212 protein-coding genes, 4 tRNA genes, 1 other RNA gene, 3 pseudogenes and 1 other annotated feature (2 of these 221 running past the window's edge) are annotated in these 230686 nt (G+C 45.4%); of the genes and pseudogenes, 160 read left to right on the top strand and 60 right to left on the bottom strand.

Annotated features, from left to right (window positions below; all coding sequences use genetic code 11):
* Window positions 1-422, bottom strand: the start of a protein-coding gene (locus ACQQ6X_RS18700; protein WP_305166529.1) for a YheC/YheD family protein. It extends 958 nt beyond the left edge of the window; the window shows 422 of its 1380 coding nt (coding positions 1-422); its start codon is at window positions 420-422; the stop codon falls past the left edge of the window.
* A 162-nt stretch (window positions 423-584) separates the two neighbouring features.
* Here ACQQ6X_RS18700 and ACQQ6X_RS18695 point away from each other — a divergent pair, with 162 nt between their 5' ends.
* The 3 genes from ACQQ6X_RS18695 (at window position 585) to ACQQ6X_RS18685 (ending at window position 2824) form a co-directional block, all read left to right on the top strand.
* Window positions 585-929, top strand: a complete 345-nt coding sequence (locus ACQQ6X_RS18695) for a YlbF family regulator (protein WP_305166528.1) — start codon at window positions 585-587, stop codon at window positions 927-929.
* A gap of 72 nt (window positions 930-1001) precedes the next feature.
* Window positions 1002-1286 carry a hypothetical protein gene (locus tag ACQQ6X_RS18690; protein WP_064796231.1) on the top strand — a complete coding sequence of 95 codons (285 nt, stop codon included), beginning with the start codon at window positions 1002-1004 and terminating at the stop codon, window positions 1284-1286.
* A 203-nt stretch (window positions 1287-1489) separates the two neighbouring features.
* Window positions 1490-2824 (top strand): DRTGG domain-containing protein, encoded by a 1335-nt coding sequence (locus ACQQ6X_RS18685; RefSeq protein ID WP_149036027.1) that lies wholly within the window; start codon window positions 1490-1492, stop codon window positions 2822-2824.
* Between the two features lie 44 nt (window positions 2825-2868).
* Here the strand turns inward: ACQQ6X_RS18685 and ACQQ6X_RS18680 are convergent, their stop codons facing one another.
* Both ACQQ6X_RS18680 and ACQQ6X_RS18675 read right to left on the bottom strand, forming a co-directional pair.
* Window positions 2869-3366, bottom strand: a complete 498-nt coding sequence (locus ACQQ6X_RS18680; RefSeq protein ID WP_305166527.1) for a hypothetical protein — start codon at window positions 3364-3366, stop codon at window positions 2869-2871.
* A gap of 12 nt (window positions 3367-3378) precedes the next feature.
* On the bottom strand, window positions 3379-3708 hold the full coding sequence (locus ACQQ6X_RS18675) for a YtrH family sporulation protein (RefSeq protein WP_305166526.1): 330 nt from the start codon (window positions 3706-3708) through the stop codon (window positions 3379-3381).
* Between the two features lie 137 nt (window positions 3709-3845).
* On the opposite strand from ACQQ6X_RS18675, the gene ACQQ6X_RS18670 reads away from it, so the two are divergent.
* The 6 genes from ACQQ6X_RS18670 to pyk all read left to right on the top strand — a co-directional run bounded on the left by ACQQ6X_RS18670 (window position 3846) and on the right by pyk (window position 12130).
* A complete protein-coding gene (locus ACQQ6X_RS18670; RefSeq protein ID WP_305166525.1) occupies window positions 3846-7511 on the top strand; it encodes a DNA polymerase III subunit alpha in 3666 nt (1221 codons plus the stop codon).
* Between the two features lie 166 nt (window positions 7512-7677).
* The gene (locus tag ACQQ6X_RS18665; protein WP_063213121.1) at window positions 7678-8175 is read left to right on the top strand and encodes a phosphatidylglycerophosphatase A family protein; all 498 of its coding nucleotides are present in this window, start codon (window positions 7678-7680) and stop codon (window positions 8173-8175) included.
* Between the two features lie 152 nt (window positions 8176-8327).
* Window positions 8328-8516, top strand: a complete 189-nt coding sequence (locus ACQQ6X_RS18660; RefSeq protein ID WP_007429680.1) for a hypothetical protein — start codon at window positions 8328-8330, stop codon at window positions 8514-8516.
* A 180-nt stretch (window positions 8517-8696) separates the two neighbouring features.
* Complete coding sequence (gene accD / locus ACQQ6X_RS18655; protein ID WP_063213120.1) at window positions 8697-9590, top strand: acetyl-CoA carboxylase, carboxyltransferase subunit beta; 894 nt, start codon at window positions 8697-8699, stop codon at window positions 9588-9590.
* Entirely contained in the window at window positions 9591-10574 is a 984-nt protein-coding gene (locus ACQQ6X_RS18650; protein WP_063213119.1) for an acetyl-CoA carboxylase carboxyltransferase subunit alpha, read from the top strand.
* Between the two features lie 125 nt (window positions 10575-10699).
* Window positions 10700-12130 (top strand): pyruvate kinase, encoded by a 1431-nt coding sequence (pyk, locus tag ACQQ6X_RS18645; RefSeq protein ID WP_305166524.1) that lies wholly within the window; start codon window positions 10700-10702, stop codon window positions 12128-12130.
* Window positions 12131-12225: 95 nt separating this feature from the next.
* On the opposite strand, the gene ACQQ6X_RS18640 is transcribed toward pyk, so the two are convergent.
* Window positions 12226-13113 (bottom strand): LysR family transcriptional regulator, encoded by an 888-nt coding sequence (locus ACQQ6X_RS18640; RefSeq protein WP_305166523.1) that lies wholly within the window; start codon window positions 13111-13113, stop codon window positions 12226-12228.
* Window positions 13114-13319: 206 nt separating this feature from the next.
* Here ACQQ6X_RS18640 and ACQQ6X_RS18635 point away from each other — a divergent pair, with 206 nt between their 5' ends.
* From ACQQ6X_RS18635 to ACQQ6X_RS18605, 7 genes and pseudogenes are all read left to right on the top strand, one after another.
* Window positions 13320-14243 (top strand): phosphate ABC transporter substrate-binding protein, encoded by a 924-nt coding sequence (locus tag ACQQ6X_RS18635; RefSeq protein ID WP_149036032.1) that lies wholly within the window; start codon window positions 13320-13322, stop codon window positions 14241-14243.
* A gap of 106 nt (window positions 14244-14349) precedes the next feature.
* Window positions 14350-15282, top strand: coding sequence for a phosphate ABC transporter permease subunit PstC (pstC, locus tag ACQQ6X_RS18630; protein WP_305166522.1), 933 nt, complete (start codon window positions 14350-14352; stop codon window positions 15280-15282).
* A complete protein-coding gene (gene pstA, locus ACQQ6X_RS18625) occupies window positions 15282-16178 on the top strand; it encodes a phosphate ABC transporter permease PstA (protein ID WP_149036234.1) in 897 nt (298 codons plus the stop codon). Before pstC ends, pstA begins: the two co-directional genes overlap by 1 nt.
* Before the next feature lie 17 nt (window positions 16179-16195).
* Window positions 16196-17038: a phosphate ABC transporter ATP-binding protein PstB gene (gene pstB / locus ACQQ6X_RS18620; protein ID WP_149036033.1), complete on the top strand. Its 843-nt coding sequence runs from the start codon at window positions 16196-16198 to the stop codon at window positions 17036-17038.
* Window positions 17039-17244: 206 nt separating this feature from the next.
* A pseudogene (gene pelA, locus ACQQ6X_RS18615) lies at window positions 17245-18453 on the top strand (pectate lyase).
* 135 nt (window positions 18454-18588) lie between these two features.
* Window positions 18589-19107: an acyl-CoA thioesterase gene (locus ACQQ6X_RS18610; protein ID WP_305166520.1), complete on the top strand. Its 519-nt coding sequence runs from the start codon at window positions 18589-18591 to the stop codon at window positions 19105-19107.
* Window positions 19104-19502, top strand: a complete 399-nt coding sequence (locus tag ACQQ6X_RS18605; RefSeq protein WP_081276763.1) for an FxsA family protein — start codon at window positions 19104-19106, stop codon at window positions 19500-19502. The genes ACQQ6X_RS18610 and ACQQ6X_RS18605 overlap by 4 nt, the downstream gene beginning before the upstream one ends.
* Before the next feature lie 28 nt (window positions 19503-19530).
* Here ACQQ6X_RS18605 and ytvI read toward each other — a convergent pair whose 3' ends face one another.
* On the bottom strand, window positions 19531-20649 hold the full coding sequence (gene ytvI / locus ACQQ6X_RS18600; protein WP_305166519.1) for a sporulation integral membrane protein YtvI: 1119 nt from the start codon (window positions 20647-20649) through the stop codon (window positions 19531-19533).
* A gap of 344 nt (window positions 20650-20993) precedes the next feature.
* Here ytvI and citZ point away from each other — a divergent pair, with 344 nt between their 5' ends.
* The 15 genes from citZ (at window position 20994) to ACQQ6X_RS18525 (ending at window position 37803) form a co-directional block, all read left to right on the top strand.
* Window positions 20994-22106 (top strand): citrate synthase, encoded by a 1113-nt coding sequence (gene citZ, locus ACQQ6X_RS18595; protein ID WP_305166518.1) that lies wholly within the window; start codon window positions 20994-20996, stop codon window positions 22104-22106.
* 147 nt (window positions 22107-22253) lie between these two features.
* The gene (gene icd, locus ACQQ6X_RS18590) at window positions 22254-23549 is read left to right on the top strand and encodes an NADP-dependent isocitrate dehydrogenase (protein WP_305166517.1); all 1296 of its coding nucleotides are present in this window, start codon (window positions 22254-22256) and stop codon (window positions 23547-23549) included.
* A 16-nt stretch (window positions 23550-23565) separates the two neighbouring features.
* A complete protein-coding gene (mdh, locus tag ACQQ6X_RS18585; protein ID WP_305166516.1) occupies window positions 23566-24507 on the top strand; it encodes a malate dehydrogenase in 942 nt (313 codons plus the stop codon).
* A 340-nt stretch (window positions 24508-24847) separates the two neighbouring features.
* Window positions 24848-25264 carry a hypothetical protein gene (locus ACQQ6X_RS18580; RefSeq protein WP_305166514.1) on the top strand — a complete coding sequence of 139 codons (417 nt, stop codon included), beginning with the start codon at window positions 24848-24850 and terminating at the stop codon, window positions 25262-25264.
* A gap of 216 nt (window positions 25265-25480) precedes the next feature.
* Window positions 25481-26350, top strand: a complete 870-nt coding sequence (locus tag ACQQ6X_RS18575; RefSeq protein WP_063213168.1) for an SDR family oxidoreductase — start codon at window positions 25481-25483, stop codon at window positions 26348-26350.
* 116 nt (window positions 26351-26466) lie between these two features.
* Window positions 26467-28269 (top strand): two-component system histidine kinase PnpS, encoded by a 1803-nt coding sequence (pnpS, locus tag ACQQ6X_RS18570; RefSeq protein WP_305166513.1) that lies wholly within the window; start codon window positions 26467-26469, stop codon window positions 28267-28269.
* Between the two features lie 128 nt (window positions 28270-28397).
* On the top strand, window positions 28398-29129 hold the full coding sequence (locus tag ACQQ6X_RS18565) for a response regulator transcription factor (protein ID WP_063213107.1): 732 nt from the start codon (window positions 28398-28400) through the stop codon (window positions 29127-29129).
* A 157-nt stretch (window positions 29130-29286) separates the two neighbouring features.
* On the top strand, window positions 29287-30411 hold the full coding sequence (locus tag ACQQ6X_RS18560; protein WP_305166512.1) for a methyl-accepting chemotaxis protein: 1125 nt from the start codon (window positions 29287-29289) through the stop codon (window positions 30409-30411).
* Window positions 30412-30538: 127 nt separating this feature from the next.
* Entirely contained in the window at window positions 30539-31297 is a 759-nt protein-coding gene (gene pstB / locus ACQQ6X_RS18555; RefSeq protein WP_149036041.1) for a phosphate ABC transporter ATP-binding protein PstB, read from the top strand.
* Window positions 31298-31336: 39 nt separating this feature from the next.
* Window positions 31337-31996, top strand: coding sequence for a phosphate signaling complex protein PhoU (gene phoU, locus ACQQ6X_RS18550; protein WP_142612796.1), 660 nt, complete (start codon window positions 31337-31339; stop codon window positions 31994-31996).
* A gap of 174 nt (window positions 31997-32170) precedes the next feature.
* The gene (gene polA / locus ACQQ6X_RS18545; protein ID WP_305166511.1) at window positions 32171-34825 is read left to right on the top strand and encodes a DNA polymerase I; all 2655 of its coding nucleotides are present in this window, start codon (window positions 32171-32173) and stop codon (window positions 34823-34825) included.
* Between the two features lie 71 nt (window positions 34826-34896).
* Window positions 34897-35727: a DNA-formamidopyrimidine glycosylase gene (mutM, locus tag ACQQ6X_RS18540; RefSeq protein ID WP_305166510.1), complete on the top strand. Its 831-nt coding sequence runs from the start codon at window positions 34897-34899 to the stop codon at window positions 35725-35727.
* A 111-nt stretch (window positions 35728-35838) separates the two neighbouring features.
* The gene (locus tag ACQQ6X_RS18535; protein WP_305166509.1) at window positions 35839-36636 is read left to right on the top strand and encodes an MntP/YtaF family protein; all 798 of its coding nucleotides are present in this window, start codon (window positions 35839-35841) and stop codon (window positions 36634-36636) included.
* 10 nt (window positions 36637-36646) lie between these two features.
* Window positions 36647-37243 carry a dephospho-CoA kinase gene (gene coaE, locus ACQQ6X_RS18530; RefSeq protein ID WP_305166507.1) on the top strand — a complete coding sequence of 199 codons (597 nt, stop codon included), beginning with the start codon at window positions 36647-36649 and terminating at the stop codon, window positions 37241-37243.
* Window positions 37240-37803 carry a lytic transglycosylase domain-containing protein gene (locus ACQQ6X_RS18525; protein WP_305166506.1) on the top strand — a complete coding sequence of 188 codons (564 nt, stop codon included), beginning with the start codon at window positions 37240-37242 and terminating at the stop codon, window positions 37801-37803. The genes coaE and ACQQ6X_RS18525 overlap by 4 nt, the downstream gene beginning before the upstream one ends.
* A 118-nt stretch (window positions 37804-37921) precedes the next feature.
* Here ACQQ6X_RS18525 and ACQQ6X_RS18520 read toward each other — a convergent pair whose 3' ends face one another.
* A complete protein-coding gene (locus ACQQ6X_RS18520; protein ID WP_013309613.1) occupies window positions 37922-38146 on the bottom strand; it encodes an alpha/beta-type small acid-soluble spore protein in 225 nt (74 codons plus the stop codon).
* Between the two features lie 105 nt (window positions 38147-38251).
* Here ACQQ6X_RS18520 and nrdR point away from each other — a divergent pair, with 105 nt between their 5' ends.
* The 3 genes from nrdR to ACQQ6X_RS18505 all read left to right on the top strand — a co-directional run bounded on the left by nrdR (window position 38252) and on the right by ACQQ6X_RS18505 (window position 39008).
* Window positions 38252-38719, top strand: a complete 468-nt coding sequence (nrdR, locus tag ACQQ6X_RS18515; protein ID WP_013370366.1) for a transcriptional regulator NrdR — start codon at window positions 38252-38254, stop codon at window positions 38717-38719.
* A gap of 129 nt (window positions 38720-38848) precedes the next feature.
* Window positions 38849-38924, top strand: a tRNA-Ala gene (locus tag ACQQ6X_RS18510).
* An 11-nt stretch (window positions 38925-38935) separates the two neighbouring features.
* Window positions 38936-39008 (top strand) — tRNA-Lys (locus tag ACQQ6X_RS18505).
* Window positions 39009-39496: 488 nt separating this feature from the next.
* Here ACQQ6X_RS18505 and ACQQ6X_RS18500 read toward each other — a convergent pair.
* A pseudogene (locus ACQQ6X_RS18500) lies at window positions 39497-39613 on the bottom strand (MerR family transcriptional regulator); the annotation flags it as partial.
* A gap of 172 nt (window positions 39614-39785) precedes the next feature.
* On the opposite strand from ACQQ6X_RS18500, the gene ACQQ6X_RS18495 reads away from it, so the two are divergent.
* The 5 genes from ACQQ6X_RS18495 (at window position 39786) to ACQQ6X_RS18475 (ending at window position 47021) form a co-directional block, all read left to right on the top strand.
* The gene (locus ACQQ6X_RS18495) at window positions 39786-40664 is read left to right on the top strand and encodes a radical SAM/SPASM domain-containing protein (RefSeq protein WP_305166505.1); all 879 of its coding nucleotides are present in this window, start codon (window positions 39786-39788) and stop codon (window positions 40662-40664) included.
* A 353-nt stretch (window positions 40665-41017) separates the two neighbouring features.
* Window positions 41018-42712, top strand: coding sequence for a methyl-accepting chemotaxis protein (locus tag ACQQ6X_RS18490; RefSeq protein WP_305166503.1), 1695 nt, complete (start codon window positions 41018-41020; stop codon window positions 42710-42712).
* Window positions 42713-43365: 653 nt separating this feature from the next.
* The gene (locus ACQQ6X_RS18485; RefSeq protein ID WP_013370378.1) at window positions 43366-44112 is read left to right on the top strand and encodes a DeoR/GlpR family DNA-binding transcription regulator; all 747 of its coding nucleotides are present in this window, start codon (window positions 43366-43368) and stop codon (window positions 44110-44112) included.
* Between the two features lie 2 nt (window positions 44113-44114).
* Complete coding sequence (gene pfkB, locus ACQQ6X_RS18480; protein WP_305166502.1) at window positions 44115-45026, top strand: 1-phosphofructokinase; 912 nt, start codon at window positions 44115-44117, stop codon at window positions 45024-45026.
* Between the two features lie 66 nt (window positions 45027-45092).
* Entirely contained in the window at window positions 45093-47021 is a 1929-nt protein-coding gene (locus ACQQ6X_RS18475) for a PTS fructose transporter subunit IIABC (RefSeq protein WP_305166501.1), read from the top strand.
* A gap of 170 nt (window positions 47022-47191) precedes the next feature.
* Here the strand turns inward: ACQQ6X_RS18475 and ACQQ6X_RS18470 are convergent, their stop codons facing one another.
* Entirely contained in the window at window positions 47192-48067 is an 876-nt protein-coding gene (locus tag ACQQ6X_RS18470) for a LysR family transcriptional regulator (RefSeq protein WP_305166500.1), read from the bottom strand.
* 112 nt (window positions 48068-48179) lie between these two features.
* Here ACQQ6X_RS18470 and ACQQ6X_RS18465 point away from each other — a divergent pair, with 112 nt between their 5' ends.
* The 7 genes from ACQQ6X_RS18465 to ACQQ6X_RS18435 all read left to right on the top strand — a co-directional run bounded on the left by ACQQ6X_RS18465 (window position 48180) and on the right by ACQQ6X_RS18435 (window position 55865).
* On the top strand, window positions 48180-48566 hold the full coding sequence (locus ACQQ6X_RS18465; RefSeq protein ID WP_305166499.1) for a tautomerase family protein: 387 nt from the start codon (window positions 48180-48182) through the stop codon (window positions 48564-48566).
* Complete coding sequence (locus ACQQ6X_RS18460; protein ID WP_305166498.1) at window positions 48563-48898, top strand: carboxymuconolactone decarboxylase family protein; 336 nt, start codon at window positions 48563-48565, stop codon at window positions 48896-48898. Before ACQQ6X_RS18465 ends, ACQQ6X_RS18460 begins: the two co-directional genes overlap by 4 nt.
* A gap of 245 nt (window positions 48899-49143) precedes the next feature.
* Window positions 49144-50001, top strand: coding sequence for a BglG family transcription antiterminator LicT (gene licT, locus ACQQ6X_RS18455; protein ID WP_305166497.1), 858 nt, complete (start codon window positions 49144-49146; stop codon window positions 49999-50001).
* A 182-nt stretch (window positions 50002-50183) separates the two neighbouring features.
* A complete protein-coding gene (locus tag ACQQ6X_RS18450; RefSeq protein ID WP_305166496.1) occupies window positions 50184-52064 on the top strand; it encodes a beta-glucoside-specific PTS transporter subunit IIABC in 1881 nt (626 codons plus the stop codon).
* Window positions 52065-52146: 82 nt separating this feature from the next.
* A complete protein-coding gene (locus ACQQ6X_RS18445) occupies window positions 52147-53556 on the top strand; it encodes a glycoside hydrolase family 1 protein (protein WP_305166495.1) in 1410 nt (469 codons plus the stop codon).
* Between the two features lie 143 nt (window positions 53557-53699).
* The gene (locus tag ACQQ6X_RS18440) at window positions 53700-54605 is read left to right on the top strand and encodes a LysR family transcriptional regulator (protein WP_305166494.1); all 906 of its coding nucleotides are present in this window, start codon (window positions 53700-53702) and stop codon (window positions 54603-54605) included.
* A gap of 120 nt (window positions 54606-54725) precedes the next feature.
* On the top strand, window positions 54726-55865 hold the full coding sequence (locus tag ACQQ6X_RS18435) for a 5-methyltetrahydropteroyltriglutamate--homocysteine S-methyltransferase (protein ID WP_305166493.1): 1140 nt from the start codon (window positions 54726-54728) through the stop codon (window positions 55863-55865).
* Window positions 55866-56101: 236 nt separating this feature from the next.
* Here the strand turns inward: ACQQ6X_RS18435 and ACQQ6X_RS18430 are convergent, their stop codons facing one another.
* Entirely contained in the window at window positions 56102-56440 is a 339-nt protein-coding gene (locus ACQQ6X_RS18430) for a helix-turn-helix domain-containing protein (protein ID WP_305166492.1), read from the bottom strand.
* 391 nt (window positions 56441-56831) lie between these two features.
* Between ACQQ6X_RS18430 and ACQQ6X_RS18425 the strand changes: the two genes are divergently transcribed.
* From ACQQ6X_RS18425 to ACQQ6X_RS18415, 3 genes are all read left to right on the top strand, one after another.
* On the top strand, window positions 56832-57059 hold the full coding sequence (locus tag ACQQ6X_RS18425; protein WP_430493478.1) for a hypothetical protein: 228 nt from the start codon (window positions 56832-56834) through the stop codon (window positions 57057-57059).
* Window positions 57060-57159: 100 nt separating this feature from the next.
* Window positions 57160-57258 carry a YjcZ family sporulation protein gene (locus ACQQ6X_RS18420; protein WP_305166490.1) on the top strand — a complete coding sequence of 33 codons (99 nt, stop codon included), beginning with the start codon at window positions 57160-57162 and terminating at the stop codon, window positions 57256-57258.
* A gap of 222 nt (window positions 57259-57480) precedes the next feature.
* Window positions 57481-57933 carry a DUF6386 family protein gene (locus ACQQ6X_RS18415; RefSeq protein WP_305166489.1) on the top strand — a complete coding sequence of 151 codons (453 nt, stop codon included), beginning with the start codon at window positions 57481-57483 and terminating at the stop codon, window positions 57931-57933.
* Window positions 57934-58061: 128 nt separating this feature from the next.
* Here the strand turns inward: ACQQ6X_RS18415 and ACQQ6X_RS18410 are convergent, their stop codons facing one another.
* Window positions 58062-59192 (bottom strand): phosphodiester glycosidase family protein, encoded by a 1131-nt coding sequence (locus tag ACQQ6X_RS18410; protein WP_305166488.1) that lies wholly within the window; start codon window positions 59190-59192, stop codon window positions 58062-58064.
* Between the two features lie 132 nt (window positions 59193-59324).
* On the opposite strand from ACQQ6X_RS18410, the gene ACQQ6X_RS18405 reads away from it, so the two are divergent.
* The 8 genes from ACQQ6X_RS18405 to nspC all read left to right on the top strand — a co-directional run bounded on the left by ACQQ6X_RS18405 (window position 59325) and on the right by nspC (window position 66946).
* A complete protein-coding gene (locus ACQQ6X_RS18405) occupies window positions 59325-59798 on the top strand; it encodes a DUF7716 domain-containing protein (RefSeq protein ID WP_305166487.1) in 474 nt (157 codons plus the stop codon).
* Between the two features lie 87 nt (window positions 59799-59885).
* Window positions 59886-60719, top strand: a complete 834-nt coding sequence (locus ACQQ6X_RS18400; protein ID WP_305166486.1) for a hypothetical protein — start codon at window positions 59886-59888, stop codon at window positions 60717-60719.
* Between the two features lie 11 nt (window positions 60720-60730).
* On the top strand, window positions 60731-61030 hold the full coding sequence (locus ACQQ6X_RS18395; protein ID WP_305166485.1) for a PQQ-binding-like beta-propeller repeat protein: 300 nt from the start codon (window positions 60731-60733) through the stop codon (window positions 61028-61030).
* A gap of 155 nt (window positions 61031-61185) precedes the next feature.
* Entirely contained in the window at window positions 61186-61809 is a 624-nt protein-coding gene (locus ACQQ6X_RS18390; RefSeq protein ID WP_063213069.1) for an SMI1/KNR4 family protein, read from the top strand.
* 181 nt (window positions 61810-61990) lie between these two features.
* Window positions 61991-63871 carry a molecular chaperone HtpG gene (htpG, locus tag ACQQ6X_RS18385; RefSeq protein ID WP_149032611.1) on the top strand — a complete coding sequence of 627 codons (1881 nt, stop codon included), beginning with the start codon at window positions 61991-61993 and terminating at the stop codon, window positions 63869-63871.
* Window positions 63872-64025: 154 nt separating this feature from the next.
* Window positions 64026-64286, top strand: a complete 261-nt coding sequence (locus tag ACQQ6X_RS18380; protein WP_305166484.1) for a bacteriocin immunity protein — start codon at window positions 64026-64028, stop codon at window positions 64284-64286.
* A gap of 312 nt (window positions 64287-64598) precedes the next feature.
* Window positions 64599-65798, top strand: a complete 1200-nt coding sequence (locus tag ACQQ6X_RS18375) for a saccharopine dehydrogenase family protein (RefSeq protein WP_063213066.1) — start codon at window positions 64599-64601, stop codon at window positions 65796-65798.
* An 8-nt stretch (window positions 65799-65806) separates the two neighbouring features.
* Complete coding sequence (gene nspC, locus ACQQ6X_RS18370; protein WP_305166483.1) at window positions 65807-66946, top strand: carboxynorspermidine decarboxylase; 1140 nt, start codon at window positions 65807-65809, stop codon at window positions 66944-66946.
* A 97-nt stretch (window positions 66947-67043) separates the two neighbouring features.
* On the opposite strand, the gene ACQQ6X_RS18365 is transcribed toward nspC, so the two are convergent.
* Window positions 67044-67544 carry a hypothetical protein gene (locus ACQQ6X_RS18365; RefSeq protein ID WP_305166482.1) on the bottom strand — a complete coding sequence of 167 codons (501 nt, stop codon included), beginning with the start codon at window positions 67542-67544 and terminating at the stop codon, window positions 67044-67046.
* Between the two features lie 297 nt (window positions 67545-67841).
* On the opposite strand from ACQQ6X_RS18365, the gene ACQQ6X_RS18360 reads away from it, so the two are divergent.
* Both ACQQ6X_RS18360 and ACQQ6X_RS18355 read left to right on the top strand, forming a co-directional pair.
* Window positions 67842-68357: a hypothetical protein gene (locus ACQQ6X_RS18360; RefSeq protein ID WP_305166481.1), complete on the top strand. Its 516-nt coding sequence runs from the start codon at window positions 67842-67844 to the stop codon at window positions 68355-68357.
* An 81-nt stretch (window positions 68358-68438) separates the two neighbouring features.
* On the top strand, window positions 68439-68948 hold the full coding sequence (locus ACQQ6X_RS18355) for a GNAT family N-acetyltransferase (protein WP_305166480.1): 510 nt from the start codon (window positions 68439-68441) through the stop codon (window positions 68946-68948).
* Here ACQQ6X_RS18355 and ACQQ6X_RS18350 read toward each other — a convergent pair.
* Window positions 68941-69384: an N-acetyltransferase gene (locus ACQQ6X_RS18350; protein WP_305166479.1), complete on the bottom strand. Its 444-nt coding sequence runs from the start codon at window positions 69382-69384 to the stop codon at window positions 68941-68943. The two genes, ACQQ6X_RS18355 and ACQQ6X_RS18350, sit on opposite strands and share 8 nt — an antisense overlap.
* A 376-nt stretch (window positions 69385-69760) precedes the next feature.
* Here ACQQ6X_RS18350 and ACQQ6X_RS18345 point away from each other — a divergent pair.
* Window positions 69761-69845, top strand: a tRNA-Leu gene (locus ACQQ6X_RS18345).
* Window positions 69846-69937: 92 nt separating this feature from the next.
* On the opposite strand, the gene ACQQ6X_RS18340 is transcribed toward ACQQ6X_RS18345, so the two are convergent.
* A complete protein-coding gene (locus tag ACQQ6X_RS18340) occupies window positions 69938-70468 on the bottom strand; it encodes an NAD(P)H-dependent oxidoreductase (protein ID WP_305166565.1) in 531 nt (176 codons plus the stop codon).
* A 197-nt stretch (window positions 70469-70665) separates the two neighbouring features.
* Here ACQQ6X_RS18340 and ACQQ6X_RS18335 point away from each other — a divergent pair, with 197 nt between their 5' ends.
* Both ACQQ6X_RS18335 and fabV read left to right on the top strand, forming a co-directional pair.
* Window positions 70666-71022, top strand: a complete 357-nt coding sequence (locus ACQQ6X_RS18335) for a winged helix-turn-helix transcriptional regulator (protein WP_305166478.1) — start codon at window positions 70666-70668, stop codon at window positions 71020-71022.
* A gap of 218 nt (window positions 71023-71240) precedes the next feature.
* On the top strand, window positions 71241-72410 hold the full coding sequence (gene fabV / locus ACQQ6X_RS18330; protein ID WP_305166477.1) for an enoyl-ACP reductase FabV: 1170 nt from the start codon (window positions 71241-71243) through the stop codon (window positions 72408-72410).
* A gap of 106 nt (window positions 72411-72516) precedes the next feature.
* Here fabV and ACQQ6X_RS18325 read toward each other — a convergent pair whose 3' ends face one another.
* Window positions 72517-72720 carry a hypothetical protein gene (locus ACQQ6X_RS18325; protein WP_305166564.1) on the bottom strand — a complete coding sequence of 68 codons (204 nt, stop codon included), beginning with the start codon at window positions 72718-72720 and terminating at the stop codon, window positions 72517-72519.
* Window positions 72721-72888: 168 nt separating this feature from the next.
* On the opposite strand from ACQQ6X_RS18325, the gene ACQQ6X_RS18320 reads away from it, so the two are divergent.
* Together ACQQ6X_RS18320 and ACQQ6X_RS18315 are read left to right on the top strand one after the other, a co-directional pair.
* Complete coding sequence (locus ACQQ6X_RS18320) at window positions 72889-74040, top strand: sn-glycerol-1-phosphate dehydrogenase (RefSeq protein ID WP_305166476.1); 1152 nt, start codon at window positions 72889-72891, stop codon at window positions 74038-74040.
* 186 nt (window positions 74041-74226) lie between these two features.
* Window positions 74227-75334, top strand: a pseudogene (locus ACQQ6X_RS18315) (GntR family transcriptional regulator).
* A 433-nt stretch (window positions 75335-75767) separates the two neighbouring features.
* On the opposite strand, the gene ACQQ6X_RS18310 reads toward ACQQ6X_RS18315, so the two are convergent.
* Window positions 75768-76352 (bottom strand): helix-turn-helix domain-containing protein, encoded by a 585-nt coding sequence (locus ACQQ6X_RS18310; protein WP_064796259.1) that lies wholly within the window; start codon window positions 76350-76352, stop codon window positions 75768-75770.
* A 297-nt stretch (window positions 76353-76649) separates the two neighbouring features.
* Here ACQQ6X_RS18310 and ACQQ6X_RS18305 point away from each other — a divergent pair, with 297 nt between their 5' ends.
* The 15 genes from ACQQ6X_RS18305 to ACQQ6X_RS18235 all read left to right on the top strand — a co-directional run bounded on the left by ACQQ6X_RS18305 (window position 76650) and on the right by ACQQ6X_RS18235 (window position 93621).
* On the top strand, window positions 76650-79889 hold the full coding sequence (locus ACQQ6X_RS18305; protein ID WP_305166474.1) for a hypothetical protein: 3240 nt from the start codon (window positions 76650-76652) through the stop codon (window positions 79887-79889).
* 70 nt (window positions 79890-79959) lie between these two features.
* Window positions 79960-85353, top strand: coding sequence for a polymorphic toxin-type HINT domain-containing protein (locus ACQQ6X_RS18300; RefSeq protein WP_305166473.1), 5394 nt, complete (start codon window positions 79960-79962; stop codon window positions 85351-85353).
* 8 nt (window positions 85354-85361) lie between these two features.
* The gene (locus tag ACQQ6X_RS18295) at window positions 85362-85493 is read left to right on the top strand and encodes a hypothetical protein (protein ID WP_430493477.1); all 132 of its coding nucleotides are present in this window, start codon (window positions 85362-85364) and stop codon (window positions 85491-85493) included.
* Window positions 85494-86046: 553 nt separating this feature from the next.
* Window positions 86047-87183, top strand: coding sequence for a polysaccharide deacetylase (locus ACQQ6X_RS18290; protein ID WP_305166471.1), 1137 nt, complete (start codon window positions 86047-86049; stop codon window positions 87181-87183).
* 189 nt (window positions 87184-87372) lie between these two features.
* Window positions 87373-87798, top strand: a complete 426-nt coding sequence (locus ACQQ6X_RS18285) for a phage holin family protein (protein WP_305166470.1) — start codon at window positions 87373-87375, stop codon at window positions 87796-87798.
* 81 nt (window positions 87799-87879) lie between these two features.
* A complete protein-coding gene (locus tag ACQQ6X_RS18280) occupies window positions 87880-88167 on the top strand; it encodes a Dabb family protein (RefSeq protein WP_013309679.1) in 288 nt (95 codons plus the stop codon).
* 24 nt (window positions 88168-88191) lie between these two features.
* Entirely contained in the window at window positions 88192-88632 is a 441-nt protein-coding gene (locus tag ACQQ6X_RS18275; RefSeq protein WP_305166469.1) for a DUF86 domain-containing protein, read from the top strand.
* 8 nt (window positions 88633-88640) lie between these two features.
* The gene (locus tag ACQQ6X_RS18270) at window positions 88641-89288 is read left to right on the top strand and encodes a helix-turn-helix transcriptional regulator (RefSeq protein ID WP_305166468.1); all 648 of its coding nucleotides are present in this window, start codon (window positions 88641-88643) and stop codon (window positions 89286-89288) included.
* A 96-nt stretch (window positions 89289-89384) separates the two neighbouring features.
* Entirely contained in the window at window positions 89385-89708 is a 324-nt protein-coding gene (locus ACQQ6X_RS18265) for a YtxH domain-containing protein (RefSeq protein WP_305166467.1), read from the top strand.
* Between the two features lie 208 nt (window positions 89709-89916).
* On the top strand, window positions 89917-90726 hold the full coding sequence (gene racE / locus ACQQ6X_RS18260; RefSeq protein ID WP_149036057.1) for a glutamate racemase: 810 nt from the start codon (window positions 89917-89919) through the stop codon (window positions 90724-90726).
* 119 nt (window positions 90727-90845) lie between these two features.
* The gene (locus ACQQ6X_RS18255) at window positions 90846-92102 is read left to right on the top strand and encodes a M14 family zinc carboxypeptidase (RefSeq protein WP_305166466.1); all 1257 of its coding nucleotides are present in this window, start codon (window positions 90846-90848) and stop codon (window positions 92100-92102) included.
* 135 nt (window positions 92103-92237) lie between these two features.
* Window positions 92238-92504 (top strand): hypothetical protein, encoded by a 267-nt coding sequence (locus ACQQ6X_RS18250; RefSeq protein WP_305166465.1) that lies wholly within the window; start codon window positions 92238-92240, stop codon window positions 92502-92504.
* 206 nt (window positions 92505-92710) lie between these two features.
* Window positions 92711-93013 (top strand): heme biosynthesis protein HemY, encoded by a 303-nt coding sequence (locus ACQQ6X_RS18245; RefSeq protein ID WP_013370462.1) that lies wholly within the window; start codon window positions 92711-92713, stop codon window positions 93011-93013.
* A gap of 23 nt (window positions 93014-93036) precedes the next feature.
* Window positions 93037-93258: a DUF1450 domain-containing protein gene (locus ACQQ6X_RS18240; RefSeq protein ID WP_013370463.1), complete on the top strand. Its 222-nt coding sequence runs from the start codon at window positions 93037-93039 to the stop codon at window positions 93256-93258.
* Window positions 93259-93351: 93 nt separating this feature from the next.
* On the top strand, window positions 93352-93621 hold the full coding sequence (locus ACQQ6X_RS18235) for a hypothetical protein (RefSeq protein WP_016819703.1): 270 nt from the start codon (window positions 93352-93354) through the stop codon (window positions 93619-93621).
* 127 nt (window positions 93622-93748) lie between these two features.
* Here the strand turns inward: ACQQ6X_RS18235 and ACQQ6X_RS18230 are convergent, their stop codons facing one another.
* Together ACQQ6X_RS18230 and ACQQ6X_RS18225 are read right to left on the bottom strand one after the other, a co-directional pair.
* On the bottom strand, window positions 93749-95731 hold the full coding sequence (locus tag ACQQ6X_RS18230) for an LTA synthase family protein (protein ID WP_305166464.1): 1983 nt from the start codon (window positions 95729-95731) through the stop codon (window positions 93749-93751).
* Between the two features lie 190 nt (window positions 95732-95921).
* Window positions 95922-97082: a THUMP domain-containing class I SAM-dependent RNA methyltransferase gene (locus tag ACQQ6X_RS18225; RefSeq protein WP_305166463.1), complete on the bottom strand. Its 1161-nt coding sequence runs from the start codon at window positions 97080-97082 to the stop codon at window positions 95922-95924.
* Between the two features lie 156 nt (window positions 97083-97238).
* Between ACQQ6X_RS18225 and ACQQ6X_RS18220 the strand changes: the two genes are divergently transcribed.
* Window positions 97239-97883 carry an O-methyltransferase gene (locus ACQQ6X_RS18220; protein WP_305166461.1) on the top strand — a complete coding sequence of 215 codons (645 nt, stop codon included), beginning with the start codon at window positions 97239-97241 and terminating at the stop codon, window positions 97881-97883.
* Window positions 97884-97988: 105 nt separating this feature from the next.
* Here ACQQ6X_RS18220 and ACQQ6X_RS18215 read toward each other — a convergent pair whose 3' ends face one another.
* The gene (locus tag ACQQ6X_RS18215; protein ID WP_305166460.1) at window positions 97989-99209 is read right to left on the bottom strand and encodes an MFS transporter; all 1221 of its coding nucleotides are present in this window, start codon (window positions 99207-99209) and stop codon (window positions 97989-97991) included.
* A gap of 232 nt (window positions 99210-99441) precedes the next feature.
* Between ACQQ6X_RS18215 and hemE the strand changes: the two genes are divergently transcribed.
* From hemE to ACQQ6X_RS18170, 9 genes are all read left to right on the top strand, one after another.
* On the top strand, window positions 99442-100488 hold the full coding sequence (gene hemE / locus ACQQ6X_RS18210; protein WP_142612842.1) for a uroporphyrinogen decarboxylase: 1047 nt from the start codon (window positions 99442-99444) through the stop codon (window positions 100486-100488).
* Window positions 100489-100519: 31 nt separating this feature from the next.
* The gene (gene hemH / locus ACQQ6X_RS18205; RefSeq protein WP_063213043.1) at window positions 100520-101461 is read left to right on the top strand and encodes a ferrochelatase; all 942 of its coding nucleotides are present in this window, start codon (window positions 100520-100522) and stop codon (window positions 101459-101461) included.
* 7 nt (window positions 101462-101468) lie between these two features.
* Complete coding sequence (gene hemY / locus ACQQ6X_RS18200; protein ID WP_305166459.1) at window positions 101469-102914, top strand: protoporphyrinogen oxidase; 1446 nt, start codon at window positions 101469-101471, stop codon at window positions 102912-102914.
* A 137-nt stretch (window positions 102915-103051) separates the two neighbouring features.
* Complete coding sequence (locus ACQQ6X_RS18195) at window positions 103052-104479, top strand: CapA family protein (RefSeq protein WP_305166458.1); 1428 nt, start codon at window positions 103052-103054, stop codon at window positions 104477-104479.
* An 81-nt stretch (window positions 104480-104560) separates the two neighbouring features.
* On the top strand, window positions 104561-105331 hold the full coding sequence (locus ACQQ6X_RS18190) for a glycerophosphodiester phosphodiesterase (RefSeq protein ID WP_305166457.1): 771 nt from the start codon (window positions 104561-104563) through the stop codon (window positions 105329-105331).
* A gap of 38 nt (window positions 105332-105369) precedes the next feature.
* A complete protein-coding gene (locus ACQQ6X_RS18185; protein ID WP_305166456.1) occupies window positions 105370-105993 on the top strand; it encodes a fumarylacetoacetate hydrolase family protein in 624 nt (207 codons plus the stop codon).
* A 209-nt stretch (window positions 105994-106202) separates the two neighbouring features.
* Window positions 106203-107009: a DUF92 domain-containing protein gene (locus ACQQ6X_RS18180; protein ID WP_305166455.1), complete on the top strand. Its 807-nt coding sequence runs from the start codon at window positions 106203-106205 to the stop codon at window positions 107007-107009.
* Between the two features lie 67 nt (window positions 107010-107076).
* Entirely contained in the window at window positions 107077-107655 is a 579-nt protein-coding gene (locus ACQQ6X_RS18175) for a TetR/AcrR family transcriptional regulator (protein WP_305166454.1), read from the top strand.
* A gap of 120 nt (window positions 107656-107775) precedes the next feature.
* The gene (locus ACQQ6X_RS18170; protein ID WP_305166453.1) at window positions 107776-109725 is read left to right on the top strand and encodes an ABC-F family ATP-binding cassette domain-containing protein; all 1950 of its coding nucleotides are present in this window, start codon (window positions 107776-107778) and stop codon (window positions 109723-109725) included.
* 86 nt (window positions 109726-109811) lie between these two features.
* Here ACQQ6X_RS18170 and ACQQ6X_RS18165 read toward each other — a convergent pair whose 3' ends face one another.
* The 5 genes from ACQQ6X_RS18165 to ACQQ6X_RS18145 all read right to left on the bottom strand — a co-directional run bounded on the left by ACQQ6X_RS18165 (window position 109812) and on the right by ACQQ6X_RS18145 (window position 113757).
* Window positions 109812-110849, bottom strand: a complete 1038-nt coding sequence (locus ACQQ6X_RS18165) for a M42 family metallopeptidase (protein WP_305166452.1) — start codon at window positions 110847-110849, stop codon at window positions 109812-109814.
* Window positions 110850-110862: 13 nt separating this feature from the next.
* On the bottom strand, window positions 110863-111276 hold the full coding sequence (locus tag ACQQ6X_RS18160; protein ID WP_149032641.1) for a LapA family protein: 414 nt from the start codon (window positions 111274-111276) through the stop codon (window positions 110863-110865).
* Between the two features lie 56 nt (window positions 111277-111332).
* Complete coding sequence (gene pepF / locus ACQQ6X_RS18155; protein WP_305166562.1) at window positions 111333-113129, bottom strand: oligoendopeptidase F; 1797 nt, start codon at window positions 113127-113129, stop codon at window positions 111333-111335.
* A 198-nt stretch (window positions 113130-113327) separates the two neighbouring features.
* Window positions 113328-113516, bottom strand: coding sequence for a hypothetical protein (locus ACQQ6X_RS18150; protein ID WP_016819720.1), 189 nt, complete (start codon window positions 113514-113516; stop codon window positions 113328-113330).
* 7 nt (window positions 113517-113523) lie between these two features.
* A complete protein-coding gene (locus tag ACQQ6X_RS18145) occupies window positions 113524-113757 on the bottom strand; it encodes a hypothetical protein (RefSeq protein WP_014599632.1) in 234 nt (77 codons plus the stop codon).
* A gap of 174 nt (window positions 113758-113931) precedes the next feature.
* On the opposite strand from ACQQ6X_RS18145, the gene ACQQ6X_RS18140 reads away from it, so the two are divergent.
* From ACQQ6X_RS18140 to ACQQ6X_RS18120, 5 genes are all read left to right on the top strand, one after another.
* Window positions 113932-114129, top strand: coding sequence for a cold shock domain-containing protein (locus tag ACQQ6X_RS18140; RefSeq protein WP_305166451.1), 198 nt, complete (start codon window positions 113932-113934; stop codon window positions 114127-114129).
* Window positions 114130-114338: 209 nt separating this feature from the next.
* A complete protein-coding gene (locus ACQQ6X_RS18135; protein ID WP_305166450.1) occupies window positions 114339-115754 on the top strand; it encodes an MATE family efflux transporter in 1416 nt (471 codons plus the stop codon).
* 152 nt (window positions 115755-115906) lie between these two features.
* Window positions 115907-116986 carry a tetraprenyl-beta-curcumene synthase family protein gene (locus ACQQ6X_RS18130; RefSeq protein WP_063213031.1) on the top strand — a complete coding sequence of 360 codons (1080 nt, stop codon included), beginning with the start codon at window positions 115907-115909 and terminating at the stop codon, window positions 116984-116986.
* Window positions 116987-117009: 23 nt separating this feature from the next.
* A complete protein-coding gene (gene pfkA / locus ACQQ6X_RS18125; RefSeq protein ID WP_305166449.1) occupies window positions 117010-117981 on the top strand; it encodes a 6-phosphofructokinase in 972 nt (323 codons plus the stop codon).
* A gap of 125 nt (window positions 117982-118106) precedes the next feature.
* Complete coding sequence (locus ACQQ6X_RS18120) at window positions 118107-118316, top strand: DUF3906 family protein (protein WP_305166448.1); 210 nt, start codon at window positions 118107-118109, stop codon at window positions 118314-118316.
* Here ACQQ6X_RS18120 and ACQQ6X_RS18115 read toward each other — a convergent pair.
* The 4 genes from ACQQ6X_RS18115 to ACQQ6X_RS18100 all read right to left on the bottom strand — a co-directional run bounded on the left by ACQQ6X_RS18115 (window position 118313) and on the right by ACQQ6X_RS18100 (window position 122454).
* On the bottom strand, window positions 118313-119683 hold the full coding sequence (locus ACQQ6X_RS18115; RefSeq protein WP_305166447.1) for an MATE family efflux transporter: 1371 nt from the start codon (window positions 119681-119683) through the stop codon (window positions 118313-118315). The two genes, ACQQ6X_RS18120 and ACQQ6X_RS18115, sit on opposite strands and share 4 nt — an antisense overlap.
* Window positions 119684-119875: 192 nt before the next feature.
* Window positions 119876-121054: a putative glycoside hydrolase gene (locus tag ACQQ6X_RS18110; RefSeq protein WP_305166446.1), complete on the bottom strand. Its 1179-nt coding sequence runs from the start codon at window positions 121052-121054 to the stop codon at window positions 119876-119878.
* Between the two features lie 217 nt (window positions 121055-121271).
* Entirely contained in the window at window positions 121272-121460 is a 189-nt protein-coding gene (locus ACQQ6X_RS18105; RefSeq protein WP_014599634.1) for a hypothetical protein, read from the bottom strand.
* Window positions 121461-121632: 172 nt separating this feature from the next.
* Window positions 121633-122454, bottom strand: a complete 822-nt coding sequence (locus tag ACQQ6X_RS18100; RefSeq protein WP_305166445.1) for a YitT family protein — start codon at window positions 122452-122454, stop codon at window positions 121633-121635.
* A gap of 326 nt (window positions 122455-122780) precedes the next feature.
* On the opposite strand from ACQQ6X_RS18100, the gene ACQQ6X_RS18095 reads away from it, so the two are divergent.
* From ACQQ6X_RS18095 to ACQQ6X_RS18080, 4 genes are all read left to right on the top strand, one after another.
* Window positions 122781-124355: a DEAD/DEAH box helicase gene (locus ACQQ6X_RS18095; RefSeq protein WP_064796152.1), complete on the top strand. Its 1575-nt coding sequence runs from the start codon at window positions 122781-122783 to the stop codon at window positions 124353-124355.
* Window positions 124356-124580: 225 nt separating this feature from the next.
* Window positions 124581-125342 (top strand): YesL family protein, encoded by a 762-nt coding sequence (locus ACQQ6X_RS18090; RefSeq protein WP_063213024.1) that lies wholly within the window; start codon window positions 124581-124583, stop codon window positions 125340-125342.
* Window positions 125343-125400: 58 nt separating this feature from the next.
* Window positions 125401-125595, top strand: a non-coding RNA gene (ssrS, locus tag ACQQ6X_RS18085) — 6S RNA.
* A gap of 216 nt (window positions 125596-125811) precedes the next feature.
* Entirely contained in the window at window positions 125812-126204 is a 393-nt protein-coding gene (locus tag ACQQ6X_RS18080) for a DUF1499 domain-containing protein (RefSeq protein WP_063209160.1), read from the top strand.
* 92 nt (window positions 126205-126296) lie between these two features.
* Here ACQQ6X_RS18080 and tpx read toward each other — a convergent pair whose 3' ends face one another.
* Window positions 126297-126815, bottom strand: a complete 519-nt coding sequence (gene tpx, locus ACQQ6X_RS18075; protein ID WP_064796150.1) for a thiol peroxidase — start codon at window positions 126813-126815, stop codon at window positions 126297-126299.
* 120 nt (window positions 126816-126935) lie between these two features.
* On the opposite strand from tpx, the gene ACQQ6X_RS18070 reads away from it, so the two are divergent.
* Complete coding sequence (locus tag ACQQ6X_RS18070; protein ID WP_063209164.1) at window positions 126936-127559, top strand: rhomboid family intramembrane serine protease; 624 nt, start codon at window positions 126936-126938, stop codon at window positions 127557-127559.
* Between the two features lie 98 nt (window positions 127560-127657).
* Window positions 127658-128587 carry a LysR family transcriptional regulator gene (locus ACQQ6X_RS18065; protein WP_305166444.1) on the top strand — a complete coding sequence of 310 codons (930 nt, stop codon included), beginning with the start codon at window positions 127658-127660 and terminating at the stop codon, window positions 128585-128587.
* 101 nt (window positions 128588-128688) lie between these two features.
* Here the strand turns inward: ACQQ6X_RS18065 and ACQQ6X_RS18060 are convergent, their stop codons facing one another.
* Together ACQQ6X_RS18060 and ACQQ6X_RS18055 are read right to left on the bottom strand one after the other, a co-directional pair.
* On the bottom strand, window positions 128689-129360 hold the full coding sequence (locus ACQQ6X_RS18060) for a zinc metallopeptidase (RefSeq protein WP_013370498.1): 672 nt from the start codon (window positions 129358-129360) through the stop codon (window positions 128689-128691).
* A gap of 41 nt (window positions 129361-129401) precedes the next feature.
* Entirely contained in the window at window positions 129402-129833 is a 432-nt protein-coding gene (locus ACQQ6X_RS18055) for a MerR family transcriptional regulator (RefSeq protein ID WP_187360619.1), read from the bottom strand.
* Between the two features lie 291 nt (window positions 129834-130124).
* Between ACQQ6X_RS18055 and ACQQ6X_RS18050 the strand changes: the two genes are divergently transcribed.
* The 4 genes from ACQQ6X_RS18050 (at window position 130125) to ACQQ6X_RS18035 (ending at window position 134191) form a co-directional block, all read left to right on the top strand.
* Window positions 130125-131528, top strand: coding sequence for an ammonium transporter (locus ACQQ6X_RS18050; protein WP_305166443.1), 1404 nt, complete (start codon window positions 130125-130127; stop codon window positions 131526-131528).
* Window positions 131529-131576: 48 nt separating this feature from the next.
* Window positions 131577-132659 carry a DUF294 nucleotidyltransferase-like domain-containing protein gene (locus tag ACQQ6X_RS18045; protein ID WP_305166442.1) on the top strand — a complete coding sequence of 361 codons (1083 nt, stop codon included), beginning with the start codon at window positions 131577-131579 and terminating at the stop codon, window positions 132657-132659.
* Window positions 132656-133393: an exonuclease domain-containing protein gene (locus tag ACQQ6X_RS18040; RefSeq protein ID WP_063209170.1), complete on the top strand. Its 738-nt coding sequence runs from the start codon at window positions 132656-132658 to the stop codon at window positions 133391-133393. The genes ACQQ6X_RS18045 and ACQQ6X_RS18040 overlap by 4 nt, the downstream gene beginning before the upstream one ends.
* A gap of 171 nt (window positions 133394-133564) precedes the next feature.
* On the top strand, window positions 133565-134191 hold the full coding sequence (locus ACQQ6X_RS18035; protein ID WP_305166441.1) for a TlpA family protein disulfide reductase: 627 nt from the start codon (window positions 133565-133567) through the stop codon (window positions 134189-134191).
* Window positions 134192-134252: 61 nt separating this feature from the next.
* Here ACQQ6X_RS18035 and cimA read toward each other — a convergent pair whose 3' ends face one another.
* On the bottom strand, window positions 134253-135869 hold the full coding sequence (gene cimA / locus ACQQ6X_RS18030) for a citramalate synthase (RefSeq protein ID WP_063209172.1): 1617 nt from the start codon (window positions 135867-135869) through the stop codon (window positions 134253-134255).
* A 296-nt stretch (window positions 135870-136165) separates the two neighbouring features.
* Here cimA and ACQQ6X_RS18025 point away from each other — a divergent pair, with 296 nt between their 5' ends.
* From ACQQ6X_RS18025 to ACQQ6X_RS18015, 3 genes are all read left to right on the top strand, one after another.
* Window positions 136166-137446: a DNA polymerase IV gene (locus ACQQ6X_RS18025; protein ID WP_149032653.1), complete on the top strand. Its 1281-nt coding sequence runs from the start codon at window positions 136166-136168 to the stop codon at window positions 137444-137446.
* A 161-nt stretch (window positions 137447-137607) separates the two neighbouring features.
* Complete coding sequence (locus tag ACQQ6X_RS18020; RefSeq protein ID WP_064796146.1) at window positions 137608-137850, top strand: ferredoxin; 243 nt, start codon at window positions 137608-137610, stop codon at window positions 137848-137850.
* 160 nt (window positions 137851-138010) lie between these two features.
* Entirely contained in the window at window positions 138011-139441 is a 1431-nt protein-coding gene (locus tag ACQQ6X_RS18015; protein WP_305166440.1) for a L,D-transpeptidase, read from the top strand.
* Window positions 139442-139468: 27 nt separating this feature from the next.
* Here the strand turns inward: ACQQ6X_RS18015 and ACQQ6X_RS18010 are convergent, their stop codons facing one another.
* Complete coding sequence (locus tag ACQQ6X_RS18010) at window positions 139469-139615, bottom strand: hypothetical protein (protein ID WP_167669723.1); 147 nt, start codon at window positions 139613-139615, stop codon at window positions 139469-139471.
* 216 nt (window positions 139616-139831) lie between these two features.
* On the opposite strand from ACQQ6X_RS18010, the gene ACQQ6X_RS18005 reads away from it, so the two are divergent.
* From ACQQ6X_RS18005 to ACQQ6X_RS17995, 3 genes are read left to right on the top strand one after another with little or no spacing between them, the layout of a single operon-like run.
* A complete protein-coding gene (locus ACQQ6X_RS18005) occupies window positions 139832-140926 on the top strand; it encodes a quinone-dependent dihydroorotate dehydrogenase (protein ID WP_305166561.1) in 1095 nt (364 codons plus the stop codon).
* A gap of 34 nt (window positions 140927-140960) precedes the next feature.
* Window positions 140961-141773, top strand: a complete 813-nt coding sequence (locus ACQQ6X_RS18000; protein WP_064796143.1) for a GTP pyrophosphokinase — start codon at window positions 140961-140963, stop codon at window positions 141771-141773.
* Complete coding sequence (locus tag ACQQ6X_RS17995; protein ID WP_305166439.1) at window positions 141774-142343, top strand: DUF309 domain-containing protein; 570 nt, start codon at window positions 141774-141776, stop codon at window positions 142341-142343.
* A gap of 83 nt (window positions 142344-142426) precedes the next feature.
* Here ACQQ6X_RS17995 and ACQQ6X_RS17990 read toward each other — a convergent pair whose 3' ends face one another.
* Window positions 142427-142954: a thioredoxin family protein gene (locus ACQQ6X_RS17990; RefSeq protein WP_305166438.1), complete on the bottom strand. Its 528-nt coding sequence runs from the start codon at window positions 142952-142954 to the stop codon at window positions 142427-142429.
* Window positions 142955-143117: 163 nt separating this feature from the next.
* Here ACQQ6X_RS17990 and ACQQ6X_RS17985 point away from each other — a divergent pair, with 163 nt between their 5' ends.
* Together ACQQ6X_RS17985 and ACQQ6X_RS17980 are read left to right on the top strand one after the other, a co-directional pair.
* Window positions 143118-144731, top strand: a complete 1614-nt coding sequence (locus tag ACQQ6X_RS17985; protein WP_305166437.1) for an RsmB/NOP family class I SAM-dependent RNA methyltransferase — start codon at window positions 143118-143120, stop codon at window positions 144729-144731.
* Window positions 144728-145510 carry a pseudouridine synthase gene (locus ACQQ6X_RS17980; RefSeq protein ID WP_305166436.1) on the top strand — a complete coding sequence of 261 codons (783 nt, stop codon included), beginning with the start codon at window positions 144728-144730 and terminating at the stop codon, window positions 145508-145510. The genes ACQQ6X_RS17985 and ACQQ6X_RS17980 overlap by 4 nt, the downstream gene beginning before the upstream one ends.
* A gap of 124 nt (window positions 145511-145634) precedes the next feature.
* Here ACQQ6X_RS17980 and ACQQ6X_RS17975 read toward each other — a convergent pair whose 3' ends face one another.
* On the bottom strand, window positions 145635-146816 hold the full coding sequence (locus tag ACQQ6X_RS17975) for a GGDEF domain-containing protein (RefSeq protein WP_305166435.1): 1182 nt from the start codon (window positions 146814-146816) through the stop codon (window positions 145635-145637).
* A 205-nt stretch (window positions 146817-147021) separates the two neighbouring features.
* Between ACQQ6X_RS17975 and ACQQ6X_RS17970 the strand changes: the two genes are divergently transcribed.
* Window positions 147022-148146, top strand: a complete 1125-nt coding sequence (locus ACQQ6X_RS17970; RefSeq protein WP_063209194.1) for a glycosyltransferase family 4 protein — start codon at window positions 147022-147024, stop codon at window positions 148144-148146.
* Here the strand turns inward: ACQQ6X_RS17970 and ACQQ6X_RS17965 are convergent.
* Window positions 148143-149249, bottom strand: a complete 1107-nt coding sequence (locus ACQQ6X_RS17965; protein ID WP_063209196.1) for a YkvI family membrane protein — start codon at window positions 149247-149249, stop codon at window positions 148143-148145. The two genes, ACQQ6X_RS17970 and ACQQ6X_RS17965, sit on opposite strands and share 4 nt — an antisense overlap.
* Window positions 149250-149391: 142 nt before the next feature.
* Here ACQQ6X_RS17965 and ACQQ6X_RS17960 point away from each other — a divergent pair, with 142 nt between their 5' ends.
* The 5 genes from ACQQ6X_RS17960 to ACQQ6X_RS17940 all read left to right on the top strand — a co-directional run bounded on the left by ACQQ6X_RS17960 (window position 149392) and on the right by ACQQ6X_RS17940 (window position 151903).
* Window positions 149392-149997: a DedA family protein gene (locus ACQQ6X_RS17960; RefSeq protein WP_305166434.1), complete on the top strand. Its 606-nt coding sequence runs from the start codon at window positions 149392-149394 to the stop codon at window positions 149995-149997.
* Between the two features lie 85 nt (window positions 149998-150082).
* Window positions 150083-150655 (top strand): xanthine phosphoribosyltransferase, encoded by a 573-nt coding sequence (locus tag ACQQ6X_RS17955; RefSeq protein ID WP_149032660.1) that lies wholly within the window; start codon window positions 150083-150085, stop codon window positions 150653-150655.
* A gap of 101 nt (window positions 150656-150756) precedes the next feature.
* Window positions 150757-151101: a hypothetical protein gene (locus ACQQ6X_RS17950; RefSeq protein WP_013370520.1), complete on the top strand. Its 345-nt coding sequence runs from the start codon at window positions 150757-150759 to the stop codon at window positions 151099-151101.
* 137 nt (window positions 151102-151238) lie between these two features.
* The gene (locus ACQQ6X_RS17945) at window positions 151239-151460 is read left to right on the top strand and encodes a hypothetical protein (protein WP_063209269.1); all 222 of its coding nucleotides are present in this window, start codon (window positions 151239-151241) and stop codon (window positions 151458-151460) included.
* A gap of 113 nt (window positions 151461-151573) precedes the next feature.
* Window positions 151574-151903 (top strand): carboxymuconolactone decarboxylase family protein, encoded by a 330-nt coding sequence (locus tag ACQQ6X_RS17940; RefSeq protein ID WP_305166560.1) that lies wholly within the window; start codon window positions 151574-151576, stop codon window positions 151901-151903.
* Between the two features lie 134 nt (window positions 151904-152037).
* Here the strand turns inward: ACQQ6X_RS17940 and ACQQ6X_RS17935 are convergent, their stop codons facing one another.
* Window positions 152038-152571: a hypothetical protein gene (locus ACQQ6X_RS17935; RefSeq protein WP_305166433.1), complete on the bottom strand. Its 534-nt coding sequence runs from the start codon at window positions 152569-152571 to the stop codon at window positions 152038-152040.
* 205 nt (window positions 152572-152776) lie between these two features.
* On the opposite strand from ACQQ6X_RS17935, the gene ACQQ6X_RS17930 reads away from it, so the two are divergent.
* The 3 genes from ACQQ6X_RS17930 (at window position 152777) to ACQQ6X_RS17920 (ending at window position 154649) form a co-directional block, all read left to right on the top strand.
* Window positions 152777-152861: transfer RNA gene (locus ACQQ6X_RS17930), tRNA-Leu, on the top strand.
* A 213-nt stretch (window positions 152862-153074) separates the two neighbouring features.
* A complete protein-coding gene (gene msrA / locus ACQQ6X_RS17925; RefSeq protein WP_149032662.1) occupies window positions 153075-153587 on the top strand; it encodes a peptide-methionine (S)-S-oxide reductase MsrA in 513 nt (170 codons plus the stop codon).
* Window positions 153588-153713: 126 nt separating this feature from the next.
* Window positions 153714-154649, top strand: coding sequence for a divergent polysaccharide deacetylase family protein (locus tag ACQQ6X_RS17920; RefSeq protein WP_305166432.1), 936 nt, complete (start codon window positions 153714-153716; stop codon window positions 154647-154649).
* On the opposite strand, the gene ACQQ6X_RS17915 is transcribed toward ACQQ6X_RS17920, so the two are convergent.
* Window positions 154624-155379 carry an N-acetylmuramoyl-L-alanine amidase gene (locus ACQQ6X_RS17915; protein WP_305166431.1) on the bottom strand — a complete coding sequence of 252 codons (756 nt, stop codon included), beginning with the start codon at window positions 155377-155379 and terminating at the stop codon, window positions 154624-154626. The two genes, ACQQ6X_RS17920 and ACQQ6X_RS17915, sit on opposite strands and share 26 nt — an antisense overlap.
* A 242-nt stretch (window positions 155380-155621) precedes the next feature.
* Between ACQQ6X_RS17915 and ACQQ6X_RS17910 the strand changes: the two genes are divergently transcribed.
* Window positions 155622-155807 (top strand): YqzE family protein, encoded by a 186-nt coding sequence (locus ACQQ6X_RS17910; RefSeq protein ID WP_305166430.1) that lies wholly within the window; start codon window positions 155622-155624, stop codon window positions 155805-155807.
* A gap of 133 nt (window positions 155808-155940) precedes the next feature.
* Here the strand turns inward: ACQQ6X_RS17910 and ACQQ6X_RS17905 are convergent, their stop codons facing one another.
* From ACQQ6X_RS17905 to ACQQ6X_RS17885, 5 genes are all read right to left on the bottom strand, one after another.
* A complete protein-coding gene (locus ACQQ6X_RS17905) occupies window positions 155941-156996 on the bottom strand; it encodes a hypothetical protein (protein WP_305166429.1) in 1056 nt (351 codons plus the stop codon).
* Window positions 156993-157217 (bottom strand): hypothetical protein, encoded by a 225-nt coding sequence (locus ACQQ6X_RS17900; RefSeq protein ID WP_305166428.1) that lies wholly within the window; start codon window positions 157215-157217, stop codon window positions 156993-156995. Before ACQQ6X_RS17900 ends, ACQQ6X_RS17905 begins: the two co-directional genes overlap by 4 nt.
* A 37-nt stretch (window positions 157218-157254) precedes the next feature.
* Window positions 157255-158205: a YqhG family protein gene (locus tag ACQQ6X_RS17895; protein ID WP_305166427.1), complete on the bottom strand. Its 951-nt coding sequence runs from the start codon at window positions 158203-158205 to the stop codon at window positions 157255-157257.
* A 2-nt stretch (window positions 158206-158207) separates the two neighbouring features.
* Complete coding sequence (locus tag ACQQ6X_RS17890) at window positions 158208-160100, bottom strand: DEAD/DEAH box helicase (protein ID WP_305166426.1); 1893 nt, start codon at window positions 160098-160100, stop codon at window positions 158208-158210.
* A gap of 135 nt (window positions 160101-160235) precedes the next feature.
* Window positions 160236-161075 carry a helix-turn-helix transcriptional regulator gene (locus ACQQ6X_RS17885; protein WP_063209219.1) on the bottom strand — a complete coding sequence of 280 codons (840 nt, stop codon included), beginning with the start codon at window positions 161073-161075 and terminating at the stop codon, window positions 160236-160238.
* Window positions 161076-161236: 161 nt separating this feature from the next.
* Between ACQQ6X_RS17885 and fabF the strand changes: the two genes are divergently transcribed.
* The 4 genes from fabF (at window position 161237) to ACQQ6X_RS17865 (ending at window position 164947) form a co-directional block, all read left to right on the top strand.
* Entirely contained in the window at window positions 161237-162475 is a 1239-nt protein-coding gene (gene fabF / locus ACQQ6X_RS17880) for a beta-ketoacyl-ACP synthase II (RefSeq protein WP_305166425.1), read from the top strand.
* Between the two features lie 124 nt (window positions 162476-162599).
* On the top strand, window positions 162600-163124 hold the full coding sequence (locus ACQQ6X_RS17875) for a GNAT family N-acetyltransferase (RefSeq protein ID WP_305166424.1): 525 nt from the start codon (window positions 162600-162602) through the stop codon (window positions 163122-163124).
* Window positions 163125-163143: 19 nt separating this feature from the next.
* On the top strand, window positions 163144-164091 hold the full coding sequence (locus ACQQ6X_RS17870; protein WP_305166422.1) for a helix-turn-helix transcriptional regulator: 948 nt from the start codon (window positions 163144-163146) through the stop codon (window positions 164089-164091).
* A gap of 115 nt (window positions 164092-164206) precedes the next feature.
* Window positions 164207-164947 (top strand): zinc ribbon domain-containing protein, encoded by a 741-nt coding sequence (locus ACQQ6X_RS17865; protein WP_305166421.1) that lies wholly within the window; start codon window positions 164207-164209, stop codon window positions 164945-164947.
* 83 nt (window positions 164948-165030) lie between these two features.
* On the opposite strand, the gene ACQQ6X_RS17860 is transcribed toward ACQQ6X_RS17865, so the two are convergent.
* Entirely contained in the window at window positions 165031-166266 is a 1236-nt protein-coding gene (locus tag ACQQ6X_RS17860) for an MFS transporter (RefSeq protein ID WP_305166420.1), read from the bottom strand.
* A gap of 195 nt (window positions 166267-166461) precedes the next feature.
* Here ACQQ6X_RS17860 and ACQQ6X_RS17855 point away from each other — a divergent pair, with 195 nt between their 5' ends.
* The 4 genes from ACQQ6X_RS17855 (at window position 166462) to ACQQ6X_RS17840 (ending at window position 168614) form a co-directional block, all read left to right on the top strand.
* Window positions 166462-167049, top strand: a complete 588-nt coding sequence (locus ACQQ6X_RS17855; protein WP_305166419.1) for a TetR/AcrR family transcriptional regulator — start codon at window positions 166462-166464, stop codon at window positions 167047-167049.
* A gap of 22 nt (window positions 167050-167071) precedes the next feature.
* A complete protein-coding gene (locus ACQQ6X_RS17850) occupies window positions 167072-167464 on the top strand; it encodes a hypothetical protein (protein ID WP_305166418.1) in 393 nt (130 codons plus the stop codon).
* Window positions 167465-167497: 33 nt separating this feature from the next.
* Entirely contained in the window at window positions 167498-168049 is a 552-nt protein-coding gene (locus tag ACQQ6X_RS17845) for an O-acetyl-ADP-ribose deacetylase (protein WP_305166417.1), read from the top strand.
* A 91-nt stretch (window positions 168050-168140) separates the two neighbouring features.
* Entirely contained in the window at window positions 168141-168614 is a 474-nt protein-coding gene (locus ACQQ6X_RS17840; RefSeq protein WP_305166416.1) for an NUDIX hydrolase, read from the top strand.
* A gap of 45 nt (window positions 168615-168659) precedes the next feature.
* Here the strand turns inward: ACQQ6X_RS17840 and ACQQ6X_RS17835 are convergent, their stop codons facing one another.
* Complete coding sequence (locus ACQQ6X_RS17835; protein ID WP_305166415.1) at window positions 168660-169844, bottom strand: aminotransferase class I/II-fold pyridoxal phosphate-dependent enzyme; 1185 nt, start codon at window positions 169842-169844, stop codon at window positions 168660-168662.
* A gap of 42 nt (window positions 169845-169886) precedes the next feature.
* Window positions 169887-170125, bottom strand: a binding site (T-box leader).
* A gap of 187 nt (window positions 170126-170312) precedes the next feature.
* Here ACQQ6X_RS17835 and ACQQ6X_RS17830 point away from each other — a divergent pair.
* Together ACQQ6X_RS17830 and ACQQ6X_RS17825 are read left to right on the top strand one after the other, a co-directional pair.
* Window positions 170313-170921, top strand: a complete 609-nt coding sequence (locus ACQQ6X_RS17830; protein ID WP_305166413.1) for a DUF1349 domain-containing protein — start codon at window positions 170313-170315, stop codon at window positions 170919-170921.
* An 89-nt stretch (window positions 170922-171010) separates the two neighbouring features.
* Window positions 171011-171712 (top strand): DUF1361 domain-containing protein, encoded by a 702-nt coding sequence (locus ACQQ6X_RS17825; protein ID WP_305166412.1) that lies wholly within the window; start codon window positions 171011-171013, stop codon window positions 171710-171712.
* A gap of 63 nt (window positions 171713-171775) precedes the next feature.
* Here ACQQ6X_RS17825 and ACQQ6X_RS17820 read toward each other — a convergent pair whose 3' ends face one another.
* On the bottom strand, window positions 171776-172705 hold the full coding sequence (locus ACQQ6X_RS17820) for an ArsR/SmtB family transcription factor (RefSeq protein ID WP_305166411.1): 930 nt from the start codon (window positions 172703-172705) through the stop codon (window positions 171776-171778).
* A 511-nt stretch (window positions 172706-173216) separates the two neighbouring features.
* On the opposite strand from ACQQ6X_RS17820, the gene ACQQ6X_RS17815 reads away from it, so the two are divergent.
* The 8 genes from ACQQ6X_RS17815 (at window position 173217) to ACQQ6X_RS17780 (ending at window position 182525) form a co-directional block, all read left to right on the top strand.
* On the top strand, window positions 173217-174560 hold the full coding sequence (locus tag ACQQ6X_RS17815) for an ABC transporter substrate-binding protein (RefSeq protein ID WP_031463271.1): 1344 nt from the start codon (window positions 173217-173219) through the stop codon (window positions 174558-174560).
* Window positions 174561-174653: 93 nt separating this feature from the next.
* Window positions 174654-175544 carry a carbohydrate ABC transporter permease gene (locus tag ACQQ6X_RS17810; protein WP_013370548.1) on the top strand — a complete coding sequence of 297 codons (891 nt, stop codon included), beginning with the start codon at window positions 174654-174656 and terminating at the stop codon, window positions 175542-175544.
* A gap of 27 nt (window positions 175545-175571) precedes the next feature.
* Window positions 175572-176414 carry a carbohydrate ABC transporter permease gene (locus ACQQ6X_RS17805; RefSeq protein WP_019686936.1) on the top strand — a complete coding sequence of 281 codons (843 nt, stop codon included), beginning with the start codon at window positions 175572-175574 and terminating at the stop codon, window positions 176412-176414.
* An 86-nt stretch (window positions 176415-176500) separates the two neighbouring features.
* Window positions 176501-177886, top strand: a complete 1386-nt coding sequence (locus ACQQ6X_RS17800) for an arabinan endo-1,5-alpha-L-arabinosidase (RefSeq protein ID WP_305166410.1) — start codon at window positions 176501-176503, stop codon at window positions 177884-177886.
* 40 nt (window positions 177887-177926) lie between these two features.
* A complete protein-coding gene (locus ACQQ6X_RS17795) occupies window positions 177927-178895 on the top strand; it encodes a glycoside hydrolase family 43 protein (protein ID WP_305166409.1) in 969 nt (322 codons plus the stop codon).
* Between the two features lie 344 nt (window positions 178896-179239).
* Complete coding sequence (locus ACQQ6X_RS17790) at window positions 179240-181348, top strand: class I SAM-dependent methyltransferase (protein ID WP_305166408.1); 2109 nt, start codon at window positions 179240-179242, stop codon at window positions 181346-181348.
* Between the two features lie 88 nt (window positions 181349-181436).
* Window positions 181437-181976, top strand: a complete 540-nt coding sequence (locus ACQQ6X_RS17785) for a GrpB family protein (protein WP_305166407.1) — start codon at window positions 181437-181439, stop codon at window positions 181974-181976.
* 123 nt (window positions 181977-182099) lie between these two features.
* On the top strand, window positions 182100-182525 hold the full coding sequence (locus tag ACQQ6X_RS17780) for a VOC family protein (protein ID WP_064796121.1): 426 nt from the start codon (window positions 182100-182102) through the stop codon (window positions 182523-182525).
* A gap of 65 nt (window positions 182526-182590) precedes the next feature.
* Here the strand turns inward: ACQQ6X_RS17780 and nrdF are convergent, their stop codons facing one another.
* The 3 genes from nrdF to nrdI form a co-directional block, all read right to left on the bottom strand.
* Window positions 182591-183556 carry a class 1b ribonucleoside-diphosphate reductase subunit beta gene (gene nrdF, locus ACQQ6X_RS17775; protein ID WP_063209253.1) on the bottom strand — a complete coding sequence of 322 codons (966 nt, stop codon included), beginning with the start codon at window positions 183554-183556 and terminating at the stop codon, window positions 182591-182593.
* A 217-nt stretch (window positions 183557-183773) separates the two neighbouring features.
* The gene (gene nrdE, locus ACQQ6X_RS17770; protein WP_305166406.1) at window positions 183774-185858 is read right to left on the bottom strand and encodes a class 1b ribonucleoside-diphosphate reductase subunit alpha; all 2085 of its coding nucleotides are present in this window, start codon (window positions 185856-185858) and stop codon (window positions 183774-183776) included.
* Complete coding sequence (gene nrdI / locus ACQQ6X_RS17765; protein WP_064796119.1) at window positions 185845-186204, bottom strand: class Ib ribonucleoside-diphosphate reductase assembly flavoprotein NrdI; 360 nt, start codon at window positions 186202-186204, stop codon at window positions 185845-185847. The genes nrdE and nrdI overlap by 14 nt, the downstream gene beginning before the upstream one ends.
* A gap of 408 nt (window positions 186205-186612) precedes the next feature.
* Here nrdI and ACQQ6X_RS17760 point away from each other — a divergent pair, with 408 nt between their 5' ends.
* Together ACQQ6X_RS17760 and ACQQ6X_RS17755 are read left to right on the top strand one after the other, a co-directional pair.
* Window positions 186613-186978 carry a DUF2500 domain-containing protein gene (locus ACQQ6X_RS17760; RefSeq protein ID WP_305166405.1) on the top strand — a complete coding sequence of 122 codons (366 nt, stop codon included), beginning with the start codon at window positions 186613-186615 and terminating at the stop codon, window positions 186976-186978.
* A 57-nt stretch (window positions 186979-187035) separates the two neighbouring features.
* Window positions 187036-187596, top strand: coding sequence for a GNAT family N-acetyltransferase (locus ACQQ6X_RS17755; RefSeq protein ID WP_305166404.1), 561 nt, complete (start codon window positions 187036-187038; stop codon window positions 187594-187596).
* Window positions 187597-188627: 1031 nt separating this feature from the next.
* Here the strand turns inward: ACQQ6X_RS17755 and ACQQ6X_RS17750 are convergent.
* Entirely contained in the window at window positions 188628-190319 is a 1692-nt protein-coding gene (locus ACQQ6X_RS17750; RefSeq protein ID WP_305166403.1) for an ABC transporter substrate-binding protein, read from the bottom strand.
* A 279-nt stretch (window positions 190320-190598) separates the two neighbouring features.
* Here ACQQ6X_RS17750 and ACQQ6X_RS17745 point away from each other — a divergent pair, with 279 nt between their 5' ends.
* The 5 genes from ACQQ6X_RS17745 to ACQQ6X_RS17725 all read left to right on the top strand — a co-directional run bounded on the left by ACQQ6X_RS17745 (window position 190599) and on the right by ACQQ6X_RS17725 (window position 196521).
* A complete protein-coding gene (locus ACQQ6X_RS17745) occupies window positions 190599-191666 on the top strand; it encodes a LacI family DNA-binding transcriptional regulator (protein ID WP_305166402.1) in 1068 nt (355 codons plus the stop codon).
* A gap of 206 nt (window positions 191667-191872) precedes the next feature.
* On the top strand, window positions 191873-194425 hold the full coding sequence (locus tag ACQQ6X_RS17740; RefSeq protein WP_305166401.1) for a beta-mannosidase: 2553 nt from the start codon (window positions 191873-191875) through the stop codon (window positions 194423-194425).
* Between the two features lie 422 nt (window positions 194426-194847).
* Window positions 194848-195588: a DUF1361 domain-containing protein gene (locus tag ACQQ6X_RS17735; RefSeq protein WP_305166400.1), complete on the top strand. Its 741-nt coding sequence runs from the start codon at window positions 194848-194850 to the stop codon at window positions 195586-195588.
* Between the two features lie 70 nt (window positions 195589-195658).
* Window positions 195659-195862 carry a YwbE family protein gene (locus ACQQ6X_RS17730; RefSeq protein ID WP_149032692.1) on the top strand — a complete coding sequence of 68 codons (204 nt, stop codon included), beginning with the start codon at window positions 195659-195661 and terminating at the stop codon, window positions 195860-195862.
* 26 nt (window positions 195863-195888) lie between these two features.
* Window positions 195889-196521 carry a DUF2238 domain-containing protein gene (locus ACQQ6X_RS17725; RefSeq protein ID WP_305166399.1) on the top strand — a complete coding sequence of 211 codons (633 nt, stop codon included), beginning with the start codon at window positions 195889-195891 and terminating at the stop codon, window positions 196519-196521.
* A gap of 55 nt (window positions 196522-196576) precedes the next feature.
* Here ACQQ6X_RS17725 and ACQQ6X_RS17720 read toward each other — a convergent pair whose 3' ends face one another.
* The gene (locus tag ACQQ6X_RS17720; protein ID WP_305166398.1) at window positions 196577-197746 is read right to left on the bottom strand and encodes a glycosyltransferase family 4 protein; all 1170 of its coding nucleotides are present in this window, start codon (window positions 197744-197746) and stop codon (window positions 196577-196579) included.
* A 363-nt stretch (window positions 197747-198109) separates the two neighbouring features.
* Here ACQQ6X_RS17720 and ACQQ6X_RS17715 point away from each other — a divergent pair, with 363 nt between their 5' ends.
* From ACQQ6X_RS17715 to ACQQ6X_RS17695, 5 genes are all read left to right on the top strand, one after another.
* The gene (locus ACQQ6X_RS17715; RefSeq protein WP_305166397.1) at window positions 198110-199141 is read left to right on the top strand and encodes an FUSC family protein; all 1032 of its coding nucleotides are present in this window, start codon (window positions 198110-198112) and stop codon (window positions 199139-199141) included.
* A gap of 360 nt (window positions 199142-199501) precedes the next feature.
* Window positions 199502-201862, top strand: a complete 2361-nt coding sequence (helD, locus tag ACQQ6X_RS17710; RefSeq protein ID WP_305166396.1) for an RNA polymerase recycling motor HelD — start codon at window positions 199502-199504, stop codon at window positions 201860-201862.
* A gap of 104 nt (window positions 201863-201966) precedes the next feature.
* A complete protein-coding gene (locus tag ACQQ6X_RS17705; protein WP_305166395.1) occupies window positions 201967-203808 on the top strand; it encodes an adenine deaminase in 1842 nt (613 codons plus the stop codon).
* Between the two features lie 122 nt (window positions 203809-203930).
* Entirely contained in the window at window positions 203931-204512 is a 582-nt protein-coding gene (locus ACQQ6X_RS17700) for a Crp/Fnr family transcriptional regulator (RefSeq protein WP_305166394.1), read from the top strand.
* An 81-nt stretch (window positions 204513-204593) separates the two neighbouring features.
* The gene (locus ACQQ6X_RS17695) at window positions 204594-204935 is read left to right on the top strand and encodes a darcynin family protein (RefSeq protein WP_013370578.1); all 342 of its coding nucleotides are present in this window, start codon (window positions 204594-204596) and stop codon (window positions 204933-204935) included.
* Window positions 204936-205069: 134 nt separating this feature from the next.
* Here ACQQ6X_RS17695 and ACQQ6X_RS17690 read toward each other — a convergent pair whose 3' ends face one another.
* Window positions 205070-205918 (bottom strand): copper amine oxidase N-terminal domain-containing protein, encoded by an 849-nt coding sequence (locus ACQQ6X_RS17690; protein ID WP_305166392.1) that lies wholly within the window; start codon window positions 205916-205918, stop codon window positions 205070-205072.
* Between the two features lie 242 nt (window positions 205919-206160).
* Between ACQQ6X_RS17690 and ACQQ6X_RS17685 the strand changes: the two genes are divergently transcribed.
* Window positions 206161-207438: an ABC transporter substrate-binding protein gene (locus tag ACQQ6X_RS17685; protein ID WP_305166391.1), complete on the top strand. Its 1278-nt coding sequence runs from the start codon at window positions 206161-206163 to the stop codon at window positions 207436-207438.
* Window positions 207439-207467: 29 nt separating this feature from the next.
* Window positions 207468-209171 (top strand): methyl-accepting chemotaxis protein, encoded by a 1704-nt coding sequence (locus ACQQ6X_RS17680; RefSeq protein WP_305166390.1) that lies wholly within the window; start codon window positions 207468-207470, stop codon window positions 209169-209171.
* A 65-nt stretch (window positions 209172-209236) separates the two neighbouring features.
* Here ACQQ6X_RS17680 and ACQQ6X_RS17675 read toward each other — a convergent pair whose 3' ends face one another.
* On the bottom strand, window positions 209237-210508 hold the full coding sequence (locus ACQQ6X_RS17675) for an oligosaccharide MFS transporter (RefSeq protein WP_305166389.1): 1272 nt from the start codon (window positions 210506-210508) through the stop codon (window positions 209237-209239).
* Between the two features lie 381 nt (window positions 210509-210889).
* Here ACQQ6X_RS17675 and brnQ point away from each other — a divergent pair, with 381 nt between their 5' ends.
* Window positions 210890-212242, top strand: coding sequence for a branched-chain amino acid transport system II carrier protein (gene brnQ, locus ACQQ6X_RS17670; protein WP_305166388.1), 1353 nt, complete (start codon window positions 210890-210892; stop codon window positions 212240-212242).
* A gap of 92 nt (window positions 212243-212334) precedes the next feature.
* Here the strand turns inward: brnQ and ACQQ6X_RS17665 are convergent, their stop codons facing one another.
* The gene (locus ACQQ6X_RS17665) at window positions 212335-213255 is read right to left on the bottom strand and encodes an AraC family transcriptional regulator (protein ID WP_305166387.1); all 921 of its coding nucleotides are present in this window, start codon (window positions 213253-213255) and stop codon (window positions 212335-212337) included.
* Window positions 213256-213436: 181 nt separating this feature from the next.
* On the opposite strand from ACQQ6X_RS17665, the gene yicI reads away from it, so the two are divergent.
* Window positions 213437-215761, top strand: coding sequence for an alpha-xylosidase (gene yicI / locus ACQQ6X_RS17660; RefSeq protein WP_305166385.1), 2325 nt, complete (start codon window positions 213437-213439; stop codon window positions 215759-215761).
* 142 nt (window positions 215762-215903) lie between these two features.
* Here the strand turns inward: yicI and ACQQ6X_RS17655 are convergent, their stop codons facing one another.
* The gene (locus ACQQ6X_RS17655) at window positions 215904-216857 is read right to left on the bottom strand and encodes a serine hydrolase domain-containing protein (protein ID WP_305166384.1); all 954 of its coding nucleotides are present in this window, start codon (window positions 216855-216857) and stop codon (window positions 215904-215906) included.
* Between the two features lie 275 nt (window positions 216858-217132).
* On the opposite strand from ACQQ6X_RS17655, the gene ACQQ6X_RS17650 reads away from it, so the two are divergent.
* Both ACQQ6X_RS17650 and ACQQ6X_RS17645 read left to right on the top strand, forming a co-directional pair.
* A complete protein-coding gene (locus ACQQ6X_RS17650; protein WP_305166383.1) occupies window positions 217133-218851 on the top strand; it encodes a methyl-accepting chemotaxis protein in 1719 nt (572 codons plus the stop codon).
* A 90-nt stretch (window positions 218852-218941) separates the two neighbouring features.
* Complete coding sequence (locus ACQQ6X_RS17645) at window positions 218942-220252, top strand: MFS transporter (RefSeq protein ID WP_305166382.1); 1311 nt, start codon at window positions 218942-218944, stop codon at window positions 220250-220252.
* 124 nt (window positions 220253-220376) lie between these two features.
* On the opposite strand, the gene ACQQ6X_RS17640 is transcribed toward ACQQ6X_RS17645, so the two are convergent.
* The 3 genes from ACQQ6X_RS17640 to fsa form a co-directional block, all read right to left on the bottom strand.
* Entirely contained in the window at window positions 220377-221576 is a 1200-nt protein-coding gene (locus ACQQ6X_RS17640; protein WP_305166381.1) for an MFS transporter, read from the bottom strand.
* A 1-nt stretch (window position 221577) separates the two neighbouring features.
* Window positions 221578-222033 (bottom strand): MarR family winged helix-turn-helix transcriptional regulator, encoded by a 456-nt coding sequence (locus ACQQ6X_RS17635; protein WP_305166380.1) that lies wholly within the window; start codon window positions 222031-222033, stop codon window positions 221578-221580.
* Window positions 222034-222257: 224 nt separating this feature from the next.
* Entirely contained in the window at window positions 222258-222905 is a 648-nt protein-coding gene (gene fsa / locus ACQQ6X_RS17630) for a fructose-6-phosphate aldolase (RefSeq protein WP_040101606.1), read from the bottom strand.
* Window positions 222906-223090: 185 nt separating this feature from the next.
* Between fsa and ACQQ6X_RS17625 the strand changes: the two genes are divergently transcribed.
* Together ACQQ6X_RS17625 and ACQQ6X_RS17620 are read left to right on the top strand one after the other, a co-directional pair.
* On the top strand, window positions 223091-223801 hold the full coding sequence (locus tag ACQQ6X_RS17625) for a CBS domain-containing protein (RefSeq protein ID WP_305166378.1): 711 nt from the start codon (window positions 223091-223093) through the stop codon (window positions 223799-223801).
* A gap of 24 nt (window positions 223802-223825) precedes the next feature.
* A complete protein-coding gene (locus ACQQ6X_RS17620; protein WP_305166371.1) occupies window positions 223826-224452 on the top strand; it encodes a TraX family protein in 627 nt (208 codons plus the stop codon).
* A gap of 83 nt (window positions 224453-224535) precedes the next feature.
* Here ACQQ6X_RS17620 and ACQQ6X_RS17615 read toward each other — a convergent pair whose 3' ends face one another.
* From ACQQ6X_RS17615 to ACQQ6X_RS17605, 3 genes are all read right to left on the bottom strand, one after another.
* Complete coding sequence (locus ACQQ6X_RS17615; RefSeq protein ID WP_305166370.1) at window positions 224536-225534, bottom strand: polysaccharide deacetylase family protein; 999 nt, start codon at window positions 225532-225534, stop codon at window positions 224536-224538.
* Window positions 225535-225652: 118 nt separating this feature from the next.
* The gene (locus ACQQ6X_RS17610; protein ID WP_305166369.1) at window positions 225653-229348 is read right to left on the bottom strand and encodes a non-ribosomal peptide synthetase; all 3696 of its coding nucleotides are present in this window, start codon (window positions 229346-229348) and stop codon (window positions 225653-225655) included.
* Window positions 229349-229487: 139 nt separating this feature from the next.
* Window positions 229488-230686, bottom strand: the 3' portion of a protein-coding gene (locus ACQQ6X_RS17605; RefSeq protein ID WP_149032714.1) for a methyl-accepting chemotaxis protein. The gene runs 571 nt beyond the window's last position; only the last 1199 of its 1770 coding nucleotides appear in the window; the start codon falls outside the window, past its right edge; the stop codon is at window positions 229488-229490.

Below are 230686 nucleotides of genomic sequence, written 5' to 3'. Positions count from 1 at the left end.
GGGGTAAAGAAATACACATATGCTCCTTGTCTGCGGCATTCCCCGACTAGTTCACGGCAGAACAGGGTGATCGACCCGAAAGGCTTGTCGGGCTGTTCGGGATAGTCCCGACTAACCAGCACGCTAATAAGTGGGCCCACGCGAAGTGTCCGGCGGCCTCGGCTGTAGGTTACTCGCAGATCACAACTGGCATGGTTGGCATGAAGCCCCATTTTTCGGGCCAGCACGCTTCCCACGCGTAGACCGCTGTATCGGGGTACCGATATGACGGTAACCTCTTGGCGGAACGAACCGAAGGCGAGCTGAACGGGGTGGCCTGCGGATATCTTCCATTTGCGAAGCAGGGACTCGCCGACCATGAGTACGTCATCCTGCAAGATGCCCGATCCGATGATTTGAATCGTTGTTTTTTTGATGGACATCGTGGATCTCCTTCCGGGCAGCAACTTGATGTCTTGAAAGTAACGGGAAACGTGAATGGGCTGTAATAGCACTGATTCATCATATGAGGACATATATACCTTGGTGATTGACGGACAATGTGAAATGTTGACACAAAACTTGTAATGGAGGAATGAACAATCATGAATATCTATGACAAAGCCCATGATTTAGCGAAAGCATTGAAGGAAAGCGAAGAGGTGGAGGAAATTACGTCAGCAATGAAGCTGATTGAAACGGATCCGGAAGCCAAGAAAATGCTCGACGATTTCCGTGAACGCCAAATGGAAGTACAACAGCGAATGATGAGCGGCGATATGCCGGCACAGGAAGAAATGGAAAAGATGGAAAAGATGTTCGAGGTACTTAGCTTGAACCTTAACATCCGTCGTCTGTTCGACGCTGAACGCCGCCTGAGTGTGATTATTGAGGACGTGAATAAGATTATTGCAGACAGTCTTCAACATTTGTACGGTTCATCTCTGTAAGTTTGTCTCATATTCCTTCCTGTCCTCTCATAGACTAGATACATAGAGTCACAGGGAGAGGAAGGGATACGATTGGGTTCTTTTAAGAAATGGAAACACGGTTTGTACACACTGATTGCATTAGCTATGGTATTGGTCGCGTTACCGCGCATCTCGCTGGCAGGTGGATTGAACTGGGTCAACGGCTTTGGGGTGGTCTGGGTACTTTTTGCATTGCTAGTCATCGGAGCGAACCTGCATTTTTTGCTGGGTGTGGATGAGGAAAAGCGCAAAACGCTGGAGCGTGTGCGACGGGCCAAAATGCAGCAGTGGCAGATGAAATGGGATAATAAAGCTGACAAAGGCAATACGCTGTAAGATATTTTTCCAGTTAGCCTGAAGCTTATGCTTCTTAAATTTCAAATCAACCTAGTTATGAAGCGGCCCCTTGTAACAAGAGGGGTCGCTTTTTTGCTATTTCCAAGCAAAAGATATCTTAATGACGAGGGTCTAAAACAAAGGGATTTTGTGGTATAATAGATACAGAATGATACAGATTGAACGTTGGGGGTGTAACAGAGTTGGACGGGCTAGATGAAACAGTTACGAAGCATGAGCAGCTATTGCGTCATATCGAGCAGTTGAAAATAGGCTCCAAAATTTCTGTACGCAGGTTGGCTAAAGAAATGAGCGTGAGCGAAGGCACGGCCTATCGGGCTGTGAAGGAAGCAGAAAATTTGGGAATTGTCATAACCAAGGAACGGATCGGAACAGTACGCGTGGAGAAGCGTCCACGCGGCTTGTCTGAGCAACTGACCTTTGCGGATGTAGTGAATATTGTAGAGGGACATGTGCTGGGCGGAAGCGAGGGACTGGAGAAACCGTTGCACAAGTATGTGATCGGGGCGATGCGTGAAGAAGCGATGGCGCGTTATATTGACGCAGGCAGTTTGCTGATCGTAGGTAACCGGGAGGATGCACATTCGCTTGCACTGGAGCAGGGGGCAGGTGTACTGATTACCGGGGGGTTCGGTACAAGTCGGGAGGTTAAGCAGCTTGCAGACCAGATTAGTCTGCCGATTATTTCTTCGCGCCATGATACTTTTACGGTGGCTTCTATGATTAATAGAGCGATATTTGATCGCCTGATCAAAAAGAAGATTATGTTGGTTGAAGACATTGCGGCAAGCAAACCGAAGACGCTGACCTTGAAAATCAACAGCACGCTTACCGAATTTGAGGAGCTATCGGCGACTACAGGACATCATCATTTTGCCATAGTGGATGAATGGAATCGTTTGATAGGGATCGTCAGCCGTAAAGACGTGGAAGGGCTTCAACCTGAACATACGATGGATAAATGTATGATCCGTAACCCAATCACGGTCACTTACCAGACCTCGCTGGCTTCTGCCGCTCAAATGATGGCGTGGGAAGGTGTAGATTACTTGCCGGTCGTGGACCGCAACCGTAAGCTGCTTGGATCTGTTACACGGCGTGAGGTACTGGAAGCACTGCGTAACGCGCAAAAGCAACCGCAACTGGGCGAAACATTCGACCAGTTGATCTGGAACGGATTTGCTGAGGAGCGCAATGAGGACGGATCATTATTCTTTCGCGGTTTTATCATTCCACAGATGGCTACTAATTTAGGGACGATCTCGGAAGGCGTACTGGTCAACGTGATGACACAAGCGGGTTACCGGGCAGCTAGAGATATGAGCGGCAAGGATTATGTGCTGGATAATTTGACGACTTATTTTATTCGGCCGGTACAGATTGAGGATGCTGTCGTTCTTCGTCCATTGCTGCTTGAGATGAGTCGCCGAACCTGCAAGCTGGAAATTGCGATTTCTCGGGAAAATCATTTGGTGTGCAAAGCTGTGATGACGCTTCAATCTATTGAACACGGTTAATCTACCTCTGGTTGAAGCAGGAAGTGAAGCTAAGTAAGATCGACTTAGTGGCTTTGAGGCAGTCTTTCTTTGGCCTCAAGCCAAATTTGCAGCACGCCTTCCATGACAAGCATCGTTTTGACCTGGATTGTATACTCCTTGTCACGAACGGTGTATTTTTTTTGGTTCAGCAGCATGCGTACCAGCTTGCTGTCAGAGTCAATCTCGAACATATCTCTGCCCCGCAGCACCTCCAGATCACGACTAACGCGGCGAAGAAGCTCTTTCAGGTTAATCGCATCAATTTTTTCAGCCGAAGCTTCCTCCGCGATCAGTTTAATCTCTTTGACAACCGTTTGACGCTTGCTGTATTTACGCAATGTTTTGTTGTCCTCTTCGGCTTGTTGAAGCTTAAATTGAAGGTCCTGGTTGTTCGTCCACAGCTGGTTAAAGCTGGCATGCCAGATCGCATTATAGATCATTCCTCCCGTAACCATACCGAGTACAAAAACGGAGGATAATTGCATAAAAGGGCGCAGGCGCTCAAAGGGGGGAACTCTCATAGTCGTTTCACCTCACGGCCGTCCATTGCCGCATACCCACTTGACCAGCTCTGCACCCATATGAGCGCCTAAAAAAGCGAAAATCAAATACAATATCTGCTTGATGGCAGGTGACAAATTACCATCCAACATATTGCTCTCAATGACCCGGATCGGGTCCATCGTTCCCCCTACAGCGGCGGCAAGCGCCCATATTTTAATCCTGCTGGCAACCTCCAGCATCGTCTGGGTAGGTGGCTGAAGCGATACGACAGCTCCCATTCCGCCGAGCATGGCTCCTCCGAGCACGATGCCGAAGGCAATGAAGAAGTCGAGAATCGCTTTGGATATAAAAGTGCTCATGCTCTTTTCCTCCTTAAGTATACGAATCAGGACCGCGCTTGTCCGCCCGGGTCTGTACTTTTATTCTATGGGCGCTACTAACGCGGATATGATAAAATAGTTTGAAGAAAATCAAGCGGTGAAGGGAAGAGAAGCGCATGAGTTCATTTGTGCATTTGCATGTTCACAGCGAGTACAGCCTGCTGGACGGCGCGGCTCGTACCGCGGAATTGGTCAAACAGGCATCAGCTTACGGAATGAAGGCGCTGGCCCTTACAGATCATGGGGTCATGTACGGTGCCATTCCTTTTTATAGAGCATGTGTAGAGAACGGCATTAAGCCGATTATCGGGTGTGAGGCTTATATGACGGCAGGGTCGCGCAAGGAGCGTGGCAGCCGGAAGGATCAGCCCATATATCATTTAATTTTGCTCGCCAAAAATAAAACAGGCTATCAAAATCTGATGAAGCTGTGCTCCATTGGTCATTTGGAGGGCTTTCACTATAAGCCGCGCATCGACATGGACGCTTTGGCTGCCCATCATGAAGGCATCATATGCCTGAGCGCATGCTTGGGCGGTGAAGTACCGCAGCATTTGCTGCACGGACGGGAAGCCGAGGCACGACGTGCAGCGGAACGATACCGTAACATTTTTGGCGATGATTTTTATCTGGAGCTTCAGGATCATGGTCTGTCGGAGCAAAAACGCGTAAATCCTCAATTGATCGCATTGGCGAAGGAACTGGACATTCCGCTAGTGGCGACGAATGACGTACATTACTTAACCGAGCCGGATGCTGACGTCCAAGACGTTCTGATCTGTATCGGGACAGGAAAGACCGTTGACGATGAGGAGCGCTTGCGGATACCAACACGCCAGTTGTATCTGAAAAGTCAGGAGGAAATGGCTCGTTTATTTCCACATGTAGCAGAAGCCATCGCCAATACGGTGCGTATTGCTGAGAAATGCGAGCTGGAGCTGGAATTCGGTCAATCTATTTTGCCTGAATATCGCCCTCTGCCCGAAGGCATGACATCTTCGTCTTATTTGCGCAGTCTGTGCGTGCAAGGGCTGGAACGTCGCTACGGAAGCGATCCTGCATGGGAGCAGCAGGAGGAGCGGGAAAGACTGGACCAGCGGCTGAGCTACGAATTGAATACGATTGACAGCATGGGCTTCAGCGATTACTTCCTGATTGTATGGGATTTTATTGCTTTTGCTCATAAGCATAAGATTGCAACAGGACCGGGGCGGGGGTCCTCAGCAGGGAGTTTGGTTGCCTATGTGCTTAATATCACGAATGTTGATCCGATGAAATACAATCTCCTGTTTGAACGGTTCCTCAACCCTGAACGGATCAGTATGCCAGATATAGATATTGATTTTAGTGATGAACGCCGCGATGAGGTTATCGACTATGTAGTACAGAAGTACGGAAATGAGCATGTAGCGCAAATTATTACCTTTGGTACATTAGCGGCTAGAGCCGCAGTCCGGGATGTGGGCCGAGCATTGAATGTACCGTATGGAGAGGTGGACAAAGCGGCCAAGTTGATTCCAGCACAGCTTGGCATTAATATCCGGCATGCGTTGGAGATCACCCCCGAGTTGAAGGCGCTGTATGACACGAAGCCCAAGACACGTGAATTACTGGATATGGCGATCAAAGTAGAAGGAATGCCACGTCATGCCTCGACACATGCGGCGGGTGTTGTCATTTCGCGGACTCCATTGACTGATGCGGTTCCGCTGCAAGAGGGGAGTGAAGGGGTTCCTCTGACGCAATACTCGATGGAAAATCTGGAGCGCATTGGGTTGCTGAAAATGGATTTTCTTGGACTGCGTACACTCTCCATTATAGAACGGTGTATGCGCTGGATTGCGGAACAGCATGGAGAAACACCTGATTTTGACCGTGTTCCCGATAATGACCCGCATACCTATGAATTGCTGGGTAAAGGGGATACAGGAGGTGTGTTTCAGCTGGAGTCGGCTGGTATACGCCGGGTGCTCAAGGATTTGAAGCCAAATGTTTTCGAAGATATCATTTCTGTCGTGGCTTTGTATCGTCCGGGTCCGATGGGCTTTATTCCTAACTTTATACAGGCGAAGCACGGACAGATTGAGATTTCTTATCCGCATCCTAATCTTGAACCGATCTTAAAGGACACCTACGGTATTATTGTGTACCAGGAGCAAATCATGCAGATTGCTTCGCGTATGGCTGGCTTTTCCCTGGGAGAAGCCGACTTGCTGCGTCGCGCGGTGTCCAAGAAAAAGCGTGAGGTACTGGATCGGGAGCGTGGCCATTTTGTCGATGGCAGCATCAAGCAGGGCTACACGGAGGAGGAAGCTGGAAGGGTTTACGATATGATCGTCCGTTTTGCCGACTACGGTTTTCCGCGTGCCCATGCCGCCGCTTATGGTGTACTAGCATTCCAGACAGCTTATCTTAAGGCTCACTATCCGGTACAATTCATGGCTTCCATGTTGACGGCCGTAATGGGAAGTCACCGAAAAGTGGCTGAATATGTTGTCGAATGCCGTCGCATGGATATTGCAGTGTTGCCGCCTGATGTGAATGAGAGTGGAGTGCTGTTTACCCCATTACAGCAGGGGGATATCCGCTTTGGACTAGCTGCAATAAAAAATGTCGGCACACAGGCAATGGAAAGCATTCTTACTGTTCGCAAAGAGCGCCCTTTTGACAGTCTGCTCGATTTTTGTCGACGCGTCGATTTGAGAGTATGCAATAAGAGAGTAATTGAATCGCTTATTCAGGCAGGGGCATTCGATTCATTGACAGGTCATCGGGCACAGCTGCTTGCTATGTTGGATGAGACGGTAGATGCAGCTGCCAAATGGCGTAAGGAACGTGACGATTTGCAAATTGATATGTTTGGGTTTGTAGAAATGCCCAATTGGGACATCGAATATCCGAATGTACCTCCATTTAGTGCCAACCAGCAATTAGAGATGGAACGTGAATTACTGGGACTTTATTTATCCGGGCATCCGTTAGATGCTTTTGAGTCGTTGCTGGAGAGCAGCCAAGCAGATCGTCTGATGGAGCTGAGCGATGTCCCAGATGAAACGGTTATTGTGACTGCAGGCATGGTGGTCTCGCTCAAGACGATTACGACCAAGCAGGGAAAGGCCATGGCCTTCATTGAACTGGAGGATCAGATTGAGCGCTGTGAGGTTGTGCTGTTCCCTGAGGTTTGGAAGCGAAGCCAGCAGTGGATTGAAAAGGGCGCTTTGCTTGCACTTCGTGCCAAGATGCAGCAGCAGGACGAGCACTTCAAGCTGCTGGCAGATGAGGCAGCTCCGCTAGCGGAAGATACGCTGGCACGGCTTCTCCAGCGCCGGCGTGCCAGTGCGCGTTCATCCGCAGCCACTGGAGCGTCCGTGCCCGCTGCTGGCAGTCCGGGCGGCAGAGCACCGCGCGTGTCCCCCTCGGCTTCGGCAGCCGCTACATCAGTGTCGCCGCAGCAGAAGGCGGCTCGCCCCGTGCCCGCTGCTTCTCAACGCGGAGATGAAGCGGCCCGCGGTCAGCAGATGCCGTCCACGCGCGGCTTGGAATCGCCCGCCCGTCAGCGGGTGTTTGTCAAAATCACCCGCCAGGCCGAGGAGGACGCCAGCTTGCTGGTCAGCCTCAAGGCGCTGCTGCAGGAGCACCCCGGTGCTGTGCCAACCGTGCTCTTTTACGAGAGCAGCCAGCGACTGCTGGCGTTGAGTGATGCCTACAGCATTAAGCCCTCACCTCAGCTGTTTGACCAAATGGAGTCGATGCTGGGTGTAGGCACGGTGAAAGTCAAATGATCGGGCCACAGCGATTGGCCCTTGTTGTAACGGTTTTATGAACATTTCCCTCCCCTTTCGCATACACTTGGAAAACTGGCGGAACAGGGGACTCAACATGTACCCTGCACCATAAGGTCCCGCACGGTGGAAGAATAGAACTGTACGGTGAAAGCGGGGGGATATGATGTCCTATGAATATGCAGAAGCCTTGTTAAATCGCAGAGGCATCCGTATCGAGTCCATTGCGGACATTGTTTATCAGCTTCAGTTAAAATATTATCCTCGTTTGACTATGGAAGAATGTGTAGATAGTGTCAAAGCGGTTTTGCAAAAGCGTGAGGTTCAATATACGCTGCTCACAGGTATTGCGCTTGATGAACTGGCCGAAAAGAAACTTCTCCCCCAGCCCCTACAAGCCATTATGGAGGCAGACGAACCGCTGTATGGAGTGGACGAGACGATGGCACTTGGCATTACGAGTGTGTACGGCATGATCGGCTTAACCAGTTTTGGTTATCTGGACAAGGAAAAGATTGGGATCATAGAAAAGTTGAACCAAAAAGGCAGTGGCATTCATGTGTTTTTAGATGATCTTGTCGCTGGACTGGCTGCCGCTGCTTCTTCGCGTATTGCTCATCGGAGCCTTCATGCCAAGCATTATCCTGCGTCATTGGATGCTTAATTGACCTGTGGACAGAGTTGAAGATTGTCTAGGCCCTCCGACGGAACTTGAATGATCAGGAGGGCTTTTGTTGCGGGAAAAAAGTAAGGTATGTTATCATGAGTCTATTATATGGGCTCAAAAACTTGAGGCTTAGGGGGTAGAAACAAGGCATGTGGACGGTGATATATATTGCACCGACGGCCAGACTGGCTGACATGATTAAGCTCAAACTGTCTGAAGAAGGTTTTATGGTGCAGACCCGGGCCATCAGTGCATCCAAGCAACAGTTTGAGATACTTGTGCCTTCGGGTGAAGTCGAAGAAATACAGGAAGTGCTTAATTCGATTTTGCGCCCTTGAGTCCGGAACGGCGGAAGTGATACAGCAGCATGAATGGAACAAAGGATGCACGATCGGCGGTAATGTTGTACAAACAGGCGTTGACGTGTGTATGAACATAATGCTTAGAGGTGCCGCATCGACGGCAGAGGACCTTGTATCGGTTACGGCTGACAAATAAACGGCTGGAGAGGTGTAGTTGTGTTTAAAGATTTATTCCAAAAGAAGCGTAAATACGCGACCATCCCTTCGGAACGGGCGCTGAGCGGCGATCAAGCGGACATGCCGGATCGTCCCAAACGGGAAATTCCCGAAGGTCTTATGACCAAATGTGGCAAGTGCGGAAGCATTCAATACAGCAAAGAGTTGGAGAAAAATTTGAAAGTGTGTCCGGTGTGCGGATACCATATGCGTTTGAATGCGATGGATCGCATTCGCATGGTGCTCGACGAAGACACGTTTACGGAATATGATGCCGATATGATTTCGGTGGATCCGCTGGATTTTCCGGGATATGCAAGTAAGTTAGAGCAACAGACCCTGAAATCTGGCCTGCGCGAGGCTGTCGTTACGGGCGACGGCCTTATTCATGGGATTCCTGTTGTCGTAGCGGTGATGAGCTTTGACTTTTTTACAGGCAGCATGGGCTCGGTCGTAGGAGAGAAAATTACTCGCGCCATCGAGCAGGCGATTGAGAAGCGCTTGCCGCTTATTATCTTCTCTACATCCGGTGGAGCACGTATGCAGGAGAGTATTCTGAGCCTGATGCAGATGGCCAAAACAAGTGCTGCTCTCGCTCGTTTGGACGAGCAGGGATTACTTTATATTTCTGTGATCACTGATCCGACTACAGGTGGAGTCTCCGCCAGCTTTGCTATGCTTGGAGATATTATTATTGCAGAGCCAGGTGCTGTGTTTGGTTTTGCAGGGCGTATTGTAATTGAGCAGACCATCAGACAGAAGCTGCCGGATGATTTCCAAACTTCCGAATTTAATTTGCAGCACGGACAATTGGATATGGTTGTACACCGCAAGGAGCTGCGTGATACCCTTGGGCAATTGCTAGATCTGCACAGTGTGAAAGGGGAGGAATAAATGGCTGGCGAATTGCCTTATGAAAAGCCCCTGGTCGAGATGCGACAGAAGATCGAAGAACTCAAGCAATTCGGACAGGATAAGCAAATTGATTTTACAGATGAAATTAACCGCCTGGAAGAACGTTATCTCCAGATGGAAGAAGAAATATACACGAACATTACAGCATCGCAAAAGATGCATCTGGCCCGCCATCATCAAAGGCCAACGTCCCTTGATTTGATCGAGCAGGTGTTTACAGACTTTATTGAATTGCATGGCGACCGCTTGTTCGGAGACGACCTGGCGGTTGTAGGCGGGATTGCCAAGCTAAATGGTATTCCGGTGACCGTCATTGGCCAGCAGCGTGGTAAGGATACGAAAGATAATATTGCTCGTTTTTTTGGTAGTGCACATCCGGAAGGATTCCGTAAAGGCTTGCGTCTGATGCAGCAGGCTGAAAAATTTAAGCGTCCTATTATTACATTTATTGATACGAAGGGCGCTTATCCGGGTAATACAGCAGAGGAGAGAGGTCAATCGGAAGCGATTGCCCGCAATTTGCGGGAAATGGCAAAGCTTTCGGTGCCTGTTATTTGTGTGGTCATCGGCGAGGGTGGAAGCGGCGGTGCGCTTGCGTTTGCAGTGGGTAACCGTGTGCTGATGCTGGAACATGCCATTTATTCGGCCATTTCTCCAAACGGCGCAGCCTCAATTCTATGGAAAGATGCTTCCAAGGCGGATCAGGCGGCTGAAGCGATGAAGATCACCGCTAATGATCTCCTGCGCATGGAGATTATCGAGGATATTGTGCCAGAGCCGAAAGGGGGCGCACATCGTAACTATGAAGTGACCGCTGCCGCAATCAAGGAGTTACTGGAACGTCATTTGGCAGACCTGGCGAATATGAGCTGCGATGAATTGAGAGAAGACAGATATCAAAAATTCCGGAAAATAGGCCAATACACCTTTTTAAAGCCCTCGGAATCTGAGCCTATGTTGTAATACGCTGGAAACGGGTAACAATAAATATGACGAACTTCCTATACAAATAGGAAAAAGTGTAGTAGATTTAATTGTTGGAAAAAGATATAAAGAGTAGCACCTTTGAAAACGGAGGAAAAACCCAAATGCGCAAAACTAAGATTGTATGTACCATCGGTCCTTCCAGTGAATCATTGGAAAATGTGAAGAAACTGATTATGGCTGGTATGAACGTAGCCCGCCTGAATTTCTCTCACGGTGATTTCGAGGAGCATGGCAACCGGATTAAAAACATCCGTCAAGCTTGTAAGGAGCTTAACAAAAATGTTGCTATTTTGCTCGATACGAAGGGGCCGGAAATCCGGACAGGAAAGCTCGAAGTTGAACCTATCGAGCTTGTTCAGGACGAGTTCATTACGCTGACAACGGAAGAAATTCTCGGTACGAAAGATCGTATCTCCATTACGTACAAGGATCTTCCCTCGGACGTGGAGCCCGGCTCCACCATTCTGATCGACGATGGTCTGATCGGACTCACCGTTATTGAAGTATCAGGCACTGAAATCAAATGCCGCATTGTCAATGGCGGAACGATCAAAAGTAAGAAGGGCGTTAACGTTCCAGGCGTTGCTATCTCATTGCCTGGTATTACGGAGAAAGATGCGAATGATATCATTTTTGGTATTGAGCAGGATATTGATTTCATCGCAGCTTCTTTTGTTCGTAAAGCAAGTGATGTACTGGAAATCCGTGAATTGTTGGCGAAGCACAATGCAAGTCACATTCAAATCATTTCCAAAATTGAAAATCAGCAAGGTGTTGACAACCTGGATGAGATTTTGGAGGCTTCCGATGGCCTGATGGTTGCCCGTGGTGACCTCGGTGTGGAAATTCCTGCTGAAGAAGTGCCTCTGGCGCAAAAATTGATGATTAACAAATGTAATGTAGCTGGCAAGCCTGTTATTACGGCTACACAAATGCTGGATTCCATGCAACGTAACCCGCGTCCGACTCGTGCGGAAGCAAGTGACGTAGCCAATGCTATTTTCGACGGCACAGATGCAATTATGCTGTCCGGCGAAACCGCTGCGGGTAAATACCCGGTAGAATCTGTATTGACGATGTCCCGTATTGCAGAGAAAGCTGAATCTTCTCTGAACTACCGCGATTTGTTCAAAAAACAAAGAACGGCTCAAGAGATTAGTATTACAGAAGCAATCAGCCAATCCGTTTCTATTTCGGCACTTGATTTGCATGCCAAAGCAATCCTGACGTCCACTCAAAGCGGTACAACGGCGCGTATGATTTCTAAATATCGTCCGGAAGCTCCGATTATCGCTGTGACAACACAGGAAAGAACAGTTCGCCGTTTGGCTTTGAGCTGGGGCGTACATGCAGTGCAAGGCAGACCAATCGTTGATACAACAGACAGTCTGTTTGACAATGCGCTGGAAGGCGGTCGCAAATCTGGCCTCGTTAAAGAGGGCGATTTGGTTGTAATCACAGCAGGCGTACCTCTTGGTGATTCCGGTTCCACGAACCTGATCAAAATCAGTTGCGTTCCAGCACAAGCGTAATTGTAGCCCCCCGAAGTAATACAGGGTCGGTATCTACTCGTTGCAATAAGTAAAAGAGCATCCAGGTCTATAGGACTTGGATGCTCTTTTTTTTGTTAGCTAATTCTCATTTCTCCTCGCCGTATAAAATCAAGGAATGCCTGTTGCATCTTGCTCATGTGCATATCTTGTGGGTACACCATGTTTATTTGATAGTGGCTCTTAGTGCTGTCAGCTTCGGGATAAGGAAGCCATTCCACTGAGAGGGCAGTATGATCCTCGCTACGAACTCCGCAGGCAGGAAAGAAGGCAAGCGCTTCTCCGCCACCGACCACTTGCTTTACTACTTCCCAAGAGTTGATTTCCAGATGGGATCTAACTAGCGAGGAATAGGAATCTACCACAGATGCTCCGCTATATTTTACCCACATGTGCTTGTCCAACGTATCGGTCCCATTGATATCCAGCGACTTGGAAGTCTTTGCTGATGCTGCTCGGATAATCCCCACCTGATCTGAAGCCACTGGTTCTGCCACCGTATTCTCCAGAAGAGATCCTCGATCATCGAGAAAAGCAAAATCAATATCTCCCTCTTTCAGTAGCTGCTTGATTACATCCGGAGATTGGATCTCTAGCTGAATACGACATTCTGGATACTGCTGCGCAAATTCAGCCACGATGGCCGGGAGAAGATACATGCCCGAAATCGACTCTGCACCCAGATGTAGTTGGCCCTGTGATTGTTCTGTCAGTTCATCAACAGCTTGTCTGGCGTCTTGCTCTAGAGAGAGAATTTGCTTTGCGTATGGGAGCATTTTTTTACCAGCCTCGGTCAGCATAATTCTACCTTGTTGAAAAGAGAACAAAGTTGCACCCATTTCCTTTTCCAGACTTTTCATATGAAAGCTGACGGTGGGCTGTTTGATCTGCAAAGTTTCAGCTACCTCCGTCGCTTTATGGAACTTGTCGATCAGCACTAAAATGCGCAATTTTAATATATTCATGGAATTGAACAGCTCTCCTTACTTGATATTCATTCGTGAATTTACACTATAGAATAATTATATACCGAAAAATAATTTATCTATCAATATTTTATATTTGTTTTACAAAACCAAGTCGTTCGTCTAACATTCCAAGCCTACAATGTAAAAGTGTTGATGGTCATAAATAAAAAACCGTCACTTAAATAAGGGGAGGACAATAAAAAATGTTGAAAAAATGGCCGTTCATTCTGATGACTCTCACCATGGTATTTGCACTTGCAGCTTGCGGATCAGGTAACAATGCTGCACCACAAGGAGATGCTGCTGCAGGAACAGACAATAAAGCAGCTGCTGAACTGACAGGTAACATTCTGGCTGTTGGCTCCACTGCGCTTCAACCATTGGTAGAGCAAGCGGGACAAAAATTTATGGCTGTCGATAAATATAAAGGCATTGCAGTTCAAGTGCAGGGCGGCGGTAGCGGTACTGGCTTGACTCAGGTTTCCGGCGGACAAGCGGATATCGGTAACTCTGACGTGTTTGCAAAAGAAAAACTGGAGAGCGGCGCAGAAGAACTGGTAGATCACCAGGTAGCTGTTGTAGCTATGTCAGCGGTAGCGAATCCTAAAGTAGGCGTTACAGACCTGAAGAAAGATCAACTGGTACAAATCTTCACAGGTAAAATTACGAACTGGAAAGAAGTTGGCGGTGCGGATCAAAAGATCGTAATTGTGAACCGTCCAAGCAGCTCCGGTACTCGTGCTACCTTTGAAAAATACGCACTGGGACAAAAAACAGAAGATCTGCCAGGCTCCATTCAAGAAGATTCCTCTGGTACTGTGAAAAAGCTGATTGCTGAAACACCTGGTGCGATTGGTTACCTGGCTCTGTCCTACATCGACAACACAGTTACTGCTTTGAAATACGACGGCGTGGAAGCTAACGTTGAAAATGTAGAACAAGGCAAATATCCTGTGTGGGCATATGAGCATATGTACACCAAGGGTGAGCCAAAAGAGCATGTAAAAGCTTTCCTGGACTACATTCTGTCTGATGAAATCCAAAAAACAGACGTTGTAGACTTGGGATACATTCCAGTAGCAGGTATGCAAGTGAAACGTGATGCTGACGGCAATATCACGAAATAAGGAGAGGTTAGCTCCTGTTCGGATGAACACAGCTAACGCGAGTATATTCACGAAGAAGAGGCGGACTAGCGTCCGGCCTCTATTCTTCGGTTAAAGGAGTTACAGTATGGAACCAATTGAAGGGAAGGCATACATGGAACAGAATAAACGATCCCGAGTTATGAAAGAAAGACATTACTGGGAAGAATGGACCGGCCGCATCTATACGTCGGTTTGTGTCGTTTTTTTAGTTGCAGTCATTGTCTCCATTGTATATTTTGTTGCCTCCAAAGGTGTAGCTACATTTGCGGTGAATGGAGTCAGTCTGCAAGAATTTTTCTTTGGTACCAAATGGAGCCCGGATGGCGAGCCCAATTCCTTCGGCGCGCTGCCGTTCATTACGGGTTCTTTTGCCGTAACCATATTAGCGGCCTTAATTGCCAGTCCGCTTAGCTTGTGCGCAGCTTTGTTTATGACGGAAATCGTGCCGAAATCGGGTAAACGAATCCTTCAGCCTGCCATTGAATTATTATCCGGCATTCCGTCGGTTGTTTATGGCTTTGTCGGTCTGACTGTAATCGTTCCGTTGCTGCGAGACGTGTTCGGGGGACAAGGCATTGGCATTCTCGCAGGTTGCCTTGTGTTGTCGGTTATGATTTTGCCGACGATTACGAGTATTATGGCAGATGCGTTGTCTTCCTTGCCAGGAGGTCTGCGTGAATCCTCTTATGCGTTGGGTGCTACCCGCTGGCAGACAATTGCCCGTGTTATTATTCCGACGCTGTTGCCTGCTCTTTTAACAGGAGTTATTCTCGGTATGGCTCGTGCCTTCGGAGAAGCGTTGGCTGTACAGATGGTTATCGGGAATGCACCACACATACCGCATTCCTTGCTGGAATCTGCTTCGACCTTGACCAGCGTCATTACACTTAGCATGGGCAATACAGCGATGGGCTCCGTTCATAACAATGCACTCTGGAGCATGGCGCTTGTTCTTTTGCTTATGACATTTATTTTCGTGCTGCTGGTAAGGCTGCTTGAAAGGAGAAACCGGGTTTGATAAAAGCTAAAACGACCGATAAGATCGCTACATTTGTAATCTGTTTCTTCGCCTTGTTTATTGTTGCACTTTTGGTAGGATTACTGGGTTTCATTTTGGCCCGCGGAGTCAGTCATATTTCTTTTGATTTTCTAACCAGTGCTCCTCAAACGTTACGTGCAGGTGGCGGGATTGGCCCGCAATTATTTAATTCTGTATTTTTGCTAATTTTAACTTTGATTATCACCATTCCAATCGGCTGGGGCGCTGGCATTTACATGGCTCAATATGCAAAGCCGGGGAAAGTTACGGACTTCATCCGACTTGTCGTCGAGGTATTGTCCTCGTTCCCGTCGATCGTGATTGGATTGTTTGGACTATTACTTATCGTCAATACGTTTGATTTTGGCTTTTCCCTTTTGTCTGGGGCTCTGGCTTTGGCCGTATTCAATCTGCCGCTGATGGTTCGCACAACGGAACAGGCTTTCCGTGCTGTGCCAAAAGAGCAAAAGGAAGCGGGACTTGCGCTTGGGTTGTCCAAATGGAAAATCATTACCTCCATTTTGTTGCCAGCTGCGCTACCGAGCTTGATTACGGGGACCATCTTGGCCGCAGGCCGCATTTTCGGGGAAGCCGCTGCATTGCTGTTTACAGCAGGGATGAGTACGCCGCCGCTTGATTTTACCGATTGGAATCCATTGCATGCCAGATCGCCTATTAATCCGATGCGGCCTGCTGAAACATTGGCTGTTCATATTTGGAAGGTCAACAGTGAAGGTATTGCTCCTGACTCCAAGGATATCGCCGCAGGCGCTTCCGCAGTATTGGTACTGCTCGTACTGGTCTTTAACCTGAGTGCAAGATGGTTCGGAAGAATCGTCTATCGCCGTCTGACAGCAGCCAAACGTATGGATTAGAGAGGGGATGGAGAACAATGGAACATGTGATTACACGAACAGCAAAAACAGCCTCACCAGCAACATCCGTTCAGTCTACGCATTCTAAACAACTTGCGGGGCAGCATCCACACCCGTTTAGTACCGAGGATTTGAGTATTTATTACGGAAGCTTTGAGGCTGTGAAAAAAGTAAACTTAGCCTTTCCAGAGCAGACCGTGACCGCCTTGATTGGACCCTCCGGCTGCGGTAAATCGACCTTTTTGCGTTCCCTTAACCGAATGAATGATGAGATTGCATCTTCATCAACAACGGGACATATTTGGATGGATGGACAGGATTTGACTGCACCGGAGACGGACGTGATCAAGCTGCGTCAGCAAATTGGCATGGTATGGCAGCGGCCCAACCCTTTTTACAAGTCGATTTATAATAACATTGCCTTCGGTCCCAAGTATCGGGGGGTGCGTAAAAAGAAGCAGCTTGATGAAATCGTCGAAAGCAGTCTGCGTAAGGCAGCATTATGGGACGAGGTCAAGGATCGCCTTCACGATTCCGCCCTGGCCCTGTCTGGTGGGCAACAGCAGCGGCTATGTATTGCACGTGCCCTTTCCGTAGAGCCGAAAATTCTGTTGCTTGACGAGCCAGCTTCCGCGCTGGACCCTGTGTCTACAGGAAAAGTGGAAGAGCTTATTACCGAATTGAAAAAAGAACTGCGAATTGTGATTGTAACGCACAATATGCAGCAGGCTGCACGGATTTCCGATTATACTGCTTATTTTTATGTCGGAAGCTTGGTTGAACATGGGAAAACAAACGATATATTTACGAATCCTGAAAACGAGCTGACTCAAGAGTACATCATGGGTCGCTTTGGATAAGCCGCGCGGTTTGACGACTTGTTATAAATATAAAGCAGGATAAAACATCTTACTAATCTAGTATTAGTAAGATGTTTTTTTATTAGTTTAGTAAACTCTTATATTTGTATATAATAAAATATATTGATTATTTGGCTATATTTTCATATAATACATGTGTTTAATAGTTTTGAATCACCACAATCCAATTAAAGGAGAGGTTTGGAATGAGGTTTAACGTTAAAAAATCTGTCAAATGGATCGCCTTTTCTGGCATGGCTATTACCTTAACAACGGGACTTATTAGCCCTTCATGGGCGGCAGCAGAGCAGGATGTGACTGATGCGGGCACTAGTGTTACCCAAGCCGTATATAACGATGCAAACGTTTACAAAAATGCTATTGTACCAATGGCCACTGTGAATGTGAGTAGTTTGCTGGACAAGTATCGTGATTTTAGTAAATTTTCCACTGGGAATACATCCAAGGACACTACGCTTGCCTTGAATATTGTATCGTGGCAATTGCCGCATGGCGGATTTTTCAAAGCGATGGAAAAGAATTAAAAATCCAAATGGGATGGCAAGGCAGAGCGCTCTACATGGAAGAGTAAGGATGGTGTTGAACTTGGAACGTTTGATAACGAGGCTACGACAACTGAAATTCGCTTTTTAGCGGATGTATACAAAAAAACTAAAAATAAAGACATTAAGAATAGTGTTCAAAAAGCAATTGACTTCGTACTAACCTCTCAATATTCCTCGGGTGCTTGGCCACAGGTATACCCTAAACGCGGTAATTATTCTGATGCTGCAACCTACAACGATGATGCAATGGTTAGAGTGATGGTACTGGCAGATGATATTGTGAACAAAAGGCAGCCGTTTGATAGCGATATTCTTGATAATACATATCGCTCCAGACTCCAGCAGGCTCTGAATAAAGGTGTACAATATACACTTAAAGCACAAATTGTAAACAATGGCACGCCAACGATTTGGGGGGCACAACATGATCCGGTTACTTATGAATCTGTACCCGCGCGAGCATTCGAGCTGGCTTCCAAAACAACTACGGAATCGGTAGGTATTACGGCCTTCTTGATGTCTCAACCGCAGACGGCTGAGGTGAAAAAAGCAGCTCAGAGCGCCTTGAAATGGTTTGACACGAATCGGATCGACGGTATGAAATACAATCGTCAAGGTCCGGAGTTTTTCCAAAAGGATGCATCAAGCGTGATGTGGTATCGTTTCTACAATGTGGAGGACAATAAGTATTTCTTCTCAGATCGAGATGGCAAGAAGTATACGGACATTATGAAAATAAGTGAAGAGAGACGACTTGGTTACGCTTGGGCGGGAAGTCAGGCGAAGAGCTTGCTGAAACTGGCTTCGGAAAGTGGATATTACAAACTATCCAAGCCGTTGCCGCAATAATAAAGTCATTATTAGTCAATGCTTGAGAGGGAGGACCGCATGGTTCGGCCCTCTTTTTGTTCCCAGGCGGTAAATATGGTTTAATGGAGAGAGGGCAAAATAGAGATAAAGATGCACAAAGATAGGAGAGCTTGTATGACTCAAGAGGAGAAACAAACGCAATTACGATGGTATGGAGCGCCTCTACGTGTCCGTTATCAGGAAAGCGACCAGATGGGGGTCGTGTATCATGCGAATTACTTAAACTGGTTTGAGATCGGGCGTACGGAAATGATCCGACAGGCGGGCTTTAACTATCGGAGCATGGAAGATCGAGGCGTTATGCTGCCAGTTATTGAAATCAATGCGAAATATGCGAGTCCTGCTCGATATGATGATTTAATTACGGTTTATACCGCTATTACGGACTTCTCCAGACTACGTTTGAACTACACCTATGAGGTTCGACGGGTAACGGATGAGGAGCACCAAAGGAATGTGGGAAAGGTATGGACAGAGGGTGATACATTACCGGGAGAGCTGCTGGTCACAGGAACGACACGACACGTGTGGCTGAACACCGACTGGAAGCCCGTTCGGCTCGATCAGGCACTGCCTGAGCTGTACACTGCGTTAAGGTCTGCTTTTACAGGCGGGGAGGGACAGAAGCTATGATGATGCGAAAACGTCTGTGGCTGTTGCTGCTGCTCATTCCGTTGGCGGAGCTGTACGGGTTTATCTGGGTAAGTCACTGGATCGGAGCGGGCAAGACCATTCTGCTCATTATTCTGACGACTTTGATTGGCGCTGCCATGATGCAATTTGAAGGGCGCAAGGTGATTGCCGATGCCAAAAATGAAATGAACCGGGGGCAAATGCCTGGCCGTAAAATGCTGGATGGATTATGTGTGTTTTTCGGTGGAAGCTTGCTGCTTATCCCCGGCTTTTTAACAGATATTATTGGTTTTACATTGGTGTTTCCTTTAACACGAGTATTGTACCGTCGTTTCTTATTGAAATGGCTGGAAAAGAAAATGAAAAACGGCAGTATTACGTTTCGACGCTTTTAACTAAAGCTGCCGCTCCCCTATCCTTGACTTAACGGACTCTTCCGGCAAGAATATAGTTGCGCAAGTCCTGAATGACATTCGCACGATTCAGTGCATCAAGAACGATGAGTGACACAGGTCCAATAATGAGTCCTAAAACGCCAAACAACTTGAGCCCGATGAACATCCCGATGAGGGTGGGAAGCGGGTTCAATCCCACGCTGCTGGCCAGCACCTTAGGCTCCACGATCTGCCGTCCAATCAATAGGATGGCGTATAGGATTGACAATCCAACCCCTAGTGCCAAATTACCTGACATATATGCATACAGTGTCCACGGAATCATCACAATGCCAACCCCTAAATAAGGTAACAAGTCCACCAGCCCGATCATCAAACCGATGGTAAAGGCTGATTCCACACGCAAGATGAACAACCCAATGATGACCGTTAATGCCGTTATGGAAATGATAATAAACTGTGCACGCAAATAACCGTATAATGCTTTACGCAGATCGTGCCAAATATCTGACAACGGTTTGCGAATCGTATCAGGAACCGCATTCGAGAGTAATCGACTATGTCGGTCCCAATCCTTACTGATAAAAAAGGCCGCTAATACAATAACCATTAGCACCGCTCCCATATTAGGCAGAGAGGTTAGCAAATTCAAAACCCCATTAAAAAATTGACCGACTAGTGTAGTAACAGCCGAACTGACGGTTTGAGTCGTTTTATCAATATTGCTGTTAATGGTGTGTTGGTAATCCGGATTATCCCGAATAAAATGGTTGATTTCAATAATTATATTTTGGATCAAATCGCTTTGAGTCCAATCTATAAACAGGCTTTTGAAACGCTCGATATGCCCGTCAAAAGTCATGGCCAGCTTAATCACTTCTCGAACCATACGGGTGATTGCAGCAGACAGGATGATCGCGATTCCGCCTAAATATACAAATAATGAGACCGTGACAGCCGCCCAACGTGGCATCCGAGCCTTGTTGCGCAAAAAAACGACCAGTGGATTCATAGCATAGGCCACAAGCCAGGCGAATAGAAAAGGATAAACGAGAGGGAATAGCACATATATGCCCAGCAACAGAGCTACAATCACGATTACGACCCATAGAGCACGAAAAATGCGATTTAGGATTAATCGGCTCAAGCTCCTACGCCTCCTTTCTTTTCGATGGTATCCCTTAAGATCAGTGCTCTACTATACTTATGCGGGAAGAGGGTAAGACAAGACCTGTGTAAAAAAGTGCAAATGAACTCATTTATTTTGTAAGGGGTTTCAAAAATTTCTTTATTGACGCGATAAAACATTTGAATGTGTTGGAATAGCCCTCAATGTTCACATAAACGACAAAATCCAGTATAGTGAAAGAAGGTTTAAATATTGACATATGGCGTTAACATTACTCAGCTATTTAAAAGACATATCTTACTTTTGAAAATGTTTACATTGCAAGTCCGTTCACAATGTTTTTACAAAGGAGAGATGTAACGATGACAGCGACTAAAGGTCTGGAAGGGATCGTAGCGACCACTTCCTCCATAAGCTCTATCGTAGATGGCGTTCTCACGTACCGGGGTTATAACATTGATGATTTGGCTGTTAACGCCGATTTTGAAGAGGTAGCTTATTTGTTGTGGTTTGGGAAGTTACCTGACCAAGAGCAATTGCAGGAGCTTCGCAGCCAGTTAAGCGAATATGCTGCTATTCCGGATGAAATTATTACTCAGTTAAAGTTATACCCGAAAGAATTGAGCACGATGGCTGCCTTGAGGTCAGCTGTATCGTCTCTAGCTTTGTATGACCCAGAGGCGGATGATATGTCAAGGGAGTCCAATGTGACAAAAACCGTCAAGCTTCAGGCGCAATTGCCCACAATTGTGGCAGCCATAGCACGTATACGTGAAGGCTTGGAACCAATTGCGCCTAAAAAAGATGTTTCCATTGCTGAAAACTTTTTGTATCAGCTGACTGGCAAGGATCCGGAGGAGACGGCTATTAAAGCGTTCAATCAAGCTCTCGTGCTGCATGCCGATCATGAATTGAATGCTTCGACCTTTGCTGCGCGTGTAACGGTAGCCACTTTATCAGATATTTATTCCGGGATCACGTCTGCCATCGGAGCTTTAAAAGGACCGTTGCATGGTGGAGCCAATGAGGCTGTAGCCAAAACATTGGAAGATATTGGTAGTTTTGATCAGGTGGACTCCTATATTCAGGCTAAACTGGATAACCGCGAAAAAATCATGGGCTTCGGACATCGTGTCTATAAAAACGGTGATCCGCGTGCCAAGCATTTGCACAAAATGTCCCGCGAGTTGGGAGAAATGAACGGCGACACTACGTTGTTTGATATGTCAGTTCGAATTGAAAGTATTGTAACAGGGCAAAAAGGCTTGAAACCGAATGTGGATTTTTATTCTGCTTCCGTGTATACCCAGCTGGGTATTAAGAGAGATCTGTTTACTCCTATCTTTGCTATGAGCCGTGTATCGGGGTGGACTGCACACATTTTGGAGCAGTATGAAAATAACCGTTTGATTCGTCCGCGTGCCGAATACACAGGTCCAATAGATCAAAAATATGTGTCACCAGAGCTGCGCTAACCTTTGGAGGAAGATTGAGGTTGTATACCCTGAATTTAAAAAATAAGGTACAATAGAAGGGTCGGCGAGAGATGTACGTTTTTGTCTATGATGAAGATCATGTCTTTCGCCCTGTACCCATTCATATCTGAGGAGGAAAAGGAACTTATGGCGAAATTTGAAAAGTTTGAGCTCCCAACTGAAGGCGAAAAAATTACGATTGATAACGGTCAACTGCAGGTTCCGAACCATCCGGTCATTCCGTTTATCGAAGGTGACGGCACAGGTCGCGATATCTGGAAAGCTTCCAAGCGCGTACTGGACGCGGCTGTAGAAAAAGCATATAACGGCACGAAAAAGATTGCCTGGTATGAAGTATTCGCTGGTGAGAAAGCTTTCAATACATACGGCGAGTGGCTCCCTAACGATACGTTGGAAGCCATCCGTGAGTATATCGTAGCCATTAAAGGTCCACTTACGACACCTATTGGCGGTGGTATCCGTTCATTGAATGTGGCATTGCGCCAGGAACTGGATTTATACGTGTGCCTGCGTCCTGTTCGTTACTTTAACGGTGTCCCATCTCCAGTAAAACGTCCTGAGCTGGTTGACATGGTTATTTTCCGTGAGAACACAGAAGATATCTATGCAGGGATCGAATATGCCGAAGGATCCGAAGACGTGAAAAAGGTGATTCAGTTCCTTCAGCAAGAGCTGGGCGTGAATAAAATCCGTTTCCCTGAAACTTCAGGAATTGGGATTAAGCCAGTGTCTTCCGAGGGTTCAAAGCGTCTGGTACGGGCAGCTATTCAGTATGCTGTTGACCACGGACGCAAGAGTGTAACGCTTGTACACAAAGGTAACATTATGAAATTTACCGAGGGTGCCTTCAAAAACTGGGGTTATGAAGTAGCCGAGCAGGAGTTTGCAGATAAAGTATTTACTTGGGCCCAGTATGATGTTATCAAGGAAAAAGAAGGTGAAGATGCGGCAAATGCAGCTCAAAAAGCAGCTGAAGATGCAGGCAAAATCATTATCAAGGATGCGATTGCTGATATTGCACTTCAGCAGGTGCTGACTCGTCCTTCTGAATTTGATGTCATTGCAACGCTGAACCTGAACGGGGATTATCTGTCCGATGCTCTTGCTGCTCAAGTTGGTGGAATTGGGATCGCGCCAGGTGCAAACATTAACTATGTAACCGGGCATGCTATCTTTGAAGCTACACATGGTACAGCTCCAAAATATGCAGACAAAGACGTGGTGAACCCTGGTTCCGTAATTCTGTCCGGCGTCATGCTGCTTGAACACTTGGGTTGGAAAGAAGCATCTGACCTGATTTACAAAGGACTGGAGACGTCCATTAATAACAAGATCGTAACTTATGACTTTGCCCGTCTGATGGATGGCGCTACACAGGTGAAATGCTCCGAGTTTGCGGACACCATTATTAGTAACCTGTAAGGAAGGGGAATACTACTTGACCATTCAACGCAAAAAAATATCCATTGTTGGCGCCGGTTTTACCGGTGCCACTACCGCATTGCTGCTGGCTCAAAAGGAGTTAGGCGATATCGTACTCATCGATATCCCGCAACTAGAGAATCCGACTAAAGGCAAAGCGCTTGATATTTTGGAAGCTGGTCCAGTGCAGGGTTTTGACACCCAGATCATGGGCACTTCTAATTATGAAGATGCAGCCAATTCGGATATCGTAATTATTACAGCCGGGATTGCGCGCAAGCCGGGGATGAGCCGTGATGATTTGGTCAACACGAACGCAGGAATTGTAAAATCCGTATGTGAGAATGTGAAGAAGTATGCGCCCGATTCAATCGTCATTATTCTGAGTAATCCGGTCGATGCTATGACCTATACTGCATACCAAACGCTTGATTTCCCGAAAAATCGGGTTATTGGTCAATCCGGTGTGCTGGATACGGCTCGCTATTGTACCTTTATTGCACAGGAACTGAATGTTTCGGTTGAAGACGTGCGCGGCTTCGTTATGGGAGGTCACGGTGATGATATGGTACCGCTCGTACGCTATTCCAGCGTAGGAGGCATACCTATCGAAAACCTGATTTCTCAGGAGCGTATTGAAGCGATTGTACAACGTACACGGGTGGGTGGCGGAGAGATCGTTAACCTACTGGGTAATGGCAGCGCATATTATGCTCCGGCAGCCTCGCTTGCGCAAATGACAGAAGCGATTGTAAAAGATAAAAAACGGATTATTCCAGTCATTGCTTATCTGGAAGGGGAGTATGGCTATCAGGACCTGTTCCTCGGTGTACCTACACTTCTTGGCGGTAATGGCATCGAAAAAGTGTTTGAGCTGGAATTAACAGCCGAGGAAAAAGCGGCGCTCGATCAATCCGCTGAAGCGGTTCGCAATGTGACTAAAATAGTCAACGTATAGATACGATTTTCTATCAAAACGCTATACTTTTACTTGAAGAGGTGTCCTCAAGCCGTCGTTATGGCTACGGGCCACCTCTTTTATTTACAGCGATGGTAGCAACGTTCTGTTCGCGAAGTCTCTCCCCAGCACCACCCAAGCTGAAACTTTCACCGTCGTTTTCCTTTGCTTTGCCCCAATTCCCCGGTATAATAGAGTTCATATGCATTACTAGTTACATAGAAAAGCATGTCCCGAAACCTTGCAAAGATGCTAGTCATTCATTGGAATATGATCGTTCTATGAAAAAAACATTTTTGTTTGAAAATGTAAGAAGACAAAGAATGGGAGGTTGTAAAGAATGTTTTTTATTCACATTATTGGGTCACTGGCGATGGGCTTTTATCTATTGCTTCCCTTCGTCGTAGGCAAAATCGACAAATTGGCTCCAAGCGCGCAGGAAGGGACAATATCAGCTGTGCAGCTATTGAACCGTCTGGCTCAATTTGCACTGATTCTTGTGCTTGTTAGCGGCGTCTATATGATCTTTGCTTGGAATTCTTATTCGGTAGCATGGATCGTTGTCGTGTTGGTGTTGTTTCTTGCCATTTCCGGTATCGCTGGGGCTATGGGTAAGCCATTACGGTTGTCCCTGGAAGCGGTTCGCAACCAACAGCCGATTACGCAATACGCTGGGAAAATGCGGATGTTCAGTACGCTGCTGGCTGTCTTCATGATTTTAATTACGATTTTAATGGTATACAGCCATATTATTTAACGAACCATTTGAGTTAGCTGCGAATGAAATAATGATAAACGCTAAGGTTGAAAAAAGCGGTCTGTGCAGAAAAAGCACAGGCCGCTTTTTTGTATGCTCACATAGCTGGATTTTCCTTTTTTTCGTTTAACGGGTAAGTTTGTGTGGTAATCAGGAGTAGAGTGGATGCAAATGTTGCATCCTAAAAAATATCTGATTTTGAAGGGAGAATATATAATGGCTAAAAGCAACCAACCTCAGCAAACCTTACCCCCACAGCATCAGGAACAGCAACCTGGAATTGAGTCCAAAATGACACCTGCACCGCAATTTGAAAAACCAACTTACAAAGCGGCTGGCAAGCTCACAGGTAAAGTTGCACTGATTACCGGTGGAGACAGCGGAATTGGACGGGCTGTAGCTGTCACATACGCCAAAGAAGGTGCGGATGTAGCCATCGTCTACTTGAATGAGCATAAGGATGCGGAAGAAACCAAACGTCAAGTCGAACAGGAAGGACGCAAATGCGTGTTGATTCCTGGCGATATCGGTGATGACCAATTTGCCAAAAAAGCGGTGCAACAGACGGTGAACGAATTGGGCAAGCTCGACATTCTCGTGAACAATGCGGCCGAGCAGCATCCACAGCAAAAGCTGGAGGATATCACGAAAGAACAGTTGGAGCGCACGTTCCGTACGAATATCTTCGGAATGTTCTTCCTGACACAAGCGGCATTGCCGCATTTGAAGAAAGGCAGCGCGATCGTCAACACAACGTCGATTACCGCGTACGCTGGAAATAAGACACTCATTGATTATTCCTCCACCAAAGGGGCAATCACATCATTCACACGCTCCCTTTCGCTCAATTTGGCGGAACAAGGGATTCGCGTGAACGCTGTAGCCCCAGGGCCGATCTGGACACCATTAATCCCGTCTACATTTGATGCCAAGACAGTCAGCGAATTTGGTGGAACACAGCCTATGAAGCGCCCGGGTCAGCCGGAAGAATTAGCGCCAGCTTATGTATACCTTGCTTCAGACGATTCGTCTTATGTAAGCGGGCAGGTTATTCATATCAATGGCGGTGAAGTTGTAAACGGATAAGAGGCTGGAAAAGGCTGGGGCATCTTACGCTCCAGCCTTTTTTCTTTTCACAGTGGAACATAATGCTGGTAGCCTGTAGAATGAATTTAACTTACATATAAGGATGGGCTTATTTTATGAAATCATTTCGTTTCAGGCTTACCCTGATCATGCTGATTTTGATTGGCGTATCTGTCCTGGCTGCCGGAATCACGATGGGACAAATTTTTAAAAATTCAAATATGAAGGTGCTAGAGGAGAACATGGGCCGAGAGATCGATCTGCTGCGCGCTACCTTCCCGTTTGTGAATGCTGATGCCCTATCCAGTACGGATTACGTCTCCTATTATTCTCAGAAGGCGAAGGAAATTGCCCGTTTGACCGATTCGCGAGTGACCTTTATTCGTAAGGACGGTACGGTGGTAGGGGATTCGTTAAGCGATCCACGCAAGATGGAAAACCATGCATCACGTGAAGAAATACGGCAAGCTGCGTCGGAGGGAATCGGTCGGACGATACGTTACAGCGAAACGTTGCAACGAAACATGCTATACGTCGCTGAGCCTGTCGTATCGGACAAGGGCTTTGACGGATATATCCGTTTGTCCATGAGTCTGAAAGCGGTGGAGGAAGGAATGCAGAGAGGCTGGACGGCGATCGGGATGGGTCTTGTGTTGCTGTTTATCGCGGCTGGTCTGGTGAGCTATCGTGTTGCTCGCAGCCTTACCTCGCCCATTGAACATATCACAGGGGTAGCCAACCGCATTTCAGGACTGGATTATGACGCAAGGGTCGGTATACAGCGCCGGGATGAGGTGGGGCAGCTGGGTGAAGCCATTAATCGCATGGCCGACAGTCTCCAAAACCAAATGAAAACGATACGTGACAATGAGGATCTCCTTCAGAGTGTCATGAGTAATATGACAGGCGGGATTCTGATGATCGATGCTCGTGAGTGTATTGCGCTCGTAAACCGTGAGTCTGAACGAATGCTCGGCGTTGTAAGTAAGCGGGTGACTGACAAGCCGTACCATGAGCTGAAAAAGCACTATGAGCTCACAAAGCTAATTGAGGGCAGTATACAAAGCCGAGAAAGACTGCATGGTGAGGTGCACTTGTACAATCCTGAGGAACGACTCGTGTTGCTGGATGGTGTCCCTATGTATGAGGATGAAGGGGGATACCGGGGAATGTTGTTCCTTTTGCAGGATATTACAGCGATTCGGCGGTTGGAAAATATGCGAAGCGAATTTGTGGCAAACGTTTCTCATGAGCTAAAAACGCCTATTGCCGCAGTCAAGGGTTTTGCCGAGACCTTGCTTGGTGGCGGGGTTAAAGATGAGGAAACAGCCCGTTCCTTTTTGCAAATTATATATGATGAAAGCGAACGATTGAATCGACTGATCGGCGATATTTTGGAGCTTTCCAAAATCGAGTCCAAGCGGTCCCCGCTGGATTGCTCTCCGATTCATATCTCGTCTTTCATAGAATCGCTGCTGGAAAAACTGAACAATGTAGCTGCCAAAAAAAGAATTACCCTGCACATGGATATCCCGGATGAACTGTTTATGGAGGCAGATGAAGATAAGCTTCAGCAGATTTTCCTGAACCTTTTGTCGAATGGCATTAACTATACTCTTGATGGCGGTAAAGTAAAGATCAAGGTTATAACGTTGCAGCGGGACAATGAGACGGAAAAGGTCGTATTTACAGTCAGTGATACGGGCATTGGAATACCGAAGAAGGATCTGCCACGTATCTTTGAGCGCTTTTACCGGGTGGATAAAGGACGCTCTCGCAACTCGGGCGGAACGGGGTTGGGATTATCCATCGTCAAGCACTTGGTCGATTTGCATCATGGGACACTCTCGGTGGAAAGCGAGCTTGGTCTAGGCACTACGTTTACAGTTGAATTACCGTTATTGCAACAGGAAGAATGAACTATAACATTTTTTACATTGTGTTAACAATGCCGTGATAAAATAAACGGGTGTCGCATGAGTATGGAAAAGATTTGAGAATTTTGACCAATGCGCCTTTAACAGGTAAACAGGAGATGAAGTTATTAATGGGACAACGTTTGCTGGTTATTGAGGATGAACCCACGCTTGCTAGATTGCTATCTTACAATTTAATACAAGAAGGTTTCGAAGTGGATACCGAGGATCACGGCACTGCTGGATTTGAAAGAGCCTCCAGAGAATCCTACGATTTGATCCTGCTGGATCTGATGCTGCCGGGGATGAACGGACTGGACATTCTAAGCAGACTTCGCCATCAGGGTCTGACAACACCTATCATTATTCTAACCGCTAAAAACGGAGAGGCTGAGGTTGTCCAAGGCTTGAAGTCAGGCGCTGATGACTACATCACCAAGCCTTTTGGCGTTTCTGAGCTGCTGGCCCGCGTAACGGCTGTGCTGCGAAGAACATCCGGAGGGGACGAGGGAGTGTTGACTGAACAGAAGGATGGCTCCAAAATTCAACTGGGCGAGCTGGAAATCTACCCTGAGAAATATGAAGTTATTCTTGGAGGTCAATCCATTAGCTTAAGACCGAAGGAATTTGAGGTGTTACTTTATTTGTCCCGCAAGCCGGGTGTGGTCCTGACTCGGGATGATCTAATGAATGCCGTGTGGGGCTTTGACTACATTGGCGGTCAACGGACAGTGGATGTACACGTCAGTTCCTTACGCAAAAAGCTGGAGCTTGATCCCGACTCGGTTCATATTGATTCGATCCGCGGAGTGGGATACAAGCTGGTTGTAAATAAAAAAAGAAGCGCTTCTCATTTGTTATAAATGAGGAGCGTTTTTCTTTTTCCCAGCAGTATCAGCGACTTTTATGTCCATTTTGTGATTTTACATTCTGTTAACGAAAATAACCGTTAAAATCAACAAATGACCGATATGATGTTCCCGTCACTTCAAGTAGTTAAAAAAAGGGGACTTCAGAACGATGATAACGGAACCAAAGACCCAGATGAGTTCCACTGCCGTGATTGAACGTGAAACGTTCAAACCGATTACCACCTATGTGCCATATCGGGAGGTTCCGATCATTGGCACGGATATGTCTTGCAAAGAGCTGCTAGCGCTCATGAAAGCACAGGAAGATATCCCCTGTGTCATTGTCGTGGATAAAAATGATTTTCCTTTGGGCATTATCATGAGAGATGCATATAACCGTCATTTTACAGGCAGGTTTGCGGCGGCGTTGTTTTATGACAAGTCGGCTTCCCTATTTGCCGATCCCAATACATTAATTGTGGATCTGAAAAGTCCGGCGGCGGAAATTGTGGAACAGGCGATGATGCGTGAAGATCAGCGTTTTTATGATTGTTTATTGATCAAGGAAGGGACAAGATTACTCGGTGTACTCACCATCCGGGATGTCCTGTCTGTCGTTCAGCGAATGCAAAGAGAAGCAGACGAAGACCGAAGCGATGTGATTCGGCATAGCTATGACGGAGTCCAGCGTATTCGGACGACTGTTCTGGATGCAGCTAAAGAAGCCGATGACAGTATGCAGCTAACCCGCTCAATGAGTGAATTATCCCGCCGTGGTAAAGGGGAGCTGGAGAATGTTCTGCTTTCTTATCATGCTGTGACGGAGCAAATGAAGCGCCAGCATGAGCAGATGACGGCGCTAACCCAATCGCTGAATGATATAGCGGGGATGGCTTCATCCATTCGCGCACTGGCGGATCACAGTGGACTACTGGCGATTAACGCCTCCATTGAAGCGGCCCATGCTGGCGAACACGGGCGTGGCTTTCAGATTGTATCTCAAGAAGTTCGGAATATGTCACTCCAGACGAAAGCTTTTTCTGTACAGATTACAGGCTTACTCACTCATATCGAGCAAATGCTGCGTGACACCGCTGAACTGACGGATACGAGTTTGCAGCAGATTCACACAGGCTCTAAATATATATCTGACGGAACTCAAACATTTTCCAAGTTATTACAGGCAGTTGGCGAAATAGAGGCTAAAAACAACGAAATGTCCCGTTCCGCAGCAGAAGCGGCCTTGAATGCAGCCGGAATTGCACAGGAGCTTGAACTCATGCTGAGTTCCTGATCATTTTACATACCGTTAACAAATCCACCACACTGAATTTACACACAGCTTATATAATCTTCATATTGTGCAAATCAGGTGCAATGCTTGAGGACCATAACTGCAACACGAAGGAGATCATAAATCCATGAATGATTCCGTAATCCGGATTGATAAGCTGAATTTGTATTATGAAAAATTCCACGCGCTGAAACAGATAAACCTGGATATTCCTGAAAAAACAGTAACAGCCTTCATCGGCCCCTCCGGTTGCGGCAAATCAACTTTGCTGCGTACGCTGAACCGGATGAATGACATGATACCGGGAACGCGTATTGAAGGCACTGTGAGCATCGCAGGTCAGGATATATATGGCGATACCATGGAAGTAGAGATGCTGCGTAAACAGGTGGGCATGGTCTTTCAACAGCCTAACCCGTTTCCCAAATCCATTTATGATAACGTGGCCTACGGCCCGCGTCTGCATGGAATTCGGCAAAAGGACAAGTTAGATGAGCTGGTGGAGCAAAGTCTGCGGCAGGCAGCACTGTGGGAAGAGGTTAAAAATTTCCTAAAGCGTTCTGCTTTGAGCTTGTCCGGCGGACAACAACAACGACTATGCATTGCCCGGGCGCTTGCTGTACAGCCTGACATTTTACTTATGGACGAGGCGACATCTGCGCTGGACCCGATCTCAACAATGAAAATTGAAGAACTGGTTCAAGAATTAAGAGACACGTATACCATCGTTATGGTGACGCATAACATGCATCAGGCAGCGCGTGTGTCCGGTCGAACTGCGTTCTTTTTGAATGGGGTTGTAGTGGAAGCGGCGGATACAGAGACGATGTTTTCCACGCCACAAGACTCACGAACGGAAGATTATATTTCCGGCCGTTTTGGCTAAAGCCAACCTGATGATTATAGGAGAAGGGGTGACTTCGAAATGATTCGTAGAAAAGGTTTTGATGAAGGATTAGAAGAACTGAGAGCCGTACTGCGCGAAATGGGTGCACACGTTTCGAAGGCGCTCGATCAGGCTATTGAATGCTTGCAGACCAAAAATACAGAAATGGCCCAGCAGGTGGTCAAAAATGATGCATCCCTTAATACAATGGAAGAAAATATTCTGGATATGGGCTCCAAGCTCATTATTACCCAGCAGCCAGTAGCGAAGGATTTACGCCGGATCATTGTTGCATTTAAAATTTCCAGTGATTTGGAACGTATGGGCGATCTGGCACTCGATATTGCCAAGGTCACACTTCGCCTGGAAGGACAGCAGATGATCAAGCCGTTGGTCGATATTCCACACATGGCTTCCATTGTTAAAGAAATGATTGACGATGCGATCAAATCCTATTTGGATGAAAATACGGATCTGGCTTACAAAATGGCCAAAGAGGATGATCGGGTGGATTCCATGTATAGCCATATGATCAGTGATCTATACGCTTTTATGGTAGAAAAGCCAGCAGAGGCTTCACAGGCCATGCTGCAATTGCTTGTAGGACGATACATTGAACGTATTGGCGACCATGCTACGAATATCGGTGAAAGCACTGTATATCTCGTGACCGGAGAGAGACCAGATTTAAACCAGTAGAGCTATGGGTATATAGCGGTTGTTTCCAACCCAGACTTGTCTTTGAGCAAAGGCAAATTGGGCCAGGAAACAGCCGTTTTTTTCTGAAAAAGAGTCTTGTATGTTAAGATAGGAAGAGGAATGCGTAAAACGTAAGAACGTTACGAATGCATTGATGAACTTGCGAGGTGCGAAATGGATAAACTCATGCTTATAGATGGTAACAGTATTATATACCGGGCGTTTTTTGCTATGCCGCCGTTGACGAATTCAAGCGGACAACAGACGAACGCGGTGTATGGATTTACGACGATGTTATTACGGCTATTGGAGGAGCACAAACCAACTCATATTTTGGTTGCCTTTGATGCTGGTAAAATTACGTTTCGCCATAAAGGATACGAGGATTACAAAGGTGGACGGGAGAAAACACCGCCGGAGCTGTCCCAGCAATTTCCACTGCTGAAAGAGCTATTGACCGCCTTTGGTATTGCCCAATTTGAACTGGATGGCTATGAGGCAGACGATATTATAGGCACCCTGTCCAAAACAGCGGACGAAGCGGGTTTCAATGTGCTGGTTGTGACCGGCGACAAGGATATGCTGCAATTGGCTTCAGACCATGTCACGGTCGGCTTGACCCGCAAAGGAGTTACCGAGGTGGAAACGTATGGACCTGAGCAAATTCAGGAACGTTACGGGTTGAAGCCGCTGCAAATCATCGACCTTAAGGGTCTGATGGGCGATACGTCGGATAACATTCCCGGCATTCCGGGCGTGGGTGAGAAAACGGCGCTCAAGCTGCTGCATCAATATGGTTCAGTCGAAGAGGTGCTGGCGCACACGGATGAGCTGAAGGGTAAAATGAAAGAACGCGTGGAGACACATGCTGACGATGCGCGAATGAGCAAGGAATTGGCGACAATTTATCGGGATGTAACGTTGGACAAGCAGCTGGAAGATGTGGTCTTCGGCGGACTGCAGGCAGAGACGGCGGGACCTGCTCTGGCGAAGCTGGAGTTCAAGTCCCTGCTGGATCGTTTATCCTTATCGGGCGAAGTCGGCAGTGCTGGAGCCGGCGTAGAGGAAGCTGCAGCAGACGTGACTGTGCTGGATGAAGAGCGGATTAACGAATTGGTAGAAGTGCTGAATAACGTAGATGTGCTGCATGTGGAGACGCATGGTGATAACCCGCATCATGCTGAAATTGTAGGCCTAGTATTTGCTGCAACGGGACGACAGTTTTTTATGACACTGGATGTTCTACAAAGCGATGCAGCTACCCCGATTCGCGCATGGCTTGCCGACCCTGAACGCAAAAAACGCGGTCATGATCTGCATCGTACGGACTTGGCTTTACACTGGCATGGAATTGAGTTTGCCGGCGCTGAATTTGATGTACAGTTGGCTGGATACTTACTCGACCCGACAGATGCGAATCAGACGTTAAGTGGGCTGGCAGCCAAGTATGGCTTGTCTTCAATTCGTCCAGACGACGAAGTGTTCGGCAAAGGAGCTAAATATAAAGTTCCTGATGTGGATGTACTATCCGATCATGTAGCGCGTAAGGCAGCGGTGATCGAAGCATTGGTACCTGTGCAGCAGGCGGAGCTGGAAAAGACAGAAATGCACAAGCTGTTCCATGAGCTGGAGATGCCTTTATCCCGCATTCTGGCGGATATGGAAAAGCAGGGTATTTTGGTGAATGTAGAGGAACTGCGCGCTTTGGGCAAAGAATTCGAAGCCCAGATTGCAACGTTGGTGGGTGAGATTTACAGTATTGCAGGGGTAGAGTTCAATCTTAATTCGCCTAAGCAGTTGGGTGAGATTTTGTTCGATAAACTGGGTTTGCCTGTTATTAAAAAGACAAAAACCGGTTACTCGACTGATGCAGAGGTGCTGGAAAAGCTTGCTCCATATCATGATATTGTGCAGAACATTTTGCAGTACCGCACCATTGCCAAACTCCAATCGACGTATGTCGAAGGATTGCTTAAAGAAATCTCGGAGAAGACAGGCAAGGTGCATACGTATTTCCGGCAGACGGTTGCGGCCACTGGACGCTTGAGCAGCCAATTTCCAAATTTGCAGAATATCCCGATTCGCCTTGAAGAAGGACGCAAAATCCGTAAAGTATTTGTGCCATCGGAACCAGGCTGGTCGATTTTGGCGGCAGACTATTCACAAATCGAGCTGCGTGTGCTGGCTGATATTTCGGATGATGAGCGTTTGAAAGAGGCTTTTGTCCATGACATGGACATCCATACCAAGACCGCATCCGATGTGTTTGGTGTACCGGCTGAAGAGGTAGACTCCAATATGCGACGCTCTGCCAAGGCGGTCAACTTTGGGATTGTTTACGGGATTAGCGACTATGGTCTATCGCAAAATTTGAATATTACGCGGAAGGAAGCAGCTCGCTTTATCGATCAGTACTTCGACGTGTTCCAAGGTGTGCGTCGTTACATGGATGATATTGTGAAGGATGCGAAAAGAGATGGATACGTAAAAACGCTGCTGGAACGCAGACGATATTTGCCAGAGATTAACGCTAGCAATTTCAACCAGCGCTCGTTCGCCGAGCGTACAGCGATGAATACGCCGATTCAAGGAACCGCAGCCGATATTATCAAGCTGGCAATGGTTCAGATGGATGCAGCGCTGCGTGAACGCAATCTTCGCAGCCGTATGCTGCTGCAAGTGCATGATGAGCTTGTATTCGAGGTTCCGCCAGAGGAAATGGAAATCATGAAAGAACTTGTCCCGGCTACCATGGAGGCTGCATTAAAGCTGGCTGTACCGCTTAAAGCGGAGGTAAGCTATGGCAGCAATTGGTATGAGGCCAAGTAAGATATTTCAATAAGCAGATAGTCCCAATTTGACGTTGCTTCCGTTATAATATAGGGTGAGGTGAAGACATCATGCCGGAATTACCGGAAGTAGAAACTATTAAACGAACACTAAACGAGCTTATCGTAGATAAACATATAGATCATGTAACCGTAAATTTGCCGCGTATTATCCAACGTCCTGATGATATCAACGCTTTTGCAATGGAATTGGCTGGCCACCGGATTACGGGGGTGGAAAGACGCGGTAAGTTTCTGCGGATTTTGCTGGACGGGCTGGTGCTTGTCTCCCATCTCCGGATGGAAGGACGCTATGGATTGTATTCACAAGATGATCCTGTGGAAAAGCATACCCATGTCATCTTTCATTTTAAAGATGGTACAGAACTGCGCTATCAAGATGTACGCCAGTTTGGCACGATGCACTTATTTCCGGCAGGCCAGGATTTGCTGGAAAAGCCACTGAACAAGCTCGGTTTGGAACCCATGGACGAGGCCTTTACACCTGAAATGTTGCGTGCTGCTGTTGGCACTCGTTCGACTTCGATCAAGGCAGCGCTGTTAAACCAGTCATATGTGGTAGGCATCGGGAATATTTATGTAGATGAATCGTTATTTAAGGCAGGAATTCATCCTGCACAGCCAGCCAAAAGCCTAACGGATAGTCAATTTAATGTACTGCATGAAGCTATTGTCTCCACGCTGGGCGCGTCGATTCAGGTTGGCGGCTCGTCTATCAAATCATTCGTTAATGGACAAGGTAAAACAGGCGACTTCCAGCACCAATTGCAAATCTATGGACGTAACGCGAAGCCTTGTATTAACTGTGGTACATTGATCGAAAAATCCGTCGTAGCCGGACGTGGCACACATCATTGCCCGATCTGCCAGCCTTTGCGCTAAATAGGCATAGTCACCCCAAGCCCATCCCTCTCATATATTGTACCAAGTACCAATACTGCGATGAGAGTCGGTTGCTGTAAGGCTCAGCCTTCGCATTGGGAGGGAATTGGAGTGGCTAATCATTGGGGAGCCCTGCTGTTATTGGCATTTGCGCTAAGTTTGGACAGTTTCGGAGTCGGTGTTACATATGGTCTGCGCAAAATGAAAATTCCATTGTTGTCGATTGCGATCATCTCCGTATGTTCAGGTTTGGTGATCGGCATATCCATGCAGCTCGGCGAATTACTATCCCGTGTCCTGTCTCCTGTATATACGACTGTTTTCGGTGCTGTTATTCTGATCTGCATCGGCTGCTACTCTTTAATTCAGGCTCTGTACCGCAAGGAAGATTTGACGGAGGAAGCAGCGGAACTCCCTGGGAATCTGCGCCTTACGGAACAGGCTGATCCAGGGAATATATCTGCTCTTGCGGGGAAAAAAAGTGCTGAGGATGCCGATACAGAGACTATATTCAGCTCTGGAAAAGGCCTATCGACAGAAACTTCTCTAGAGCTACAGCAGGAGGAGCAAACGTTATTTTCGCTGGAGTTCCGCAAATGGGGGCTTGTGATTCGGATTCTTCGAAGCCCGTCTGCTGCGGATATGGACCGTTCCGGCAGTATATCTGCAACTGAAGCGGTTTGGCTAGGCATTGCATTATCGGTCGATGCGTTCGGAGCGGGACTAGGTGCAGCCATGCTTGGTTTTCACCCTCTATATACTGCGCTGGCAATTACGTTGTTCAGTGGTGTATTTTTGATTGCTGGTATGAAGGCAGGGTTTTTCCTGTCAGCATTTCGATTTATGAAGGCGCTCGGTGTATTGCCGGCATTATTATTAATTATGATGGGCATATTGAAGCTGTTATGAGGTGAAAAGCATGAATATCGGATTAACCGGAGGGATCGCTACCGGAAAAAGCACCGTATCGGCTCTTTTGGTCGCCAAGGGTGCGCTGCTGATCGACGCAGATGCCATTGCCCGGGAAGTCATGCTTCCGGGGCATCCGGTGCTAGCGGCGGTCATACAGCATTTTGGACAAGCAATAGTGAATAATGACGGAACCCTGCACCGTAAAAAACTGGGAGAGATTGTATTCGGAGACCCTGGACAGCGACAGGCACTTAACGATATTACACATCCTGCGATTCGTGAGGAAATGCGTCTGCGCATGGAAGCTTATGAACGGGAGCAGCCGCACAAGCTTGTTTTGGCCGATATCCCGTTAATGTATGAATCTGGGCTGGAGAACTTGTACGAGGAAATTATGGTTGTATATGTACCGCGTGATGTTCAGCTCCGGCGCCTGATGCTCAGAGACGGTCTAACAGAAGAGCAAGCCGAACTTCGCTTGTCGGCACAAATGGATATCGAGCAGAAAAAAAAATTGGCTGATATTGTTATTGATAATAGCGGAACACAGGCTGAGACAAAGCGGCAAATTGATCAGTTTTGGCAACGAAAGGGACTTGCATGAACATTTTACGTAAGAAAAGAGTCCTGCTGACTTTGTTTGTCGGATTTGTCCTGATTCTGTTCCTCAACTCCAATTGGATGTCATGGTTTTACCCGATTCAATATAAGGATGAGATTCGGCAGTATTCTCAGACATATGAAGTGGACCCGTTTTTGGTGGCGTCTATTATCCGCGTAGAAACAAACTTTAAAACCAGTAAACAGTCACACAAGGGTGCGCTCGGGCTTATGCAGATTATGCCAAATACCGCAAATTGGATTATGGACAGTGCCCAGATTCAAAAGGTGCCGCTGGAAAGTGTCAAGCACGAGCCTGGCACCAACATTGAGCTGGGAACCTGGTATCTGCATAGCCTGTCTATGAAGTTTCAGGATAATCCTGTGGCCATCATAGCTGCTTATAATGCCGGGCCAGGTAAAGTTCAGGAATGGCTGGATCAGGGGGTGTGGGATGGCAAAGAAGAGTCCATCAAGCAAATCCCTTTTGGTGAGACGCGGCATTATGTACAGCGAGTCATCTATTACTACAGGCAATATACCAAAATTTATGGCCAGTTTTAGGTGACAAGTTAATGACAATATGAGCCTTTTCGCTTTAAAATGAAAAAAAGCGCAGGACAGGCTGTTTTTAGCAGCCTATCCCTACACTTTTTCGTATTACTTCTGATTATTACCGAGATTATTGATATTGACCTGCCAATTGTTGTTCGGCGATCGTTACGAGGCGTTTGGTGATGTAGCCCCCGATCGAACCGTTCTCATAGGAAGTCATGTTACCTTGGTATCCATCTTGAGGAATGCTGATACCCAGCTCTTGAGCGATTTCATATTTCATTTGCTCCAGAGCACCGGAGGATCTGCTGACTACCAGGTTGTTGGAGTTGCCATTGTTTCCTTGTGCCATTGTTGTTCACCTCCTCGCGACGTGGTAAACATATTATGATCCGTTTCGACAAAATTATTACTTAAAAGCTTCGGGAATTTATTGGAAAAAGGAAGTGATGAGATTATGAAATGCCCGTATTGTGCTTACAATGGCACGAAAGTGTTGGATTCGCGTCCAGCAAATGATAATAAGTCCATCCGCCGCCGTCGTGAATGCGAACAGTGTGCCAGGCGCTTTACCACCTTCGAGATGGTGGAAGAGACTCCCCTAATGGTCATCAAAAAAGATGGCAGCCGTGAAGAGTTTAGCCGTGATAAAATGCTGCGTGGACTCATTCGAGCCTGTGAGAAGCGCCCAGTGTCTGTTGAGCAGCTCGATCTGATCGTATCCCAGGTGGAAAACGCCATCCGCAACACAGCGGCCACAGAGGTGGATAGCCAGCAGATTGGTGAGCTGGTCATGGAACAACTCTATCCTGTGGATGAAGTCGCCTACGTTCGCTTTGCGTCCGTCTATCGGCAATTCAAAGACATCAATATGTTTATGAAGGAGCTGAAAACACTGTTATCCAAAGATACAGACAGCGACTGATCGCTGACTGTATCTTTTAGGGCCGTGGTGAGAAAAATTTTATAATTTTTTTATAAAACTATTGACACAGGGTCAAATATTTTATATGATATAGAAGTCGCTTGAAACGTTAAATAAATTGCTTGTGACGGGGCCTTAGCTCAGCTGGGAGAGCGCATCGCTGGCAGCGATGAGGTCAGGGGTTCGATCCCCCTAGGCTCCACCAAATTTTATTATGGACTCTTAGCTCAGTTGGTAGAGCAGTTGACTCTTAATCAATTGGTCCAGGGTTCGAGTCCCTGAGAGTCCATCCTTTAGAAAAAACGGCAGAGATGCCGTTTTTTGTTGTTTATATATCTATTTTTGGTCTAACCAAGGACAGATATGGGTGGAATGAGCGTTTATGGAAAAAAAGAATATCATCATTTAACGCTGACTAACAAAATCGCCGAGAATTTGTAGATAATCACTATTTACCAATTGCCTGGGGACCAATACGGCGGTTAAGAAGGTTAGGGACTTGGAATGCGCGATTTGCTCATTCATCATAGAATGGTCAGCTTTCGGGATATGAATGACAGACAGCAGCTCTGAAGGGATCTTTTTGCGATATACTTGCTCGGTGTCTTTTACATCTACGTTAATATCTTTTTCCGCTAAAACTAAAAGTACAGGTGAATTAAAGTAGCTTAATTCTTCAGTAGAATCAGAACGGAAATTTATGCCTATAAAGCTCCATCTTTCTTTGGGAATGATATCGTCAGGATCGGCTATGCTTAGGTATTCTTCATAGGAAGCCTGATTTTCATCTGCGTATAACGGATACAGGATACCTTTTTCTTCAAAATATCGCAGCTGATGTACAGATACATTCATGAGCTCAGCAAGCTGGCTGATCGTAATGTGTTTTTTCAATAACAGGTCTCCTTACTAATAATTAAAATTGGAACTTCACTATAAACCTTAGGTCAGACCTAAGGTCAATAGAAAATATCCGCAGAGTTTACCTCTCGTTCATAACCCGTTATAATCATTAGATTAGTGAGCATAAACCAAATGTTCAGGATGAAGTTAGAATGGGGAAATCATGTTGAAAACATTTAAGAAGGTATACATTGAGATCACAAGCATTTGCAATCTCGCCTGCAGTTTTTGCCCTCAGACACAACGTGTCAAAAAATTTATTGATCCGGAAGTCTTTCGGAATGTGCTTGATCAGGTCAAGCCGCATACGGGTTACATTTATCTGCATGTCAAAGGTGAGCCTTTGCTCCATCCCAAAATTGACCTTTTGCTGGAGAGTGCGCATGAGAAAGGTTTAAAGGTCAACATTACCACTAACGGTACCTTGCTGCCGAAAACTGGGCATAAGCTGCTTGACCAGCCGGCGTTACGGCAGATGAATTTTTCTCTTCATAGTTTTGATGGACATGAAGGTTCTGTGGATCGAGAAGGTTATTTGGGTCATATTTTCACGTTTGTCAGAGAAGCTGTGAAGCACAATGTCATTATTTCATTCCGTCTCTGGAACCTGACTCAAGATAATTTGACTAATGTGCAGCGTCAGCGCAACCGGGAGACACTGGAACAATTGGAGCAAGAGTTTGGACTGGACTATCGGATTGAAGAAAAAGTAATTCCGGGCAGTGGAGTTAAAATTGCTCCCAATGTATATTTGAATCAGGATTACGAATTTGAATGGCCTAGTCTGAGTGCTCCGGAAGATGACGGAAAAGGTTTTTGCCATGCGCTTCGCAGTCAGGCGGCGGTATTGGTGGACGGAACAGTGGTCCCTTGCTGTCTGGATGGAGAAGGCGTCATTAATTTAGGTAATGTACATGAGCAATCATTTTCCGAGATCGTGGAAGGTGAGCGTGCAAATCGTTTGTACTTTGGATTCTCCAAAAGAGAAGCAGTGGAAGAGTTGTGTCGAAAATGCGGGTATCGCAAACGGTTTGGAACCTAATCATAGAGGTGGGACTTCAAGCGACAACAGAATAGATTTTAAGAGAAAAAGCCCTAGCTCTTTTATAGGGCTTTTTCTTATGTTTGGATACGGACATAATCGGTGGATTTGAAGATCAGGAGGAAGCTATAGTAGGCCTTTACATCAGTCGCTTATTAGTAGTTGTCATGTTGTCATGAGCAACTGCGCTGGAGCATGGCCTTTTTACAAAAAACAGCGACAATTCTCACATAAAACGACATATTTCGACACTGGAATGCCATATTATATGTAAGTGTCGATAGGCTATAATCGTAGCAGTGAAAATGGATTGTTACAAAAATTTACTAGAGTCAGGACTGGTGGTTCAAATAATGAAGCTGGCAACAAAACTAACTTGGATGATGCTTATCATGTTCTTCCTCGTAGGCTCTTCCATTGGATACTTTGGATATCGTACCGCTTATCATCAAGTGGATGAAGCAGCAGGGATCGAGCTGGTGGGCTGCGCCAATATTACGACAGGTCTTATAGACCCTGCAGATATATCGGCTCTGGTCAGTGGAGATAACAGCAAACTTACTGCCATTGAAGACCGGATCGGCTGGATCGTAGCACATAAACCTATTTTTAAAGAAGCTTTCATTATCTCTTTAGATGGGAAAATTCTTGCTGCCGACGCTAACCTCAAGCAAAGAGGCTATAAAGCTGGCGATTCCTTCTATTTTACGGACGAAGACAAAGAGATGATCACTACGATGAAGCATTCAGCATATTCCAAGGTTTATACATATGAAGGAACCACACTCAAAACTGGCTATGGCCCCATTTACCAGGATCATGATCCCACCAAGCCCATTGTAGCTCTGATGGCTATCAATTTTGACGGCTCACTAATTCAGGAACGAACGCAGGATATTATTGTTCGACCCTTTATAATTGGCGGATCTATTTTCATGGTAGCTATTCTTATTGTTTACCTGTTGATTCGCCATATGGTAAGTCCGCTTACCAAGCTGTCAGCCTCGGTCAATACCATTGCCAATGGCGATCTGACCCATGAACCCCTTCTCTTCAAAAGCAAGGATGAAATCGGGACTTTGGCCCGCGACTTCAACGACATGACAATGAACTTACGCAGCCTGATCACTCAGGTCAATGACACCTCTATACTGGTCGCTTCTTCCTCTCAGGAGCTGTCAGCCAGTGCACAGGCAACGAACCGTGCTGGGGCACATAGTGTGAATGTAACAATTGAGCTGGCAGATGGGGCACATACCCAACTACAGAATCTAGAGGGAAGCTACAAAGCGGTTCAGGATATATCACGCTTCATCAGCGATATTGCGGGTAATGCAGACATCGCAAGGAACAAGGCAGTGGATAATGTCCAGAAAGCACGTCTTGGCCGGGAATCGATGGATTCTACCACCTCCCAAATGGCGGTTGTGAGTGAAAGTATCGGCGATCTCTCAAGCGTTATTAATACGCTTGGCAGCCATTCCAAGGAGATTGAGAATATTGTCGGCACCATCGCTAGTATTGCCGAGGAGACTAATCTGCTGTCTCTAAATGCAGCGATAGAAGCTGCCCGTGCCGGAAAGGAAGGCAGAGGATTTGTTGTCGTCGCCAACGCTGTCCGCAAATTGGCCGAACGTTCTGCCACATCCGCCACACAAATCAGTGAGCTGATCAGTCTAATTATTGCTCAAATGGGCAAGGCGGGACAAACTATGAAGCGTTCCACGGACGAAATGCTGCAAGGGAAAAAGTTGATCATATCTGCTGGGCGGTCCTTCTCCGAGATCGAAGCTTCCGTCTCTGATATGTCTTTCCAAAACGAGCAAATATCAGCTACAGTACGGGAGTTGGCCCTGATCTCTGGAGGGCTCGTTGAAGCTATTCAGAATACCGTACTCGTCTCTAATCATACAGCTGAAGGGGCGAAATCCCTAACTGCTTCTTCAGCACAACAGCTTGCTGCTATGCAAGAAGTGGAATCCTCAGCAGAGCTCCTCTCATCACTGGCCGAGAAGCTTCAGGTGCTTGTAGAGAACTTCAAGATTTAAATGTTTGTTCTACAATAAACTCTACGAATCAATGGGTTCATAGCAAAAAACCGCTAAAGACAAGGGCAAGCCCTGTTTTTAGCGGTTTATTTATTAGGAGATTTATGATATTTTTCCTCAGTCACTTATGGTAGTCGTCTGAATCGTATCGGGATACTGTTCAGGCAGCCCTCCACAGATTGCCGAATCTACTTCGATATCCAATAGCCGCTATAAAGCATCACAGCTACAGCAATTCAGATCGTGGGGAGCAAAGGATACGATGGTTTTGTTATTGAAATCGTTAAGAATTGAGCGTTAGTGGCGTTAAGGTGTCACAAAGAGCTAAACACTGAGGATGAAGTCCCGGTGATTAGCTCTTTTTTGATTAAATAAGGCTGGGACGAATGGCACATAGAATGGTAAAATAGTGCAGATTGAAGTGTCAGAATGTTTTTGAACGTTTACTGCTGAATTTCCATGTAAGAAGAATGAATTTACATAAAAGCAGATGAAATTTCTTTAAAATGTAAACGCAATCATGCTGATTAGAGCAGGAATTCACCATTTTGTAAAAAAATGAAGTCGGAATGAATTTTTTTGAATCTTTTTGAAGAAAAATGATTGTTTTTTACTAGGTTTGTGGTACGATAAGAACAGTTGGGGGAATGAAGATGCTGACGGAAGAAAGATACAAGTTAATAATACAGCGCTTACAAGAGCGTGGTGTTGTAAAGTTGCAGGAATTGGCTGATCTCTTGGGAGCTTCTGAGTCAACGATTCGGCGTGATTTGATAGATCTTGAAGGCCGTCAGTTGTTAAAGCGGATTCATGGAGGGGCAACCTTGCTGAATCAGAAAAGTCAGGAACCCGGCATGGAAGAAAAAACGTTCAAAAACGTTCAACAAAAAAACGCAGTCGCCCGTATGGCAGCTAAAGAAATTTTAGATGGTGAATGTATCTATCTGGATGCGGGAACAACAACGATGGCGATGATTCCTTACATTGAGGCTAAAGACGTGACGGTCGTGACAAACGGTCTCTCCCACGTAGAAGCACTGGTAAGCAAACGAATTAGAAGCTATCTACTGGGAGGGATGATGAAAATTCATACCAAAGCCGTAATCGGGAGTATTGCCCTACAGAATCTGGACAATTTTCGATTCGACAAGTGCTTTCTGGGAACGAACGGGGTAGATGTGGAGATGGGGTATACGACTCCTGATCCAGAGGAGGCGCTGATCAAGCGGCGTGCCCATCAGCTGTCCGGCAAAACATATGTGTTGGCCGATTCCAGCAAAATTGGAGAAGTCACGTTCGCCAAACTATTCGATCTCAAGGAAGCTATCCTTATTACTGAATCGGTGCCAGAACGCTCACGCCGATCCATAGCTCAGAAAACTAAGATAATCGAGGGATAACAATGATATATACAGTAACACTGAACCCTTCCATTGATTATATCGTGGAAGTTGACGATTTGAAGCTCGGTGATTTGAACCGGATGAAACGTGATCTAAAACTGCCAGGGGGCAAGGGAATTAACGTATCACGTATATTGAACCAACTGGGAGCAGACAGCACGGCGATTGGTTTTCTCGGAGGCTTCACAGGCAGGTTTATCGACGATACATTGCGGGAAGAATCCATTAAAACCGATTTTGTAATGATCGAAGATGATACACGGATCAACATTAAGCTCAAGCATGGTGATGAAACAGAAATTAACGGTTTGGGACCTGCGATTCGTGAGCAAGAGGCTGATGCATTGGTGCACAAGCTGGCGGGTCTCCAAAAGAATGACATTGTCGTCCTGTCGGGAAGTATCCCGCCATCCCTTGGAGGAGACTTCTACGAACGATTGATTCGCGTGTGTCAGGACACCGGGGCTGAATTCGTCATCGACACTACAGGTGAAGCGCTGATGAAGGCTTTGGTTCATAAGCCGCTGCTCATTAAGCCCAATCATCATGAGCTGGCTGAGTTGTTTGGCGTAACTATTCATTCAGAGGAGGAGATCGTCACTTACGGTCGTAAACTGCTGGAAGCAGGTGCAAAAAATGTACTCATTTCCATGGCAGGAGAAGGAGCTCTGTTCATTACGGCTGATGAAGTGTATCACGCAAATGTACCAGCAGGATCGGTGAAAAATTCTGTAGGCGCAGGTGACTCTATGATTGCTGGGTTTGTAGGAACGCTGGCTCTTCATGGCGATCCGATCGAGGCCTTCCGTGCAGGAGTGGCATCCGGAAGCGCAACTGCGTTCTCTGACGATCTGGCTACGAGAGAGAAAATTGAACAATTACGGCCGCAAGTTACGATTTCAAAACGGTAATCCGGTACATCATGAGCTTATTATGCGTGTGTCTACACGCTGATCGAACTTAGGAGAGTGTGAACAATGAGAATAACAGACCTGATGATTAAAGAAACGATGATCATGGACCTGCAGGCGACGACAAAGGACGGAGCGATTGAGGAACTTATCGCCAGTCTCGAAGCAAGCGGACGTATTAATGACCGGGCCTTGTTCAAAGAAATGATTTACAAACGCGAAGCCGAATCCAGCACTGGAATCGGCGGCGGTATTGCGATGCCGCATGCCAAGACCAAAGCTGTGAATGAAGCGACCGTTGTATTTGCCAAAAGCAGTAAAGGCGTAGAATTCGATTCGTTGGACGGCGAGCCAGCGAAAGTATTCTTTATGATTGCAGCTCCAGAGGGAGCAGCGAATACGCATCTTCGCACACTAGCTGCTCTTTCGCGGTTGCTCATTGATACTGATTTCATCGACAAACTGATGAACACGCAAACACCAGATGAAGTAACAGAGTTATTTGATACCAAGCAGGCGGAAGAAGAAGCTGCCAAGAAAGCCAAAGAGGCCAAGAAAGAGGCAGCCAAAGCACAGCAAACACCGGAGGTAATCGTTGGCAACCCGGATTCTGACGAGTTTGTGGTTGCGGTGACCGCTTGTCCTACTGGAATTGCGCACACGTTTATGGCTGAAGACGCTCTCATTAAGAAAGCGAAAGAGATGGGTGTCAATATCCGGGTAGAAACAAACGGCTCGGAAGGCGCACAAAACGTGCTGACAGCGGATGAAATTCGCCGTGCCAAAGGTGTCATTGTTGCAGCTGACAAGAAGGTTGAAATGGCCAGATTTGACGGTAAGCCTGTATTGCAAAGACCGGTAAGTGACGGTATCCGTAAATCTGAAGAATTGATTCGCAAAGCGCTGAACGGTGATGCGCCTATTTACCGTAGTGAAGGAAAAGGCAGCGCTGAAGACTCGAAAGCCGAGAAGACCAGCGTGGGCAGTAAAATTTATAAGGATTTAATGAACGGGATTTCTCATATGTTGCCATTCGTTGTCGGTGGGGGGATTTTGTTAGCGATTTCCTTCTTGATTGAACAAGTGGCAGGAGAAGATAATGTATTCTTCCAACTGCTGCAAACGATTGGCGGAGGAACAGGTGCATTCCACTTCCTGATTCCAATACTGGCCGGATTTATCGCAATGAGCATTGGAGACCGCCCGGCACTGATGCCAGGTATGGTCGGTGGTCTGATGGCTGTAAACTCCAATGCAGGCTTCCTTGGCGGTCTGGCAGCTGGTTTCATGGCCGGTTATGTAGTTATCTTCCTGCGTAAAGCTTTGGCGGGTCTGCCGAAAGCTCTGGACGGTTTAAAACCAATCTTGTTATACCCTGTATTTGGACTCCTAATTTCAGGCGCCGTTATGTTCTACCTGTTTGATCCGATTTTCGGTGGTATTAATACGTGGCTTGTCAATGTTTTGAACAATTTGGGAACAGGTAATGCGGTTATTTTGGGTCTGATTCTGGGCGGAATGATGTCGATCGACATGGGTGGACCTTTCAACAAAGCAGCTTACGCATTTTCGATCGGTGTCTTTACTTCCAGCGGTAACACAAACGGGGCTATGATGGCAGCTGTTATGGCTGGCGGTATGGTACCTCCACTGGCGATTGCACTGGCTTCGACGTTCTTCAAAAATAAATTTACCGAGCAAGAGCGCAAGTCTGGCTTAACAAACTATGTACTCGGATTGTCCTTCATTACGGAAGGAGCCATTCCATTCGCGGCAGCTGACCCTCTGCGTGTCCTGACCTCTTGTATTGTGGGTTCAGCGATAGCTGGTGGTCTGACGCAATTCTGGAAAATCAATCTTCCAGCTCCACATGGCGGGATTTTTGTAGCAGCTCTAGCCAATCACGCTTTGCTATTCTTGCTTGCAGTGGCGATTGGCGCCGTGATTTCTGCGCTCATTTTGGGACTGTGGAAAAAACCAGTCGAAGCGAAATAACGAGCATCACCATAGCATCACCAGAGTATAAAAATAAAAAGAGGAGCACATCTCCTTGGCCTTTCAAATACTAAAGCCGCTAAACACAGGTTTCTGAGTGTTTAGCGGCTTTTTCTTTATGGTAAGGCGACGCCTCTGCCCATATAAGTTTATTAGTAGTTATGGCATTGCTATAACCTACAAAGCTCCTTAACTAACTCCATAAACAGCCTTCGGGCTGAAGTCAGGTATTGGGGTTGCTGATTGTTTTGTAACAGTCCAATGGGGATATTCGGGTCTGTTAACTGGAGGGGGATGGTGACCAGTTCCTCCGGCAAAGGCATTGACGACAGAACCACTCCAACCGAAGGGATCGTATTTACGAATGAGGGGATGGACGAGATTTGACTGACGGCATAAAAAAACGGCATCGACCGGAAGCGGGAAAGCTCTTTCTCCAGCCGTATATGGTACAAGCAGTTTTTACCTCCGACGATAAGCGGGTACTCATACAAATCTTCGAGCTGAAGCTCATTTTTTGCCGCGAAGGGATGACTGCGGGACACGATAAAACCAATCTGTTCGTGATATATAGGTTCGAAATGTAAGGATGGTACCGAGTGAGGTTCCCCGGAAATTGCAAAATCGAGTGTGCCGTCGACCAAAGCTTTTGAGAGCGTATCCGTGTTTCCCACTGTAAAATGGCACGTAATATTCGGTTTATGCTCCCGAAATTGACGTAGAATCAAAGGCAGTACGGCAGCAGCTACAGTTTCAATCACGCCGATATGGAGCGTACCAATCTCCTCTTTTTTCAGCGACTTCGCCTGGTCCATTACAAAATTCCAATGCTGAATAAGTCCGTCAACCTCTTCGGCATATATTTTTCCTGAGGAGGTTAATTCCGCATCCCAGCCTCTTTTAAAAAGCTGAAATCCCAGCTCTTTCTCTAGCCTTTGGATTTGGTTCGTGACTGTAGATTGTGCGTAGTTTAATTTGGTGGCAGCTTTCGAGAAGGTTCCTTCTTCAATAATGGTACGAAACGTAGTTAACTCTTTCAGATCCATGCGAACTCATCTCCATCGATAAAGTGGAATATATTTATGATTATTTTCAATTATACAGATGAAGATAAGGGGAGTACAATCATCTTATCCCAACGGATAGGAGAGAATGAATATGCCCTTTGTAAGAGTAGGCTACATGGAGCAGCAATACACCGAGCAAGAGCTGCCTGGCATTAGCCGCTGTATCATGAATGCTTTGATCGAACATTTTCAGGTCCCACCCAAGGATTACTTTCAGGTTTTTCATGCCCATAGACGGAGCGAGTTTTATTATAGTCCCGATTATTTGAATGTACCCAGAACAGACAAGCTGCTGTACATCCAAATTACGCTGGGATCAGGTAGAACTACGGAACAAAAAAAGAGTTTTTATCAGAGGTTAGCCGAGCTCATCTCTATTGAATGTAAAGTTAGACCGGAAGATGTATTTGTGACACTGGTAGAAACTGAATTAGAGGATTGGTCCTTTGGCAACGGACTTGCCCAAATGATCTTATGAAGCATAAATTAATCAAATCGAGTGTTCGGGAAACGATCGGTGATTTTGCACCTGCTTTTGTAAGCTATACGGAGGATGTCCTTTTTGGCGATGTATGGAGGAGAAGTGAGCTATCTCTCAGAGAACGGAGCCTCATTACAGTTGCCTCTCTGGTAGCGGGTGAGCATGTGAATCAACTTCCTTATCATCTGAACCTGGCCAAGGAAAACGGGATTTCGGAGGAAGAACTGATTGAGGTCATTACGCAGCTAGCTTTTTACGTAGGATGGCCACGGGCAGCCTCAGCAATTCAGGTGGCTAAAGATGTATTTTGTAGAGAAAAAGAGCGTTAAGTATGATTCTAAAAAATCGCCGAGCACTAGAAAATCCGAGTGTTTGGCGTTTTTTTGGCATGATTGTATTGTTATTCTGCTGTGAAAGCGGTATAGTAATAGTAATTGAATGAGGGGTGAAGTGCCTCTCGGGATTGTTACTGGTAAGCAGGCGATACCCAAATAATGACTAATGGACTTAGTCGTTATTTGGTTTTTTTTGTTATTACAAACTTTGTCAATACATCAATGAGGTGAGCAGCTAGATGATCATCCGGCAAATATTCAACAACAATGTCATTCGGGCCGAAAATCAGGTAGGTCATGAGTTTGTTGTCATAGGGAACGGCCTGGGTTTTAAAAAGAAAAACGGTCAAAGGGTCGATGAAGAAAAAATAGAAAAAACCTTTGTTTTAAAGTCCGATAAAATTCCACAAAAATTAATTGATCTCATTGGAGAAACCTCTGTAGAGTATTTAAAGGTGGCGGATGAAATTGTAGGCAGCGCTAAAAAAGAAATGGGAGATATTTTTAGTGATAATATCTATATTTCGTTGATTGACCATATTCAATTTGCCATCTCCCGCTACAGAAAATCCGTGGGACTTAAAAATTCACTGTTATGGCAGATCAAAAAATTTTACAAAAAAGAATTCATGATAGGTATGAATGCACTGGATATCATTCATGCTCAATTTGGCATTCAAATGGACGAGCACGAAGCAAGCTTTATTGCCATGCATTTTGTCAATGCAAGACAAGACGGTCAGGGAATGAAGCAAACGGTTGAGATTACGGAGGTCATTGACGACATTTTCAATATTGTAACCGATTACTATCAGATTAATCTGGATGAAACCTCATTTAATTATTCGCGGTTTATTACTCATTTGCAGTACTTTGCCCAGCGCTTGCTGAGCAATGAACAAGAGCAATTAGCTTCAGGGGATAACTTCTTGTATGAGCAAGTCAAAGAAAAGTACGAGAAGGCTTTTCAGTGCACCCAATTAATTAATCAATACCTGGAATTAAAGCATGAAAGTGCGATGTCGATTGACGAAAAAGTGTATTTGACGATTCATATACAGCGTGTAACCTCCAGAAACGATATGGCTGATTCTTAGAAAAAAAGCTTGCAAACGATTTCGGAGTGTTTTATAGTAGGCTCACAACTTAAATCTAAGGATTGTTACTGATAAGCAGGCGATACCTAAATGAATGGCAGTGATCATTTTTTATGATCATGCATGCCTTTCGTTTAGGTATTTTTTTGTTTTCAGGCAATCTGCCCAAGAGGAGAATGAACATGGACCATAAGAAAATGGGCGAGGATATCGTACGTCTCGTTGGAGGAGAAGAAAATATCAATGGGCTTGTCCATTGTGCTACACGGCTCCGATTTGACCTGAAGGATTCACGAAAAGCCGAACGAGAAGCGCTTGAGAAACACGAGGGGGTCATAACCGTTGTTGAAAGCGGAGGGCAATTTCAAGTCGTGATTGGCAGCCATGTTGCCTATGTATATGCGGAAATCATGAAAAATAGGGATTTTGGATCAGACACCTCTGCGGCTAACGAATCCAGCGGAAAGAAGGCATCAGTCATCTCTACAATCTTCGAGGTTATTTCCGGCAGCTTCTCCCCGTTGATTCCGGCGATGGCAGGCTCGGGGATGCTGAAAGCACTCTTGACGGTTTTAACCTTACTGGGCTGGATGTCTGAAACAAGTGATACCTATCTGATCCTGTCTGCTGCCGGGAATGCTGTATTTTACTTCTTGCCGATTTTACTGGGGATTACGCTTGGTATAAAGCTGAAAGCGAATCCTTATGTAGCTGGTGTGATTGGTGCGGCTCTCCTGGAACCCAACTTTACGGGGCTGATGGACAAAGGCTCTGATGTATCGTTTTTAGGAATACCGGTGGTCATGATGAGCTACTCAGCAAGTGTTTTCCCGATTTTCATATCTATCAGCATCTATGCGTTGGTCGACAAGTTTTTGAAGAAAATCATACTTAAGGACTTGCAGCTATTTTTAGTTCCGATGTTGGCTTTAATGATTATGGTTCCTCTATCTGCAATCGCATTTGGACCGTTCGGTACAACGGTAGGGGATTGGATTTCTTCGGGGGTGACATGGTTAATCGGTGTAAGCGGCATCCTGTCAGGGATTGTGCTTGGCGGTTTTATGACCTTTATGGTCGTCTTCGGACTCCACTGGGGCTTTACCCCGATCACGATTCAAAACATCGGTGTTGGCGGTGATCCGATTGAGGCGATGGCGGCAGCGGCTGTATTTGCTCAAATTGGGGTCGCATTCGGTATCTTCCTCAAGGCCAAAAAAGATAAAACACTCAGAACCCTTGCCGGTTCCACGAGTATTACAGGCTTGCTGGCGGGTGTGACTGAACCGATTGTGTATGGTCTGGTGCTTCGTTTTAAACGAGTGATTCCGATTGTCATTATTGCAGGGGCGATAGGCGGTGCCATCAATGGACATTTTGGGGTGAAAATGACGGCTTATGTGTTTCACAACATTTTTGCGATTCCGGTATATACGCCGACCCTGGTTTACGTGATTGCCATCGCATGTTCGTTCACAGCAGCTACGGTACTAACTCTTATTTTTGGTTATGAAAGCAAGGTAAAGGGGGAGAGCGCAGCAACAGTTGAGACTGTTAAGACGGAAGAACCCCTGCCCGTTGCTACAGCAACCAAGGCTGTTGACATCAAGAAAGAAACGATCTACAGCCCGATCACAGGCAAGACGACACCCCTGAGCCAAGTGAACGATTCAGCATTTTCTACAGGGGCGATGGGACAAGGGTTAGCCATTGAACCGTCTGTCGGTGAGGTCGTAGCGCCCATAGACGGAGTTGTAACGTCGCTATTCCCCACAGGACACGCCATAGGCTTGACTTCCAAGGCAGGTACAGAGATATTAATTCACATTGGAATTAATACTGTTGCGCTAAAAGGAAAGCATTTTACACCCATGGTCAAAGAGGGCGATATCGTTAAACAAGGGGACTTGTTAATTCAATTTGACAGGGAGCAGATCATAGAAGCAGGGTATGAAATTGTAACGCCTGTTATCGTCACACTCACGAAACATAAAGTGGATGTATTTGCGACCAATCAGGAGCAGATTCAAAAAAATGAAGTATTGTTAACTTTGGTTGTGTGATACAGGCAAGCGTTATCATTACATTACGAATTATGAATTGCGAATATCAGAAGGATATACCTATAACTGGAGGGACTAGATCATGAAACATAATCAACTGAAAGCATTTCCTGAAAATTTTTTCTGGGGAGGTTCCACTTCCGCTTATCAAGTAGAGGGTGCATGGGACGAAGATGGAAAAGGACCCTCTGTCATTGACATGGCTAACCACGTCGAAGGAGTTACTGATTTTAAGGTAACCAGTGATCATTACCATATGTTCAAAGAAGATGTGGCCCTGATGGCTGAAATGGGCTTTAAGGCGTACCGCTTCTCGATCGCTTGGACACGCATCTATCCGCAAGGTGCCGGTGAAGTTAATCCGAAGGGAATTGCGTTTTACAGCTCATTAATTGATGAACTCATTAAGTATGGTATTGAACCGATTGTTACCATGTATCACTTTGATCTGCCCTATGCACTTGAACTACAAGGCGGATGGTCCAAGAGGGAAACGATTGATGCCTTCGAACAATATGCCAAAACACTGTTTGAGAACTTTGGGGACAGGGTGAAATACTGGCTAACCATTAACGAACAAAACATGCTGATTCTCCATCCAGGTTCGATTGGCACATTAGATACAAGCCTAGAAAATCCGCAAAAGGTACTGTATCAACAAAACCACCATATGCTAGTCGCGCAGGCGAAGGCGATGGTATTGTGCCATAAGATGCTGCCCGACGCGAAAATTGGGCCAGCACCGAATATTGGGGTTATTTATCCAGCCAGTTCCAAGCCGGAAGATACGCTGGCGGCTGATAACTATGCAGCCATTCGCAACTGGCTCTACCTGGATATGGCTGTATTCGGCCGCTACAATCACATTGCCTGGAGCTATTTGGTCGAGAAGGGCTATGAGCCTGTTATTGAAGAAGGGGATATGGATATATTAGCGCAAGGAAATCCGGATTTTATCGCCTTTAATTATTATACCTCTCAAACTGTAGGGGAAAGTTTGGATGACGGAAATGACTTTTCACATACAGGCGATCAGCATGAAATTGTGGGTGAACCCGGAGCATATCGAGGCTCTGTGAACCCCAACCTGCAAAAGACAGAGTTTGGTTGGGAGATTGATCCGGTCGGTTTTAGAACCACATTACGGCAAATATATTCTCGCTACCACTTGCCTTTAATCGTGACAGAGAACGGCTTGGGTGCTTTTGACAAGCTGGAAGAAGGGGATGTCGTGAAGGATCCTTATCGTATTGATTTTTTCAAGAAACATATCGAGCAGATTCAATTGGCAATTACAGACGGCGTAGACGTATTCGGCTTCTGTCCGTGGTCTGCAATAGATCTGGTGAGTACCCACCAGGGCTCTAGTAAGCGCTACGGGTTTATCTATGTGGATCGTGACGAATTTGATCTCAAGGATTTGCGTCGTATTCGCAAACAAAGCTTCTACTGGTATCAAAAGCTGATCGCCACAAACGGCGAAGTCCGTTAATTAAAGAACTAAAGCAGCAATGAAAAAGCACCTTCTTGAAATGGATATTACCATTTTGAGGGGGTGTTTCTATAACCCTTTTTCCAGGAGTGAGATCATGTATTATATAATAGAAGAAACACAAACGGAAAGGACATCAAGCATTGACCTTACAACAATTAAAATATGTCATCGAGGTTGCCAATCGTGGCTCCATGAATGAGGCGGCGAAGCGGTTGTTCATTTCCCAGCCCAGTCTGTCCAACGCGATTCGCGATCTGGAGGAAGAAATTCATATTACCATTTTTGAGCGTACCAATAAAGGTATCTCTTTATCCAAGGAAGGTGTGGAATTCCTCGGTTATGCGCGTCAGGTCGTTGAACAGGCGGAACTGCTGGAAAGTCGCTACCTGGATGCCAAGCCCTCACCACAGCATTTTGCTGTGTCCACGCAGCATTATGCTTTTGCCGTAAATGCATTCGTAAATCTGGTGAATCAATATGGACAGGATGAATATGAGCTGGCTTTGCGGGAGACCAAAACCCATGAAATCATACGGGATGTCAAAAGTCTACGTAGTGAGATCGGAATCCTGTATCTGAACGAATTTAATGCCAAGGTCATCAACAAGCTGCTAAAAGATGCAAATCTGCAATTCAACAGCCTGTTTACGGCCAAGCCGCATATTTTTATCAGTGCCAATAATCCGCTATCCCGGCAGTCTATCGTGACCATCGACCAGCTTCATCCTTATCCATATCTGTCCTTTGAACAAGGGGAGTACAATTCCTTTCACTTTTCCGAGGAAATTCTGAGCACGTTGTCGCACCCCAAAAGCATTCGCGTTAATGACCGGGCAACCCTTTTTAATCTGCTTATTGGCTTGAATGGCTATACCATTTCTACTGGGGTGATCAGTGCGGATCTGAACGGTAACGAAATTATTTCCGTCCCTCTGGAATGTGATGAGTCTATTAATGTGGGCTGGATTTGCCATAAAAATGTTGCGCTCTCCAAGCTGGCTACGGTATATGTAGAAGCCCTGCATGAGGCGATAGGAGAACAATAAATTTGATATAGCCTTAGGCTATAACTAGCTATAGTTTATTGGAGTTACCTTATAGCTGAAAATGTATGTTATCTTTCTTACAACAACTTCACTACTGAAGCGAAAAAGGAGATAACCCTAATGAGCAGCATCCTTGACAATGCATCCCAACGTAAAGTGACCCCTTTTAGACATGATATGGTCGGCAGCTTTTTGCGCCCGCAAGCGATCAAAGACGCTAGAATTCAATTTCAAAATAATGAAATCTCTGCGGACGAGCTGAGAAAGATCGAAGATGAAGAAATTATCAAGCTGGTAGAAAAGCAAAAATCCGTGGGACTTCAAGCCGTAACGGACGGAGAATTTAGACGCTCTTGGTGGCATCTTGATTTTATGTGGGGACTGGACGGTGTGGAAAAGGTACAGCTTGCAAATGGCTACCAATTCCAAGGGGTGGAAACAAGAGCGGAAACCGCACGTTTGTCTGGTAAAATTGGACATTCCCGTCACCCTTTCATTGAAGATTTCAAATTTTTGAAACAAGTCGCAGGTGAGGATGCTATCGCCCGCCAAACCATTCCCGCACCTGCGCAGTTCCTGGCTGAGCTGTTGCGTGGAGAAAATAAAGAAACAACCGATACGTATTACAGCAATCTAGATGAACTAGTGACGGACATCGCCAAAGCCTACAAATCCGTGATCCAAGCGCTGTATAATGAAGGCTGCCGCAGCTTGCAACTGGATGATTGCACATGGGGCATGCTCTGTGATAAAAACTACTGGGAAGCCAGACAGCATGCAGGTGAAAATGTGGAAGATACCAAAAAGCTGTTCGCTCGCGTGAATCAGGAAACTGTCAAGGATCTTCCAGCTGATTTGGTTGTTACAACCCACGTATGCCGTGGTAACTACCATTCGACCTGGGCATCTTCTGGCGGTTATGAGCCTGTAGCCGAAACCCTGTTTGGCATCGACAACATCGACGGCTACTATCTCGAATTCGATACCGACCGTGCAGGTGATTTCACCCCACTTAAGCATCTGAAAGATGAAAAGCAGGTTGTATTGGGCCTCGTTTCCTCCAAAACGGGTGAGCTGGAAGATAAGCAGACGGTCATCAACCGTATTAAGGAAGCAACTCAATTCGTGGACATCAACCATATCTGCCTCAGCCCACAATGCGGCTTTGCTTCCACAGAAGAAGGCAATATTCTGACCGAAGAGCAGCAGTGGAAAAAGCTTGCATTCATTAAAGAGATTGCGGACGAGATTTGGAAATAAGGGTTTAGGGGAATTAAATTGGAGAGACTTAAAACACGCCTTTTTGTGGGCGTGTTTTAGTTTGAGAATCCGCTAAAATTGGCCAAATTATACTACACGAACAAACAAGTTCAATGCAGATGATATCGAAGGGCACTATGATCATCTGGAAAAGTTGAAGAAAGAGGGACTTCTTGAAAAGTATGGTTCTTTTTTTATTTCCCAAGAGATTGCTCTCACAATTTTTGAGAATCTTCTTAGTTGATAATCTCCCGTATCACATTCCTCGCCAAACGTACCTTCTCAGGACTCGACTTTTGAAGCATATTTACGATTTCTTGTATACCGTCTTCATGTTTTGTAACTTTAATATCTTCATTTACATAAGCGAAAAGCTGAATCAAATTAACATCTAGTGCATCAGCAATTTTAGCTATGTTTATTAAAGATACGTTTTTTTCTCCACGTTCAATCTGCCCTATGTATGAAAAATGGAATCCGCCTTTTTCTCCAAGCGACTCCTGAGACAATCCTTTTTCTTTTCGTAAAGCACGTATTCTGGCACCCACTAATTTGAGAACTTCTTTGTCTTCCATCGTCTACACCTCACTATTCTAAAAGTGTAGACAAGAAATCTAAATGAAAACATTGAATATTAGATACAATAAATATTTTAGATATCTATAGGTATCATTTTGGGGTATAATAGGACTATTCTTGAAATTCTCTGGAGGAATAGATATGAAAGAAGCTCTTTCTACCTGTATTCCAAGTCCCACTCAACCATCCAGACCTGTGCAACACCTAGATCATTCAATAACCGATTTTCACACTTTAGCCCAATACCATATGAAACTAGCTCAAATTCTTTACAAGCATAACCAACTCCAATGCTGCATTATCCTCTGCGACAGGGCGTTAACCTCCATGGTAAAAGCTCTATATATGAAAGAAACTAATAGTATTTTCCCTCCGGGACTCTTGTCCATGGCGGATTTGTTGCACTTATTACATATTGACACCACCCCAGGATTGGATATTGTTGTATTTATAGGCACCACTCAATTTCTTTCATCCCAGCTAGAAACCTCGCTCCTTCAAAAGATGAAGAACAAAGATGTGAGCAGGCTGCTGCGCAGAACCGACGACATTCTCTGCCAGTTGTCATCCCGAGTCATGACTGATTCATCCGAAACGTATCAGTCCATTTTCTAAGAAGCTCCTCCATGGCAAATAAACTTGCCAATTCGCCCGGTCGTTATCCGCTTTTCTACATACGATAAGAGTAAGCTTTAACGCAAGGAGGGATTTAGATATGGGTCAAGTAGGTTATGGTGGAGGATGGACATCCACAGGTGCGATTTTGGTATTGTTCATTTTGCTGGTGATTATTACCAAGTCTTTTCTGATCTAACGTTAGGTTAGTATCGCTCAAACTTACAAAGCAGCCCTCTTTCACAACAGCGTGAAGGAGGGCTTTTTTAATGCAGATGGATGGTAGCTCCAGTATGTTGTCTGGCCCTACAAGCATTGTTATACTTTACATACAGGGATAATTTCCCTCAAATCTATAGCAATACGGATAGCGGAAGATGTAGGAAAACGGAAATTCGCTGACCATGATCAGGAGGATCGCATGATGAACACGGCAAACAGTCCATTTCAATTTACGACAGACACGGCGACTCTTTGCCTATTTGATACGCAAGCTCTAAAGCATCGCTTGAACGATGAGCCGGATTGGTGGTCCATTGAAGCGGACGAGCTGGGGGAGTTGAATGCCGGAAATGCTGCTTTTTTGAATCTGGGAGCGGACGGGACGTATGAGGTTGTGATAACAGATCATATCGAGCAGCCCACGGTGCAACTGTTTTTGAAGGTTCCCTCAGGGAATATATTTATTGGCGCTGGAGAAGAAGCCACAGGCGGTGAGTTGGAACCTGATTGTGTATGGGGAGGGTCATTCCTGTCTGTGCAACCCGGACTTTATGAATGCTTGGCAAGCAGAGGAGAAAGCAACCGCATTTACCTTTCTTTTAAAAAAGGAAGCGAAGGCAGCAACAGCTTTACCAGTCTAATTCGATTGTAGATTGAAGGATTAAACCGTAACGGATCGGACAAGACGGTCGAACAGAGGAAAGTTGGAATTATTAAGATTAGGAAAAAAGAAAAGCTATCCCCACGGCTTGCATAGCCGTGAAGACAGCCCTCATTCGTCTATTGATACTTTACAATAATGGCGTTGCTGATTTGACGGCCGGGTGTAGTGAGGTAAGAGCCGTTATAGTACAGTCCGCTGGAAGCACCGCCATCCAGATTCATGGCCTGATAAGCGCCAGCCTGCTTCATCATCTGGGCGAGCTGCGGAATAGTCGCTCCGCTTGTAGTTAGGAGGATCAGCTTATGATCCCTCGTAATTCCAAGTGCGCTGCGGGCGCCGCCGCCTGTTAATATTTTAGGGTCCTTGAAGCCTTCAGCTTTGACATTAAGGGAAACCTGACCGTTCGTGACCAGACGAGGTCCAGCTTGAAGAGCACCTTCGACACTGCCTTGACTTAGCTGTTGTTCAAAGACAGAACCCGACACAAGCTTAGCTAAATGGTTAGCATCGTAGATGAAGACAGTACGTTGATCGCCGGAGCTTTTTTTCAACATCTTGCCATGACTGACCAGATAGCCGTAAGGCGTTTTGTAGGAGCTTTTGGTATAGGCGTCAAAGAATGTGCCATTAATGGCTACAACCGCTTGATTACGTTTGGCGAGACTGCTTAAGTCCTCCACTTTACCAATGGTATTGCCTGCCAGTGCTACGTCCAAACTCACCTTGGGATGGAGCATGGAGATGGTGACCACCTTAGCGGAAAAGGTACGAGATCCAATCTTGAAGCTCTTATGAGCTGCCGTGATCGGGAGAGTATTTCCGGATAGCTTGCCGGTGAGTACCGGAAGTGTAACAGATGTCGTACCCTGCGTGATATGCACGGCCGAGGTTTCTTTTTGCCACAAGACTTGTAGGTTTAGATGTTGGCTGATGAACTGCAAGGGTACATAGGTAGCGCCGTTATCGGTAAAAGGTGCATTTTGCATACGAACTGTTTGATCATTCACTTTAGCAGTAGCTTGTCCCATAAATAATGTAAGTCGGGTATTGCCTTGCGCTATTTCTATTTTTTTGTCAGCCGGGTTTATGTTGAGTGTGATCCCTTCATAGCTGTTCAGGAGGCGAAGCGGGATGAAGGAATGGTTACTCTGATCCACATAAACCAGCATAGGTGCTGGTGCAGCAGCGTAAATCGGGGTTACAAGTAATAGCATGGACAGAATAATAAGTGCGGTGATTCTTTTCATAAATAGATCAATCTCCTTAGGTAGTCTTAACTATTGACAAGGTGCTTGTACTTATATCGGGTTTTATCAGTTACAAATGTATGTTAAGCGAATTTTGAAGGTTCAGCTGAATTAGAAACGGGGTGGCTCGAGATGAGCAGGTACGAGACGAGACTTAAGGATTACCTTCGCAGGGAGCGCCCGTCTTATCGTATATTTGAAGGATTACAGGAATTGGTGCGCAGCGTGGGCCAACTGCATAATAACTGGTTATATGTGAATGTGGATCAATGGGATCAGGACCCTGTTCACACACCGATTTATTATTTGGATGAGCATTGGCTGGAGGAATGTGCAGAGGACGGTACAGCCGCAACGAACGAGCAGGACGAGTATATTCCCGTATGGATATCGGATCGTCAGGTTCAAACTTGGTTTGAGCTAGCGACTTTTGAGAGTATTGTAGAAGTCCTTAAGGATGCTGGGGAGACCGTGACACTTCAGATGGTGATTATGGCGGTCAAATATTATGAAAAGCATGATACCTATCTGGACTATGAGGAGGTAAAAGCAGTGACAGACCTGTGGTCTGTGTTGACGAAGGTGAGAAACCACCTAACAGAATAAATAAAACCTGTAGAACAAATAAGACATACATACACTGGATGGGGGAAGCAGGATGAACGTCCCAAGCTGGCCAAAGATATTTTTCGAATGATTCAGGAGGCGAATCAGGCTGGGGAATTAGAGAAGTTACGTCAGGAGATTCTGGCTGCATCCTGGCCGCTTACACCGGCGTTTGAGGAGGCTTTGCAAGCCGTGAGGCCGATGGCTTTTATGAATAGAGGCAATGAAGTCGTTCTACATGCAGGCAATCCTCGGGAACGCGGAAAGATCTATGTAACGGGAAAAGATGAAATCAGGTTAATTCCCGGATTGCATCGAGTAGGTTGTTCGCCGGACGGGATTTATTTTGCGTTGGTGGATGGGCAAGGGATTCGGGTTGTTCGCCAACCGGATCGGAATCTGCAAGGGGAAGAGACAGCTTATTTTCCGTGGAAGGATATACAAGCCCGTTTAAAAGCATCTATTCCTGACTTGGAATGCTTGGCGGATGAGGAGCATCCTGAGGATATATTAGATGAAGTAATTCCGTTTGGCGATGGACAGCGCCTTCTGCTGGTGTGCGGTTATGGCGTTTATTTGCTGACTGCTGATCAGGTAGATTTGGTCCACCCCCAAGCGTCTGAACGTAGAGAACTAGAGCTGGAAGACACGATTGTGGATATGGCGCATGGTGCTGTGTCGAAGGATGGACGCTGGATCGCTTATGGCAGCCAGATGAGTGAGCATTTGCTCATGGACTTAACCGATAAGACGGTGCATACATTGGGGCCAGGCTCCAGCTATCCGCATTATGCCCTATTTTCCAAAGATGGTCTGGATGTCTGCTTCAATGCCTGTCATTTCTACAACGGTGCCACCATTCAGGTGTCGATTGCCGAAGTGGACAGGGTCTTGCTCAGAATAAGGAAGAATGGCCGATAATAAATGAAGAAATGCGAGTATATGGTGCTGTAGCGCTGACACAAGGATCTATTCTAGGCGATGCTTACGGATATCTTCGTCTTATTGATAGAGAGGGGCGTGAGCTTTGGCGCTATTTTGTCGGCAGTACGATATCCGGGCTGGCAGTTACACCCGATGAAGGCATCCTGGCGGTTGGAACGTATGGCGGTATGCTTCATTTAATTGATTTGCAGAGTGGCACCAAGGATGAATACAGCATTGGCACTGCTCCCATTCACGAGATAGGGCGTTGGTTGCTCTGGCGTAACTATGAGCCATTGCGCTGGTAATACTAATATTCTGCGAATGGTGAAAAAAGCAAGTTCTGATAAGCTGAACATATAAAGGGTAGTGGCATATAATTGCAATGATATTTTCATATAAATTCGCATTAGCATAAACCTATAATGGAAAATGCGAATAAGACGGAAAGAGGTGTGAGGACATGGACAAGAAAGCCGATATTCGTTCATCCATGAAGGAGTTATTTGCACAGATGGATGAAGCCTTTTTTATGGATGTGGAAGAAAATGTACCGCTCGAAATGCGTGATGGGAACGTCGATGAGGAGGGATGGATCAAGTGGAAGCCCCTTCCTTCACAGATTACAGAACAGGAAGTTCGGGAGCTGGAGGAAAAATACCATTTTGAATTGCCGCCTCTGTTGAGGAATTTTATCATGTCCTACCATTATGTATCTTTACAATTCGATAATGAATCTATTCCGGGAGTATACTGGAGCGATTGCACGTTTGTAGAATTTCCACGTCTGCCAGTGGGTCAAGGCTTAAAGGCATTTTATGATTTGATCGATCAATGGTCACCTCTATTGTCAGCAGGTTATATTCCATTTGCGATTGCAGAAGATGATCAAGGTCCCGTATGTTTAAATGCAGGCAGCAGACATAAGGACGGGGATTATCCTATTGTCTGGTTTTATCATGAAGATCTAAGGCATTTGGATGGGGATGAGCTGCGGATCAGGAGTAATCTGCTTCCCCATGTTCAAGGGCTGTTTCCGTCCTCTGCCGAACTGTTTAACGTGATGTTTAAGCAGATCAGACACTAACAGTTTCCTAAAATGGAATTTTGCTGTGTAAGTTAACCAAGATATTGACATAAAAAATGAGGAATGTTATAAAAAAGGTAGGCTAGCACTCGAATGGTGGGAGTGCTAACAAGGCTGAATCGTTTGCATAGCTCTTATCTGCTGGCCTTACATAGGTGTATATTTGAAAGGAGATATTCGAATGGAGAAAAAACAGTTTCAGGCTGAGTCCAAGCGTCTGCTCGAAATGATGATTAACTCGATTTACACGCAAAAGGAAATTTTCCTAAGAGAGCTCATCTCCAACGCAAGTGATGCGATTGACAAAATCTATTACAAAGCACTGACAGACGATCAATTGGTTTTTGACAAAGAAAACTATTATATTAAAGTAACTCCCGATAAAGACAACAGAACGCTGACTTTGAGGGATACCGGAATTGGGATGACCAAGGAAGAGCTGGAAAATAACCTGGGCGTCATTGCTAAAAGCGGCTCACTGGCGTTCAAAAATGAAAATGAATCCAAGGATGGACATGACATCATTGGTCAATTCGGCGTCGGCTTCTATTCAGCTTTCATGGTAGCGGATCTGGTTACAGTAACGACCAAGGCTTTGGGAAGCGATACTGCTTATAAATGGGAATCCACAGGCGCTGATGGGTATACCATTGAGGCGGCTGAGAAAGACGAGGTTGGAACCGAGATTGTGCTGAAAATCAAGGCCAACACCGAGGATGAGTCCTACGACGAATATTTGGACGAGTACCGTTTAAAAGCACTTATTAAAAAGTACTCCGACTTTATTCGCTATCCGATTAAAATGGACATTTCAGGCAAGCGTCTCAAAGAGGGAAGCGACAACGAGTTCGAGGATTACAAAGAAGAACAACGTATTAACAGCATGGTGCCCATCTGGAGAAAAAATAAAAGCGAGCTGACCGACGAGGATTATCAAAATTTCTACGCGGAAAAACGCTATGGTTACGACAAGCCGCTTCAGCATATCCATATCAGCGCAGACGGTGCGGTAGTGTACCAAGCGATTTTGTTTATTCCTGAAAATATTCCGTTTGATTTCTACTCCAAGGAATATGAAAAAGGGCTTGAGCTGTATGCCAACGGTGTGCTGATCATGGAAAAATCTCCTGACCTGCTGCCGGATTATTTTAGCTTCGTGAAAGGTATGGTTGACTCTGAAAGTCTGTCCCTCAACATTTCGAGAGAAATGCTGCAGCATGACCGTCAGTTGAAACTGATTGCCAAAAATATCGAAAGCAAAATTAAAGGCCAGCTGTTGACTCTGCTCAAAAATGATCGGGAGAAATATGATCAATTCTACAAATCATTTGGCAGACAATTGAAATTTGGTGTCTACAATGATTACGGCAGACATAAGGAAACGCTCCAGGATCTGCTTATGTTCTACTCTTCGACAGAGAAGAAGCAGGTTACTTTGGACGAATATGTATCTCGTATGCCAGAGGACCAAAAGTATATTTATTATGCTTCCGGGGAGTCCAATGAGCGTATTGAAAAGCTACCGCAAACTGAATTGGTGGCCGACAAAGGCTACGAAATTTTGTACTTCACGGATGATATTGATGAGTTCGCTATTAAAATGCTTATAAGCTATAAAGAGAAAGAATTCAAATCCGTATCGAGTGGCGATCTCGGCATTGAGTCTGACGAAAATGAGAAAGAAACAGAAGCGGAACAAAACGACAACAAGGAGTTGTTTGAGTACATGAAGGGCTTGCTGGAAGGCAAAGTATCCAGTGTAAAAGCCTCCAAGCGCTTGAAGACACACCCGGTATGTCTGTCTGCTGACGGCGAAGTAACCATTGAGATGGAGAAAATTTTGAACGCCATGCCGAATAACGCCGATGTCAAAGCGAATAAAGTGCTGGAAATTAACGTAAACCATGCGGTGTTCAACTCTTTGAAAGAAGCTTTTGCTAAGGACAAGGAGAAGGTAAATCTCTATACGGCCTTACTATATAATCAGGCTTTGCTGATCGAGGGCTTGCCGCTTCAAGATCCGGTTGAATTCACGAACGATATTTGCAAAATCATGGTTTAATATACTTTATTACGATATAGAGCCGTTCCCGTACCGGGAGCGGCTTTATTTATTATGATACTTCTCAAGGCTCCATAATAGGCCGTATAGCGCTTACAGTAGAAGTGCAAGGCTCCACTATGTCGACTATAATTCATCCTAGGAGGGCGATTGTATGAGTCTGGACCGAGATCCATTGAAACGTCAAAAGTTAAACCGAAGTGAGCTTATACAGTTAGTGGAAAAAATCATCAGATGCGAGGGAACAGAAGAGGAGCTCGACAATATGCTGAATGTAGTCATGCAAAATACACCTCATCCGGAGATTAGTAATTTGATCTACTGGGATGACCGCGGTTTGAGTGCGGCAGAGATTGTAGATGAAGCTTTACGCTATCAGCCCATTATTTTACCACCCCATCAATCTTCGTCATAGACGTGGAGGGGTGGTCTTTTGTTCAAAAATAAGATAATATGATCTCTTTAAGGCATGAACATTATATTCAAGAAAACGTCCGTTAAAGATGCGCTGGCTTCCCTGTAATGGGTGGGGAAGGGCTTAATTTCTGCTCGCTTTCGGAGAATTTATGCCTAATTTTGGGGTTTGTAAAATTTTTGTGACATGCTCCTGTGAATTTTGACACAGCAAATTATCGTTTTTCTTGATTATTTGGTGGGATGTCTTTATAATCATTTTGTTTGCAAGAATGATTAGCGATTAGCGTATGGAATAAGGAGGTTATTTATTTTGGGAAAAGCATTGATTATTGGCGCCGGTGGCGTGGCCAGCGTTGTGGTGCATAAATGTTGCCAAAACCCAGATGTATTTGAAGAAATTTGTATCGCAAGCAGAACTGTTGAGAAATGCGATGCGCTTAAAGAGAAGCTGGGTGGAGGTCGTACGAAGATCCAAACGGCTCAGCTTGATGCTGACAACACCGACATGGTCATTGACTTGATTCGAAGCTTTCAACCGGATGTAGTTATCAATGTGGCTCTCCCTTATCAGGATTTGACGATAATGGATGCTTGCCTTGAGACAGGTGTTCATTACGTTGATACGGCGAACTATGAACCGCCGGATACGCCGAAGTTTGAATACAGCTGGCAATGGGCCTACAAAGAAAGATTCGAAAAAGCAGGAATTACAGCTCTGCTGGGCAGCGGTTTTGATCCAGGTGTAACTGGAGTATTTACGGCCTATGCTCAAAAGCACTATTTTGATGAAATTCATACGATTGATATTGTGGATGCGAATGCAGGGGACCACGGATATCCTTTTGCGACTAACTTTAATCCGGAAATCAATATTCGTGAAATTACGGCGAAAGGCCGTTACTTTGAAAACGGAGAATGGATTGAAACTGAGCCACTTTCTGAGAAAAAGGTATACGACCTTCCTGAAATTGGACCGAAAAATATATATCTTTTGTACCATGAAGAACTGGAATCTCTTGCAGTGAATATTAAAGGCGTGAAAAAAATCCGTTTCTGGATGACATTCTCGGACAATTATCTGAATCATTTGAACGTACTTCAAAACGTAGGTATGACCTCGATCGAGCCTATTGATTATGAAGGCCAACAGATCATTCCACTGCAATTCCTGAAAGCTATTTTGCCGGACCCGGCTTCTCTGGGACCAAGAACAAAGGGCAAAACAAACATTGGCTGCATTATTCAAGGCGTCAAAGATGGAAAGCCAAAAACCTATTATGTTTACAACGTTTGCGATCATGAGGAATGTTATGCAGAGGTTGGCTCCCAAGCCATTTCTTACACAACAGGTGTTCCAGCTATGATCGGTGCAATGCTTATCATCAAAGGCCTCTGGAAAAAACCGGGCGTTTACAACGTTGAGGAATTTGATCCAGATCCATTCATGGAAGCACTAAATAAACACGGATTGCCATGGCAAGAGAACTTTGCGCCAACGTTGCTTGATTGAGGTCTGCGATGAATATTGATATTACCGGACTCCCATCACCTTGTTATCTTGTTGACGAAAGACTCCTTGTCAAAAACCTTGAGGTTTTGAATTCCGTTCAAGAGCGGACAGGTTGCAATATTCTGCTCGCTCTTAAGGGATTTTCGATGTTTTCGACCTTTCCTCTGGTTGGCAAATATTTAAAAGGCGTAACCTCCAGTTCGTTGTTCGAGGCAAGACTCGGTCGCGAAAAAATGAACAAGGAGGTTCACGTCTACGCACCTGCTTATGTTGACAGTGAATTTGATGAGCTATTGGAGTATGTTGACCATATTGTTTTCAACTCCTTTGACCAACTGAAACGCTTCAAAAGCAGGGTGCAAGGCGTAACTTCCAAAAAAATCGACATCGGCATTCGAGTAAATCCGGAGTATTCGGAAATCGAAACGCCGTTGTACGATCCTTGCTACAACAACTCCAGAATGGGTGTGACTCTGGCTAACTTTAGACCTGAGGATCTGGACGGCGTGGATGGTATTCATTTTCATACAATGTGTGAACAGAATTCAGATACGTTGGAGCGCACCATTAAAGTCGTGGACGAGAAATTCGGACCATACATTAAGCAAATGAAATGGCTCAATTTCGGCGGCGGTCACCATATTACCAGAGAAGACTACGATCTGGACACCCTGGTACGTTGTATTCAATACTTTCAGGATAAATACGGTGTGCAAGTTTATCTCGAACCAGGCGAAGCCATCGCTCTAAACACCGGATATCTGGTTGCAACCGTATTGGATACGATGAAAAATGGAATGGATATTGCCATTCTGGATACTTCAGCTGAATGTCATATGCCTGATGTGCTGGCTATGCCTTACCGCCCGAATATCATTGGTGCAGGTAAGCCTGGCGAGTATGAACATACTTACAGACTCGGTGGACTTACTTGCTTGGCTGGAGATATCATTGGTGACTATTCCTTTAAAGAGCCATTGAAGCCAGGAGACAAGCTTGTGTTCTGCGACATGGCCCATTACACCATGGTCAAAAATCACATGTTTAACGGTGTCAACTTGCCAGCCATTGCCAGCTACAACGACGAAGAAGGCATCAAGGTAATCCGTCAGTTCTCCTACGAGGACTTTAGCTCGCGTTTGTCGTAAGAAAAGGTTACTAAGTATACAGCAATCCAAAAAGCCTCGCCCCTAAAATTAGGAGTGAGGCTTTATTGTATAGGAAACTGGATTAGTATCTTTATCTTTATTCCTCAATTTTGGCGGAAATCTTGTACCAGAACAATTGACCGATTTCGTAGCCTGGCACTCCCACTTCTAAGTAGTACTCTTTGCCAGCCTCAAGTTTTTTACCTAAAGTATTCTGTCCTTCTTCTGTTGTTTTAATCAAATGACCATCGCTATCTGTTAGAGTCAATTTTAACCATGCATTAGGATACTTATCCCCTTCAATTTTAAAATCAACCCATTTGGTCTGAAAAGCCTTAAATTTATACATATCGTAAGTATCATAGTCTCTTCCTTCAATGCGTTCCCCTATGGTTCCGTATATATCACTACCTAGCCAAACTTCGCTGGCCTTATCATACCAATTGTTAGGCTCCCTGTCAGTCCCATTTCCAAAGAGCTGGATAGATTCCTTCTGTAATGCGGGTGTTGCTTCTTGAGCTTCTTGAGCAGATGCAACAGCGGTGGATGTGCTTAATAGAAGTGCAAGACCTAGTGTGGAAAAAACTGCCTTTTTCATTTAATCATCTCTTCCCTTCTTTTATTTTGGGATTTATATAATATATTTCACTAATCACATCCATTATTATATAGTGTATTCCAATAAATTGGAATAAAAATGTAACAATAAACAAAAATATATATATTTTTGTCACAATTAAGCGTTTTTACAAATTTATTCAGTAAACATCAATTAAGAGTTAGCCAACTTAGTGTATACTATAAAATCCCGTCTTAATATGCTTTCGGGAAAAGGGGCATCCTATTTTAGGAGTAACACAAGCTGTGTTATACTCAACAACTGGGGGTGAGAAAAATGTTCGACCCGACCGTTTTTGATAACTTAAAAGTAGCAATGGAAAATGCGGTTTACGATCTGGATAATCTGGACTCACGTATTAACATTACGCAACGAATCGATAGATTGGAAATGTCGGTAATGTCGCGTGAATTTGGTATACAGTTCAGTCTGAGAGAACAGACGGGTGTGACGGCAGAGCTTCGACTAAAGATGGATTTAAACAACCTGGCCGCAGAAATTTTGGAAATAGAAGATCAAACTCCGGGGTGTAGCTTGTTGTTGTATTTTCATATGAAGATTCGAGAGATTGATACACAATGCAGCCAAATTGAAAATATACTGACTGAGATTTGGAAGCCCGATCTTCGCCCAGTACAGATGTTAAGTCAGATTTACGGTGAGAAGACATCTACATACCAAAACAGGATCGAACTCCGATTTTCCAGGCAAATTAACGAAGATCAGATGGAGGATATTCCAGAGTTGTTGGAACATATGTTGCTGACGCTTACGGAATTAAACAAGGTCTAACTAAAGTCTAAACAGCTCTCTTTCTCTTCATGAAAGACAGCCTGTCATTGGGGGAATTAGAGGTAAAGGAGCTAGGAATATATGATAAATGAACATGAATTTGCTGAAATATATGCGATTATGGAGTCTTCTTTTCCCGCATCAGAATGCAGGACGTTTGAGGGTCAAAAGGCTTTATTGAAGCATCCTAGCTATCGCATCATCACTGAAAAGAATGAGCAGGGCAACATAGTGGCCTTTTTGGCGGGCTGGGAATTCGAGCATTTTCGGTTTGTAGAGCACATTGCAGTAGATTCACGTATACGAGGTGGCGGATTAGGCAAAAAGCTCATAAGTAGATTTATCTCACGGTCTGATCAGCCAGTAGTGCTGGAGGTTGAGCCGCCAGTGGATGAATGGTCACAGAGAAGAATCGGTTTTTACGAACGTCTGGGGTTCCATTTGAACCATTTTGAATATGTACAGCCCCCTTTAAGAGAAGGACAGGCTGATCTGCCACTCCAGATTATGAGCCATCCAGATGCGTTGACTGAATCGGCGTTTACTCCGTTTAAAGAGATTTTATATGCCGAGGTATATGGGCTTAAGTAAGAGAATGTTTTGTCCATCCCATCACAAATTCCTTCTCATCCGTTTCGGTATCCACAGCTTCTGCTTGAATGGTAAATCCGTTTTTAGTATAAAAGTTAAATGCTTTCGTGTTGGACTGGTACACCTTTAATTGAATTTCCTCATGCTGTTGCTTAACCCAATCTAATAGTAATTTGCCATATCCTTTTCTTTGAGAATCAACACGTATAAACAGAGCAGCCAAGTATCCATCCAACATGGAAACAAAGCCGCCAATCGTATGATCATCTTGTATGATAACGTAGTTTTGAGCGAGGGGAAGGTACTTGTTCTCCATCTCGGCAGCTTGAGATTTCCAATACTGCGGAGCAATAAAATGGTGGGCTTCTATAGAAGCATCCAGCCAGATGGCTACCAGTTCCTTTAATTCTTCTACTTTCGCAGGTCTAATCGACATTGTAACGCCTCTTTTCACATTATGTAATCTTAATAAAGCTATGATGTTGAAATAAAAAAGGCCGTCCGTAGACGGCCTTTCTACCCGTGGCGCTTAATTAAAGCCTTGATCCGTATCCCGCGCCTCCGTCAACTCTGTAAATTAGAGAATAACGGACCGGGTAAGGGATACGCTCAACATATGATTATTGATGTTGACGCACCTCCTTTCCTGATACATTCATCCTACCATATCTGGTTGGTAATATCCAGTGATTGTCTTATATTTACTAGCATTATTCATAAAAAAAATAATATAAAATGCCTTGCTTTTAAGCTCTATTCAAGATATAATCTTAATTACGGTAATTAAAGACATTGCCATCATTACATAGTATGCGGTCGTGGCGGAATTGGCAGACGCGCACGGTTCAGGTCCGTGTGGGCTAACCCCCCGTGGAGGTTCGAGTCCTCTCGACCGCATTATACCTAACATTTACAGGTTCTTGGATTGGCCGAATGCCACCAAGAGCCTGTTTTTATATGCTTAAAATACTACGTGTTAAATAGCCATTTTATTTATACTGGAATATATACTTAATATAGTCCTTCGCACTCTGGTTAATGTCTTCATCACTTGCTTGAAACGAGGCTCCAAAGACAGCGAAATAGGGTAATGTCGTGGCGCCAACATGTACTGCGCTTGCTTTAAAAGGTGCTATAACTTCATCTACCGTAAATGTAACGGAACCAGTAGATAAGTAGTTTTCTTTTTTATCACCAATCGACATGGCGATCCCTAGCTTCTTTCCTTCTAACTTATCACCTTTTGAACCATAAGCCCATCCATGCGTAAAAACATCATCAAACCACTTTTTTAATAAAGGAGGGTAACTATACCAATATAAAGGGAATTGAAATATGATATTGTTATGTGCTTCAAGTAACTTTTGTTCTTTCAAAACATCAATGTTCCAGTTTGGATACTCTTTATAAATTTCATGAATTGTAATTTCATTGGTATATTGAAGTAATTCTTGTTTCCATCTTTGATTTACTCTGGAATCTTCAATATTCGGATGTGCTAAAATCACGAGAGTCTTCATCATAAATCACCTTTCTTACATAGCATCTTTTGCATTTTGGGGATACGTCTTATTATTCTGTACGCTATAAAAAAAGTAAATACACACAATAAAGTAATATAGTTACTTGAAAGTGTGCATGGTACATAGAATAAAGATATGGGATTATAGAATTAATTAGATCAACTTAGTTATTTTAGCGTTGAAGAGGTGGTCGTATGAAACAATATAATTTAGGCATAGAAGCAACACTTGAGATCATCGGGGGTAAGTGGAAATCTTTAATCATATGCTTACTAATGTCTGGTAGAAAGAGGACAAGTGAATTACAGCGTAGTATTCCAGGCGTTTCTCAAAAGGTTCTTATACAGCAGCTCCGTGAACTTGAGAAGGATGGCATCGTTGGCAGACATGTGTATAATCAAATGCCTCCAAAAGTGGAATATTATATAACGGAATATGGTATAACAGCAAATGAAATAATTGATTTAATGTGTACCTGGGGAAGAACGAATATCAAAAAAAGACAACAGCAAGGAGAAGATGTGACGTTGCTAGAAAGTGAGTCAAAATGAATAGTGGAGTGAAAGAGCGCTGTAGACTATGATGTTTACGGCGATTTTCTTTTTTTTCATAGATCGGTAGTTCGGAGATGTCTGTTGTCGTAGTATTATGAACGGTTACCTTCAAGACTATGTTATATGTTGAGCCGCAAGCTGATTTGTAATATAGTTATGACTGGACAACCATTCCATCAATATTAAATGAACGCCAAAGTAGGGGGACCCTTGCAATGATTATTAAACCGAAAATTCGTGGTTTTATATGTACGACTGCGCATCCTGCAGGATGTGCGGCTCATGTTAATCGCCAAATCGACTACATCAAAGACAGCACGTCACTACAAGGAGCTAAAAAGGTACTCGTGATCGGAGCATCCACAGGTTATGGACTGGCTTCCCGCATCGCTGCGAGCTTCGGTATGGGAGCTGACACTATAGGAGTATCCTTTGAACGTCCTGCTTCAGAGGGACGTACGGCTTCGGCAGGCTGGTACAATACAGTGGCCTTCGAAAAAGCGGCCAGAGCGGCTGGTTACATAGCGGAAAGCATTAATGGAGATGCTTTTTCCCATGAAATTAAGCAGGAGACGCTGAAGCTGGTCAAGGAAAAACTGGGCAAGGTAGACCTGATCGTGTATAGTGTCGCTTCACCACGGCGGACCCACCCAGATACAGGTGAAACCTTTAATTCCGTTCTCAAGCCGATCGGACAGCCGTTTACGAATAAAACGGTGAATACGAATACGGGTGTTGTATCGGAAATCACACTGGAACCAGCTACGCAGGAAGAGATTGAGAACACCATCACAGTCATGGGTGGCGAAGATTGGTCCTTATGGCTTAAAGCGTTGGAAGAAGCTGACCTGCTGGCTGAAGGAGTAACCACACTGGCTTACTCGTATATTGGTCCTGAAATTACGGAGGCTATCTATCGTAAAGGAACGATTGGCCAAGCTAAAAATGATTTGGAAGCCACGGCGCATACTTTAACAAAGCAACTCGAGCCTTATCTTGGGAAGGCCTACGTTTCAGTGAATAAAGCTTTGGTTACACAATCCAGTTCGGCTATCCCTGTAGTGCCTCTGTATATTTCCTTACTGTTTAAGGTCATGAAAGAAAAAGGACTGCATGAGGGATGTATTGAGCAGGCGCAACGTCTGTTTGAGACATTATACAGTGGGTCCACTGTGGAAACGGACGAAGAAGGACGTATTCGTCTGGACAACTGGGAAATGAGAGAGGATGTACAGCAAGCTGTTAAATCGGCTTGGTCCGAGATCACTACCGAAAACGTATCCGAACTGGGTGATCTTGAACAATACCGTCTGGATTTCCTTCAATTGTTTGGATTCGGATTTGATGAAATTGATTATGAATTGGACATTGATCCAGAAGTTTAAATAAATAGGTTCCAAATTAAAAACGGGTACTCACAAGCTGCAATGGCTTATGAGACCCGTTTTTTATGTATGCAATCCAATTTAAATGTCTGGTTTTCAACAAAATTCATCGAGAATTGGATGTAGAAAGCGATCTACGGTGCAGTAAGTGAAAAACGGCAATGGTAATGAGAATCCCTGCAATGCCAAAAACCGTGACAGAAGTCAGTGCGCGATAAGCTTGCCAGCCGAACAAAAAAGCAATGCCACTGCCAAACGTTGTGCCTGCCAGTAACCCGAGTGCACAGGCAATATCTGTTCCAAATTTCATCATCATGTTCCTTTCGAATGGTTGGATTGAATAGTAACTTGTACGTTTTTTCTGGACTTGCACCTACACTTGTGCGTACAATTAATTAGTAATCGTTTTCAATCTGACTCTATTGATTAGTATGGATTTTTTTTGTACAAATTATTCCTTTTTCAGGAGGCTGATGAAATGAATATGAATGAGCAAATCAAGCTGTGGAACGAAGAGGCCCAGGCTAGTAACGCTGATCATCCTCACCGAAAGGTTGAATTGTTTATCGAGGTACGGGATGGAGCACTTGAATCCATTACTCCTTATCTAAATCAACAAAATTATCGGTATGTCACTCTGGTAGAAGATGAGCATACATCAGCGGCAGCAGGGAAAAAAGTAGCTGAATTCATCAGTGATGCAGGTTTGACAGTTGATGTCGTTCGGCTGCCTCCGAATGCTGTAGGGGATGTTATTGCTGATGAAGCTTATATTATGAAGGTTTTACTGGGGGTAGCGGATCAGAGTCAGGCTGTGCTTGCTGTTGGGTCCGGTACCATTCATGATCTGGTTCGCTTTGTGTGCTATAAAATGAATCGTCCGTTCTTGTCAGTCCCAACGGCTGCCTCCGTAGACGGTTTTACCTCCGGTGGTGCCCCGTTAATTGTGGGCGGCAGCAAGCAGACGTTCCAAGCTGTTCCGCCGGAAGCGATCTTCGCTGACTTGTCTGTACTGGCGAGTGCCCCACAAGCGATGACTGCTGCAGGTTTTGGCGATATGCTCGGTAAGTTCACCTCATTAGCAGACTGGCATGTGTCCAGAGATTTGGGAAACGAGCCGTATTCACCTGTGGCTAACCGAATTACCGAGGAGGCTTTACGTGCCTGTGTAGAGCATGTGGATGAGATTGCGGCAGGCAGCAAGGCAGGGGTCGAGGTGTTGATGAATGCGCTGATTGCATCCGGTATTTCGATGTTGATGATTGATCATTCCCGTCCGGCCTCAGGGGGAGAACATCATATTTCTCACCGAATTGAAATGGATTTTATTGCAGAAGGACGCAAGCAAGTTTTGCATGGTGCCAAAGTGGGTGTTGCCTCTGCTTTGCTGTCTGACATGTATAGAGAATTGGCTGCCAATCAGGATGTGGAGGCTTTTAAAGTATATCGGACTTTGCCTACATCAGAACAGATGCGTGCATGGCTAGCTAAGGTTGGAGGGCCGTCTACCATTGCCGAGCTGGGGGTTACACAGGAACAGCTTGATCGCGCTTTGCGTACGGCACATACTTTGCGTGATCGCTATACCGGACTCAAGTATATGAATGAACACCAGTTGCTTCGTTCGTAAGGGTACGTCTAAACCAGCTTTTTTAGCCCCTCAGTCTAAGCATAAGGAAGGGACTTGCGAGTAGTACGCCTTTGGCATCCATACAACGATATCCTGCTCCTGTAACATTTGTATGTACAAATGGACGATATGCTATAATCGGAATAATACGAATAGGTACATGATATGGCAAGTACGGAGGAAATTATGGCGCCCAAATATATACAAGTAAAACAGGAAATTTTATCATGGATTCATTCATCCAAACTGGAGCCGCAAAGCCAGCTGCCATCTGAACACGAAATATCTGAACAATTTGCAGTTAGTCGGCAAACGGTGCGACAGGCGCTGGGTGAACTGGTACAGGAAGGTTGGCTGTTTCGCATACAGGGCAAGGGAACCTTTGTCGCAGCCCGGGCTCATAAGCAGACCGAAGATCCACGGACGATTGGAGTCGTTACGACCTATATATCGGATTATATTTTTCCATCCATTGTACAGGGAATTGAATCCAAGCTAAGCCGCCAAGGCTACAAGCTGCTGCTATCCAGCACAGGCAATGACCCTGAGCAAGAACGTCAGTGCCTGGAAATGCTGCTGAGTCAACCACTGAGCGGAATTATTATTGAGCCGACCAAAAGCGGAGAACGTAATCCCAATTTGAACTATTATCTAACTGTAGAAAATCGCCAAATCCCTTATTTAATGATCAATGCGCGTTATGAGGAGATGGATGCACCTTGTCTGCGTTTGGATGATGAAAAGGGTGGTTTTTTGGCGGCAGAGCATTTGATCAAGCTGGGGCACCGGCGATTGGCCGGATTTTTCAAAACCGATGATATGCAAGGAATTCTGCGGATGAAGGGATTTGTAGCTGCTCACCGTAAATATGGAGTGACGTTACATCCGAATGCAGTAACGACGTACCGGACTGAAGAAAAAAAATGAGCTTCCGTTACAACGCGCATCGCAGCTGCTGGCGATGGAGGCGGGAGAACGTCCGACTGGATGGGTGACCTACAATGATGAACTGGCGGTGCGTCTGCTGGATATTGTACGTTCGGCAGACCTGCGTATCCCCCACGATTTATCATTAGTTGGCTTTGATGATTCATTTTTGGCGACAGCGACGGAAATCAAACTCACAACTATTCGGCATCCCAAGGAAGAATTAGGGTTGCGTGCCGCTGATACGATGCTATCGATGATTGAAGAAAAAGGGTATCGTGAAGAAGGTTGTCAGTGGATTATACCGCCAGAGTTAATTGTACGTGAATCCACGGGGCCGGCTCAGGGAATATCCGGAGGATTTTGAGATGGGACTCTCAATCACTTGGTCTTGCTTGATGCTGGATTGTTGATGGCATGCTACTTTCCATACCGAATAGCCTGTTTTCTGGGTTGCAGAAAATGGGCTGTTTTGTTATACATTTCTGAAATTATGTACATAGATCTATGGGAAACAGACACGAAAAGGTTGACTGAGTTGTACGTACAAGTGTAATATGAGCATGGTACTAGAAATGAAAGTCAGAAAGTGACCCATGAGGTTATAATTTATAAGCAAGAAGTATTTAAATTATTGTTATCTAAAAAGCACAGTGCGCCGAGAAACCGGCAGACTGTGCTTTTTTAATTTATATTTCTGTGAATCACATGATGTGAAAGCCTTATGGATGAAAGATGGTAATGCATTCCTTTCAAAGACTTTCATGAAAATTTCAATCGTTTCGTTTTAAAGGACATTGTTACTTTTTCAGCATGGCATCAGCAAACAAAATGGATTTTGGAATACGGAAAAACTGTTCCGCCTGATCCTGGAAGGTTTGTGAAGGAACGGTACCCTGATGCAACCATTTCCGAAATGTACCCGGGTGAACGCCAATCCAATGACTGACATCGGTCACCGAAATATCATGTACCATGCACAAACCCGCCAAAATCCGGTTTTTAACCGGAGAACGGGTTACAGTCCGTTTCATAAAACGGGACGGTGATGGTTGACAAATGAGCGGTGAACGCCGGATAACCTCTTCATTAAATAGAATATGGTGCGGATAACCAAGTGTGTTACACGTCTTTTCCAGATTAGTGTTGCCGGGAATACGACCTTCATATACCCACGCGCTGACGCTGCGAGAGGAGATGGAAAGCTCCTCGGCAAGTTGGGACAGTTTAATGTCATTAGCCATCAAAACGGCAAGTAGAACGCGATTGCGTACTTGACAGCGTGTTGGTTTGCGAAAACGTTTGACACGCACGCCTTTTCCCAAATATTTGCGATTGATCAGAGACCACGCCTGAATGGAATGTTTGTCTTGTTGTTTAGGCATATATCCTCCGATTTTTTTTAAACACATACTACTATACCCGAAGGGGGCTTTGCAAGTGACTCCTCTCCTGATTTTCTTTTAATCCCATGGGCTTAACCGGATTATGGAAAATTGGGTCCATTCGACCTATAAAAATGGAAGTTTAAGGTGCCGATATATTAAAATGTGACATTTTTTATGGAAATGGAGGTAATATGTTCTTCTCTTACGATTGTGAGGATGTACAGAGAGAAAAGTGGGTTTTTGTAGCCCAGCATGCAATTTTTTTGACGAGAAAAAGGGAGGTTATACAGCTAGATGATTTGTAAAAAGGTAATGGTATGGTTTCTGACGGCACTTTTGGCAACGAACACTTTGCTGTGCTTGCCTAGTGTGGCAGGAGCGGAAAAACAAGATTTAGAGGACGGAATGCAACTGGATCAAGGAGATTTGGTACAGAAGGAACAGGGGCTCACGAATGAAACAGTTTCTTTTGAGCCGCCAACTTCTGCGACAAACAGCGTTTATAATGCACTCATGATGAGTTTGGCAGCGGTAGAGTATACGTCAATCGTTATCGACCCTGGAGAAAGTTATGAATTTCAGAATACAGATACAGTTAGTAAATCTATATACAGCAACGCTTCTCAATCTAAAGGCATTCTGTACGATAGTGTAAGTTACAAAGAGGATGGAGACATCAGCACTATCCATATGGACTATGGCACAAGCCCCATTGGTGTTCCTGGGGGAGGCACAGCCTTTATTACGAATACAGGAACAGCAGCATTAACCGTAAAAGTAACAGACGTCTTCACCTACAATACATCGGAGGACCCAGCCTTAGAGCGAGTTACGCTCTCTAAGAATGAAAGCTACCGGATCGTGAATGAAGGATGGACAGCCCGTTCCATTCAGCATGATGGGTCAAATACAGACAATCGCCGTTTTGATTACGCAAAATACAAGGCAGACGGAACCTTATCCGCTTCCGCCCTTAATAGTATTGCTCACCCTACTTTGGCAGATGGCGAGGAACTGATTATTACGGGCTCCACTGCAAATGCGGTGACCTTCGGATTTCCATACGGTAAATACAGTATAGAAAGCACCGGTGAGCCGGCTTATGCGCGGGTTACCTTAAATCAGGGGGAAAGCTACCAATTTATCAATGTGGGAACACGATTGGATACGGTGGAAAGTGACGGTACATCTAAAGATAAACTTGACTATGTTGTTTATCTGGCAAACGGAACAGAGGCTTCACGCGGTAGCAGCACTACGGCGAAGCCACAGATTGCTGTGGACAGATATGCGGTAATTACCCAGGTCACTGCAAATCCGGTTACATACGGTGCTCCTTATCGCAATTTCATTGCTCGCCCTGTGGGTGGTAATGCCATCAGCCGTGTGGAGCTTGAGGTGGGCAAAAGCTACATTTTCCACAACAATGGTACGCTAATGAATCCGATCTACAACAACTCCAAAAAGGTAGGAAGCTTGTTTGACTATGCGATTTACAAGCCGGATGGAACGGTAAATTCCTCTGGTTTTAACAGCCAGTCTGGTCCCATGATCCCGCCTTCGGGATATGCCATTGTGACTGTAATCGGTCCGAGTCCTATTATCTTTGACTATACAGATGATTTTTCCTGGGAAACGAGTAGCCATCCTGCTTTCTTGCGGGTAACACTTTCGAAAGGTGAAAGTTATGCTTTTACCAATGTTAGTGATCATTTGAGGAATCTGCACAGCACAGCCAAAACCGTTAAAGGAAAATTTGATGTGGTCCTGTATAAAGCAGATGATACAGAGCAATCCAGGCGCAATACTGGGAACTCAACATTTTTGGTTGGCGCAGGTAAAAAGGCCAGTGTGACGGTAACCAGTGACACGCCAATCACGTTTGGTGGTATCTATCGGAGCTTTAAGGCCAGCGAAGATGATAATGGTATCGGGCAAACGACGCTGCAGCCGGGGGATTCGTATGAGTTCCGTAATCATGATAGTCAATCGAATTCATTGCGGCATGACAAAAGCAGTGGCAATGCACACTTTGATGCTGCAAGTTATAAAGTACTTCGATTACTGACATCAGATCATTTCAACAATACAGTGGACCCAGAGATTGTCGCTGGCGGTAAAGCCATTGTCACCAATGTATCAGATCGGCCAATTACCTTTACCTATAGCAATAAGGTGGAGGCTTTGCTTAGTGGGCAGGCAGCCTTCCATCGAATTACATTGAAACGCGGTGAAAGCCGGAAATTTATAAATGTAAGCACTCTAGACAAGGCCCTAGACGTCATTTCAGTCAGCGGTATGAAATGGGATTACATTAATTATAAGGCAGATGGGACAGTGTACAGCCAGGCTAAGGGTACGACTCAATTACCGTTGGTACAGGCCGGAGGTTATGCCATTGTAACGACGGTTTCAGATGTGCCAGTGACTTATGGAGCTGTATTAGGAATATTCGACGTTGAAGATGCTCAAGTGCCAACAGGCAATCAAGTCACTGTCAAGCAGGGAGAAAGCTATGTATTCCATAATATTGGCTCGCAGGCTTCCTCATTAACCACAGATGCTTTAGACACAAGCCGTCTCTATGACTATGCCGTGTATGGAGAAGGTAGCGGTGTGAATTCCAAGGTGGATAGAGCAGGTATGAGTGTTTCTTTACCTGAAATCTCACTCGGAGCAGGAGGTACGCTTGTTGTAACCGTCACTTCGCCGCAAGCCGTGACCTTTCATTTCAAAAATGAAATTAAGGCGGAGCCAAGCACAGAACCAGCGTTGTTAAAAACAACTCTATTCAGTGGCAAGCAGGAGATATGGATCAATCGCGGAAGTCAGGAGGCCCCTATCGTGACGAATGCGAAGGCGGCTGGTGGAACGTATCAATATATCGTTACGGATCAGGCTGGAAAAGTGATTAGAGAACATAAAGAGGCGACAGACACTCAACAGCAAGTGCCAGCTAACGGAAATATTCATCTTGCCGTAGCAGCCGCTACTCCTGCTGTTAACTTTGGAGCACCTTATCGTGTATTTGCTGTAAAAAATAACGATGACAGCAAGCTGGACGAGCTCATTGAACTCATAGAGAAGGAAGCTGATTTTACGGCAGGTCAGCAAGGAAAATATCGTTTTACACCCAAAGAAGACGGAATTTACCGTTTTGCGGTGAAGGAGAAATCCAACTTTGCTGCACAGCAACCGATTGTAAGTTTGTTTACCGACCCTGATTTTAGTAATCAGTTAGCTTCTTCAACAGAACAAGCGCAAATATATGGTTGGGATTACACGGTCTTAGAGTATGAGATGAAGGCAGGTCAAACGGTTTATGTGAAGCTGTCAGAAATTAATAGCGGTGCATTACAAACCGTAATTAAGGCAGCCCATATGGCGCTTGGCAAAGATACTTCATATGAATACGGCAAAGGAAACCGACTGAATAAAGTTATTTTATTCACCGGTGACCAAATTCAATTGGATTATGATTTAAACGGAAACGTCATTAAACGGACCAAAAAGGTATTTCCTTTTACAGATTAAAAGGATGTCTTGGCTTTGAAAAAACATAACAGATCATTAGATGTATAGGCATTATTATAGGGGTGAGCGAGTGTTTAAACGTTATATTTGTAGTCTACTATGTGTGCTGATGTTGCTGGGTCCATGGAGCACATGGGCATACGGAGAAGAAGGGCAGGGGGAGGCAGCAGCTTCTCAGTCTTCTACGTCTTCTACTCCACAGATTATTACCAGAGCATGGCTTGCACAGCAAACAGGTAAGGATCAGGCGTGGGTCAATGCACAGTTATCCAAAGGCTATACTTTATATGATATTTATAAAGCATGGCAAAAAGGTGGTGGAGAAAATTCATTGCCAGAACAAAGTCCAAGCTTGTGGGTACAGCAGAATGGACTGACATTGAGTACAAATGCAAAGGTGGAGCCGTCCGATGAGTCGGCTGCGCTGAAGGAGGGTGAAAAGCCCGCTCAGGTCACCCAGGATGAAAAGCTAACTCAACATCCACTAGATAAGGAAGAGGGTAAAGCGCCGGCTCCAGACATGACTGAGATGGATATCCCATCTATACCCCGAGTAAATGATTCCGTATATGCTCCGACTCCAGGAGAAAACGGACTAATCGGGCAGGATTTACTTAAACAGAGTTTGTTGCAGGTATCTGCTACAACAGATGTGTATGCTCCTTTTGATCAGGCGGCGCTTGCACAAAGCAGGCTAAGTGATGATACGTCGCGTTATGGAATGGATTATGGTGACAACAGTGTGTCCACCGTTTCAGGACAGCTCGTTGTTCAAAATACGGACTTGGTGCTGCCGGGGTCATTGCCCTTTGCATTGACTCGTGTGTATAACAGTTCATTGGCAAATAACCAGATTGGTGTGCAGCAAAATGAAGGGTTGTATACAAACATAAGTCCCATCCGCGAGGAAGAAGCAGCTTCTGGCCTGGGGAGAGGCTGGAAATGGGATCTTCCTCATATACAGAAACAGGATGGTAAACGGTATTTGTATATTCCGGGAACAGGCTCCTATGAACTGAGAGATGATTTGCAGCTTGAAGGCTATGCATACAAAGATCTGAAGATCAGTACAGATCAAAGCGCAAGTGTGCAGGGAGTAAGCAGTGCATACAAAATAGCAGTGCTGAATGGAAATGACTATTATATCGATCAGGACGGTTATTTGATTTTAATCCAGGATGCGTATAAGAATCGGGTGGAGTTTAATTATACAAGTTCTGGTGGAGCAAAGCTCATTCATTCGATTCGAAACAGTGATGGTAGAGAGCTTGACTTCACTTACAATGCTGGACAGCTTGTTGTTAAAGAGCAGGGCACGGACCATCAGTACACTTATCGACAAAGTAGTGAGGGAAGCAGCAAGGTACTGTCAGAAGTATTGGATTCTCTTTCCCGAAGCACAAGCTATGCGTATACATTCATGAATGCTCCTTTTAATGTGGTCGTAGATGGTGAAGGAAAGACTGGGGCCCTGCAGCCCAATGAAACCGCGCTCCTTACACGAATTGTACGACCTACTTCATCGATCACAGACATTCGTTACGAAGCATTTAACAAGCAAATTGGCGTGTATGGAACACAAGGCGTGTTCAAGGTAGCTTCACGCGCCGACATGTACAGTACAACTGCAGGAAATCGGTATCTAAATAAAATGGACTTCACCTATTCTGGTGAAGATCTAGCCAGTTATGGAAAAAATGCTGAGTGGACGGTGGTTGCCAAAGGGACACGTACAACAGAAACCTTCCATTTTGGTAAAGTCTTTAGAGGAGATAACACACCAGACAAGCTTGTTCTTAAACGCTATGATCAAGAGGGTGATTCTACCGGCTATCATATAAATTACACATATAATGATGCCATGGACTGGAATTTGCCTGTGCAAATGCAAGAGTCGTATACGGAGGGAGGTTCTTCGTCAGAACCTGTAACCACCTCCTATGACTACAATGAATATGGTCTTCCACTAAAAGTATCCCAAAGTACCGGATTGGAGACTGTTCATACGTATAAAACCTCTAGTGAGCCTTTTTTCTGGGTTCAACCTACCCAGACGGTTACTAAAATAAGTGAAGGACAAACTGGAACGACAGTTCGAACTTATAAAGCAGAGGGTACATTGTATGAACTGAAAAACTATGAAGGTACAGAGCAAGGGAAGCTTTTATCACATACTTATACTTTTTACAATGCAAAAGGGAATGTAAGTGGTCAGAAAGTTCTTATTGATGACAGAAACTATACGGATGTTTCTATTGATTATAAATCTCCCTATGGTTCTCAGCTCCCAACAAGACAGCTTTTGCCTAAAGGTGTTGAGTATACGTATGATTACTATCCGACTGGAGAAATCAAGTCCCAAACCGATGCCAAGCGCAAAACAGAGTCCTACGTATATGACGCTTTGGGGCGTGTAACGAAGGTTACTTATCCAGATGGAACTCAAACCCTCGTGGTGTACAAGGATGATACGAATGATGTCACTGTTACCGGACCCGACGGTGTCAGCGCCGAAAGATTGTATAATCCGTTCGGGCAGATGCTTCAGCAGCAAGTGGGTGTTGCAATCTATGGTTATGATTATGATGAGCATGGAGATTTGGTAGAAAGCACGGATGCCGAACAAGCAACCACTCGCTATGCCTATGATGCCTTTGGACGACCTGTGAAGACGACCTATGCGGATGGAACAACAGATACCGTGACGTATAACGCGGTGGATCGTACTGTCACTCAGACGGATGCGTCCGGTTATCGTGTGCGTGAAGTATCAGATGCTTTAGGTCGTGTGACTTCCACACAAGAAGCTAAAAATGGATCATTTCAGCCGCTGGAATCGTTAGCTTATAATTATGCGGGTATGGTCACTAGCCGGACAGACGGTAATGGTCAACGCACGCTCTATGATTACGATGCTTTGGGACAAATGACCTCGGTCACTGATCCATCCGGACAGCAGGTCAGCTATATGTATGATCTGGCCGGAAATTTGAAGACCGTTCAGTTCCCTGATGGGCAAAAGAATGTGTATTCATACGATGAGCTGGGCAGACGTACGTTACTTGAGAAATCAAGCGGAGGAACTACGTTAAATATTTACGATACAGATGGAAACATCACCCGTATGTTGACAGGAAAATCGGAGGCCATTACCTTTCAATATAACGCTGACGGATTAGTTACCGAAGCGGCGGGTCCCGATTTTAAAACCAATTACACCTATGACAGCGCAGGACGAAGAAAAAGCATGACTGACGGTCAGGGAACCACCACCTATGCCTATGATCCATCAGATGGAGCCTTGACTGGGCTGAAGTACCCTGATGGTACGCACATCAGCTATGAATACAACAAGCAGGCTCGTACAGGCTATGTGCTAACAGATGCTGCTGGCACGTCTATACACGTTCAATCCAAGCTGGACAGTGTGGGCCGAGTTACCCAAATGGACATTAGCGCTGGGGCCGGTGCGGCAAATATACAGAGTTTGGGAGAAGCGAGTGCTGCTGCGGGCGGATCATTGGATCGTATGACGTTTGACTATGCTCCTAATGGTTTACTGAAAAGCCAGGCTTCGAGCAGAGGGCTGAGTACGCGATTCAGCTATAACGGACTGGATTTATCAGGGGTTACGGTGGAGCAAGGTGGTACGTCGCTACACCAATTTGGGTATGAACGGGATGGAAATAAAAACATCATCGGACGTACACAAAACGGAACAACAGACCAATTTGGATATGACCCGTCCAGCCGAATCGCCAGCGAAGCCGCTGGTGAAAAGAATAAGACCTATGTCTACGATCCGAATGGAAACCGAAGTGCTGAAGGCAGTGGCAAAGTGTTCGGCATGAAAAATGCTGAATATACGTATGATTCTGCCAGCCGTCTGACAAAGGTGACCGGTGAAGACAAAGAGGTAGGGTACAGCTATAACGGAGACGGTCTACTGTACGAGCGTACAGAGGGCGGCAAAACGACTCGGTATTACTATGACGAAGAAGCGAAGCTGATTGCGGAAGCTGAGGTCCAAGGTGAAACAGCCAAGATCACTTACGCTTACGTGTATGACTTGTCCGGTCAACTGTGGGCCAGACAGGACAAGGCAAGCGGGCAGTTGCAATATTATCAGCTCAACGGTCATGGTGATGTGGTAGGTCTAAGTGATAGTTCGGGCAAGGAACTGAATAGCTACAGCTACGATATCTGGGGCGGCCCGGAGAAGGTCAAAGAGACCGTTCCGAATGTGCTGCGTTATGCTGGTGAGTATTGGGATGATACGACGGGGCTACAGTACCTACGGGCTCGCTGGTATGATCCGGGTACAGCCCGTTTTATGGGCGAGGATACGTATCAGGGAGAGATAAACGAGCCGTTGAGTTTGAATGGATATACGTATGTGCATAATAATCCATTGACAAACAGTGACCCAACCGGGAACTGGTGCACAGCAACGGTTAGGGGGAAATATTATTCTCACCCTGGATATTGTAGTGGTTCAGGTAAAAATGCAGACTATATTCCAGATTCCATTTCCATTAATTTTGGTCGGTCTATTTACGCAGCTGGAGTGAAACAAGGTACATGGTATCCTAAAGGCGCGGCTCGTATTAAATGGGATAAATCAGGTATATCTGATGCAGTAATGGGTTGCTACTATGATGTACAGTGTGCAAGTTTTGTAAGTGGTTCCCTTGTAGAAGGACCTGCAATAGCTAAAGTAACTAAAGGCAAAAGTGCCAGTACGGGCAAAACAGTAAAAGATGTTATAAGTAAATGTAATTGCTTTACAGCAGGTACGGAGGTTCAAACAGACGAAGGCGAGAAACCGATTGAGGATATTAAAGTCGGGGATAAGGTCCTTGCCAAAAATGATGAGACAGGTGAGGTGGCTTACAAAGAAGTCGAATGGCTCTTCCAACGTGATGTTGAAAAAACTTATAATATTACTGTTGGCGGAGAAGTCATTAAGACCACTGATGAGCATCCGTTTTGGATTGTTGGTAAAGGTTGGGTTAAATCCAAAGATGTACTGGTAGGCGATATTCTTACAACTTCGAATAGTAAGGAATTAGCTATTGAGAAAATAGAAGTTAAGAAGAAGCATGCAACAGTATACAACTTTATGGTAAAGGATTACCATACGTACTTTGTATCGAATCTCGGAATTTGGACGCATAACTCATGTCTTCCCGATTCTCGTTGGATTCAACGAGACACCTATAAAGAGTTAAAAAGACTAGGGCTAAATGAACAATTTGACCGAGCAATGAAAAAGGGATTAGCTCTTACCCGTTCAAATGATAATGGTATAATTTTCTTATCAAAAAGTGAACAATTAATACAAAAAGGAAACTTATACACATTTAAGTTAAAGGTGGCGAAGGCCTCCAATCATGTGAGGGTATATGGCAGAATTGATGATAAAGGTAATTTATTGTTTGACTACATTACAAGTGGTAAGTAGGAGGTAAAATGAATTTATTAAATATTGAGAAAATTTTTAATGAAGCATATCTTTTTGAAGATATAAAAATTAAGTCGGTCAAATTACTAGAAAAAAAAATATTAAATAGTGATTCGAATTTTTTAAAAGAAGAAGAATGATGTTGAATATACAATTGACGGTGAGCTTTCGGATGAGTACTTTGGTATGTATAAATAAACATTTCTTATATCTTGATATTAGGCCTTGGGGCTATGTCCCTAAGGCCTTTCTTTTACCCACATCCTAGCTAAGTGAAAATGGAACTTTTAAAAAAAGACCCTCTTGTAGATCATTTATTTTTTAATCAACGGCATTCAGCTCCCTAAATAAAACTAAGTATGAAACCCGAATTTTCACGTAGTTTCTAATTCTCTTTGTATTCTTCTAAACTCAGTCGATTTATTCACAACTTTGTAACTTATTTGGTAAGATGGATTGCGAGATTGTTTTCAAATTGTTCTACTATATTTACCTACTAGAGTCTGGTAATCTATTAATATGTATAGGGGGCCTAAAAGACGTCCGGTTCAGACGGTTGAGATGCGTTTATGTTCTATATGTTGAGTGAATGTCTATATTGCCATGTCTATATCGTCATGTCTGTATAACTTCATAGACAAGCTAGAAATAGCTCCCGCACATTATAAAATACAGCACAGGATGGTGTAATGGATGAAGCTTTTACAAGTAAAATGGATGGCTGTATGCTTGATGTCAATCTGTTGTTTGGGTTTGCTGGGTATACATACGAATACAGCGAGTGCACAAGCGAAGGCTCCTTTGCTGGGGGTCAATGATGTGTTGCTAGATTCGAATACGATTAAACCTGTAATGGAAAATGATAAGTTGTATGTTCCGATCGTTACATTGGGGCAAAAGATGGGCATCTCTACTTCGGCCAATGGAAACACATTGGTGCTGACTGGTCATAATCGCAGCTTTACGCTGGAACTGAACAAAGGTGATGTGTTTGAGCGTGGAGGACGTACGATGGTGCCGATTCGCACGTTGACCGATGCGTTTGGTTTCACTATTACGATTCCTTCGAGTAATGTGTATCGAATTCAGAATGCAAATGCTAGTTTGTCAGATGCTCAGTTCTTGAATACATTTGCAGCAGAAATTAAACAGTACGTAGCCGCCAAGCCAGACAAAGCTAGCAATACAGACAATACGGGAAATGCCAAGCCTTCCAGCCGCACCATTTATTTGAGCTTTGACGATGGTCCTACAGCGCATACGTCGCAGCTGCTGGATATTCTGGACAAATATAATGCCAAGGCTACGTTCTTCATGCTAGGGCCTGAAATTCGCCAACATAGCGCAGTGATGAAGAGGATGGTAGACGCAGGGCATGGCTTGGGCCTCCATGGGATGACACACCAGGTGAAAAAGATCTATGCATCCCCAGCAGCAGCACTGGCAGAGATGAATCAGGATAATGAGATTTTGTTTAAAGCCACAGGAAAACGCACTTCTTTGATTCGTACACCTTATGGCAGCAAACCGTATTTGAAGAAAGCATATCGTGATCAACTGACGGGTGCAGGTTATCATATTTGGGACTGGAACATAGATTCCAATGATTGGCGTTATACTAAAAATCCGCAGCATTTTGTACAGACGGTCCTCAGTGATATTAAGAGACTGAAAAAGCAAGGCAGAACACCAGTTGTTCTGATGCATGATAAGCCATCTACAATCAAGGTGCTTCCACAAATTATGGCGGCTTTGCAGAAAGAAGGATATTCGTTCGAGCCGTTGAATGATAATCTGACTCCGCTTAATTTTTGGAACGACCACCGTTAATTGAATAAACTTGAAAGAAAAGCAGGCTACCCTACTTCAATTTTTTTGAGAGAGGGTGGCCTGTTTCTTTATTTTGCAGCTTGTTTTATATGAATCTATGAATTCATATCTACGCACAGGTCATATGACTTTACGGGTAACCACGTCGCTGCATATATTATAATATCCGCCCCGAGAGGAGGAGCAGGTATGAATATTAATCCAAGTATGTTTAGTATGATTTGTGCCACTGCAGGAGCCATTATTACGTTTGCCTTTGGCGGCTGGAATCAGCTTATGGTGCTATTCACGGTTGCAATGGCTGTTGATTATGTAACAGGAGTCGCCGCCGCTGTGAAGACTGGGCAAGGGTTAAGCAGTAAAGCCGGCTTTTGGGGGTTGGCGAGAAAGGCTTTAATGCTTATGGTGATTTCTTTGGCGCATCATGTGGACCTCCTGATGGGTACGGAAATCATGAAAGGGGCGGCAACGTATTTTTATCTGTCCAACGAATTGATCTCGATTACGGAAAATTGTTCACGAATGGGTCTACCGCTTCCGCCGAAGCTTAAGAAATTTTTTGCCCTACTAAAGGACAAGGAGTCTGATGGTAAAAATGGTGGAAAAGATCGCTAAGATCACAAAGTTTCTTTCCGTATGTGGGGCGTTATGATAAAATTTTCAAGAGAACATTTTTAAGATAAGGAGCCTATACGCATGATTAAACATATTGTTTTGTTCAAATTGAAAGATCGCTCCCCTGAAAGCATTGAACATACGGCATCTATTTTGCGCAGCATGAATGGCAAGATCAAAGAGCTGCTGTCGCTAGAAGTAGGCACAGATGTGATTCGTTCGGAACGTTCTTATGATATTTCCCTTACCGCTGTGGTCGAAACACTGGAAGACTTGCAGACGTATCAGGTACACCCCGTGCATCAGGAAATTATTGTACACATGAATGAAGTGAAGGATGTATCTATCGCAGTTGATTATGAAATCTAAAGCGGTTACTGGAGGTGCAGAACTTTGTATTATGTCAACCGGGAACAAATTGAGCTTCGACTAGGGGCCGTTCCCGACATTGTCGCCGGACTTCGCGAGGCATCCGCTGCCTGGAACGGCGATCTGTTGCAGGGACTCGTGCAGGAACGTTGCCTTCATCTGGCCATTGAGACGATCACAGACGTAGGAAGCTATATCATCGACGGTTTTATTATGCGTGACGCCAGTAGCTATGAGGATATTATCGGTATCATTCATGAGGAAGGTGTATTGGATGATACCGTGTTTCATTCACTATTAGAGCTGGTAGCCTTGCGCAAACCCTTAGTACAGGAGTATTTCCATTGGGACCGGACAAGTCTTCACCCACTTACACCTAAGCTGCCTGGGTTGCTGGAGCTTTTTGTATCCAACGTGCACGATTATTTAAATAAGGAATTGGGTCCTCAGCCCGAGGGAGTGTAAAGGCAAAAGTGACGGATAAGTATATCGTACCCGAAATGCCCACTAGGCGCATGATCTTGACACTGTTGAAAACCCAGGGACCTGTGGGCGTCGGAAGCTTGGCAGCTCAATTGGGCATTACTGAAATGGGGGTGCGCAGGCATCTCAAATTAATGGAGCAGGATGGTCTGATTGTGGCTACGATCCTGAGACAGGCGATGGGACGCCCGACGTTTTTGTACAGCCTGAGCGATCAGGGAAGCGAGCAGTTTCCTCGTAATTATGATCATCTATTACTGGAATTGTTAGAGGAGCTGGATGAAGAGCAGGGAATGGAAGCTGTTCACTCGTTGTTTGATGGGAGAAAACGTAAAATGCTGAAGCGCTATACCTCTCATATGGAGAGTGTGTCTACACTGGCTTCACGTGTGGAAAAGCTTTCGGGCATCCAGAACGCTTCGGGTTATATGGCAGAATGGCGCGAGGAAGAGGACGGCAGTTACTCTATTATGGAGTACAATTGTCCGATCTCTCAGATCGCCAATCGTTACCGCAAGGCCTGTGAATGCGAACAGCAAATGTTTGAAGAGCTGCTGGATGCCGAGGTTGTCCGTGAGGATTGCTTGGCGGATGGAGGCCGTTGCTGCTTGTATCGTATCCGCTCCAAAAATAAGTAGAAATTTTCTGGCTTGTTCTCTGTATCATGACAGGCTCTCCATGCTTATAATGCATTAACAGATGGGCATTCGCCCGGGCATAAGGGAGAGATGAATATGAAAGAGAACTGCAAAAGCTTTATCCGTGGCGCGTTGGTAGGCAGCATTGCTGGCTCGGTTGCTGCGTTGTTATTTGCTCCTAAGTCAGGTCGCGAGCTGCGTCAGGATATTACAGACCAGGCGCGTCACGTGAGTGATAAGGGACAGGAGCTTGTGGGGAAAATTTCGGATACCTCCATCGAGTATACTGACAAAATTAAGGAGACAGCTTCAGCCGTCATTCATGAATTAGGTCAATGGGGTAAAAAGAGTGATCTTGCTTCAAAGGTTGGCATTTCATCCGTGCCTGTTCAAGAGAATACGGAAGAAGATGCTCTGTAACTGTCTATATATTGTAGGTAAACAACCGACTATAGCTTGAGTTTGTGGCTTCCCCCGTTAGGGTGAAGCCTTTTTGTTGATTGCTTCCTCGTTTTAGGGTAATCTTTTGGGGTACCTTTTACGCCAATACGACATAAGGTATGTAGCAACGGATAGATTTTCCGAGATGAAACAACTCATATTTAACAAAAAAGGAAGCGGTGTGTACGTGCAGCAAGCGATTGCAATATTGGATTCCGGTGTAGGAGGTTTGACGGTTGTTAAAGAAGTCATGCGTCAGCTTCCGCGGGAAAAAATTATTTATTTTGGAGACACTGCGCGCACCCCGTATGGTCCCCGGCCATCGGAAGAGGTTAAAAAATTTACAGAGCAGATGGTTGATTTTCTGATTCAATTTAATCCGAAAGTCATTATTATTGCTTGTAACACAGCAACAGCTGCGGCATTGGAGTATATAAGCCAAAAGGTATCCATTCCGGTGATCGGAGTTATCCACCCTGGGGCTCGTGCTGCGATCAGCGCGACCGCTACCGGGTATGTCGGGGTGATTGGAACTGTCGGTACGATTCGAAGCGGAGCATATACAACTGCGCTCAAGCAGTTGTCTCCCTATGTAGACGTGGTCAGCCACGCCTGCCCTGCGCTTGTGCCTTTGGTGGAACAAGGATTGTTCCGCTCCAAGACAACATCGCAGGTTGTGGAGGATTCATTGAGACCTATTCAAACGTATCCGATTGATTGTCTGATTCTTGGTTGTACGCATTATCCTTTTTTGAAGGAAACGATTCAGGAAGTCATGGGTCCTGCGGTGAAGCTTATTAGCTCGGCAGATGAAACAGCACGGGAAACAAGTACCATTTTGTATAACAAGGGCAAGCTGGAGGCCGGGGACGAAACGCCAGTGCATCAGCTTTTTTGTTCCGGCGATCCAGAGTTATTCCAGCGCATTGCCGCCCAGTGGCTTGGAGAGCAGATTCGGCAGACGCCTGTTGTCTGGCAGGTCACCCATCTGGATTAACAGGACAACCAACTTTTTTTGTCATGGGACAAAAGAAGTTGGTTGTTTTGCTTTTCGCTCATCAAGACACGCAGCGTCTGCATAACATGCAGTAAGGCAGATGGAAGGGGCGTAGTAAGATGAAGGAATATATCGTTCAAAAAGGAGATACATTGCACCGGGTCGCCTCGGCTTTTAAATTATCGGCGGATACTTTGATCGCAGATAATCCGTGGACCGCCACGCAACCCTATCTGATTTGTGGTCAATTGCTATATATTCGTCCGTCTATGGATCGTAAATACGTTATTCAGCCTGGGGAGAATGCACGACAGATTGCCAAACAGTTCGGTGTAGAGCTTGATGAGCTGCGGCTCGCCAATTCAAGGCTTGCGGAGTATGATTTTGTGGAAGGAAAGACAATTATCATTCCTGAAGATCATCGGGATCAGATTGTACGGTTACGTGGAGAGTATAGTTACGAAGATTTAAAGGAAGATCTGGAGGCATTGGCCCGCAGATATCCATTTATTGAAGTTGGCAGCATTGGCACCAGTGTCATGGGGAAGGATATCCCTTATATACGGATGGGGCAGGGAACGCGGAAAATTCATGCCAACGCTTCTGTACATGCTAACGAATGGCTGACCACACCTTGTTTGCTGCGTTTTATAGAACAATATGCACGAGGGATTGATGGGACTAGAGAACAAGACGCTGGGCAGCTTCAGGGTGAGCGGGGGAAACCGACGGAGAATCCTCAATGGGTATATGGGGGCTCCCCGCAGGATTTCATGGAGCATACATCCTTATGGGTGGTACCGATGGTCAATCCGGATGGTGTAGAGCTGGTGCAACAGGGTGTACTCCCAACGCATCCCCTGTATCATGAACTTAGCAAATGGAATGAAGGACGTGCTGATTATCGTGGCTGGAAGGCCAACATTCGTGGTGTCGACCTCAACGACCAATTTCCGGCGTATTGGGAAGAGGAGGTGCGCAGGCGCGGTAAGACAGGGCCGTCTCGGCGAGACTATGCAGGACCTGCACCTTTGTCTGAGCCAGAGTCCAGGGCCCTTGCTGATCTAACGGAGCGCGAACAGTTCGACATGGTGCTATCCATACACAGCCAGGGACAGGAAATTTATTGGAATTATCGGGATCTGGAGCCTAAGGAGAGTCGAGATTGGGCGCTACAGCTGGCTGCCGCAACAGGCTATCGGGCGGTAAAGCTGGGGGGAAGCGATGCAGGATATAAGGATTGGTTTATACAACGGTTTGGTAAACCGGGATTTACTATTGAGGTTGGTCTAGGCGTAAATCCACTGCCTATGCGTGATTATGACGATATTGCAGCAGAAGTTGGCATGTTAATGGCGACGGTGCTGTCATGGTAACAGATCGAGTCAGCTGAAACGTATTGCATCATTTGCGCGTATTAGGAGGAGCACGTTTTTACAAGTGTTCCTCTTTATATGTCCCTTCAATAGGGTATATATACTTAGGAGCATTGGAAATGGAGTGAACAACCTATGAAGTGGAAAAGACTACTATCTCTCCGTCGGTGGTCACATGTATTTCGTCGTATCCCCCGATTGATTACCTCTTCGAGGATTCCTTTGGGTGAAAAATTACTTTTTGCAGTGCCTGTATTGCTCTATTGGATACTGCCTGATGTCATGCCATTTATGCCCATCGACGACATTGGTGTGACATTATTGCTTATGAATTGGTTCGTCACCCGTGCTGAACGAAAATATCCCGATTTGCTTGAAAAACAGCACCCACGTGTCCGGTAAATATAAACTTGTGAATTTCGTGATTGCGATTTTTTACGATTTTCTTTACAATAGGAATATTGCCTTGTGCTATGCTGCACAACTTCTTTTTATCAAGGAGAGAGGCGAATTATTGGAATTGTTGATTTTACCCGCTAGGTTGTGTGGTGTGGATAGATATCCATTGGACCACATTTCATTAATGAATATGAAGGAGATGAAGCTTAATGAACTGCAAAATTACTCGTAACGCAGCTAAAGTATTGAAGCTTGAACTGGATAAGGAAGAAAACCAAGGGAAGAGCTTGCGCGTTGTTATTACCCATGCTCATGGAGATCATGCTCATTACGGGCTGGATTTGGACACGCCTAAAGAAACAGATACGGTTGTATCTACAGATAAAGGCATTGATGTAATTTTGGAAAGCGGTCAGCCGTTACTGGATGGTGTAAAAATCGATTACTTGTATTTCCCCGAAGAAGGATTTGTCATTACTAACCCTTCCCAAGGTAATCACGGCGACCACTAAGCCGGAGCTCGGAGGGATGACAGATGGCTAATGATATTCGCGTATGTGATGAGTGCAATCATATCCGCTTAAAAACGATCTTGCCTAAGTTGAAAAAGATGGCGCCCGATGCCGAGATCAAAATCGGTTGCAAATCATATTGTGGTCCTTGTGGCAAACGGGCGTTTGTGTATGTGAACGGACGTTATGTGAGTGCAGCCACAGAGGATGAAGTATTAGAGAAGGCTGCACGCTTTATAAAATAGTTTGAGTGTGCATCGTTGGCACTTCTTGAATAGTTCTCCTCCTTCTGATCCATGCTAATAAATGTAGACCATGCCCAGAAGGAGGAGTGACCCATGGCCCAATATGATTCTAATCTCGACAATCACAGTGTCGAGGCTCAAACACAAAACTCAGTGGACAAGCTCCACAATGCCGTCTCTCAGGCATTGTCACATCCGGCTGAGCAGCTGATTGAGCAGGCGGAGCAATCTCGCACTCATGCAGAGCATGCTATACTGCAGGCAAAGGATAGCCTTGGTGACGATGCAGTAGAAGTTGCTGAGGAAATGCTTGGTGAAGAGGTGCAACGTCTTGAGCAGGCTAAAAAAACGTTGCGTTCCTGAGTCTGGTTAATCGCGACGAGCGCAGTCCAATGACTGTCAATAACAAAAATCCCGATCCACAGCTCTAAAAAGCTTCTGGATCGGGATTTTTGTTATATATCAGTTAGTTATGAAATCGACATCCTTGTTACTTCTTTGCTTGAGTCTCCCATTCGCGAATAAGATCGTAAGTGATGACCTGATCGGATATGTTCAATCGATTGAGAGCTTCAGTATAGCCTGGCCCGCAGGCGTTCACATCTGTAGGTTGCCCTGTACTCAGATTGTAGCAAGTCCCTTTGGAGAATGTACCATCCTCAGATGGAATGTAGTACACTCGACCGTCCGTGAAAGCACCCGTACGGAGCACAACCATACGCGGCTTTCCACTAAACAGATCGTTCCCCATAAAATGATAGGGCTTCGTAGAGATGCCGAGCAAATGCATCACAGAAGGAGTCAAATCCAGCTGCCCTGCCGGTTCTGTATATGTGCCTGCTTGGCTTCCGTCGGGAAGATGCACAAGTAATGGCACTTGATTCATGATTTTCTGCATGTCTAAATCTGTCAGTGGCTTGCCTAAAAACTTTTCATACAGTGCTTTGTCTTTAATGGAATTGTCATGATCCCCGTAGAACATCAGGATCGTATTATCCCACAGTCCGTCTTTCTTCATCTGATCTACCAATTCACCCAAAGCCTCATCCACATAATGGACGGATTTCAGATAGTCTCCGAACATCGTGCCTTCAAACTCGCCAACATCCAAATCTACAGCGTCAGGTGACAGGTTGTATGGATGATGGCTCGAAATACCGACCATATAGGCGTAGAACGGCTGCTTCACTTCGGTTGTGAGGTCGTTGAGCGTTTGTCTGAAAAAGGATTTGTCTCCCAGGGACCAGCCGAGGGGCTCATCTATTTTAAAATCCTTTTTACTATAGAACTTGTCGTAGTTCATCGCCTTATACATCGTGTAACGGTTCCAGAAGCTGCTGTCGTACACGTGAAACGCATTAGGACTATAACCTGTATCCTTCAAAATGGAAGGCAGCGTGTCGAATTTATGGTCCGCATAACGGATAAATACCGAACCCGTAGGGAGCGGATGCAGCGAAGCGTGGGTAGAGAAGTCCGCGTCCGAAGTACGTCCCTGCGCAGTTTGATGGAAATAATTATTAAAATACATGCTTTCCTTCATCAATTTATCAAAGTTAGGCGTAATTGCTTGACCGTTGATCTGTTTGCCGATAAAAAAGTTCATGAACGCTTCAGCTTGAATGACCATTACATTTTTACCCTTATACTTGCCGTAGAGGTCATTTTTCACCTGAAGTAACTTCTGGTGTTGATTGAACCATTCTTTATCCTTATCAGATTCCGCCTGAGCCAATGTAGGCTGGGGTCCTAGATGATCCTGGCTGTAGCGATAGATATCGTACCCATGAAATCCGATCAGTCCAGTTACGTTGTACAAGGCCATCGACCACCAGTTGCCGACAAATATGCCAGTTGCCCAAGTAGAGGTATATATTTTGATCGGTCCAAAGGTCAAAACATAGCCAATCAGGAAAGCCAATGCCCCCTTGGAGAAGCGAAGCAGAAATCTTTTCGTGAGAGAACTACGGGACCCTTCAAAATAATTATCACTTGTTGTAAACCGACGTCTCAAGGAAGACACGAATATGACATATGGAATGAATAAAATCCAGTCTGCAAAAAAGAAAATATCCCACCAGTACATCAGAGATGCGATACTTCCACCCAGAGAATCAACTTGTCCAGCTTGAAGCAAAACGGGAATCGTAATGAAATCCTGGAAATACCGATAATAAACCATGTCGGAATAAATGAGCGCGGTGAGCAATATATCGAGCACCACAAGAGCAATCAAACGTCCGCGACGTGGCAGCCACAAGGTCCAGAAGCTTACAAGCAACAAGGAACCAATAGCAATGACATAATCCAGCGGATTCATGTCAATATTTTGGGCATGCAGGTTATAATGAATCAGTACGAGCTTGCCAATCATGAGTACAAAAAACAAAGCTAATCCGAAATATTGAGACAGCAGTAGCCTGCTGAACATGTTACCAGTGCGTCCTGCACTGGTCGTGCGAATAACCAACACTTTACCCCCTCTGGCAGAAATGTTCGGCTAGTATAAACTATACATTAACGTAATGTTAAAACCGAAATGCCTTTAATTATTATAGCGCTCATCCTGCGCATTTCAATGATTAAGTAAAGGAAATGCAGCACAAATCAGGCCAGGAAACGAACAAAGGGTTCGTTTCCTGGCCTATATATAGCTCGATCATTTAGGACTGCAACGGCGAAGAATCTTTGCGACGCGGAGGCAGGGGGCCCAGATACTGATAGTATTGGCATTCGATTCGGCCGTTAAACAGCTTGCGGCGTTTGTCGGCTTTACGGCCCCAATAATGCTCAAATTGCTTGGTGGAACTAATGGCAAAGAAGGACCATGTCTTCATTTCGGCTGCCGTACGTGCGAGTGTACGAATCAGCTTTTCCACCTCGGCTTGCTCGCTGAGTCTTTCGCCGTAAGGTGGATTAGTAATCATCACACCATACTGGCCCTCAAGTCTGACCTTGCCGGCAGGCAGTACCTTCAGTGAAATATCTTTAGCAAAGCCGGCTGCTTTTACAGCTGCTTCTGCAACTTCTATGGCATTAGGATCGATATCACTACCTGCAATCTCAAAAGGAATATCATCACGGGTCAGATCCATCGCCTCGTCGCGAGCCTGATTCCATAATTCTCTGCCAATGACAGGCCAGTCTTCCGAATTAAAGGTCCGTCTCAGGCCTGGCGCAATGTTCCAGGCTTGCATAGCTGCTTCGACTAATAAAGTACCCGAACCGCAGCATGGGTCATAGAAGGGTCGATCCGGGCTCCAGCGACTAAGCTGAATAAGAGCGGAAGCCATTGTTTCTTTGAGTGGCGCCTCTGTTACGAGCTTGCGATAGCCTCGTTTGTGCAGTCCTGGGCCGGTTGTGTCCAGGGTTATCAGTGCACGGTCATTTAATAGAATGACCTCAATGACGTAGCGAGGACCATCTTCAGCAAACCAGTCTGTATGGTAGGTTTCCTTGAGTTTTTCTACAATCGCCTTCTTGACGATTCCCTGACAGGCTGGTACGCTACTAAGCTGTGATTTGTGTGAACGTCCCTCTACGGGAAATTCACCATCTACAGGAATCCAATCCTGCCAAGGCAATGCTTTGGTACCCTCAAATAGCTCGTCGAAGGTAGTTGCAGCAAACTCGCCCATTTTAATAAGAACGCGGTCTGATGTGCGAAGCCACAGGTTGCATCGGCATATATCCTTATAATCTCCGGAAAAAACGACGCGACCATTCTCGACGGTCAGATCCTTGTATCCTAGTTCTCTGAGTTCCCGGGCCACGACGGCTTCAAGCCCCATCGGCGCAGTTGCAATTAGTTGCAGTTGAGTCATTAAACGTATTCACTCCGTCTCATAATCATGTAAGCTTGGTTCAATCTTTATAGTATAGGTCATTGTACTCGAAGAGACAAATCGTTAAGGTAAATAATTTACGAAGGACATCGCGTCCGACCTGCGTTATGATAGAGGAAGAAGGAGAGATGAAACGTGGAAATTACACCCAATATGACGCCTGAACAATATGTAGCCCAACTGGTACAAGAGGATGAGGCGCTGCGCGGCATTAGGGAGGCTATTGTTGAAAAAGGTATGCCGGAGGTCTCGGTTGCCCATCCCTATGGGAAGCTATTGACCTTTCTGATCGAAGTTTCTGGGGCACAGCAGGTACTGGAGATCGGAGCATTGGGCGGATACAGTGGAGTATGTCTGGCCCGTGGGCTGGGAGAGAAAGGGCGCATTGTGTCCCTGGAGCTGAAAGAGGCCTACGCAGCGCTGGCACATCAACATATGACAAACAACGGCTATGGTGATTGTGTCGAGTATCGTATCGGACCTGCAGCAGACAGCCTGAAGAAGCTTCAGGAGGAAGGAAGGACTTTTGATTTTTTCTTTATTGATGCGGATAAGGAAAATTACCCGGTGTATCTGGAATATGCGATTGCATTGGCCAATCCAGGCGCTATTATTGCCGGAGATAATTGTTTTCTGCGGGGACGGACACTGAACACAGACAAGAATGGACCTGCCGTACAAGCCGTGAGACGTTTTAACGAAACGATAGCAACGGACCCGCGGCTGGTCAGCACGCTTTTGCCAGCTTATGATGGTTTGGCGTTGGCGCGAGTGAAGTAACGAGAGTCTCTAAGTGTTTCTATACCAAAAGAACCTCCTTATCCACAGTAGCGTGGAGCGGAGGTTCTTGTGTGTTAAGGCAGGCTATCCTACCCAAAGGTTGTCTTACCTGAAATGAGGCGTAGCCTTACGATCGTAAAGCTTCATACGTACCCAGATTATGTTGACGATCAGCAGAACACCCGACATGATGAACAGTCCTTCGATCCCGATAAATCCAGAAAGCACTCCACCAATGACCGCACCCAGCATATTCCCGAGCGCCAGCGAACTCGTATTGAATCCGAAAGAGCGGCTTTCCATTCCTTCCGGTGTATACGTGCGAATCAGCGCATTTACGCTGGGTAGCAAACCGCCCATAAATACACCCATAAAAAAACGAATAATGACAAGCTGCCATACTTCATTGACAAAAGCTTGCGGAATAAGCATAACCGCCGTTCCGAGCAGTGAGATGGTCAAGATTTTGTGTGCCCCTATTTTGTCACTTAATCGTCCGAGAAGTGGTGCGGCTACCATATTGGATACGCCTGTAATAGCGGTAACGAACCCTGCAACCAGTGCGATTCCTTCTGCGGAGCCGTATAGCTTTTGCACGTACAAAGGTAGCAAAGAAACTGTACTGATCATGGCAAATTGGAGTAAGAACGTCACGGTGAACAAAGCCGGAAGCTGCGGCGTATGGCTTAGCTCCTTTAATCCGGCAAGAACCGAAATTTGTGGAGTCCGTGCGGCTTCGGCTTTGCTGAAATTCTCCTTAACCAAAAACATTGCCATGAGAGAGGCTAGAAAAATAAGAGCTCCTGTAATGTAAAAGATCGGTCTGAATCCGACCCAGTCAGCCAAAAATCCGCCTAGCAGTGGGCCGAGAATCGTGCCAGCCATTTGACCGGATTGCATAATTCCCATAGCAAATCCGGTTCGCTCTTTAGGAGTGGTGCCCGAAACTAGGGAAATAGATGCCGGATTGAAACCCGAAATTGTACCGTTTAGCAGGCGAAGCGCCAGCAATTGCCATGGATGGGTGACCAAACCCATACACCCGATGACCAGAGCCATGCCGAAGCCTGAGCGAAGCAGCATGACTTTGCGTCCATATCGGTCGGCCAGTTTGCCCCATAATGGCTGGAATATAAACGAGGTCAAAAAGTTAGCAGCAAAAATAACTCCTGCCCACATACCTATATCGTGCTCGCCCTTCACATGAAGGTCCTGAGCCAGATACAGAGCAAGGAACGGAGTAATCATTGTAATACCCGCATTGACCAGAAACTGACCAAACCAAAGCACAATGAGATTGATTTTCCACGTCTCCCACGTTTTCAATGTGCTTTCACTTCCTTTCTGCCATTCTCATCCTGTTGTAAAGGTACTTATTCATGTATAACTTTCCCGGAGCTTTAAAAAAGCCATTTCTCTAGTATAGCACACTTCATCGAAACTTTATCCAAATGTCATGGGTTTGTCATGGTTTGTTTGAGAGCGGCGGTTGTTACGACTCTTGAAAAAGGGCATAATTAAAATATAGCATTTATGATTCGAACTGGAGGCTGAAGTCATGACCTACAATGATACTTTTATCCGCGCTTGCCGCAAGCAAGCTGTGGATCATATTCCCGTATGGTACATGCGGCAGGCCGGAAGGTATGACCCTGAGTATCGCAAAATTAAAGAAAAATACACGCTGCTTGAAATTTGTCGTCAGCCCGAGTTGGCCGCAGAAGTGACGTTGATGCCCGTGCGCAAGCTGGGGGTGGACGCTGCAATTTTATATTCTGACATTATGAATCCGGTAGCCTCGCTAGGGGTTGATTTTGATATTGTCAAAAATATCGGCCCGGTTATTGATAATCCGATCCGTTCAGCGGCAGACGTAGACAACTTGCGTCCGATTGATGTGGAACGTGATTTGGGTCATATTTTGGAAACGATCCGTATTTTAGACCGTGAGCTGAACGTGCCATTGATCACATTTGCTGGAGCGCCTTTTACTATTGCCAGCTATTTAATAGAAGGAAGACCCTCCAAGGGATATATTCGCACCAAAGCAATGATGTATGGAGAGCCTGAACTGTGGCACCGTCTGATGGGTAAATTGGGAGATATGGTTATTACATATGTACGGGCCCATATTGCTAACGGTGGCAAAGCTTTTCAATTGTTTGATAGCTGGGTAGGTGCACTTTCACCTTATGATTTTCAAACTTTTGTATTGCCGACCATTGTACGTATTTTCCATGAGTTATCTGATCTGAATGTGCCTAAAATTTATTTTCCGGGCGTAAGCTCCGGTGAATTGCTTCCGCATTTGAGCGGGGTAAAAGCCGATGTGATCGGACTGGACTGGCGGGTAAGTATACCTGAAGGCCGTCGTCGCTTGGGGAACCGTTTTGGTGTGCAGGGGAACCTGGACCCGTATGTGCTTACTGCGCCGATGGATGTGATTAAGCAGTATGCAAAAACTATCGTAGATGAAGGCATTCTGGAGCCTGGCTACATTTTTAATCTCGGTCACGGTTTATTTCCTGAAGCCTCGCTAGATAAGCTAAGAGAGCTTACCCATTATGTACACGAGTATTCTCGTTCTGTTTTGTCAAAAAATTAATACAACTAGAAAAGATAAGAGGGATATGCTAATGAAAACCAAAGTGGGTGTACTGGTCATGTCCTACGGGACGCCGGAGAGTCTGGATCAGGTTGAAGCGTATTATACACATATTCGCCGTGGTCATGCTCCCTCACCGGAGCAGTTAAAGGAACTAAAAGATCGCTACGAAGCCATTGTGGGCGGCGTGTTTCCATTGCGTCAGAATACAGATCGACAGGTTCACAACCTGCAGGAAACCTTGAATCGGGAAAATCGCAACCCGGACATAGAATTTGTGTGTTATCAGGGGCTCAAACACGCCAAACCGTTTATTGAGGACGGTGTCGCAGCAATGGTACAAGACGGCATTCGTACGGCAGTGGGTGTTGTGCTGGCTCCGCATTATTCCGTTATGAGTGTAGGTACTTATATCAAGCGTGCGCAGGCTAAGGCACAGGAATTGGGTCTGGCGATATCATTTGTGGAGAGCTATCATCTCCATCCAAAGCTGATCAAGACGCTGACTGAGCGTGTGAACGCAAAACTGGCGCTTTTCGAAGAAGCAGGAGCCAAGCGGGACGAGGTTCGTGTTCTGTTCAGCGCGCACAGCTTGCCTGAGCGGATTTTGGCTATGGGCGATCCTTATGTGGAGCAATTAATGGCTACTTCGCAGGCTGTTGCAGATAAGGCGGGAATTACCAACTGGCAGTTTACGTGGCAAAGTGCCGGTCGTACAGCAGAGCCTTGGCTGGGACCAGATATTTTGGATACCATGCATAGTCTTAAGGAAGAGCAAGTGGAGTATGTGCTGGCTGCGCCAGTCGGCTTTGTTTCTGATCACTTAGAGGTGTTATACGATCTGGATATTGAAGCACAGGCTTTGGCAAACGAATTGGATATGCGTTTTCAGCGTATTGATTCACTTAACAGTGACCCACTTTATATGGAGACGCTTAGTGATGTCATCATAGACCAATTGAAAAAGGGATGAGGACATAATGGAGCAAAAGGTACGAAATATTGTAATTGTAGGCGGAGGCTTGACCGGGCTTAGTACTGCTTTTTATACACGGAAAATGTATAAAGAAGCTGGCTACACACCTCGAATTACGCTGGTGGAGAAAGCCCCTGTACTGGGCGGAAAAATTGAAACATTGCACAAAGATGGCTTTGTCATTGAAAAGGGGCCAGATTCCTTTCTGGCCCGTAAAACGGCCATGATTGACCTGGCCAAAGAGCTGGAGCTGGATCATGAGTTGGTAAGCACGAACCCTCAGGCTAAAAAGACATATATTTTGCATGAAGGTCAGCTTCATCCGATGCCTCCTGGGCTGGTGCTGGGCATCCCAACAGAGCTGAAACCATTTTTACGTAGTGGTTTGATTTCTTTAGGTGGAAAAATGCGGGCTATGATGGATTTTGTTATTCCGCCTCGACGTGAACCTGGAGATGAGGCGCTGGGTGATTTTATTGAACGCCGACTGGGCAAAGAAGTGCTGGAAAATGTAACTGAGCCACTGCTGGCGGGAATCTATGCTGCCAACATGAAGACGCTAAGTTTGCAGGCTACTTTTCCACAGTTTGCTGAGGTGGAGCAGCAATACGGAAGCCTCATTCACGGGATGAGGACAGGGCGGAAACCAACTGAAACGCATACAGGTACGAAGAAAAGCGCCTTTTTGACTTTCCGTCAAGGCTTGCAAAGTTTGGTGCATGCATTACTGAATGACTTGTATGACTGTGATTTACGCACCGGAATTGCTGTTACACAATTCACAAAGACGGCGGAACGTGAAGAAAGTCCCTATCGTGTGATGTTGGACAACGGAGAGACGCTGGAGGCGGACGATATTTTTATAACGACTCCTAACTTCGCTGCAGCCCCGCTATTGCGAGAGCATGTAAATGTGGCTGCACTGGAAGCTGTAAAATATGTATCCGTAGCGAACGTGGTCATGGCCTTTAATAAAACAGATATTGAGAACGTTTTTGACGGCTCCGGTTTTCTGGTTCCTCGCAAGGAAGGTCGCAGCGTGACCGCATGTACGTGGACGTCTGCCAAGTGGCTACATACCAGCCCGGACGATAAGGTACTGTTGCGTTGTTATGTAGGGCGTGCAGGAGCTGAGGAAACAGTAGAATTACTGGATAATGAGCTGATTACGGTGGTGCGTAAGGATTTGAAAGAGATGATGGGAGTTACAGCAACTCCGCTGTTCACGGAAATTACGCGTCTTCGTAATTCTATGCCACAATATCCGGTGGGGCACCCACAGGCGATCGCTGATCTGCGGGAAGAGCTACGCAGAGCGATGCCAGGGGTGTACGTTTTAGGTGCTGGCTATGATGCGATCGGGTTGCCGGACTGCATTCGTCAGGCCAAGGAGTGGGCCTCCAATGCTGTTCAAGTGGCACAGCAGGAAGCCGTTAAGGTACAGGTGTAAATCTTCAATGATGAACCCTTCGCGATCCAGGCGAGGGGTTCTATTTATATTGAAATCTGATATATAATGGAGAAGGTGTAAAATTCGCCAGCTAATAAGGAATGCATGCATATGGAAAAGCATAGAAGGAGTGAAGAATGTACCCTCCCAGGTCACAGAGAAATGAAGGTCGGAAGAGAACGAGAAAACCAAAAATAGGCAAGGCATGGATCATTACAAATCTGGTCCTGCTGTTCATGATTGTAGGTCTTTTCGGTTATTATTACATATTTGAACGCGATAGTAGTGGTTCTCTTGCCGACAATGCCGAGTATTCGCAAGCTAAAAAGAACACCCATACGGAATCTGCTAATGATGATAAGAACTCTATTCCCTTAGTTAGTGAAAATGTGAATGAAACGAAGCAGTCGACTATTCCAGACACAAACAGTCGTCCTGTGACTACGCCCGACACGAATGCCTCTGAAGGCAGCTCTTTAGAAACAAACTCATCACCGGAAAAAGAGGGGCACGCACAGGAGGAATCGTCAAAGAAGGATGTAAACAACGATGATGATACACCCGCCGAGAAGAGAGGAGCGGAGGACGTCAAACCATCGAACACGGACGATGCAAATTCCCAAGCAGTTACACTTCACTTCATAGGTGATGTGCAGTTTTCAGGTAAGGTTGAGCAGAGGCTTGAGCAGAAGGGATATGATTTTCCATACCAATATCTCGGGAGCTTGTTCCATAAAGACGATCTGACGATTGCCAATTTGGAAACACCGGTGACTACTAATGGCGTCGGTGCGTTAAATAAAACGTATGTGTATAAATCTTCGCCTAAAGCGCTAACTGCAATGGCAGCGGCAGGGATCGATGCTGTAAATTTGGCCAACAATCATATTTTGGATCAGGGGACAAGCGGATTACTGGATACCCTGAAATATTTGGATGAAAAGGGTATAGCTCATGCTGGAGCCGGACGCAATGCACAAGAAGCGTATGCACCACATTATTTTGAACGTAACGGGATTAAAATTGCATTGTTGGGGGCTACACGTGTTATGCCTGAAGCCAACTGGAATGCGGGTGCCAAACAGCCTGGTGTAGCAGGGGCCTATGATTCGACCGCTATCGTAAATTCCATTCGAGAGGCACGAAATCAGGCTGATTTGGTAATAGTGGTTGCCCATTGGGGCAAGGAGCGAGCTACGGCGCTTGAACCTCATCAAACTGAGTTATCGCACGCTTTTATTGACGCCGGGGCCGATCTTGTCGTTGGCGGGCATCCTCATGTGCTGCAAGGGATGGAGCAATATAAAGGTAAATGGATTGCATACAGCACAGGCAATTTCATTTTTTCTAAATCAACGATACCAGCCACTTGGGATACAGCGATATTTCAAGCCACCTGCACCCGTAACGGGGTTTGTAAGATGAAGCTAACCCCTTACCGAGCGGAGCTGGGTCAACCGATCCCATTGAAAGATGCAGAGGCCAGCAAAATCTTGCAGAAAGTAGCGGCACTGTCACCAAAAAATATTTCGGTAGGTGTGGATGGGACGGTAAGCGCTCAGTAGAAGTAAGCAAGAAGTGGTTAATATGAGTATGGACGAAACGATGGTATAAGATACTCCTTTGTAGATGGAGGTCATAGCGGGATGGATCATTTGTGCGTTGCACACCGTGGTTTCTCAGGGATTGCTCCTGAAAACACGATAGCAGCCTTTAAGCTTGCGCTGGAGCAGCCTTTTGTGCACTGGATTGAACTGGATGTACAGCTATCAAAGGACGGTGTTCCGGTGGTCATTCATGACTTTACCTTGGAGCGAACGACGAATGGTATGGGACGAGTAAAGGATACAGATTGGAAAGACTTGCAACGACTTGACGCAGGTAGCTGGAAAAATGAACAATATCACGGGGAACCTATTCCTTCCCTCGCCCAAGTGCTTGATTTGTGCCGGGGGCGTGTATCGCTCAATATCGAGCTTAAAACTGCTGGTGATATATATCCGGGACTAGAAAAAGCCGTCCTTCGTGAAATTGTGATGAGAGGGATGGAGGGCGAGGTGGTCTTAACCTCTTTTGAGCGTACGGCACTGCGCCGAGCAAAAGAACTGGCACCTGACATCCGTACCGGACTCATTATTGATGCGCGTCCGAACGATTTGGCAAAGCAATTAGAAAATCTGCGATGTTCTTTTTTATCTATGGGCTATCCACGGTTGGACCGAAAGCTCTTGAAAGATCTAACCTCACGCGGTATTACAGTCATGGCGTGGACGGTGGATGACCGGCGTATCATGCGGAGATTGTCCACATTGCATCCTGAATTGATGATTTGTACCAACTGGCCGGATCGCTGGGAGCAGGTATTTTTGCTTCCCAAGCCCCGGATATGGCACTATATACGTAAACTTATTCGTTAATCAATTGGACTACATACGCGGAAGGGGGACGGATCGTAATGAACGTGGAAATTCGTAATGTTTATTGTGTCGGACGCAATTATAAGCTGCATGCAGAGGAACTGGGGAATGATGTTCCCACAGAACCTATGATTTTCTTGAAGCCATCTCATGCAGTTGTGCCGCTGGATGGTGCTACGCTGGAGCTTCCTCAAGGTAAGGGAGATATTCATTTTGAAACTGAACTGGTTGTGGCTGTAGGACGTAACTACGAACCAGGCATGACCGCTGATGCGTGTCTGAACGCTTTTGCATTGGGGATTGATTTTACCCTGCGAGATGTACAAAGTATGCTTAAGAAAAAGGGTCATCCATGGACTGCTGCCAAAGGCTTCAAATCGTCTGCACCTGTGACACCGTTCTTGCCCTTAGAGAGCTTGAACATACTGGGGCAGCAGGATTTTTCTTTGTTCAAAAATGGACAAGAGGTGCAGCGTGGGCATGTCAAAGATATGATCTTCTCCATCCAGCATATCGTTGAATATATAGCGACTCAATATGGACTGGGTGAGGGGGATATTATTTTTACAGGTACTCCGGCGGGTGTAGGGCCTACTGCGAGCGGGGACCACTTTGAGCTTTATTGGGGGAGTGACCGTCAGGGAAGCTTTACCATCGGCTAAATCTACAGCCGCATAAATAAGATGATTTAAAAAAGCATGTTCTTGGTGGTGGTTGGGAGGTATAAGTAACTCCCATAGGCAAGCCTTGTGAAGGCCGTGTTCTGTGCGAAAGCATGGGACACGGCTTTTATATAAGCGTACAGCATTGTACAATGTTATACAGAAGGATAAGCGCAAAACAGAGATTCATCTCAAAGCGGGGGTATATCATGGACTGGATCATCGGATTGCTTTCCGCTGCTGTGGTGGCAGGGGCTGCATTTTATAAAAAATCCTTAACCTTATCCGGCTTTGCTGCGGCTGTACTGATGGGAACGGTGTATTATGGGGCGGGCAACCTGTTTTGGTTTGGCACATTGCTCTTATTTTTTATCACGTCCACCCTGTTATCGAAGTTCAAAAAGGAGCGCAAGGCTGAGCTCGAAAAATCGTATGCCAAAACAGGCAATCGGGATGCAGGGCAAGTGTGGGCCAATGGAGGATTAGGCATGCTGCTATGCCTGGGTTATGCGATTTGGCCTCATGTTGCCTGGCAACTGGCATTTGTTGGTGTCATGGCTACAGTCACATCCGATACGTGGGCAACGGAATTTGGAAGCCTGAGTCGTAAGCCGCCCCGTTCGGTGCTTACTGGGAAGGTACTGACACCAGGAACCTCAGGAGGAGTATCTGTATTGGGAACGGCTGCGGCCCTGGCCGGTGGCATACTGATCGGAATAGGCGCCTGGGGCTTTGGACACGCCGTAGGAATGCAGGCATTGCCGTTATGGCTGTGGGCACTGATTGGAGGAATATCCGGCGTTGCTGGTGCCTTTGCCGATTCCTATCTTGGTGCTACGGTGCAATTGATGCGTTCCTGCCCAGTTTGCAAGCGGGAAGTTGAAGTAGACTCGCATTGTGGACAAACGACAGTCTATCTGCGAGGCTGGCATTGGATGAGCAATGATCGGGTGAATAGCATTAGCTCTATTTTCGGAGGATTGGTCGCTCTTGTAGGCATTTTCTTTATACTCTGAACATGAGCTTGAAGATCGTTTTAGGGAATACCTGCATGCTTCAATCATGGTTTCAGGAGGTGCAAAGATGGGGGATATGCACAGAGATAAATATGAAGCTATTTTAGACGCCGCTTACACTGTCTTCGGCACCAAAGGTTTTTATGAAAGCAAAATTTCCGAAATTGCAGAACAAGCGGGTGTGGCTAAAGGCACGGTATATTTGTACTTTAAAAGTAAAGAGCAGCTATTTACAGCAGTTACTCGTAGAGATTGCGAACAATATCTAACCGAAATGCAAGGCGCATTGGTCAATCGTACTTTGGGAGAGGGACTGCTGCGGATGGCCAATTTGCATCTTCACTATTATTACCAACGCAAGCAGCATACTAAATTATTTTTTATGACTCCTAATAGTGACCCTGATCTCATAGAGTTCATGCGGGGATTTATTCAAGATTATACCGATCTGGTCAAAAATAAACTGGCGTCAGAGGGGGTGCCGCAGCCTGAATTTCATGCAAAGGCATTCATTGGTATGCTTGAACGCTTAAAAATGGATATTTTGTTGAATCAAGATTTCCGTGAAGGTGACGTCGATCAGACGGCTGCATTGGCATCTAACTTATTTATGCATGGCTGTGAACCCGGAATCCAAAAATCCTGACATGTTGTTCCTAAAAACCGTACTGGCTTGTTCAGCTAACGGTTTTTTTAATCATTGGCTGTGTCTGTGTTAAAATAAACAAGATGCATCACAAATTTGGGGAAGAGTAGGGAATCTGTAATGAATATTATGACCGTTGAACATATAACAAAAAGCTACGGCGAGAAAATGTTGTTCGAGGATGTTTCCTTTGGCATGGATGAGCGTGACAAAATAGGGGTTGTTGGAGTAAATGGCACCGGAAAATCGACGTTTTTACGTGTAATCTCCGGCTTGGAGCCACCAGATGATGGCAATATTGCAGTAAACAACGATGTGCGAATTCAGTATCTGGCACAAAATCCGGAGTTTGATCCCGAGATGAAGGTCCTCCAGCATATTTTCCATGGCAACCAGCCTGAAATGAAAGCAGTGAGAGAATATACGGAAACCATGGAATTACTGGAATTGAATCCGGGGAGAGAGGAGCTCCAAAGTCGCCTGTTGCGAGCAAGTCAGCAGATGGATACGTTCCAAGCGTGGCAGCTGGAGAGTGAGGCTAAAAATATACTTACCCGCCTGGGGATCACCCAGTTTGAGTCTCGTATGGGCGTTCTCTCCGGGGGACAACGTAAACGGGTTGCTTTGGCTGCGGCTCTGATCCAGCCCTGTGAGCTGCTCATTCTGGACGAGCCTACCAACCATATTGATAATGAGTCCGTTGCATGGTTGGAGCAATATTTGCAAAAAAGACGCGGTGCGTTGTTAATGATCACGCATGATCGCTATTTTCTAGATAGAGTTGCTAATGTTATGTTAGAGCTGGATCATGGTCGCCTGTTCCGTTATGAAGCTAACTATACTCGGTTTCTGGAGCTAAAGGCAGAACGCGAGGAACGAGAAGCGTCTTCGGAGCAGAAAAGGAAGAACCTGCTGCGTAATGAGCTGGCCTGGATTCGCCGAGGAGCAAAGGCTCGTTCGACCAAGCAGAAGGCGCGTATTGATCGATATGAGCAGCTTAAGGATCAGCAACCGGAAGCTCGTTCTGGATCTGTAGATATGTCTGTCGCCTCCACACGTCTGGGTAAAAAGATATTGGAGATCGAGCATCTGTCCAAATCGGTAGATACCCGTCAGCTGATTCAGGATTTGAGTTACATTGCGGTTCCTGGTGATCGAGTGGGTATTCTGGGGCCTAATGGTAGTGGAAAATCCACTCTGCTTCAAATGATTGCCCAGCGTGTAGAACCCGATTCCGGGAGTGTTGTACTGGGACCGACGGTGAAGCTTGGTTATTTTACCCAAGAGCATCAGGAAATGAACGAATCATTGCGTGTCATTGAATATATTAAGGAAGAAGCCGAAGTGATCCGTACGGCCGACGGTTCGACGATTACAGCTGCGCAGATGCTGGAGCGTTTTCTGTTTGCTCCAAGCGCGCAATGGACGGTTATTTCTCGGCTGTCCGGGGGCGAAAAACGCCGCTTGTATCTGCTACGTGTCTTAATGTCCGCACCGAACGTACTCTTGCTGGATGAACCGACAAATGATCTTGATATTCAGACCCTATCTGTTTTGGAAGATTATCTGGATGAATTCCCAGGCGTAGTTTTTATCGTCTCTCATGATCGTTATTTCCTGGATCGGACCGTGGACAAAATACTCGCATTCGAAGGGAATGGGCAGGTACGTGTACATGTGGGCGACTATAGCGAGTATTCAGAATGGATCAGTAAAAATGCTCCATCTTCTGCGAATGCGTCTGACTCGACGGGTACGACTTCCTCGAATCGTTCTTCTACATCTAAGTCGGCGGGTTCTTCCGAATCAGTCAAGGGGACAGGTAAAACCAAGCTTAAATTTACCTTTAAGGAACAGCGGGAATATGAGCAGATTGATGAGCTGATTGAACAAGCCGAACAGAAATTGGCTGACATTCAGCGACAGATGGAGGAATCTTTTAGCGATTCGGCACGGTTGCAGGAGCTTATGGCTGAGCAAGCGCAGGCCGAACAGCATCTGGAGCACCAAATGGAACGCTGGACTTATTTGAATGAGCTAGCCGAGCAAATTGAACAAAGTAAATCTTAACAATACAAAAGCAAGTCTCCATTTAGAATGGAGGCTTGCTTTTTTGTAGAAGTATGTGTACCTGTTCTCCATGCAGCGTAAAGTGATTAGGCTGTTACATAAGCCGCGAGCAGACGGGCAGTGTTCACTACGGCCAGCTTATGCGTGCGCTCCATTGCGTGAGAGGCGTGTACGCCAGGTCCAATCAGAGCAGCACGAATGTTATTGCCTGCTTTAAGCGCAGCTGAAGCGTCCGAACCATAATGCGGATAAATATCTACCGCATACGGAATATTCAGCTCCTTGGCCAGCTCAATCAGACGGGTCGTCATATTATAGTCATAAGGACCAGAGGAATCTTTGGCGCAGATAGAAACATCAGTTTCCTTGCAGCTCAGATCCTCACCTATGCAGCCCATGTCGACAGCTATCATCTCACTGATTCCTTCCGGTATGTATGCCGCTCCGTGCCCCACTTCCTCATAGTTGGAAATGAGCAATTTAACGGTATGTCGAGGCTTCCAGCCCCCATGTACAGCCGATTCCAATAAACCAAACAGTGCCGCTACGCTAGCTTTATCATCCAAGTGCCGCGACTTGATAAATCCACTAGGCGTTACGACCGGCCGCGCATCGAAGGAAATAAAATCGCCCACTGCAATACCGAGCTCAAGCACGTCTTCCTTTGACTCGACAAGCTCGTCAATCCGTACTTCCATATGGCTCTCCTTGCGTTCATAGCTCCGTGCATCATCATAGACATGCACGGATGGATGGCTGGACAGAATCGTGCCTGTATACGTTTGTCCGCTTCGGGTATGAATAAGGCAGTATTCGTTCTCGATACTATTCATCATGAAACCGCCCACAGATGTCAGGCGTAAGGTTCCTTGCGTTGTAATCGACCGTACCATTGCGCCCAAGGTGTCCACATGCGCACTGAGCGCCACGGTACGGTCCGTTTCTTGACCTTCCAATGTCAGGATAGCACCGCCTTTTGCATTCCATTCGATGGGTACCCCTAGGTTTTCGGTTTCCTTACGAATTAGCTCCATCACATGATGTGTGTATCCGCTAGGACTAGGCGTGTTCAGCAGCTGATTCAAAAAGCTCATGATATAGTGTTCATTTAATTGAATGGTCATTTGTTGCTCCTCCTCATTTGGACAACCGATCGGGGTTAGAGGACGGTTGCTCTATACCTGGGTCGGATGTAGACAGCATGCCAGTCGTGTCATCGGACACATTTGCATATGCTTCCACTGCGGTTGTGTGCTCTTCTTGTAGGGTATGCAGCTGATTAGTTAAACGTTTGATCTCTCTCTGAAGTCTATATTGGCGGAAAATACCGAAAGAACCGACAATAAGTCCACCCAGAAGAGTGCAACCGAGAATAAGCAGAATCAAAGGAATGCTAACCCTGCTAAACAGAAGGTTCACTTGAACCGAATTGACATTAATAACAGCAAAAACAGCTGTTAACAAAGCTATAACAAGTGCAGCGATCAAAGACCATTGTGTTTTCAAAATGCCACCTCCTCCCGTTACATTATAAAATCCCTTGTCCGCCATGGACAAGGGATTTATCCGTGCATCTTTTTCATGCGGGATTCTAAGTGTGCACGGTTTTACTTTCCTTCAGTTAGCTTTTCCATTTCCGTAATGACTTCCTCAAATACACTCATCGCTTCGCGAATCGGCTGTGGAGAGGACATGTCAACGCCAGCCTTCTTCAAAATATTAATTGAATAATCACTGCCGCCGCTCTTTAGGAAGCCCAAGTAACGGTCAACAGCGGGCTGGCCTTCTTCCAGAATCTGTTTTGAAAAACTGGTTGCGGCCGAGAAGCCAGTAGCATATTTGTAGACATAAAAACTGTTATAAAAATGAGGGATTCGTGCCCATTCCATTTCTATGTCTTTGTCTACTTTCATGCCAGACCCGTGATATTTTACATTCAGATCATAATAAATCTCCGATAAAAGCTGCGGTGTAAGGGATTCTCCCTGTTCAGCACGCTCATGTACAATCTTCTCGAATTCTGCAAACATCGTTTGACGGAATACCGTTGTCCGGAATTGGTCCGCATAGTAGGTGAGGAGGTACATTTTCTCTTTTGGATCGGTAGATTTGTTCAGCAAGTAATCCATCAGCAAAGCTTCGTTAGTAGTGGAAGCCACTTCAGCCAGGAAAATGGTATACTGTGCATCCCGGTACTTCAATGCGTTGTCTGAATAGTACGAATGCAGCGCATGCCCCATTTCATGCGCAAGCGTGAACATGCTGTTCAGGTTATTTTTATGATTTAGAAGCACATAAGGGTGGGTGCCATAAGCTCCCCAGCTATAGGCGCCTGTACGCTTATTTTCATTTTCGTATACATCAATCCAGCGCTCGTCATAGCCTTTTTGCAATGAAGCCAGATAGTCTGCGCCCAGAGGCTTAAGGCCTTCTTTGGTTTGTTTTTTGGCGTCCTCATACGTAATGTCCATTTTGTATTCGTCCACAAGCGGAGCGAATAAATCATACATATGAAGCTCATCCACACCTAACAACTTTTTACGCAGCTTAATATAACGGTGAAGCAGGGGCAAGCTTTCGTGAATGGTGTCAATAAGGTTCGTATACACTTCCTTCGGAATATTATCACCATATAGTGACATCTCCAATACGGAAGGGTATTTGCGAACACGAGAATAAAAAATATTTTTGTTCACATTGGCACTCAATGTAGAAGCAATCGTATTTTTATTTTTGGCATACGTGTCATATACCGCTTTAAAAGCACGTTCACGTACTTCGCGGTGTGGACTTTCGAGAAATTGAATGTAGCTGCCGTGAGTCAGCTCGACCTCTTTGCCATGCTCATCCTTGATTTTTGGAAACTTCAAATCCGCGTTGTTGAGCATTCCGAAAATTGTTTGCGGGGCTTGAGCCAGATTGCCCACCTGAGCGAGCAGGGCTTCTTCTGCTTTGCCTAAAACATGTGCTTTTTCCCGCTTCATCTCTTGAAGCGTAAATTTATAATCGGAAAGCTTCGGATCTGCAATAAAGGCATCAAGCTGATCATCCGGCAGTGCCAAAATTTCAGGTGTGACGAACGAAAGAGACTCGCTGACTTCTACGCCTAGCTTTTTGGCCTTTTGCGAAAGCCCCTGATATGTAGGTTCAGCCGTATCTTCATCATGATGAAGATGTGCGTACACATATACACGCTCAGTTTTGAGCGATAGCTCATCTTCGAGTTTAAAGCAGTCGCCAATCGCTTCAGCTGAATTGAGCTTGCCCTGAAATTGGGCAGCCTTTTTGGCTAATTGTTTGACTTCTTCGTATTCTTGATCCCATGCCTTGCGACTGGGAAACAGGTCTTCCAGTTTCCATGTATTTTCCACTGGCGCATCAGCGCGTTTTACAATTTCACTCATGGAGAGCCTCCTCTGATCGAACGTAATGTGGGATAGGGCTGCGTTGGTAAGGGACGGATGCCAAAACGAAGAAACCGCCACGCTTGCCGTAAGCAGCAGGGCAAGAGGTTTTACAGGATGCATGTAACGGCATATCCTCCTTATACCATGGCTTGTTATGCCATAGTATGACCTTTTGCCCCTGAAAGTATAATTTTCCTACTGTGGGTTGGAACCTATATTTAATAAGCTGTATACAATAAGATAAAAGGCAAGGCAAATCATGATTACGGCAGTGAGGGCCATCCACTTCTTGAGAGGAGTCGGTATCGTTTCACGCTTCATGATCAGCACTCCGCCCAGCGTAAAGGCCAGAATAATGAAGATGAGATAGCTGTTGGACACCATGAATAGGCTACACCTGTTTGAAAGCGTTCATGATCCGCTGCCATTCTTCCTCATTATCTTGAAAGGACTGCTTGGGAAAACGATTTTCGGCCCAATGCATCAGCGCTGGACGGCTCAAAAATGTGTGGGCTTCCTCGCCCCAATCATCGGATATTTCCCGTAGAACGATGTAACGGCCCTGCACCTCGACAGTCATCATATTCCACTTGTCTTTTTTGTATATTTCGTGTTTTTTCATCATATGCATGTCTCCGATTTTAATAGATGTTTTGGTTCATGATACCGCAGTTTCTGCCGCAAAAGCAAATCATTCCAGACCCTAAAATCCGGAAAAAGACCAATTGCAATGTGAAAAAGCATGAAGTATAATATGGATATTCGCCATAGATGGCGGTATTTTTAGGAGGTTGTTCACTTGAAAGGTACAGTTAAATGGTTTAACGCAGAAAAAGGTTATGGCTTCATTCAAGTTGAGGGTGGCGAGGATGTATTTGTACATTTCTCCGCAATCCAAGGCGAAGGTTTCAAAACTTTGGAAGAAGGTCAAGAGGTTGAATTCGAAATTACTGAAGGTAACCGTGGACCACAAGCAGCTAACGTAAACAAACTGTAAGTGTAACTGAATTGTAAGAAATGTTCCGTTTTTACGGATGTCTTATATATTACGGTTAAACGATGAATTGAGAGCGCAGTTCCTTAAATTTAAGGAACTGCGCTTTTTTGCGTAAAAACGTTTATCATTTGAGAAGGTTGAACTGGAATAGGGTATTATACGTAATAAAACGAAGTATGACTTATTTTTAATTTGAAGGAGTTGAGAAAATGAGTGCAGCAGAGGCTAATCGTAAGCCTTCCCTGATTGAAGGTCCCATTGCCAAAACGCTGTTTATGTTCTCTTTGCCGATGCTGTTCGGAAACATTTTGCAATCCTTGAATGGAACGATTAATTCAATCTGGGTTGGAAAGTTTCTGGGAGAAGCTGCGTTGACTGCCGCTTCGAATGGAAACATTATAATGTTTTTTCTGATCAGCTCGATTTTTGGGGTCACCATGGCGGCTACGATTCTGATCGGACAAAATATCGGAGCGGGTGACATAGCAGAAACGAAGCGTGTAGTAGGTACAAGCGCTGTCTTTTTCCTGGTGCTCGCTGTTGCTATAGGTATTATTGGGTTTGTAGGCTCACCTTGGATTCTTCATGTGCTCAATACCCCTGCCGAATCGGTGGATATGGCGATCACGTATACGCGCATTATTTTCGCAGGCATGCCCTTTTTGTACGGTTATAACTACATCATGACCGTAATGAGGGGAGCTGGAGATTCCAAAACACCGTTTTATTTCCTGCTCGTTTCCGTCGTGCTGGATGTGTTACTCAACCCGCTATTTATATTCGGATGGGGACCGATTCCTGCTATGGGTATCGGAGGCTCTGCTGCAGCTACCCTGATTGCCCAAGGGATCAGCTTTGTGTTGATTCTCATTTACCTATATCGTGTAAAATATTTTTTGCGCATTACATCTTCAGAGCTTTACTTGCTTACATTTGATTGGAAGATTATTTGGACCCTTATTCGTAAGGGAGTTCCAATGGGACTGCAAATGATTGCTGTTTCCACCAGTGCGATTGCTTTAATGAATCTGATCAACGGCTACGGGACAGTCGCAGCGGCAGCCTACACAGCGGCCAACAATTTATCCAGCTATGTGCAGATGCCGGCTATGGCGTTAGGTGCAGCCGTATCTTCCTTCGCCGCTCAAAATATCGGTGCCGGTCGCTGGGATCGAGTGCGCAGGACAACCTGGATTGGGATTGTGTATAATTTTGTATTGACTGGTGGGGCAGTTATATTTATTTACGTATTTAACCGTCAAGCCTTGCTGATGTTTCTTCCTTCAACAGGAGGGGCATTGGAACTGGGAATGCATATTAATCTGATCACTTTGTGGTCTTTTGTAATATTCGGTATTACCAATGTCATTACAGGCGTTGTGCGATCTACGGGTTCTGTAATGATACCGCTTTTAATTACCATTATTTCATTATGGGGTATTCGTATACCTTTGGCCTATGCATTTGTCGATGAGTATGGTCTGGATGCGGTATGGTGGAGTTTCCCAGTTGGATTTATAATTTCAGCCGTAGCAGTTATTTTTTATTACGTTTTCGGAAAATGGAAGCAGGCTAGCATGGGAGAGGGGAAGCAAGATGTGAAGCTGGCAGATGATAAGGGATAGATAGGACATTTCTACTACAATATCTCATTTTTCTTGAATATTAAAAGAAAAAAAGTGAGGTTGTTCATTTGTGCTAAAAGGTCGATCATATTATAATGAATATGGTTTGGATAGGTATAATTACGTAGACAACAATGTGGAGGCACCGTCATTTGAGTTATGTTGAGCAAGGACGTTATCAAGTACCGAGAGGCCCCATAGGTCTAATGAGCCGAATGTACAAGCACATTCTCCCTGAAACGAAACGAGAATTGAGTAACTGGAAGAGCAAGGCCGAGCAAATTCCGGACCCTGAGCTGAGAAGCCAGGCGCTTGCGAGCATAGCAGAGAAGACGTTTCACTGCGTGGGGGGAGCGGTTTATGCCGCAGCCAATATGTCTGACCGGCAGATACTCATTCCGCTGATTGTGGCGTACCAGACGATTAGCGACTATCTGGACAACCTGTGTGATCGCAGTACGTCGATGGACCCGGATGATTTTAGGTTGCTGCATCAGTCTATGCTGGATGCGGTTAATCCGGCGGCTAGGCCAGTGAATTATTATGAGTTGCGTCGTGAGCAGGAGGATGGCGGTTATTTGACTGGGCTGGTGACAACCTGTCAGTCTTGTGTAAGCAGGCTTCCGGGCTATGAGGCGGCAATGCCTTACGTTCAGGACTTGGCGCGATTATACACGGATTTGCAAGTATACAAGCATATTAAACCCGAGCTGCGGGAACAAGCGCTTTTGGACTGGTGGTCGATTCATAAAGACCGTACGCCCGAGCTGCGCTGGAACGAGTTTGCTGCGGCTACTGGCTCAACCCTGGGGGTCTTTATGCTGTTTCTTGCTGCCAGCGACCGGCATCTCACAGATGCGGGGGCTGCCTCAATACATGCATCGTATTTTCCACATGTGTGCAGTCTTCATATTTTGCTGGATTATCTAATCGATCAAGACGAAGACCGGAAGGGCGGAGATCTTAACTTTTGCAATTATTATGAAGATACCGACATGATGCTGGACCGGATCGCCTACGTAGTGAATCGGGCGCGGGCTGATATTGCAGATGTCCCTGCCAGCTCCTTTCACCGGATGATTATCGAGGGATTGCTGGCTTTATATTTATCCGACCCCAAAGTTAATGAGCAGCAGGATGTTCGCGCTGTTTCGAGACGTTTAATGAAAAATAGTCCGCTCATGCGTCTGTTTTTCTTATTAAACAGTCGATGGATAAGAAGGCTTATATGATTATTTTGAGGAGGTCATAATTCATGACAGCAGTTAAGAAAATTGCAGTATTAACAAGTGGTGGAGATTCACAAGGGATGAACGCAGCAGTCCGCGCCGTTGTGCGCAGCGGTTTGTATTTCGGATTGGAAGTTTTCGGGATTCAACGCGGCTATCAAGGCCTTCTGAACGATGATATTTTCCCGATGGACCTGAGAAGCGTCGGAGATATTATCCAACGTGGGGGTACTGTACTTCAATCTGCAAGATGCCTAGAATTTACGACAGAAGAAGGACAGAAGCGTGGCGCTGAAATTTTGCGTAATCGTGGAATTGACGGCGTAGTCGTCATCGGTGGCGACGGTTCTTACCAAGGGGCTAACAAACTGACCAAGCAAGGCATCAAAACCATGTGTCTTCCAGGGACAATTGACAATGACATTTCCTTCACAGACTATACTATTGGTTTTGACACAGCAGTTAGTATTGTAGTAGACGCAATCAACAAGCTGCGTGATACGATGTCTTCCCATGAACGTTCTTCCATCGTGGAAGTTATGGGACGTCATTGTGGCGATATTGCGCTCCATGCGGGTCTGGCTTCCGGTGCAGAAACGATCTTGGTACCTGAGGTAGAATTCGACCTGAATGAAGTATCTGAGCGGATGAAACAAAATTTTAAACATGGCAAACGCCACAGTATCATTATCGTTGCTGAAGGTGTAGGCAGAGGCGAAACAGTAGCCAAAGTAATCCAAGAAAACTGTCCAGATTATGAGCCTCGTGTTACAGTGCTTGGACACATTCAACGTGGAGGTACACCAACTGCATTTGACCGTAACCTGGCAAGCCGTTTGGGTGATTTTGCAGTTCGTCAATTGATTGAGGGTGTATCTGACAAAGCTTGCGGAACGATTGATGGTAAGCTGGTAGCTACAGATATTGGCAAGGTTGTAAGTACTAAAAAAGATTTCAACATGGAGCTTTATGAGCTGGCCTTGCGTTTGTCCCAATAATAAGAACTTTTTTACATTTATAATTTCAATAGTTCAGTTCTGATATGGGAAAAGATTGAGATTATGCGGATGACCTGAGTCATCCGCTATTTTTATAGTTTTGATAGGATCAGGAGGTATTCACCATGTATTTATTCAAAATAGAAGTGGACAGTTCGGAAGGAGCGCTGACCGTTATTCTTGCTGCTGAGAATGAAGAACAGGCTTTTGAAGAAATTGAACAGCATGTGGAGAGACACTTTTTATATCCCCCCGAGCTAAAAGAAGTGGCGATTGTAGAGAAAAAACGAATAACTACGGGTGCAGCATATGTAATCGAGACACGCAAAGACTAAGGAGTCTTTGCGTGTTGTTTTTGTTCGGCAAAACGATGTTGCACTCTAACCAAACGCCAGAGAAGTAAAATAGCACCTACGGCCAGACCTGTAATCAGGCCAATCCAGTAGCCGTAAGGCCCCCATGTAGTCCAACGTGCGAGTATATAGCCTACAGGAAGTCCTATAACCCAATAGGAGAGGAAGGTAAGCAAAAAAGCCGGATTGACATCTTTATATCCACGTAGTGCTCCTTGGGTTGGTGTAGCGACAGCATCGGATATCTGAAAGAAAATTGCATAGATTAAAAAATGCTGGGCTAATTGAATGACCTGCGGGTCGGTAGAGTAAAGCCGAGCGACTTGTTCACCCCAGATAAGCAGCACAATAGCTGTAATCAAGGATAAGCCCACTGCGCTGCTTATGCCCATTACACTATAAGCTTTGGCATCTCGTGGACGAGCAGCTCCTGTTTCATAGCCGACCAGAATCGTAAGTGCCATGCAAATACTGAGTGGAATCATATACAGAGTAGAAGCAAAGTTCATCGCTGTCTGATGAGCGGCTATGGTAGCCGTGTTATAGCTGCTCATCAAGAGAGTAACGGCTGAAAAAACGGCAGTCTCAAAAAATATAGCAAATCCAATAGGTACCCCGATTTTGATAAGCTCTTTCAAAGCACTAGCCGCGATCCCGTATATTTTGCTGAAGATTTGGTATTTGGCAAATATGTTTCCCCGATGCACAGTAATACCAGCAACCAGCATAATAATCCAGTAGGTAGTAGCCGTTGCTACCCCGGAGCCTACACCTCCCAAACGGGGAAAACCCCAATTACCATAAATAAGTAGATAGTTCAATAAAACATTGATGGGCAACGACATGAGCGTAATTAACATGGTGAAACGGGTTTGCCCCAATGCATCCATAAAGCTGCGAAGGACGGTGTAGGCAAATAGAGGAACAACACCGAAGGCCATCGCACAAAGATAGTACAAAGCCACATTATGAACTCTCAATTCCAGATTCATCCCGTTCAATATCGGTTTTACCAGAATGATGCCAGCGATCAATACGACGATGGAGAGGGCGAGAGATAGCCAAAGAGCCTGAATGACATAGTAGGAGACTTTATCTTTGCGCTGTGCTCCGACCAATTGGGATACAATGGGGGTAATAGCCATAAGGATTCCATTCAGGCCTGTTTGTACAGGAACCCACAGGCTTACTCCGATAGCTACTCCAGCCAGATCGGCAGGGGAAAAGTGCCCCGACATATTCGTATCAAAAAAAGTCATGGCAGATAGTGCAAGCTGGGTAATCAGAATAGGGAGCAAAATGTAAAAAAGCTGCTTCCATTTCTGTCCCATGGTTAGAGTCAATTGCATTTTTATTGTCCTCATTTACTAGGGTTTTTATTTATATATATCATAACATGTAAATTTTATTGTAAGGGATACTACAACAATTGAACAGCAATAAAAAGACTGCGTCCGTTCACCAAACAACGGGGCAGCCTTTGATATAATGATATAAGTCCCTAAATTTCGTATAAAATTAAGAGAAGTCCAGAGAGATGATTATTTGTAACTTACCCCGCTTGTATAGCGGTTAGTGGCATTCCAGAGTAAATATTCGTCCACCTTCATGTCCTTAAGTGCTCGAATTTGATCCTCGACTTGTGTTTTCCCATACTTAGCATAATGCCCGCTTCCCAACCAACTTGCGGTAAAGTCTTGAATCCACGGGCGAATAATTGGCTTGAGCTTGCCTGTAGGATCAAGTTTTTTGTGTGTATCGACCATGGAGCCTTTGATCGTCTGGTATGGATTTTTGTCTGGGTCTTTTACACCGAACCAGCCTGTCGTGTAGTGACTTGGATAAACCATCGGTGAAATGACATCTACATTTTCGGAGATTTTAGTGAAATCCTGTCCGATCCCCTCGGCCGCAGGAACGGATGCGGCATAACCGAAAATATCTACTGATACCCTCACACCAAGCGGGGCAAGCTCTTTGCGAGCATATTGTACGAACTCAGCGATCGTATCCGAGCGGGATTGGTCTGATTTGGTATATTTCAGTTTGTCTGCTCTTTTTTCAAACCCTTCGGGGAAACGTACATAGTCAAATTGGATTTCCTTAAACCCGAGTTTTGCTGCTTCCTTGGCAATGGCGACATTATAATCCCATACTTCTTTATTATAGGGATTAACGAATCCATCTCCCTTACCGTTTTTCCAGACAGATCCATCAGCATTGCGGAAGGACATCTCAGGATTTTTATTAGCCAGTACCGTATCTTTAAATACGACAATACGAGCAATCGGATAAACATTATGTTTTTTCAATCGGTCCATCAAGCCGGAAATATCCTTGATGAACTTTTGCGGCTTGCCCAATTTCAGAAGCTCGGGGTTGGTCGTTGGATAAGTAATGTAGCCTGCATCGTCCTTAATATCGATCACCATGGAATTGAGATCTGTCTTGTCCAGCAGTTCCAACAGTTGGGTCATACGTGAACCGCCTGCGCTATAGGCTGTGACATAGATGCCTTTAATAGACGGTGTGGTCGGTTGGGGGTCAATTTTATCCGGCGGATGGGAGGCATCTACCTTTATGTTACTGTGTTGTGCTTGAATCATCGCGCTGCTGATTGTCGTTGCCACCGTATCTTTTACATTTGGAGCGTTGACTGACTGGTCGCCATTCCCACTTATCCCCATGGCTAATAGCATAATTGCCCAAATCATATTCATTTCTTAACTCTCTCCCTTATGTATGGCGCTTACCTGATTATACGTAAAGTTATGGACTGAAAAACAACACACTTGTAACTAATACTGGCATCATCAGGCATAGTCTTACATGATTAACCTAACTATCGCCCGATGAATCTGTAAATAGGCATAAATAATGCCGCTCTCTTCACGGTTGTGGATGCAACCGGAAGAAGCGGCATTTGGCGAAAAAAATTTATTGAAGATAGTTGTTGTCTTGGTGCTCACAAATACTGTACTGAATAATTTCTAGCGCATCCGTTGGCTTGAGTATGGACAACCCGTCCCGAAGCACAATCATCGAGTTTAGCTCATTCTTTTTGAGAGAAGGAAGCATTTCCGGGTACCATCTTAAGACAATGTCGGACAGTTTTACCGTTTCCATTTCCACAAAAATCACCCTTTCCTGCTCGGAATCATTCCAAAAGAATCATTCAATACGATTCGGAAAAGCAAAGTGCCTGTGAAATAGCAGGTAAAGCTGGTCTTTATATACTATGGGAACAGCGCACATATAGTGTACCACAAAAACGATATTTTGACACTTGGGTTTGTGCTTATCTTCGTCGGAATGAACCCATAACTCCAACTGTTTCCACAATATTCACAAAAGCAGCAGGGTCCACTTCCTTAATGATACGTTTTAATTCTACAAGCTCGTAGCGTGTCGTAACAGTCATCAGCATGTCCTTTTCGGTATGTGAAAATGCACCTTCAATTTTTATTTTGCTGACACCCCGTGGCGTGGTCAACATTCGGCTGAGCAACTTGTCAGTATGCTCTGTAATGATGTAGACGGTGATCTTCGTATGACTTACATAGATTTGATCCAATACTTTACCCGTTACAAAAATGGATAGCATGGAAGCCAGTGCAATATTCCAATCATTGTTCAAATACCCTGCTGCGAGAATGACCAGTCCATTTAGGCCCACAAGTACAGTTCCGACGGGAAAGTCACGATAGGTGGTGACGATGGAGCCGATAATGTCAAAACCGCCTGTAGAACCTCCTACCCGAAAGGAAATTCCAGCTCCAACGCCGACCAATACCCCGCCAAAGACAGAGGCCAGCAAAGGATCAGACACGACAGATTGTACGGGGACCAAGGCCAAAATCCATGTTGTAACGACAACCGATAAAATGCTCAGGCTAATAAAACGCTTGCCTAAAATAAACCAGCCTGCAATAAGCATCGGGATATTGATAATAAAATACATGGTGCTGATATTAAATTTGGTGAAATAGCCGATTAGCATGGAAAGCCCGGCTACGCCACCGCTCAGCAAGTGATGTGGGACGAGAAACAGATTAAAACCGCATGCTATGGCAGCGGCTCCAAGTATGACGGTTAAGCAGTTTAACACTATTTTTAACAACTTTTTTTCACCTCATTTAAATTATACAGAAAGCAACTTACTGGTATTCATGAATTGTTCTGTGCTATAATGCGATGTGGATATTCTTGAGTAGGGACCTATGTCCAGAGAAACACTTAAAATTTAAACTGTTTTAAAAAGGGTAAATTCGTTTAAGATGTATCGGATAGGGTTCCCCGAATTCATTACAGAAACATGCAGTTGTAGATCTAAATAAACTGACACTGTATTGGGGAAAACTTATACAATAATATCGCTACTTAAGAATACAGACAACATTGTGGATTGTCCACCACATCCACCATTATGAAGGAGTTTGAATAAATTTGACGACATTTGCAGAATTTGATCTTGAACCGAAAGTAATTCAGGCGATTACTGAGTTGGGCTTTGAAGAAGCCACACCAATCCAATCCCAATCCATCCCAATTGCACTGCAAGGCAAAGACATGATTGGCCAAGCCCAAACAGGTACCGGTAAAACCGCAGCCTTTGGTATTCCGCTGATCAACAAAATTTCTAGAAACGATGAAAAAATCAGAGCTCTGATTATGGCTCCAACACGTGAGCTTGCTATTCAGGTGGCTGAAGAAATCGAAAAACTCTCCCGCTTCAAAGGTCTTCGCACTTTGCCGATCTATGGTGGACAAGACATCGTACGCCAGATTCGCGCTTTGAAAAAGAAACCTCAAATTATTATCGGTACACCAGGACGTTTGCTTGATCATATTAACCGTAAAACCATTAAGCTAGAAGATGTAAACACTGTTGTTCTGGATGAAGCAGATGAAATGCTCGATATGGGCTTCATGGAAGATATTCAGTCCATTCTGAAGCAGGTTCCGGACGAGCGTCAAACAATGCTGTTCTCAGCAACAATGCCTCCTAATATCAAAAGATTGGCTGAGCAATTCCTTAAAGATCCTGAGCACGTATCCGTTATTCCTAAACAAGTTAGCGCCCCACTGATTGATCAGGCCTACATTGAAGTTCCTGAACGTCAAAAATTCGAAGCATTGAGCCGTTTGATCGACATGGAATCCCCAGAACTTGCTATCGTATTCGGTCGCACTAAGCGTCGGGTAGACGAGCTGGCTGAAGCTCTGCAAAAACGTGGTTATTCCGCAGACGGTTTGCATGGTGACTTGTCTCAAAACCAGCGTGACGCTGTTATGCGTAAATTCCGTGACGGAAGTATTGACGTGCTCGTAGCGACTGACGTTGCTGCCCGTGGTTTGGACGTTTCCGGCGTAACTCACGTTGTGAACTTTGACCTTCCGCAAGATCCGGAAAGCTATGTTCACCGTATTGGACGTACTGGACGTGCAGGTAAAGAAGGGGAGGCTTGGTCTTTCGTAACCCCTCGTGAAATTGACCATTTGCATTTCATTGAACGTGTAACTCGTCACCGCATTCCGCGCAAGCCTCTTCCAACATTGGCAGAAGCACTGGAAGGCAAACAACGTATTATCGCTGAACGCCTCCTAGAGGTTGTAGAAAAAGGCGAGCTGAACGAGTATAAAGGTTTGGCTATTCAAATGCTGGAGCAATATGATTCTGTACAACTTCTCTCCGCAGCTCTGAAGCTGATGACTGGTGAGAAGAGAGAGGCATCCATTGAGCTGACTCCAGAAGATCCAATCCGTGCAAAACGTCGTAAACCAGACGTGCGTTCTGGCGGACGCAAGCCTTCTAACTATGGACGCAGCAACGGTGGTTACAATTCCAACCGTGGCGGTAGTGGTAGTAAAGGTGGATACGGCGGTTACAACCGTGGTAAAGAAGGCGGTGGCTACAACCGTGATTCCGGAAGCCGCTATAGCGGGGATCGCAAACCACGCCCGAGCAGCAATGGAGAAACTCGCCGTCCTGCACGACGTGAAGATTCCTCTTCTGAATAATAAGAAATTAAATTAATGAAAAGTCGAAGCTGAATGTTAGCTTCGGCTTTTTTGTTATGAGATCGAAATGTACGAAATTTAAGCGAGCTGCTTTAATGGAACACATATGGATTTCACTGGCGCTTTAGGGCTGAAATACGGTATGATATAGTCAGAAGCCGGAATTAACAGGCATAGCAACATGAGTCTTGGAACTGCCAAGGCTTGCGGAGGGAGAGACTGACATTGGAATTTAAAGGAGCTATGGGGGGGATTTACCGCCTAACCGAGTGGATTACCCGGCTGGCGGCTAGCAATTTGTTATGGGTGTTATGTTCGTCGCCTTTTGTATTCTGCCTCATACTGAAATTACTTGTTATGAATCAGAATCTGACGAATGAATCGTTACAAATGAACTGGGCGATGGCTATTTTGGCACCGCTTACTTTATTTCCAGCAACATCAGCTTTGTTCACGGTAGTTCGCAAATGGGTGATGGGCGATACTGATTCAGGCGTGTTTCGTACCTTCTTTAAAGGATATAAAGAGAACTACAAGCAGAGTCTGATTGGGGGGATCTTTTACACGTTATTGTTTGTCGTCATGTACGTAGATTACACAGTATATATGACACAGCTCAGCAACTTGCAAATCGTGGGCGTTATCATGCTGATCCTCATCATTATTTTGCTTGTGTCTATGTTTAACTTCTTTTCGATGGTGGCTCATTATCATATGTCTACCGGACAAATTATTAAAAATGCGGTGTTATTGACGCTGATTCGACCATTCCGTGTATTTTCCACCATGCTCGGCAGCGCCGTTGTGATATACATTGGAGTTAAATATCCCGTGCTTTTCTTATTCTTCATCGGCAGTGTAGTTGCCTGGTTCGCCTTTTTTAATTTTTACGGAACCTTCCTCAAAATGCAGGATCAAATGGAGAAGATGAAACAGAAAGACGAGGAACAGGCAAGCATTGAAGACAAGAATAGTGATAACCTCTAAAAATAAAACATATTTCTCCTAGCATTTACTTTCTGAGTGAGAAGCGCTATAATAAGGTCACATCCTGCGATGCACGTTACGGTCATTTGTTGTTTTGAACCAATGACAATGTCTAGGGAGATCTATACGGATGAATAGCTGAAAAGCCCTGTCAATTGCTGACAAGGGGACTTCAAAAATTTATTCTGCGGTCACCCACCTGCTAAAGCAGGTTCAGAAGACGCTATGGTCGAACGGCATCGGCGGGTACTCTATAATGTAATGAACACACTCTGATACTGCTCTTGCAGAAACAGGGTGTTTTTTGTATGCAACAATGTTAAACTAAGACTTGAGGTACTAAGGTCGCATACCACAGGCATAATCGGACTTACGATCGGTTGCTTATCATATTTAATTAAGCGCTTGCAGTAGAAGGAACCGATATGTCGTATTAATGGGTAGCGATTATCGTGAAGGAGGAAATGTCTTGTCGTTAAAGAGGACTCTGGTAGGGATTGTGCGCAGCCAAGAAGGTACAAGCGACCGGGTCAAGGACCCCCAAATGAAGACACGCTATTATAACTTATCGAGAGACAAGGCTTGGGAAGAAGTATCATCTATCATGAAAAAAATTCCTGGCTACAAGGTACTCCATGAGGTAGCATCCGTAGGTGAGATTACGTTGGAGAAGCGAACGGCGTTCGGTCGAACCATCGACATTACCGTTTCGATTTTATCTGTATCGCCAGTTCGAAGTGCGGTGGATATTTATTCTGCTTCACGCGGATCATTAGGGGACTTGGGTGCGAATTACCGCATTATTTTGCAACTGTTCGCTATGATTGACAAGAAGCTGTCTGCTTATAAGGTCGTACAGTAATAGCAGGTTATGGAGCAATGATGTGGTAGACAAACATCAAAAAAAGCGAGGAAGGCAATCCTTCACTCGCTTTTTTAATATTCGGTCTTGATTTAGACGAGTTTTTTTACGGCTGCGATCGCCTGGTCATAGTCAGGATGCTCAGCCATTTCACTCAAGTATTCTACGTAAGCGATTTTGTCATTTTGATCAATGACAAAAATAGCTCTATGATCCAGGTGGAATTCCTTGATGAATACACCATAAGCTTCACCAAAGGAATGATCCTTATAGTCAGACAGCGTCAATACGCGGTCGATACCAGCCGCACCGCACCAACGAGCTTGAGCGAAAGGCAGATCCACGCTGACCGTCAGGACTACGACTTGATCCCCTAGGGAATCTGCTTCTTGGTTGAAACGTCGAGTCTGTGCGTCGCACACGCCTGTATCTAGAGAAGGGACAACGCTAATCAGTTTGACTTTGCCTGCAAAGTCTTGAAGCGTAGCTGTTTCCAATAAGTCTTTCTGTAATTTGAAATCAGGCGCCTGATCTCCAACTTTCAGTTCAGGACCTATGAGAGTCAAAGGATTGCCTTTAAAAGTAGCAGCTCCTGTACGTTCTTGTGCCATATGTAATAGCCTCCTTTGGTTTTTGGCATTGGTTATCGTTGCCGAAATCTATTATAATCTTTTATAAAAGACATTGTCCAATTTGAATAAGGTGGAGACACCCATGAAGGAAGGATTGCCTTGATTTTTTTACGTTATGAGAACTGGAAAAGTTATTTGCGGTTTTACCCGGTAACCTGTCTGATTTTGCTTATCAATATTGTGATGTTTATTGTACTGACCGTGCAGGGTGGATCGGAAAATAGTTTGACGCTGATCCGGTATGGGGCTTTGATTAATGAGGCGCCATTCACTGATCAGCTATGGCGGTATGTGTCAGCTATGTTTTTACATGCAGGGTTTGATCATCTTTTGTTTAATTCCTTTGCAATACTTGTATTCGCTCCTCCGCTGGAGCGTTTGCTCGGGTCCTTGCGATATGTGTTATTGTATCTGGTCACGGGCATTGTTGGAAATATTCTGTCCATTGCGCATTATAACATGCTGGCGGAGACGACAGTGTCTGTAGGGGCTTCAGGAGCGATTTATGGCATCTATGGGGCGTTTCTGTATGTTGCCTTGTTCCAACGTTCCTTGATGGATGATGCTTCGCGCAAAACGCTGTACACGCTGCTTGGGTTTGGTATTCTGTTTTCTTTTGCGGTTGCAAACATTAACTGGACCGCTCACTTTGGGGGCTTGCTCAGTGGGTTCTTCATGTATGGATTATTGATTAGATTGACTGGTCAGCGCAAACGTCACTAAAGACAGCTTTATCGTAAGTTATCTGGGTAAGAAAGAGGATGGTGTTCGATGAACATCTTCTTTCGTATGTTGAAAAACAGATTGGAGCGAATATCGGAGTGGAATTACGACAGTTGCAATACTTCATGAAAGTAGCGCAAAAAGAACATGTCACTCAGGCAGCCGAGGAGTTGCATGTGGCGCAATCTGCGGTAAGTCGGCAAATTCATCAGCTTGAAGAGGAACTGGGAGTTAACCTTTTTATGCAAAAGGGTCGTAATCTGCAGCTTACGCCAGTAGGACAGCTATTTTGCAAACGGGTGGAAACGATCATAAAAGATCTGGAGCGGGCAGTTTTGGAAGTGCATGAGTTTTTGGACCCTGAGGGGGGCGAAATTCGTATTGGCTTTCCGCACAGTTTGGGAATTCATCTTATTCCTACGGTGGTGGCTGAATTCCGCAAGAAGTATCCCAATGTTAAATTCAGATTTAAACAAGGGATGTATCCGAGTTTAATTCGTGATGTGTTAGCGGGTGAGGTGGATTTGGCTTTTGTATCTCCTTTTCCAGACCGACATGATCATGTCGAGGGGGATGTGGTGTTAACCGAGGAGTTATTTGCAGTTCTCCCGCCTAATCATCCTTTGGCTTCAGCCGAACACATCACATTGAGCCAGCTTAAAGGAGAAAAATTCATCTTGTTCAGAGATGGGTATTCGTTACGTCCGATTGTCTGGCAGGCCTGTCTGGAGGCTGGCTTTACACCGGATATTGCTTTTGAAGGCGAAGAGACAGATACGATACGCGGATTAGTAGCTGCAGGTATGGGGGTTAGTCTTCTGCCTGAAATGGCACTGTTTCAGACCAACCCGCTTCAACCTGCAAGGGTGTCGATTGTTGATCCAGAGGTCACAAGAACGATTGGCTTGATTCATCGCAGAGATGACAAACTTCCATTGGTCGCCAAATCTTTTCGGACTTTTCTGTTGCAATATTTTGGGCTTCAAGGTAATGCTGCTGCTTCGAACAAAACTGTAAAAGCAGATTGAGGGTATCAAGTATAAATGGGTTTTTGGTTTGAGATCAAGAAAAAAAGGTTGTTCCTCTACCATCGTTGGTGGAGGAACAACCTTTTTTTCAATACAAGTGCTTAATCTCGGCTGTTAAAGATGCCGATTAGGCGGATCAGTTCCAGCAAGGAGACGAGAGCTGCGGCCACATACGTCAATGCAGCAGCGTTTAGAACTTTGGCTACACCGCGTTCTTCATCACTACGGATAAACCCTTCAGAAACCATGATTTCCCGTGCGCGATTAGAAGCATTAAATTCCACTGGCAATGTAATTAATTGAAAAGCAACAGTAGCCGAGAAGAAGATAATACCCAGGCCGATCAGGTTCGTAAAGCTAAATAAGAAACCGGCAATCAGCAGAAACGGTGCAATCCCAGAAGCAAAGTTTACGATCGGAAAAATCCGGTGGCGAAGCGCCAGCATAGGATAATGCTCTTTATGTTGGATGGCATGACCGACTTCATGGCAGGCCACTGCAACTGCAGAAATGGATTTTTCATAATAAACGGGCTCGGACAGGCGTACTACTCGTTGTATTGGATCATAATGGTCAGACAGTGCGCCGGGTACTGGCTCAATAGGCACATCATGCAAGCCGTTGCGATCCAGCATATGCCGAGCTGCATCATAACCAGTCAACCCATTTTCATTGGGAACATCAGACCATTTGTTAAATGTGCCTTTTACACGAAATTGCGCCCATAAGGATAATCCGAACGCAAGAATAATCAAAATATACATACCCATCATAAAGCAACCCTCCATTATTGTTCATCTATTAGCCTGGGTATCTACATCATAGAACTATGCTCCAACAGATACTTCAAAGCCTCAATACAAGCGGCGCTTTGTGGCAATAGACCCGTAAGCAGCTTGCGAGCTTGAACGGGCTTGAGCTGTCCGAGAAGAGGCTGTAGTTCATTGACTTCACGCTCTAGACGCTGCATGTGCATTTCTAGACTCGTTAGTTTGTCAGTGACGTGCTCTTCTCCTGCGACTGAGTTCCATTTGATCAGTGTTTGTTTGATTTCCTCGAGGCTATATTTCTCTTGTTTCATTTGGTTAATACGTTCAAGCCTGTTTAAGGTTTCATCATTATAAAGTCGATAATTTTTCAATGATCGTTCTTCAGGTTTGATCAAACCGAGTTTTGTGTAATAATCAATCGTTCGTTCGCTGACACCAGCCGCTTTGGCTAGCTCACCAATTCGATATAGCTTCATATCCCCATCTGTCTTCACCTCGCGCTCTTGTTCAACCTTCGATATTAGCATCTTAAACCGAGTGTTTATAAAGGATATTTTACATGATCCTCAACCATACAGTCAAACGTCATGCTTTTGTTGAGCTTAAACAAACTACCTTTTTGGTCAGTAAATATGACATGTAAGGTTTGTAAGATCGTTTTTTTAACATTATAAAAAAAATCTTGTCAACTTTCATGTATTCTGATTATAATGACAATAAGAATTTCACGATGTGTAAAGAAACTTAACATTCGAGGAGTGGTCTTCATGAGAAAAAAGTGGTTAGTTGTATTATTGTCCATGCTGGCGGTTCTGGCTTTCCCGGTAGGTGCGTTTGCTGCTGACGGGCCAACAAATATTCAACTTCAAGCTGGACTAAACACGGCCTTTACATTCTTGGCGTTTATACTTGTGTTTTTCATGCAAGCGGGGTTTGCGTTGCTGGAGGCAGGCTCAACTCGAATGAAGAATGCGGGTCATGTCGCTGGTAAAACGATTCTCACGACAGGTGTTGCGGCTTTGTCCTTCTGGGCCCTCGGATTTGGATTCGGCTTTGGCAATGATAGCGGCAACGGATTTATGGGGCTGACAGGTTTCTTTATGAGCGGGACAGATGCTGCTGCATCATTTGATACTCTTTCAGGTTTGGATGTTCCAATTACGATTATGTTTTTGTTTCACTTTGCTTTTGCTGCGGTTTCGCTTTCGATCGCATGCGGGGGGATGGCAGAGCGTGCAAAATTAAGTGTATACATTATTTTCGGTATTTTGTTCTCCATCGTGATTTATCCAGTTGTTGCTCATTGGGTATGGGGCGGCGGTTGGCTTGGCAAATTGGGAATGCAGGATTACGCTGGTTCAACCGTGGTCCATTTGACGGGTGCTACGGCGGCACTTGTCGCTACACTGCTGCTCAAACCGCGTCTGGGCAAATTTAATAAAGATGGCAAGCCGAACATCATCCCTGGTCATAATCAGGTGTACTCTATCCTGGGTGTTATTATTCTCTGGTTTGGCTGGTTTGGATTTAACCCAGGTAGTGCGGTTTCTGCTATGAATGACGGATTCTTTGGATATGTAGCTCTGACTACAAATATTGCTGCTGCGGCAGGTGGGGTTTTCGCTTTGCTCGTATCCTGGATGGTATACGGAAAAGCAGACATTCCGGCTATGCTAAACGGTGTGCTGGCAGCTTTGGTTGCTATTACGGGTTCTTGTGCCTTTGTAGCACCTTGGGCCGCACTGGTCATTGGCGCAGTTGCAGGGATCGTCACTTTCTTCACAGCGCAATGGTTTGAGCGTGCGAGAGTGGATGACCCGGTATATGCTTTCTCCGTGCATGGTGTTGCAGGAATGTGGGGCGCAGTATCCACAGGGTTGTTCGCTACTCCTGAGCTTGTAAAAATAACAGGTGTAGGTCAAGCGGGTCTGTTCTATGGTGGCGGTTTTACGCAATTAGGAGTGCAGCTGCTCGGACTGGTTGGGACTTTGGCTTTCGTATTCGTTATTTCCTTCATTATTCTGGGTGCGATGAAAGCCATTATGGGTATTCGCGTTACGGAAGAGGAAGAAACGATGGGACTCGATATCAGTGAACACGGTACGTACGGTTATCCAGAACAAATGAAGTTAGTTACCGAAGCGGAAAAGCGTTCTGGAATTGTCAGCTAATATGTAAAATATAAAGAGCCAGTATGGATGAGCGGAGGAGATGGAAGTATGGAACTGCAAAATATGGCCCCTTGGGTGAGTTCCACTGAAGCGATTGATCATGCAGATACACCTGAGTCGTTAAGGCAGGCCAGGGTCGATTCTCAGAGATGGCTGCTGGCTTCCCAAGCCTCCGCTCCGTTATCAGACTGGTTACGAACGGCGAACGAAATGCATGACCGCATCGCGGCCAGAGCTGTACAAATGTGTGAAAAAGGGATGGTTGAGGATGGCTTCGGCCCTCCTCCCGTCCCTTACGCATTTATAGCCTTCGGAAGTATGGGGCGCTCGGAATCGACGCTGTGGAGTGACCAGGATAACGGTATGATTATCAGTGACCTAGTGTCTGCTGATAAAGAATTGTATTTTAGCGAGTTTGGCCGCAGAGTATCTGCGATGCTAGAGCATTTGGGATACCCCAAATGCGAGGGGAAAGTGATGTGCTCGGAGCCGTTGTGGCGCCTTACATTGTCTGGGTGGCAACAACAGCTGTCGAAATGGTCAGAGGATTTTGCCTGGGAACCGATTCGTTATCTCATTATCTCGTCTGACATGAGACATATCGCAGGCGACGAGCAATTGTCTGTGGAATGGAAGCAAGGCTTTTATAAGTTGTTTCGTAAACATCCCGATTTGCCTTCAGCGGTACTTAGGAACACGGTAAGACATAAAGCAACCCTTAATATTTTAGGTCAGATCGTTACCGAGCGATTCGGTGAGCATGCAGGCGATTTTGATGTGAAATACGGGTTATATATTCCGTTGGTGAACGCCATCCGTTTTTTGGCATTGCAACATGGTGTGGAGGAAACTTCTACCTTGAAAAGGCTCAGGCGTCTCGCATCACTTGAAGCGGCACCGTTGCCCTTGCTTGATGCTTGCGAGCGAGCCTTTCGGATTGCACTTCAGCTTCGAATGGCTACACCAGCGAGGGAGAAGGATGGGTTGCTGATCAGTAATGGCTATCTGGCTGTCAAACCGTTGAAGCAAGGTAAGGGCTGGCATGAGCTGCGAGAGGCTCTTTCAACAGTACGACGGCTGCATCGTGCGTTGCAAAGGCAGCTGCGGTTTATGGAAGGGAGAAGGTCATGAAGGAACCGGCGCAGGGAGGTGGCTTCTGGAGTGCCCTCCGTAGAGGAGGAGTGCCGTCGGCAATCGCATCTGTAATGGGGGCTCCTACGGCCCAGCAGATGGCGTTTATTCGGTCCTTAACGCGTGAACAACGGCGTTCAGAAGTATTGCGTACCCCGCTGGAGCGTTTGGAGACAGTAGTTTTTGATCTGGAAACGACAGGATTTTCTGCACAGCATGGAGATGAGATTTTATCATTCGGAGCGATTCGGGTTGTCGGGGATATGATTATGGAGAAAGAGCAGTTTTATACGCTTGTCAATCCACGGACGGAGATTCCTGAACACATTACTGAGCTTACTGGGATTACCCGGGAAATGACGGATGAAGCTCCGCCGCTTATGAATGGTCTGCATGATTTTATGTCCTTTGTAGGTGGGCGGGTGCTTGTAGCGCATGCCAGTGCTCATGATAAGGCCTTTTTAAATGCTGCGTTATGGAAAACATCTAAAGTTCAGTTAACTCATCGTGTACTAGATACCATGATGCTTGCCAAATGGCTGGAGCCACAGCAACACCAAACCTATAGTTTGGATGAATTGCTGGCCTTTCAATCCATTCCGATTGAAGGGCGTCATCATGCGTTAGAAGATGCGAAGATGACTGCTAAGCTATGGGTGGCATATGTTCAGGAAATGCTGAAGCGTGATGTAACGAATTTGGCGGATGTCTACGCACACCTGAGCCATGCCTGATTCTGTACAAGGTATAAATCTCTCACTACATCATTACAGCAAGTTCGCGATTTTCGTGAGTTTGCTGTTTTTTTTGCGACCTGTTCGGATTTAGAAGATTAGAGATGAGGAGGGTGTGGGCATCCTATGGGAAGGATAAGGTCATTTAGACAAAAGGCAGGTGATAAGACTGTGAAAAGATTTCTTTTCATCAAAGCGATAATTGTGCTGCTTATGGTTAGCTCTTCATGGGGAATTATTGCAAACACAGCCTGTGCAGCAAGCCTGCCCAAGAAAAATATATCCTTGGCAGAGAAATATAAAGGTGAGAAAGAGCTTGATGTTGAGAAGGATGTTGGGACTGAATCAGCTACAGCAGAGGTAATAAAAAGAATCAAACCTGGGCAACAGCTTCCTTCTATGATTTTAAAGGAGTTAAACGGCAAGTCCTACGATATAGGGGCTACGCGGAATAAAGCGATGATCCTTAGCTTTTGGGCTTCATGGTGCGATCCGTGCCGATTAGAAGCGCCTATGCTGAATGAATTGTATAGTAAACATAAACATGAGGTAGATGTGTATGGCGTCAATGTAACCCGCTATGACCGGTTGGAGGATGTGCAGAAGTTTTCCCGTTCTTTGAACCTCAAATTTCCCATTTTACTGGATGAACAAGGAGCGTTGTTTGAACAATTTGGAGGAGCGGCTTTTCCGACTCATGTAACGGTTGATGACCATGGGCGGGTACGAGAAATTATAATCGGCATGCTCAGTGAACGAGAGTTGGAGGATAAAATAGAAGCACTTTCAAAAAAATAAGGTGACTTTGGGGGCCGAGTAAACCTCCAACGTCACCTTATTGTCTCATTGTAGTAGTTGATTAGTGGTTAACTAATCCATGATGAGTAAGCTCTGTTTGTGCATTTTTTGGAGTTGGGGCTTCCAGCAATGCGTAACGGAAGCTGTCCAAGAGTGCTTCCCAGCTAGCTTCAATTACATTTTCGGATACGCCTACGTTACTCCAGACATCCTCATAATTTTTGGACTCAATGAGCACGCGTACCTTGGCGGCGGTGGCGTCTTTTTCGTCGAGCACGCGTACCTTGTAGTCAGCCAAGTGCATGTCCCGCAAGGCCGGGAAATATTGGGAAAGGGCTTTGCGGAGTGCGTTATCAAGCGCGTTGACAGGACCATTTCCTTCAGCTGCAGTATAGACACTTGTCCCTGCAACATTCAGCTTTAAGAATGCCTCGGAGACGACCGGTCTGCCCGCTGTTTTTTCTACCAGCACCTTAAAGGATTCGAAAGAGAACATTTCCTTCACTTCACCGCCGGCTTCACGAATAAGCAATTCCAGCGAAGCATCCGCGCCTTCAAACTGATAGCCCTGATGCTCAAGCTCCTTAATACGACTAATGACACCGCGCGCCTCATCACTGGATGGATCAAGGGAGATGCCCAGTTCTTGCGCCTTGGATACAACATTGCTTTGTCCAGCCAATTCGGAGACCAGGACCCGCTGCTTGTTCCCCACCAGTTCAGGAGCGATGTGCTCATAAGTTCGTGAATCGCGCAGAATAGCTGACACGTGGATGCCTCCCTTGTGGGCAAAAGCAGCATTGCCTACATATGGCTGGTTCACAGGCAGATTGACGTTGGCGACTTCGCTCACAAAACGGGCTGTATTGTGGAGTTGTTTGAGCTTCTCCGGATTTAGACAATCGTAGCCTAGTTTGAGCTGCAAGTTCGGGATGACCGAGCACAGGTTGGCATTTCCACAACGTTCACCGTAGCCGTTTATGGTGCCTTGCACCTGCCTAGCACCTGCTTGAACAGCACTTAGTGAGTTGGCTACGGCCAATTCGCAGTCATTGTGAGTATGAATGCCCAACTGTGACTTCGTTATCTGATTTTGCAGCGTAGTAACAATTTCCTGTATCTCATGCGGTAGAGTGCCGCCGTTGGTATCACACATCACGAGCCAATCCGCGCCGGCTTCCTCCGCTTTTTTCATGACGGCAAGTGCATACTCGGGGTTGTTTTTATATCCGTCAAAAAAATGCTCGGCATCAAAAATTACCTCCATGCCCCCTTGCTTTAAAAAGGCGATGGAGTCATAAATCATAGCCAGGTTTTCCTCCAGTGTTGTCTGTAAGGCGGTGTGTACATGAAAATCCCATGATTTACCGACCAGGGTAGCAGCCTGAGCGCCAGATTCCAGAATCCGTTGCAGATTCACATCCTGCGCTGCGATGCTGTCTTTGCGACGTGTGCTGCCGAAGGCAACAATCTTGGCCTGAAGGCCAAGTTCCTGTACCCGTTTGAAAAATTCAATATCCTTACTGTTGCTCCCGGGAATCCCGCCTTCAATATAGTGAACACCGAGATCATCGAGTTTTTTTGCGATTTTCAATTTGTCATCAGCAGACAAGCTAATTCCTTCTCCTTGAGTGCCGTCTCGCAGCGTTGTGTCAAAGATAGAAATAGCGGTGGACATGAGGGACTCCTCCTTTGCGGGTTGCTCAGATTGGTGATGCTCTGCTTTTTTAAGCATGATTTAGTTTAATTGATTAACGCTTAAAAACACGAAAGCGTTAGTTTGTCGTGTTCGTATGATAGTCGATTATAACAACTAATGACTTCAAATGTAATATATATTTATCATTTTTCAACGCAAAACCTATATTTTTTATGTAAAATAGAAATAGTATGCAAGGGAAACCCAAGTATAAAATCAAAGAACATATTTCTGATATGACGGTTGAATTTTACAGTTAAAAAGAAGGGTTGAGCATGAAAGATGTCAGTGCTTATTATCCAGTTGGTGGACGAGTTATTCTGCATGTGGATATGAACGCATTTTATTGTTCCGTTCATGCAGCGGAGGAGCCGGAAAAATATAAAGGATTGCCTACTGCAGTGGCTGGCAGCAGTGAGCTGCGCAAAGGTGTAATTGTAACCTGCTCTTATGAAGCACGACGATTGGGTATTTCAACAGGGATGGTTGTACAGCAGGCTCGCCGGATCTGCCCACAGCTTATCGTGATACAGCCTGACTTTCATTTGTACCGTCGTTATTCCAAAGCATTTATGAGTATTGCTTACTCGTATACACCTATGCTGGAAGCCACTTCAATTGATGAGTGTTACCTGGATATTTCCGGTTCCAAGCAGTTTGGAACACCTTTGGAAATTGCTGAGGAAATTCAGCGTAGGGTAGAGGAAGAGCTAGGCTTGCCCTGCTCGATTGGAGTAGCGCCCAACAAACTGCTGGCCAAAATGGCCTCTGATCTAAAAAAGCCGCGCGGGATTTCTGTTCTACGTTTACGTGATGTGCCCAACATTTTGTGGAATCTTCCATGTGGCCAATTGTTTGGTGTGGGGCGCAAAACGGCAGACAAGCTTCTACAACTAAATATTCGCACCATTGGGCAATTGGCCAAGGCAGATGAGCACATGCTGGTTAGTGTATTTGGTGTAAATGGTTCTTGGTTGAAATTGGCGGCGAATGGAATTAATCATTCTCCGGTCAGCACTGAACGGGAGCCAAACAAATCCATCGGTCACACAACCACACTGCCTATGGATGTAGTAAAGTTGGAAGAAGCTCAAAGGGTACTGCTTAACATTAGCGACCAGGTAGCCCGGCGGCTTCGACGACACGGTATGTTGGCAGGTGGTATTCAACTGACGATTCGGACCCCGGATATGAAGACCTTTACGCGTTCTCAAGTTAGGAGTACGCCTACGGAAAGTGCAGAAGACATATATAAGGAAGCTTGTGCATTGTATCGTCGCCACTGGGGAGAGGATAAGCCGGTGCGTTTGTTAGGGATTACGCTGCAGCAGCTCATTCCTAAGGAGGAAGCGGCTGTACAATTAGATCTATTTGAATACCAGGACCAGCCTAAAAAAGAAAGCTTACTGAAAACGATGGATGCGCTGCGCGATAAGTTTGGTGAAAATGCAATTTTGACTGCGGGGATGCTGGGAGATGATCCTTCGGTACTGCTTCGTAATTCCAAGTTGCGCGGAACTTCGCTGCAAAAAGACAATTTACCTACTCCGGAGTGAACATCGGTGAGGGTTAACGTTAGTATTAGTAATACATGTTATAAGCATTTTTTGCATGAAGGATAAAGGAAAATAATTTGTAATAATATTGGGTTTGTATTAATATGTGAATAGAATGCAAAAGCTGGTTTGTTTGATTGTATAGGAGGAAGAGAAAAGTTATGGCTAAGTACACTTGGGTAGAAAAAGATACATGCATTGCTTGTGGAGCTTGCGGCGCTACGGCACCAGACATCTATGATTATGATGATGAAGGTTTGGCTGAAGTAATCTTTGAAGGGGATGCAAACCAAGGCATCAAGGCGATCCCAGAAGATCTGTTTGATGATATGCAGGATGCTTGCGACGGTTGCCCTACAGATTCTATCAAAGTTGCAGACGAACCGTTCAATAAAGAAGGCTAAGTGTAGACTTCTTGGACAGGCACAGCACCGCCAGTACCCTTCGCCGTATAACGGTGAAAGTATGCTGGCGGTGCTGTTTTTTTATGTGCTGTCCATTAAGCTCATTTTGACCGATATACATAATAGTAAATAAGCAAGATTACCCGATTAGGAGGATCCGATGGACCATTCGCCTCATCTTAAATCGTATGTAAAAAAGCACCCTGATAATAAAATGGCCTGGTATTTACTCGGTAAAGAGTATGAAAGCAGCGGTCAGGAGGGGAAAGCAAATTATTGCTTCAATCGTGCAGGGGAAGTGTTCGAAGCCTTTGAGCATAAACAGATTCCGGCAGACGTATGGATGGAATATCAGGATAAACTGGTTCAGATGTCCAAGGAGAAAGAACGGAGAACTGCTCGAACACGCCACCTTTTAACTGTGTTAATGGTACTACTACTCATCTGGGTTCCTTCAGCCAACTCACCGAGCATTTCACCTAAGAGCGCATCCGTTCCATCCGGAACGGAGCATGCAGCGGTTGATCATGTCGAAGGTGCGAAAGCGGCTACTGCAGATCCAAAGGAGAAGGCACAGAACGGTGAGCCTTATGCTGGTGGTGTGTTTACGGCTCAAGCTCGGCAAGGAAGCGGAGCTGGAACGGCGTTTACGGAACTGTTGGCAAAGACGAGTCAAATGCCTTCCAAGATTACGGTGCTGGGCATGGAGCAGAGGGGGACATGGCTGATCTGGAGAGAAGGTATGAAGCCGTTACTAAGTGTACAGAACAAGGGAAACGGCGGATTAGCAGTTCAGTCTTACGACGCCGCTGCATGTGCTTGCAAGCCGTCAGATAGTGAAACCCTCCGCATAACAGGTCTAAAATGGGCTGCGGGACAAGAAGAGCTGGCTGTGCTGAATAGCGCCATGCGTGCTTTTCGCTCACAGCATCAACGTCTTCCCCAAAGTCTTGAGGAACTGACCCGAGACTTTCCCAGTAACACGATGTACGGTACGACTGACGGGATGAAGAAGGCTTTTACACCTTTGCGCAATGTACTTGCTTCTTCAGGGCAGGGAACAGGGAAGACAGAAGAACAGAACACAGGCTCAGCGGCTGAAAATAGTCTATTGCTGGCATCGTCACTGCATGGACGGCCTTTTCTGGGGCAACCGCTCCGAATTGTGATAGATAAATCCAGGCACAGGCTAGCATTGGTGAGTGGCAATATACTTATTCGCAATTATCCCATCGGTTTGGGCGGGGATAGAACACCGGAAGGAAAATTTGTGATTACCGATAAAGTCGTAAATCCGAACGGCAAATCCAACGGTGAGTTTGGCAGCCGTGGTATGCAACTGTCTGCAACCAATTATGCTATCCATGGTACGAACGAGCCAGACAGTATCGGCAAAAATGAATCGCTGGGTTGTGTCCGCATGGGGAAGGAAGACGTGGAGGAGTTGTTTGCACTCGTGCCTTCAGGTACAGAGGTGGTCATTGGTAACGGAGGACTGCCTGATCAAGTGCTTGTACCCGGTTCCCGATTTACGAGTGAGCCGCAGCACGACCAGACGAATCCCCGTAAAACCTATCACTGGCTAAATTAACATTGTGATGCCACTGCTACTTGTTGATTAACGGTTTCCTGCTTGTGCTAAAACAATGACCAGAACAATTACGATGATGAGTAGAACAAAGCTGACAGCGGTCCATACGATCGCTTTCTTGTTCACCTCATCCTTTTTCTTTTGCAGACTGGGTGGTTTGCGTTTGGTCTTCATTACAGCAATCCCTCTTTTCTTGCGGGCTAAAGTCCTGTCTTACTATGTCCATTGTAAATGGTTTGATTATACATTTTCAATGACATCTCCATGACAACTGAGTTGTTCTGATGCTGGACCTCGCAAATTACTTTCTTTTTGGTATGGAAAAAGCTAAACTATTTTGTAGAGATGTTTTTAGGATTGTGCAAGGGTATAGAACGGAGTGGATGAATGGTGTTGTATCGAAGGATTGCAAAACCTGTTTTTTTCAAAATGAGTCCAGAGAGGGCCCATCATGTAGTCATCGACTGCTTAAAACATGCGGGTTCACTTCCCGGTGGAGCAGCGACGTTGCGAGGGATGTATGGAGTCAAGGAAACGGAAGATCTTGCCGTTGATCTGTTTGGTATTCATTTTCCCAACCCGATTGGACTGGCTGCGGGACTGGATAAAAATGCTGAAGCTGTTGCCGGTTTTTCTTCCATCGGGTTTGGATTTATGGAAGTAGGCACGGTGACACCTGTCGGACAGCCCGGCAATGATCAACCCCGTTTGTTTCGACTGCCTCCTGACGAGGCATTAGTGAATCGGATGGGCTTTAACAATCTGGGTGCTGAGAGCATGGCCAAACGTTTGGCTGCCCTAAAACATCGACCTGTACCGGTTGCTGTTAATATCGGCAAAAATAAAGTCACGCCAAATGAGGATGCCCATAAAGACTATGAGAAGTGTATTTCCGCACTGTATCCGTATGCGGACTTCTTTGTAGTGAACATTAGTTCGCCCAATACTCCGGATTTGCGAAAACTCCAGCATGGCAGTGAACTAAAGTCGTTACTGGAAGCGGTTCGGGCAGAGATGGGAGTTCAGGCGAAAAAGTATGGTAAAGCCAAGTCTGTATTGGTTAAAATTGCGCCGGATGTATCGGACGAGGAACTGGAATATATGACCGATGCGATTGCAGCCAGCGGAGTGGATGGCATTATTGCGACGAACACGACAATATCGAGGACCGGTCTGACGCATCGAAATGCAAGTGAAACCGGAGGGTTGAGTGGCAAGCCGCTACGTGACCGTTCTACAGAGGTCATAGGACGGGTGTATCGTCAGACGGAAGGGAAGCTGCCTATTATTGGATCAGGTGGTGTTTTTACCAGTCGTGATGCCTATGACAAAATTAAAGCAGGCGCTAGCCTGATTGAAATTTATACAGCATTGATCTACGAAGGGCCAGAAGTAAACCGGGCTATACATGCCGGTCTGCGTGAGCTGCTTCGAAAGGACGGCTTTAGACACATTACCGAGGCTGTTGGTGCAACTCACAGATAAAAAAGTGTTGTCGGAAGAGACAGGAGGTACGGGGATGGACGGAAGAGACTGGGGAACATTTTTGCTGCCATACGATCAGGCGGTGGAAGAGCTTAAGGTCAAGTTCAAAACAATGCGTGCGGAGCTGAAAAAGCGCGAGGAATACGCTCCTATCGAATTCGTAACCGGGCGGGTTAAAAAAATATCCAGTATCCTCGATAAGGCGAAGAGATTACAGGTTTCACTTGATCAGCTGGAGACGGGGATCGAGGATATTGCTGGCATTCGCATTATGTGTCAATTCGTAGAAGATATTCGGCGGGTAGCTGAATATATTCGAAGACGTAAGGATTTGACGGTACTATTCGAAAAGGACTATATCACCAATTATAAAGATAGCGGCTATCGCAGCTTTCATATGATTGTGGAATACCCGGTTCAGACAGCAGTGGGGTTAAAGATCGTGCTGGCCGAAATTCAAATCCGTACGTTGGCTATGAATTTTTGGGCAACCATAGAGCATTCTCTGAGCTATAAATATCGAGAGAGTTTGCCAGATGATATGCGGGCCCGATTGAAAAAGGCGGCTGAGGCAGCCTTTGTGTTGGATAATGAAATGTCTTCCATCCGTCTTGAAATATTGGAAGCCCAGAAAAAGTTTGAGGATGAAGCCAATATTGTATCCAAAGTGCTAACAGGCATGCACCGTCTGTATTTCTACCATAAGATCAGTGAAACGATTGAGGCGCAGCGCAAGTTTAATGAACTGTGGGAGCGGCACGACATGGAAGGAATCAAGCAGTTGCATGATGAGGTCAAGGAGATGCTGGAAGCTTCAACTAAGGAAGAAGACAGGGATGAATATTAAATGGTGAATCCTTCCTATGAACCGTTGTACGTGACTTATTTGGTATACTTCAATCGGGATCGGGATTACTTTGAATGTCATGAGGTACTGGAAGAGCTGTGGCTTAAGCTGGACCGAGACCCTGTATATAAAGGTTTGCTGCAAATTGCTGTAGGACTGTATCATTTTCGCAATGGTAACTATCGTGGTGGGTACATGATGCTGGACAGTGCGGTGCACAGGCTGGAACATGCTTCTTCGCAAGCGCTGGGCATTAATCTGGCGAAGCTGGTAGACGAGGCGCGCGCTTGCGCCCGGCAGCTTGCTGAAGCTGTTATGGACGGTTCGAAAGAGCTCCAACGTCAACCACCGGTTTATCGGGATTTGACGATTGAAATTGTCGAGCCCGGGCTGCGTCAGGCCGTGGAAATGGCATCCTCGTCCGTTCCGGTCAATATCCCTCAGCAGAGAGGTCCTCGGCGTGGGGAAAAGCATGCGCAGCGTCAGCAGGCGCTGGCAGCTTCGATTAGGCGCAGACAGGCTGCCAGCAGCTTACGCTCAGCTACGGTGGAAACGAAGGATGCGCCATGATGTTGTAGCGCATAATAAACGAGCAGCCCGATCCGTTTCATAGGTCGGGCTGCTTTATCGTTGTCAGGCGAGTGATTACTTGTCTAAGAGGTCACGTTCTTTTTATATTTCTCAAAGAAGGCTTTGAAATCGTCGAGTGTGTATCCGTTGTCCGAAGGGTTTTCCTTCAACCCACCCACCATGCGATCCTTTTCTACGCCTTTTTCGTAATAAACAAGTGTAGGAGTATACTCAATCTTGTATTTGTCCCAGCCGGCCTCATACTCACGCAGGTTAAATTCATGCATCGTGATGCTCTCTTGCTTGCTCAGAGGCATAAGCTTGGGAGTAGTGGCACGGCAGTGAACACAGTCAGACGCGAAATGATAGACGAAAAAGCTTTCCTTTTTGTCAATTTTACTTTGTAGATCTTCAGGCTTAATAATCTGCTGATAGTTCGGATCATTTAGCAATTCCTGAGTAGCAGGATTTAACGAGGCTGTGGAAACGCCGTACAGCTTGTTTTTAGTGCCTGAGTTTAGAGCGAGCAGCACTCCAAGCAAAATGACAAGCACAACAAAAAAGCCAATGACAGGTATGAGCTTTTTTTTGTTGGATTTTTGTGCGTTCAATGGAATCTCTCCTATCAAAAACTAAAATATGTAACTATGAACCTCATTATTATACAACATTACAGACTGTAGTGAAAGTTTGTAAATCACACAGATATTGTCGGATAACAGGTTGATTATGGTACAATAAAATTTATTTTAACAGGACAGGATGATTACGATTATGGGTGTACAGCTCCCGACAGCATTTGTAAAGCGCATGGAGCAATTGCTCGGCGATGAATTCGAGGCTTTTATGGCTGCCTATGACCATACGCCCCATGCCGGGATTCGCGTGAATACGTTAAAAATTCCGGTAGAGGACTTTAAGGAACGTTCTCCGTTCGAACTGCGGCCGATTCCGTGGTGCCCCACAGGCTTTTACATTCCACACGGTACCAAGCCTGGATTACACCCTTACTATCATGCTGGGTTGTACTATATACAGGAACCGAGTGCGATGTCTCCGGTTGAACTGCTCAATGTAGCTCAGGATGAGGCGGTTTTGGACCTGTGTGCTGCACCGGGAGGAAAATCAACCCAAATCGCAGCCAAGCTGCAAGGAAGCGGCATACTGGTGACCAATGATATTAGCGCTGACCGAACGAAGGCGTTGGCTAAAAATGTGGAATTGTACGGTGTGCGTAATGCCGTGGTACTGAATGAAAGCCCGGATCGCATCGCAGATACCTTTCCTCATTTTTTTGATAAAATTTTAATTGACGCACCTTGTTCGGGAGAAGGCATGTTCCGTAAGGATGAGGATATGGCCAAACAATGGGAAACGCATTCGGTGGAAAAATGTGTGGTCATGCAACGGGACATTTTGCGTGTAGCGGCCTCGATGCTGAGCGATGGGGGAAGAATTGTCTATTCGACCTGTACCTTTGCCCCGGAAGAAAATGAAGGAATGATTGCGGAATTTCTGGAGGCTCATCCCGATTTTAATGTAATCCCTGTTCCTTCGGAAGTGGGGTTTGCACCAGGCCACCCGGAATGGGTGAGTGAAGAGATTGCAGCGGCGCATCCTGAACTGCGGGGTACAGCACGCCTCTGGCCGCATCTTGTAGAGGGAGAAGGTCATTTTATCGCTGTATTGCAGCATCAGGGTGGGGTTCGTGTTGATTCGGCAGCAGATCTTACTGAATCAGGGGATCTAGCTCCATCGAAGCAGCATTTGCCCGTCAGGGAAGCGCTGCTCCCCATTGGCCAAGGAAGGCGTACTGAAGAGTCTGTACGAACCGGAAAAGGAATGAGCGGAAAGTCAGGCAAAGGTAAGAATATGCGCGGCTTTGATAGCAATAAGTCTCGTATAGGGAAAGAACATGTAAAATCTGCTGCATGCTCCCCGCATGATGTGCTGGCATCTTATCGCCAATTTGTTCAGGAGCAGTTGGAGGTTTCACTTGAAGGCCATACGGTGGTGTATGGAGACCGCATTTATCAGTCCCCGCTGGCATCACATCGTTTGGACGGGCTTAAGGTGGTGCGTCCGGGCTGGTTTATGGGAACTGATAAGAATGGTCGTTTTATACCTTCACATCCGCTGGCGGTGGCTTTACGTCCTTCTGAGGCGATTAGAAGTATCAACCTTTCCAGTTCGGATGCTGAAGCCATCCGGTATTTAAAAGGTGAAACCTTGTCCGTCCCTGTGGAGAGAATGGAGCTTCGGGATGGAGCCCAACCTAAAGGCTATACTCTCGTGTGTATTGATGGTTATTCGGCCGGTTGGGGGAAGTGGCAGGACGGCATGCTTAAAAATGAATATCCTACGGGCTGGAGGTGGACATCGGTATGAGTGGAAAAGGGAGACAAACTCAGCGTTTAGACAAAATTTTAACCCATATGGGGTATGGTTCCCGTAGTGATATCAAGAGACAGGTAAAGCAGGGTATGATCACGGTAAACGGACGGGTTATCAAAGATAGCGGCTTACAGGTTCATCCTTACCAAGACCAAATTGAAGTGAACGGCGAACGGGTTGTATTTCGGGAGTTTATTTACATCATGCTGCACAAACCACCAGGGGTCATATCTGCAACCGAAGATACGAGAGAACAGACGGTGCTGGATTTGCTGAGTGCAGAGGAACGACATTTTGAGCCTTTTCCAGTGGGGCGGCTAGATAAGGATACAGAAGGCTTATTGTTATTGACCAACGACGGCAAGCTCGCCCACGAACTACTGTCTCCACGGCGTCATGTTCCCAAAACGTATGAGGCTACGGTGTCGGGACAAGTCACGGAGGAGGATATTCATCACTTTGCAGCAGGCGTGGAACTGGATGATGGGTATGTCACCCTTCCCGCGCAGTTGACGATTCTTCGGCATGAACAGTCGCGTCAGGCTGACGGGGAGGTCCTTTCCTATATTTCGCTTGTGATCCTTGAGGGTAAGTTTCACCAAGTGAAGCGCATGTTCGAGGCGGTTGGCAAAAAGGTAACCTATTTGAAAAGAACAGCCATGGGACCACTGAAGCTGGATGAACAGCTTCCACTGGGCAGCTATCGAGAGCTGACCAGCGAAGAACTGGCATCAATCGGCCGAGATATAGCACCTGCGACATCAGAAATTTAATGATGAGTTTAAATACAAATGACGCACAGGCTCTTACGAGAGCCTGTGCGTCATTTTATGATATAGACAACCAGACAGAGAAATGTTCACAGGCAAGCTTCGTCAACAAATCGTAGTGTGTGAATTATTGTGCACGTGCTGCCCGACTTTTTTTCACTTCCGCTGCCTTATAAGCTGTGACCTTGTTTTTACCCGTCGTTTTGGATATGTACATGGCTTGATCGGCCTGTTTGACGAGTTCATCCGGGTTTATTTCCTTCTTAACTGTACTGTGTCCGACACTGATGGTGACGATACTTTCCTCGGCCACTCGTTCGCGGATTCGTTCCGCAACATGCCCAACCTTGGCCCGCCGATCCACAACCATTGCGACCAGTTCCTCGCCGCCGTATCGCCCAGTCAGCCCAATTTCATCCAATTCCTCCTCCATAATTTGGGCGACCTGCTTGAGAACTTCATCCGCACGAGCATGACCCTGCGTATCATTCAGCTTTTTGAAATTGTCAATATCGCAAAAAATGACCGACACGCGGATTCCCTGATCCATATATCGCCGCAGCCTTCCCGAAAAATATTTACGGTTATATAGCCCGGTCAGACCATCGGTGATGGAAGAACGATAAATCCTTTGGAGCAGCTCTACAATTCGTTCAAACAGAATGATAAATAGCGTTGTGTAGTACAGCAATGGTAGAAATAACATCCACAGGAACGTGCTTGATCCGCCTGCTTCTTCAGGGATGTCATTTCGCAGCCAGAGAAAACCAAGCCAGAGCAAATATACAAATAAACCCGCTATAAATTTCTTTGGCTGTCCGATTCGTGGGGTGATGAATAGAAGGCTTAGTATAAGCACCAACACTCGATAAAACAGAGTGAATCCAACCAACTTCACTGCGCTGATCCAAGCGGGCAATAAATTTAAAGTCCAGGCCATGACCGGCAGTATTAATAACGCAGCCAGTAATAGCAAGGCCCATCTCTCCACAAGCTTTAGCTTTTGGTAAAGCTGAAATACGGCGGCATTGATAAGCACGAAGGCAAATGCCTCCAAAGCGTTCTTCCACACGATTCCCTGCAGTTGCATTTGGCCACCGCCTGCCGAATAGAGATTCATCGCTTCGTATGTCATAATAAGAATAGCGGCAACCGAAAAAAGGATATAGGCTTTTTTTCGTTGTCTGCTATATATGATCACGCACATTAGCGCCATCATGAGTATAATATACAAACCGCAGGCTGCACTTATGGCCCCGGTCAGAGATGGGGAGCCCAAAGTTCCCAATAAGGACAACAACGTCAACATCACCGACTCCATTTGCAAAATTAATCAATCTATTGAACGGATGATATCGTTCCGATACAATAGACAGGATTTATTCCAGTTAAAATGTTATAATTTTCTTTTGTGCCTAACATTTATTCTCAATATATCATCTTTCAGAAAATCCGGAAACCTATACATATATCCTGTATTCCGGGCAGTTTGATGCTTGAAAGGGGAAGCACTCATGAAATTGCTACAGGCTCTCTTTTTCCCACCCGAGCAACCGGGAGGCGTTTCATCCATGATTCCATATTTGCAAGAGCGGTTTACGTCCCCACGTTGGGAAATGGAGCTATTTTCAATCCCTAAACGGATTCGCAACAAGGGTAGGGACGAAGTAACCTTTGATACCTTTGACTGGACGAGATATGAGCAATATCCAATCGTTCAAAAATATATTCAGACGTACCGTGATTATTTGTGGTGGACTCGGCTTCGCATTCAGAAACCTTTTGACCTTATTCATGCTCATCATCCGATTGCCGGGCTTGCTATGAAAAACGTATTTCCTGATATTCCACTCGTACAGACAATTCACTCTTCCTATGAGAAGGAATTAATTCTAAACGGGAAAATAGAGGAGAACGGGCCGGAACACCAATTCTTAGTATCACTGTACCGAGAAATGGAGCAGAAGGCGGATCGCCTGATAGCAGTATCGCAGTCTTTTCAGCATTACTTAACACCTTATGTGCAGCATCCGCAAGATATTGTGGTTATTCCAAATGGATATGATGAAAAGCGATTTAAGCCCGTTCCTCACGAAAATGAAGTGACACAGCTCATAACCGTTTGCCGGCTTGTTCCCGCAAAAGGACTGGATATTCTATTACAGGCTTGCGCTGAGCTAAAAAAAAGAAATCAGGAATTTGTGCTCCATATTATTGGAGATGGTCCAATTCGGCCTGAGCTGGAAGAGATGGCGCAGCAGCTAGATATATATCATGAGACGATCTTTTATGGATATACTCTTCACCCGGAAGAGTTTATGCCTTTCTTTGATGTGTTCGTATTGCCTTCGCGGGCAGAGGCCTTTGGCTCCGTATTTGCAGAAGCGGCGTTGAGCTGTCTGGCATTGGTAGGTACAGAAGTAGGGGGAATACCGGAGCAGATTGAGGATGGTGTCAATGGTCTGCTCGTGCCACCCGATAATCCGAAGGCACTGGCAGACGCATTAGAAAAAGTCATCGCAGACCCTGCCTATCGTTATGAACTGGCTAGATCTGCCTGTGACAAGGCTAAATCAAGCTACTCTTTAAGTCGTGCCGTTAACGAACTGAAGAAAATGTATTTGAAATTTCCACACTAACCATGCCGGGTATCACCTGATTTGGAATCAGAATGCCGAAAGCTGGAGCGGGGACGTGAGGAGCGGAAAGGTCTCCCGCGTCCTGCCATGATCAGTTTACTAACCCACATCAGACTAAGCATTCCGAAAATAGGATAGAGAACAGATAACAGTGAACTGAAGCCGAACTGACTGATTAAGAAACAGGTGAGCATAATGAATAATGTAATGAGCTTGGGCGAAATTTGCACATGCTGACGAATTTGTAGACTGACTCCATAAATGTCGGCCACAAAGGTACTAAAGATCTCCATAAAAATGAGTAGAATGTATATGATTTCAACAAGCGCTCCCAGACGATAAGCAATGCTTCCCATAGGGATTTCAAATTGCTGAATGCCTGGCATTTGCGCTGACATGACAAAATGGGCAGCCATCAGCATAAAGCCAACACCAATTCCACCCAATACACCGCCCCAGCGGATGGTTTTACGTGAGAATGTTTGGCTGCCTAGAGGGACAAGCACGGCCTGAGCCATAGTCAGATTGAAGGATGTGTACAGCAGTGGAGAGATCCATGCTCTTAGTACACTGTGATCTGTCGTATTCGTAATAAAGCTTTGCGGATTAGGCATGGAAAGGGTGCTATGAACGAGTAAAAGAGATATGGTGATCATCAGCGGGACCACAATAGTGTTCATATGCAGGATCGCTTTAATACCTTTATTCAGCAGTATGTAAGTTCCGATCAGTGTAATGAGCAGTCCAGTTTGGTAGTGAAGATGAAGATGCTCCACAAAAACAGAGCCAGCTCCTGCCAGCATGACGCTATTCACGCAAATCAGCACAATTAGCGTGAATATGCTGATCCATTTTCCGGCATGGGCACCAAAAAGGTGTTTGTTCAGATCCTCGTAGGAGCGGGCTGAAATATCATGGGCGATCAGCATTATTTTCGTACCCAACCATACAAATATGAGTGTGGACAGCATAATAGTGATTGTAGCCCAACGTCCATATTGCGTAAAAAATTGCAAAATTTCTTGTCCGGTAGCGAAGCCGGCACCGACGATTGTACCAATGTATGTAAAAGCAATCTGAAAAACTTGAATATTACGTTTCATTCTCAGTCCCCCCTTGCCTGCTTGAATAACGCTGCAGTGAGCATATAATACAAACTATGTTCAACTGAAATAGGACATGACTGGATGAGACTGAAAATAATTATTATTGAATTTAACGAATAGCTTGACAGGAGCGTAATTTATGGGTCAAATCCTTGCATGGATACTGGAATACGGATATTTGGCAATGTTCGGCTTGCTTGCCCTTGGAGTAGCTGGTATGCCGATACCCGACGAAGTGCTGATGATCGCCTTCGGCGGGCTCGTGTCTCAAGGACACTACAACTTTATTGCCGCGCTGGCAGTCACATTTTTCGGCAGTATGACAGGCATGATGCTTAGTTACACATTGGGGCGTCTGCTGGGCAAGCCACTATTGCACCGATACGGTAAATGGGTAAGGCTTACGCCTTCTAGGATTGCCTCTTCCGAAAATTGGTTCGGACGCTATGGCACCTGGGGAATTTTGTTCGGATATTTTGTCCCTGGCTTGAGGCATGTATCCTCATATCTGGCAGGTACAACCCGTCTAGGTGTTTTTCGCTATATCAGCTATGCATCGGCAGGAGCGTTGCTGTGGTGCGGTACATTTTTGGGAATCGGACATGCAGTGGGCATGCACTGGGAACAGGTGGCCAAGCTGATGGAGAAGGTGACGCACCGGATAGGTTTAATCGTTATTCTTTTAATCGTTTTGGGAGGAATCATCGCTTGGTTCTGGAACAAACGTAAAAAAAATGTCACATGACCGTATGGAAAGCAGGTTATAGCTTGAAAGCGGCGGGTGATGTATGGTACTTTTACCGCATAGGAATGCCGTGGGAGGTCATGGAATGGAAGTATTAAAGAAACGAATTTTAGATGAAGGTGTGATTGCGTCAGATCAGGTGCTAAAGCTGGATGGATTGCTTAATCACCAGGTTGATCCAGAGCTGACTATGGAAATGGGACGAGAGTTCGCAGCCCGTTTCCGGGAAGAGAAAATCACCAGAGTAGTGACCGTGGAATCCTCAGGCATTGCCATCGGGTTTGCGACAGCGTTGGAGTTGGGTGTACCGTTGGTATTTGCTCGTCGTAAAAAGACTTTATTAGCTGATCCAGATGCGCTGTGTGAGCGTGTACCTTCGTTTACGAAAGGTATTGTTACAGATATTATGTTGTCTCGTCAATTTATTCATGAACATGATCGTGTTTTGTTCATTGATGATATTATTGCTAACGGCGATGCAGCTCGAGGTATGGTTAAAATTATTCAACGCTCTGGGGCGGAGTTGGTTGGATTCGGAGTTGCGGTTGAAAAAATGTTTCAGGCAGGAGCGAGAACCATCCGTGAGCAGGGCATCCGTGTAGAATCATTGGTTAAAATTTCGTCCTTGGTTGATGGTAAAATAGAGTTTGCTGAATAGTAACATTTCGAGACTCCAGATCCTTATTTCTAATAATAACCTTTGCATGAGCATCAATTTCGCTTATAATATAGATAAGGTTTGGGAGAGGAGGCAGCAACATGGGGAATGAACAATTGACCGAACAGTTTTTTCTGGAAAAACTGGCAGCGGCTAAAGTGCATTTTGAACGCGCCTTGGATTGTAAACATACGGAATTCGACGATTTGTATCCCTATATGATTGAACATCCTCAGTTTTTTTGGTATAAACGCTATGTGGCCTGGTCTGAGTTGTTGACATTGGTTAACCTATGCGAAGAATTGTCCTTCTCTTGGAAAGAAGAATTTACTGCTCACCAAGTGGAGTATGTAGAACAGCGAGTGTTGTCTGCACAAGTGCTGGACTTCTGGTACGAGAAGAACGATACAAAAGAACATGACCACAGTGTAAATCAGTCGGGATAATTTGTTGCTCTGTTGGCAATCCATATAAGTAGTAAGAGGAAAGAGACCTAAATGATTTGTTTAGGTCTCTTTTTAAACTTTTTGTATGCTACAAATTATGGTCGTTGGTTGAAAAAGTGGATAAGGAGGGAACGTGGATGATAATGGACGAAGAATTGGATGCTTATCGACTCTCCGGTGAAAAGGTACGCGTCGTACGCGATGGGTTGGAGTCCAACGATGTGGTTGGCATTGTATTGGCCTGGGATGATGAACAGGTGCTTATTCGACGCCAGAATCGACGTGTGGTCAAGTTGGATCGCAGCTATACATACCAGCCGTTCAGCGAGCCGCGTCACAATCCGGTAGATCTGGATTAAAACGAGATCGACATGGGGATTGGATAAAAAACGGGGCGTTCATTAGGCATATAGGAACTCTAAACCGGACACAGTAATAAAGGAAAACTCAACAGAGAGGGCGTGCTGTGTCAATGACGGTTATGGACGAAAAAGTACACGCATACAAGGATCAAATCAGCCATTTGGAAGATAAGTTGCCCGAGGTAGTTCATGCTTATCATCGTTTTACTGGAGAATGCTTTCAAGCCGGCAGTCTAGATGAAAAAACCAAGCAACTGATTGCGCTGGGTATTGGCTTATTTGCCAATAATGAGGTGTGCACGTTTTATCATGTGAATGAGGCACGCTCTAAAGGAGCCAGTGATCAGGACATTATGGAGGCCGTTGCTGTAGCTGCTGCAGTTGGTGGAGGACATGCTTTAAGCCAAGGTGTCACGCGTGTACAGAAGGCGCTGCATTAAAGCGAATTATTCAAACAGATATATTCTTACTCGTAATAACGAACATAGACTGGCCTGAACATGATGGTTAGTGAAAGAAGCTTCCGAGCACTGTTGGTGCCTGCGGAAGCTTCTTTTTGCGTGTAGTGCGGGGATTATGCTCTTTTGCTTGCAGCAAAAGCAGTAGGGCGAGAGGATTTATGCTTATAGGCAGAAGAGGATGTAACCCAGCTTCGCCCAACAACGCGTAGGGGTTTAGGGGTTGAGTTATTTGGTTCGGGGCGATATTTCTCTGGTAAAGGAAGGGCAGCCGTATGAGGCATGGAGGTAGGGAGCCCAAGATAAGCTCGCATTCGTTCATACATTTCTTTACGGAATGCGGGCATAGGCATACTGAACTGCTCTTTAGCGCTTTTATATATATAGGTGGCGTGAACGCCGGAGTGGTTTTGTTGTATGTCTAAAACACGAATCTGATACTTCTTAAATTCATGTTTAATTTCAGATAGCAGGATTCCGGTACGATCTATTCCTGCGTTAACCATTTCGACATAAAGATCAGGGGTTTTCAGCACGCCGCTTTCTTCAAGAATGAGACTGTCCCGCTCAAATACTTTTTGAATAAAGGTAAGAAGTAGATAACTTTTTACAAGAGAGCATTGATGCTGGGTAGTATCTGAAGAGATCATTACCATTCACCGCCTTAGGAAAATGTGATGATAATTCATAGTCATCGAAGTGAAGGAACCTATGTTCTCAAGAACTTATGTTCTTATATTAATATATTATTCCTTTATTATCAAGGATATAAAAGGTTTGACATCTTTATATGATCATGGTATGATCTATCTTGTCGCTAAGAAATTAATTTTTCGAGGTAGACACCAAATATATGCGGTCGTGGCGGAATTGGCAGACGCGCACGGTTCAGGTCCGTGTGGGCTAACCCCCCGTGGAGGTTCGAGTCCTCTCGACCGCATCCATTAGAAAAAGGTTTATAGAATTGCTCTTGTAGCATTTCTATAAACCTTTTCTTATATTTCGCGAAATTGCCAATTTACCAGCAAGGATTCCAATATAAGAACTTGAACTTTATTCAAGTATATAAACAATTCTTTTATAAGATTATCTTTTAAGATATGATGAATAATAATGCAATTCATGATGAAGCTATTGAAAGGTTGGATGACAGATGGAGAAAGCAACTTTTGCCGGTGGGTGCTTTTGGTGTATGGTGACTCCGTTCGAGGAGCAACCGGGCATTCATAGTATTGTCTCAGGTTACACTGGAGGGACGATTCCCGATCCGACCTATGAACAGGTTAAAACAGGAACGACAGGTCATTACGAAGTGGTGCAGATTACATTTGAGCCTGAGCTGTTTCCTTATGAGAAGCTGCTTGAATTGTATTGGCCACAAACAGACCCTACTGATGGAGAAGGACAATTCCAGGACCGGGGCACACAGTATAAACCCGCTATTTTTTATCATACGGAGCAGCAACGGGAGCTGGCGCAACAGTCCAAGGAACAGTTGGCGCAAAGCGGACGCTTTGATAAGCCGATTGTAACGGAAATTCTTCCGGCTACGATTTTTTATCCGGCAGAGGATTATCATCAAGATTATCATAAGAAGAATGTAAAGCATTATAAGGAAGATCGAGCACAATCTGGTCGTGATGAATTTATCGACAAGAATTGGTAATCTGCTTGAATATCCGTTATTAACCACGACAAAGGCAGATCGGGGATCACCCCTGAGTCTGCCTTATACATATTTAGACGAGGTTACTCACACAATGAAGGGACAGAGAAGGAGGCTGACCCGCAAATGAGTACACGACGGAAGTTACAGATTAGAAATCTAATAAAAAAGGCCTTAAAGGCGTCACGCAGACAGAAGGAGCCATCTTGTGCGCTTATACGCTCTGGGTGCTCTAGAATCCAAAAAGTTGTAGTACTTTGTATTTCAGTTTGTATGCTATTTATGGTCTGTAGAACTGCTGTTGCTGAAGCAATTGACCAACAAAACGAGCCGCAAAAGAGGGTTGCTGTCATTATTGACGACCTAGGAAACAATATGAAAGGGACAAAGGAGATTTTAAATTTACCCGTTAAAATCACCGTTGCTGTAATGCCTTTTTTGCCTACAACCAAGCAGGACGCTATGGAAGCGCATAAGCGTGGTCATGATGTTATCGTTCATCTGCCGATGGAACCAAAGCAGGGCAGACCTGAATGGCTTGGACCTGGAGCGATCAAGGCTAATATGACGGATGAAGAAGTACGTGCCAAGGTGACGGAAGCTATTAAGGATGTTCCTTATGCCATAGGAATGAACAATCACATGGGCTCCAAGGTCACCTCTGACAAGCGCATTATGTCTGTTGTGCTTGATGTGTGTAAGGAACACGGACTATTTTTTGTGGATAGCCGTACCAATTATTGGTCAGTTGTGCCTGAACTTGCAGCTAAAAAGGGAATGCCGCCAGTGCGAAATGATATTTTTTTGGACGATGTTCATACCATCGCCCATGTGCAGCGACAACTTACTAAAGTAGTTGAATGGTTGGCTGAGCACGACACCTGTGTAACGATTGGTCATGTTGGCGGAGCAGGCTTGAAAACCTCTTCAGGACTTCATTTATCGGTTCCCAAATTAAAGGAGCATGCTCAGTTTGTTGGCATTAGCGATCTGGTGCGTGATGTATGGGGATGGACAGGTGATCCAGCCACCAATACTACCATACCGTCAGATGCGCAATAATGCCTTCGGCAATAGCTTCAGCAATGTTTTTTTGACCAGGATCACCGGAAAGCATAGCTCTGTCCTGTTCGTTGCTGATAAATCCGGTTTCCACAATGACAGCAGGATGTTGGATTTTATTCAGGAGATAAAAGGGTTTTCCGTACATTGTTCCTCTATTCATGCAAAACAAGCGGTTTAGTGAATGCTGAATCCGTTCTGCCAACAGGTAGCTGCTGCCCTCATCCTGATAAAGCACAATGGGACCGCGTTTTTTAGATTGTTTGGCCCAATTGACATGCAAGCTTACAACCAAAGCTGTGGGAAGTTGCTCCGTTAAGCTTTTGCGTTGGGCGAGGTCTTTAAGATGCCGGGATTTAGACTTCAACCAACGGTTATCATCACTTAATGCGTAGTCCTTATCCCGATTGAGAACAGCAGGGTAACCCTGGGAACGTAGAATCAAGTATAGCTTTTGAGCAATAGCAAGATTAATATCTTTTTCCAGAAGCCCTTTATGACTTGTTCCACCATCCACACCGCCATGACCTACATCAATCAGGACCACGGGCTTGGCAAAAGCGTGATAGGAATGGTTAAAAGGGCTTTCTGTATGCTTTTTTGATTGGGTACCTTTTTCGTCAGGATGCGTAGTTGCATAAGCGATAGGGACAAGTACAGAGCTACAAAGAATGCAAAGACTTAACCCTAGTGCGGTCAGCCATATTCTGTTTAACTTTTTATTGAACATATTGTATTCCTCCGGTGGACGAATTAACTGCGTAGTGCCTTTAAACATAATTAGCCTTGAGCTAGCAGAAATATTTAAAAATAGTATGTTCCATTTAAGGGAAACCATACGTAGTTCTTTCCACAAGGGTTAGAGCCGCTGGAAAATGTACAAGCTAATTTTATCTGCACCTAACGTGTTATCGGATATTTCCAAGCACGGTAATCGGAAAGGATAGGTGCAGATGGAGGAGGTTATGGAGGATGGCGAAGGGTGACGAGCTGGTGACGTATATAACACAGCGGATTGTGCGTTATATGGAAACGCCGCGTGATGTTCGACGCAGCCAAAAGCAAGCCAAGGAGCCGTGGGTGAGCAAATGGTTTGGCATGTTGCCTCTCGCTCTCAAAATGTGGATAAAATCCAGGCGCAGAGAGCGAAGAGAGTAACGTAAACACGCCAAAGAGACCACAAGAGGCATGGGAGAATGCCATTTGAGGTCTCTTTTTAATTTGTTATAAAGATAAATTCAAATACCTTTTATTGTTACTGAAATAACTGAAATAACTGAAATAACTAAGATTATAAACGGAGAAATTCGCCATGGGACAACAACCTTTGTAGTGGCACAAATCGAGAAAGACCATTGTGGTAGGTCAATGCATATAAAATGGGTTCGGACGGATGAGCTGAAGATATCCAAGCTTGATACCCGCTAATGGATAAGGGTCCTCCAAAGGCAAAATTGATACTTGTGGCAGAAAAAATCATACGCCGTGAATTATTGAGTACGTCCATAAATTGGCTTGTGTTGTGGATGGAAAGTTTATGCTTAGGTTGAAGCCAACCCAGATCATCATAGGGATCGAAAGGTTCAGACGACACATTAACTGCTTGTGCCTGAGTTCTCAAAGAGGGTATAGATAAAGAAATCGCATTGTTCTGGAGCTTATTCTTCCAGCTCCCATCTGCTACTTCTACAGGTAGTGGATCGCCAGTAACAGCATCAATACTTATTTGGCTACCCGTTGAGGAACGTACCAGCCAGTAGGCTAACAGAGGTTCCTCATACATAGGTGTAATTTGCAGCTTGTCGGTAGGAGAAAATTCGGTTTCTGTGAGGGACTTAAGGGATTGACGAAGTACATCCATACTGTAAGGTCCGCCAGGTCCATTCCCGTATTCGTTGAGTTGATAAGCACCGTTCGAGTCAGAGCCGATAATTAGGTAGCCGATGTATTCTCCAGCATGGTTTACCTGAACAAGCCAGCTATGGGTTCCGGGTCCGAGCGGATGGTAGCTAAGCTCAGCATCTTTCCAAGAAGCAAAAGGGGGCTGCGACGATAGAGATTGCACGGTGTCGGCCGCTGTTTGTTTTACCTCGTCAGGCACTCCTTGCTGCTGAGTAGGAGGTTTTGATGAAACGTCACCCGGGGAAGCGGGAGGAACAACAGGACTCATGGATTCCGTTGATGGAACCTGGAAGCTTTCGTTGTGGTTGGGTGCTGAACTTAAATTGTTTTCTTGAACGGCTGAGGGGGCCGCATGAATGGAAGCGAATGGACAGACTGCGGACAGGCTGATCAGGACAGCTGCGATCATACCTACGCTATAGTGCCCGGAATGATTTTTGTTCAATGGAATCCACCTTTCTGTCGGATGGCTTGCCGACGGAGGCATTCTTTTTTTATTAGCATACAGCCTGTCCGATGAAAAGACTGCTGCACTCTGTCGGCGCAACTGTCGTATCCAGGTTCGCTTTTTGCTGTCGATACATAGGGGACAGGCTTGACCATACTTGTGGTTTCAGCAGCGGAAACTGGTGTAGGCTGAAGCAAGATGTTACAACTTGACGACATGTCTGCAGCCCTCCTGCGAAGGAGCGTGAGATATCAGTTACTGCAGATGAAATATCCCGCAGTTAATGGCGGATACGAGTACCTTTGGCTCATATTGCCATACCATTTCTTTACGGCGAGCTTGATGCTGTTCCATAACGGATTCTTTTTTATCCTCGTCCTCTTTTTCTTCCTTGATTAGATCATCGTAGTAGTGGTCAATAACCTCTAGTTCCTCGCGTAATCGTTCCTTTGCCTGCTCAGCCCAACTATAGTCTTGCTGTCGGAGCTGTTCGGTGAGATAGCTTTCAAGCGAGGTGGAAGCCTCAGGCACAGATAGCTGCGCTGGCTGCACGTGCATATTGCCTGCCAGCAGCGGGCTAAGTTGCCGGGTTTCGAGCATAGTGCCAAAATCTGCTACAATAGTGCCACTTTTGAGTGAGATACCTAGCCATTGAAGTTCCTCACGCTTCAAATCGCAGGCAAATTCGATCTTGTAGCAGACACTGAGCCAAGCTTCATAAACTACGGGAGAACGGGCAGACAACTGACGGGCATCAGGCTGCTCGAACAAATAAACATATTTACCTCCGTCCCGAGCAGCTTCAAAAATTTGATGCAGCCGGCGACTTCCGTATCGAAGCTCCTCCTGCATAATGCGGCCAGGCCCTAATTGCGGCAACGTTGGTACATGACCAAAGTACCGTCCCATGACCTGATCTTGTGCCGCCTTGCCGGGTTCAGACGCTGGCGGGGCCTGAGCCGCTAAACGTTCCTGTTCCGTACGATAGGCTTCTCCATCAAAGATGAATGTGAAGGACATTGTCTGCGCTGGAACGCCAGTACGCTCTACGTACCCCCAATAGTAGGGGCGGTTTGTTAAGGCTTTATCCGCTTCTGGAGATAGCTTGACAGTTACATGGTGAGAAGACCTTTCAATGATACTGCACCCGGTAGCTTCCAGATAGGTGCGAACAAAGCGCTGGACTTGCTGTGCATTCATAGTCAAGGCTAGCGGCCTCCTTTCACACTGCGTCGAGCTTTGGTGGAGGGAGCTACATCGCCTGTTAAGCCTAATAAATCCTCGGTGTTATTTGAGCTACCTCCTGTTAATTGTCCTTTGCGCTGCTTTGTTCCAGATAACTTATCCGTTGCTACGTTTGGAGTGACTGACGGGTCTGTGCGCAGTTGCTCCATTTCTTGTTTGATAGAATCCAGCGAGTGACCCAACTGTTGCATTTTTCTGCGAATTTCATCATCACTGCTGGATTCAAGCATGATTTTATATAAGCTTTTTTCAATGGATTCTTTTTTCTCAAACTTCTCCAGAATAATGTCTAATCCGCCGATGACCATCTCAAACATATTAATTTTTTCATGCAGCAGATGCAGGATGTGCTCCTCAATCGTTCCGGTAGTGGACAGGTTGAAGATATTCACATCATGCGTCTGTCCAAGTCGATGCACCCGTCCGATCCGCTGTTCCACACGCATGGGATTCCATGGCAAATCGAAGTTAATCATGTGGTGACAAAATTGCAAGTTAATACCTTCCCCACCTGCTTCCGTGGCAATCATGACCTGAATGCGTCCACGGAACAGGTCCATCATCCAATCCTTGCGGCCCCGGTTCATACCGCCTCGGTATGGAACAGCAGACAGCCCGCGATCACGGAAATAGTTTAGCAAATACTCCTGTGTAGCTCGATATTCTGTAAAAATGATCACTTTTTCGTTCATCTTCCGGATGAGCTCAAGTGCCTTTTCCGCTTTGGAATTAGCCTTGATCGCTTTTATATGTGCGACCAAGTCCCAAACACGATCGCGTAGCGGGGAGTCTGGAGCCATCTTTTTGGACAAGTTGACCAGCGTGACAAACACAGCATCCCGGCTGCTGCACACTTCCCGCTGAAGGGTAACGAGAGACAGCATGCTGCTTAAATTTCCGCCATTCGCCTGATATTGCTCTTTGACAAAAGAGGTCACCCCATCATACAGCGCCTTCTCTTCCGGGGAGAGCTCCAAATGAATGTTGGAAACATTTCGTTTAGTGAACTGAACCGGACCTTCGCCACGACGATTGCGGATCATGACTTTAGACAGCTCATCTTTGAGCTGATCTTCATTTTTAGGCAGACGTTTATCTACAACAAAGTTAGCTGAAAAATCACCTTGTCTTCCCAACTGACCGGGTTTGAGTAACGTGATCAGATTAAACAGCTCAGATAGATCGTTTTGTACAGGTGTTGCTGTCAGGAGCAAACAATATTTTTTACGCAGCTTCATAATGAACTGGTAGTTGGAGGTCTTTTTATTTTTCAGCTTATGAGCCTCGTCAATAATGAGCAGGTCATAATCGGTATCTAGCAGGATGTTACTATGTGGCTCCCGTTTGGCCGTATCCATAGAGGCGACGACGACCTCGGAAGACCAAGAATACGCCTTTTTCTGGGCAACTGCAGGAATGCCGAATTTGCTATTCAGTTCCCGCACCCATTGCAGGACCAGAGAAGCGGGTACAAGAATAAGCACTTTGGAAGCCAGCCCGCGAACCAGATATTCCTTCAGGATCATTCCAGCTTCAATCGTTTTGCCTAGGCCGACTTCATCGGCAAGAATGGCACGTCCGGACATCTCAAACAGTACCTTTCGCGCGGTATCGAGCTGATGGGGCAAGGGAGTGAGGTCTTGCAAATGCTGAAGACATTGAAGCTCATCAAAGCTCGGCACCAGCTTGGCCTTTTCCGCCTCGATGGCCAGCTGGTACAGATCCCAATTTCCCCAAGGGCCTCCCTTGTGCAGTCGTTGGTCCAGCTCGTCCTGCCAGCTGCGGTCAAATTGTACCGGAACAGGCAGTGGTGCTTGGTTTTGTGTGTGCTGGGAACTTGTCGGTTTGGCTTTCATGAGGATTCCCTCCCTCCTAGTAGTAGCACCGTTGAAGCTCTTGGCTCTGTCACATATATGGCATCTATTTTGCACAGATCGTAGATGTAGTATGGACGGAAAAAGATATCTTCATAACAGGAGGGATGAAATCCTTTAGTTGCCTTCCATTAACTTTTGAAGTTTACTTTCCGTGGAAGTTTGCGCATTGGGGGTATAAATGCTGCAACGAAGATCGACACTGCCTTGTACCTGGAGGGAAGTCAGGTCAAATAACATTTTGCCAGCCTTGGCATGGCGAAATTCAATGAGCACTTCCGGGGCGGAGCTTACCTCACTCTGATTCCAAAGTTCGTTAAACTCTCCGTAGGTCTGACTCATATTTTGTATAAACTGTGCATACCAAGGATCGGTTACGTATTGCCCGTAATAAGCGCGAAAAATGGCAAGAAATCCTTTTACAAAGTGTTCCCAATTCACAGCCAGACTTTTAAACTCCTTTTTGGTGAATAGCAGTTCGATCATATTGCGCTGCTCATGTGGCAGCTCGGCAAAATCCATAAACACATGAGCAGCAGCTTCGTTCCAGCCGACAATATGGCAACGCCGATCTGAAATAATAGCAGGACAATAGTGCAGCTCTTGTACGATCTTTTGCAGAGATGGAGAAATAATAGCCTGTTCCGCAGGAACAGGCAGGTGATGAGAGCCGGCTTCCAGCGCTAAATCATACAAATATTTACGCTCATCTGCGTTCAACTGCAAGGCAGCGGCAATAGCATCCAACACGGAGGCGGATACCTTAATATCCCGGCCCTGCTCCAGCCAGGTATACCAGGTTGTACTGACACCTGCCAGCTGGGCGACTTCTTCTCTGCGTAAACCTGGTGTTCTGCGCCGTGACCCTGGGGGCAGACCAACCATATGCGGATGTAGGCGGGCTCTTTTGGTTTTTAAAAAAACAGATAATGCTTCCAGACGTGCTTCCGTTTTCATAAGTATTCTCTCCATTCGACGAGTGTATGTGAAGTGAGGATATCAGGCGCTTACTATAGTAGTGTTCATTATACCAGGATAAACAAACACTTGTAATAGGATAAGACGAGCGTAAAATGAGGTTTATAAGTAAGCCATTGAGCAGGAGGAATGAATAGCTTATGCAAAGAGTAGTGATAACAGGTATGGGTGTTGTTTCGCCATTGGGCAATGAAGTAGGCACACTGTGGAATAATTTGGTGGAGGGCCATTCAGGTATACGAAAAATTGATTCATTTGATGTGTCTGATTTAAAAGCACAAATTGCTGGCCTGGTACAGGATTTTGATGCAGAAAAGCAGTGGGGGCGTAAGGATGCCAGACGAATGGATCGATTTACTCAGTTTGCATTGTATGCGGCAGAGCAAGCGCTCAAGGATTCTGGTCTGGAACTGGATCGCACGGATCTGGAACGTGTAGGTGTATATGTGGGATCAGGAGTCGGCGGTTTGGATACATTGGTCAATAATGTGGACGTGCTGCTACAGCGGGGGCCGGGCAGAGTTAGCCCGACGCTGGTACCTATGATGATCTCAAATATGGCGGCTGCCCAAATTAGTATCGCGTTCGGAGCGATGGGCCCTACGCTTTCACCTGTGACGGCTTGCTCTATTGGGAACACTGCAATTGGAGAGGCATTTCGGACTATTCGTACAGGAGATGCGGATGTCATTTTTGCTGGTGGAGCTGAAGCAGCGGTGTCCCGATTGGCCTTGGCAAGCTTCGCTAATGCAACAGCCTTGTCCACACGTAACGAGGAACCTTCGAAAGCAAGCCGGCCGTTTGATCAAGATCGTGATGGCTTTGTCATGAGCGAAGGAGCAGGCATCCTAGTACTGGAGTCGCTGGAGCACGCTACCCGGCGGGGAGCGGAAATCTATGGCGAGGTCATCGGTTATGGAGCGAGTTCGGATGCCTATCATATGGTTGCACCACATCCCGAAGGAACGGGAGCTTATCTAGCAATGAAAGCGGCCCTTCATTCAGCCCGCATCTCCCCGGAAGAAGTGGACGTGCTCAGTGCCCACGCAACGAGTACGCTGCCAGGGGATGTGGGGGAGACGCTAGCGATCCGCAAGTTATTTGGCGACTATGCCTATCAAATCCCAGTTACCGCTAATAAGTCCATGCTGGGTCATATGCTGGGAGCTGCGGGCGGCGTCGAAGCGATTGCACTGGTACAAAGCCTGCGAGAAGGCATCATCCCGCCAACGATAAACCTGCACAACCCGGACCCTGCTTGCGATCTGGATTATGTGCCTCACAAAGCGCGCAAGGCTTCACTAAATATTGGGTTATCTAATTCGTTTGGCTTCGGTGGTCATAATGCAGTCATTGTGCTGAAACGCTACGAGTCATAATATGTAATGAGTTATTTGGAGCCTCAGATGCTAGATCCAGCTGGATCTAGCATCTGAGGCTATTTTCATTTAGGCATTATAGATTTAATTTAAATAAGAGATAGAGTAAGATGGAGGAAAACATTTGGAGGGACGAGAAGCCATGATTATCATCAGAAATATAGAGCCGGCAGACGCTGAAGCGTATTGGAATTTAAGGCAGGAGGCCCTAAAAATGAACCCCGAAGCTTTCGGAACCTCCTATGAGGAAGCTGTAAAAGTTTCATTATTGGATGTAGTGAAGCAAATACAAAATCCGAGAGATCATTACATACTTGGTGCATTTACTAAGGATCATCAGCTGGCTGGCATGACTGGTTTTAGAAGAGAAAACAAAATAAAGACACAGCATAAAGGAACGATTTGGGGAGTTTATGTATCATCGACTTACCGGAGCCAGGGAATCGCTAAGAAACTTTTAATGGAAGTGATCAGCCGAGGTAGAAAAGTGGAAGGCTTGAAACAAATCAATTTGAGTGTGGTAGCTACCAATCAATCAGCAGTTGAGCTTTATAGTAAATGGGGATTTACAACCTATGGTATAGAAAAGAACGCCTTAGAATATCAAGGTCAGGGATATGATGAGGAACTCATGGCATATTTTTATTAAGAGTGGAAGGTTTGAGAAAATGAAAATTGATCGATTGCTTTCTATCGTCATCTTGCTGTTAAAAAGAAATAGAATACAAGCAAAGGAGCTCGCTGATTTGTATGAGGTTTCGATCCGGACGATTTATAGAGATATTGAAGCGATTAGTTTAGCTGGTATCCCCGTAGTAACTTATCAGGGAGCAGGTGGGGGAATCGGCTTGATGGAAGGCTATCGTCTGGATCGCAGCATGCTGACGGAACACGATATTAAGGACATTGTAATGGGCTTGCAGAGTTTGTCCTCGTCGTTGGGCGGTCCCAATGTATCCCGGTTGCTTCATAAATTTGAAAGCATTATCCCAGAGTCTGAGAAAGAGCAATTTAGTGTACGTACCACACAGTTCATTGTCGATCATTCGGGATGGGGAAATCAGGCTGTACAGGAAGCTAAACTAAAAAAGGTAAAAGAGGCAATGAGTCAAGCATGCACGCTTGCTTTTACCTATCGAAATGCCGAAGGAACCAGAACGGAACGGAATGTAGAACCGCATACGCTTGTGCTGAAAGGGCAACAGTGGTTTTTATATGCGTATTGCCCCGACAGGGAGCAGTTTCGCTTGTTCAAGCTATCTCGTATGAGTGAGCCTGTAGTTACAGAGACGTCTTTCACCCGCAGGGACCTTTCCTATGAAGTGCTGCCGTGGAATGAGGGACGAATGACCCCATCCAGGGATGTACAACCGTTTACGCTACAGTTTAACCGCAACTCCAGACATCTGGCGGAGGACTGGTTTGGGGTGGAAGCATTGACCGAGCAAGAGGAAGGGATCTATACGGTTTCGGTACCGTTTCCCGAGGATACGTGGTTGTACGGATTTATTTTAAGCTTGGGACCAGATGTGATTGTCAAGGAACCAGCCCATTTGCGAGACAAGATTCATCAGATGGCATTGCGTATTGCGTCTAATTATGAAGAGGGTCAGTAATTATTAGAATAAACCTTAGATTAAAAGTAAAACAAACCTGACCCATAGTTGTCAGGTTTGTTTCGTTATACTGGTGGCATACCTAATACGAATTGGCGAAAGGGGATTTAGGAGAATGGATAAAGCTTGTCAAAGTTGCGGGATGCCGCTGGAGCATGAGGATCAATACGGAACGGATGCACAACATCATAAAACAGATGAGTATTGCAAGTATTGTTACCAGGAGGGTGCATATGTACAGCCAGACTTGACAATGGAGGGAATGATTCAGCAGTGTGTGCCTATTATGGTAGAGGAGGGGATGCAGAAAGAAGAAGCGACTTCGATGCTGCATAATTACCTGCCCTATTTAAAGCGGTGGCGGTCTTCAGAAGATGCGACGCATACAATGAATGGACCCATTCGGGAGGAATATCGAGGCAGTATCCGTTTGGTTGGGATGAAAGCACGTACCCATAATCAGAAGGAACAAACATCTCAAGGAATCATTCCAGGCATGTGGGAACGTTTCTGGAGTGAGGACGTGTCTGGTCGTATTCGAAACGACGAGGGATCTGCTGCTGTCTATGGTTGTTATACTGACTATGAAAATGGGGCTTTGGGCGAGTATACATTTTTTATCGGAAAGGAAGCGGCTGGGGATTTCCAGACTCCTGACGATCTTGAAGAACTCGTAATTCCGGCTGCACGCTACGCTATTTTTCAGGCAACCCATGAACCTTCTTCTGTCTTCCGTGTATGGCAGACAATTTGGGCATGGGCTGCGACAAAACAAGTGGAGAGGACCTACACAGGTGATTTTGAAGTGTATGGCAATCCAGATGAGCCCGTTTTGATTTATATTGCAATCAAGTGATGATTCACAGTGCTAGAAGAGAACCGCCTAGGCCGTTGTTGAGGTCTAGGTGGTTTTTCGTTGATCCAATCCGGGTTTTACGATTAAGCTGAACGTCGAGTCACTACCCAGAAAATGAGAGCCAGAGCACTGACGCCAGCCCCCAATAGACAGACTCCGCTCCACCCAGCATAGGTATACATGTGAGTCGAGGCAATGGCTCCAGTGGCGCTGCCGATGGAATAAAATATCATGTAGCCTGCGGTAAGTCGGCTTCGTGCCTCAGGGCGAACGTTGAAAATCAAGCTCTGGTTAGTGACATGTACAGCCTGTACGGCCAAATCCAGAAGAATGACGCCAAGAGCTAAAGCAAATAGAGAATGCTCGGTGTAGCGTATAGGCAGCCAGGATAGCAGCAATACAACTAGTGCGGTACCTGTCGTTCGTTGTCCCAAGCCTTGATCAACAAGCCGTCCTGCTTGTGCAGCTGCAAATGCTCCGGCGACCCCAGCCAGGCCGAAGGCCCCAATAGCAGTATGTGAAAGAGACAATGGGGGAGCACTGAGAGGCAATACAAGTGAAGTCCACAATATGCTGAACGCTGTGAAAATGAGCAGTGCAAGGACAGCACGAATACGCAAAATTCGTTCTTGGACGAACAGTGCGATAACCGAGCGAAGCAGCTGAGCGTAGGAAAGTGTGGCGCGTGAGGGTTCGTTCTTTGGGAGCACTCGCAACAGAGCTACAGCCATAAACAGTGTTAGTGTAGCAGAAACAAGGTAAACTGAACGCCAGCCTGCCAGATCGGTTAATACACCAGCAACGATTCGTGCCAGCAAAATGCCGATAACGACTCCGCTGGTTACCAGCCCTACGACCTGCCCGCGTTCTGTCGGATGAGCCAAGGTCGAGGCGAAAGCCACGAGTGTTTGAGTCACCACAGCCAGCAGTCCGACCATCGCCATTCCGATAAGCAGTATGGTACGGGTAGGAGCAAAGCTAACCACAATTAATGCCAGTACGGATAGCAGCATTTGGCCTGTAATTAATCGTCGCCGATTCAAAAGATCGCCAAGCGGGACGAGCAGCAGAAGTCCCAGCGCATAGCAAATTTGTGTGACGGTAATAACGAAACCAACCGATGAGTGTGTAATGCCAAACTCGTGCGCCAGCGCATCCAGTAAGGGCTGTGCATAGTAAATGTTAGCGACAGCCAGCCCGCAGGCTATAGCAAACAAAAGTGCCACAGATCGAGACAGGACACGAACAGGGGCTGTTTCCGCAGTGTTGGCTATCGCTTGGTTGGGAAGGAGGAGCGCTTTTTCTTTTGACGTCTTCATTTTCACATACCACGTCGCTTTCTGTAATTTATGTACCGATCAATATAATATACTGATCGGTACATAATGATTTTAGGTCAATATAACTTTCATTAATACGATATGTCAAGAGTTTAACCTACAAATATTTGACATCTTCCTCGGGCAAACGTACAATTTTAATATACTGATCGATACGAAAAAAGGGGGTAAAATATGGCTCGTTCACGGGAATTTGATGAAGATCAAGCATTGAATGCAGCGATGCAAGTTTTTTGGGAAAAGGGATTCGAGGCCACATCTTTAAGCGATTTAACTTCCCGTATGGGAATACAGCGCCCCAGCATGTATGCAGCCTTTGGGGATAAAAAGCAATTATTTGAAGCTGCGCTGCGTAAATATACGCAATCTCATGCTGCACATGTAAGGGCGGAAATGCAAAGCAGCTCGTCTGTAAAACAGGCATTTTCCAATTTTTTTAAAGGCATTGTGGCAGAGGAGTACGAGAATGGAATTAATAGAGGATGCTTTTGTATTAATACGATGGTAGAATTAGCTCCCCATGATGAGAAATTTGAAATTTTAACCAGAGAACATCAAATGTATCTATCTGCCGTCTTTCAGGAGACCCTCGAACGAGGTATTCAATCTGGGGAGCTTGGGGTAACTATAGATGCACGAGCTTTGGCGCATACGTTGGTCTCTTTGTTAATCGGAATTACCGTGATGATGAAGTCACGCCCAGCGCGTTCTTTTGTGGATCATACGGTTGCGACAGCACTTATGTTGCTGGATGGAAAGTAACTTAGGAAGGGAGAGCACCTAGATGTCGCAGATAAAAGCTATTCAAACGCCGCTTGGTGAGTTGCATGGACGGGATGCAGTCTATTTGGATCATGTGTATATGAATTATGCGAAGAAAGAGCTGGTTTTAAAGGGAGAAATTAATGGCGGGTTGGCGCCTGAGGCAGTAGACGATTTTGTCCCCTATGAGCTTATATTTACAGAAGTTTACTACTTTAATATGATTGAACTGGATGTGGCTTTAAGTATGTCTGAGCAAAAGTATACGCAAGGTAGCTGTTTTGATGAGCTTACTGATACGCCTTTATTGGCTGCAATAGCTAGTGCACGGGGGAAAGATCTAAAACACTTTCTGCTGAAAACCTATGACGATATATTCGAAATCGCTTGTAGAGACTATAAGATGACTATATAAATAAAGCTGACTTTTAGAAGAGGAGGGGGATCGATGGATATCGAAATTGAACTATTTAACGTGAAAATACGGGTGGTGCAAGGGGATATTACCCGTTGTAAGACGGATATTATTGTCAATGCGGCAAATACAAGCTTGCTGGGTGGCGGTGGTGTAGATGGTGCGATTCATAGAGCTGGCGGTCCGACTATTTTGGAAGATTGTGTCCGCATTAGAAACAAGCAAGGAGGATGTCCGGTAGGAGGCGCGGTTTATACAACAGCTGGCATGCTCGATGCCCAATATGTTATTCATACCGTCGGCCCTGTATGGAATGGTGGCGACCATCATGAAGAAGAGCTATTGGCGACATGCTACCGTCATACACTGCAATTAGCTTTAGAGCTGAATGCACGCAGCATTGCTTTTCCCAATATCAGCACAGGCATCTACCGATTTCCGAAAGAAAAGGCCGCCGAGATTGCTATACAGGAAGTGACACGTTTTGTACAGGAGCATACTGGTTTGAATGAGATTATTTTTGTTTGTTTTGATATAGAAAATGCTCAGTTATACAGCCGCAAGTTACAGTCATCTAAAGATTAATTTATTATTATACATACTTAAGCTCCTCATTTAACTTGCTCATACGCATTGATTAATTTGATGTAAAGAAATGCTCAACTGGAGGTGTGCGATGCTGGCTAAGCTGGTAAATAAAATCCCGCGGGATTGGCTTGTATTTATGTATAAGCATACACCGTTCACTCGATTAAAAAATGCATTGGTGTACCAGGCACAACATAAATTTTTAGTTGCTGTGTTGGGCATTTTTACGAATAATGCCGGGGAAGTGCTGCTATTAAAGCACGTATATCGGAAGCAGCCGTGGGGGATTCCCGGCGGCTGGATGGAGCTAGAGCAGCCGGGAACTGCCTTACGGCGCGAAGTCCAGGAAGAAACTGGGCTGGAGGTAGAGATCACCTCATTAGTGCAAGCCCAGTTTGGACAGATGCCGAACCGTGTAGATCTTATTTTTACAGGCCGGGTGATCCCGGGGACCTTTCGACCAAGCGCTGAAATCTCCGACATTTGTTACTGCCGTGTGGGGGAATGGCCGGAAGGTTTGCCAGCACACCAGAAAAAGCTTATTCAGAAGCTGGTGAAATAGTGTTCATTCCCTACTCATATTTATTTCATGGTAGGGAAAATGGATTTACAGGCGTTTCAAAAATACGCTGATGCGTTCCAGAGCCATTTCCAACTGTTCACGCGATGATGCATATGAACAGCGGATAAAGCCTTCGCCGCCTGGGCCAAATGCGGAACCGGGAACCGTTATAACTCCTTGTTCTTCCAACAATCGCTTGGCAAACTGCTCTGAGCTTAACCCTGTGTGTGTAATGGAGGGAAAAGCATAGAAGGCACCGTTTGGTTCATGGCATGGAAGTCCTGTCTGACAGAGGCTGGCAACGAACCATTTTCTACGTTGATTGTAGGATTCCATCATACGATCTTTCTCCTCCAGCCCGTAGCGCAGGGATTCAATTGCAGCAATTTGTCCGATAATAGGGGCACACATAGCTGTATATTGATGGATTTTCAGCATGGCTGAAATCAACTCTTTTGGACCGCATACATAGCCGACCCTCCAGCCCGTCATGGCAAATGCCTTGGAAAAGCCGCTGATCAGCAGGGTGCGTTCTTTCATTCCTGGCAGAGCAGCGAAGCTTACATGCTGCTGCTCATAGGTCAATTCAGCATAAATTTCGTCCGATATGACGATCAGGTTATGCTCCTCAACCAGACGGGCAATGGGCAGCCAATCCTCATAGGTCATCACTCCTCCAGTCGGGTTGTTCGGATAACAGAGAATCAGCACTTTGGATCGTGGAGTCAGCTTGGATTTCAGCGCCTCAGCTGTCAGCTTAAACTGCTGGTCAGCAGATGTTTCAACCGTTACGGTATGTCCTCCGTTCAAAAACGTGATAGGCGAATACGAAATATAACAAGGAGCCGGTATAAGTATTTCATCGTGTGCTGTGATGAGGGCGCGTAGCGCCAGATCCAAAGCTTCACTGCTGCCAACAGTGACCATAATTTCATCTGCCGGGTTGTAGGATGTGCTGAAGCTGCTCTCCAGATATCCGGCAATTTCCTCGCGAAGCTCAGGAAGACCAGCATTGGGTGTGTATGAGGTTTTGCCATTTTCCAGTGCTGTGATACAGGCCTTTCTCACATGTTGAGGGGTTACAAAGTCTGGTTCACCGACACCAAGCGATACGACATCTGTTCTGCCTGTACTATATTCAAAAAACTTACGGATGCCTGAAGGCGGCATTTCCCGTACAGCCGGAGTCAAGAAATCAGTTATAGATACTGCTGTCGATACATTAATCATGTTGCTTCCTCCTTTTTGAAAAACAAAAAAACCCGCCCCTGTAAAAGGGACGAGTTTATACCCGTGTTACCACCCTAGTTTCATTCCATAGGAAATGACACTCTGTTCACGTATCCATCAATACGTGTTCCGGTTAACGCTGGAAAGGCGGCAGAGCTTACTTCAGGTTCAGCCCGCTTCTCAGAGATGGCGTTCAGCTACCCTCGGAATGTTGGCTTTCACCTGCCCCAACTCTCTGCAAATCCGCTGTATAGCTTACTCGTTCTCGTCATTGAAATTTGTTCCGTATCAATTTAGGTGTAATTATAAGCACAACATTTCAGAATGGCAAGAATTTTTTTTAAATCTAAAAGACAGGGACATCATCATTGACGACTGGAAGATAACGTATATAGTGGTATCAAGGGGGATTTCACCCCAAAATCCGCTGTGTTAAGACTATATTGGCTAGAGAGGGATGGTGTCCATATGAACGTATTTGAAGGCTTTAACGGCAAGGTTTTGCCTGAAGGGTGGGGGTGGATCAACGAACCAACCGTATGGAGCTTCGATGAATCCAAGGCTTTACAAGTTTCTGCACCTTCACAGGCAGATTTTTTTAGAGATCCGTCCGGGGCAGTTATCCAATCGTCCGCTCCTTTTTTACATACCACCCTTCAAGGAGATTTTACAATCTGGACGAGGGTTCGTGTCGATATGAAGCAGCCTTATGATTCAGGATGCTTGATGGTGATGGCTGATGATACTCATTGGGCTAAGGTATGCTTTGAATATTTTGAAAATACTCCCTCGATCCTGAGTGTGGTCACACGGGATACATCCGATGATTGTATATCGGGGGCCATGGATGCTTCTAATCCTTATTTGCGAGTAACACGGGCTGGAAATTGCTTTGCTTTTCATTATTCACTGGATGGTCAGCATTGGAAACTGGCGAGATATTTTGGGATGAATGTTCCCAGCCAGCTCAAAGTTGGGGTTGTCGCACAATCTCCGGTAGGGGAAGGTTGTAATGTTACCTTTGAAGCTTTGACGATAACAAACCATGTGCCCGAGGATATTCGAAACGTGGAATAACAAAAGCCCCCTCTCTAAATGTGAAAGCGCTATAAGAAAAAGTTAGGAACACGTAAATACGTGTTATTGGGCAGGAGGTAGATGGAAGCTTGCTGTTAAGAAGGAAGGGCTACAAGCTGCCCGGTTTGCTGGGAGTGTTGCTTGTAGCTACGTTGGGCTGTTTCGGACTCATTATGTATTTACAGTCCACAAGCGGGACGAGGATGTATCAATTTCTATACTGGGACATTTTTCTGGCATGGGTTCCAGTGTTTATTTCTTTGCTAATGGTGGCATTAACCAAATTGCGCAATGCAAAAGCGAAAAATATTCTTTTGTTTTTTGCCGCATGGGTATGGTTGTTTTTTCTGCCGAATGCTCTTTATTTAGTGACCGAGTTACTCCATGCATTCCGTTTTTACGATGTGAATCCTGATACGCGTTTTTGGTTGAACACACAATTCTGGTTAATCGTATTTACGTCCTTTTCAGCTGCTGGGATTGGTCTTTTTCTTACATCTCTATGTGTATTGGTGATCCACCGTATGTTGAGGAAGATTTGTTCAGGCTGGCTTGCATGGGGAATAGCCTTGGTCATGTTGTTGCTGACCAGCATAGGCGTATATATAGGCAGATTTGCACGCTTGAATAGTTGGGATGTGTTGTTACAGCCGCTGGTGCTCCTGGCGGATATTTGGAGATGGGTAATATATGCCGGGGATAAACTACATTTGTTGTCCTTTAGCTGGCTCGTGTTTGGGATGGCGCTCATTTTTTATCTATTTATTTATATCTCCCTAAATGAAGACTAGGATTTTTGGCCGAAGACATGTATTCAATGAATACAGGCTTCGGCCTTTTGACCTGTGACAAGTTCAGGAGTTGGAGTCATCCTCTCCATGTACATCGTAAAGCACGCGCACAAGCAGATCCTGACTGAAATTTCCGAACCTTTTACCAAAAATAGTGAGCCCCCCTTTGTTCTGCGATTGGTCGGATACGGATAAACGCAGCGTAATATCGCTTTTGTAATCAAGTCCGATATCGTCTATGGTGACCTCTGATATACGGCACCCGTCAATGAAGCTTCCTTGCTGATTGATGCGAATTAACTTTAGCATGCCGTATTGGTTCAAGTGTGGAGGCCACCAATCGGGATTAAGGACCCCGGGAACGGCCCCAAAATCGCCTGGGCTTGTCCAATGACCGATGGCAATACCATTTATATGAAAACAAATATCAGACGGATAGTCCTCACAATAACACGGTGCTTCTGATCCAAGCTCTGCGGAAAATTGAATCTCGCTAAAGGATTGATTTACTTTCAAGTAGTTAGGAATGCGGTATTCCAAAAAGCCGTCTGCCATCCAAATCATTTCAGAATCCAATCGCGCGGGATCTGCAAAATAGCGTGGATCATCAAAATCACCGATAATGCTGTCTTTGGTCACTAATCCACAAGTAGGAACTGCCTGGTAGTTACTATAATGACCGATACGAATTTCCACCTCATATACATTTTTTTGTTCTCTGCTGCGCAGATCTACCATTAGTTTTTCCTTATTCAAATAACACATCTTTCGAGTCCCATGTTTACCGCTCACAGTATTGATTTCCACAAGTCCGCATTCTTCCAGCTTGCGAATATGCATCGTAATGGTACCGTTGCTTAAATGAAGCTTGCTTGCAATATCATTCATACTTTGTCCCTGAACAGCAAGTAGCTCAAGAATTTGAATGCGGATTTCCGAGCCCAATGCTTTGAAAATATCTAACCCCGACATTAAGTTCTTAATATAAATCATATCTATAGCCCTTCCTTATCCATAATAATGTAATGTAAGCGCTTATATTTTTACTTTGATTTATGTTAAAATAAATTCATAAAGAAGTAAACTGCTTTCTGTAAATTTTTTTTACTAAAAAAGTGGAGAGGATAATTGAATCTACAATAAGATCCTTTTTCGTAAACATACATCGTAAATAAGTCAAATTTATTGGTTTTTAAAGCGGTTGTAAACTTAAATACGACTTAATTTTGCTTTTTAGGTTACCCCAATCTATGTTTTATAATTATTTAAAAAGATTGAAAAATGCATTGACGAACCGCAGAATGGCATGCTATATTCTATTTGTAAACGAATTCATTATTGATAAAGGTAAATGTTAATTATATGGTGCATGAGAGGGATGATAATCACAGCGGCAATCAACAACGGGTTGTGTACCGCACAGTTAAAGATTAGGCCGAGTGGCATGAAGTTATTTTAACATTTAATGTGTATGCGGTTTCATTTAATTTTAGGAGGGGTCGCGTTGACAAAGAAAAAAGGTTTTGCACTAACAATGGTTGTTCTGTTGTTGATGGTTGCTGCACTGGCAGGCTGTAGTGGAGGAAGTTCCAGTAGCGATGGAAGCAAGGAATTGACTTTCATGTTCCGTGGAGGAACGGATGAGCAGAAGGCTTATAAGGATGTTATCAAAAAATTTGAAGAAGAACATCCTGGTGTAAAGGTTAAAATGGTCGTGACAGCAGCAGATCAATATGCTACAAAGCTTAGAGCTGCAATTACAGGTAACAATCTTCCAGATATCTTCTATTTTGCCCCTGGAGATTTGAAAGCTTATGTCAACAGTGGGGTGTTGAAGGATCTGACACCTTATATTGAGAAGAGCAAGGATATAAATCTGGATAACATTTGGAAATACGGTGTGGATTTGTATCGCTATGACGGTAAAATGGCCGGTCAAGGAAATATTTACGGTATGCCGAAGGACTTGGGTCCATTCGCCCTGGGTTATAACAAAACCATGTTTGAAAAGGCAGGCGTTCCATTGCCTGACAAAGACAAGCCGTATACATGGGATGAATTCATCAAGGTTAACCAAGAGTTGACCAAAGATACTAATGGCGACGGCAAGCCAGATCAATACGGTACAGGCTTTAACGTTCAATGGGCATTGCAAGCCTTTGTATGGAGTAATGGCGCTGATTGGCTGGATGAGAGCAAAACCAAAGTAACGATTGATGATCCGAAATTTGCGGAAGCGCTTCAGTTCTTTGCTGATATGCAAAACAAATATAAAATCACACCTGGTATTGAACAATCACAAACATTGGACACATATCAACGCTGGATGAAGGGCGAAATGGCCTTCTTCCCGGTAGGACCTTGGGATATGAGTACATTTGAAAAGCTGCCATTCGAATATGATTTGTTGCCTTTCCCAACAGGATCGACTGGCAAACCGGCAACATGGATTGGTTCTCTGGGTATCGGTGTTTCCTCTAAAACAAAATATCCGGATGAAGCTGTAGAACTGGTTAACTATCTGACTACTTCCAAGGAAGGCATGAAGCAGCTCGTAGATGCCAAGGTACAGATTCCGAATCTGCTGGATATGGCTGATGAATGGGCTAAAGATACAAAAACAAAGCCTAACAACAAACAGGAATTTATTGATATCGTAAATGACTATGGACGTTCTTTACCAGGAAACTATACGTATAACGCAGAATGGTACGATATTTTCTTCACAGATATTCAACCTGTGCTGGATGGCAAAATTACGGCAGCAGATTATGTGAAACAAGAACAACCAAAGATGCAGAAACTGCTGGATAAAGCGGTGGAGCAAGAGAAAAAATCACAGAAATAATGCGTAAATAGAGGAAAAAAGGATGATGTTAGTGGCTGAATATCATGCTGCTAACATCATCTTCATTCCAAATCAGAAACAGAGGTGAGCCCTGTGATAACCAAATCTAATCTCTACCGCAAAGAGAAGATATATGGATACTTATTTATTCTTCCGCCTATTCTCGGTCTGCTAATCTTCACGTTGTTCCCGTTTGTCTATTCGTTATACGGCTCTTTTACAGACTGGGACGGATTGGGACAAATGAACTTTATTGGATTTGATAATTTTAAAGATTTATTTAGCGATGAACTCTTTTACAAGTCGATGTACAATACTCTTTTCTTAATGTTGGGTATTCCAATCGGTCTTGTACTAGCTTTGTTGCTGGCACTGGGGCTGAATCGCAAAATTCCAGGTACAACGACATTTCGAGTGATTTATTATATCCCGGTCATTTCTTCGTTGGCTGCCGTTTCTATTATGTGGAACTGGGCTTACAACGGAGATTATGGTTTGGTGAACCAATTCCTTGAGCTGTTCGGTATTAAGGGACCTAACTGGCTGATGGATAAGGATACAGTCAAACCAGCCCTGATTCTCATGACCGTATGGAAAGGTCTCGGTTATACAATGTTGCTATATCTGGCTGCACTGCAAAGTGTCTCTCGCTCTTATTATGAAGCAGCAGAGCTGGACGGAGCTAGCGGATTCCAAATGTTCCGCAATATTACATGGCCAATGGTGAAACCTGTAACCTTCTTTCTGGTCGTTACCAACATTATTGGTGGTTCGCAAATCTTTACTGAAATGAACATTATGACACCTACAGGGGGTCCGGAATATTCATCCGCCTCGATTGTCTTCTATATTTGGGATAAGGCATTCAAAAACCTGCAAATGGGGTATGCCTCCGCGATGGCTATGATTCTCGGCATCTTCATTTTTATCGTAACTTTGATTCAATTTAAAATGAATGAAAAATCATCCTTTGATGGGGATTGATTTTCGCGGAAAGGAGTGAGGCTGATTATGTCCCATAGTCAAAAAACGAAAGTTACCAATATCATTATTTTTATTGTACTGGCGATTGGAGCGATTGCGATGATCGCGCCGTTGCTTTGGATGTTGTCCACTTCGGTAAAAGAAAAGCAGGATGTCTTTGCACTTCCACCCGTATGGATACCTGAGGTGTTTCAGTTTGGTAAGTACAAGGAAATTTGGGAAGCGGGACCTCTGTTAAGCGGGATCAAGAACAGTGTGATTGTGGCTGTAAGTGTTACGGTTGTAGGTACTTTTACATCTAGTGTGGCCGCTTTTGCATTCGCGAAGCTGAGATTCCCTCATAAAAATAAACTGTTTTTAGCACTTATCGCATCCATGATGATTCCTTACCCAACCGTTATGATTCCACAGTTTATGATGTTCTCCAAACTTGGCTGGGTAGATACGCTGTTGCCTTTGATCGTTCCTGGCTTGTTCGGTAATGTGGTTATGATCTTTTTCCTGCGGCAGTATCTGCTCAGTGTACCGGATGCTATTATCGAAGCTGCTAAAATTGACGGAAGCTCTTATTTCCGACTTTATTCGTCGATTACGTTTCCGCTCATTAAGCCGGCAGTTGCGGCACAGCTTATTTTATGGTTTATGGGTATTTGGAACGATTATTTGGCACCGATTATTTACTTGAACTCGCCAGAAACGCAGACATTGCAGCTGGTGATTGCGAACTTTAATGCGACTTACGCCATTCAGACGGACTATCCGCTTATTATGGCAGCTTCCATTATAGCCTTGTTACCTGTATTGATTATATTCCTAATCTTCCAGAAACAAATTATTGAGTCGGTTGCCATTTCAGGGGTCAAGGGTTAATTGACACTTGCACTTGGACGATTCGGATGAAGGATGTAACACAGTCACCCTATGTATTGAGTAAAGGAAGGAGGAGAATAACAGTTATGGTTATGCTGCTAATGCTGGGTCTATCCGGCTGTGGGGATAACACTCCGGACCCTGTATATCCGCAGGCTCCGCCTCCTGATCGCTTGTATGATCAAAGTACGATAGACGATGAACAGCGCTGGACTATTAACAATGCGCATGACCCGGCGATAATCAAAACAGATCAGGGATATTATGTCTATTCGACGGATGTAAAGACAGGTGGAGAGCTGAGGCCGGGTGTCATGGTGCGCAAATCGACCGACCTGATTCACTGGAGCTGGGTTCAGTATGCTTTGCCTGGCATCCCCAAGGAAGCGGGAGCATGGTCATCAGCTACCAATCTGTGGGCTCCAGATGTCATAAAGATGGGCGATACCTATCGAATGTATTATTCTGCCTCCACATTTGGCAGTACACGATCAGCCATTGGATTGCAGACATCCCATTCCCCGGAAGGCCCTTGGAAGGACGAGGGGCTGGTTGTTAAAACAGATGAGCATGACAAGCTAAATGCAATTGATGCTAATCCGGTATTGGATGCCGAAGGAAACCCGTGGATGGTGTATGGATCATTTTTTGGCGGGATTTATATTACACCACTCGATCCCCAGACTGGAAAGCTCAAAGAATCGGGCTATGGTAAAAATATCGCTGCCAGAGATCGGGCTACCGAAGACGGAGCTGTGGAAGGACCGTACATTGTGTACAATCCAAAGTTCCGTAAATACTACTTGTTCGTCTCGTATGATTCTTTGTTCGAAGACTACAATGTTCGCGTTGCCCGGTCCGATTCTATCACAGGTCCGTACGTGGATATGAATGGACATGATATGGCGGATACCACTTATTTGCCTCAATATGAAATTGGAAACAAGGTGCTGGGTGGTTATCGTTTCAGTGAAGGAGAAGGCTGGGTTGCGCCAGGTCATAACTCCGTACTGAAGGACGGAGACGATTACTATATTGTACATCATGCGCGGGGAGAAACGGATAAGAGTTGGCCTTACTTGCATGTGCGCAAAATCTTGTGGACGGCTGATGGCTGGCCTGTCGTATCTCCGGAACGGTATGCGGGCGAAAGGGAGCAGGATATACCCCAAAGACTATTATCCGGCAACTGGGAGCGCATCGTGATCAGACAGGAAATAGACGGTCAGGTGGAAGCTGAACCGCTCCGTCTGGAAGATGGAGGACGGGCAACCAGCGGTTCTCTGGAAGGTCATTGGAGTTTTGATGATAGACGTACGCTAACAATGAATTGGAATGATTCATCTGAAGGAGCAAAAGAAGAATTGCTATTGCTTCCTTCATGGGACTGGGAGCTTGGTCGTCATACTCTAATTTTTACGGGTATGAACGAAAAGGGAATTTCCATCTGGGGAAAACGTATCAGCGATTAATCTTATGAACTACATACTACACATAGAGGAGAGAAAAACCATGAATCAAACTGTATCTTTTAATAATCCGGTCATTGAGCAACGCGCAGACCCTTGGATTTACAAGCATAGTGATGGATATTATTATTTTACTGGGTCTGTGCCAGAGTATGATCGCATTGAGGTACGACGGGCACGTACTATTCAGGGCTTGAATACAGCAGAGCCAGTCGCAGTGTGGCATAAATATGAAACAGGCCCGTTAAGCGCGAACATTTGGGCACCGGAAATTCATTATATTAACGACAAATGGTACATCTACTTTGCAGCAGCTCGTACCACAGAAACGAAGGAAGGTCTGTTCGACCATCGGATGTTCGTACTGGAGAATGCTTCAGCTAATCCTTTGGAAGGCGAATGGGTGGAAAAGGGACAGATCAAAACACGTTGGGAGTCGTTTGCTCTCGATGCGACAACCTTCCAGCATAACGGAGTTCTATATTATGTATGGGCTCAGAAAGACCCGGATATTGTAGGCAATTCCAATTTGTATATTTCTGAAATGAGCAATCCGTGGACGCTGCGCGGTGAGCAAGTCATGATCTCTACACCAGAATATGACTGGGAAGTCATCGGTTTTAAGGTTAATGAAGGAGCTGCGGTTCTGAAACGGAACGGCCGGATTTTTATCAGCTATTCAGCTAGTGCAACAGACCACAATTATTGCATGGGTCTGCTAACGGCGGACGAGAATGCGAATTTGCTTGACCCGAAATCGTGGACTAAGTCTCCTGTGCCGGTATTCTGCACGAATGAGGAGACAGGTCAATTCGGACCTGGTCACAATAGCTTTACAGTTGCTGAGGATGGTAGTGACGTTATCGTATATCACGCCCGGAATTACAAGGAAATTACAGGTGACCCGCTGTATGATCCGAATCGTCATACACGTGTTCAGCGTTTGAATTGGAATGAGGATGGAACACCTGACTTTGGTATTCCGGTGCCAGATGGCGTTTCTGTTGGATAACAGAGTCGGAATATGAATAGATGGTTGACGATGTGCCACACAGCGGCGCTATAATTTTATAAACATCGCAGGAAAATGTTTTTTCTGCGTATAACAACAGTAATAAGATATCTTCGGCCTTAGGGCTGGAAGGTATCTTTTTGCTTTTGCGAGACGAAACGAAGTTACGGGTACTTTAATTAGGGGATGCGAAACACAGAGAAATGTCAACAGAATAATTGAAACAAATGTTTAATATTTTCCACGAGGTGGAAGCTACAAATGTATGGTAAAGTGTAGGGTATACAAGATATTTTCCAAAGTCTCCTGTGCATACCGAATCCGAATCACACGAGGTGAGAAAAATGTTGCAATCGTTAAAAGCCATTGCTAATTACAGGAAAGAAAGTGATCTGGCCTGGGATACACCGACTTGGCTAAAGCTGCTTGTTTCGGCTGAGGAGCGTATTGTAAATTTGGAGCGCATTCGATCCATAGGCGAGTTAAAGGATGCTAATCCTGTGCTGGACTACGTGGAGCGTACGTTGCTTATTTTGGACGGACTTCCATTGTCATTCTGGGTTAAAGAGCTATTGGAGGATGTGTTGGTATGGTCTGAGACAGCCAAAGGAGGAACAGTCCGCGAACGGCTACGCTGGCAGCATGAGGGCATCAATTTATTTGTACATAATATTGGCTCCTCCCAACTGTATGTCAGACAGGCTCAAGCAGAATCCCCTGCTTACCCGCGCAACAGCATGACCCGGATTCTAATTGAGACGCATGGATTAATCGGACAATATATACGGGGAGAAATACCCTTTGCGGAAAATCGACTGCTGCTCGAAATCACTCGCAAGGGCTGGCTAAGCCCGGAGGAATTGGAGCTTGTGTTACGAGCACTGAACGAATGTATAATTGCCGGTGTTGACCCTGCATTATGGGAGCAAGTACGAGGGGAAGTAGAGGAGCTAATCGGCTGGATTGCCTGGGACAACGCACCTGTGGTCTGGAGTGTAAAGGAGCGATTGAAGAGATTGCGGTCGGTTTCGATACATGCAGGGGAGCCGTTTGAGCAGGCTTACGCCGAGCTGGAGCGGGAGCTGAATGTAGAGAAGGCGCTGGCTCCGTTGGAGAATCGGACACTGTGGTATGTAGAATCCGCTTTGCAGGATTTTTCACTTCAAGAACTGGTCAAGGTATTCTTACTCACGTTGAGGGATGGCACAGGACAGGAACAGCCGGCAACGGTACGGCATATCAGTTTTGAATCGCTTATGAATACGATGTATTATGACTATCGTGGTGTTAAGAAAATTAACGTATACAAAAAACGAATGATAGAAAAATACTTAAGCTCACTTTCCTGGCAGGACATTTCAAAGGGAAAACGGAAGCATAATCCTCATTTGAGTGTAACTGTAGAGCATAAAGAGGAGCTGCCAAGTACCGTATTTTTTAATTTTGTATTTTCATCAGCTGCTGAAAAACTGATCGACTTTTGTATTGAGGCAGAAAAGACGCCTCTGTATGACAAAGCAGTTCTGCTGCTGTTTGATCTGTTCGGCTTACGGCGCGATGCTTATGATCGCTTCCACAATGAGGAGACGTACCTTACAGATATGAACCAGACCGTAGATTTCAAAAGGGTCATTCTGGATTATGTGACTGGAACCCGTATACTGGATATCGGACCTGGCGGGGGCGTACTGCTGGACCTGATCGAGCAGGAAAGACCAGACTCGAAGCCGTTGGGGCTTGATATTTCTGTGAATGTGATTGAGGCGCTTAAGCGTAAAAAGCAATTGGAGCACCGCCGTTGGGATGTTATCAAAGGTGATGCGCTTCATCTGGAAGAGTATGTGGAAACGGAGAGCATGGACACGGTTATTTTCTCTTCGATTCTTCACGAGCTGTATTCCTACATCGAACGAGATGGAAAAAGGTTCAATCCACAAACAGTGGAGGCTGCTTTGCAGAGCGCCTATCGTGTACTTGCACCCAGCGGGCGCATTATCATTCGTGACGGTATTATGACCGAACCCGTAGAGCAGCGTAGACGAATTCGATTTTTGGAGCCGGACGGAATGGAATGGCTGCTGCGCTATGCGCAGGATTTTGCAGGTCGCCCCATTGAAATAGAGCGCATAGGTGAGCATGAGGCTGTTTTGCCGGTAAATGATGCAATGGAATTTCTATATACCTATACATGGGGGGCGGAAGCCTATGTGCACGAGGTGCAGGAGCAGTTTGGTTATTTTACTCCGTCACAGTATGAAGAGTGCATTCGTAACACACTTGGATCACAAGCGATTATCCGGGTGAGTCGCCACTATTTGCAGGAGGGCTATGCTGAAGCGTTGTCCAGACGCATTGAGTTCATGGATGAGCAGGGTCAGCCGGTTCCTTTGCCAGACAGCACCTGTCTAATCGTGATTGAGAAGCCAAATGATAGGGATGAAGTAACTGAATGATTTTTAATTTGAACAAGAGAATGCCTTCTGAGCTGTGTCACGCGCACTGGGAAGGCATTTTTTTTGGAAAACGATTGGAGGTGCGTTCATGTCGGCACAGGTAGTGATATCCGAATATAATCCGCAGTGGGTAGCAGAGTATACCCAAGAACGAGCAAAAATAACTGAGGCTCTCGGGGACGTGTGTCTCGGCGTAGAGCATATCGGGAGTACATCCGTTCCTGGTCTGGGAGCCAAGGCCATTATCGATATTATGGTTGGAGTAGAAGATTTGACGTTTATTCAATCCGAGCAGCGAGAGCGTTTACTCGGTATTCAATATGAATATGTACATAAGCCTGATTTTCCAGAACGAGCTTTCTTTCGCCGTGGAGAATGGGGGGCTGGGACTCATCATTTGCATATTTACAACTATCAAGATGAGCATTGGGATAACCATCTGTTGTTCAGAGATTACTTGAAAACACATCCTGAAAGCCTACGAGCGTATGAGACCTTAAAAAAAGATTTGGCGCACCAATTCCAATATGACCGTGCAGCCTATACCGAGGCCAAGGGACCATTCATACGGCAGATCGTTGAGCAAGCGAAGCTTGAAAGACAAAAGCAGAGACAGATGAAATTATAGTATGGCACGGTGTTCAGGTGGATGAAGGCTAAAAAGATATTCTGTTTTTTATTTAAATTTTTTTGTATATAATACAAGAGAAATAGCTGACTAAACTCATCAAAAGAAGGAGCTGTGTGAAAGATGTCCAAACGTTTGATTCCTTACATCACTATGGATGGAAATGCCAAGGAAGCCATCGAATTTTATGAAAAGGCGTTGGATGCCCAACTGCTTTTTGTTCAAACCTTTGGAGAAATGCCGGAAAACCCCGATTTTCCCATTCCCGCTGAGGTCAAGGAACGTGTTGGACATGCTACTCTTAAGGTTGGTGAAACAGAGCTTATGTTTTCGGATACCTTTCCAGGATCGCCGTTTAGCAGCGGGAACCAGGTGAGCATTTGTATTACAACTGACAGTGTGGAGCAATCCCAAAAAATGTTTGATGCTCTACAGCAAGGAGGACAGGTGGGGATGCCTTTGCAAGAAACCCATTTTAGTCCGGCTTATGGGAATGTAACAGACAAATTTGGTGTCACCTTTCAAATTTTCACAGAGGTTCGATCTTAACAAATAGAAAACGGCCCGATCCGCTGCTTTAGCGATCTGGCCGTTTTTTTTATATATTACCTCACTTATACGCCAAAGTTAAAATCATCATCTGTCAGCGGCTCTACATTCATCGCCCGTACATAGCCGTTTCCTTTTTTAGAAAAGAAATCGTGCTGTTTGGTGTGTGTGCTGATACCGTTGAATACGATGGGATTGACTTCTTCTTCTTCAAAAAGTGGATCAAAGCCCAGGTTCATCATGGCCTTGTTGGCGTTGTAACGCAAGAAGACTTTAACATCGTCTACAAGTCCAATAGGGGCATAAATTTGCTCGGTATACTGTTCTTCGTTATTGTGCAAGTAGCGCAGCAAACCTACCAGCGTCTGGTAGAGATCACGTTGTTCTTCCTCGTCCAGTTCTGCATAAATCTCTTGTGCCAGTACACCTACGTAGACGCCGTGAATACTTTCATCCCGCAGGATCAGATCGATGATTTCCCCACTGCATGTCAACTTGCCCTGACCTGCGAGATAGAGAGGGTAGAAGAAGCCGCTATAAAACAAATAGCTTTCTAACAGCACCGACGCAGCCATCGCGAGATACAGGTCTTTCGGTGTATGAATGTTCATATAATACTGACGAATGGTTTCTGCTTTGGTCTGTAGATACGGATTTTCTTCCACCCAGCGGAATACACCGTCAATTTCTTCTGTGGAGGCCAGGGTTGTAAAGATGCTGCTGTACGACTTGGCATGAATTTGCTCCATCATCGCCATAAAGCTTAATACGGCTTTGCGTTGCAGTCCGTCTACATGCTCCATAATTTGCGGCATACCCACACCGCCTTGAATGGTGTCCAGCAGAGTCAATCCGCCCAGCACCTTCATGTAGGCTTCTTTTTCAATATCACTGAGGGTTACCCAGGACATTTTATCGTCAGACAGCGGAATTTCATCATCCGTCCAAAATTGCATAATATTCTGGTTCCAGAACATCAGGGTGAAATCATCGTCCGAACGGTTCCAGTTTACGGCTTGTATACCTGTCATTGTTAGCATTCTCCCTTCAGCTTGCGAGATTCCTGGAAACCCTCATATAAGAGGCTACCAAAGAGTCATCGTATGCTTGACATACGGAAGCTGTATCCGCGAGGGCCTTGTCCAAACCTGTAAAGGTATGAACCACACGCTGGATACAGCTTCTAATACCAAGCATCCATATCTATTCAAAATTTAATTTATTGTATAGCTTGTTACCATTTATTCATTAGATGGAGCAAGTGAGGCACTCTTCCACAGACAGTTTTTTGGTACGTGTGTAGTATAACGATTTAAGTCCTTTGTGAGCAGCGTACAGATAGCAACGTGCTAACTGACGCGTAGTCACATCGCTGTTTACATGAAGCACAGTCGAAATTCCTTGATCCACATGAGGCTGGATTTCAGCAATCAGATCAAGTACTTTGAATTGGTCCATTTGATAAGCGGATTTGTAGAAGAATACATTATCCTTTTGCAAATACGGCATTGGGTAATAAGTCGTCGAATTCGCATAGGTGCGAGTTTCAATCTGCTCAACAATTGGCATAACGCTGGACGTTGCATTTTGAATGTACGAAATGCTGGCAGTGGGAGCAATCGCCATACGGTAGGCGTGGTACAGACCGTTCTGCATGACGTCTGCTTTCAGTTTGTCCCAGTCCGCTGGAGTCGGAATATAAATATCCTTGAACAGCTCTTGCACGCGTGCCGTTGTTGGACGATAATCGGTGTTCAGATATCGGTCAAAATATACACCTGTCGCATAATCCGATTCCTCAAATCCATAAAAGCTTTGTCCGGCTGCTTTTGCGATTTCCATACTCTTTTCGATGGAATGATAGTTCATCGTCATGAAGAAGGTACGGACAAAATCCTTCGCTTCATTGCTTTCATATGCAATTTTATTCTTGGCAAGGTAGCCGTGCAGATTCATGACACCTAGACCAACGGAATGCATTTCACGGTTCGCTTTCGCAACACCTGGTGCATTAGCCACTTGGGTCATATCGCTGACCGAAGTGAGAGCAATCATACCTTCGTGAACGGACTCGCGGATTTTGCCGTGCTCCATCACATTTACAATGTTCAGGGAAGCCAGGTTACAGCTTACATCCCGGCGAATAATATCCTGTTGTCCATAATCGGCAATCTCAGAAGTTTCCTGTAGCTGGAAGATTTCCGTGCACAGGTTTGACATTTTGATTTGGCCCACGTTTTTAAGAGCATGCGCCTGATTGGCGTTACTCTTATTCATAATATATGGATATCCAGATTCCAACTGAATCATGGCAATTTTCGTCAGCATATCACGTGCGCTCATCGCTACTTTTTTCTTCACTCGATCGTCGGCGAGCAGCGTGTCATACATTACATCCAAGTCCATGTCGTCCAAATGCGTTCCATAAGCTTTGAACACACTATAAGGAGCAAATACATGCAGCGGTTCGTTATCCTGAGCCAGCTTGTAAAAGCGGTTCGGCACCAGCAATCCGATCGACAGTGTCTTGAGACGTACTCTTTCGTCAGCATTGATTTTTTTACTATCCAGGAACTCCAGCACGTCCCATCCAAAAATATTGTAATAGGCTGCGCCGGAGCCTTTGCGTTGCCCCATTTGGTCCGCGTAGGAGAAGCCGTCTTCCATCAGCTTGAGCACAGGCATAATGCCTTTGGCTGCACCTTCTACACCTTTAATCGCTTCGCCGCGTGACCGCAGCTTCGACAGGTTAACCGCCACACCGCCGCCGATTTTGGATAATTGCATGCAAGTGTTCAGTACATAGTTGATCGAGTTCAGAGAGTCGTCCATTTCAAGCAGGAAGCAGGATACCAATTCTCCCCGGCGGCTTTTGCCTGCGTTCAGGAAGGTAGGTGTTGCTGGCTGAAGACGTTGTTCCATCATCGAGCGGGCCAACAGGCGTGCCGTATCAGCGTTGCCGCGTCCCAAATGCAGGGCGACAGCAGCCACCCGGTCAGGATAGTGCTCCAGATAGACTTTACGGTCATTACTCTTCAGTGCATAGTCAGTATAGAACTTGGATGCTGCCATATAGGAAGGAAATTTAAAATCGTAGCTATGAGTGATATGGAAAATATCATTAATTTCATCAGCCGTATAGCTGTTATAGAAATTTTCGTAATAATCATTCTCAATCATATACAGCACTTGAGCAGCTGTGTCAGCAAACTTCAAGCTCCGTTCTTGAACTTCCTTCATAAATTCTGCCACAGCCTCTTGGTCCTTTTCCAATTGGAAAAAGCCGTCAGTATCGCGTTTCATCAACATGTTGTTCAATTCAATATGCCGCAACTCGGCTCACCTCCTGCTTAAAACGCTCTACATCTCCGAACGTTCCAGATAATTCAAATTTGCTAATCACCGGGACATTATAATGGTCGGCAATCAAATCTGCACTTTTGGCAAATTTCTCACCCCAGTTGCGGTTGCCGCTTGCAGCTACACCAACAAGGTTTTGTGCATTTTTTTTCAAAAAGGAAGATACCTTCTCAGGTATCTGCCCAAACCCGGTAGTATATGTAATGAGTACGTAAGGTTCTTCTATAGTCATTTGCTCCTCAATCTGAACCGCCGGAAGCTTGAGCTTGTTTATAAATCTTTTTACATTGCCAGTCTTGGAATCATAAGCAATCAGCATGGTGTGCAACCTCCTTAACAATTAACGAAAAAAAGAAAACGGCATTGCCAAGAGACTCATCATACCTGTAATCCCTTGCTGGCTGCGCCATTTAAAATTTTTGACTCTATATTTACATGTATTTTCATACCTGTATCTTCAAGATATCGGGCATAAATACGTTTTTTACACTATATTTAGAGTACATTCTCTATTTTATATCTATATATAGTTTTGTCAATCGGTCTAGAGAGGCCCAGAGGACCCATATCGGGTGTAAGTCCAAGCAGGGTGCGGAAAAGAGCGAAAGAACTTTTTTTTCGTAAGTATGTTAAAAAAGTATTGGAGTTTTTGAGGCTTAGGATGTACCATTTGTCAATGGGTAATAGATTGGAAAATTTACATTTTACTGTAGAAAGGATGAAGTAGATGGGAAGTAGTTTTTTTATGGAATTTCAATCGTTTAATATGATCTTTTTTATCGTGCTTGGACTTATTGCTATTGTAATCATTACGGGGATTGTGAAAACGATCGGAGCAGGCCTTTCCAATCAAGAAGCCGAACAGGTCCAACGTTCATGCAAGGTTGTGGATAAGCGAACGAGAGTGCGTGGGGGATCAGGCGATTTTTCAGCTTCGACCGACTACTATATCACCTTTGAGTTTGAAGGAGGTGAACGTAAGGAGCTGAAGGTAAAGGGTACGGACTTCGGAATGATTGTGATCGGGGATCGCGGGGAGGTTCATTATAAAGGGACACGATTTTTGGAGTTTGTTAGAGTAGTGGAAGCGTAAGGTTGACCGGAAAGCTAGTGTACTACTTGAAAATACATATTAGGGAGGAAGCTGACGATGCCACATATCATTGGAGCACGAATTGTATTAAGAGAGTACCGCCAGGAGGATATACCTGATATCCGAAGATGGGTTAATGACCCAGCAATCACACATGGTTTAAGCGACGTATTTATCTATCCGCATTCACAGGCTAATAGTGAATCGTTTGTACAGATGATGATTGACGGCAACTCTGAAATCAAGGGCTTTGTCATTGCACATAAAGACACATTGGACTATATTGGACAACTTGATTTATTCAAAATCAACTGGGTGAATCGGCACGCCACGCTTGGGATTGTGATCGGGCGCGACAGTGACCTGGGCAAGGGCTATGGGCGGGAAGCGATCCGGCTGATACAAAAATTTGCGTTTCATGCGCTGAACCTGCATCGGCTGGAACTGGAGGTGTATGCGTTCAATGAACGTGCACATCGTTGCTATCTGGCATGTGGCTTCAAGGAGGAAGGGCGGCTACGGAAAAAGCTATTCAGGGAAGGACAGTACTATGACATCATTCAGATGGGGATGTTGCGAAGTGAATATGAGGCTGTAGAGCAAGCGAAGGAATCCTGAAAGTGAGGCCACATAAGCTATTTTACTCTGTCAGCTTTCTTCAATTTTTTATGAGTGAAATCACGGGGACTATGCTCATCCTATTCCTTTTAGCTAAAGGACTTTCTCTGCAAAGTGCAATTTCTTGCTAGTTGTATTTTTTGTAAGTATTTTTCTGTTTGAAATACCGACAGGAGCTATTGCAGACAAGTATGGAAGAAAAATTTCTGTTGTTCTGGGGCTTGTTGTTTTCTAGTCTACAGTGTTTTGTTCGTTTGGACAGATCACATATGGCTACTTATGTTCGCGCAAGTCTTTGGGGGGCTGGCAATATGCTTGTAATCAGGTTCCTTGGAATCCTGGGTTGTGGAAAACAGCGATAAGCCGATGGAAGTTCTTTTTACAACCTCTAATAGTATACAGTACATTTCGGGATTTATTTGCGGTCTGTTTGGGGCCTTTCTCGCAACTTTTAACTAGTCACTTCCCTGGGTGGCCAGCATTGTATCTATTATCCTGTGTATTTTTCTATGCTGCTTTTATATGAAAGAGAAAAATATTACCCATCGAAAAACATCTGCGACTCGTATTAAAACGATTAATGATTGGGATATAACTCATCTTAGCGGGTGCTTTCAACACCTTTTATCCTATACTGCTTACCTTTTTAATTTATGAAATTGGGCGAGGGATGTACCCGGTTGCCAAACAAATATTTCTGAACAAAAGAATATCTAATGAGTATCGTTCAACTCTGCTATCTCTGGATTCTGCCATTTCGCAACTAGGCATGTGCGCAGGTTTAATCGTGACAGGCATCGTAAGCCGTAATTTTACCAATCTAACTTCGGATCAAGCACCTATTCAGATATCTTGGGTGCTGTGTGGCGGGATTGCATTGATTCCAATCTTTTTATTGCTTTATGTCCACCGGGTGTCCAGGAAAAATAATAGCTGGAAGGAAAAAGCAACAAGGCAGAATATTTAATAGAAAAAGGGCTGAGACAGGATCTGGCTGTCAGCCCTTTTCTATTTTTAGTAGCAATCGATTTCTACTTCTCCCCGTACCATAGCTTCAGCCGATTTTGAATCAAACCGGTGAAGATTTCTTCAGCCTTCGGTACACCCGCCTGATCCAGCTCTTGGAGCATGCGGTCATACACGGTATCGAATTGATCTGGTTTGGCGAGTACGGCCTCAGGAATCCGTTTGCGCACAATGTCCTGTGACTTCTGATAAATCACATTGTAGTTTGTAGTGGTCGGAACAGGCATGTTGTAGGCAGCTCCCCACTCTTTTACTGGAAAATCCTTTTCATTCGGGAACAGGTCTTTCCATGTCCGAGCTTTATATGCCTGAAGGGACTCTTTTTCCGCTTTGCTATAATTTTCGGTAATCATCTCTGGATAATTAGTTGTATAATAGTTGCCAGTTGGGTCCTTCACGCTATCACCGTAATGTGGTCCCCATATCCAATACAAACCGATACCGGATTCTCTGCTAAAAGAAGCATTATCGTTATTTTTACGTTCTTGCACAGCCGCAGGAATGACTCGTTTGCCGTTCTCTACATTGTAATGCTGGCCTTCAATTCCCCAATTACGTAAAATTTGTCCTTCGTCCGAGGCCAGAAAGTCTAGAAACTTGATAGCTCGCACCGGATTTTTGCATGAAGTTGTAATGCCAATCCCGGACGCAGTATCAAAACCAATAGGCTGGAGGGAATGATCCTCGTATTGCTCATTTAAAGTGACCGGAAAGTGAGCGTAAGTGTATTCATCCTTGCCTGCTGCCTTGAGCGCATTTTCGGCATCCTGGTAGTTCCATTCCTGATCAATCAATCCGATGACACGTCCTGCGGCGATTTTGGATTTGTACTGATCACTTTTTTGTACAAAAGTGTCCTTATCCAAGAGCCCTTCATTGTACATATGGTTTAACCAACGGAAATACTCCCGTTCTTCCGGACGTTTGTAGTGAAGAATGGCTTTGTGTGTTTTAGGATCAATATAATATTCGCCATCGTCTGGTCCGCCTGTAGCCGTAACTGCCGGGTTTGTCACAGTAATTTGCATTTTCCAGTCCTCGGCGTCGAGTGATAAGGGTATGGTAGGCTGACCATTGGTAGTAGGATATTTGGCCACATAGTCTTTAAGTGCTTTTTCAAAATCTTGAACGGTGCGAATTTTGGGGTAACCGAGCTTCTTAAGGGCCTGATGCTGAATTTCGAAGCCGGCCTGTGCATCAAACGCGATGTGATCTACGCCCAAATTGGTCGGGATGGTATAAATGGCGGGATCTTCATTACTATATTTAATACGGTTAAAATAATCTCCATACACTTTCTTAATATTAGGACCGTATTTATCAATCAGGTCGGTTAAGTCAATGAGTGCGCCGGCATCGACCAGCTTTCCAATGTCTCCTTTGGGGTACACGAGATCAGGGTACTCTCCGCTAGCAGCCATTAAAGCAAACTTTTCCTCGCCTCGACCATTGACAGCATGCTCGGCATTGAGGGTAACACCCGTTTTCTTGGTAATTTCCTGCCCGACAGCGTCCTTCATGTTGTTCCAGTTGGAGCTTGCGTCACCGCCAAAGAACGTAAATGTAATGGGAGTGGTGTCGTTGGGGTCTTCCTTTTCTGCCGTACCACCTGTTCCATTCGCGCAGCCCGTTGTAACGAGCAGCAACAAAGCCAGGAGCAGAATGGAGCTTTGTCGTACCGACCTGTTCGTGAACATCTGCAAATCCCCCTTAATAAGTATGATTTACACAATGTAAGTGCTTTCAATAGTAAATTGTAGGAAATAAATAACCTTACGTCAAGTCATTTATGCTGGTTTGTTATGTGTTTTGTTTTCTATTAAGCAAACATATTTAAATAAAAGGTGTGGATTTGTGCAAATCCATCGTTTGATGATCTAAAACAAAGTATGCTACGATGGTACCAGTTTATAGGCATACCTGATTATTTAGAAGACTAAGGTAGAAAAAGATTTCGTATAGGGTTGGGTGAGGAGATGCGTGGAAAAGTAACATTGCAGGAAATTGCGGATGCGGCGGGTGTTTCAAAGTTCGCTGTTTCGCGTGCATTGTCAGGCAAACCCGGTGTAAGTGAAGAGACGAGGGCATTGCTGGTTAAGCTGGCCGCCCAGATGGGTTATTTTCGCAGTCATCCCAAAATGACTGGGGTAGAGCCTCGGGACACGGATGCCAGAGAATGGTCGGGTACTGTGTTGGTGTTATTTCCGAATATCCGGCACCAGAACCGGGAGTCCAGGTACTGGGGACCTGTATTTGAAGGGATCTCCGAGCGTCTGAACCGTAAAGGATTAGATATGATTACGTTAACAGAGCCTTCAACGGACGATACGTTTTCTTTGCTGAATCCGGAGGCCATTAAAGGGATTATCACTGTAGGGACGATTTCAACTACATTATTACTGAACATTTATCGAATGGGTATTCCGGTCGTTATGGTGGATCATTGGGACTCTGCATTTTTAAGTGATGCAGTGTTTACGGATAATCGTACATGCATGAATGAATTAATGAAGGATTTGCTATGCAAGGGGTATGTCCACTTTCAATTTGTGGGTCATGTTGACGACGCTCACAGTTTCTATGAACGTTGGGAAGCTTTTCGGTCCGCACTGGAAATGAGCGGAATAGAATTACGGCAAAACAAAGCTCTTATTAATGGGGGAGCGCAGGCGCTTGCTGAGGAAATGGACAAGTTGCCTGAGGATGAGCTGCCAGAGGTTTTTGTTTGTGCTAACGATGTGACTGCTTCGCAAGTCGTGGAAGTACTGAAAGCAAAAGGGATTGACGTTCCAAAGCGGTGCGGGGTGACCGGGTTTGACGATACGAATGATCAAATGCCGATTTATGCCACGGTAAGAGTGGATAAGGAACTGTTGGGGATGCGAGCGGTGGACCAGTTATTATGGCGCATCATGAATCCAAGCTCGCCTGTCGAAAAAAAGCTGCTGCACGCGGATCTACTCGTACGGGAAGTTCACGCGCCACGGATCAGCCGGGAAAATGATGATCGTGATCGTTCCTTTAGCACAATTAAATATAGTTGATGTCTGGATGCGTGGGATGAATTCGATCCACAGTGAAGATGAAAGAAGTCGCTTTTAGCCTGTTCAGGGGTAGAGGGCGACTTTTATTTTGTGTTTTAACCATTGTCCAAAAAAACAATTGACTAATTTGTTAGCTTAATGTTATTTTTGTTATGTTAATGAGTGATCCAGATGTTCCCAATCATCCTTATAGGAGGCTTGCGACGATGATTAATGTGATAGGATTGGATGGCTGGAGGTTTAGGGCAGCGCAAAGTGATGAGTGGCTCAGTGCGAAAGTACCGGGCTGTGTGCATACTGATCTTTTACGACATGGCAAAATTCCTGATCCTTTTATCGGTATGAACGAGATGGAGGTACAGTGGATTGACAAACAGGATTGGATATACGAAGGCTATTTTGAAATAGATGCCAGCCAGTTCCAATGTCAGTGTGTTGAATTGGTGCTGGAAGGTCTCGACACATACGCAGATGTGAATGTGAATGATCATGCTGTCTTGTCGGCCGATAATATGTTTCGGGTATGGAGACAGGATGTGAAGGCATTTGTTCAGCAAGGGAAAAATCGACTTGAAATCCGTTTTCGTTCTCCGATTACTGAAGATGTGCCCAAGCTGGAAAGGTTGGGCTATGGATTTCCCGCACCGAATGATCAGTCCGAAATAGGTGGTTTGTCTGATAAAAAGGTAAGCGTTTTCGCTCGTAAGGCTCCCTATCACTATGGTTGGGATTGGGGACCACGGCTGGTGACGAGCGGTATATGGAGAGAAGTTCGGATTGAAGCTTGGTCTGGTCTGACCGTGAGAGATTTATTTATTCGACAGGACGAAGTGAGTACCGAGAGGGCTGAACTCACGGCAGTGGTAGAGATTGAAAATGCAGCTGAGGTTAGAGATGCCGAGTTGTGTATTTCTGCTGACGGAAGGGTGTGGTCCAAACCCGTTCGCCTGCGGAAGGGAAAGCAAACAGTGGAGCTGGGGCTAGTGATGAAGGAGCCGAAGCTGTGGTGGTGCCGAGGTCTGGGGGACCCGCATCAGTATACGTTTGCAGCTGAATTGAAGGAGCAAGCACAGGGAGCTGTAATTGCGGAAAAATCAGTGAAAACGGGGTTGCGATCGATTCGCCTAATACGTGAGCGGGATACGGCAGGGGAGAGCTTCTATTTTGAGTTGAATGGAATCCCTGTATTTGCAAAGGGAGCGAACCATATTCCGAATGACAGCTTTGCTGCCGAAGTTACGTTGGAGCGATATCGGCATGAAATTGCCAGTGCGGCCGCCTCACATATGAATATGTTGCGGGTGTGGGGTGGCGGTATTTATGAAGAAGACGTATTTTATGACCTTTGTGATGAATACGGCTTGCTCGTGTGGCAAGATTTTATGTTCGCATGCAGCATGTATCCGGGGGACCAGGCTTTTTTGGACAATGTAGCCCAGGAAGCCGAAGATAACATCAAGCGATTGCGCCGTCATCCTTGCATTGCATTATGGTGCGGTAATAATGAGATTGATTCCGCATGGGCGCATTATGAAGAGAATGCGGGCTGGGGCTGGAAAAAGGCCTACACGCCTGAGCAACGGGAGCGCCTATGGGAAGATTATGAAACGCTCTTCCACCGGATCTTACCGGAGGCGGTAAATGCCTGGGCTCCGCAGACGGCATATTGGCCCTCCTCACCGCTAATTGATCTGACCGGAGATCGCAATCAGCATGCTCATCCGTCATCCACAGCCGGAGACATCCATTATTGGGGAGTATGGCATGCGTCTGAGCCGTTTGAAAATTATCACGTACATGTGGGCCGTTTTATGAGTGAGTATGGCTTTCAGTCCTTTCCTGAATACAAGTCTGTTCGCGCTTATGCGGAAGAGAAGGATTTGGAACTGGAGTCTGCGGTGATGCTGGCACATCAGAAGAATGGTTCGGGCAATCGCCTGATTCAAGAATACATGGAACGGTACATGCGGCACCCCAAGGATTTTTCATGTTTTCTGCTCATGAGCCAGGTTTTACAGGCAGAGGCGATGAAAATGGCCATTGAGGCCCATCGTCGCAACAAGCCCTATTGCATGGGGACATTATACTGGCAAATGAATGACTGCTGGCCCGTTGCCTCCTGGTCGAGCATGGACTATTTTGGTCGTTGGAAGGCACTTCAATATACGGCTAAACGTAGTTTTGCTGATGTGCTGTTGAGTGCAGTAGATACAGAACAGGGGAGTAAGGAGCTGCATCTGGTTAACGATACGCTAGAGCCGATAGCAGGTACGCTGCGTCTGACGCTTTTGCATATTCGTAGCAGTCAGGCTATCCGTGAAGAAAATGTTAAGGTAGAACAGCAAGCGGGCGGCGCGGGGATCGTACATGTACTGTCTGCCGATAAATGGCTGAATGGTCTGGACCGTACGGAGCATATGCTGGTCGCACGTCTGATACAGAACGGTGAACAGGTGGCCGCCAGCGAAATTTATTTTGCAGCCACGAAAGAGATGGATTTACCACAGGCGAAAATTGAAGTGACAGAGATACAGGGAAGTGGGGGCAGCAGGTTTACACTTTGTTCGGATGTACTTGCCAGACATGTGTGGCTGAGCGCAGAGCAGGAAGGAATTTTCAGTGACAACCATCTGGACCTGGCCCCTGGTGTTCCCAAAACCGTGGAGTTTCTGGCCTTGCGTAACGGCACCACCACATTTGAGGCAGCTGCGCCAGGTTCATTGACAGTACAATCATTGGTCAATTGGGTACAAGGTTAGAGAACAGTAGAACCTTATCCTTGACAATGAAGGTCCTTTTCAACTGGCTAGAATGTTCAAAAACATACGATCGGTAGAAAGCTTGTAGGAGAATCGGCGAGTAGGGTTTTAGCAGGGTGAAGCTGGATTGCGACATTACCCGGGAAATGCTGCCTACGATTTAGTCTAATGGATGGTTCTGTTTGATCAGACAGTCCACATTCGTATGTTGCCTACCTGTGAGTGAAGTCTGAAATATAGTAAGCATCTGTCTTCCGGGGAGACGAGGTCAATTCCGGGAGAACAGATGCTTTTTTATCGCCATGTTATGCAGAGTGGAGCGCTTCCATTGAGCTTGAGGCCATTGTGGTGTACACTGTCCAGAACAGGTGTAAATTGGAACGTCAGGAAGGCTGAACAGTTACAAGGAGGAAAAGAAACAGATGTATGCCCGTTTAAGATCGCTAAATTACCCCGTTAAACTTTACATTTTTTTGGCACTGGCCGTGTGCTCCGTAATCAGTACTTTGTGGATCGTTAACGTGAGACTGCCCTCAGGGGACCGCCCTTATTTTTTTATTTGGTGGAATATGATGCTGGCCTGGATCCCTATGCTGCTGACGCTTCTGCTTGATGTCATTCATTGCTCTTGGAGACGGGGAACGAGGACATTTTTGCTCTGGGTCATAGGGGCAGGTTGGCTTTTCTTTTATCCCAATACGCCTTATTTGATCACAGATTTGTTGCATGTATTTTCCAGATATCCATTTCTAGGTGAGCATCATTTTTGGGGCAATCCGTACTTTTGGAATCATGCATTAGGAATGCTGCTGGTAGCTGTCCTTGGTCTTACAATGGGGTTTGTATCGCTCGAATCCGTACGACAGTTGGTACAGTGTGCACGGGGCGGGATTGTCAGCTGGTTGTTTATGCTGGCGGTGCTCCTGCTAAGTAGCCTGGGGATTTATATTGGCCGTTTCTTTCGAGGAAACACATGGGATATTGTTTCTGCACCGTCCCAGTTGTACATACAAGTATCCTCCATATGGGCGGATTCCTTGCAACGCACTCATTTTGTGGAGTTTAGCGGGATGGTATTCGTTATTTTACTCGTTAGCTATATATCCACGATGTGCGTGATTTGGATGGGGAACAGCCGCCGGGACGACCGATATTACTGGTGATTACGATGGGGCTGAGTGGTTGAATATCATCATAAGATAATAATGTAAAAACGAAGGAGGAATAGCCACAATGAACGGACAGAATCGATCTGATATTCGCGCTGGTCTTCAGGTGGATATTGTGCTTAAAAAGGATCAGCCTACGGGTAAGCTGACGCGAGGAACGGTAAAGGATATTTTGACCAACTCCCCGCGTCATCCGCATGGAATCAAAGTGCGTTTGGCAGACGGACAGGTTGGGCGTGTCAAACATATTGTATTGGATAAAGGATAGAGCTTTGGGCTCAGGAGGAGTGATGTATGAACCAGACAACGGCATGGTCTAAAAATGATCGCTATCCGCTTGTTTTACTGGTACTGATGGTGCTTGCCCTCGTTTGGTCCTTAATTCGCCCAGCGGATTATTTTACATGGGTACTGGAAGTTCTCCCGGCGGTATTGGGAGCTGTACTGCTGACGACTTTTTACCGACGATTTCGTTTTACCAATCTGGTATACACCCTGATCTGGCTACATGCACTGATCCTGATTGTCGGTGGGCACTATACCTATGCCGAAATGCCGCTGTTCAACTGGATTCGGGATACGTTTGGGCTGGAGCGCAATTATTATGATCGACTTGGGCATTTTGCCCAAGGTTTTGTGCCTGCACTCATCGTTAGGGAAGTACTGCTGCGTAAGACAGCTCTGGGGAGCGGGAGCTGGCTCACTTTTCTAACGGTTAGTGTATGTCTTGCGATCAGTGCTGGATACGAACTGATCGAGTTTGCTGTAGCCAAAGCAACCGGTACGGCAGCAGAAGCCTTTTTGGGGACACAGGGAGATGTTTGGGATACTCAATGGGATATGCTCCTTGCGTTCATCGGTGCCTTGACAGCGGTGATTTTGTTAAGCGGGGTACATAACAAGCTGCTCAAACAGCTAAAAGTGTAGCAGGGATTCTTTTTTAGACGCTTTTTATTCCTGTAGTTTTGAATTTTGTTGAGGATTATATTCGCGTCACCGGTCGGCTGTCGAGATGCAGGGTCGCTGCCTCCATGTAGCTGTCCAGCAGCCGCTCAAAAATACGGTCCCACGTCTGCTCCAGGCAGTATGCTCTACCGGTTCTGGACAGAAAGTTGCGAAGTGAGGCATCCTCGTACAAAAGGTGTACAGCTTTGGCAAAGGCAGCGGCGTCCGCAGCTGGACACAGTAACCCCGTTTTCCCATGGATGACATTATCTTTCACCCCGCCTTCATTTGCGCCGATCACGGGTGTGCCGCTGGCCATTGCCTCCAAAACGACATTACCAAAGGTTTCCGTAGTGGAGGGAAATAGAAATACATCGGCTGCAGCGTACAATTCAGCTAATTCCGATCCTCTCACAAAACCAAGCCAGTGGACGGCGTGCTCTGGCACCCCGATGTCTGCTGCAGTTTTGAACTCAAATAATGGGCCGTCTCCTGCAATGACCAGCACAGCGCCTGCGCGGACGTCATCGGGTAACTGGAGATAGGAGTCCAGCAACGTGTCGATCCCCTTTTCCGGTGCAAGTCTGCCAACATACAAAATAACAAATGCGTCTGCGCGAACGCCCCATTTTTCCCATATCGCTTCGCGATTCACTGTGGGCTGGAAGCGGTCGGTATCAATGCCTCTACCCCAGATTTCGAGCTGTCCCATTCCTTTATTGCGCAACAATTCCAGGGTTGACCGAGAGGGGACATATATCCTTTCGCAATGTCTATGAAACCAGAGCATGTATTTCCATAACGCGGGTTCAAGCCAGCGAAGCTTGTAATATTCGAGGTACTTATCAAAGTGGGTGTGATAGGAGGCGACGAGTGGAATATGGTGTTTGGCAGCGTAGCTTGTTCCGTACAGGCCCAGGTTAAACGGAGTAGCAACATGAATTAGATGCGGGGAAAAGGCTGACAGGCGCTCGTTAATTTGTTTGGCATTAGGGATCGCAAGTCTGCATTCCCGGTACAATAAAAAGGGAATACTTCGAAATCGCTCCACGCCCGGTCCAGAAGACAGATGATGGTCTGCCTCCGGGGCAAAGACAAGTGTAGATACCCCATGGGTCTCCAAATAGCCAATCCATCGTTCCAGTGTCAGAGCAGCGCCATTGACATCAGGCGTATACGTGTCTGTAAATAATGCCACTCGAAGCATGCCTTCATTCCTCCTCCGCCATTCTCATTTATCCTATGACGTTCCAGGGGAGTCCGCTTGGAGGCTCCGGCTTTTATTGTGTCATGATTTTGTTTACGGGCTTGCCGGGTTTTGTAAAAATTGACCTTGGGACGGGCTCTTTCGGGTCTCTTCTAAGAATTTACTAATCCATGGCATGATCAGTTCTTCCTGTGATGCTGATGCATATAGGGGAATTCTGTTGATATGTATTCTAGCAGGCCTATACATTTCATAATTATTCCTGATCTTTGATGGTTTGGGGTAATAATAAAACATGGACTTTGTCTTGAAATTTCATTATAGTAATTCGGTATGAATAAATTTGAAGGGTAAGCAGGAGGGATGGCTTTGGCTTTTGGAGCACGGGTGTTAAAAACGGGAATCGCAGTGACGCTCGCCCTTTTTCTGAGCACGCTTTTGAACACCCATTCGCCTGTGGGGGCAGCGATAGCCGCTATTTTTGCCATGCAACCGTCGATATATAGGTCGTGGCGTTATTTTCTGGATCAACTCCAAACAAGCACATTAGGTGCGATTATGGCGTTGCTGGGCGGAATGGTATTTTCGAATGAGCCGATTGCGGTCGGACTGGTATGTGTGTTGGTACTTATGATATGTCTGAAAATAAACATGGCGGATACTGTGGGATTGACACTTGTGACTGTGGTTTCTGTCATGGAAGCTTCAGGAGACTGGAAATTTGCGGTTACCCGCTTTGCGCTGACTCTGATCGGGATTGTGTCTGCTTTTGTCATCAACATTACCGTTTTTCCTCCCAAACCGAAAAGGCAGTTTAACAATCAGATTCAAAATGTATTTAACAGCATGTCGTTGCTGCTGCGAACTGCCATTTCCGACGAGATTAAGGAGTCTGTCTTTAAAGAGGAAAAAGGAAACTTGGAGGGAGCTATTAAATCACTGTCGGACAAATATCATTTGTTCGAAGAGGAACAAAAAAAGCTCAAGCGCAACAAGTTTAGCCAGACGAGACAAATGGTCGTATACAAACAAATGCTCGAAAGTTTGCATAAAGGATACGAGGTGTTGGATGCGGTCGAAAGACACTACTTCCAGTCATTGCGTCCAAAGGGAACAGATGCGTTTTTTGACGACCATCTGGAGCGGCTGATTCGTTTCCACGAGCACGCTCTGCTGAAGTTCGAAAATAAGCTCAAACCCAATGAGGATGAAAGTGAATTGTTTGAGCAGGCCAACGGTGAATTTATGAAGCAGGCCATTACACGTTTTGACCATTGTCAGGAGGGAATGCTGCGGCTTTCCATTGTAGCTGCGACGATGTACGACTATGGTCATCAGCTGGAGCGATTGAGCAGACTGGCCGATCATATTCATCCTGTGGAAGAGAGTCGATAGGTCAATTTCGAAAAAAGAAAAGGCGACCGCATTCATCAATCCGATGGGCGGTCGCTTTTTTATGTAATGAATTTAAGGATGTAGGAACAGGCTAATGGAAGGTTGCCAGAAAACACAAAAAAAGCCCACTGGTTGCGAACAGGGACTGAACTTGCTACAATAGAGGATGCTATGTTTTACATTGTAAAGCCGTATTGCATAAGTTGTTAACACACTTCTTGTTACATTATAGCATGCTTCAAAGGAATAGTCAATTTTCCCGGATCAGAGGGATGTGAAGAGTATGCCCGGGTCCATAATAGAGCATAGTTTGTACGCAAGGGAGCCCTGCACGGAGCAGGAGGAAACGGAACAGGAGCGATGTCAGTGACTACTGAACAGCAATGGAATGAGGAACAACGAAGAGTAGAAGATGTGACTACAGTCATTAGCGGCCGTATTCGGAAGCTGGAGACAGAGGTTGGTTCTGTGCGCGGCGATGTCGTCGATATGCGTAAAGACTTCTGGGATGAGGTAACGATCAATTTCAGTGAGGCGGATGATGTGGGCGAGACGTCCACCAGTTTGCGGCAACAGTCTGAGATTTTGTCTGAACGGGAACGAAGACACAAGCATTCCACTGAGGCGCTAGGCCGTTTGAAAAAGTTGCTGGACTCACCCTATTTTGCACGCATTGATTTTGCAGAGGAAGGGCAGGCTGCGGAGCGTATTTATCTGGGGATTGCCTCCCTGCTGGATAATCAGGATGAGGAATTTCTAATTTACGACTGGCGCGCCCCTATTTCGAATCTGTATTACGATAATATGCCAGGCCCCGCTTCTTATAAGACCCCAGCAGGGGAGATGGAAGGAGAACTGACGCTCAAACGCCAATTCTCGATCCGTGATGGACAGATCCGCTTTATGTTCGATACAGGGGTGACTATTGGAGACGAACTCCTTCAAGCCGTATTAAGCCGGAGCTCGGATGCTCAAATGAAAAGCATTGTCGCTACCATTCAAAAGGAGCAGAATCGCATCATCCGTGATGATCGAAGCCGTATGCTTATTGTTCAGGGAGCGGCGGGAAGCGGTAAAACCTCTGCTGCGCTTCAGAGAGTAGCGTATTTGCTATATAAGTATCGGGATCGCTTGCGAGCGGATCAGGTCGTGTTATTTTCGCCCAACCCCATGTTCAATAGTTATGTTTCGACAGTATTGCCTGAATTGGGTGAGGAAAATATGCTTCAGGCCACGTTTCAGGAATATTTGGAGCGGCGTTTGGGCCGGGAGTTTCAGCTAGAAGATCCTTTTGAGCAGCTGGAGTATGTGCTATCTGCATCGTCCCAGACTGGATATGAAGCTAGGATGGAAGGTATTCGGTTTAAGTCATCCAAGACGTTCTTGCATGTGATTACAGGCTATAAGGCGCACCTAGAACAGGAGGGGATGCGTTTTAAACCTGTTCGTTTTCAGGGGCGTGAGGTGATTTCAGTCGAGCAAATGGCAGGCAAGTTTTATGAATTTGACTCGGCTGTACGGCTGGCAAACCGATTGGAACTGCTGCGTGATTGGATGCTCAAAGAGCTGGCCCGCTTTGGCAAGGAAGAATGCGCCGCTCCTTGGGTGGACCAGCAGATGGATCTGATGGAGCCGGAGGATTATCAGCGGGCATATAACCGCATGCGCCGTAAATCCAAGAATAAAGGCGATACCTTCGATGATTTTAAGCGTGAAAGAGAAATATTGGCACGTATGGTAGTCAGTGACCGCTTAAAGCCCCTGCGCAAGTGGATTAAGGCACTTCGCTTCGTAGATACAACCAGCCTATACAGCGAGCTGTTTATGAACGAGACCCTATTAAGCCAACTATCGAATCATGCAGAGCTACCTGTCCACTGGAGTGAGATTAGTCGGCAAACTCTGAAACGCATTCAAGCTGGAGAATTAGCGTATGAGGATGTGACGCCCTTTTTATATTTGCGTGAGTTGATGCTAGGCTTCCGTTCCAATAGCAACATTCGTCATGTGTTTATTGATGAGGCACAGGATTATTCACCATTTCAGCTGGCTTTCTTCAAACGATTATTTCCTCAGGCTAAAATGACAGCACTGGGCGATTTTAATCAGGCTATCTACGCCCATGCTTCGGTGCTTCAGGATGCAGAACCATTGTATGACCTGTATGGCGCAGAACAGACCGAGATGATTTCCCTGACACGCAGCTATCGTTCCACACAGGAGATTGTAGAGTTTACCCGGGGGATGGTAGCAGGAGGGGAGCATATTGTTCCGTTTAACCGTAAGGGGGAGAAGCCGCTTGTCACCGAGGTGAACTCGCGTGAGAAGCTGCATCAACTGATTGCTGGGAAGGTTACCAAATTGCTGGCAGAGGGCTATGAATCCATTGCGGTGATCTGTAAAAATGCTGATGAAAGCGCAGCGACCTACGAAGCACTGGATGGACAACTGCCAGTAAAGCCAAAATTAATTAAGAAAACAACTCCTGCTTTTGAAAAGGGCATTCACATCATCCCGGCCTATCTGGCGAAGGGTGTGGAGTTTGATGCAGTCCTCATTTATGACGGATCGGCCCAAGAATATCAGCGTGAAAGTGAGCGTAAATTGTTCTACACGGCCTGTACGCGAGCGATGCATTTGCTGCACATATATAGCATAGGGGAGATTACGCCATTTATAAGCTCACAGAAATCGGACACGTATATCCGTAAAGTGGAATAAAGTGACCGTGTTCTTTAACGGCGGCTGGCATTATTGAGCGTATTCCAGTAACATAAGCAAATAAGCCAAACAGGTTAGAAGCATAAACGGAGGTTACAAACGTAATGGACATGAAGAGAGTATTTCAACGCCCGCCACTGGCGGACTGTGTACCCGAGTTGATAGCTACAGCTAGAGGGGAGCGCAAGGCATCGCTGGTGATCCGCGGAGGAACGCTGGTCAATGTGGTATCGGGCGAATTGTTACCGGGCATGTCTATTGCTGTGCAAGGTTCTCGTATTGCCTACGTCGGTAGAGACGTTAGCCATACGATTGGAGAAGACACCGTAATTATTGAAGCGGAAGGTCGTTATATGGCACCGGGTCTGCTGGATGGACATTGTCATATTGAAAGTACACAGCTCACCGTGACTGAATTCGCGAAGGCTGTACTGCCGCTGGGTGTGACGGGCGGTTTTTTTGACCCGCATGAAATTTCCAATGTGCTGGGTCTAAAAGGGCTTCGCCTGATGCTGGACGAAGCACGCACGACACCGCTGGCTGCTTACATGCAGGTAGCTTCCTGCGTGCCTTCCACAGGCCCGGAGCTGGAAACGACAGGTGCCTCTTTTGGTCCGGCGGAAGTGGCAGAGGCTCTAAGCTGGGGCCCGGATATGATCGGGCTGGGCGAAGTTATGAATTTCCCTGGCGTCGTCTATGGGGACGACGTGATGATCGGGGAAATTCAGGCTACGCTGCGCGCCGGCAAGGTGGCGGATGGCCATTTTACATGGGCCTCCGATGATTGGCGGCTGCCGGTCTATGCAGCCGCGGGAATTACGGGCGATCACGAATGTGTCACGCCCGAGGATGTAGCCGAGCGTATCCGGCTCGGTATGTATGCCAAGATGCGGCAAGGCTCCGCATGGCATGATGTGGCCGAGACGATCCGTGCCAGCACGGAAATGGGACTCGACACGCGCCGCATGATGCTGGTGACGGATGATCGCAGCGCGGAATCCCTGCTCCATGAAGGGCAGATGGACTTCGTGGTGCGTCATGCGATTGCGCAGGGTGTTAAGCCTGTAACGGCCTTTCAGATGGCAACGCTGAATACGGCAGAGCGCTTTGGCGTGGCACGGGACATTGGCTCGATTATTCCCGGTGCGATTGCCGATATTATCTTGCTGGATGGCCGCTTGGCCGAAGTGAATGTGACGGCTACCATCGCGGCGGGCCAACTGGTGGCCGAGTACGGACAAATGGTCGCTGATTGGGAAGGCTTTGTTTATCCTGCGGAAGTGATGGACACGGTCCATTTGGGTCGAGAGCTGAGTACCGCTGATTTTCGTATTGCGGCTCCAGTACAGGAGGGGAATGTACCTGTACGAGTAATTCGTGTCACGGAAAATCATGTGGATACGAAGGAAGTACGGATGACCGTTCCGGTGCGTCATGGCGAAGTTGCATCAGATCCTGCACAGGATTTGTGCAAAATTGCCGTTTTTGAGCGACATCATGCCAGTGGCAGCCACGCGGTGGCACTTGTGACAGGCGTAGGCTTCACTGAGCCGGCCGCAATTGCTATGACCGTAGCGCATGATAGCCACAACCTGCTCGTCATCGGCAATGATGACGAGCTCATGACTCAGGCGGCAAAGCAGGCCGTTGCTCTGCGTGGTGGCGTGGTGGTCGTATCCGCCTCGGGTGAGACGCGCTTCCCGCTCCCGATTGCCGGATTGATGTCCCCAGCTCCGTTTGCAGAGGTGGCTGCGCAGTCCGAAAGCATCAGCCGGGCACTTCAGCAATCCGGCTGTATGCTGAACAACGCGCTGATGACACTGTCGCTGCTCGCACTGGTTGTTATCCCTGAAATCCGTTTGTCAGATCAGGGACTTGTCGTGATCGGAGCCGACGGTATACGGAAGGTGTCTCTTTTCGTGGAAGAGGATGCTACGGAAGTTTGATAGAGCACGTTGCTGGGGGTTATCCTGCAGGTCTATTCAGACCTGAGGGATAGCCCCTGTTTTCTTATATAGTCCAGAAGATATCTTTGATTTTCTTAAACAGCGTTTTGTGGGAGGATGAGATGCAATTATATTATCGCTCATTAAAAAGAATGGCTCATCAAGTCTCAATTATAGATCAGGATTGGAACAGGTTTGTAGAGCAAACCCGTGTGAGGCATGTTCAGCAAGGAACATATCTTATTGAAACAGGGGAACCTGTGAAACATGCTTATTTTTGTTCGGAGGGATTATTCCGTTTGTTTTATACTTTGGCAGATGGCAGAGAATATAATGTTGGTTTTTCACCAGAAGATGATTATGTAACCTCTTATGGCGCTATGGTTCAAGGTAAACCATCCACCTTTACGATTGAGGCCATGGAAGATTCGGTTGTTATTGAAATTCCATATCATGTCCTGAAGGAGCTTATGGATACAAGCCATATGTGGGAAAGATTCGTGCGTAAAAGCGTAGAAAGACTGTACATTCGCAAAGAGGAACGGGAACGCGAATTGTTATATCTTTCTGCCAGGGAGCGTTATGATGCCTTTCTTCTTAAGTACCCCGGGTTGGACAAACGAGTTGCACAATACCATATAGCTTCGTACATAGGTATATCTCCTGTTTCACTTAGTCGTTTGCTGCGCAGCGATTTGCATTAACCTATGTTAATGTGGCTTAGCGACAAGCAGCGTACAATAGCGATAAATCCATTCAAGTTTCACTAAAAAGGAGATAGGCATATGCGTTATATGATGATTGTATTACTGGAATTCTACCCTTCCTGGTTGGCTCTTCCTCGGGAAGAACGCCGTAAACATGCGGGGGCCTTGCAGGCTCGTATTCAGAAGTACAGCGAACATGTTCAGGTTCGTTTTTTCGATGCAGAAGCACTGCCCGGAAAGGACTATACGGATTTCGTCGTATGTGAAACGGAGGATATGAAGCAATATCACTATATGTGGGAAGAAATTCGTGATTCGGAGCCGTATACCAAAGGATATATGAAGATTAAAGATGTAGTAATGGGGATGGAAAATGCATTTCAGTCCTATGAGTCCGAAATGCTACAGATGGACAAATAACTCCCCGTATCTCTTATTATGTAAAAGTAGGAGTTGAGCTTGTACAGGTTTTAAACAAGGCGAGTTCCCATGCTGTTTTATTCAGCTGGGAATTCGCCTTTTATCTTTTGAAAATGATAATCAGAAAAACCACTTTATGCAACTGTATTACTTATAACCTTCAGAAATCCATTATTTGTTGCATTATTAATTAACTGATCAACAGATTTTGCTGCGCTATCGCTAAACAAGTACCACTCATCTTTGGATACGTCATGAATCAAAAACTTGGGATACCCGACTAAAAGTTCGGAAGGAAAGGACTGGATTAGAGAATACACATCAAAACGAGCTAAGCTTTTCCCCTTTTGATCTAAAAAATCGTATTGTGCATTTTTATAATAAGACCCAGGTGTGTCAATAGTGAAGCTCCAAGAATAGTTTTCAGGTGCTTCGACCTTTTCACCTTTGTTTTTTGTGAAAATATTATAAATGGTTTCATGATATGCATTGCCATGAATTTGCTGAACTACGCCGCCCAATATCATATGGTATTCCTGTTGAAGTGCTTTTACTTGTACACCGTTGATGAGCAATGGTTTAGTATCCACAGTTACTGTAAAGTTGCTGTAATTGACATTGCAGCCAAGTGCCTCTGCAATAAAACGAAGTGGAACATATGTGCGATTATTTTTTGTATATGGTTTTACATCAAGCAGTATCTTCTTACCGTTTTTCTCCGCTGTGCTTTTGTTTATTGCTAATTTTACTTTCATCTCGCTTTTAACGAGGCTAACCTCGGAATCGGACCATTCGACGTTAGCCCCCAAGCTTTCGCTAATAACACGTAGAGGTACCATGGCGCGCTTATTTTTCATTTCGGGCTTCACATCGGTTGTAACCGTTACACCGTCAACTTTGATTTGATTTTGTGCTGCATAAGCAGTGGACGATGAAATACATAAAAAGATAGCAAGAAAAGCCCCAAAGAATGCCTTGTTCATAAAAGATTGCTCCTTTTTTGATAAATTTGTTACCTAGTAACTTTCCACCATATTAAGACGCGAATGGATAAAGTTTTGTTGCGCTTGCCTGTTCATCAACTTGACGTAACAACCAGTTTGTACTATTTAATTGAATTCCGACATTTACCAACCAAAAAATTCTAATCTTCCTGGGGAATTATGTCGATAACATTGAATATTGTTCATAAAATTTACAAAGTACATCCTTAGGGGGAAAGTTAATGAGAAAACAGCTAAAAGTTGCGATTTCTCTAGTATGTTTAATGATGTTTATAGGTTGTTCGGCTTCACCAGTATCACAGCAGACGACCAAGATTACACTTTTGAATTCCAAATCTGAAATAAAAACCCAACTAGAAGAATTAGCAAAACAATACAACCAAGAGCATCCTGAAGCATCTTTAGAGATTATAACTGCTCCTGAGGGGACATCTGCATATCAAAAGTTGATGTCGATGTACGGTTCAGGAAGCCCAGCTACCATGTCAATGCTTGATCCGGGCGACACGCAGACATTTCTGGATAAAGCTGTTGATTTAAGTAAAGAAAAGTGGGTAGCCGATACGATAGAACATGGACTCGATACTGTCAAGAAAAATGATACTGTGCTGGGGTTCCCATTTGCAGTTGAAGGCTACGGATTAATTTACAATAAGAAAGTGTTGGACAAAGCAGCAGGGGGGACTTTTGATGCTTCCTCGGTCAACAGTAGAAGCAGCCTGAATTCATTAATGGCTAAAATTCAGAAGTCGGGAGTAGCACCGGTCATGCTTTCACCAATGGACTGGTCTCTTGGCTCTCATCTTCTGGCTCTGGCTTATTCTGTTCAACCTGGGGGTTTTCCAGAGTTTATTAAAGGCATGCAGAACAACTCCATCGATTTGTCCCAAAACAATATAATGTCTGGATGGGTACAAACTTTAGATCTGCTCAAGGATAACAACATCAATAAGCACGCGCCTTTGGACAGTACGTATGAGGATGGATCCAAAGCTTTGGGAGAGGGCAAGGTAGGGCTTTGGTTTATGGGCAACTGGGCTTGGAATGGAATAAAGAGCAATGATACGGCAAATGAGGAATACGGTTTCTTGCCTTTTCCGCTAAATGATAATACAGATGATCCTATCAATTCCAAGATCACAGTCGGTGTGACAAAATATATATTCATCGACTCCACAACTACCACACCTCAGCAGCAAGAGGAAGCAAAGAAGTTTTTAAACTGGCTAGTATACGAAAAGTCCGGACAGGAACTTTTGGTGAACAAGGCCAATGTTATACCGGCGTTCAAGAATATTGACCTAGTGCCTTCCGATCCTTTGAGTAAATCGATCAAGTCATATATGTCGAGCGGAAAGACGCTGCCGTTTATGGCAACCCTTCCACCTGATCATGGGGGCATCACAGGAGCATCTATCCAAAGCTATATCAGTGGAAAGATAGATAAGGCAGAGTTGTTGCGCCAAATACGCATATACTGGAAAGCTCAGCAGGGATGATACGAGACAGTCACGGGAGGAAGATAAGGGTGTTTAAATTAACGTTAAAGAAAAAAATAATTAGTGCAGCGCTCATACTGGTGATCGTACTGTCCCTTTCAAGTGTAATAGGCGTCATTAAGATGTCGGAAATGGGGGAGGCTTCTGATAAGGTAAATAACAGGTCTTTACCTGCGGTCATTCTTCTTCAAGGTATGGATAAGCAGATTACAGAAATCGATAGACTGACCGTTCGCATGATAATCGAAGAGGATGCAGCCGTTCGCAGCACTTATCAAGAAGAACTAACCAAAGCTACAGCTTCAATGGATAAGAGTGTAAATAAATATCAAAGTTTAGCCTCGACGGCAGCGGAAAAAGAATTGTTCACCGACTTTTATGGTCAGTGGGCAATGTATCTTCGCCATCTGAAGGTGGTTTCTGCGGCCATGGAAGAAAACGACAAGGTGATGGCCTACATGATCATCCATGGAAATTCCTCTGTTTATAAGGCAGCTTTAGATGATGTAAATAAACTGAAGCTACTTAATGAGCAGTATGCTACGGATGCCGCTAATCAATCGAGCCAATCTTACCATTCAGGCAGACTTTTGATGATTTCCTTGACTATCATATGTACGATCCTTGGAATTATCGGTTCTTTTTTACTGGCTCAATCGTTTACTAAGCCCATATTAAAAATAGCAGAACAGATCAAGTTGGTAACGAGAGGGAACCTGCAAGTGGAACCTCTTAAGGTCCGATCAAAGGATGAGGTCGGGGAGCTGGCATCCGATTTTAATGAAATGTGTGATTCGCTGCGCAACCTTTTAAAGGAAGTTGTGGATAATTCCTTACTGGTTGCCTCTACGGCAGAACAGTTAACGGCCAGCGCGGAACAGACAAGCATTGCTACTGAGCAGATAGCTATAAGTGCCACTCAAGTCGCAGAGGGATCTCAAACACAGCTTGCAGATATTGCTGAAACGCTGAATTATTCGGTAGGCGTTTCTAAAAGTGTAGAGAACATCACCAATCGCTTTGTGAATGTGGCGAATCTTACAACCCAAGCACAAGAAAAAGCAACCAATGGGAAAACCCAAATGTCTTCCACTGTCTCTCAAATAAGAGATGTGCATACCAAGGTAACTCAATCCGCTGAAGTCGTAAATATTCTAGGCGAGAAATCTGCGGAGATTAGACAGATCACAGCTATGATCAGTGATATAGCAGCCCGCACCAACTTGCTCTCACTTAATGCGAGTATAGAAGCTGCAAGAGCGGGAGAACATGGCAAAGGATTTGCAGTTGTCGCTAATGAAGTACGCAATTTGTCGGCACAAGCAAGTGAAGCAACGGGTAAGATCTCTTCTCTGGTCAACGAAATCGCATTAAGAACAGACGAAGTTGTGGTTTCAATGAATGAAGGTGTCCAGTCTCTAAATGAAGGCATGATGCTTGTTGAAGGTGTCGGTAACGTCTTTTCTGAAATTGTCGGTGCCGTTGAAGAAGTGAGCGGTGAGGTGGACACTGCGGCCGTAGAAGCAAGATCCGTAAATGAAGGAACCGTTTCTATGGTGGAATCGATGAAGAAGATTGCTGAAATCTCCGAACAGGCTGCAGATGCTACTCAAACTGTCGCAAGTGTAGTCGAGGAAACTACCGCTTCCATGGAGGAAGTGTCTGCAGGTGCTAATATGCTTGCCAAGCGGGCGGAAGAGATGAATCAAACGGTGTCTGTATTCAAAATTTAAAATAATTAGCGGTAGCCCTGGACGAGAAAGACAAGTCCTAGACTACCGCTATTGTTGCCATAAAATTATGAGTGAACGGCTTCAGCTTTTTTAGCAGCTCTTTTCAGATCCTGTTTACGGCGTTCTTCTAAATACCGCTCTCCATTCTTCTTGTCAGCTGTCAGTGTGAAGCAGGAGATGATGGTGAATAGACCTGCAATAGAACCCAAAATAACATAAGTCATCGGGAAATTCAGAACCTCATACATATGTCCGACAATAGGTGAGAAAATGGATACCACCAGTGAGCCCATAAACAAATACAGCAGATACATGGTGGACGATAACCGCTGGTCAAAATTAACGGTAATGTATTTGAAGATGGCTACCAGAATAAGCGGTTTCTCCAGGGAGTGAATCATTTTCATCGCAGCCACCCATATGGAACCGAATGGCAGTGAAGAACCAATTATACGTAACGACATGATCGCCCCGGCAATAACCAATGCCCACTTGGCAGTCGTTTTGTTTACAAACCATGGGGTAACAAACAGGAACACAAATTCCAGAAATACCTGCACAGCGCTCAAATCACCAAGGAATTGATTGCCCTCTGCTTTGGAACTGAACTGAGATACGAAATAGGTGGCAAATTGCTGGTCATAAACCTCATAAATTTGGGTCACGCCAACCATGAATAGCATCAAAAACCAGAACTTAGTGGTACGTACGAGATGCAGTACATCAATGAGCTTCAACGATTCTGTTTTCTGCTGCTCCTGTCCGGAAATTTCGACTTTAGTTAGAAAAATGCAAATCATGGCAACAATGGCAGATACGGAGGCAATCCAGAAGGTCAGATTTACATTGATATTGATGACCCGTCCGGCAACAAAAGTAGCGGCCGCCCACCCGAGTGAGCCCCACATACGGACCCGTCCGTATTCAAAACCGTATTTGCGCGATACCTTGTCCATATAAGAATCGACAACACCGTTACCGGCATTAAATACCAGGCCGATAAATAGTGCACCGACAATGGCACCAATGACGAACTGTGTTTGAAGCAATGGACCGTACACATAGATAAAAAAGGGCCCGACGAGTAAAAGGATCGTAAAGAGTATGTACAGCAAATGTTTTCTCAAGCCCAGCTTGTCGGATAAGTAACCAAACAGGGGCTGCATGATCAAGGCGACGATGGAGTTCGCCGCATATAGAAATCCTGTGTAGGTTTCTGAAATCCCTAGGCTTTGTCCCAGCCAAATGACAAAAAAAGACATGGCGGCAGACCATGTAAACAGATAAGCGAAATTAAAAACACTTAGAGACCAGTAGTTACGTTTTGCTAAATTCATGTTTAAGCACCCCTTCAAATTGTAGCCGCTCAATGTATTGCATACGTCTTTAAACATTGTCTGTACTATTCATTGTAAGGATGACTCCATTGAATCCATAGGGTATTTTCCCAAGATTTCCTGTGCTTATTGCAATCAATTGCTAGATGGGGTATACAGAGCTTTTATTATCTTGTAAGAATTAAGTCCTACGTGTAAAATTATTCATAGTTCATTGGGCTCATTTAGTAGGAGGAGAAACATGATAAGAAGTAGAGTGGTTCCTTCGCAAGTACAAAGTTACTTGAAATCGTGAACGTATATAGAGTATTGTTACTACACAAAATAAAATGAAAATGAATGATAACAAAATGTTGTGATTTCATGGTTGGAGGATTTATTATGTCAAAAAGTGTTTCTTCGTCCTTTATTATTATTATAGGGTCGATGCTATTTGCCTTATTTTTTGGTGCAGGAAATCTAATCTTTCCACCTATGCTGGGTCAAATGGCTGGCCAGAATGTATGGATAGCCAATGCGGGTTTTTTGGTTACCGGAGTTGGTTTACCGTTACTAGCCGTTACAGCCTTTGTCTTTTCGGGCAAAAGCAACTTGCAAACTTTAGCGAGTCGTGTACATCCCGTATTCGGTATTGTTTTTACAACGGTTCTTTATCTAGCCATTGGCCCTTTGTATGCAATTCCGAGAACCGGTAGCGTGTCTTTTGAAATTGGAGTAAAACCTTTTTTTTCTAACCATACAGATCATCCTGTCGCACTTTTTGTATTTACTATTGTCTTTTTTGGAATTGCATGCTTGTTATCACTTAACCCTACAAAAATTATCGATGTCATCGGGAAATTTTTAACACCTATTAAATTGACATTCATTGGAATACTTGTGGTTGTAGCTCTTATTCACCCCATAGGAGCATTCCAAGCACCTGCCGAAGGTTATACTTCGCACGTCTTTTTCAAAGGCTTTCAAGAAGGGTATTTAACATTGGATGCTCTTGTAGCCTTTATTTTTGGAATTATCATTGTGAATGCCATTAAGGAAAGAGGAGTTACTAGCAAAAAAGAGCTGATGATTATTTGTGCCAAATCGATAACCATTGCGGTTATTCTCTTAGCCTTTATCTATACGTCTCTTGCCTATATGGGAGCTTCTAGCGTTGAAAAACTGGGTGTTTTAGAAAATGGTGCTGAAGTGTTAGCCAAGGTTTCCTCCTATTATTTTGGATCTTACGGTTCAATTCTATTAGGCTTAATGATTACAGTAGCGTGTTTAACGACAAGTGTAGGGCTTATTACGTCCTGTTCTTCCTTTTTTCATACATTTTTTCCTAATATTTCTTATAAAAGAATTGCACTCCTGCTATCTATATTTAGTATCATTGTAGCCAATATAGGTTTAACACAGCTCATTAAGGTTTCAACGCCAGTGTTAATTGCGATATATCCAATTGCTATTTCTCTAATATTTTTAACATTTTTACATCCCGTATTTAAAGGAAAGTCAGAAGTATATCAAGGCAGTTTGATTTTAACCTTCATTATTAGTTTATTTGATGGCTTGAATGCTGCGGGAATAAAAATCAAAGTAATTAATGACTTTTTCACTGAGATTCTTCCATTATATGATGTGGGATTAGGCTGGTTAATTCCCTCTGTTGTAGGTGGAATAGCAGGCTATATACTTTACTATATTAAGCGTAGAAAAATTGTCCTCATACTTATGAAGCCAAAAAAATAAAACAAAAAGAACGAATGGAGAACTTGATTTTCCGTTCGTTCTTTTTTTTGTAACTTCTTTACTGACTGTTATACTAATCAGAATCTTATATTTCAGTCTGTTATATAAGGGACAGAAAGCGCCTGATCTGCTTCATGCTGCTTGCGGTATTGTGAAGGCGTCAGGCTGTTCCATTTTTTAAAGGTTGCAATAAAATAGCTTAGATTCTCAAAGCCAACATCCAACGCAATATCAACTACTTTGCGGTCACTTTGCTCCAGCAGCCTGCAAGCCTTCTGAATCCGCTGATAATTGATATATTCAATGGGACTCTTCTGCACCATTTGCTTGAAAAAACGGCAAAAATGCCCCTCACTCATCCCAATCTCATCTGAGATTTCCCGCAAACGAATGGGTTCATGCGCATGACTGTTGATGTACGCCAGTGCTTTTTTGATCCGTTCGACCTTGTTGCGTTGACTGGCCATAATCACGTCCTCTCCGTTAGCCGGAGTCATGTGCGGGAATAGGCAGGCGATTATGTTATAAAGCTGCGCTTTGGTCGCTAGTTCACGGGCAGGCGCATTCTGTTCATGACTGGTGATAATGTATTTCAACGCCTTCAGTAGCTCCTGCTCCCAAGGCTGCGCACCGCCAATGTGAGGGGGAGGGATGAGCTTTTTATTGATAAATGGTTCAATGAACTGTGTCTGCACTGTATCTTGCGTGCGGCTATGCAGCATATCGGGGTGAAATACCACCGCAGAAAATACACAGCGCGGACTTTTTTGTAAATAACCGGCGTGGAGCTCGCCGCTGTTTACAAAAAGGGCTTCACCTTCGCTAACCTCTGTATAGACCATATCCGTCTGAAATATGGCGCTCCCCTGTTCCACGACAATAAACTCCATTTCTTCATGCCAATGGGACTCTAATATACTATTTCCGTTCAACTGCTCTACGCTCGGATATACGCTGACCGGATACATGGGATTGCCGTGAATACGGTTTTCTCGTAACATTTCCCTTTGCATTTCAATGATTCCTCTCTACAAACTGATTTATATAGAAAACATCAAAATATTGATACAAATCATCAAAATAAAAGAAGTAAACCCTTACATAAATCAATATTATTATAGTAAGAATTTCGAAAAAATCCAATAAGCATTATGGGATCAAGAAATATAAAAGTCGAGATGGAGGAAGAGACAGATGAAATTTACTGATGGCTATTGGTTGGTTCGCAAAGGCTATGAAATACAAAATCCTGCAGATGTCCGTGATATTGTGACGGACGATGCTTCCATGACGGTATATGCAGCAACCCACCGGATCGAGCACAAAGGGGATACGCTGAACGGAGCGTTACTGAAAGCGACCTACAGCTCTCCCATGCCGAATGTTATTCGGGTGCGTCTGAACCATCACAAAGGACGGGTGCAGCATGGGCCGGATTTTGAAATTCACACCTTGCCGACAGAGGTGGATATTACGGTAGGCGAGGACGTAGCGGTGCTGAAAAGCGGCGATCTAAGTGTACGAGTAGGTCGTGGAAAGGGCTGGGACGTAGGTTTTTATGTCAAGGATCGTAAAGTTACCGGTAGTGGACATCGGGGACCTGGCTACATTACAGACCCACAGGAACAGCCTTTTTTCCGGGAACAGCTGGAGCTGGGTATCGGGGAGTATGTATACGGTCTCGGAGAGCGTTTCACTCCGTTCGTGAAAAATGGTCAGGTCGTTGATATCTGGAATGAAGATGGCGGGACTAGCAGCGAACAGGCCTACAAAAACATTCCATTTTATTTATCCAATAAAGGGTATGGTGTATTCGTCAATCATCCGGAAAAGGTGTCCTATGAGATTGCCTCGGAAAATGTTTCAAAGGTACAGTTTAGCGTTGCTGGTGAATCGTTGGAGTATTTTATTATCGGGGGAGCCAATCCTAAGGAGGTATTGGACAATTACACCAAGCTGACAGGCAAGCCGGCATTGCCACCAGCCTGGACCTTTGGTTTGTGGCTGACTACTTCGTTCACGACCGATTATGATGAAGCGACAGTAAATCATTTTGTGGACGGGATGGCTGAGCGGGATCTGCCACTCTCGGTATTCCATTTTGACTGCTTCTGGATGAAGGAATACCAATGGTGCGATTTCCAGTGGGATCAAGATATGTTCCCAGATCCAGAGGGCATGTTGCAGAGATTGAAGGCTAAGGGGCTCAAAATTTGTGCATGGATTAATCCGTATATTGCAGAAAAGTCCATATTGTTCGATGAAGGCATGGAGAATGGCTATCTGGTCAAGACAGCCGATGGCAGTGTGTGGCAATGGGACATGTGGCAGGCGGGAATGGGATTGGTTGACTTCACGAATCCAGCAGCTGTCGCGTGGTATCAGGATAAGCTAAAGGTGCTGATTGATCAAGGCGTGGATTGCTTCAAAACTGACTTTGGTGAGCGTATTCCAACAGATGTAGTTTATTATGATGGCTCTGATCCCATGAAAATGCATAATTACTATACGCATCTGTACAACAAAGCTGTGTTTGATGTGCTGGAGGAAAAGCTGGGCAAAAATGAAGCCGCATTATTTGCACGTTCTGCTACAGCTGGGGGACAACAGTTCCCAGTTCACTGGGGCGGAGACTGCTCGTCCACATATGAATCGATGGCAGAATCATTGCGGGGTGGATTATCGCTTGGTTTGAGCGGTTTTGGCTTTTGGAGCCATGATATTAGCGGCTTTGAACTAACGGCTGCGCCGGACCTGTACAAACGGTGGGTACAATTTGGACTGTTATCCTCCCATAGCCGGCTACACGGAAATGTGTCGTACCGTGTTCCGTGGCTGTTTGACGAGGAGTCAGTTGATGTAGTGCGCAGCTTTACCAAACTCAAATGCTCGCTGATGCCACACCTGTATGCTTCCGCTGTGGAATCCTCAGTGAAGGGACTGCCAATGATGCGGGCTATGGTACTGGAATTTCCGCAGGACCCTACCTGTGCAACGCTGGATTTACAATATATGCTGGGAGATTCCATTTTGGTAGCTCCGATCTTTAATAAAGAAGGCAATGCACAGTATTATGTACCAGAGGGTCAGTGGACGAATTTGTTAACGAATGAAACTGTTGCTGGTGGTCGTTGGGTCAACGAGCATCATGATTTTACAACCTTGCCTGTGCTCGTAAAGCCAAACACATTGCTGGCAATCGGTCATGAGGATCGTCGTCCGGATTATGATTATGCTGATCAAGTGGCGTTTCATTTGTTTGAGCTAGGTGAGGGACAGCAGGCTCGTACGGTTATCGTGAATACGTCAGGCGAAAAAGAACTGACGGTTACTGCCAGCCGCAAGGATTCTGTCATAACGGTGAAAGCAGAAGGTGCTGCCAAACCGTGGTCGTTAGTATTGCGTGGTATCCACGAGGCTGTTCAGGTGGAGGAAGGCAGCAGTTTGGCCGGAGAACAGGGTGTAATCATTACACCAGCCTCCAGCGGACAGCGAGTGCTTACTATTCATTTGAGCTAGGCTAGACGTTCATCTGTGAATGGATAGATTATAATGTGGTAATTATATTGCGAAAAAAAGGGCTTGCCTGATACAAAACAGGCTAGCCCTTTTTGATTTGCCTCTGTAGAGAATGTCTTCAACTTTGGCTTGAGGTCATACCCTATGCATTCTCTTGAAGTAATAGTGGTACAAGGTACTGCCGAAAAATATCCACAGGAGTTCGTTTCTTTTTAAATTTATCAGCTGTGAGAACAACGACCATGTCATAAGCCGGAACGACAATAATATATTGCCCACCAAAGCCGAGTGCATAAAAATAGTCTATTTTCGTTCCTGCTTTTCTCTCATCAGAAAAGGAAGAAGCCCACCAGTGACAACCGTAATATGCTTTTTGGGGCTTGAAGGCCGGAAGGAATGGGCGGGTCGAATATCGGACCGTCTCTGTCTGGATGATCTGCTGTCCTTCCCAGCTTCCTTGGTTCAGATAAAGTCGTCCGAATTTGAGCATATCCAGCGGTCTGAGATGCAGTCCAAATCCTCCGGTATGTGTATCTTGCGGATCGGTTTCCCAATGATAGTTATCGATCCCGAGTGGTTGGAATAAGTGCTCCTCGGCAAATTCAGCAACTGCTTGTCCAGAGGCAGAGCGCAGCAAGGTGGCCAAAAGCTGAGAACAGCCAGAGCTATACTCCATTCGCGTACCTGGTATATCCGACAAGGGCTGTGAAAGCACAAATTGTACCCAATCGGACGTTTTGCTCATGGTAGGAAATGAATTTTGCCCCCCGAATTCTGTCCAGTTAAAGCCAGCAGACATCGTCAATAGGTGTTCGATCGTAATATCACGCTTTCGAGCGTCACTGTCTTTACCCAATTGGGGGAAAAATTCAAAGATCGGTGTCTCGGGTTGGGGTACCAGTTGTTGATCCATAGCAATACTGATTAATGCGGAAATCACGCTTTTAGTACAGGAATTTATTTTATAGAGTTCATTGGCCATTTGAGGCTCACGGTAGTAATCCATGATCCTATGCCCTTGCTGCTCAATAAGACAGCTACGAGTTTCCAACTCGTTAAGCACGTGAATAAGTGATTTGAGCTCCAGACTTTTCATGCAGATCCTCCTTGAGGCTTATAGCATACCATTTATAGTATATCATTTTTAACCATCCGAATCCGATATGTACAAACAGAGCTTAGTTCTTATCATTTCCCTAATTTGAATTTTTTTGTTTTTTGATATTAAACAACATATATATGTTCACGAAATAGACATAAATATATTTAAAAATCTATACACTTTTTTCAGTTTCATTTAACAAAACAGAATAATAAAACGATATATAGTAAGTTGAACATTTTATTTTGAGACAACTGGGGGACCAATTCATGAACTTAACAATTAAGGCCAAAATGATTCTCAGCGCGATACTGATCCCAAGTGTGATTGCCGCCATGCTGCTGACCAATTACATTTTAAGTGTACATAGTGAGAATGAGTACAAAGATATTATGAATCGTGAAGAGACGATTGCGTATAACTCCAAGTCACTTCAATTTTTGTTAAATGGGATATCCAATGATGAGCGGGCATATTTGCTGACTCGTGACGAGCAGTATGGGAACGAGATTGGGAACAAGCAAAGTGAAGTTGCAAAGCTGTTACAGGAGACAGAAGCTCTGCTCAATACGGGTAATGAGGATACGAAAAAGAAGATGACTGAGCTCAAAACAGGTATTAGTACCTATATGAATCAAGTTCATAGTCTACTAACTACAGCAGGGTATAAGAGCACGAGAGATGATGGCTTCCCGCCATTTTCTGAATTGCTCGATGATTTTGAAAACGAAAGGGTTTTGCGTAAGCAACTGGATACCAAGGTCATCGCATTTGTCAAAGCTCAAGAAGATATGGTAACGGTAAAAGTACAGCAGGCGCACCAAACGATGACGAATACGACCTTGGTTACGAGCATAGTGGGACTTTTAGTAATTATGTACAGTATTGCTCAATCTATCGTTTTGATCCGTTCCATTCGTCCATTACACCATATGAATGAGCAGTTGTTGCAAATGTCTCAAGGTGGAGGAGATTTGCGTAGTAGACTGGATATTACGTCCAAAGACGAAATCGGTATGATTGCGAGCTCCTACAACAAGCTTATCGAAGGGTTCCGCCGTATCATTGTCGATGCTCAGGATACGGCTCGTACATTAACTGTAACCGCAGAGCGTGTTAACGTCAGTACTGAGGAAATGAATCAGGCCAATCGTCATACCTCCGGTGTCATGGAAGAGCTTGCGACGGGTATGGAGCATCAGGTCGATGATATTACCCAAACAACAGCTACCATAAAAGAACTTGCCAACGAGCTTGAACGGATTGCTACCACAAGTGAGCAGGTATATGAATTGTCTGATACAGCCGCTAAAGATGCAGCAGCAGGGGAACAATCTATAGGTCAAGCTATGCGCCAGATGGAAAAGGTAAGCGAAAGTGTAGACAGCTCTGCACGTGCTGTGCGTTCACTTAGTGAACAGGCAGAGCAGATTGGCATGATCGGATCTGTGATTACCGGAATTGCCAAACAGACTGGAATGCTGGCGCTTAACGCGTCCATTGAAGCGGCAAGAGCGGGAGAACAGGGCAAAGGATTTGCTGTTGTGGCCTCTGAGGTAAGAAGATTGGCCGAGCAAGTATCAGTTTCAGCAGCAGAAATCACACAGTTTGTGCAAAATATTCAAGAGCATGTTGGAAATGTTGCTTCCACTATGCAGTCTGGGACCGTTGAGGTGCAATCTGGCGTAAAGATCATGCAATCCGCTGAAACTGCATTTCGTCAGATTGGAAGTTCCATTCAACAAGTCAGCGAGCAGATTCACAGCGTAAACCAGTCTGTAGAACAAATGTCCGATGGATCTGATCGTATGGTCAAGGCGGCGGAACGCATACGCGAAGTAGCGGAGCAGACGGCTGGAGGAACCCAAAGCGTCAGTGCGGCGGCTGAAGAGCAACTGGCTTCTATGGAGGAAATTGCATCGTCCATACATACTGTGGCGGATATGTCGCAATTGCTGAATGCAAGGGTCGGTGGATTTAAAGTATAGCCGTATAAATTCCCACCATTGTAAACACAATAACATCTGTTGAACCAATCTGAACAGCTGTGTTATTACTTTTGCAAAGGTGGTAACGGGATGCAACAAAATAAAGGGAATCTGGTTGCATTAGGTTCCATCCCACTGATGATGACGCTGGGTAATTCCATGCTGATTCCTGTTTTACCGGAAATCGGACGGAAGCTACATGTAAGCTCATTTCAGATAAGCATGTTGATTACAGTCTATGCGGTCGTGGCCATTTTACTGATACCGATTGCGGGCTATCTTTCCGACCGATTTGGACGTAAAGCGGTGATTGTTCCCTGTCTAATTCTGACTGTGATTGGAGGGGGGATTTCTGCGGTGGGAGCATGGCTGCTTCATGACCTGGCAGCATATTGGACCATTATTGCAGGTCGTTTACTTCAGGGTGCAGGAGCCGCGGGGGCTTTTCCTATCGTCATTCCGCTTGTGGGTGATCTGTATGAGAACGAGGATGAAGCCAGCAAAAACCTGGGAGTAGTCGAAACCTATAATACATTTGGTAAAGTATTAAGTCCGATTCTCGGTGCTGCGTTGGGAGCAGTATTATGGTTTTTGCCGTTGGCAGTGATTCCAGGTCTCTGTTTGATTTCACTTATTTTAGTCATTTGGCTCATCCATGTGCCCAAGCGTAATAACCAACCGATTATGTTCCGAGAATTTGTGGGAAATGTAAAGCAAGTGCTTGCCGAAAAAGGACGCTGGCTCTATGCTATTTTTGCTATGGGCGGTATTTGCATGTTTGTCATTTTTGGCGTCTTGTTCTACTTATCTGACATACTGGAAAGTCGATACCACCTTCATGGCGTCTGGAAAGGCTTTGTGCTTGCCATACCGCTTATTTCCCTCTGTCTGTGTTCTTATTTAGGTGGCAAGGTTATTGGCAAGCATAAAAAGCGCATGAAATGGATCGGTTTTGCCGGTTTGGTTATTTTGACGATGAGCTTTGCCATTCTCGGATTTTTTCAACATATTTATGCAGTGGTTGGTCTGTTTACGCTAGGAGGCGGCGGTATTGGGCTCGCACTCCCTTGTTTGGATGCCCTGATTACCAAAGGGATTGAAAAAGAGGAGCGCGGAACCATCACATCCTTGTATAGCAGCATGCGCTTTGTCGGAGTATCTTTAGGTCCTCCAGTAGTATCCTTGCTGATTGGCCGCAGTGGGCATAGTTTGCTTTTTGGTGTCATGGCCGCAGTGGGGGGAATTGCGGCTCTACTGATGCTGTTTGCGGTTAAGCCTAAGCAGGATGAACCAGCAGGGGACAAATCCAGTGATCGTAGCAACAAGAGTGAGAAAATGACATATATGTCGCAAGACAAGCCTCTTTCTTCTAAGCTAAGACACAAAAATCCTGCGAAATAAATAAACTTGCAATTGAAAAATGTTCTAAAATCAAAAGCACCCATTGTCCATGAAACCAACCATGGTAATGGGTGCTTTTAATATTTGAACAAGTTAGATGCATGCTCATTTTAAGGGAAGCGTCTTACCCCTCCAAAGGGACCTGTGTTTTTGGCTTGCGGCTTGCGACGATCTGAATGACATAAATCAGCAAGAATACCACAATAAACAGCGACGAAAGGCGGTACATCCACGCATAATCACTGGCTTTGGCGATAATGCCAAGGATAAGTGCTCCGGCTGCGACCCCAAAATCAAGGGAATTGAGAAACATACCGTTTGCCATGCCCCTCTGTTTAGGTGACACGACCTGAATCATCCAGGTTTGCAACGTTGGCTGCATAACACCAAATCCGATACCGTAGCAAAGAGCAGACAGATACATAAAGACGTCACTGTGTGCGTAGGAAAGCAGGATCAGACCACCAATGAGAAACAGGGAACCGGGGATAAGCAATGCCTTCGCCCCTTTTTTATCATATATACGACCTGAGAAGGGACGCACGATCAGTACAGATACCGCATTAAACAGGAAAAAGTAAGCCGGATGGGCAAGATTAGCCTCATCCCCGTAAAGCGCCATAAAACCGAGCAACCCGCCATATGTGATAGACATCAACATGTTCAGCAAGGCGGGAATCCACAATTTACGGTTAAATGCCGGTTTGCGCCCTTCTTCCAAAGGAACCATAGGTGGTTCGATGTGCCCCTTAGGGAGTGTACGAATGAGCCAATAAGCTAAAGGGAAAATGACAACGATGACAGCGGATGTCGAATAAGCAAGCAGATTAAAACTGCCGTATTGCAGCATCGAAATACCAATGGTTGGCCCAATAGACATCGCTAAACTAGTGGACAGACTAAAAAATCCCATTCCTTCACCGAGACGTTTGGGCGGGATGACGTCAGTGACCATCGTTGGAAAGGCGGTGCTGCTCATGCCAAAGCCAATCCCGAACAGCATACGCATGAGCAGGAGCACCGCAATCGTCGGTGAAACACTGTATCCCAACGTTCCTGCTAATGCAAACAGCAGTCCAACGAAGATCAAGGCGCTACGATGTCCTTTTTCCAGCATACGGGCAGAAAAAAGCCTTGCTACAATTGCGCTTAGCGCGAACAAAGTCGTAACGAGACTGACCTGGACGGAGGTGGCATGAAATGCATTTTTCACATAGGATGGAATAGAAGATACAATCATTTGTAGTTCCAGAAACAAAAATAAATTGGAAACCGTAAGAACGATAAATTCCTTGGTCCAAAGAGGTTGCTTGCCTTGTTGCATATTAATCGTTCTCTCCTTGTTTTTCTGATTCAGTCATGTTGGTATGAATTTGTAAAAGAATGTGGCGGAATTGCTTCAGATCGGAAGAGGAAATTCCTTTTACAAAATCGTGGTTTGCATCCCGTTCGACGGGGAGGGTCTCCTCCACAAGCTGTCGGCCTGCTGCAGTCAAATGCAGCAAATAGGCCCGGCGATCCTGCGGACTATTCACACGCCGTACCCAGCCCTTCTTGTCCAACAAATCAATAATACGAGTCGTGGTGGGCTGATCCTTTACGGCTTTAGCGGCAATTTCTTTCTGATTTAAGCCCTCGGCCTGATAGATTTGATACAGAACCGACCATTGCTCTGGGGAAATATCATAAGGTTTAAGACGATGCAAGAGCTGTTGACTCATTTTGCGATGAGTAATCCCGAGTAACATCCCAATAGAACAATCGGGAGGCAAATTGTTCATAAGGCACTCCTTTCTATTTTCCGTACATAGTTACTTTGAATTTAATTAGTTGTTATAACAATTATATGGGTAACAAGTTGTTTTGTCAAAAGAAGTTGTTCAGTATGTTGCAAACAGACATTTCTTATTCCATTTCACGCGCATACGCAGGAAAATAAACAAAAAAACAGCCCGAAAACGGGCTGTTGGGGTTTAGTACAATATAGTTTGCCATGACTGGCGGATTAAGCTTTAGGTACGGTTTCCCAATCCTTAAGGAAGCGTTCGATACCGCTATCTGTCAGCGGATGTTTCCACAGGGAAGGAAGCAAAGAACCTGGGATGGTGGCGATATGTGCACCAGACAGGGCAGCATCTTCTACATGCTTAATGTTGCGGATGGAAGCAGCGATGATTTCGGATTTCAGACCATGAATGTCCAAAATTTGTCTCAGATCACGGATCAGCTTCATACCGTCAACAGCGATATCATCCAGACGTCCTACGAACGGGCTGATAAAAGTAGCGCCAGCTTTGGCTGCCATCAAACCTTGAGCTGCGGAGAAAATCAGTGTTACATTCGTTTTGATTCCGTTCTTGGTCAGCTCGTTACAAGCGTACAAACCGTCCTCAGTCATAGGAAGCTTGATCACCACGTTAGGTGCCCACTTTGCGATGTCATAAGCTTCTGTAAGCATATCTTCAGCCTTGAGGCCGATTACTTCCGCACTTACGGGACCTTCAACGATACTGCAAATCTCCTGAATGACTTCCTTGAACACTCGACCTTCCTTAGCGATCAGGGAAGGGTTCGTTGTTACACCATCAACCAGACCCAAACGTTCAATACGTTTGATTTCTTCAATGTTACCAGTATCCAAGAAAAATTTCATTTGATTTTCCTCCTCAGGTTTATATAGTACATAATACATATCATATGGTGTACATTATGTTCATTTAAATGTAGCATATTGCACACGTTAAACTTATAATTAGTATGTATTACATCCTTAATTGTGACACATTTTAAATTTGAAAACAAGCGGTCTTTGATTAAAATTTGATGAATTGTCGAAGCATGCTGAAATTTACTGATCTCTGCTCCTTTATAATTTATACTACCCCATTCCATAAGGAGGTAATCATTATTCAACTGTCAGATAGACAGCGGGAAATTGTGGATATTGTTCAGCGTCTGGCACCTGTTACAGGGGAAAAAATTGCTGAAGAGTTGGGACTATCGCGGCCGACTTTGCGTTCTGACCTTGCGTTGCTGGTTATGCTCGGGCTAGTAGATGCCAAACCAAAGGTGGGCTACTTGCCAGGACGGGGTCCAAAACATGATAGTCATATCGGCAGTATGCTTAAAAAGCTGACGGTAGCAGATATACTTAGTGAGCCGATTTTGATTTCAAGTAGTGCTACAGCTTATGATGCGGTATTAATGCTGTTTCAGCAAAATACAGGCACGCTGATGGTCACAGGGGAGGATCAGGAGCTCATCGGTATTGTTACCCGCAAGGATTTGCTAAAGGTCATGCTGGGACATACCGATCTTCACACTGTCCCGGTGACCATGGCCATGACTCGCCGGGCCCAAATGACGACACTAGCCCCAGGAGATTCTTTACTGGAAGCAATATCGAGACTGGTTCGACATCAGGTGAATTGTCTTCCAGTTTTGGACGAGCAATGCACTTCCTTGGCTCCAATTCAAGGGTTAGTAGGGCGGGTTACCAAAACGGATATTATGAACGCCATTCTGAGTTTGACAGAAGAAAAGACGTAAAACATGAACAAAGGGGGCCTTACATTGTACTGGTTGGCCATGCTGACGATGCTGATTGACCATGTCGGACTGGTGTTTTTTCCGACAGATCCGGCTTGGAGAATTGCCGGCAGGCTTGCTTTTCCAATCTACGCGTACGCTCTCTATATGGGATATACCCGTACCCGAAATATGCGGAGCTACATGCTTCGCCTGCTCGGACTAGCCTTGATCTCCCAGGTGCCTTATATGCTGGCCTTTGATGTACACAGACCCAATGTGATCTGGACGCTACTGACGTCGTTGCTCGCGCTGGCTGCTGCATCTCGCATGAAGCATTGGGCGGCTATAACGGGTCTGTACGCCCTCATAGCTCTGTTCATGGAGCTCAGCCAGATGGATTACGGAGCCTATGGTCTGCTGCTTGTTCTCATTTATCGATACACCCGTTCCTATATGATAATTGCTGCTCATTTTGTTTTAAATGTTGTGTATGATATGGTACACCATGCGAATATTCAGCACTTTAGTCTGCTGTCCAGTGTTCTGATCGTATATTTTGCCATAGGGGAGGATGGATTTTATAGTCGCAGTCGGGTACCGCGTTGGTTGTGGCGCAGCTTTTATCCGGTACATCTGGCTGTTATTGCGCTAATTCGCATCTGGTCCTAAACTCGAATCCATACAATAAAAGAACCTTTACAATCCCAAAATGATTGTAAAGGTTCTTTTTGACCTTAAATTAATTATTGTGTTCAAGATGCCTCATTAGGACCTTGGGCAAAAGGAAGTGGGCGAAGGGGAGCCCCTTCTTTCATATATTGCACCAATACTTCTGGAATATTGTGTATTCCACCCGCATTGACGCGATAGCCGTTCGTTTGCCCTGGCGAGTTAATTCCTCGTTTCACCGTGAACGTAACGTCAATTCCCAAGGAACGGCAAATTTCCAACGTCTCCTTGGTATAGCCCCCATAAGGAAAGGCCAGTACATTTTGATCATTGTGCAGATGTTTGAATAGCTTTTTATTAGCCATGTCCAAATCGCTATAAATCCGCTGTTTGAACTCATCCTCGGTTTCCATTCGCCCCAGCTTTTTCGAATATACCGGACCCATCAGAAGCGGTTTTTGTTTGGTGCGCGTGGTGTTGGAGTATCCGTACGAATGCTCGTCATTGGTATGATTGTAAAAATCAATGCCCTCTGCATGCATCTGATGAATTTGATCCCATGTCAGCTTGGGTATACCAATATGTTTAGGATTGCTGATTGTGGACGTAATGAGAAAATTGGTAGCCGGAACATGATACTTCTTCAACACGGGAAAAGTGTCCGTATAAAAGGATTCATAGCCATCGTCAAATGTCATAAGAACCGCATTATCAGGAACCTTGGCTTTATGTAAAATAAAGTCCGTATACTCCTTCATTGTGATCCAATGGAAGCCATTTGCTTTCATTTCGTCCAACTGTCTCGTTAAATTACTAAGCTTGAGAGCACCGGGATCAGGTGGAATCTTGGTCACTTCATGATACATCAGGACAATTACTTTGTTTTGGTAATATACCTTATCTGGTGTAGGCGTCAGTGAGAATAAGTGACGTACCAGTCGATCTGCATTAGCAGTGCGTGTACGATGAGTTCCTTTGACTATAGGTGTGTGATATATGGTACGTGCTTCATACACCAAAATCCCTAAGATAGCTAGCAAGCTCATGATTAACAGTGTTCTTTTTAAAAAAATGTGTTTCATTGAATGACATCCCCCGCATGCAAAAAATTCTGAAAGTATAGAGGCTTATACGAAATATGAAACTAGCAAAATCTAGTTTATCATACCGAAAACACGCGGGGGAAATATCACAACTTTGTTACCTCTGTGTCGCTGGTGCAGATACCGAAGATGAGGCCGGGAAGTAACCGATCTCGACGGCATGCTGGATCATATTGCGAATAAACTCCAGGTCGGTTACCGGACACTGGACGCCAGCTTGTTCCAGCAGAGCTTTGGTTACAGAGCAGCCGTAACGGTAAGCCGAATCCTTGGCACCATCACCTTCGAGTTGTCCCATCGCAAGGTGGAGTGCATCTTCCTGAATGCCAGAAGACGGATTCAGCAGCCAAGCACTGTAATCGTCAAAAGGCAGGGTTTCTACTGCGTAACCGAGCTGGTTTACCATAGCGATCAGTTCATCATATGGCAGTGGGTTCGGATTACAGATGTGGAAAATGCGGTTCGCACTTTTTTGCTTGACGGACAGTTCTACGATAGCACGGCTAGCGTAATCAATCGGTGTGAAGTCCGTATGCCAATCGGCTTGTGGCGCTTTGCCCAGCAGCAGCATCGCCTTCATCATACGATAATAAGCATTGCTGTCGATATTACGCTGGAAGCGTCCGTTGGCCGAATGGGCTGTCAAATTGCCCGCACGGTAGATCGAGACAGGCGTACCTGCTTGAGCTGCCTGGAACAATAGCTTCTCCGCTGCGAGTTTACTGTTCGTGTACAGATTGTCCACGTTCAGTTCTTCTGGGAAGGCAGAGAGTTCCAATGTCGATTCCCATTTTCCTTCGTTTGCAAGATCCTCCGGTATCCCCATAGTGGAAACATGGTGGAAGGAGACTCCTGGCTTGGCTTGAGCGATTTTTAGCAGTTCCAATGTTCCGGTCACATTCGTGCGATCGAAGGTTGCCGAATCACCAAAATGGCGAACGTCAGCAGCGCTATGAATGATACCATCGATATGTTGTTCCAGCATATGGCGATCGACAGAAGAGAGACCCAGATCTGCTTGTTCCAGATCTCCATAGACAGCCTTTACCCGTCCTTCCATCAAGCTGGAGATATCTTGACCAAAATATCCTGTCAATACGGATTGAATACGCTCTAAGCCAGACGGACCGCTCTGAGAAGGACGTACCATGGCGTATACTTTGGCTTCTGTCCGGTGGAGCAGGTCATACAGGATGTGTGAACCCAGATATCCTGTGGCTCCGGTCAACAAAATCACGCGCAAGTCGCGGATTTCAGCTAAATCTGAAGCACCAGGCAACTCAATAGGATGTTCATTCAAATCCGTTTTTTCCTTAGAAAACGCGAGTGACTTGCGCTGCGGCGCTTGTTCTGTTCCTAATTGCTCGACATATTCAGCAAGCTCACGAACGGTCTTGTAACGGAAGAAGTCTCCAATACGCAGCGCGCCATAACGCGGCTTCAGAATAGCTAGTACATGAATGACACGAAGCGAATCGCCTCCGATCAGGAAGAAATCATCGGTGGCGCCAATGTTATGTTTACCAAGCACTTGTGTCCATGCTTCGGCAATGAGTGTTTCAGTTCCTTCGCTGAGAGGTTCTCCGCCGGACGTAAGATCAGACACTTCAGGAAGTGGCCGCAGGGCCAACTTTTTACGATCGATCTTGCCCGTTGGTGAAATAGGCATAGCTTCCAGATGAATGACATGGGTCGGTACAAAATAGGAAGGCAGCTTGCCTCCAATATAAGACTGAATAACGTCCTGTGGAATGGACTGTCCATCCGAAGTGGTGAAATAGCCAACTAACATGTTCTGATCTGTGTGATCCTTGACGGCGACAACTGCTACGTCTTGAACACCTGGATGTTTGGAGAAATGATCTTCAATTTCTCCTATTTCAATCCGATTTCCCCGAATTTTGAGCTGCGAATCCTTCCGGCTTACGTATTCAATCGTACCATCTGGCAGCAGCTTGGCAATATCACCTGAACGGTACATTTTCTCACCTGGGACAAAAGGATTGTCCACAAATGATTGGGCTGTACGCTCCGGCTGATGAAGATAGCCGTGGGCCAACGCAGGCGTAGCAATGCATACTTCGCCTGGAATATTGACAGGACAGAGCTTGTTATCGTCGTTAACGATATACACTTTATAGTTGTAAATCGGCTTGCCGATCGGGATATTAACGACATGCTCAGGTACGGCACCACGGACTCGATGGGTCGTTGTAGCTACGGTGCATTCGGTTGGTCCGTATACGTTTACGATGTCTGTATCTGTACCGAATTTGCTTTGGAACGCCCGAACTTGCGAGCCATACAGCGCTTCGCCTGCCACAGTCACAATTCGAACATTTGCGAGTTTGCGATAACCTTCGTCTGATAAGTACGTAGATAACTGATTAAAGAATACGGTTGGCAAAATGGTAATAATCGTCGTGCCCGTACGTTCGATGGCTTCGGCGAATTCTTCGACAGATACGCGCTCTTCGGAAGACAGCAAGTACAATTTTGCACCATAAAACAAGGCTCCAATCGTATCCCACACCGAAGCATCGAAGCTATAGGTGGCGAATTGGGTCAATACATCCTGAGGTGTAATGTCACAATCGCGTTGCACGACAGCTCCTAGGTTAACAACACCGCGGTGAGCGATCAGGGCACCTTTTGGTTTGCCTGTAGAACCGGACGTATAGATGACATAAGCTAGATCATCCGGACTTACATCAACGTTTGGATTGCTGGCTGCATAACCTGCCAGTGGCCCGTCAATAGCTAATATTTCTTTTACGGTTTCAATGGACCCGCATAGTTCAGCCGCTTGTTGGGTGAGTGCGGAAGTTGTTAAGACAAAAGGAGAACGCGTGTCTTCGACAATATAGCTGCTCCGGTCAGCGGGGTGAGCGGGATCAACAGGAACGTACACGCCTCCGGCTTTCAGGATGCCGAGCAGCGAAATAACGGTCTCCAAGCTTCGTTCCATGAAGATGGTTACGAATTCGCCTTTGGCAAGACCTTTGGATAACAAAACACGTGCGACTTGGTTAGCACGCTCGTTCAATTCACGGTACGTATACTCCCCAGCATGGGAGGCAATAGCTGGACGATCAGGATATTGAGAAGCTACTTCTTCAAACATTCCATGAATCGTCTGATGCTCAGGATATTCTACAGCTGTATTATTTAAAGCTTCGTGAGCAGCGCGGTCTGCATCCGATAATATGTCAATGGAATTGACAAGTGCATGGCTGTTGTTTAGCGCACCACGCAGAAGGGTTACAAAGTATTCTGTGTATCGAACAACCGTTGTTTCCAGTAAGAGTGATTGGTCATATCGAATCTGGATTTGAAAAGTGCCATTGCTTTCATTAACAGCCCAGTCCATAATACGGGATTCTACACCATTGTCTGTAGGTAGTGTTGATGAAAATGATGTATCAGCTTGCGGTTCTGCCAGGAACGCATTAGGCTCACGCAGCATCCCCTGAAATAAGCTTGCCAGATCATGAAAAGTTGTTTCTTTTTCAACTGTCAGCGATGCTGTAAGCAGGCCCGATCGAGGCACAAAAGTAGAGAAAGAAACTTCTTCCTCAGCAGATAGACGATATAACCATGCAGTATACGCCGATAAGAGCACGGCTTGTCTGTTCTCCGCAGATTCTTGTTGATTCAATTGTTCCGAGATGGACGCTTCTAACTCTACCTGATAAGTAGAGAATGTATGCTTGCGCTGTATACGTGCAAAATCCAAGGGAACTAGGAATGGGGATGGAGCTGTTTGTGTGCTGTTTTGAAGTAATGATGCCATTACGCTAACCTCCTGAATGTTTGGGTATCTAAATTACATGGGAATTTAGTAAATGCCTCCGATCCCTTCAAATGGATGAACAGGAGGGAGGCATTACCGAACAACTTATAAAATAAGCATTAAAATCGATAAATGGATATTATGATTTGGTACGGTTTGTGTCTGCAATTTTGAAATAAGAAGTAATCTCTTGAAGCTCTTCAGACATGGTTGTCAGCTTATGCGATGATTCAATAATAGAATCCAAAGAAGCTTTTTGTTCCTCTACTGTTTGCATAATGTGAACACTATTGTTGGCTGTTTTGGTTACAGTGGAGGAAAGATCGTCTGCTGTCGCAGTCATTTCCTGTGTCCCTGCAGAAATTTCCTCCGTAGCACTGGATACTTCTTGGATTTGCCATGCTACATTTTTAGTGGCTTGGAGAATATCATTGAACAACGCGCCTGCTTGTCCAGCAACGACGATCCCGTTTTGAACTTCAACGTTTCCTTGCTCCATCGACTTCACTGCTTGTCCGATTTCACTTTGAATTTCTTCAATCAAAGACGTAATTTGTTTCGTTGCCTCCGCAGATTGTTCTGCCAGCTTGCGTACTTCACTGGCTACAACGGCAAAGCCTTTACCTTCTTCACCGACACGCGCAGCTTCAATAGAAGCGTTCAGAGCGAGCAGGTTCGTCTGACTGGAAATACCTGAAATAGTGCTAATGATATTGCCAATTTCCTGTGAACGGCTGTCGAGCAACTTGATGATACGGGAAGTATTCGTTACTGAATCGGTAATCAAATGCATTTGGGACGATACCTTGCTTACGATCTCGTTACCTTCATTAGAACGCTTCTCTACCGAATTGGCTTCTTCAGCCACATTGGAAGAACTGGCTGCAATATTTTGGATGACCGATGCCATTTCAGCCATAGCTCGTGCACTATCGCCTGTGGCTTTTTCCTGTGAACGGATATTATCCGTAATTTCATTGATATTCTGGTTGATGATGTTGGAATTGATTCCGTTTTGCTCGCAGATTGCGAGTAATTCCTTCGCAGATTCATTGACTTCGTCCGTTGTCTGCTTCACTTTGGTCATGATGCTGTTAACATGGCTTACCATATCGTTGAAGTTCTGATTTACGCGCCCCAAATCATCCTGGCCAGCATGAATTTGCACATCCAGATTCCCTCTGCTGACTTCACTGATACCGTACATCAGTTGCTTAATCGGAGACAGCGTGCGTTTCACTACCCAATATTGAAGTGCCAGGCAGATCAGTAGGAAAATCACCAAAATAGTAGCCCCGCTAATAAGCAGCTTGGTCAATCCGGCAGGAACAGCACCAG

This window comes from Paenibacillus ottowii, assembly GCF_050516475.1.
Taxonomy (GTDB): Bacteria; Bacillota; Bacilli; order Paenibacillales; family Paenibacillaceae; genus Paenibacillus; species Paenibacillus ottowii.
This window is presented reverse-complemented; position numbering and strand designations above follow the sequence as displayed.

What these genes read in the sequence shown, in the direction of transcription:
- ACQQ6X_RS18695 (WP_305166528.1), top strand. Translation starts at nt 585, where the DNA reads ATGAATATCTATGACAAAGCCCATGATTTAGCGAAAGCATTGAAGGAA.
- ACQQ6X_RS18680 (WP_305166527.1), bottom strand. Translation starts at nt 3,366, where the DNA reads ATGAGAGTTCCCCCCTTTGAGCGCCTGCGCCCTTTTATGCAATTATCC.
- ACQQ6X_RS18675 (WP_305166526.1), bottom strand. Translation starts at nt 3,708, where the DNA reads ATGAGCACTTTTATATCCAAAGCGATTCTCGACTTCTTCATTGCCTTC.
- ACQQ6X_RS18670 (WP_305166525.1), top strand. Translation starts at nt 3,846, where the DNA reads ATGAGTTCATTTGTGCATTTGCATGTTCACAGCGAGTACAGCCTGCTG.
- ACQQ6X_RS18665 (WP_063213121.1), top strand. Translation starts at nt 7,678, where the DNA reads ATGTCCTATGAATATGCAGAAGCCTTGTTAAATCGCAGAGGCATCCGT.
- ACQQ6X_RS18660 (WP_007429680.1), top strand. Translation starts at nt 8,328, where the DNA reads ATGTGGACGGTGATATATATTGCACCGACGGCCAGACTGGCTGACATG.
- ACQQ6X_RS18650 (WP_063213119.1), top strand. Translation starts at nt 9,591, where the DNA reads ATGGCTGGCGAATTGCCTTATGAAAAGCCCCTGGTCGAGATGCGACAG.
- pyk (WP_305166524.1), top strand. Translation starts at nt 10,700, where the DNA reads ATGCGCAAAACTAAGATTGTATGTACCATCGGTCCTTCCAGTGAATCA.
- ACQQ6X_RS18640 (WP_305166523.1), bottom strand. Translation starts at nt 13,113, where the DNA reads ATGAATATATTAAAATTGCGCATTTTAGTGCTGATCGACAAGTTCCAT.
- ACQQ6X_RS18635 (WP_149036032.1), top strand. Translation starts at nt 13,320, where the DNA reads ATGTTGAAAAAATGGCCGTTCATTCTGATGACTCTCACCATGGTATTT.
- pstC (WP_305166522.1), top strand. Translation starts at nt 14,350, where the DNA reads ATGGAACCAATTGAAGGGAAGGCATACATGGAACAGAATAAACGATCC.
- pstB (WP_149036033.1), top strand. Translation starts at nt 16,196, where the DNA reads ATGGAACATGTGATTACACGAACAGCAAAAACAGCCTCACCAGCAACA.
- ACQQ6X_RS18610 (WP_305166520.1), top strand. Translation starts at nt 18,589, where the DNA reads ATGACTCAAGAGGAGAAACAAACGCAATTACGATGGTATGGAGCGCCT.
- ACQQ6X_RS18605 (WP_081276763.1), top strand. Translation starts at nt 19,104, where the DNA reads ATGATGATGCGAAAACGTCTGTGGCTGTTGCTGCTGCTCATTCCGTTG.
- citZ (WP_305166518.1), top strand. Translation starts at nt 20,994, where the DNA reads ATGACAGCGACTAAAGGTCTGGAAGGGATCGTAGCGACCACTTCCTCC.
- icd (WP_305166517.1), top strand. Translation starts at nt 22,254, where the DNA reads ATGGCGAAATTTGAAAAGTTTGAGCTCCCAACTGAAGGCGAAAAAATT.
- ACQQ6X_RS18580 (WP_305166514.1), top strand. Translation starts at nt 24,848, where the DNA reads ATGTTTTTTATTCACATTATTGGGTCACTGGCGATGGGCTTTTATCTA.
- ACQQ6X_RS18575 (WP_063213168.1), top strand. Translation starts at nt 25,481, where the DNA reads ATGGCTAAAAGCAACCAACCTCAGCAAACCTTACCCCCACAGCATCAG.
- pnpS (WP_305166513.1), top strand. Translation starts at nt 26,467, where the DNA reads ATGAAATCATTTCGTTTCAGGCTTACCCTGATCATGCTGATTTTGATT.
- ACQQ6X_RS18565 (WP_063213107.1), top strand. Translation starts at nt 28,398, where the DNA reads ATGGGACAACGTTTGCTGGTTATTGAGGATGAACCCACGCTTGCTAGA.
- ACQQ6X_RS18560 (WP_305166512.1), top strand. Translation starts at nt 29,287, where the DNA reads ATGATAACGGAACCAAAGACCCAGATGAGTTCCACTGCCGTGATTGAA.
- pstB (WP_149036041.1), top strand. Translation starts at nt 30,539, where the DNA reads ATGAATGATTCCGTAATCCGGATTGATAAGCTGAATTTGTATTATGAA.
- phoU (WP_142612796.1), top strand. Translation starts at nt 31,337, where the DNA reads ATGATTCGTAGAAAAGGTTTTGATGAAGGATTAGAAGAACTGAGAGCC.
- polA (WP_305166511.1), top strand. Translation starts at nt 32,171, where the DNA reads ATGGATAAACTCATGCTTATAGATGGTAACAGTATTATATACCGGGCG.
- mutM (WP_305166510.1), top strand. Translation starts at nt 34,897, where the DNA reads ATGCCGGAATTACCGGAAGTAGAAACTATTAAACGAACACTAAACGAG.
- coaE (WP_305166507.1), top strand. Translation starts at nt 36,647, where the DNA reads ATGAATATCGGATTAACCGGAGGGATCGCTACCGGAAAAAGCACCGTA.
- ACQQ6X_RS18525 (WP_305166506.1), top strand. Translation starts at nt 37,240, where the DNA reads ATGAACATTTTACGTAAGAAAAGAGTCCTGCTGACTTTGTTTGTCGGA.
- ACQQ6X_RS18520 (WP_013309613.1), bottom strand. Translation starts at nt 38,146, where the DNA reads ATGGCACAAGGAAACAATGGCAACTCCAACAACCTGGTAGTCAGCAGA.
- nrdR (WP_013370366.1), top strand. Translation starts at nt 38,252, where the DNA reads ATGAAATGCCCGTATTGTGCTTACAATGGCACGAAAGTGTTGGATTCG.
- ACQQ6X_RS18495 (WP_305166505.1), top strand. Translation starts at nt 39,786, where the DNA reads ATGTTGAAAACATTTAAGAAGGTATACATTGAGATCACAAGCATTTGC.
- ACQQ6X_RS18490 (WP_305166503.1), top strand. Translation starts at nt 41,018, where the DNA reads ATGAAGCTGGCAACAAAACTAACTTGGATGATGCTTATCATGTTCTTC.
- ACQQ6X_RS18485 (WP_013370378.1), top strand. Translation starts at nt 43,366, where the DNA reads ATGCTGACGGAAGAAAGATACAAGTTAATAATACAGCGCTTACAAGAG.
- pfkB (WP_305166502.1), top strand. Translation starts at nt 44,115, where the DNA reads ATGATATATACAGTAACACTGAACCCTTCCATTGATTATATCGTGGAA.
- ACQQ6X_RS18475 (WP_305166501.1), top strand. Translation starts at nt 45,093, where the DNA reads ATGAGAATAACAGACCTGATGATTAAAGAAACGATGATCATGGACCTG.
- ACQQ6X_RS18470 (WP_305166500.1), bottom strand. Translation starts at nt 48,067, where the DNA reads ATGGATCTGAAAGAGTTAACTACGTTTCGTACCATTATTGAAGAAGGA.
- ACQQ6X_RS18465 (WP_305166499.1), top strand. Translation starts at nt 48,180, where the DNA reads ATGCCCTTTGTAAGAGTAGGCTACATGGAGCAGCAATACACCGAGCAA.
- ACQQ6X_RS18460 (WP_305166498.1), top strand. Translation starts at nt 48,563, where the DNA reads ATGAAGCATAAATTAATCAAATCGAGTGTTCGGGAAACGATCGGTGAT.
- licT (WP_305166497.1), top strand. Translation starts at nt 49,144, where the DNA reads ATGATCATCCGGCAAATATTCAACAACAATGTCATTCGGGCCGAAAAT.
- ACQQ6X_RS18450 (WP_305166496.1), top strand. Translation starts at nt 50,184, where the DNA reads ATGGACCATAAGAAAATGGGCGAGGATATCGTACGTCTCGTTGGAGGA.
- ACQQ6X_RS18445 (WP_305166495.1), top strand. Translation starts at nt 52,147, where the DNA reads ATGAAACATAATCAACTGAAAGCATTTCCTGAAAATTTTTTCTGGGGA.
- ACQQ6X_RS18435 (WP_305166493.1), top strand. Translation starts at nt 54,726, where the DNA reads ATGAGCAGCATCCTTGACAATGCATCCCAACGTAAAGTGACCCCTTTT.
- ACQQ6X_RS18430 (WP_305166492.1), bottom strand. Translation starts at nt 56,440, where the DNA reads ATGGAAGACAAAGAAGTTCTCAAATTAGTGGGTGCCAGAATACGTGCT.
- ACQQ6X_RS18425 (WP_430493478.1), top strand. Translation starts at nt 56,832, where the DNA reads ATGGCGGATTTGTTGCACTTATTACATATTGACACCACCCCAGGATTG.
- ACQQ6X_RS18420 (WP_305166490.1), top strand. Translation starts at nt 57,160, where the DNA reads ATGGGTCAAGTAGGTTATGGTGGAGGATGGACATCCACAGGTGCGATT.
- ACQQ6X_RS18415 (WP_305166489.1), top strand. Translation starts at nt 57,481, where the DNA reads ATGATGAACACGGCAAACAGTCCATTTCAATTTACGACAGACACGGCG.
- ACQQ6X_RS18410 (WP_305166488.1), bottom strand. Translation starts at nt 59,192, where the DNA reads ATGAAAAGAATCACCGCACTTATTATTCTGTCCATGCTATTACTTGTA.
- ACQQ6X_RS18405 (WP_305166487.1), top strand. Translation starts at nt 59,325, where the DNA reads ATGAGCAGGTACGAGACGAGACTTAAGGATTACCTTCGCAGGGAGCGC.
- ACQQ6X_RS18400 (WP_305166486.1), top strand. Translation starts at nt 59,886, where the DNA reads ATGATTCAGGAGGCGAATCAGGCTGGGGAATTAGAGAAGTTACGTCAG.
- ACQQ6X_RS18395 (WP_305166485.1), top strand. Translation starts at nt 60,731, where the DNA reads ATGCGAGTATATGGTGCTGTAGCGCTGACACAAGGATCTATTCTAGGC.
- ACQQ6X_RS18390 (WP_063213069.1), top strand. Translation starts at nt 61,186, where the DNA reads ATGGACAAGAAAGCCGATATTCGTTCATCCATGAAGGAGTTATTTGCA.
- htpG (WP_149032611.1), top strand. Translation starts at nt 61,991, where the DNA reads ATGGAGAAAAAACAGTTTCAGGCTGAGTCCAAGCGTCTGCTCGAAATG.
- ACQQ6X_RS18380 (WP_305166484.1), top strand. Translation starts at nt 64,026, where the DNA reads ATGAGTCTGGACCGAGATCCATTGAAACGTCAAAAGTTAAACCGAAGT.
- nspC (WP_305166483.1), top strand. Translation starts at nt 65,807, where the DNA reads ATGAATATTGATATTACCGGACTCCCATCACCTTGTTATCTTGTTGAC.
- ACQQ6X_RS18365 (WP_305166482.1), bottom strand. Translation starts at nt 67,544, where the DNA reads ATGAAAAAGGCAGTTTTTTCCACACTAGGTCTTGCACTTCTATTAAGC.
- ACQQ6X_RS18360 (WP_305166481.1), top strand. Translation starts at nt 67,842, where the DNA reads ATGTTCGACCCGACCGTTTTTGATAACTTAAAAGTAGCAATGGAAAAT.
- ACQQ6X_RS18355 (WP_305166480.1), top strand. Translation starts at nt 68,439, where the DNA reads ATGATAAATGAACATGAATTTGCTGAAATATATGCGATTATGGAGTCT.
- ACQQ6X_RS18350 (WP_305166479.1), bottom strand. Translation starts at nt 69,384, where the DNA reads ATGTCGATTAGACCTGCGAAAGTAGAAGAATTAAAGGAACTGGTAGCC.
- ACQQ6X_RS18340 (WP_305166565.1), bottom strand. Translation starts at nt 70,468, where the DNA reads ATGAAGACTCTCGTGATTTTAGCACATCCGAATATTGAAGATTCCAGA.
- ACQQ6X_RS18335 (WP_305166478.1), top strand. Translation starts at nt 70,666, where the DNA reads ATGAAACAATATAATTTAGGCATAGAAGCAACACTTGAGATCATCGGG.
- fabV (WP_305166477.1), top strand. Translation starts at nt 71,241, where the DNA reads ATGATTATTAAACCGAAAATTCGTGGTTTTATATGTACGACTGCGCAT.
- ACQQ6X_RS18325 (WP_305166564.1), bottom strand. Translation starts at nt 72,720, where the DNA reads ATGAAATTTGGAACAGATATTGCCTGTGCACTCGGGTTACTGGCAGGC.
- ACQQ6X_RS18320 (WP_305166476.1), top strand. Translation starts at nt 72,889, where the DNA reads ATGAATATGAATGAGCAAATCAAGCTGTGGAACGAAGAGGCCCAGGCT.
- ACQQ6X_RS18310 (WP_064796259.1), bottom strand. Translation starts at nt 76,352, where the DNA reads ATGCCTAAACAACAAGACAAACATTCCATTCAGGCGTGGTCTCTGATC.
- ACQQ6X_RS18305 (WP_305166474.1), top strand. Translation starts at nt 76,650, where the DNA reads ATGATTTGTAAAAAGGTAATGGTATGGTTTCTGACGGCACTTTTGGCA.
- ACQQ6X_RS18295 (WP_430493477.1), top strand. Translation starts at nt 85,362, where the DNA reads ATGAATTTATTAAATATTGAGAAAATTTTTAATGAAGCATATCTTTTT.
- ACQQ6X_RS18290 (WP_305166471.1), top strand. Translation starts at nt 86,047, where the DNA reads ATGAAGCTTTTACAAGTAAAATGGATGGCTGTATGCTTGATGTCAATC.
- ACQQ6X_RS18285 (WP_305166470.1), top strand. Translation starts at nt 87,373, where the DNA reads ATGAATATTAATCCAAGTATGTTTAGTATGATTTGTGCCACTGCAGGA.
- ACQQ6X_RS18280 (WP_013309679.1), top strand. Translation starts at nt 87,880, where the DNA reads ATGATTAAACATATTGTTTTGTTCAAATTGAAAGATCGCTCCCCTGAA.
- ACQQ6X_RS18265 (WP_305166467.1), top strand. Translation starts at nt 89,385, where the DNA reads ATGAAAGAGAACTGCAAAAGCTTTATCCGTGGCGCGTTGGTAGGCAGC.
- ACQQ6X_RS18255 (WP_305166466.1), top strand. Translation starts at nt 90,846, where the DNA reads ATGAAGGAATATATCGTTCAAAAAGGAGATACATTGCACCGGGTCGCC.
- ACQQ6X_RS18250 (WP_305166465.1), top strand. Translation starts at nt 92,238, where the DNA reads ATGAAGTGGAAAAGACTACTATCTCTCCGTCGGTGGTCACATGTATTT.
- ACQQ6X_RS18245 (WP_013370462.1), top strand. Translation starts at nt 92,711, where the DNA reads ATGAACTGCAAAATTACTCGTAACGCAGCTAAAGTATTGAAGCTTGAA.
- ACQQ6X_RS18240 (WP_013370463.1), top strand. Translation starts at nt 93,037, where the DNA reads ATGGCTAATGATATTCGCGTATGTGATGAGTGCAATCATATCCGCTTA.
- ACQQ6X_RS18235 (WP_016819703.1), top strand. Translation starts at nt 93,352, where the DNA reads ATGGCCCAATATGATTCTAATCTCGACAATCACAGTGTCGAGGCTCAA.
- ACQQ6X_RS18225 (WP_305166463.1), bottom strand. Translation starts at nt 97,082, where the DNA reads ATGACTCAACTGCAACTAATTGCAACTGCGCCGATGGGGCTTGAAGCC.
- hemE (WP_142612842.1), top strand. Translation starts at nt 99,442, where the DNA reads ATGACCTACAATGATACTTTTATCCGCGCTTGCCGCAAGCAAGCTGTG.
- hemH (WP_063213043.1), top strand. Translation starts at nt 100,520, where the DNA reads ATGAAAACCAAAGTGGGTGTACTGGTCATGTCCTACGGGACGCCGGAG.
- hemY (WP_305166459.1), top strand. Translation starts at nt 101,469, where the DNA reads ATGGAGCAAAAGGTACGAAATATTGTAATTGTAGGCGGAGGCTTGACC.
- ACQQ6X_RS18195 (WP_305166458.1), top strand. Translation starts at nt 103,052, where the DNA reads ATGTACCCTCCCAGGTCACAGAGAAATGAAGGTCGGAAGAGAACGAGA.
- ACQQ6X_RS18190 (WP_305166457.1), top strand. Translation starts at nt 104,561, where the DNA reads ATGGATCATTTGTGCGTTGCACACCGTGGTTTCTCAGGGATTGCTCCT.
- ACQQ6X_RS18185 (WP_305166456.1), top strand. Translation starts at nt 105,370, where the DNA reads ATGAACGTGGAAATTCGTAATGTTTATTGTGTCGGACGCAATTATAAG.
- ACQQ6X_RS18180 (WP_305166455.1), top strand. Translation starts at nt 106,203, where the DNA reads ATGGACTGGATCATCGGATTGCTTTCCGCTGCTGTGGTGGCAGGGGCT.
- ACQQ6X_RS18175 (WP_305166454.1), top strand. Translation starts at nt 107,077, where the DNA reads ATGGGGGATATGCACAGAGATAAATATGAAGCTATTTTAGACGCCGCT.
- ACQQ6X_RS18170 (WP_305166453.1), top strand. Translation starts at nt 107,776, where the DNA reads ATGAATATTATGACCGTTGAACATATAACAAAAAGCTACGGCGAGAAA.
- ACQQ6X_RS18165 (WP_305166452.1), bottom strand. Translation starts at nt 110,849, where the DNA reads ATGACCATTCAATTAAATGAACACTATATCATGAGCTTTTTGAATCAG.
- ACQQ6X_RS18160 (WP_149032641.1), bottom strand. Translation starts at nt 111,276, where the DNA reads ATGGCGGACAAGGGATTTTATAATGTAACGGGAGGAGGTGGCATTTTG.
- pepF (WP_305166562.1), bottom strand. Translation starts at nt 113,129, where the DNA reads ATGAGTGAAATTGTAAAACGCGCTGATGCGCCAGTGGAAAATACATGG.
- ACQQ6X_RS18150 (WP_016819720.1), bottom strand. Translation starts at nt 113,516, where the DNA reads ATGGTGTCCAACAGCTATCTCATCTTCATTATTCTGGCCTTTACGCTG.
- ACQQ6X_RS18145 (WP_014599632.1), bottom strand. Translation starts at nt 113,757, where the DNA reads ATGATGAAAAAACACGAAATATACAAAAAAGACAAGTGGAATATGATG.
- ACQQ6X_RS18135 (WP_305166450.1), top strand. Translation starts at nt 114,339, where the DNA reads ATGAGTGCAGCAGAGGCTAATCGTAAGCCTTCCCTGATTGAAGGTCCC.
- pfkA (WP_305166449.1), top strand. Translation starts at nt 117,010, where the DNA reads ATGACAGCAGTTAAGAAAATTGCAGTATTAACAAGTGGTGGAGATTCA.
- ACQQ6X_RS18120 (WP_305166448.1), top strand. Translation starts at nt 118,107, where the DNA reads ATGTATTTATTCAAAATAGAAGTGGACAGTTCGGAAGGAGCGCTGACC.
- ACQQ6X_RS18115 (WP_305166447.1), bottom strand. Translation starts at nt 119,683, where the DNA reads ATGCAATTGACTCTAACCATGGGACAGAAATGGAAGCAGCTTTTTTAC.
- ACQQ6X_RS18110 (WP_305166446.1), bottom strand. Translation starts at nt 121,054, where the DNA reads ATGAATATGATTTGGGCAATTATGCTATTAGCCATGGGGATAAGTGGG.
- ACQQ6X_RS18105 (WP_014599634.1), bottom strand. Translation starts at nt 121,460, where the DNA reads ATGGAAACGGTAAAACTGTCCGACATTGTCTTAAGATGGTACCCGGAA.
- tpx (WP_064796150.1), bottom strand. Translation starts at nt 126,815, where the DNA reads ATGGCACAAGAACGTACAGGAGCTGCTACTTTTAAAGGCAATCCTTTG.
- ACQQ6X_RS18060 (WP_013370498.1), bottom strand. Translation starts at nt 129,360, where the DNA reads ATGATGGGTATGTATATTTTGATTATTCTTGCGTTCGGATTATCCTTA.
- ACQQ6X_RS18055 (WP_187360619.1), bottom strand. Translation starts at nt 129,833, where the DNA reads ATGAAGCTATATCGAATTGGTGAGCTAGCCAAAGCGGCTGGTGTCAGC.
- ACQQ6X_RS18050 (WP_305166443.1), top strand. Translation starts at nt 130,125, where the DNA reads ATGAGAAAAAAGTGGTTAGTTGTATTATTGTCCATGCTGGCGGTTCTG.
- ACQQ6X_RS18045 (WP_305166442.1), top strand. Translation starts at nt 131,577, where the DNA reads ATGGAACTGCAAAATATGGCCCCTTGGGTGAGTTCCACTGAAGCGATT.
- ACQQ6X_RS18040 (WP_063209170.1), top strand. Translation starts at nt 132,656, where the DNA reads ATGAAGGAACCGGCGCAGGGAGGTGGCTTCTGGAGTGCCCTCCGTAGA.
- cimA (WP_063209172.1), bottom strand. Translation starts at nt 135,869, where the DNA reads ATGTCCACCGCTATTTCTATCTTTGACACAACGCTGCGAGACGGCACT.
- ACQQ6X_RS18025 (WP_149032653.1), top strand. Translation starts at nt 136,166, where the DNA reads ATGAAAGATGTCAGTGCTTATTATCCAGTTGGTGGACGAGTTATTCTG.
- ACQQ6X_RS18020 (WP_064796146.1), top strand. Translation starts at nt 137,608, where the DNA reads ATGGCTAAGTACACTTGGGTAGAAAAAGATACATGCATTGCTTGTGGA.
- ACQQ6X_RS18015 (WP_305166440.1), top strand. Translation starts at nt 138,011, where the DNA reads ATGGACCATTCGCCTCATCTTAAATCGTATGTAAAAAAGCACCCTGAT.
- ACQQ6X_RS18010 (WP_167669723.1), bottom strand. Translation starts at nt 139,615, where the DNA reads ATGAAGACCAAACGCAAACCACCCAGTCTGCAAAAGAAAAAGGATGAG.
- ACQQ6X_RS18000 (WP_064796143.1), top strand. Translation starts at nt 140,961, where the DNA reads ATGGACGGAAGAGACTGGGGAACATTTTTGCTGCCATACGATCAGGCG.
- ACQQ6X_RS17995 (WP_305166439.1), top strand. Translation starts at nt 141,774, where the DNA reads ATGGTGAATCCTTCCTATGAACCGTTGTACGTGACTTATTTGGTATAC.
- ACQQ6X_RS17985 (WP_305166437.1), top strand. Translation starts at nt 143,118, where the DNA reads ATGGGTGTACAGCTCCCGACAGCATTTGTAAAGCGCATGGAGCAATTG.
- ACQQ6X_RS17980 (WP_305166436.1), top strand. Translation starts at nt 144,728, where the DNA reads ATGAGTGGAAAAGGGAGACAAACTCAGCGTTTAGACAAAATTTTAACC.
- ACQQ6X_RS17975 (WP_305166435.1), bottom strand. Translation starts at nt 146,816, where the DNA reads ATGTTGACGTTGTTGTCCTTATTGGGAACTTTGGGCTCCCCATCTCTG.
- ACQQ6X_RS17970 (WP_063209194.1), top strand. Translation starts at nt 147,022, where the DNA reads ATGAAATTGCTACAGGCTCTCTTTTTCCCACCCGAGCAACCGGGAGGC.
- ACQQ6X_RS17965 (WP_063209196.1), bottom strand. Translation starts at nt 149,249, where the DNA reads ATGAAACGTAATATTCAAGTTTTTCAGATTGCTTTTACATACATTGGT.
- ACQQ6X_RS17960 (WP_305166434.1), top strand. Translation starts at nt 149,392, where the DNA reads ATGGGTCAAATCCTTGCATGGATACTGGAATACGGATATTTGGCAATG.
- ACQQ6X_RS17955 (WP_149032660.1), top strand. Translation starts at nt 150,083, where the DNA reads ATGGAAGTATTAAAGAAACGAATTTTAGATGAAGGTGTGATTGCGTCA.
- ACQQ6X_RS17950 (WP_013370520.1), top strand. Translation starts at nt 150,757, where the DNA reads ATGGGGAATGAACAATTGACCGAACAGTTTTTTCTGGAAAAACTGGCA.
- ACQQ6X_RS17945 (WP_063209269.1), top strand. Translation starts at nt 151,239, where the DNA reads ATGATAATGGACGAAGAATTGGATGCTTATCGACTCTCCGGTGAAAAG.
- ACQQ6X_RS17940 (WP_305166560.1), top strand. Translation starts at nt 151,574, where the DNA reads ATGACGGTTATGGACGAAAAAGTACACGCATACAAGGATCAAATCAGC.
- ACQQ6X_RS17935 (WP_305166433.1), bottom strand. Translation starts at nt 152,571, where the DNA reads ATGATCTCTTCAGATACTACCCAGCATCAATGCTCTCTTGTAAAAAGT.
- msrA (WP_149032662.1), top strand. Translation starts at nt 153,075, where the DNA reads ATGGAGAAAGCAACTTTTGCCGGTGGGTGCTTTTGGTGTATGGTGACT.
- ACQQ6X_RS17920 (WP_305166432.1), top strand. Translation starts at nt 153,714, where the DNA reads ATGAGTACACGACGGAAGTTACAGATTAGAAATCTAATAAAAAAGGCC.
- ACQQ6X_RS17915 (WP_305166431.1), bottom strand. Translation starts at nt 155,379, where the DNA reads ATGTTCAATAAAAAGTTAAACAGAATATGGCTGACCGCACTAGGGTTA.
- ACQQ6X_RS17910 (WP_305166430.1), top strand. Translation starts at nt 155,622, where the DNA reads ATGGCGAAGGGTGACGAGCTGGTGACGTATATAACACAGCGGATTGTG.
- ACQQ6X_RS17900 (WP_305166428.1), bottom strand. Translation starts at nt 157,217, where the DNA reads ATGTCGTCAAGTTGTAACATCTTGCTTCAGCCTACACCAGTTTCCGCT.
- ACQQ6X_RS17890 (WP_305166426.1), bottom strand. Translation starts at nt 160,100, where the DNA reads ATGAAAGCCAAACCGACAAGTTCCCAGCACACACAAAACCAAGCACCA.
- ACQQ6X_RS17885 (WP_063209219.1), bottom strand. Translation starts at nt 161,075, where the DNA reads ATGAAAACGGAAGCACGTCTGGAAGCATTATCTGTTTTTTTAAAAACC.
- fabF (WP_305166425.1), top strand. Translation starts at nt 161,237, where the DNA reads ATGCAAAGAGTAGTGATAACAGGTATGGGTGTTGTTTCGCCATTGGGC.
- ACQQ6X_RS17870 (WP_305166422.1), top strand. Translation starts at nt 163,144, where the DNA reads ATGAAAATTGATCGATTGCTTTCTATCGTCATCTTGCTGTTAAAAAGA.
- ACQQ6X_RS17865 (WP_305166421.1), top strand. Translation starts at nt 164,207, where the DNA reads ATGGATAAAGCTTGTCAAAGTTGCGGGATGCCGCTGGAGCATGAGGAT.
- ACQQ6X_RS17860 (WP_305166420.1), bottom strand. Translation starts at nt 166,266, where the DNA reads ATGAAGACGTCAAAAGAAAAAGCGCTCCTCCTTCCCAACCAAGCGATA.
- ACQQ6X_RS17855 (WP_305166419.1), top strand. Translation starts at nt 166,462, where the DNA reads ATGGCTCGTTCACGGGAATTTGATGAAGATCAAGCATTGAATGCAGCG.
- ACQQ6X_RS17850 (WP_305166418.1), top strand. Translation starts at nt 167,072, where the DNA reads ATGTCGCAGATAAAAGCTATTCAAACGCCGCTTGGTGAGTTGCATGGA.
- ACQQ6X_RS17845 (WP_305166417.1), top strand. Translation starts at nt 167,498, where the DNA reads ATGGATATCGAAATTGAACTATTTAACGTGAAAATACGGGTGGTGCAA.
- ACQQ6X_RS17840 (WP_305166416.1), top strand. Translation starts at nt 168,141, where the DNA reads ATGCTGGCTAAGCTGGTAAATAAAATCCCGCGGGATTGGCTTGTATTT.
- ACQQ6X_RS17835 (WP_305166415.1), bottom strand. Translation starts at nt 169,844, where the DNA reads ATGATTAATGTATCGACAGCAGTATCTATAACTGATTTCTTGACTCCG.
- ACQQ6X_RS17830 (WP_305166413.1), top strand. Translation starts at nt 170,313, where the DNA reads ATGAACGTATTTGAAGGCTTTAACGGCAAGGTTTTGCCTGAAGGGTGG.
- ACQQ6X_RS17820 (WP_305166411.1), bottom strand. Translation starts at nt 172,705, where the DNA reads ATGATTTATATTAAGAACTTAATGTCGGGGTTAGATATTTTCAAAGCA.
- ACQQ6X_RS17805 (WP_019686936.1), top strand. Translation starts at nt 175,572, where the DNA reads ATGTCCCATAGTCAAAAAACGAAAGTTACCAATATCATTATTTTTATT.
- ACQQ6X_RS17800 (WP_305166410.1), top strand. Translation starts at nt 176,501, where the DNA reads ATGGTTATGCTGCTAATGCTGGGTCTATCCGGCTGTGGGGATAACACT.
- ACQQ6X_RS17795 (WP_305166409.1), top strand. Translation starts at nt 177,927, where the DNA reads ATGAATCAAACTGTATCTTTTAATAATCCGGTCATTGAGCAACGCGCA.
- ACQQ6X_RS17790 (WP_305166408.1), top strand. Translation starts at nt 179,240, where the DNA reads ATGTTGCAATCGTTAAAAGCCATTGCTAATTACAGGAAAGAAAGTGAT.
- ACQQ6X_RS17785 (WP_305166407.1), top strand. Translation starts at nt 181,437, where the DNA reads ATGTCGGCACAGGTAGTGATATCCGAATATAATCCGCAGTGGGTAGCA.
- ACQQ6X_RS17780 (WP_064796121.1), top strand. Translation starts at nt 182,100, where the DNA reads ATGTCCAAACGTTTGATTCCTTACATCACTATGGATGGAAATGCCAAG.
- nrdF (WP_063209253.1), bottom strand. Translation starts at nt 183,556, where the DNA reads ATGACAGGTATACAAGCCGTAAACTGGAACCGTTCGGACGATGATTTC.
- nrdI (WP_064796119.1), bottom strand. Translation starts at nt 186,204, where the DNA reads ATGCTGATTGCTTATGATTCCAAGACTGGCAATGTAAAAAGATTTATA.
- ACQQ6X_RS17760 (WP_305166405.1), top strand. Translation starts at nt 186,613, where the DNA reads ATGGGAAGTAGTTTTTTTATGGAATTTCAATCGTTTAATATGATCTTT.
- ACQQ6X_RS17755 (WP_305166404.1), top strand. Translation starts at nt 187,036, where the DNA reads ATGCCACATATCATTGGAGCACGAATTGTATTAAGAGAGTACCGCCAG.
- ACQQ6X_RS17750 (WP_305166403.1), bottom strand. Translation starts at nt 190,319, where the DNA reads ATGTTCACGAACAGGTCGGTACGACAAAGCTCCATTCTGCTCCTGGCT.
- ACQQ6X_RS17745 (WP_305166402.1), top strand. Translation starts at nt 190,599, where the DNA reads ATGCGTGGAAAAGTAACATTGCAGGAAATTGCGGATGCGGCGGGTGTT.
- ACQQ6X_RS17740 (WP_305166401.1), top strand. Translation starts at nt 191,873, where the DNA reads ATGATTAATGTGATAGGATTGGATGGCTGGAGGTTTAGGGCAGCGCAA.
- ACQQ6X_RS17735 (WP_305166400.1), top strand. Translation starts at nt 194,848, where the DNA reads ATGTATGCCCGTTTAAGATCGCTAAATTACCCCGTTAAACTTTACATT.
- ACQQ6X_RS17730 (WP_149032692.1), top strand. Translation starts at nt 195,659, where the DNA reads ATGAACGGACAGAATCGATCTGATATTCGCGCTGGTCTTCAGGTGGAT.
- ACQQ6X_RS17725 (WP_305166399.1), top strand. Translation starts at nt 195,889, where the DNA reads ATGAACCAGACAACGGCATGGTCTAAAAATGATCGCTATCCGCTTGTT.
- ACQQ6X_RS17720 (WP_305166398.1), bottom strand. Translation starts at nt 197,746, where the DNA reads ATGCTTCGAGTGGCATTATTTACAGACACGTATACGCCTGATGTCAAT.
- ACQQ6X_RS17715 (WP_305166397.1), top strand. Translation starts at nt 198,110, where the DNA reads ATGGCTTTGGCTTTTGGAGCACGGGTGTTAAAAACGGGAATCGCAGTG.
- helD (WP_305166396.1), top strand. Translation starts at nt 199,502, where the DNA reads ATGTCAGTGACTACTGAACAGCAATGGAATGAGGAACAACGAAGAGTA.
- ACQQ6X_RS17705 (WP_305166395.1), top strand. Translation starts at nt 201,967, where the DNA reads ATGGACATGAAGAGAGTATTTCAACGCCCGCCACTGGCGGACTGTGTA.
- ACQQ6X_RS17700 (WP_305166394.1), top strand. Translation starts at nt 203,931, where the DNA reads ATGCAATTATATTATCGCTCATTAAAAAGAATGGCTCATCAAGTCTCA.
- ACQQ6X_RS17695 (WP_013370578.1), top strand. Translation starts at nt 204,594, where the DNA reads ATGCGTTATATGATGATTGTATTACTGGAATTCTACCCTTCCTGGTTG.
- ACQQ6X_RS17690 (WP_305166392.1), bottom strand. Translation starts at nt 205,918, where the DNA reads ATGAACAAGGCATTCTTTGGGGCTTTTCTTGCTATCTTTTTATGTATT.
- ACQQ6X_RS17685 (WP_305166391.1), top strand. Translation starts at nt 206,161, where the DNA reads ATGAGAAAACAGCTAAAAGTTGCGATTTCTCTAGTATGTTTAATGATG.
- ACQQ6X_RS17675 (WP_305166389.1), bottom strand. Translation starts at nt 210,508, where the DNA reads ATGAATTTAGCAAAACGTAACTACTGGTCTCTAAGTGTTTTTAATTTC.
- brnQ (WP_305166388.1), top strand. Translation starts at nt 210,890, where the DNA reads ATGTCAAAAAGTGTTTCTTCGTCCTTTATTATTATTATAGGGTCGATG.
- ACQQ6X_RS17665 (WP_305166387.1), bottom strand. Translation starts at nt 213,255, where the DNA reads ATGCAAAGGGAAATGTTACGAGAAAACCGTATTCACGGCAATCCCATG.
- yicI (WP_305166385.1), top strand. Translation starts at nt 213,437, where the DNA reads ATGAAATTTACTGATGGCTATTGGTTGGTTCGCAAAGGCTATGAAATA.
- ACQQ6X_RS17655 (WP_305166384.1), bottom strand. Translation starts at nt 216,857, where the DNA reads ATGAAAAGTCTGGAGCTCAAATCACTTATTCACGTGCTTAACGAGTTG.
- ACQQ6X_RS17650 (WP_305166383.1), top strand. Translation starts at nt 217,133, where the DNA reads ATGAACTTAACAATTAAGGCCAAAATGATTCTCAGCGCGATACTGATC.
- ACQQ6X_RS17645 (WP_305166382.1), top strand. Translation starts at nt 218,942, where the DNA reads ATGCAACAAAATAAAGGGAATCTGGTTGCATTAGGTTCCATCCCACTG.
- ACQQ6X_RS17640 (WP_305166381.1), bottom strand. Translation starts at nt 221,576, where the DNA reads ATGCAACAAGGCAAGCAACCTCTTTGGACCAAGGAATTTATCGTTCTT.
- ACQQ6X_RS17635 (WP_305166380.1), bottom strand. Translation starts at nt 222,033, where the DNA reads ATGAACAATTTGCCTCCCGATTGTTCTATTGGGATGTTACTCGGGATT.
- fsa (WP_040101606.1), bottom strand. Translation starts at nt 222,905, where the DNA reads ATGAAATTTTTCTTGGATACTGGTAACATTGAAGAAATCAAACGTATT.
- ACQQ6X_RS17625 (WP_305166378.1), top strand. Translation starts at nt 223,091, where the DNA reads ATGCTGAAATTTACTGATCTCTGCTCCTTTATAATTTATACTACCCCA.
- ACQQ6X_RS17615 (WP_305166370.1), bottom strand. Translation starts at nt 225,534, where the DNA reads ATGAAACACATTTTTTTAAAAAGAACACTGTTAATCATGAGCTTGCTA.
- ACQQ6X_RS17610 (WP_305166369.1), bottom strand. Translation starts at nt 229,348, where the DNA reads ATGGCATCATTACTTCAAAACAGCACACAAACAGCTCCATCCCCATTC.